We start from the raw sequence: 219,755 nt of genomic DNA, 5'->3' as shown, positions 1-219,755 counted from the left end.
CTAGCGGTCGGAGTGCGCAAGCGGTTTTTTTAGAAATACGACGTTTTTTTGAAATTTTCACGAAACACTAATGAAAACAATGATTTACAGAATATGATTTTTCAGATTTTCGATATTTCTTTAAAATTGAAGCTGCGAATTACCGTTAAATATCGCCAAAGAACGGCTTATCCACAGACTCGCCCCCTCATTGCATACATTATTGGGCTGAATCAGCTCGGAATCGGCTTCGCGAGTCGGGGATTCTGGCGGAATCATGAGCCAAGACGACTCGCGTGACTCGTTTAAACCAGCCGCACACGTTTTAGAGGGGGGATTCTCATAGCAAGCAGCAACACGACAATCGCTAGATAGATGAGCGGTTCAAGTTGCCACCCCTTTACGAGAATAACATAGTGGATCGCCCCTGCGAGAGCTGCACCGTATGTGAGTTTGTGAAGTTTACGCCAGTTGGTCGCCCCGAGTTTTCGCAACGACAGGTTATTTGAGGTTAACGCCAACGGAATCATCAGAAGCAGTCCGAACATTCCGATCGTTATGTACCACCGCTTCACAAGGTCTTTGAGAATCTGCTCCATAAGGAGCTGCATATCCAAGAACAACCAAACACCAAGGTGCATAACCACATAGGCAAACGCCAATAACCCTATGGCGCGGCGGAACTTGATGAGATTAAGCCCGAACGCATTTCTAATCGGTGTGATCGCCAGACCCGCGATTAGAAGCTGCAGCGCGATTTCGCCAAGCTCGTGTTCCAGCGTTTTGACCGGATCAATGCCGAGTTGCCCGTTAAAGAGTTGTAGGGTCAACGCGGCCACAGGAATTACACCCGCTAAATAAAGTGTCCATGTGGGGGTTTTCCGCATGAATTGATTCAAGGTCTGCACGATAGTCATCAAGAACAACAATCCTGTCCGGTTTGTGTGGGAGGGCATGGATGTGTTCCATAGGAACAGAACACGCAACAATCGCCCGCTTCTGGAGTCAGTATCGATTTGCAATGCGGACACTCATAGAACCACTGACAAGCGTCACGCGGCATTTTTTCGACAGTTACCGCGCCACATTTTGGGCAAGTGATGGACGAGGAAAGCTGCATCAATAAAACTTCGCCAAATCCATCCCCTTATAGAGTCCGGCCACCTCTTTTTCGTACCCGTTGAACATCAGCGTTGGCTGACGCTTTGCAATCAGTCCACCAATCTTGCGTTCGCTCGCTTGGCTCCACCGAGGATGGTCAACGTTCGGGTTCACATTACTATAGAAGCCGTACTCGCTTGGTTGCAGCATATTCCAACTGCTTTCTGGCTGCTTGTTAGTAAGAGAAATACGAACGATCGACTTGATGGATTTGAAACCATACTTCCACGGAACAACAAGTCGGATCGGTGCGCCGTTCTGATTTGGCAACGTATCGCCATAGAGGCCCGTCGCCAGAATCGTAAGCGGGTTCATTGCCTCATCCAGCCGCAGACCTTCCCGATACGGCCAAGGAATAGTGCGCCGCTTTTGACCAATCATTTCGGACGGACGCTCTAGCGTTTCAAACGCCACATACTTTGCGCCTGATTTAACGCCCACTCTCTTAAGGAGCGTACTCAGTTCGAAACCGACCCATGGGATGACCATCGCCCATGCCTCGACACACCGGAAACGATAGATACGCTCTTCCATGGTGACGCCTTTGGTGATGTCAGCAAGATCATAAGTCCCGGGCCGGTCAACCATCCCGTCAATCTTGATAGACCAAGGATCAGTTGTGAGTGCGCCTGCGTATTTGGCCGGATCATCTTTGCCCGTACCGAATTCATAAAAGTTGTTGTACTTTGTGATGTCTTCAAAGCTGTTGGGTTTTTCGCTTGTAGAGTAACGGCTTTTTACAGTCGCGATTTTGCCCAGCGCCGGTGTGCTGGCAATAAGCCCCGCCGCACCAATACCTGCCATGAGTTGACGGCGGTTCAGGAAATCGGCTTTCGGCGTAACATCGGACCATTTCAGGTCGGTTTTGAATGTCTTGGACATAACAGTCTCCTTTGTCATGGCCACAATCGTTCAATCCGCCGCATCCGCAAAGCGTAAGTTGCCGATTTCACGCAAATGTTGGACCTGCGTGAATAACGCCGTGAATTCTGTGAACACTGAAACATTTTTGGGCGTTGGCCGAATCTCAACGCCTTTCCTTTTTGATGAAGCCCGAGGCCAGACAGCTCTATTAAGGAGTAAAAATATGAAGAGTATTGCTTGCGCCCTCACAGCGGCGCTTTCGGTTTTCACGTCTGCGGCCTTTGGGGCAAACGCAGATGACAAAATTTAGGGGCTTCTATCCAACGAGCTTGCAGGCTGGGTAAAGTCACCGGTCGTTATCGCCGCGATCATGAAACAAAACGCCGATCACGATGGAATCTCTCAATCAAAGATCGACGCACTTGATTCACAATGGCGCGCGGAAATCGGTTCTGCAGATACACCGTTGCAAACCGAGGTTCTGGGAAATCCAGTCTCGACCCACCTGAAGGACAAGCAGTCAGCCGCAAACGAATTGGTCAGCGAAGTCTTTGTCATGGATAGTTACGGTCTGAATGTCGGGCAATCCGCCGTTACTTCAGATTATTGGCAAGGCGACGAAGCTAAGTTCCAAGAGAGCTTTGGCGCCGGCACTGGTGGTGTACACATTGGCGATGTTGAGCTGGATGAAAGCACGGGCGATTATGTTGTTCAGGTTTCAATGACCATTAGCGATCCGGAGTCCGGCTCTCCGATTGGTGCGGTAACCTATGCCATCAACATGGGCGTTCTGGAATAAAGCCACTGCCGCCCGCGCGTCTTTAGGACTCGCGCGGGCCGCTCGCTTGATTGGGGAAAATTTCGTTCATACGTCTGCTAGATCCATCAGGCATGACAAGCCGAACATGATGCCGTCGAATCTTACGGGGCTCTGATACGCCAACCGAATGCGCAATCGTTTCGACCTCTTTAATGATCCCCTTCGCGTATTGTGCGACTTTCTTATACTTATCTTCCGGAACGAGCCCGCGCTGTAGATGTGGATCATGTGTGGTTATGCCGGTTGGGCAAGTGTTCTTGTTGCATTTTAACGCTTGAATGCATCCGAGACTAAACATGAACCCCCGCGCGGATGTTACAAAATCCGCACCCGCCGCCAGCGCCCATGCGACATCGCCGGGGTTAACAAGCTTACCACTCGCAATAATGCGAATCCTGTCTTTCAGTCCGAACTCATCTCGAAGCGCAGAAATTTTGGGCAATGCCTCTCTGATCGGCATCCCGACCAAGTCAATAAGAGGCATCGGTGCAGCTCCCGTCCCGCCCTCTCCGCCATCAATGGTTATGAAATCCGGCGCACAATCCGCTCCACGCTCGGCGATCAAGGCAAAAAGATCGCGCAAAGGTTCTGTAGAACCAACAACCGTTTTAAAACCAACCGGCTTGCCGGTAACTTCGCGTATGTGGCAAATCAAATCGAGCAACTGTTGCCAGTCGTCGACGCCTCTGATCCGGTTTGGCGAGATGCTTGCCTTGCCTGCGGGGATTCCCCTGATCTCGGCGATTTCAGCACTAACCTTCTCTGCTGGAAGTATACCGCCTTTTCCCGGCTTGGCCCCTTGCGCAAGTTTAAGTTCAAACATCTTGACCTCTGGGATGGCCGCAACATTTTGCAACCGCTCCTCTGAAAGCCGCCCGTTCTCGTCGCAGACGCCATAGTTCGCCGTGCCAATCTGAAAAACGACATCCGGCTTTCCCTCAAGATGATAAGGAGAAAGACCACCCTCTCCGGTGTTAATCCAAATTCCGGCTTCTTTGGCGCCAAGCGACAAAGCCCGAACAGCAGGTTTGCTCAGAGCGCCATAACTCATACCCGAAATGTTGAATATGGATTTTGCCACATAGGGTGCCCGCGCACCGGGCCCAATGGTCATCGGATCAGTGCTTGCGAATTGATCATCCAGAGGTGGAAACGCCGCGTTCACAAAGATCGGTGTGCCCGGTACCGCGAGATTTCGTGTACTGCCAAACGCAACGGTATTGCTTGAGCCCTTAGCGGCGCGCGATACCCAATCTCGCTGTGCGCGGTTAAAAGGGAGTTCCTCGCGATCCATAGCAAAGAAATACTGTCGGAAAAATTCGCCCAATGTCGTGAAGAGCTTCCGAAACCGCCCGATCACAGGATAATTTCTGCGAACTGCATCTTCGGTCTGCGTTCTGTCGATGACAAACATTATTACCGCAGCCAAGACAGCGAGTCCCAAGAGCCAAACAAACATTAGCGCCAAAATCTCGAGCGCTTGCCCTGCCCACCCCATGAATCTCATGCAATTTCCTCCTGAATTCGTGTCAGCTTGGCCAAGGCATGCGGGGCAAGCAAGTCATTTCAAACAAAAAAGGCCGCCTCGATTAATGAGGCGGCCTAATGAGCTTAGTGAACGACAGCGTCTTGCGGCGGTTGTCTGTTGGAGGTCGAGAGCCGATCCCCAACAAGAAGCCCGTCTGCTCCGGCCGTAACCGGAATGGTGTCCCCATCCATCACGTCACCCGCCAAGAGCATTTCGGCAAGCTGATCTTGCAACGCACGCTGGATAACGCGCTTCAGCGGCCGTGCGCCAAAGACAGGGTCATACCCCTCGTCTGCCAGCCACTTGCGGGCACCATCATCAAGATCAAGCGTAATACCACGACGCGCCAAACGTTTGTCGAGCAACCCGAGTTGGATATCGACAATGCCGTCCATGTCATCGCGCGAGAGCCGATCAAAGATGATCGTTTCATCAAGCCGGTTGAGGAATTCGGGACGGAAGTGAGCCCGCACCGCATCCATCACATCTCGCTTGGCTTCGGACGCATCCGCGCCTTCTGGCAACATGCTCAATGCCTGCGCACCAAGGTTGGATGTGAGGATAATCAGCGTTTGCTTGAAATCCACAGTCCGTCCCTGACCATCAGTCAGCACACCGTCATCCAGAACCTGAAGCAACACGTTGAACACATCGGGATGCGCCTTTTCGACTTCGTCAAACAGCACAACCTGATATGGCCTACGCCGTACAGCTTCGGTCAGAACACCGCCTTCGTCATAGCCGACATAGCCGGGAGGGGCACCGATCAAACGCGCAACCGCGTGTTTCTCCATAAACTCCGACATATCAATACGCACCATTGCGCTGTCGTCATCAAAGAGGAAATCGGCAACCGCCTTGGTCAGCTCGGTTTTACCGACACCAGTTGGTCCAAGGAACAAGAAGCTACCGAGCGGACGATTTTCATCGTTCAAACCAGCGCGCGCACGACGAACGGCATTCGAAACCGCCTGAACGGCACCACGCTGCCCGATCACACGTCGGCCAAGCTCTTCTTCCATACGCAGCAGTTTTTCACGCTCGCCTTCAAGCATCTTGCTTGTTGGAATACCGGTCCAGCGCTCAACCACGCTTGCGATTTGCTCTGGGCGGACGGACTCGGCAACCATTGCCTCGCTTTCACTCGCTTCGGCCTCAGCCAAGCGCTTTTCAAGCTCTGGAATCACGCCATAAGAAAGCTCACCGGCTTTCGCCAAGTTGCCATCACGTTTGGCGATATCCAATTCGGCACGCGCACGATCAAGATGTTCCTTAAGGTCTCGCGCATTGGCGAGCTTATCGCGCTCTGCCTGCCATGTGGCTGTCATCGCGGCGGATTTCTCCTGAAGTTCGGAAAGTTCAACTTCCAACTTTTCAAGCCGATCCTTGCTGGCCTTGTCATCCTCAAGACGAAGCGCTTCGGCCTCGATCTGTTTCTGAAGAATTTCGCGGTCAAGCGTATCAAGCTCTTCGGGTTTGCTGTCGACTTCCATACGCAAACGGCTGGCGGCCTCGTCCATCAGGTCAATCGCCTTATCCGGCAAGAACCGATCCGTGATGTAGCGATGGCTCAACGTTGCCGCTGCTACAAGCGCACTGTCGGTAATGCGAACACCGTGGTGAAGCTCGTACTTCTCTTTAATACCGCGCAGGATCGAGATTGTGTCTTGCTCTGTTGGCTCCTCAACCATCACTGGTTGGAACCGACGGGCAAGAGCCGCATCTTTTTCGACATGCTTACGGTACTCATCGAGCGTTGTTGCGCCAACACAGTGCAGCTCACCCCGTGCAAGTGCGGGCTTAAGCAAGTTGCTCGCGTCCATCGCGCCATCGGATTTGCCCGCGCCAACCAGCGTGTGCATTTCGTCAATGAACAAGATGATTTCGCCGCTCGCCGAAGTAACTTCGCTCAGAACAGCTTTGAGCCGCTCTTCGAATTCCCCTCGGTATTTCGCACCGGCAATCAGCGCGCCCATATCCAGAGACAACAGCTTTTTGTTGCGCAGACTTTCAGGCACGTCACCATTCACGATCCGCAGCGCAAGGCCCTCGGCAATCGCGGTTTTACCCACACCAGGTTCACCAATCAGAACCGGATTGTTTTTGGTGCGGCGGCTCAAGACCTGCATCGTGCGGCGGATTTCTTCGTCACGGCCGATGATCGGGTCAATCTTACCTTGCTCCGCAGCTTCGGTCAGATCACGCGCATACTTCTTGAGCGCATCATAGCCCTCCTCCGCACTCGCGGAATCAGCAGTACGACCCTTGCGAATATCATTGATCGCTTCATTCAGTTTCTGCGCAGTTACGCCACCGGCGTCCAACGCGTCTTTCGCCTTTGAACGGGTGATCGCAAGCGCGGTCAGAATCCGCTCTACAGGAACAAAGCTATCGCCGGCTTTCTTGGCCAGTTTCTCGGCTTCTGCAAGAACCTTAGCGGTTTGCGGGTCCATATAGACCTGTGCCGCGTCGCCAGAAACTTGTGGAATTTTGCCGAGCGCAACCTGCAGGGCCTCGTCGACCTGTCCAAGCTTTCCGCCAGCTCTTGTTATGAGGTTTGCTGCCAATCCTTGCTCATCATCAAGCAGCGCCTTCAACAGGTGTTCTGGCGCAAGTCTCTGGTGATTTTCTCGGATAGCAATAGTTTGGGCCGCTTGGATAAAACCGCGCGACCTCTCAGTGAATTTCTCTAAATTCATTCGATATCTCCTTCTCTAAGCACCCTTTCGAGAAGCTGCCCGATATGTCGGCACAGCCCCATTCGGGCCTTACCCAAAAGATAGGATTGCAGAGCCGCGCATTCAATGGATTGCGACAAAAATGTCTCACCAACTGGGTCGGTCATGGCTTGATGGTTTTTCCGCCGCCGCGTAAGAGAGGCAAACCCAGCTCTTCAAAGGAATGCGCCATGTCAGATGATCGCCTAATCGTTGCCCTCGATGTCCCGAATGTTGTTCAGGCGCTACCGCTTTGCGAGGCACTTAATCCTGTTGTCGACTTCTACAAAATCGGCCTCGGCATGCTGACAGGTGGCGGGCTAGCGTTGGCGAATGAACTTAAGCAAGAGCATGGCAAACGCATTTTCCTTGATATGAAGTTCTTTGATATTGGCGCGACGGTTGAATCTGCGGTGCGAGGGATTGCGCAGTATGATCTAGACTTCCTGACTGTGCATGGCGATCCGCATGTGGTGCGCGCGGCTGGTGAAGGCAAGGCCGGAAGTAATCTGAAAATTCTGGCCGTCACGATCCTAACATCGCTTGACCGCGCCGACCTTGACGCAGGCTTGATGAAAGCGGGTGACGTTCAGGAGCTTGTCGTGGAGCGCGCAGCAAAAGCGCTTGAAGCCGGAGCAGATGGCGTAATCGCTAGCCCACAAGAAGCCAAGCTGATCCGCGCGCTTCCCCAAGCCGAAGGGCGTTTGATTGTAACGCCCGGTGTCCGCCCTTCAGGTGCAGCGCTTGGCGATCAAAAGCGCGTTGCAACGCCAACTTCAGCAATTGAGGATGGTGCCGATCATATCGTCGTGGGTCGCCCAATCTGGCAAGCCGATGATCCTGCGAAGGCTGCGCAGGATATTATCACCGAGCTTAGCGACGTATAAGAAAAGCCCCGCCAAGGGCAGCGGGGCGTTTCATTAATTGTTGATGTCGCGGTCAATGATCTTGGTCTGGCCTTCACGCACGCCGATAATTCGGCGCAACGCAATCCAAGCCACAAGTGAGACTGCGGCAAAGATCACGAGCATTAGGTAGATGCCGCCGAGCGGCATTCCGATGGCAAGGCATAACCCGATCACCAGCGCGCCAATCGCAAAGCCGAGGAAAACGAATCCGGGGATCAGTATCTCGACAATGCCAAGCACAAGCCCCGCTGCCATCCAGACCCACCATTCATTCCAAAGCATCAGGGTTTTCCTTTCAACATGTTAAAGGCATCGCTGAAGGCGTCGAGTGCAGCTGCTGGTAGCAAGACAGTCTGTTTACCATCACCTTTACCAACAACGGTAAGTGCCTCGACCTGTTTAAGCGCAACCTGATATTGCGCCGCTTCAATGCCGTTCTCACGGATTGCTTCGGCAACAACTTTGGTCGCGTAAGCCTCGGCCTCAGCGGAAATCCGGCGCGCTTTGGCCGCTTGCTCCGCAGAATAGAGCTCCGCATCGGCATTAAGTTCCACAGCCCGCTTTGAACCTTCCGCTTCGGTAACCTGTGCACGACGCGCGCGTTCGGCGTTGAGCTGTTGGAGCATTGCGTCACGGGTCGCTTGATCGAGGTTCACATCAAGAATTTCGGCGCGCGTCACTTCAATTCCCCAATCGTCCACCGCATCCTCAACCTGCTGCTTAATCTGCGCGATGAGCTGCTGACGGTTGCTTTGAACTTCGTCCAGTTCCATCTGGCCAATACCCGACCGCACAATACCAGCCACCGTTGTGGCAATCGCCGCGTCTACATCACGAATACGGTAGACCGTCTTTTCCGGCTCTATAATACGATAGAACACAGAGGTCTCGACCTGTACCAAAACGTTATCTGATGTAATCGCATCTTGCGACGCAGTAGGCAGCTGACGTTCGAGAATCGAGATTTTGTGGCGTACGACATCAAGAAACGGGACAATAAAGTTAATCCCTGGCCCAAGAACAGCGCGAAGACGGCCAAACCGCTCCACCACATATTTTTCCGACTGCGGTACAATCCGCACCCCAAGAAAGATCGACAGGATAATAAAACCTGCGATGAGGAGCAGCACAATATTGCCGCCAATAAGTCCGTTTACATCCATAGCATTCCCCTTAATAAATTGTTTTTGTTTAATCTTGATATGCGCTTCTTCTTGAAGATCTTAAAGGGGAATTTCTGCAAAGTCTCGCCATTGTCGAATTCCCGAGAGAAGCCTAGTCTATTAACATGTCCCAACCTCAACCCGCCATTTGCCGCTCCTGTCTGGCAGAGTTTCACGCCGAACCATCGGCAATGTTGCGTTGTCCGGAATGCGGCAACCCTCGGGTTTTGGTACATGACGAACTATTCGATCTAAGCATCGCCCACATGGATTGTGATGCGTTTTATGCAAGCGTTGAGAAGCGCGACAATCCCGCGCTACAGGACAAGCCCGTCATCATCGGAGGTGGCAAACGCGGTGTGGTATCCACCGCTTGCTATGTGGCGCGGATCAAGGGTGTGCGCTCAGCCATGCCGATGTTTCAGGCGCTCAAGCTCTGCCCTGACGCTGTTGTCGTGAAGCCGCGTATGGGTGCCTATGTCGAGGCGAGCCGAGCAGTGCGCAAAATGATGGACGAGCTCACCCCCAAAGTGGAGCCTTTGTCGCTGGACGAAGCGTTTATGGATCTCACTGGAACGCAAAAGCTCCATGGTCATCCACCGGCCGTTATGCTCGCGCGGCTTGTGAAGCGTATGAAAGATGAAGTGGGTGTCACTGGCTCGATCGGGCTATCGCACAACAAGTTTCTGGCTAAGGTGGCAAGCGATTTGGATAAGCCGCGTGGCTTTGCAATCATCGGGAAGGCCGAAACACCAGACTTTCTTCGCGGGAAGCCCGTGCGCATGATTTGGGGCGTCGGCCCCGCATTTCAGGCCTCGCTTGAAAAGGCAGGGCTGCGCACATTTGACGATATTCTCCGCTGGGATCGTCGCGAGCTGCATGAGCGGTTTGGCGGCATGGGCGATCGGCTTTGGCATCTTGCGCGCGGAGAGGATTACCGCCGCGTGTCCACCAATGCGCCGGTCAAATCGATCTCGAATGAAACCACCTTCTTTGAGGACACCTCCGATCCCGACTTGTTGGACGGGTATATCTGGCGCCTTGCCGAGCAGGTCAGTGACCGCGCAAAAGCACGAGACCTTGCGGGTCGGATCGTGACCCTCAAACTCAAACGTGCCAATTTTACGGCTCTTTCCCGCCGCTTGAGCCTTCGAGACGCAACACAGATGGCAGACAAAATCTATCACACCGCGCGCGGGTTATTTGATCAGGTCAGCGACCAAGGACCATTTCGATTGATCGGTGTTGGCCTTAGCGACCTCACTCCCGCACAGGCCGCTGACCTCACTGGCGATTTGCTCGATCCACAAGCAGAGCAGCGCAGTCGCGCCGAACGTGCGACAGACTCTATAAGAGAGAAGTTCGGAAAAGACGCGATCGTTAAAGGGCGCTCCCTGCGTTAACTATTCCGCAGCAAGCCTGATTTCCCCTCGTCCAATATCAGCTATCCGCGCCGTGACATTCTTCATTAATGACTGAAACGCGCCGAAATTGTCATTCGGTAGGACCATCTGCTCGTCCATATAGAGCGCGCGATCAATCTCGATTTGAATGCAATGACGGTTCTTGACGGGTTGCCCATATTGCTTTGCGATATAGGCTCCTGCAAAAGGTGTATTCCGCGCAACTCTAAGGCCCGCATCACTGAAAATCTGTTCGATCTGAGCGACGATATCCTCATCCGCTGATGCGCCGAAACGGTCGCCGATTACGATATCGGGCCTTGGCCGATTTGCGCGGGTCAGCACTTCCAGCGCTTCATGTGGCATCGAATGACAATCCACCAAGATCGACCGACCGAAAAGCGTCTGATTCTGGGTTAGAATGGTGTGCAACATGTCATGATACGGGCGCCAGTAGCCCCGAATACGCTCAAAGGCTTCCTCCTGACTGATCTTACCGCGATAAATCGCACGGCTGCCCGAAACCACGCGCGGAATCACTCCAAGGCCAGAGGCCACACGCGGATTGTGCGCCTGTTTTTTCACACCCTCAATCAGCGCAGAATCAAGCTCGCTACAATCTCTGTTCAAATCAACAAAGGCACGTGGCTTTCGCGCCGCCATGAGAATCGCACCATGTTCAGGTGCCGCTGTCAAAAGGCGATCAACAAACGCGTCTTCAGAGCTACGAATCAAACGCTCATCCAAAACTGTTTGCCGAAGGAATGAGCGACCATAGTCTCGCCCGCTATGGGGCGATGCAAATACCACGCTTGTTGTGCGGGATTCGGGCATTTTTAGGTTAAAAGCGTCACTCATGATTAAACTCTACAGAGAATTCGGATAGACGCAAATAAATCGCTATCAAAAGCCTTGAACACCGCTACGACTCCGAATATAGACAGCGCCAGTCGACGCGGTTTTTCCGCGTCCTATTCGTTTTTGGCCAACGCCAGACTGTGGTCAATGGATAGGACAGAGAGGATCGCAGCGTTTTGGGCGCGTAGCTCAGTGGTAGAGCACTTCGTTGACATCGAAGGGGTCACTGGTTCGAACCCAGTCGTGCCCACCATCGCAAACTGCGATGACCCAAAATTGCCCCATTGGGGCGTTCACCGCCCGGAAACGGGTAAAGTTTAACCCCGAGGCGCCACTGGCGCGCCGCGATAAAAGGAGAAGGCCATGAAAGTTCGGAACTCGCTCCGTTCGCTCAAGAACCGTCATCGCGACTGCCGCGTAGTACGTCGTAAGGGCCGCGTTTATGTTATCAACAAAACGCAACCTCGGTTCAAAGCCCGCCAAGGCTGAGCTAGAGACAGAATACAGAAAAGCCGCCCGTTTGAGGCGGCTTTTTTGTGCCTAAATGAACAGGCGCTCGATTGACGTAAGGTCGGGCACGGAAATGTTGGCTTTGTACTGGGTTGGCGCTTAGGCTTCGGACAACAAAAATACCAGAACGAGACGAGCATGAATTCCACCGCCCCCAACACACCAAGCAATGGTGCGACTCCTCCTGCAGATTCTACGGTTGTGGCCGCGCGCGATTGGCTTCGCCATCTGGCGAAATACCGCGAACCAATCTTGTGGCGCAGTCTTTTTGAGTTGGCGGTTACCTTGGTTCCGTTCTTTGCTCTTTGGGCATTGGCGTGGTGGATGATCTCGTTCAGCCCGTGGTTGGCTTTGGCAATCGCCATTGTAAACGCCGGCTTTCTAGTGCGCCTCTTTGCTATTCAACACGATTGCGGTCACGCAGCCTTTTTTACGAACCGGTCCGTATCTGACTGGGTCGGGCGCGCAATCGGTGTGCTTACGCTTACACCGTACGACGTCTGGAAGCGGTCACACGCGATGCACCACTCCGCATCGGGCAATCTCGATCATCGCGGCATGGGCGATATCATGACGCTGACCGTCGCCGAATGTAACGCGCGCTCAACGTGGGGAAAGTTCAAGTATAGGCTCTATCGCAGCCCATTTGTGCTCTTCGCAATTGGTCCTGCTTATACGTTCCTGCTTCAGTATCGCTTGCCGATCGGCTTTATGAAGTCGCGCAAATACTGGACATCGGCCATGGGGACGAACATCGCGATCCTCGTGGCACTTGGACTCATTGCATACTTTGGTGGCTGGAAACCGCTTGTGTTGATCTTCCTGCCGACCAGCCTCCTTGCGGCCACTGCAGGCGTTTGGCTCTTCTATGTGCAGCACCAATTCGAAGATACCCATTGGGACGTTGGCGAAAATTGGGAAATGCATGATGCCGCGTTGCACGGCTCCTCGCATTACGAATTGCCTCGTGTCTTGCAATGGATGACAGCCAATATCGGCCTACATCACGTGCATCACCTTTATTCGCGCATTCCGTTCTATCGGCTACCTGATGTGCTGCGCGATCACCCAAGTCTCGACCAGAATCAACGATTGAGTATTCGCGAGAGCCTCGCATGTGTGAAGCTTCGTCTATGGGACGAAAAAGAGCGCAAGCTGCTGACATACAAGCAAGCCCGCGCCCTCTATGGAACAACAAACGCGCCAGTTTAGAGACTGTTTTGCACCTGTTTAGGTGTCGTAGCTGCGCTGATCGTCGATTACTTTGCCATCCTTCGGAAGACTCCCGACAGGAACAAGTTCAATCTTGCCCTTCAGCTTAAGCGTTGAGAAAACGCTGTCTGCCAAGGCTTCCGCGCTCGCACCCTCTGTTTCGAGCATGACCGTCATCATGTCTCGCTCACCATCACGGCTGGCGACAACACGGGCTTTCTCGACCTCGGGGTTCTTGCTCACCAGATCGGCAACTTGTTCGGGCCGGACAAACATCCCCTTAATCTTCGTTGTCTGATCGGCACGCCCCATCCAGCCTTTAATCCGCAAGTTCGTGCGGCCACAGGGGCTTTCACCCTCCATGAACGCGCTCAGATCACCTGTCGCGAACCGAATGAGCGGATAGTCGGGATTAAGGGTTGTCACAACAACTTCGCCGACCTCTCCGAGCGCAACAGGCGTTCCAGTGCCGGGCGTCACGATCTCAACCAAAACGCCTTCATCAACAATCAACCCCTCCATCGCGGCGCTTTCATAGGCGATATTGCCAAGATCCGCAGTCGCGTAGCATTGCAAACACGCGATACCTCGATCCGCATACTCCTGCCGCAAACTAGGGAACAATGCGCCGCCGCCAACCGCAGCCTTGCGAATGCTCAACTTAACCCCTTCCGTCTCGGCGCGGTCAAGGATCACCTTGAGGTAATCCGGCGTGCCCGCATAGGCCGTAACACCGATATCGAGAGCAGCACGAACTTGAAGCTCGGTTTGCCCTGTTCCTGCGGGAACGACAGCCGCACCAACGGCGCGCGCGCCACTTTCAAAGATCATTCCAGCAGGTGTTAGGTGATAGCCAAAACAGTTCTGGATTATGTCACCACGACCTATGCCTGCAGCATGAAGAAACCGCCCCGTACGCCACCAATCGTTGCCGAGCTTCCCTGGTTCATAGATCGGGCCGGGGCTCTGGAAAACATGCTCAAACTCATGAACATCAATCGCAGCAAAACCACCAAAAGGCGCAATTTCAGCCTGATTAGAGACAAGTTCAGATTTTCGGATCACTGGCAATGACGCCAAATCCTCGACTGACCGAATGCTCTCGGCATCCACATCCTTCAAAATTTCCGCAATGGCGGGCGCTCGTTTGGCCTGCGCGATCTGTAACGGAAGCTGCTGGGAAATATCCGCAGCGCGCGCATCGGCAGAGCGCGTTTCAAGTTGATCGTAAAATCCCATGTCGTTACTCCGCATCAGCTCAACCACCGCTTCCGACGGCGATAGCTCCGTACGTCACGGAAGGATTTGCGGCCTTCGTCAGACACGCCAAGATAGAATTCCTTAACATCAGGGTTCTCGCGCAATTCAGCCGCGGGGCCATCCATGACGACGCGCCCGCTCTCAAGGATGTATCCGTAATGTGCAAAGCGCAGCGCAACGTTGGTGTTCTGCTCGGCCAGAAGGAAACTCACGCCTTCGTTCTCGTTTACCGATTTCACGATGCCGAAAATCTGCTCCACAAGCTGCGGCGCGAGGCCCATTGAAGGCTCATCCAGAAGGATCGTTTCCGGCCGGCTCATGAGCGCACGGCCAATGGCGCACATCTGTTGTTCGCCGCCCGAGGTATAACCCGCCTGACTCTTACGGCGCTCGCGCAGGCGTGGGAAATAGTCATAAACCATTTCCAAATCCGCAGCGATCGCGCCTTTGCCATCTTTGCGGGTATAGGCGCCCGTCATTAGGTTTTCTTCAACGGTCAAATGCTCAAAACAATGCCGGCCTTCCATGACCTGAATAACGCCCTTCTGCACCAAATCCGCAGGGGCAAGATCCTGAACCCGCTCACCACGATAGTTGATGCTGCCCTTGGTTACCTCGCCGCGCTCACTGTGGAGCAGATTGGAGATGGCCTTGAGCGTGGTCGTTTTTCCAGCGCCGTTACCACCAAGAAGGGCAGTGATGCCCCCTTTGGGAACGGATAGGCTCACACCCTTTAGCACGAGGATCACGTGGTTATAGATCACCTCGATATTGTTGACCTCAAGCAGGGTCTCGCCTTTGGTTTCAGGTGTGGCGTCCAGCATAGTTTTCACCATTTCGTAGGTTGAAAGGATCCTCCGGCCAGTGCGTCGGCAATGGCCGGAGGAACTGTTCTTAGTTACAGCGCTCTTCGATGTTGTTTTCTTTGGCGAATGCCATCGAATCTTCCATCACAAGGGCGTCGATAATTTCAGTGTCAGAGGGCGCGAAATCGCTGATGAGCGACCATTCTTGAGCTGCTGCATCCCATTGCTGAATCGCACCAAGGCCCGGACCACCGTGGTTTTCGCAGGTCACAGTGAAGGACGGACCGAAGTTTGGCATACCAAGCTCGGCCATACGCTCTTCGGTGATTTCAAGCGACTCCATGCCCTTGAGCATGTCAGCGGCGGTAATATCGGATTTGCCTGCGATCTTTTGTGCATTACGTGCTGCTTCGGCCGCAAGCATCGCTGCATAGAAACCACGGTTGTAAACCGCTGTGCCGATCTGATCGCCGTTTCCTGCTGCCTTGCCCGCGTCAACAACGTACTTCTGCACGTCTTCAAACACAGGGAAGTCGCTACCAACGTTGTGGAAAGTCACAGCTTTATAGCCGTTCGCACCATCGCCAGCGGGGATCACATCGTGCTCACCACCAGACCACCAAACGCCGATGAAATTCTCCATCGGGAAACGAATGTTCGCAGCTTCCTGAATAGCAACTTGGTTCATCACGCCCCAGCCCCACATCAGAACATAGTCGGGCTTTTCGCGGCGGATTTGCAGCCACTGAGACTTCTGCTCCTGACCTGGGTGGTCAACAGCAAGCGTCGTCAGTTCAAAGCCGTGCTTTGCCGAAAGCTCTTCGAGCGTGCGGATCGGTTCTTTGCCGTAGGCGGAGTTATGATAGACCAGCGCGACCTTCTTGCCGTTGATGTCACCACCATTCAGGTCAAGCAGGTGGTTGATCGCAACCGAGGCACCATCCCAATAGTTCGCAGGATAGTTAAAGACGTTGCTGAACACTTTGCCGTTCTTGGCGGACGTACGACCATAACCCATTGTGTGAAGCGCGATGCCATCAGCCGTTACCTTTGGGATGAGCTGATAGGTGATGCCCGTGGACAGCGGTTGATAAATCAGTGAGCCTTCGCCCTTGGTGCTCTCATAACACTCAACGCCCTTTTCAGTGTTATAGCCGGTTTCGCATTCAATCACCTTGGCCATTTCGCCGCCGATACCGCCGTCACGTTCGTTCAGAAGCGTGAAGTAATCTGCATAGCCATCAGCAAACGGAATACCGCCCGCCGCATATGGACCCGTGCGATAAGAAAGCGACGGGAACACAAGGTCCGCCATCGCAGGCGCTGCCGCCGAAACCACGGCCGCCGCCGCTAATGCTGTAAACTTCAATTTCATGTCTTAGTCCTCCCTAAATTTGAAATCGTCTCGTGCCGAAGGTTTTTCCCTCGATCTATTCGGGCCGCCCACTAATGCGGGAAGGGCCACAACCTTAATTTTTCTTTTGCGACGCGCCACAGCTGTGCCAAGCCATGCGGTTCCAGAATGAGGAACACCACGATCAAACCGCCAACAATGACAAGTTCGAAATGCGCCGCGATATCAGTGGGCCAGCCCAAGCCGCCCACGAGAATGTTCTTGAGCAGTACCGGCATCAAAACCATGAAAGCCGCACCCGCGAAACTTCCGAAAATAGACCCTAACCCGCCAATAATGATCATAAACAAGACAAGGAAACTCTTGTTAATTCCGAAGACCTCGCCCACTTCAACCGATCCGAGATACACCGCAAAGAAGAGTGCGCCCGCGATCCCGACGAAGAAAGAACTTACCGCAAACGCCGTTAGTTTTGCCTTGAGTGGGTTCACCCCGATAATCTCCGCAGCAATATCCATATCGCGGATCGCCATCCAAGTGCGGCCCGTGGTGCCGCGTGTTAGATTGCGCGCGAGCCATGCACAGGCCGTAACGAAGATCAGGCAGACAAGGTATTTCGCCCAAGCGTCTGTGTTTGCGCCGGTCACTTCGATGCCGAACACGGTGCGCTCTGGTGCGGAGATCTGGCCAGATGCAGAATAGTTGTAGAACCACGGCACTTTGTTAAAGAGCCAAACGAGGAAGAACTGCGCGGCAAGAGTTGCCACGGCAAGATAGAACCCTTTGATCCGCAAGCTTGGCAAGCCAAACAGCACCCCGACAGCGGCGGTAATGACTCCCGCCAAAACGACGTGGATCAGGATCGAAACTTCGGGGAATGACGTCATCAACTTGTAGCAAGCATACGCCCCCACAGCCATGAAACCGCCCGTACCGAGGCTGACCTGCCCCGCGTACCCGACAAGGATGTTCAACCCGATTGCCGCAACAGCGTAGATCAGGAAAGGCACCAAGACGGCATTGGCCCAGTAATCGTTGATGATAAACGGCACCACGCCAAAGGCGACAGCCAACAGAATGTAGTAGGCAATCCGATCAAATTTGATCGGGAAAGTCTGCCCGTCTTCGACATAGGTGGTTTTGAAATCTCCGGCTTCACGATAAAGCATCAGGTCCACCCCTTCTTGTTATTCGATGATGTTTCAGGCGATTTGACCAACGTTAGGGTCTGTTTTAGTGCTGACATTGCTCTAGACCCTCTCGATGATTTTTTCGCCAAACAGGCCTTGTGGTCTGAAGACAAGGAACACCAGCGCCAGCACATAGGCGAACCAGTTTTCCGTTGCGCCGCCAACAAGCGGGCCGATGGAGAACTCGAACAGTTTCTCGCCGACACCAATGATCAGCCCGCCGACGATCGCACCAGGGATCGAGGTAAATCCGCCGAGCATCAGAACCGGCAGCGCCTTGAGTGCGATGAGCGATAGCGAAAATTGTACGCCCGACTTCGCGCCCCACATCATTCCGGCAACGAGCGCAACGAAACCAGCAATCGACCAAACCAGAACCCAGATAAAGCGCAAAGAGATGCCGACCGAAAGCGCCGCTTGGTGGTCATCCGCAACGGCGCGCAGGGCGCGGCCTTGTTTGGAGTATTGAGAGAAGATCGTGAGGCTCGCTACGAGCAGCGCGGCAATAATCGTTGCGACGATATCGAGGCGGTCGATAAAGAAACCGTACCCAAACCAATTGTAAGTCGCTTCATCAATAGTTTCCGAAATCCCCTGCGGCAGGCCAACATCAAGTGTCTTGATTTCGCTGCCCCACATCAGATCTCCAACGCCTTCCATGAAGTAGGCAAGCCCGATGGTGGCCATGAACAGGATGATATCAGGCTGGTTCACAAGATGACGTAGTACGAACCGCTCGATAAGAATGGCCAACCCGACCATCACAACGCCCGTTAGGAAAATCGCCAGAATTGCCGGAACGTGCCAGCCAAAGTGGTGAATCTCGGTGCCGAACACCGCGTTGATCAAATGCGCAAATGGTACCTGCCCATCCATGATGCCGACCAGCGTGAGCGCGGCGAACAGCGCCATCACACCTTGGGCATAGTTAAATACACCAGACGCTTTGAAGATCAGCACGAACCCGAGGGCAACAAGCGCATAGAGCACCCCTGCCATCAAACCGTTCATCATAGCCTCAGCGGCCCATAAGAGTTGCTCAGGCATTTTGGGCCTCCAGTATGTCGTGTTTCTGTGGCGTAGCTTTAGTCATGTGCCACCCCCAGATATGCATCGATTACTTCCTGATTGCTGCGGACCTCGTCGGGCGTTCCGTCGCCGATCTTCTTGCCATAGTCCATCACGACAACCCGATCCGAAAGGTCCATCACAACGCCCATATCATGTTCAATCAGGGCGATTGTGGTGCCGAACTCGTCATTCACATCAAGGATAAAGCGGCTCATGTCCTCTTTTTCCTCGACGTTCATACCGGCCATCGGCTCGTCCAACAGGAGGAGTTTGGGCTCTGCTGCCAATGCGCGGGCGAGTTCGACACGTTTCTTGAGGCCATAAGGCAAGCGCCCAACTGGCGTTTTGCGGATGGCCTGAATCTCAAGGAAATCAATGATCTCCTCAACTTTCTCGCGGTTGTAAACCTCTTCGTCTTGCGCCTTGCCCCACCACATGGCTTGTCCGAACATGCCTGTTTTCATATGGGTCAATCGGCCGGTCATCACGTTATCCAAAACGCTCATACCCTCGAACAACGCGATGTTCTGAAAGGTCCGCGCGATGCCTTGCTGCGCGACCTTATATGGCCGCATCTGCGGGCGCTTTTTGCCGCGAAAAATCACATCGCCTTCTTGCGGGTTGTAAAACCCCGAGATGACGTTGAGCATGCTTGATTTACCCGCGCCGTTCGGACCGATGATCGCGCGGATTTCACCTTCGCGAATATCAAAACTGATGTCTTTGATCGCAACCACACCACCAAATCGAAGGGTGATGTTTTTCATCTCCATCATGACACCGCCGATTTTACGGCCATCTTCGGTGACGTATTCTTCTGCTTGGGCGCTCATGCTGCCATGCTCCCCTTTGCCACCTGCTGCACTTCGGCATCCAGAAGTTTCAACGTGGCACTAATCGCGCCTTTGCGGCCGTCCTCATAGGTCACTTCGGTTTTGGTAAAGATCTCGTCTGATCCGTCATAGAGCGCGCCGATCAGGTCATCGAACTTCTCCTCAACGATCCGGCGGCGTACCTTGCGGGTGCGGGTCATTTCGCCATCATCCGCATCAAGCTCTTTGTGCAACACAAGGAAGCGATGGATTTGACAGCCCGAGAGCATCTCATCCTGAGCCACGCTCTTGTTCACTTCGGAAACATGCTGGCGGATGGTTTCGAGAACCTGCGGATGTCCGGCAAGTTCTTGATAGGATGCATACGCGATGTTGTTCCGCTCCGCCCAGTTCCCCACTGCGGTCAAATCAATATTGATGAAGGCGGTACAATATTCCCGCCCAGCGCCAAACACGACCGCTTCAAGAATATTCGGATAGAACTTGAGTTTGTTCTCAACGTATTTCGGGGCAAACATAGCGCCGGAAGCCATTTTGCCAACGTCCTTTGCACGGTCGATAATCCGTAGGTGGCCGGAGCTTTTCTCGATAAAGCCCGCGTCGCCCGTTGCGACCCAACCCTCGCTGTCTTTCGTATCGGCGGTGCTGTCCGGGTTATTTAGGTATTCAACAAAGACGCCTGGCGAGCGATAGAACACCTCGCCATTATCGGCGATGCGGATTTCAACACCTGGGCTTGGAACACCAACGGTATCGTTGCGCACTTCGCCATCAGGTTGCTGGGTGATGAACACAGATGCTTCGGTCTGGCCATAGAGCTGTTTGAGGTTGATCCCAAGCGAGCGATAGAATTCGAAAATCTCCGGCCCGATCGCCTCGCCCGCAGTATATCCAACGCGAACGCGGCTAAAGCCGAGTGTGTTTTTGAGGGGGCCGTAAATGAGGTATTCGCCGAGCTTGTATTTGAGCCTATCCATGCCCAAAACAGACTTTCCGTCCAGAATCGCCGGCCCAACTTTTTTGGCGTGGTCCATAAACTTCGCAAAGAGCCACTGCTTGAATTTGCCCGCGTCTTCCATGCGGATCATGACGTTTGTGAGCTGTGTCTCAAAAATGCGGGGTGGGGCGAAATAATAGGTCGGCCCGATTTCGCGCAGGTCGGTCATCATGGTGTCTGCGCTCTCGGGGCAGTTCACGCAAAAGCCTGTCCAAGATGCCTGACCGATGGAGAAGATAAAATCGCCGACCCATGCCATAGGGAGATAGGCAAGTACCTCGTCCTCATGCGTCAGCCTGTCAAACTCCGCAGAGGCTTTTGAGCTCATGATGATGTTGCGATTAGAAAGCACGACGCCTTTGGGTTTCCCCGTCGTACCTGACGTATAAAGCATGACGCAGGTGCTATCGAAATTCAGCTTTGCCGTGCGACGCTGAAGTTCAGGGCTAAATTCGTCTGCCGCGGCGCGGCCTTGTGCAAGAACATGGGCGAATTCGTGAAGGCGGGAATGATCGTATTTCCGAAGGCCACGCGGATCGAGATAGATCATATGCTCGAACTGGTGGAGGCCTTCCTGAATTTCGATAACCTTGTCGACCTGCTCCTGATCGCCTGCAATTACAAACCGCGCGCCACAGTGGCCAAGGACATAGGCCATCTCTTCGGCGTTGGCGTCTTGATAAAGCGGTACGGGAATGGCGCCAACGGACTGAACAGCAATCATCGACCAGTAAAGGCTCGGTCTGTTCCGCCCGATGATTGCAACAAAGTCGCCCTCTGCAATCCCCAGATTGATTAGGCCAAGACCAAGATTACGAACCTTTTCGGCGACTTCGGCCCAAGTATCCGTTTGCCAAATGCCGAATTCTTTCTCGCGAAACGCAGGTCTATTGCCATACTTCGCCGCATTTCGGGCGAGTAGCGCAGGAATAGACTGTAGGTCAGCCTCCGCACCCATGTGTCCCGTGTTGGTATTAGCCAATGATCGTTCCTCCCCACCGCCTCTCCCGTGGCGGCCACAATTGCGCAAGCGATTCTGCCTGCGTTCTAGCGTGGTGTTATTTTCCTATTGGTCAATTTTTTCCTGACTATTTCTGGAATCTAACGAATTGTAACAAGCCTCCAAAAGAGCTTTCCCAGAGCCAGTCCGGCTGGTAGCGATAAAGCTATGGAACACTCCAAATCCACCACTGAACGGTTCACGCTTGCGGGTTTGAACCTTATTCAACAGGCGCTTTCGATCTATGATGCGGACCTGCGCCTTGTGGTGAGCAATGCCCGTTTCCATGAAATGTTCGACCTGCCGGATCATCTGGTGAACCCCGGAGCATCATTTTCGGAAACCATCCGTTTTCTAACCGAGCGCGGCGAATACGGAGATGTTGAAGATATTGAGGACTTCGTGAAAGAGCGCGTCCGAACGGCCATGGCTTTTGAGCCTCACTACGTTGAACGTCAGCGCTCAAACGGGCAGATAGTATCGATTGAGGGTGCTCCCTTGCCTGAAGGTGGCTGGGTCGCTGTTTATACAGACATTACCCAGATCAAGCGCCAAGAGGCTCTATTGCGGGCAAAATCCGAAACTTTGTCGGATCAGGTTCTTGGCCACACGGAGCAACTTTCATTAGCCAACCGAGAATTGGCCGCAACCAATATTGCCTTGGAGCAAGCCAAACGCGAACTCACCGCGATGGAGGCCAGAACACGCCTCACCACAGAGATGATGCCCGCCCATATCGCGCATCTTGATCTAGATGGGCTTTATACATATTCGAACCGCCGCCTGTCTGCGGTGCTGCCAAACCGCCCAAACAATATCCTCGGACTACATATGCGAGAGGCATTGGGCGAAGCGGCATTCGAGAAGACCGGCCCCTATCTTGAACTTGCTTACAAGGGCGAGGCCTCTGTCTTTGAATTTACGGATTCTACATCCGGCAGGCGAATTAGGGTCGCATTTACGCCCGATATTAGAGAGGGCAATGTGACCGGTGTCTATATCCTGTCAATGGATGTAACAGAGGAAACACAGGCTCGTGCGGCTCTTGCCCAAACGCGCAAAAAAGAACTTGCCGCTCAAATGACATCCGGGCTGGCGCATGATTTCGCAAATCTGCTTACAATCATCCTCGGCATGCAAGCTCGTCTTGAGCGCATGGATCTTCCCGAAGAAGCGCGCGAGTTGGTGAATGCTACCCAAGGCGCGGCGCGGCGTGGGGGCGTGTTGCTTGATAAGATCGGCAAAATGTCAGCTCCGCGCTCGATGAACCCCTCGCCTTGCAATGTTGCTGATCTGCTCCGCGATCTAGCAGTACTCGCAACGCCAAGTTTACCAGATGGCGTTACGCTGAAAACTGAATCCACTGGGCTTAGCGAACCCCTTTTGCTGGATGCCGGCAGCCTTCAAGATTCGCTATTGAACCTTGTTCTGAACGCACGTGACGCCATTGGAAAAGCGACCGGCGAAATCCACGTCACAGCCAAGGAAGTCTCTAAAACTTGGCTTGTGATCTCTGTATCCGACACTGGTCCAGGGTTTTCAAAAGAGGCGCTTTTTCGTGGATTAGAGCCGTTTTTTACGACAAAGGGCGGCGAAGGGTCCGGCTTGGGACTTTCGATGGTCTATGACCTGACAAAGCTTGCTGGCGGTCAGGTCGAGCTTGAGAACCACACCTCTGGCGGCCGCGTCACACTTCGGCTTCCGCGCCGTCCTGTTCCCGTTCAATCCGAGCCGACAATGGTGTTGCTTGTAGAAGACTCGCCCGAAATACGGCTCAATGTTCGCGATATGCTGATGGAACTCGGCCATGTTGTAATCGAAGCCGAAACAGTTGGCGAAGCGTGCGAATTGGCGAAGCTGCCTGGAATCGGGATGATCTTGAGCGATATCTCGTTGAAAGGAAGCGAGACTGGCATCGCGCTTCTCGATCGGCTTTCCGATGCGGGCATGACAGTTCCGGCGTTCCTCATGACCTCCAAACCCGAATCCGACCCACTCTTCCAAGAAGCCGCTCAGCGATATCGGGTGATTGGCAAACCCTTTGACGGTCGTGAACTCGGCAGTTTCTTAGCAGCGGAGGATACCGCATGACCAAACCATTGGTGACAATTCTCGATGACGAGCCTGAAATTCGCAACATGCTGTCCGAAGCATTGGAAGAAGCGGGCTATCGCACGGCAAGTTTTGCGCGCGCCACCGAGTTTGAGGCTTCGCTAAAAACAAGCTCGCCAGAAGTGTGCCTTGTTGATCTGGGCCTCCCTGACAAAGACGGGTTAGCGCTGGTGCATCGACTTGCGCTTGAAAGTGGTGCCTCTATCATCATCATTTCGGGCCGTGCGCAGGTTCAGGACAAGATCACCGGCCTTGAGCTTGGCGCGGATGATTACATCATCAAACCATTTGACCCATCCGAGGTTGTTGCCCGCGTCCGTGCGCGAATGCGCAGCGTGAAACCTGTTGGCCGCACATCAGACACCGCGATTTTCTCCGGCTGGACTGCAAATTTTGAGACCTACCTTCTAATAGATGACGAGGGCGCCGAAGTTCCCTTTTCGCATGCCGAGGGCGAAGTCCTGCGGTTGTTCCTCAACAATCCGAAACGCCTTATTTCACGGGTTCAAATGCAAGAAAGCCTTGGCGGTGCGGCAGGAGAAAGCTTTGACCGCGCCATGGATGTCCGCATCAGCCGCCTGCGCACCAAACTTCGTGAAGACCCAAAGAACCCCCAGCTCATCAAAACGATCTATGGCGCGGGTTACATCTTTTTGGGTGATGTGGTCTGGAGCTAAGACGCCTTCTCGACCCGAACCGCCGCGAATTTGAACTCCGGAATTTTTCCATAAGGGTCTATTGCAGGGTTTGTGAGGATGTTAGCCGCCGCTTCGACAAAGGCAAACGGCAGGAACACCATATCTTTGGCAACCGTGCGATCCGCCCGCGCCATCACAGTTATCTCTCCGCGCCGCGTTGTGAGCCGCACCATTCCGCCCGCCTCAACGCCCAGATATTTGAGCGTTTTCGGGTTGATCGAGCAGTTCGCTTCCGGCTCGACCGAATCCAATACTTTGGAGCGGCGGGTCATTGACCCTGTATGCCAATGCTCCAACTGCCGCCCTGTCGTGAGGATCATCGGATATTCGGCATCAGGAGATTCATCCGGTGCAATCACATCAGCGGGTGTAAACTTCGCGCGCTCGTTATCCCGTGGGAAGGCATCCGCAAAGACAATCGCCTGCCCCGGATCATCATGTGACAAGCTTGGATACGTCACCGCGTTTTGGCTCTCAAGTCGCTCCCATGTGATGTTATCAAGGCTACGCATATTGATGGCCATTTCGGCAAATACCTCTTGCGGGTGAGTGTAAGTCCAATCAAGACCCAATCGTTTGGCAAGCTCGACCTCGATCCACCAATCTTCCTTGGCATCACCTGGTGGCTGCATAGCCTGCCGCCCCATCTGCACTTGTCTGTTGGTGTTGGTCACTGTTCCCGCCTTTTCCGCAAAGGCACTCGCGGGAAGGATCACATCAGCATAGTTCGCGGTTTCGGTCAGGAATATGTCCTGCACCACCAGATGCTCCAGTTTGGCCAATGCTTCGCGCGCGTGGCTCACATCTGGGTCTGACATGGCTGGATTCTCGCCAAGGATATACATACCGCGCGTGTTGCCCGCATGAATATCGTCGACAATTTCCGTAACGGTTAGACCCTTTTCCGCTGAAAAATCGCCGCTGTTCCAAACATCCGTAAAAGCCGAGCGCACGCCGTCGTCAGTAACTGACTGGTAATCAGGCAGGAACATCGGGATAAGTCCCGCATCCGAAGCGCCCTGCACATTGTTTTGGCCGCGCAAAGGATGAAGCCCAGCGCCAGGTTTACCGACATTGCCGGTCATGAGCGCCAGAGAGATCAGACACCGCGAATTATCGGTGCCGTGGATGTGTTGGCTCACGCCCATGCCCCAGAAAATCATGCCCGCGTTACCCTGCGCAAACGTACGGGCCGCGGCACGGATATCATCAGGCGCAATGCCGCAAATATCGGCCATTTTCTCGGGCGTGAACGCCGCGAGATGCGCTTTTTCCGCCTCCCAGTTTTCGGTCATCCGCGCAATATAGGACTCGTCGTATAGCTTCTCTTCGACGATCACCTGCATCATCGCATTCAGCAGCGAAACATCCGCACCCGGCCGGAATTGCACCATTTGCGTGGCAAACCGAGAGAGCGCCTGCCCGCGCGGATCAAGCACAATAAGTTTGCCGCCGCGTTTGGCGAATTGCTTGAAATATGTCGCCGCAACGGGATGGTTTTCAGCAGGGTTACAGCCAATCACAATGGCCACATCGGCGTTTTCAATCTCGTTAAAGGTCGCGGTAACCGCACCGGAGCCGACATTCTCCAAGAGTGCCGCAACAGAGGAAGCGTGACAGAGCCGCGTACAATGGTCGACGTTGTTGTGCCCAAACCCTTGGCGAATGAGCTTTTGGAAAAGATAGGCCTCTTCGTTGGTGCATTTCGCGCTACCAAATCCCGCAACCGACTTACCGCCATGGGTTTCACGAAGCTTTGCCAAACCATTGGCAGCGGCGTCCAACGCCTCGTCCCAAGTCGCTTCTCGGAAATGGGTCAGCGGATTGGCAGGATCAACATTCAAGCCTTTTTCGGGCGCGTCCTCGCGGCGGATCAAAGGTTTGGTGAGGCGGTGCGGGTGGTGAATATAATCGAACCCAAACCGCCCCTTAACGCACAATCGCCCTTCGTTCGCGGGGCCATCTATGCCTTCGACGAAAACGACCCGCTCATCTTTAACCTTGAGCGATACCTGACAGCCCACACCACAGAATGGGCATACGCTTTTCACTTCCCGATCAATATCAGCACTATCGCCGATCTGCGCACCATCAACGACGGTCGCTGGCATGAGCGCCCCTGTTGGACAGGCCTGCACACATTCACCGCACGCGACACAGGTGCTTTCGCCCATCGGATCAGCGAGGTCAAAGGTCGGATAGGAGTCGTGGCCACGCCCAGACATGCCCAATACATCATTCACCTGAACATCGCGGCAGGCCCGTACACACAGCCCGCATTGAATACAGGCATCAAGGTTTACGTTCATCGCCACATGCGAGTTATCAAGCAGAGGTACACGGGTTTCCTCAAGCTTCGGGAAACGACTCTCGGCAACCCCTTGGGCTTCGGCCTGTGCCCAAAAATCGCTGCTCTTGTCATGAGAAACATTGCGCTCTGGTTGATCGGCAACCAAAAGCTCCATCACCATGCGCCGCGCCTTCTCTGCGCGCGCGGTCTGGGTGTTTACAACCATGCCATCACTTGGTTTGCGTACGCAGCTTGCTGCCAACACGCGCTCGCCCTCAACCTCAACCATACAAGCGCGGCAGTTTCCATCTGGCGCATAACCGCTTGCGGGCTTGTGGCAAAGATGTGGAATGTCGACACCTTCGCGTTTGGCAACTTGCCAAATACTCTCATCCGCGGCGGCAACCACCTCGCGACCATCAAGGGTGAATGAAATCTTGTCTGGCATCGCTCTACTCCCGTTCCCTCTATATTCTATCGCCAATAGCCGAGATACAACCTTCCCTTTCTGCGACAACTTCCGGTCTTTTTCCGTCAATGCCGCACGAAACACGCGCCCAAATGCCAAACCCGATTGCTCCTCCGTTCGCGTTGCCATACTCCTGTCAGACGAAGGAGTTGGACATGACACATCTGTGGGTACGCGCCGAACAGCGCGAAAACGAAGAGCGCGTGGGTATCACGCCCGAAGGCACCAAAGCGCTACTGAACGCTGGTATTCGCGTGACAGTTGAGAAAAGCTCCGTTCGCGCTATTCCCTTGCAAGGTTACATCGATGCAGGCTGTGAAATCGCAGAGGAAAACGCATGGCCGGAGGCCCCCGAGGACGCCATTATTTTCGGGCTGAAGGAACTGCCCGAAGACGGGACACCACTCAAACATCGCCACATCATGTTCGGCCACGCCTATAAGGGGCAGCCCAGCGGGCGCATACTTCTTGATCGCTTTAAAGCTGGCGGAGGAACGCTCTATGATTTGGAGTATCTCGTTGACCCGTCCGGCCGTCGCGTAGCAGCTTTTGGCTATTGGGCAGGTTTTGCAGGGGCTGCTGTAAGCCTCAAATGCTGGACCGCACAGCAGAAGGGCGACATGTGCGCACCTGTTGGCGTATTCGCGTCAAAACATGCGCTTTTGGCCGCACTAGAGACTGATCTCGCGACCTATACCCCGCCATCCGCGATTGTGATTGGCGCGCTTGGGCGTGTCGGGACAGGCGCTTCTGATCTCTGCGAGGCACTTGGCGTTAAAGTTACGAAATGGGATATGGCCGAAACAGCATCCGGTGGCCCGTTCCCAGAAATCCTTGAGCATGACATCTTTCTGAACTGCATTCTTGCACGACCAGGAACGCCCGTTTTCGTCCCCAAGTCTGCGCTCACTGACCCACGCAAACTATCTGTTATCGGCGATATCGCCTGTGACCCAGACAGCGATTTCTCTCCGATCAAGGTCTATGATCGCACGACAACATGGGAAGACCCTGCCCTGCGCGTCGCTACAGATCCCGTGCTTGATGTCACCGCAATTGATAACCTTCCGTCGATGCTTCCTGTCGAAAGCTCGGAAGATTACGCTGAACAATTGCTTCCCTCTCTTCTTGAGCTCAAATCTCTTGATCAAGGCGTTTGGGGCCGAGCTAGAGACACATTCGAAGAACATATCTAAGGAGTAGCCATGACAATTCACTGGTGCGGTACAGGGCTTTCGGCCATTCCGGGATTACGGCGTCTGTTGGAAGCGGGCGAGGACGTATGCGTCTGGAACAGAACAGTTGAAAAAGCACGCGAAACCGTCGGAGACCTAACCGATAACATTAAGGCTTTCACGCTCGATGACCTGACCGAGGCGCTCCGCGCGAATGATATCGTCGTATCGATGCTGCCCGGCGATCTTCACGTGCCTCTGGCGACAATATGCATTGAGAAAGGGGCACATTTCGTGTCCTCCTCCTACATTTCGCCCGAGATGGCTGCGCTTGATGCTGCTGCACAAGAACGAGGTGTTTGCCTTGTGAACGAGGTTGGGCTTGATCCGGGCATCGACCACCTGATGGCGCATCACCTTGTCGCTGATTACCGCGCGTCAGATGCCTATGATCCGACCAACACAATTTCTTTCCTGAGTTACTGCGGCGGTGTCCCAAAACACACCAACGCATTCCGCTACAAATTTAGCTGGTCGCCACTTGGGGTGCTCAAAGCGCTTCGTTCGCCAAGCCGATCCATCCGCAATTTCTCGACGCTTGATGTCGCGCGGCCATGGGATGCTATCCAATCCTATTCTGCGCCACTGGCCGCGCCAGAAACGTTTGAAGTTTACCCTAACCGAGACTCGCTTCCGTTTATTGAGGATTACCAGTTCGAGCCCGAGTGGCGACTCAAGAACTTCGTGCGTGGCACCCTTCGGCTGAATGGCTGGTCTGAGGCTTGGGCCCCCGTTTTCGCCGAAATAGAGACGCTTTCCGGCGAAGATGGCGACAAGCGCCTCAAAGAAATGTCTGACGAATTCTGGGATCAGCACGCCTATGAAGACGGCGAACCTGATCGCGTTGTTCTTTGTGTTTCGCTTTCTGCGGAGCGGGACGGCACGCCGGTTTACGATAAAACTTACGCGCTTGATGCGTGGGGCGATGAGCGTGGCTCAGCAATGGCGCGGCTGGTATCCGTTACAGTTTCGCTAGCGGTTCAATCGGTCAAGAATCGTGAAATTCATGCGGGCGTTACCGCAGCTCCGCGTGACCCAAAACTTGTTGAGGGCTGGCTACACGAAGTTGAGTCGCAAGCGCAGTATCTTGCGATTAAGTCGGCGGTGTAGCCTACTCCGCGACAGGTGGCGCCAGAGTGCTATTCTCTGTGTCTGGCGCCAATTCCTCGAAATCAAAGTTGTCCAAGCGGCGGGCCCGACGCCCTGCCTTATCTGCTGAGATTTTGATTTCGGAGATATCTTTGGCGGCTTGCCCGAAATGGCGATCAAGGTTGGATACACGCGTTCCGAGCCGCTCCACATCCTGAAACAACTTGCCCAACTCAGTGCGTATGGCCCCTGCCTGCTCGCGCATTTGTGCGTCTTTCAAAATGGCGCGCATGGTGTTGAGAGTCGCCATGCAGGTTGTGGGGGATACGATCCAAACGCGTTTTTCGAAGCCTTCGCGTACCACTTCAGGGAAACTCGCGTGTAGTTCCGCATAGACCGCTTCGGACGGGAGGAACATCAGCGCCCCATCTGCGGTTTCTCCTTCGATAATGTAGCGTTCACTGATGGCATTGATATGGGTTTTCACCGCAACGCGCATCGCTCGCGCGGCTTGCTCTGCTTCGGCCTTGGTATTTGCGTTACGAAGGGCTTCATAAGCCTCTAGCGGAAACTTACTGTCGACGACAATCGGGCCTGGTGGATTTGGCAAATGAATCAAACAATCGGCCCGTTTTCCGTTGGATAGGGTCGATTGGAAGCTATAAGCGTTGCTTGGGAGCGCCTTTGACACGATATCATTCAATTGAATTTCGCCAAAGGCGCCGCGTGTCTGTTTGTTTGAAAGAATATCCTGAAGTCCCAGCACATCGCCCGACAGTTTTTCAATATTGGCCTGCGCCTTATCGATCGTGGCGAGGCGTTCCTGAAGCTCGGTCAGAGACTTAGTTGTTTTGACCGTGCTGCCATGGACGGATTGGTTAAGCTTCTCTTGCATATCAGACAGGCTTCTTGCCGCCTTGACCGAATTCTCGTGAAGCCGTTCTTGCATCTGTTGCTGAACCGACGCGAGGCGCATTTCCATTGTTTGCAAAATCTGCGCTTGTGACGCTGACTGCAGCTCTGCATTTGATTGCAACCCACCCGCCAAACGCTCTTGCCCTTGCCCCAGAGATTGCACCGCATGGTTCAACTGCCCCATCTGCTGCGCAATTGGGCCGACCATTTTAGCAGCGTTAGAGCCTATTTTTACCGACCGAACCAGCAAAACGAGGATGAGCAGAAGCAGCGCAATACCGCCCGCCACAAGAAGGATAAGCGGATCTGTAAAAGCATATTCTGTACCGGCGATTTCAATCATGTGCGTCCGAAAAGCCTTTCGATGTCGGCAAGTTTGAGTTCAACATAGGTCGGGCGGCCGTGGTTACATTGACCGGAATGTGGGGTAGCTTCCATTTCGCGTAGGAGCGCATTCATCTCCTCCGCCTGCATTCGTCGGCCTGATCGAATGGAGCCATGACACGCAACTCGAGACAAGATCGCTTCAACACGGGATTGTAGGGTCTGGCTGTCTCCAAGATCGGCGAGCTCATCGAGAATATCGAGGATCATCCCACGCGCATCAACATTACCCAGAATCGCAGGTGTTTCGCGCACCGCAATATTGCCGCCACCAAATGGCTCTATTCCAAGGCCAAACCGCGCCAATTCTTCTGTATACCCCAATATTAGAGCCGCATCCTGATCGGAAAGCTCGACAATCTCAGGGATAAGTAACGCTTGAGTTGCCACACCGTTTTCAGCCATTTGCTTCTTAAGGCGTTCATAGACCAAACGTTCGTGCGCTGCGTGCTGATCGACGATCACCATTCCAGTCGCAGTTTGAGCAATGATATAGTTTTCATGAACCTGCGCACGGGCCGCACCGAGAGGGAGATCGGCTGCGTTTGTTTCTTCGGTCTCAACCACTGGCTCCATGCGAGCGGAAGGGGCATCAAAGCCCCCTTCGGCGAAACCGGGCGTGGCGTAACTCTCTGTTCGCGGTGAGGCGAAGCTACCAACAGGCTTGCGCTCCATCTGATAGATGCGTGGTGAATTCTCCGTACCGCCCTCTGGTCGCATCGCGCCAAGTGTGGCGTTTGCCACGGTCGTACTCGCGCGGTGGCCTGCCTCGGCGAGCGCGTGCCGAATGGCCGAAACGATCAATCCACGTGCGATAGCAGGCTCCCGAAAACGCACCTCAGATTTCGCGGGGTGAACATTCACGTCAACGCGCGTCGGCTCTACCTCTAGGAAAAGTACCGCGGCGGGGTGACGATCACGGCTCAGAAAATCCATATAGGCGCCGCGCAGCGCACCGATGAACATTTTGTCCCGAACAGGGCGGCCATTCACAAAAAGATGCTGCGCAACAGAAGACCCACGCGAGTAAGTCGGAAGTGCTGCGTATCCGGTCAGGGTAATGCCCTCGCGCTCGGCATCGATGAGAAGCGCATTCTCTGCAAACTCCGCGCCCAAGATTCGGCGCAAGCGTGCATGGATTGCGTCGAACAAATCACCCGTTTCGGCATCGGCCCGAAAGACCACGCGCCCTTCTCCGCCACCGGAAACATCGCGCAAAATGAAAGTGACATGCGGCTCTGCCATTGCGAGCTTTTTGACGACATCGTTGATCGCGCCCGCTTCTGCGCGGTCTGTGCGCATAAACTTGAGGCGCGCGGGCGTGGCATAGAACAGATCGCGTAACTCAACGATAGTTCCGCCAGAAAGCGCCGTTGGCTTAACTGTCGACTGCTCCCCACCGGACGTCGAGATTGTGAATGCCTCTTCCCCCTCCGGTCGGCTCTTGATCGTCAGCCGACCAACCGCTCCAAGCGAAGGAAGTGCTTCTCCACGAAACCCGAATGTGTGGATATTAAGCAGGTCGGACCCGTCAATTTTTGAAGTGGCGTGGCGCGACATGGCAAGCGGCAAATCCGCCCCCGAAATGCCACAACCGTCATCCACAACGCGGATTAGGGTTTTGCCGCCGTCTGCATAGGAAACCTCGATACGTCGCGCGCCAGCATCAATTGCGTTTTCAACAAGCTCCTTAACCGCCGAGGCGGGGCGCTCAACAACTTCGCCGGCGGCAATCCGATTGATTGCTGCTTCGTCCAGCTGCTTGATAACAGGGCGTTCAGACCCTGAATTCTCGCTCATATTGGGGTTTCCATCAGGCATACCACAAGGTTTAGCATGAAATGCTCCGATTCGCACATGCGGAAATCGGGAAAATGGTTACTGCTGATCGCCTAGTCCTTCGGGCTGCCCGACCACCACAAAATGAAGATCCTCTGGCTTGAGAACCCGCGCGGCAACACGCTTGATGTCCTCGAGCGTCACAGCATTCACCTTGTCGTTTCGGGTCGCAATATAGTCGATGGGCAACTCTTGAGACTGCATCGCCGCCATGATTCCTGCAATGGTCGCGTTCCCATCAAAACGGAGAGGATAGGCGCCTGTGAGGAAGGTTTTTGCGTCAGTCAATTGCTTCTCTGTAATCCCGTTTGCCGCAATATCTGCCCAGACATCGCGAACCACCGTAATAGCCTCGGCAATACGGTCGTTTGAAGAAGCGACCTGCCCCATCATAAGTGCGCCATGCTCTTTTGGAACGAGGTAGGTTGAAATGCCGTAAGTCAAACCGCGTTTCTCTCGCACCTCTTCCATCAAGACAGATGCAAATCCACCACCGCCCAAAACATGGTTCAACACATAGAGCGCAAAGAAATCGTCATCGTCCCGCGCAATACCCTCATGCGCAAAGATCGCAACGGATTGTGGCGTTTCGAACTCCACGACCGTTTCGCCCCCTCGTGGCAGTGCATAGGTCGCATCCGCAGGCAACGGCGCGCCTTCCTCTGGCAAATCGCCAAGCAGCGTGTCGAGCAATGCGCCAAGCTCTTCGGGCGTGATATCACCTACGGCTCCAACATGGATTCGGTCGCGGGTCATGGTTGCGTTTTTGGCTTCGACCAGATCATCGCGCGTTAAGCTGTTGACCGATTCAAGCGTACCATTCAGCGAACTGCCGTAAGGATGATCTCCCCACGCGAGTTTATTGAGGGTGCGGCTTGCAATGTCGTTCGGGTCTTTCTCATTGCCGGAAATGATCGAACGTACCTGCCCACGCACACGCTCAAGGGAGGCTTCATCAAAACGCGGTTCCGTTAAAGCGCTGCGCAGAAGGTCAATTGCATCATCTCGGTTTTCGGTGAGGAACTGCGCTGAAACAATCAATGTGTCATCGAAAACATCAAACTTATAGCTCGCAGCGAGCGCCTCAACTGCGGCGGCGAATTCTTGTGAATCCAGATCACCCGCGCCCTCCTCAAGGAGCCCGACCATAAGGTTCGTTGCGCCGCGTTTTCCTGGGGCATCAAGGCCCGCGCCGCCCTTGAACCAAACTTCGATAGCCGTAAATGGAATCGAATGATCTTCAACCAGCCAAGCGTGGATTCCTTTTGGCGAGGTTACATCCTGAATTGCGATTTCAGCGCGCAAAGGGAGCGCAACGAGCATCGCCAGAACGGTCGAGAAAAACACACGGATCATTTTGCTTCTCCTTCAGCGTTCATCAGATAGCCGGTTACGGCGTTGTTTCTGTTGAAGACTTTCTTTGCGGCTTCGATAATTTGTTCTGAAGTGATGGATTGCAAAACATCGGGCCATGCCTGCACATCCTCGATCGTCAGGCCCGAGGTGAGCGAAGCACCATACTGCCGCGCACGACCGGCCACATCATCTTCGGCATAGATCAAACTGGCACGGAGTTGCATCTTGATCCGATCAAGTTGCTCCTCGTCTACGCCCTCTTCGAGAAATTCGGCAACAGCTTGATCCAACGCCTGCTCTGCTTCCTCAAGCGAGATGTCAGGAACCGGCACAATGATGAGCGAGAATGTCGTTTCATCCAGCGAGACCCCGCTATAAAACGCGGCAGTGTAAATAGCTTGCTGTGTGTCAAATTGGAGCTTGTTGCCCAAAACAGATGTCGCCCCGTTTCCACCAAGTATTTCGGCAAGCAATGTAAGCGCGGCGGCCTCTTCCTGCGCTCCGGAGTCGCGCTCTGACGCGAGGTAACTACGGATCACATAGGGCTGCGCAACGCGGGGGTCCGTAAAGGTCAGGCGACGCTCCGAAAGTTGAGGCGGCTCAATTGTCCGCTCCCGTTCGGGAAGGTCTACAGTAGGCTCTAATACGCCGTAATACTTCTCTGCAAGCGCAAGTACGTCTTCGGGTATGACATCACCAGCAACGATGAGAATCGCATTATTCGGCGCATAGTAACGCTGATAAAACTCCAGAGAATCCTCAAGAGAGAGCTCCTCCATCTCGTGCTTCCAGCCAATAACCGGAATACCATACGGATGGTTCATATACTGGGCGGCATTCCGTTGTTCGGCAAACAAGGCGCCCGGATTGTTCTCTGTTCGTTGGTTGCGCTCTTCAAGGATAACTTCGCGTTCCGTTTCGACATCCGCTTCGGACAAACGAAGGTTACGCATGCGGTCCGCTTCCATACGCATCACAAGTTCCAACCGATCAGAGGCAATGCGCTGGTGATAGGCTGTGTAATCTTGCGAGGTGAAAGCATTGTCAGATCCACCGTTCGCCGCAACGGTTTTTGACAGCTCTCCCGGAGCAAGCGTGTCTGTTCCTTTAAACAACAAATGCTCTAGAAAATGCGCGATGCCGGATTTACCCCGTGGCTCATCAGCGGCGCCAGCCTTGTACCAAACCATTTGCACAACAACGGGTGCCCGATGGTCCTCAAGAACCAGAACGTCCATTCCGTTATCAAGTTGATATGTCGTGAGTTTCTCGGCCTGTGCAACCGCGGGCAGCGTCAATATCAATGCAAGAAATGCGTTGCGGAAATAGGATGTCATCAAGCGTCTCCGTTTAGGGTCGCATTAAGGGTAAGCGTTGATTAGGGATCATCAACCCCTCCCAACGCTACTGTGAGTGAAATTGTTACGATGAACTTGCGCCATCACGTCCGTGAGAGTGCGCCGCAATCAATTTGGCTTTGGTGGTGCGGCGGGCGTGTCGATGCCGCGCCGACGCCAGCGCTGCAATTCCTGATACTGATCAAGCGACATTTTCTCGTAGGCTTCGAAGTATTGCGGAACACCAAATGCACGATAAAGAACGCGTCCTTGGTTTTTCTTGCGCCATTCGAGATCTTCGGCAGCAAGCTGGCCCCGAATATTGGACGTTGTCCCGAAACGAGTCGTGTAGTTTACAAGATCGCCCGTTGCAGGACGCGCACGTGCAGCGTTTCCGCCAAGAGCCGCAATCGCATCGGCGCGAGGTGTCGGATCAACGCGGTTGGTTCCGCCCGGAGTTGGAGTTGGAAGCGAGGTATAGCTTGGCGGAGTTTCCAAGGGTTTCGTCGGCAGCACGCCGAATTCCTCCGGACCGTTGCCCGGATTCTGAAGGTTCATCAGCTGGGGATTATCGCTGCTGCATGCCGCAAGACCAATCGCCGCGCAGAAGCACAAAACTCCGAAACTACCTACGTTGCGCATTCACTTCTCCTTGGGTGCTGAGGCAATGTTTAACGCAAGAGAATTCCCGCGTCTACGCGCCCTTTTTCTTGCTCGTAAAGAGAATAAGCCCGATCGCGCCTGCGAAGATCGCAATATCGGCAACATTGAACGCATAGGGATTATAAAAACCACAGCAGCTCATATTCAAGAAGTCCGCGACGGCACCGTAAAGGAAACGATCAAGAACGTTCCCAAGAGCCCCACCAATGAGCAAACCCGCCGAGATCATCCCCAATGTTTGAGGCTGCTCACGGCGAATCCAGAAATACACCCAAGCTGAGATCGCCAAGGCAATCGCAATGAGGATGTATTTCACGATAGGCGAGCCGCTTGCGGCCATGCCAAAATTTACGCCCTCATTCCAAGCCATCTGGAACATGAGATAAGGGGGGAAGACCTCGATCTCCCCCACGTATTTCAAACCCATAAGATGCACCACAACAACTTTGGTAAGTTGATCAATGCCCAAAGTCAGAAGTGCGGTGATGTAGAAGGCGCGCATTTGTTTTCCTTTAGTGGCGGAAGTGGCGCATGCCAGTGAGGACCATGGCAAGGCCGGCTTCATCAGCAGCGGCGATTACCTCGTCGTCACGCATGGAGCCACCTGGCTGGATAACGGCAGTTGCACCGGCAGCGGCGGCTGTCAGAAGCCCATCCGCGAACGGGAAGAACGCATCAGACGCAACAACAGAGCCTTTTGTCAGTGGCGTTTCAAGGCCCAGCGCTTCGGCCATATCCTCGGCTTTGCGCGCCGCAATCCGGCAGCTATCAACGCGGCTCATCTGCCCAGCGCCAACGCCCACTGTTGCGCCGTCTTTACAATAAACAATCGCATTGGACTTCACGTGCTTCGCGACTTTCCATGCAAAGAGAAGGTCGGCCATCTCGGCCTCTGTCGGGGCGCGTTTTGTCACCACCTTGAGGTCATCCAGTCCGACGAAACCAACGTCTTTGTCCTGCACAAGCATTCCGCCAGCAACGGGGCGATATGTGAGCCCACCAGATTTCACATCAGGAAGGCCGCCAGTCGTAAGCAAACGCAGGTTTTTCTTTGCTGCGAAAATTGCTTTGGCTTCGTCGCTGGCCTCTGGAGCAATCACAACTTCCGTGAAAATCTTGCTGATCTCGGTTGCTGTGTCTGCGTCAAGCGGCTGGTTCAACGCGATGATCCCGCCAAATGCGGACGTGCTGTCGCAGGCCAGCGCCGATTTATAGGCTTCGACAAGCGATTCACCGCGCGCAACGCCACAAGGGTTTGCATGTTTGATGATCGCAACCGCCGGACCCTGCGCAGGATCAAACTCGGCAACCAGTTCAAACGCTGCGTCTGTGTCGTTGATGTTGTTGTAGGAAAGCTCTTTGCCCTGATGTTGTACTGCAGTGGCAACACCCGCGCGGTTCACGCCATCGGTATAGAAGGCCGCTTGTTGGTGCGGGTTTTCGCCATAACGAAGCCCCTGCGCCAGAGTGCCCGCAAATGCGCGGCGGCGTGGGGTTTCAACACCAATCGCGCCCGCCATCCAATTGGACACCGCTGCATCATATGCGGCCGTCCGCGCATAAGCGACCTGCGCCATCTTTTTGCGGAACTTCGGGCAAGTCGCGCCGTTGTGCTGATCCATATCGCCGATAAGGGCCTCGTAGTCCTCAACATCCACAATCGTCGTGACAAAACCGTGGTTCTTCGCGGCTGCCCTGATCATCGCAGGACCGCCAATATCAATGTTTTCGATACAGGTGTCGTAATCGGCGCCTTTGGCAACGGTTTCTTCGAACGGATATAGATTCACCACCAGAAGGTCGATCGGACCAATGCCGTGCTCTTCCATTGCGGCCACGTGATCAGCATTGTCGCGTAGCGCAAGCAGCCCGCCATGCACGCGCGGGTGCAGCGTTTTTACGCGGCCATCCATCATCTCTGGGAATTCTGTGATCTCGGCCACATCGCGTACGGTGAGCCCCGCATCGCGCAGCGCCTTGGCGGAACCGCCGGTTGAAAGAAGCTCCACGCCTCGCTCGGCAAGAGCGCGGCCCAAATCGACAAGTCCGGTCTTGTCCGAAACAGAAAGCAACGCGCGGCGAATAGGCAGTTGGTCGGTCATTGTTTGCATCCCCAAAGTGGCAATCTACAGCTTGGGCATCTCGTTTGGCTCTACATCCCGAATATTGCTCGGGGTGTCCTGAGCTTTGGCCAGATGCCATGTGACACGGGTCGCATAATCCATTGCTCGCCCAGATAGAACTATTTGTTTCGCCGCACGCGGTTTTAATCGCGTTTTTTCGAGATAAACGCTCGGCTCTAGGGTCAATTTCGCGGTTGAGTTGTGCCGGAACACCCAAATCTCGCCGCTCTTGAGCGCCAGCGAGACTGCCGTTCCCCCCATATCAACCTCTGCATCAACGTCCGGATGGAGATGGAATCGGCAGGAATAGGGGATTCCAGAGAGCTTGCCGCTATCCATATGCACATCGAATCTGCGCTTGGCTTTGGAGGTATCCGCCAACAAAACTTCTGTGCCGGAAAGTCCGCGCCCATCAAAACTCAGATCAAGATGGCGCTGGTGCACAAGCCCGTGTGTTTGCAAATATCCGTCATGCTCGCCGCTAAACTGCACGCCTTCCTGACCAGAAGACCTATTGGCCACGACGTTATTTGGTCCGCTTTCCAAACATTGAAGTTGGTGCCCGCCAATCATGCGCCGCTTCCCAAGTCTCGCTGAGGAAAACCCGTCGAGCGTTACCGTTGAATGTGAAGGAGTCGCGCGGCCCGCACGTCGCCAACTTTCACCAAAGGTCGCACCCGACCCACAATTTACAACCAACGGGCGGCGGCCAGAGGTCAGTTCAAACGCGAGCGTGGACGCATGCCCCTCTGGCGCGGCAACGCCCATTGGAGGAGACGCGGCATCAATAACGATAGACGTGCGCCCAGCGTGCATCCGCGCAAAACCCATTGAAAGGCCTGTGTTAACTTGCGCACGAACACCAGACGTTGCCAAAGCATTATCAAGCCGCCCCTCTAACCCACGTCCGCCGCCATGGAACCGCGCAAGCCCGCCATCACTGTGCCGTAGCGCACGCAACGTGGGAGCGATTCTTTCAATCGCCTGAAGATGTTCGCGCGCGGGCATCCGCCCAGCTTCGGAAAGAGCGGATGCGGCCCATGTCAGGAGTGTAAAGACCTCTAGCAATTCTTCGGGGTTGCGAGTTGGAATGCCGCCTTCTGTATCAATCTGGTCAACACATTCCCGCGCAAGCGCCTTCATCGCGGGCTTCACATGGCGCTCCATGCCCGTGAGCGAAAGCCCCGCATAAAGCAGACCGGTTAACGCCTCGAACCGCGCCAACCCTGCCGCTGCGCCGTGCCATCTGCGCGACAGAAACACTGTCTGTTGGGCCAACACACCAAAGAACGCCTGAGAGACTTTTGCATCTTGCCCGTTCAGGAAAAACAGCGCGTGGTTGATCCAACGAATGACGCGACGGCCGGTAATATCCGGCGTCCAACCAGAGCCTGTTCCGCCTGAATATCGCTCAATCCACTCATTCGTCCACGCCTGAACCCGCTTGCGTGCCTCGCCGTCCCCAACGGCGGCAAGGTCATCCATCCACGTAAATCCGTGCAAATCCTGTTCAAACCGGCGGTCTGGCGACGGCAATTCCCAGATCGAAACATTCGGGGCTTCAACGAGAAATCCCGCAAACATGAAATTTCCGGCAATCAGCTGCCTCCCACGCGCAAAGGAGCCGATTGTACGCGGTTCCGGCTGTGAGACAAAACCAGTTGCAGGGCGCGAAAACACGCTCAGACGCGCGTGGAAACGGTCTGCAAAGCGCTTGCGGCGCGTGTTTGTCTTTATGGTGTTTGCCACCTGCCCTGCCTCGTCGATTGCTGACGTGCTTATTGTTCTGACAGCAGCATATGAGGTGAGGTCGCGCCTGTCACCGCTATTTTAGGGCGTTATAACTTTTGCCGAAGCACCGCGATATAGAAGCCATCCAAGCCACCGATATCACTCCAAAAATCGGGCCGGATGCGCAGCCCGCCCTCCTTGGAAACCCACTCGGGTTCCACACCCTCAACAAGAAGTGCGTCTTTATCGACGGTGAGATTCGGGTGACGTTTGAGCGCGTCTTCAACTTGAATTTCGCCTTCGTCAAACAGCAGCGAACACGTACAGAAAACAAGCCGACCGTCCGGTTTCAGCAGGGTTAGAGCATGATCGAGCATCTTTTCCTGAAGCTCGAACAGTCCCGGAAATTCGGAGCCATCCTTGGCATAGGGCAGGTCCGGATGACGGCGAATCGTCCCTGTAGCGGTGCAGGGCGCATCCAAAAGGATCGCGTCAAAGCTGCCCTCTTTGAACTCAAGCGCGTCGGAAACAGTGGTTTTGGCCGTCAGCTTGGTCCGCGCAAGGTTTTCACGCACCCGCCCCATACGGCTTTCAGAAATATCAACCGCCGTAACATCGGCTCCTGCGCTTGCGAGTTGCATCGTCTTGCCGCCTGGTGCGGCACAGAGATCGAGAATTGTCTCGCCTTTTTTCGGCGCAAGAATATTAACCGGAAGTGCCGCAGCTGCGTCCTGCACCCACCATCCGCCGTCCTGATACCCCTCAAGGGCAGTAACCTGACCAGCGTCTTTGATGCGCAAACTTCCAGTTGGAATACGCTCCCCTTCTGGCAATTTCGCATCTGCTTTGAAGGAGAGATCAAGCGGAGCGCCATTGGCATGGGATTGCTCGATCGCTTCAACCGTCGCCTTGCCATAATCCGCAATCAACGGTTTCCGCAGCCACTTTGGCAAACGCGGAACGGGTAGGTTATTCCATTTTTCAGTCTCTAATTCGCCCAAACGGCGCACAACTGCGTTAACCATTCCCGCGGAATGGCTCGTCGCGTTAATCTCGCGCGCAATTGCAACAAGCGCGTTTCCAACACCATGCGCAGGCGCTTGCTCGACGAAGATCTCCGTTGCCGCGAGGCGAAGGATGTTATGAACCTCTTCTGGAGGGCGACGACGCAAAAACGGGCCAAGGATGCGATCAGCGCGATCAAGATTGCGCAGCGTATCAAGCGCAAGTCGCTGCGCGCGCGCTTTATCCGCAGCGTCGAGTTTACCTAATGGGCCTTTTGGGCCGCTCACTTCGGAAAGCAATCGCTTCTTAACCGTCACAGCATTCAGCAGTTGTACCGCCGCGCGGCGGGCTTCTATGCCTTGCTGGGGTTTTGTATTTGGGGTTTTACGCGCCATGCGGGCTGAGGTATATCATGCACACGCCCAAAACAAGGACTTGTCACATGAGCGAAAAACAAGACCTGCCCGATGCTGCTAAGCGCGCGCTGGCCGAAGCCGAAGAGCGGCGTAAGCAAAAGCAAACAGAACTCCCGACCGAACTCGGTGGCCGCGACGGGCCAGAGCCAGTTCGTTATGGAGATTGGGAGCGCAAAGGCATCGCCGTAGATTTCTGATTTAGCAGGAACAGAGCCTATTCAGAGGCCCAACACATCCAACATGTCGTAGGAACCAGGCTTTTGCTTGGCCGCCCAAATCGCAGCTTTGATCGCCCCACGGCTAAAGATCGCGCGGTCCGTGGCCATATGGCGCAACACGATCCGCTCGCCTGCTGCTGCAAACATCACTTCATGCTCGCCTACAATATCGCCTCCGCGCACCACGGCGAAGCCGATATCGCCCTTCTTACGCGCACCAGTAATCCCGTCACGCCCTCGATCTGATACCTCGCCAAGGTCAACGCCACGCCCCTCTGCCGCTGCTTCGCCAAGCATCAGGGCGGTCCCTGATGGAGCGTCGACTTTATGGTGGTGATGGGCCTCCACGATCTCGATGTCATAGTCCTCATCGAGCGCAGCGGCCACTTTCTTGGTAAGTTGGGTCAAGAGATTCACACCGAGGCTCATGTTGCCAGCGCGCACGATCGCGGTTTTCTGCGCGGGCTCGGCGAGCGCTTCAATCTCTGCGTCACTAAACCCAGTGGTGCCGATTACATGCGCAACACCCGCTTCGGCAGCTGCCTTAGCGAATTGTATCGTGGCCTGAGGCGCCGTGAAATCAATCACCACGTCCGCACCCTTTAGCGCTGCGGAAATATCATCAGACACAGTCACACCGAGCGCCTGCCCGCCCATGGCCTCGCCAACATCGCGGCCAACCCAATCATGCCCAGACCGTTCAACAACGCCTGAAAGCTCTGTTTTGTCGTTTTCCAGAACCGTCTTGATGAGCATTTGTCCCATACGGCCAGAGCATCCGGTGATCACTATTTTCGTTGCGTCGGTCATTGCGCGTTCCTTTTATCGGCTTGCCTTCGTTTAACCCCAAGCCGCGCTCAAAGCAAAGCCCTGTTGCCCATCGGGTGTTTCATGCTTACATGACGGCTATGGCTAAAAACGCAAACCGCGCCGGCAAGGCACCTTCACAGCGTCAGCTTCGCGTCGGCGAGTTGATCCGCCGGACACTTTCAGAAACGCTCAATCGGGGCGAAATTCACGATCCTGACTTGAACCGCATGTCTATTACCGTGGGCGAGGTTCGAGTAACGCCCGATCTTCGGATCGCCACGGCCTATGTCTTGCCTCTTGGTGGGCAAGGGCAAGAAGAGGCATTGGCCAGTTTGCGCGAGAATAGACACGAAATTCGTCGCATTATCACTAAGAAGATGGGCCTGAAGCATTCGCCCGAAGTGCGCTATGCGATCGACGATACGTTTGATCGGATGGACGAAACACGCCGCCTTCTGTCCCAAGACAATGTTCAACGCGATATCGCACCGCTGGACGATACGGATGATACGCAGTCTTAGCTTCCTTCTTGGCTTTCTCGCTGTAATCACGGGGCATTCGGCCGCCGCGCAATGCGCTGTCGAAGAATTTGAGGGCAACGCCTATACCGTGTGTCGTGCAGACGCAGAGGACGATTTAAGGCTTTTCCTGCGAAACGATGAAAATCGCATTTTGGGCGGGTTTAGTGCCGTAAATGCGGCCCTCAAGCCCGAAGGCAAAGCGCTTGTCTTTGCGATGAACGCTGGCATGTATCACTCCAATCGGATGCCTGTTGGGTTGTTTGTGGAGAACGGAGAAGAGCTCACACCCGTTAGCCACGGAGGTGGGGTCGGGAATTTTGGCCTTACGCCAAACGGAGTTTTTTGCATTAGCGACGGGCGGGTTGATGTGATCGAAACAACCGTATTCGAAGCCGCAAAACCAGACTGCCGTTTCGCCTCTCAATCCGGCCCGATGCTTGTGATTGATGGCGAGCTGCACCCACGCTTCATTCCAAATGGCGATTCGCGGTATTATCGCAATGGTGTCGGAACCAGCGCGGACGGGAAAACAGCCATTTTCGCAATCTCGAACCAGCAAGTGAATTTTCACGATTTCGGGCGGTTCTTCCGCGATCACATCAAAGTTCCGAACGCGCTCTTTTTCGACGGCAAAGTTTCGCGCCTCTATGCGCCAGAAGTTGGCCGCCGCGATATCGGCCTGCCGATTGGCCCCATCGTCGGCTTGGTCACAGACCGATAGCCGTATTGACGAACGTCGCGCGGCCCGATAGCACGCGCGGCTTAACACAACGCAGGACAGTTCTATGGGTCGTAAACGCAAGGGTCGCAATATTTCCGGCTGGATGGTCGTGGATAAACCTGCGGGCATCAGCTCCAATGCCGTTGTCAACAAGGTGCGCTGGGCACTTGGCGCACAGAAAGCAGGCCATGCAGGCACATTAGACCCTGAAGCGACGGGGGTTCTTGCGGTTGCGCTCGGTGAAGCGACAAAGACAGTTCCGTACATCACCGATGCGCTCAAAGCCTATCAATTCACCGTACGTCTTGGCCAAGCCACGAATACAGATGATGCGGAAGGCGAGGTGATCAACGAATCCGACCTGCGCCCGAGCGATGATGAGATCAAAGAAGCGCTGCTGTCATTTGTCGGCGATATAGAGCAGATCCCACCTAAATTTTCGGCCGTGAAAATCGATGGCCAACGGGCTTATAAACTTGCCCGCGACGATCAAGACTTCGAGATCGCGGCGCGGCCCTTATACGTTGAAGAGCTGGTGCTCGTTGATCGCCCCGACGAGGATCACGTGACGCTTGAGATGACCTGTGGGAAGGGCGGCTACGTGCGCGCCATTGCGCGGGATTTGGGCGAGAAACTGGGCTGTTTCGGCCATGTCCGAGAACTGCGGCGCATCTGGTCTGGCCCATTCGACGCCGAAGATGGCATATCGGTTGAAACAATAGAGAAACTGGCCAAAGACCCTGAATTAGACACACATTTGCGCCCTCTGGAGATCGGTCTTGAAGACCTTCCGGAGGTGAAATGCACACCCGAAGGCGCAATGCGTTTGCGCAACGGCAATCCCGGCATGGTGATCGCGGCAGATGTTCAGTTTGGCGACGAATGCTGGGGCAGCTTGGACGGCAAGGCGGTTGCGGTCGGGGTTTATAAATCGGGTGAACTCCACCCAAGCCGCGTATTCAATCAAGGCACTTGATAACCGCGCGGGGCATTGCAACAAACAAGCATGATTACAAGAAGCCACATCAAGGATGACGCGCCATCGACCGCTGTCTATTCGGATTGCGAGAAATACCGTTACAGCCTGACACGCGTTTGGGATGAGTCGGGAAAACGGGCCTTCTTTATCATGCTTAACCCGTCAACCGCCACAGAAGTGCAGAACGACCCAACCGTTGAACGGTGTGAACGCCGCGCGCGGGCATTGGGCTTTGGCGGGTTTCGGGTCGCGAATATTTTTGCGTGGCGTGATACTGACCCACGGAAGATGCGGGCTGCTGCTGATCCTGTTGGCCCAGAGAACGATGCTGCGATTTTAGAAGGGTGCGCGTGGGCCGATACGATCATTTGCGCATGGGGTACGCACGGCGCGCATCTCAATCGAGGTGAAGCGGTGGCGAAATTGCTGCAAGGGCAGACCCTCTATCATTTAGGTCTGTCAAAAGCGGGACATCCAAAGCATCCTCTCTATATTAGTTATTCAGTCCAACCAGAGCCTTGGAATATGCCATGACAGAAACGAATGACAGTGACAGCCTGCTTCAAGAGGTCCAAGCACTGAAAGCAGAAGTCACGCGACTGAATAATCAAAAGTTCTTTCGCATCTACAAATCGAAATGGCGGACAATCGGATTTCAGCTAATGCGCGGATTGGCGTTCGGCCTTGGTACGGTACTCGGCGCTTCGATCTTGGCCTCCGTTTTGGTTTTTGCGCTCTCGCAGATAGATTTCATTCCAATATTTGGCGAATGGGCCAAAGAAATCGCTGACGAAATTCAGGGCAGACCAAGCGAATAGAATCTGAATCTGCGCTGAGGAACGAAAACCCCTTTCTTTTTTGGGGAATCTCCCTTATACGCCCGCAATCCGACCAGAGACTCTCTGACGGACCCCTCCACGGGCCTTGCTGGACGACATCCCGGCTCGCGCCATTAACCCTTTAGATAAGGAGACCCCGATGTCGATTACTGCTGAAGAAAAAGCACGCCTGATGAAAGAATTTGCAATCAAAGAAGGCGACACAGGTTCGCCCGAAGTACAGATTGCTATCCTTTCCTCGCGTATCGCGACACTGACAGAGCACTTCAAAACCCACAAGAAAGACAACCACGGCCGCCGTGGCCTTCTTAAGATGGTTGCGCTCCGTCGTAAGCTTTTGGACTATCTCCGCGGCAAAAGCGAAGATCGTTACCAAGACCTGATCAAGCGCCTCGGCCTTCGCCGCTAAGCTTAATCAAGCAAGAATACGGAAGCGCCTGCGATACTCTCGCGGGCGTTTTTGTTTTGAAGCGTGGTGATGCGAGCGGGTTTGCTCTCACGCAACGGTCGCCAAACAATCGCTGTTCCCAAACGCGTTGTTTTATTGTATGGCCGCTATATCTGAGACGTAGTGTTTGGATCCTGGCACTCGAAATAAAGATAGAGGGATCGGCGGCAATGGGGCCGCCATGCAAACGGGAGACCCGGAGGGCCGGGCTTGCTCCCTATTAGGAAACGATATGTTTAACGAAACTAAAAAATCGATTGAGTGGGGCGACGAAACGCTGACACTCGAAACGGGCAAGGTTGCTCGTCAGGCAGACGGTTCGGTTATCGCCACTTTGGGTGAAACCTCCGTTATGGCCAACGTTACTTTTGCCAAGTCGCAAAAGCCTGGTCAGGATTTCTTTCCGCTGACCGTTCATTACAACGAAAAATACTATGCTGCGGGTAAAGTTCCTGGTGGCTTCTTCAAGCGCGAAGCGCGTCCGACCGAGAAAGAGACGCTGACAAGCCGTCTGATCGACCGTCCGATCCGCCCGCTGTTTGTTCCTGGCTTCAAAAACGAAGTTCTGGTGATCTGTACAGTTCTGAGCCACGACCTTGTGAATGACCCAGACATGGTTGCGATGATCGCTGCTTCTGCTGCGCTCACAATCTCTGGTGCTCCGTTCATGGGCCCAATCGGCGCGTGTCGCGTTGGTTTCACTGATGGCGAATACACGCTGAACCCATCTGTCGATGACATGCACGATCTGCGCAATAACCCAGATCAGCGCCTCGACCTTGTGGTTGCCGGTACAAAAGACGCCGTGATGATGGTTGAGTCCGAAGCATACGAACTGTCCGAAGCTGAGATGCTCGGCGCGGTTAAGTTTGCGCATGACTCCATCCAGCCGGTGATCGACCTGATTATCGAATTGGCCGAAGAATGTGCGAAAGAGCCGTTTGACTTCCAGCCGGTCGATTACTCGGAGCTTTACGAAGCTGTGAAAGCCGCTGGCGAAGACAAGATGCGCGCGGCCTATGCGATCACCGATAAGCAAGAGCGCACAGGCGCCGTTGCAGAGGCTCGCGAAGCTATCAAGGCTGCGCTGACTGAAGAGCAGCTTGAGGACGAGAACCTCGGTTCCGCGCTCAAGAAGCTTGAGTCCGGCATCCTCCGTGGTGACGTAGTTAAAACCGGCAAGCGTATTGATGGCCGTGACACAACAACTGTTCGCCCGATTGTCTCCGAAACCGGTATCCTGCCTCGTACACACGGCTCCGCGCTGTTTACACGTGGCGAGACACAGGGCCTTGTGATCACCACACTCGGCACAGGCGACGACGAGCAAATGATCGACGCACTGACCGGCACATACCGCAGCAACTTCCTGCTGCATTACAACTTCCCTCCTTACTCCGTTGGTGAAGTTGGCCGCTTTGGCCCTCCAGGCCGTCGTGAAATCGGCCACGGTAAGCTTGCTTGGCGTGCGCTTCAGGCAGTTCTGCCTGCAGCAACTGATTTCCCGTACACAGTTCGCGTTGTATCCGAGATCACCGAATCCAACGGTTCCTCTTCGATGGCTTCCGTCTGTGGCGGCTCGCTCTCGATGATGGACGCGGGCGTTCCGCTTAAGGCGCCTGTTGCGGGTGTTGCAATGGGTCTGATCCTCGAAGAAGACGGCTCCTATGCGATCCTCACCGACATCCTCGGCGACGAAGATCACCTCGGCGACATGGACTTCAAAGTTGCAGGTACAGAAGAGGGTATCACCTCGCTGCAAATGGATATCAAGGTTGCCGGCATTACACCGGAAATCATGGAAAAAGCTCTTGCCCAAGCCAAGGATGGCCGCGTGCATATCCTCGGTGAGATGAGCAAGGCCCTGTCCGAAGCTGGTGATTTCTCGGCTCACGCGCCGCGCATTGAAACCATGCAGGTTCCAACAGACAAGATCCGTGAAGTGATCGGTTCTGGCGGTAAGGTTATCCGCGAGATCGTTGAAACTTCGGGTGCCAAGGTCGACATCAACGACGACGGCATCATCAAGATCGCCTCTGCAAACGCCGAAGCCATCCAGAAGGCCTATGACATGATCCACTCGATCGTGGCAGAGCCAGAAGCTGGCGCGATCTACAACGGTAAAGTTGTTAAGATCGTTGATTTCGGTGCCTTCGTGAACTTCTTCGGTAAGCGCGACGGCCTTGTGCACGTTTCGCAAATCGAAAACCGCCGTTTGAACCACCCGTCCGATGTCCTCAAAGAAGGTCAGGACGTGAAGGTTAAACTGCTCGGCTTTGACGATCGCGGCAAAGTTCGCCTGTCGATGAAAGTTGTCGATCAGGAAACTGGTGAAGAAATCAAAGAAGAGAAGAAAGAGGGTTAATCCTCATTCTCGCTTGAAAAACGAAAGGCCTCAGCAAACCGCTGGGGCCTTTTGCGTTTAGCTTGTAATCTGCGCCATGATCGCGTCTCGCTTCTGATCGCGCGCGATGGCGTCGGCGATCGTGTAGCGTCCTGCTTTGGCGTCTTCTTCCAAGGGGTAATACTCCGCCGCGAGATAAGACATAAACAGATCGCGCTTTTCTGGATCGAACGACAGATCTTCCGGTGCGGAGAGTAACTCTGCGAGCTCGGATTGGCTGCTGGCTTTGGTCGCGATGCCATCGATGCCATAGAACGCATGACCAAGTACAATCGCCGGTTTGTCAAAGAAGAACCCTTGAAGCCCAACCGAGGAATTAATGTTCAGCACGGCACGAGAGGCCGCGACCTGCTCGAACGTGTTTGTACTGTTATCTACACGAAACTTGTCGGACGTGAGACCAGCCAATTTTTCGCCGAATGAAACTTTTGCGGTCGGATGCTCCTTGATCCGCAAGTGCCACCCATCAGGAAGGGCTTTGGATGCCTCTGCAAGCTCGTCGATCATTTGCTCTACCGAAGAAATCCAGTCGCCATAGATTGTGATCTGGCTGTCACCTGGAACCTGAAGCGGACAGAAAATGAAATTCTCTTTACCTAGGTCCTCCGAAGCGTCTTGCTGCAACACGTCTTCTCGCGTCGCGGCCGCGCGCGGAATGAGGGATGCGCCGAGTTCCCGCCATGCCGTGAGGTCGATGCTCTCCTGCTCTGCCCAAGCGCGATAAAACGCGAGATCGCGTGGCAGGCTCGACCCATAGTTCACACCTTGGAAATCAACCGTAATTCGTTCCGGCAGCGGCGCCTCTTCGAAATAGACAACAGGCACGCCACGTTTGATCGCGGCATCCGCCAGAACGCGTCTATGCCCTTTGATGCCATTCCATACGACAAGCAAACAATCGGTTTTGTCATCAAGGTAACGCCAGCACCATTTATACTGCCAAGACAGAAACACGGCCTTCGACCATATTCCAAACTTCGATTGAAACTGTTTGTTACCGGACGACCCTGCAAGCGCAATCAGGTTCGGATCGGGCCTCGGGCCGAAGGGCCAGATCAATACATCGTTGAAACTGTGGAATTTATCGTAGGTGCTGAATATCCCGCGATAGATTTCATTGATCCGCTCCTTGCGGGACCAATGAACCGTCATGCCGTGAATACCAGTGGCATCCGGAGCCACACTTATCCGATCCTTGCGGTCATCCGATTTGGATGATCTTGGCGCGGTTTTCATGCGTGGCTCCGAAGTTGTTTAGAGTTTGGTCATGCGAAGATAGGGGAAATGCGTCTCGAAATCACCGAATTTCGCTTTCGCCGCCTCGTCATCAACAGCAACGGGGATCACTACATCCTGACCAGGTGTCCAGTTCGCAGGAAGCGCAACGCCATGGCCAGCAGCCGTTTGCAGCGCGTCCAGAGCGCGGAGAATTTCACCGAAGTTCCGTCCAACGTTCATAGGATACGTCATCGAAAGCAGGAGCTTCTTTTCTGGGGAAATAATGAACACCGAACGCACTGTTTGGCTATCGGCAGGGGTGCGGCCATCAGGAAGGTAAGCGTCCGCTGGGAGCATGTCGAATGCTTTGGATACAGCCAAACCTTCGTCGGCAATGATCGGGAACCCTGCTTTGGTTCCAGCGAACTTTTCGATGTCGTCTTTCCACTTGATGTGGTCCTCAACACCGTCAACCGAAACGCCGATCACCTTGGTGTTGCGCTTGTCCCATTCGTCGGCAAGCTGTGCAACAGCGCCAAACTCTGTGGTGCAAACGGGAGTGAAATCTTTTGGGTGGCTAAAGAGAATTGCGTAGCTATCTCCGATCCAGTCATGGAACGAGATTTCGCCTTCGCTTGTTTGTGCTTTGAAATCGGGAACTGTGTCGTTAATGCGCAAGCCCATTTCGGCCTCCTTTGTTATAATTCCTAAGCCATATATAGGCCCTGAGGATAGGATTGCCACGGGGCAAATGACTTGTTTTGGCTGGCTTAAAATGGTGCGGGTGCACGGAAACGCTGGCCTGCGCCCCCTTCTGGATGCCGAAGTCGAAGCTCCTCTGCATGCAGCATAAGCCGTGGCGCATTCAGCGCCGCGCCTGTTGCATAGAACGGATCGCCAAGAATTGGGTGTCCGATCTCTCGCATATGTACACGCAACTGGTGGCTCCGGCCCGTTTTCGGGAAAAGCCGCACCCGCGTTGCATTTTCCTCGTATTTCACAACGCGCCAATCGGTAATAGCTTCTTTGCCTGTTTCGAAATTTACGTGCTGAAGCGGGCGGTTGGGCCAATCCACGATGAGCGGCAAATCCACGGTACCGGTTTTTTCCGCTATCCGCCCGAAAACACGCGCGACATAGGTTTTCTTGGTTTGGCGTTTCTCAAACTGAAGGCCGATATGACGTTGGGCATGTGGAGTCAGCGCAAAAACCATTACACCGGACGTGTCTCTATCAAGCCGATGAATCAACAGCGCATCAGGGAAGGCCGCTTGTACCCGTGCAATCAAACAATCAGCGAGATGTTCACCCTTGCCTGGCACAGACAGCAGGCCCGACGGCTTGTTCACCACCAGCAAATGATGGTCAAGATGAAGCACATCTAACGGATCTTGGGGTGGATTGTATGTGTCGCTCATCCAGCGGTCATAACGGCAAAATCAGTATTGATCCAGTTGAGTTACATCGTCATTTATTTCGTAGTTTTTTCCTTTATCGGCGCAGAAAATATGCTTCCCGATTTTCACGTCGAAATCGCTATCAAGTGTGCCCGCCGCCACGGATAGAAAATCCTCACCCTTCATGTCATAGAAAAGGCTGCTCCCGCATGTGCCGCAGAAACCGCGGCGCGCCCAGCTTGAGGAGTCGTACCACTTCAGGCCGCTATCTTCGGTTAGCACAAAATCAGATTTCGTTGCATGTACCGCTGCCCAGAAATGACCGGATGTTTTTCGGCACTGGGAGCAATGACATGCCACTGGGGCTTCTAGGTCGTGCTTGATTTCATACTGAACATCACCGCAAAGACAGCTGCCTTTATGCATTACAACCTCCTAAACCAAAGCAAATACCGCCGCGGTAATTTCGGCAATTTCTTTTGCATCAGTCTCGGTAAAAGCATTCGGTTGATCGCTATCGATGTCAAGCACACCTATCAGCCTATCTCCTTTGCTAATAACAGGCAAAACAAGCTCTGATTTGGTGCTGCTGGCACATGCGATATGGCCGGGGAAGGCATCAACATCTGGTACAAGTTGAACTTCACGCGTGCGTGCCGCCGCGCCGCAAACGCCCTTGGAAAACGGGATCGTCAGGCACCCGTGCCCACCCTGATAAGGGCCAATCTTGAGCGTGTCATTCCCGACATTCCGATAGAATCCCGTCCAGTCGAAACGACCGTCTGCATGGTGAAGCTCACAAGCAACCGTCGCCATGAGCGAGACTTCGTCAGTCTCGCCCTCTGTTAGGCTCGCAATGGTTTTTGCAAGCATTGTGTAGTCGGCGGTCATGGGCGTTCGATCGCAATTGCTGTGCCTTCGCCGCCGCCGATACAGATAGCCGCAACTCCGCGTTTCAGACCGCGTATCTCCAGCGCATTGAGAAGCGTTACAATGATCCGCGCTCCCGAGGCTCCAATCGGATGACCCAGCGCACAGGCTCCGCCGTTCACGTTCACCTTGTCATGCGGCACGCCCATTTCGGCCATAAACGCCATAGGCACAACGGCGAAAGCTTCGTTCACCTCCCAAAGGTCCACGTCGTCCACGCTCCACCCCAACCGATCCAGCAGTTTTTGTGCTGCAGGGACAGGCGCGGTTGTAAACCACGCAGGGTCTTGACCGTGGCTCGCATGGCCAAGGATGCGCGCGCGAACTGGCATATCCTGCGCCTCTGCATTCTCCGCTGTCGTAAGCACAAGTGCTGCAGCGCCATCTGAAATTGACGAAGAATTTGCCGCCGTTACGGTGCCGTTCTCCCGAAACGCAGGGCGTAAAGTCGGGATTTTCTCGGGGCGCGCCTTGCCAGGCTGTTCGTCAACGCCCACAACGCTTTCGCCGCGCCGCGATTTGACGGTTACTGGTGCGATCTCATCCGAAAACGCGCCGCTTTCCTGAGCAGCCACTGCGCGTGAAAGCGAGGTGAGCGCATAGGCATCCTGCGCCTCGCGGGTAAACTGGTATTTCTCCGCACAGTCCTCTGCAAATGTCCCCATCAGGCGGCCCTTGTCATAGGCATCCTCAAGCCCGTCAAGGAACATGGAGTCAACAACCTGCCCGTGCCCAATCCGCGCGCCACTACGCATTTTCGGCAAAAGGTAAGGCGCGAGCGTCATGCTCTCCATGCCGCCGGTCACCACAACATCGGCATTGCCGAGCGCGACCTGATCAAAACCAACCATCGTGGTTTTCATACCCGAGCCGCACATCTTGTTCAGCGTGGTTGCCGGTACTGATTTATCAAGCCCAGCCGAGAAGCCAGCCTGACGCGCGGGCGCTTGCCCCTGCCCTGCGCCCAGCACGTTTCCCATCAGCAGTTCATCAACAGAATCACCCGATACTTTTGCGCCCTCCAGAGCAGCCGCGATCGCCGCTCCACCAAGGTCTGCCGCCGTTACATGCGCAAAATCGCCTTGCAAACCGGCCATAGGTGTCCGCGCGGCGCCAACAATGACAACATCTTTCATCAGGTTTCCCCTTTTATCTCCAAGCTCTCGCCCAATGCATACCGAATGGTAACGATTGGCGTCTAGGCTAATCGCATTGAAGTCAGGAGTGATAAAATGGAAATTACGTCCAAACTCGTCAATGACACATTGCTCGCAACGGTGGAGGCGTCGCGGATTGATTCCGCTGTGACGGTTCAATTCAAGGAAACCATGCGCCAGATCGCATCAACCAAAAGCGCGCGGGTGGTGCTTGATCTGTCGCGCGTCACATTTCTTGATTCAAGTGGACTGGGCGCGGTTGTTGGCGTCATGAAGTTTCTTGGCCCTGAGCGAAAACTTGAAGTTGCAGGGCTAACAGCAAACGTTGCCAAAGTTTTCTCGCTCACGCGCATGGATACTGTTTTTCGCATTCACAATTCCGCTTTGGATGCGCTCGCCGCGTCTGAAGGTACAGCTTAACAGTAGATCGAAAACCCAGATGTCAGATCGCCCCCCCGCCAAAGAGCCGTATAGGTTCGGCCTGTCCTTTCAAAGTTCGCCACTAATGGTGCGCCATGCTCTTTCCGAGGTCATGTCCTGCCTTCAGAAAAAAGGCGTTCGGGAGAAAGATTGTGGTGTATTCGAGCTGGCGCTAGCGGAAGTACTGAATAACATTGTTGAGCATGCGTATGAGGGCAGCGACACCGGCTCGATCACCCTAAGCATCACGATCTGGAACAACTCACTCAATTGCGAAATTTCAGATATCGGCAAAGCGATGCCAAACCTTTCGCTACCGGTTCCGAAACAAAAAGAGCTTAACGTCGGCATTGAACGCCTCCCAGAAGGCGGATGGGGTTGGATGATGATCCGCGAACTCTCTGACTCCATCACCTACCAGCGCACTTCAGGACGCAACAAACTCGCGTTCCAAATGGGGCTGGATCAAGCCTAGCTTATATAATTTCGTAGCCATGTTATTGGCTTCCCTTAAGCGCTCTTATACGGTTCCGACAAATAATCAGGAGCCTCAAATGCGCGATTTTCATTTTCCCGGTCGATCCCCTGTAATTGCCGAGAACGGCATGTGTGCAACATCGCATCCGCTGGCTTCCAAGATAGCCATTCAAATCCTGGAGTCGGGCGGAAATGCTGTTGATGCTGCAATTGCAGGCGCGGTTGTTTTGGGAATTTGCGAACCGCAGATGACAGGCATCGGTGGCGATTGCTTTGTACTCCTGAAGCCTGCTGACTCCGATGAGGTAATTGCACTTAATGGTTCTGGAAAAGCCCCTGCAGCGCTGGATGCAAATGAAATCCGTGCTCGGGGTCACGACACCATCCCGCTTCAAGGCGTTGAATCCATAACCGTTCCGGGCGCAATTGATGCATTCTGCAAGCTGTCCAAAGATTGGGGCCGCGCAGGTATCGCCGCTTCGCTTGCGCCGGCGATTCACTACGCCGAACGGGGTGTCCCGGTTGCGCCCCGCGTACAAAAAGACTGGGCCATTGCAGCGGATTCTCTCAAGGGTGCCGCGCGCGAGCATTACCTGTTCAACGGCCAAGCGCCGACAACGGGCCAGATTTTCCGCGCACCGCAACAGGCCGAAGTCCTGCGCCGTATCGCTCTTGATGGTCGTGAAGGGTTTTATGAAGGCGAAGTGGCAGAGGATATGGTCGCCTCGCTCAATGCGCTTGGCGGATGTCATACGTTGGATGATTTTGCCACAACGGCTTGCGAATACACAAAGCCGATTTCGGGCGCCTACAAAGGGATCGACCTTGTAGAGCACCCACCGAACGGGCAAGGTGCAACTGCGATTTTGATGAACAATATTCTAAGTCATTTTGACATTGCGTCGATGGAACCCTTCGGTGCTCAGCGGGCACATATCGAAGCGGAGGCGGCGAAGCTGGCATATGACGCGCGCAATCGCTTCCTCGCCGACGCAAACCACATGACAAAACTTGAGCATATGCTGTCGCAAGATACAGCGAAGGCGCTCGCCGAGCTAATTGATCCCGCCAAAGCGATGCCATCAGCAGCACCGATTTCTGAGGCTGTCCACAAAGACACGATCTACATAACCGTCGTCGACAAAGATCGCATGGCAGTTTCGCTGATTTATTCGATCTTCCATAGCTTTGGTTCTGGCCACGCGTCGGACAAGTTCGGCATTCTGTTCCAGAACCGCGGCGCGGGTTTCACGCTTGAGCAAGGGCATGCAAACGAAGCTGGTGGCGGGAAGCGTCCGATGCATACAATCATTCCCGCGATGCTTCGCAAAAACAGTAAGGTCATTATGCCCTTTGGTGTCATGGGTGGCGCGTACCAGCCGAACGGACATGCGCGCTTCATGAGCAATATCATTGATTTCGGCCTCGACCCCCAAAGTGCAAGCGATGCCCCGCGATGCTTTGCCGATGGGACTGCGCTCAATATCGAGCGTGGTTATAGCGAAAAGGTACGACAGGAACTCGCGGACCTTGGTCACAACATCGTCGTCCCGGAAACACCAATTGGCGGAGCGCAGGCAATCGAAATTGATTGGGACAATGGCGTTTTGATTGGCGCATCTGATCACCGCAAAGACGGCTGTGCGCTCGGCTACTAGGCAGCTCTAGTTTAGCTGGAACTGCAACGGATATGAGCCATCCTCGAAAGGACCAAACAAATCACCCAGATCAGGGTGGCTCACAGGACCCCCAGTATAATCAGCAATCAGATTCTGTTCGCTGACATAGGCGACGTAATAGCTTTGGTCATTTTCGGCCAACAGATGATAAAACGGCTGGTCTTTGTCCGGCCGAGCGTCTTCGGGAATGGCCTCATACCACTCATCTGTATTGGAGAATGTTGGATCCACGTCAAAGACCACCCCACGAAAGGGGTGTTTGCGGTGGCGCACCACTTGGCCAAGATAGTATTTCGCTCGCGTTTTTAGCATTGGTTCCAAGCTCCTACTTGTTTACTACTCATTCCAAGTGGGAAATGTCCATGTTTGAGACGAATTTTGGTGGAAACAGACTGTGGACATAGTTTTAACAGTACTTGAGATTGTCGCGCCGGTTTTCATTCTCGGCTGTATTGGGTTTGCTTGGGTTAAGCTCGGTTTTGAGTATCGGCTGGCGTTTGTAACCAAACTGTCGATGACTTTGGGCGTCCCCTGTCTGATCTTCATTTCTCTAGTTGAAACAGAGATTGACCCCAATGCACTTACCCAAATTTTGCTCGCTTCCGCAGTAGCTTACGGCGCGATTACCATTGCATTTTTCGTAATTGTTAAGCTTCTAAAGCTAGAAACGCGAAGCTTCCTGCCCCCTTTGATTTTCGGAAATACGGGAAATGTTGGCCTGCCGCTTGCCTTGTTTGCTTTCGGAAGCGAGGGCCTTGGATTTGCGATTGTTGTTTTTGCCGCGATGGCAATCTGGAGTTTTACCTATGGGGTTTGGGTTGTGTCTGGTGGGGGCTCCATCATGCGCGTGCTCAAAGAACCTATGGTTGCCGCGACCCTGCTTGGCGCTTTGTTTATGTGGCAAGACTGGGATGTCCCTACGTTTTTGGGCAATTCGCTCAATCTGGTTGGCCAAATGGCAATTCCGCTCATGCTGCTGACACTTGGGGTGGCCGTTGCGCGGCTTCAACCTGGCCGAATGGCACAGGCGGTCTGGCTATCACTTCTAAAGGCCGCAATATGCATCGGTATCGCCGCAGTTGTCGGACGTTGGTTTAATCTGCCGCCAGTGGCTTATGCTGTGTTGGTGCTTCAGGTCGGCACACCCGTTGCCGTGACCTCTTACATGTTGGCCGAAAAATATGGCGCTGACTCCGATGCCGTGGCCGGTTTGGTGGTTGCTTCAACGCTGCTTTCGGTTGCAATTTTTCCGCTCGCTCTCTTTTTTCTGATCTAAGGCACACGGGTTTTTCATTTAACCCGCTCAGATTTTCCTGTACCTTAAAGAAAAAATTTTAGAGCGATGGGCAAATGAGCAGAATTTTCCGCGCAACGGCATTATTGATCCTACTGGCAGCTTGCGGTGGCGGGTATAACTCCGCGCCGCGTAACCTTAACGACGCATGTGCAATTCTTGATGAACGGCCGCGTTATCTTCGCGATATGAAAAAAGCGCAACGCAAGTGGCGTGTTCCGGTGCATGTGCAAATGGCGATCCTGTATCAGGAGAGCAAATTTATCGGGAACGCGCGAACGCCGCTTCGGTATGCCTTGGGTGTTATCCCCATGGGCCGCGCAAGTTCGGCCTATGGCTACAGCCAAGCCCTTGATGGAACTTGGGATGAGTACCGCGACTCCCACGGCGGCCGCGGCGCCAAGCGCGATGATTTTCAGGACGCTGTTGATTTCATGGGTTGGTACATGGATGAAACAACGCGCACGCTCGGCATTTCAATCGCGGATGCGCGCAACCAATACCTCGCCTATCACGAGGGTCGCGCAGGTTATGCGCGCCAAAGCTATCTCAGCAAGCCTTGGCTGATCCGCGTGGCTGATGCGGTTGGCGATCGCGCTGATATGTATCGCAACCAGCTTTTGCGGTGTGGCAAAATCTAGCGGTTACGATCGTCGATGGCTTTTGTGATGTTAAACAGGCCGGCCCGCAAGGAAACGCCTGTTTGCAGATCATTCAGCATAACACGCGTCGAGCCGCCACCGCTATCGTTTATGATCCACTCTTTAAGACGCACGGGATTGTCTGAGAAAATAAGATCAATACTCCCGTACTCAGGGTGTTCTGGATCCTGAGCGCGCACAACGGTGTCTTGTCCGAAGGCCTGATGCGCGACAAGCATCTTTGCGTTCTTAAGGTTCACATTCCGCGCAAGGATCAAGCTTAGCGGCGTGCGCTTAAGCGGATATTGCTCCGGCCCTGTGTTGGACTTCCCATCAAATATCGCCACCTGACTGCCGCCCGCGACGACAAGCGTGTCATCTGGTTCGGCATACTCAAATCGCGCACGGCCGGGGCGGTGCATGTAGAGCGTGCCCGTGGAAACGGTACCGTCCCCGTTGATCTGCTTGAAGGTGGTCGTCGCCGTCTTGAGGCTGTTGATATAATTAGACAGCACATCCAGCGGAATTTTCTCGGCAGCCGCAGGCAACGCCATGCCAACTGCGAGAATCGGAGCCAATAGGTATCGAAACATTTTCATACCAATAACTTAGTGAATCTCTGGCAGGTTTCCAGCCACCAGAGTTCACAAAGCAATGATCCGCCGATCTTACTGTTCCGGCACCAATATTTCGCGCTTACCCACATGGTTAGCAGCGGAAACAAGGTTCTCCTCTTCCATCTGCTCAACAAGTCTCGCGGCTTTGTTATAGCCAATAGAGAGCTTGCGCTGGATATAGGAGGTAGAACATTTGCGGTCTTTCAGAACAATCGCAACCGCTTGATCGTAAAGCGCGTCTTCGCCGTTGGTATTCCCGCCAAGGCCAAGCACAAGATCGATATCGTTGGATTTGTCCTCGTCCGGCCCTTCGACGATCCCGCTCATATACTCAGGTGTACCATAAGCTTTGAGGTGATTGACGATCTCTTCAACTTCCTCGTCTGAACAGAACGGCCCGTGGATACGGGTGATCTTGCTGCCGCCGGCCATATAGAGCATGTCGCCCATGCCCAAGAGCTGTTCCGCGCCCATTTCACCAAGGATGGTGCGGCTGTCGATCTTGCTGGTCACTTGGAACGAGATACGAGTCGGGAAGTTGGCCTTGATCGTACCGGTAATAACATCCACCGAAGGGCGCTGCGTGGCCATAATCAGGTGGATACCCGAGGCCCGCGCCATCTGTGCAAGACGCTGGATGCAAGCCTCGATTTCTTTGCCCGCAACCATCATCAGGTCGGCCATCTCGTCCACAACAACCACGATATACGGCATGGTTTCGGGCGCGAATTCTTCTGTCTCGAACACCGGATCGCCGGTTTCATCGTCAAAGCCGGTTTGAACGGTTCGGCTAAACATTTCGTTCTTGGCCAAGGCATCGCGAACGCGGCCGTTGTACCCATCAATGTTCCGCACGCCCATCTTAGACATCTTGCGGTAACGCTCTTCCATTTCACCTACTACCCACTTCAGGGCAACAACCGCCTTTTTCGGGTCGGTCACAACTGGCGAAAGCAGATGTGGAATACCGTCATAAACGCTGAGTTCGAGCATCTTCGGGTCGATCATGATCAGGCGGCATTCCTCTGGCGTCAGCTTATAAAGCAAGCTGAGGATCATAGTGTTGATCGCCACGGATTTACCGGAACCCGTTGTACCCGCAATAAGCAGGTGAGGCATCTTGGCGAGGTTCGCAACAATCGGCTCACCTCCGATATCCTTACCCAACGCCAAGGGCAGCTTCATGTTGCTATCGCCAAAGTCACGCGCCGAAAGGATTTCGCGCAGAACAACCATCTCGCGATTTTCATTCGGCAGTTCGATACCAATAACCGAGCGGCCCGGAACTGTTGAAACACGCGCGGAAAGCGCCGACATGGAGCGGGCAATATCATCAGCAAGGCCAATCACGCGGCTCGCCTTAAGGCCCGGTGCGGGCTCAAGTTCATACATCGTCACAACTGGACCGGGGCGCACGGCGATAATCTCGCCTTTCACACCGTAGTCATCCAGAACATTTTCAAGCATCCGCGCGTTTTCTTCCAACGCTTCATCAGATAGCACATGACGTTGGATCGAGCTTGGGCTTGCCAGCAACGAAAGCGGTGGTAGCTCAAATTCGGCTTGGTTCTCGTCAAATTGCAACGCCGGTTGGGCCTCTGCTTTTGCTTGACGCGAAGGTTGAATTGGCTTGCGCGTATTGTGTTGGACAACTGGTTTGGTCAAAGGCGCCGCTGGAATTGTTGGTGCAGGCTGTTGCGGAGCAGCCTCAACAGTTGGCTCCTGAACATAAGTCTCCTGCTGCAGCGGCGCAGCTTCAGGTGCGGGTGGCGCAGGTTGATAGATTTCTTCCTGCGGAACCATTTGTTCTGCCATCTGTTGGTCTGCAATCTGCGGATTTGTGTTCAACACTAAAGGCTCAGGCCCCTTTGGGCGCAACAGTGTTGGTTCATGGCGATGCGCAGGCTGCGGAGCGGCGCGAACGCGCGACTTAATAACATCCGTTATGCGCGCTTTGATGCGCTCATCCTGATCCATTTCAACTTGGTGTTCAGTCGCGGCCTCGGGGGTGGGATTGGCTTCGGGCGCCATTTTTTTCAAGAGCGGCACGCGAGCGAATAGCCCTGTTTTTGCCGCGGGTTCAGCAGCTGGCTCTGGTTCTGCCACAGGCATGTGCGGTGTCATGGGGGCCGGAGCAACCGGCTCTGCGCGCATGACCTGCGCACGATGCGTTACGGGGGGCTCACTTGTTTCAAGAACAGCATCCTCACCATAGTAAGCAGATGCGGCATCATAAGTGGCCTCAGCCGCCATCGCGTCTTTACGCTGCGCACGGTTCTCTTTTGCCTGACGAGCTTTTTCCGCAGCGCCGCTTACGCCACGCGACATCGCGGAAACGAGCCGCGCGTAGCCCATGATCAACCCAACGAGCATGAAACGACCGAAGCGTTTTACCTCCAAGCGGGTACATCCACAGACAAACAGAAGCGCAACAACGCTAAGCAATCCAGAAATAGCCGAGAGAACCTTGAGAGTCGTTGTTGTAGCACCGGGTTGCGCAGCAAGCAGACCGCCAGTGATCATCTCACCAAAGGCACCGCCATAGGACGAAATATGGCCCCAAGCCTCTGGCGCAGGGTATGTCGCGCCATGGACCGCACAAATCACAACCGCAATCGGCAGGAAAATTGCACGATAAACCGCACGTTCCGCGCCCGTATGAGTCACAAAACGCAGCCCCCACGCGAACAACGCAACAGGAACAGCCCAGCTCGCCGCTCCTACGACCGAAATAAAGATACTGGCAACCGTCGCACCAAAACGGCCAAGCCAGTTGTCAATCGGGCCGCCATTGGCAGAGAACCAACTCGGATCGCTGGGTGAAAACGTATAGAGGAGCATCGAAAACAACACACCACCGAGGATGAGCGCGACCCCAAGGAGTTCCTTGCCGCGTTTCTCGATAGCTGCCTGAACATTTGAATCCAGAAGTGGATCACGCTGTCTCGTTTGATACGCCATACTCTACCCGTCCTTAATTATAGAGGCAGTCGCGCAGTTTGATTAAACCTGCTTCTGTCTCTTCTTTTGGGGCAACAAGGGCCACACGAATGTAGCCTTCGCCCGGATTGGTGCCATTTATTGTTCGGCTCAAATACGCGCCCGGAAGTACACGAACTCCGGTTTCACGCCATAGTTTCAATGCAGCGGCCTCACCGTCATCCACGGGAAGCCATAGGAAAAAACCAGCCTCGGGCGATTTATACCCCGCGACATTTTTGAATAAAGCATCCGCAATCTCGAACTTCTCGGCATAGAGCGCACGGTTGTGCTCAACATGCGCTTCGTCTTGCCAAACGCGCGTTGAGGCGCGTTGAATCGGAAGCGGAAGCGGCGCGCCGGAATAGGCTCTAAGCCGGCGAATTCGGGCAATTGATTGCTTTCCCCCCGCAACAAATCCCGAACGAAGGCCAGGCAAATTCGATCGCTTGGAAAGCGAATGAAAGACCACGACACGCTCTGGGTCTGCGTCGGTTGATTGCGCCATCTCCAGCCCGCCTACAGGCGGCGCATCACGGTAAATCTCGGAATAGCACTCATCCGCGAAAATCTGGAAATCATAGGTTTCGGCCAAGTCCAACAGATCGCGCCAGTACTCCGCCGAGGCAACGGCGCCCTGCGGATTGGTTGGCGAACAGATGTAAGCAATTGCGGCACGGTTCAGAACTTCTTTCGGAATGCTGCGATAATCCGGCAAAAATCCAGTTTCAGCCGTCGCAGGAACAAAAACCGGCTCTGCGCCAACGGCCGCGGCGGCAACGGCGTAAACTTGGTAAAACGGGTTTGGAATAAGCACCACTGGCTTGCCGTTCTTCGCTTCAGGACAAAGCGCCATTGCAGCGTTGTAAAGCCCCTCTCGGGTACCGTTAAGCGCCATGATTTGCTCTGGCTCAAGCGAAACAGTGAACCTGTTCGCGATCCAGTTTTGAATTGCGGCCAGAAGTTCGGGCGCACCGTCATTCGGTGGGTAGCGGCCAAATTCTTTGGTCGTTTCGGCGATGATCTCGCTTACAAATTCGGGGAACGGGTGCTGAGGCTCGCCGATAGTCATAGCGATACTGTCTCCGCCGGGCGCGTGAACGTCCAACAGGCTCCGCAGGCGCGGAAACGCGTATTCTGGCAGTTGTGAAAACCGCTCCGGAAAAACCATATCTGCCTCAGTGTTCGGGATCATTATCGCCCCGTTATCCGCCAAGACTACGCGCAGGGAGGGTTTTGGTCCAGAAATCGCGGCGATTTTTCTATGCTAATCCCGAACGTTGTGGCTTTTGCGCCAGCCTAACCTTGGATCGCAATCTCCGCAGCGCGCCCAATCCGCAGGAGCCTTTCTTCCTGCATAGGTTGGCCCATGAGCGAAATACCCGTCGATGGAACGCCTGTCGGTAAGGTTAGCGCGCAAAGCCCAAGTAGGTTGCCAATGCGTGTATTTCGCAGGGCGAGCAAGTTCATCTTGACGTAATAACTATGATCCGTTTTTAGCCGCTTGAGGTTCGGTGGTAGGATCGGCGCGGTTGGCAAAACAATGGCGTCATATCCCGCCGCAATCGCACACCACTCCGCACGGATTCGGTCCACCTCTAACCAAGCGGCCACATAGTCCGCCGCAGTAAAATCCGCGCCTCCACGAAACCGCTCCAGAATCTCTGGGAACATCTTTTCCGGCGCCTTTTCGATGACCGACTTCCACGTGCCATAAGCTTCAGACGCGAAGAGAATCGGCGAATAGGTCAGCAACTCAACAAGGGGTTTGAACACAATATCCGAAACCTCCGCGCTCGCAGCTTTTAGGCGGGATAGAGACTGTTCGAACCCGTTTTGCGGCTCATCCTCGATCATGTCAAAGGCCACAGTTCGCAGCACTCCGATGCGCGCACCTTTAAGGCTGGCACCCGACAAATCCGCAGCTTTACCACCTTCCAATAAAGCAAGCGCGTGGGCCGCATCCTCGACAGATCGACAAAGCGGGCCGACGGTGTCGAACTTTGCGCAAAGCGGAACGACGCCTTTCAGCGACACCCTCCCCGACGTTGTTTTGAGCCCAACAAGATCATTCCAAGCGCTGGGAATACGTACCGATCCGCCGGTATCAGACCCGATCGCAAGCGGAGCCAACCCGAACGCAACCGAAGCAGCGGCGCCGGATGAACTTCCGCCCGGAACCGCTTCGGCGTCATTCACACAAGGCGGAGTTTGTTTCACCGGATTGTACCCAAGCCCGGAAAACGCCAATTCCGACATATGGGTTTTGCCGATACAGACTGAACCGCCAAGGCTTGCCGTAGAAAGCACGTCCGCATCGCAATCCGGTACACGATCTTTCAATAGGTCACTGCCGGCTTCCGTCTGGACCCCAGCAGAATCGAAAAGATCTTTCCAGCTAACGGGCACACCATCCAGATTCCCTTTTCTAGAGCCTGTTTTGGCACGTTTTTGCGTGGCAAGAGCTTCGCTCCTCGCGCGCGCTTTGGTCACTTCAGTGAAAATCTTTGGTGTATTCGGGTGGGCTTCAATCGCTTCGATGTGCGCCTCGCACAGGTCAACAGGATCAAGCTTGCCGCTTTCGATTTCACGCCCGAGTGTCGTTGCGGTTTGCTTCAAAATATCCATTGCGTCCTCACGAAATTTCACACCGACGTTAACCCTATCTAGCCCTTGGATCATGGACAATCCCTACAATTCCAGCAATATGAGCTTATGGAATTTGACACAGATATTTTGCTCGTTGGTGGCGGCCTGAACGGCACCGCACTCGCACTTGCTCTGGCTGATGGCGGCTTTTCGGTAACCATTGTCGATGCGCTGCCCGAGAACACGCGCAAGGCAGGTGATTTTGATGGCCGTGGTTATGCTTTGGCGCTGGCCTCGCAAAAACTCTTGCGTGCCCTTGGGGTTTGGCAAGATGTGCAAGACCAGTCCCAGCCAATTCTCGATATCAAAGTAACCGATGGCCGCGCGGGCGAAGGCCCATCGCCCTTCGTATTGCACTTTGATCATGCCGAAATCGAAGATGGCCCTATGGGTTATATGATCGAGGACCGTTTTCTGCGGGTCGCACTGATTGAAGCGCTAAAATCTCGCGACGCCATTAAAACGATCTCGCAAGAAACCGTTGTGGCGCAAGAGGTCGATTCAAGTGGTGCTACGGTAACGCTTGCCTCAGGAAAACAACTGCGCGCGAAGCTGCTTATCGGCTCTGATGGAAAGACGAGCGGAACCGCCGAAAGAGCAGGTTTAAGCCGGAATAGACACGATTATGGCCAGACCGCACTGGTTGCTGCGGTTGCGCATGAAAAGCCGCATAACGGCTGCGCGCACCAATTCTTTATGCCTTCTGGGCCACTGGCAATACTCCCGCTTCCCGGAAACGCGTCTTCAATTGTCTGGAGCGAAACACACGAAAATGCAGCGCGTATTTCGGCCCTTGATGACGACGGTTTTCTAGAAGAATTGCGACCACGTTTCGGGAGTTTTCTGGGCGATATCTCGTTGGCAGGGAAGCGTTTTGCCTACCCGCTTGGGCTTTCGCTTGCCAGCGCACTGATCGCGCCACGCGTTGCTTTGATTGGCGATGCGGCGCACGCAATTCACCCGATAGCCGGACAGGGCCTTAACCTTGGCCTGCGGGATGTGGGGGCGCTGGCGGAAGTTCTTGTAATGGCCAAACGGCGCGGCGAAGACATTGGCGCGCCTGATGTATTGAGCCGCTACCAGCAATGGCGCCGCTTTGACACGAATACACTTGCAGCGGCGACGCATGGATTTAACCAGCTGTTTTCAAATGACAATTCAACGCTTCGAACGATCAGAGACATCGGCCTTGGAGCGGTCAATGCGGTACCCGGTTTGCGGCGTAGGTTTATTCGCGAAGCGGCGGGATTAACTGGCGATGTGCCCAAGCTTTTGCAAGGGCAGCAGATTTAATCGAGCTCGCGGGCTTCGTCGACCAACATTACCGGAATTCCGTTGCGGATCGGAAAGGCTAAATTGGCGGGCCGCGAGATCAGTTCGGCATTCGCAGCGTCATACTCAAGTCGGCTATGCGTGAGCGGGCAGACCAATGCTTCAAGCATTTTTGGGTCAAATTCACCTTCGTGGCTCATTGGATTCGATCCTCGCTTTGGCCAAACCGTAGCGCAAACTCCATCAGGGTTGTGAGCGTTTCGCGACGGCTGGCTAGGTCTTCGGCTTCAAGCAAAGCCTGTTTTTCTTTGGAGCTAAACGGACAGAGCATTGAAAGAGAGTTTATTAGCAACTCGTCCTCTGCATTCTTGAGGCTTTCCCAGTCTGTCTCGAGTTCCTCAGAATTGAAATACTTCTCAAGTAGGGTAAGCAGCCTATCCCGATTCAGGCTGGAATCAGTCTCTATTCCGCCCAAATCACGCTCAAAACCCTTCCAAGAGACATCTGCCGTCAGATAGGGCGCAAAGCTTTCGTTCGCTTCGCGCAACCGAAACCTCGAAATACCAGCCAACGTAACCATGTAGCGCCCGTCAACAGTCTCCGAAAAGGACACAACACGCCCAGCGCACCCGATCTTATGCATGATCGGAACGGTTTTTTCGTCTTGTCCGCTGTCGTCTTCTTGATCGGAAATGGGTTGAATCATCCCGATCAGACGATGCGAAGTCTTAAGGCAATCCTCGAGCATCGCGAGGTATCGCGGTTCAAAAATCTGCAACGGTAAGCGCCCTCGCGGCAACAACAACGCGCCAGGAAGGGGGAATAGCGGAACATTTGATGGTAGATCAGCTGCTGAAAGCATCCTCCGAGCTTACCCCTATTCCAAAGTTACAGAAAGATCATCGACGATAGTTTCCGACGCCCATTGAGCGCAATCGGGTCCTGAAGCTTCAACGCTTCGAAAATTGTGAAGAGTTGGGCCTTGGCAGCACCGTCGTTCCACTCGCGATCGCGCTTGAACAGTTCGAGCAGCATATCGACGGCACCCTCAGTATCCCCAGCGGCATGGAGCGCTGTTGCAAGGTCAAAGCGTGCTTGATGGTTGTCCGGATCAGCCTCAACGGCAGCCTTCAATTCCGCTTCTGGGCCTGCGTTCTCTGCCTGCTTGGCAAGATCAATTTGCGCGCGAACGGCTTCGATTTGCGGGTCTGTCGCGATTTCTGCGGGTATGCCGTTTAGTGTTGCTTCGGCATCATCGGCTTTGCCTAATGCGACGAGCGATTTGATTACGCCCGCGTGCCCGCCGACATTCACAGGGTCTTCTTCTGTTACGGCCTGATAGATTTGCAACGCGTCGTCCAACTCTCCGGCATCAAACATAGCATCAGCCGCTTCGATGGCATCAGAAAGCCCGCCATCAGGTGCACCGGGCCCTGCAGCAGCGACTTTCTCTACAAACTTCCCGATTTCACTCGGTGGAAGCGCGCCTTGGAAACCATCAATCGGCTGGCCTTGCCAAAAAGCATAAACCGTTGGGATCGACTGAATCTGAAGTTGTGCCGCGATCTGCTTGTTTTGGTCAACGTCGACCTTTGCCATCTTAACCGCACCGCCCGCCTTGTTGACCGCTTCTTCGAGCGCAGGTCCGAGCGTTTTACAAGGGCCACACCAAGGCGCCCAGAAATCAACGATCACCGGAACTGTCTGACTGGCTTCGATCACCTCCTGCATGAAGGTAGCTTCGTCAACATCCTTGACGTGCGTTTCGGTGGTGGGTTCTTGCGTCTGGCCGAGTTCTAGCATGTTTTATCTTCCGTTATTCGGATTTGGTTGGCCTCTATATAGGCTGTGATGTTCAAAGATCAAACGTCGCAAAGACAGGGGCATGGTCGCTTGGTTTTTCCCATCCACGCGCATCGCGGTAAACTCGCGAACCGTGAGCGGCTCCTGAGATGTCCGCAGTTGCCCATACGTGGTCGAGCCTACGGCCCTTGTCAGCGGCATCCCAATCACGCGCACGATAGCTCCACCAGCTATATAGCCGCCCATCGGGGATATCGGCGCGGGTCACGTCTTGCCAATTTCCGGCTTCGCGCGTCTCTTCGAATTTCTCGACCTCAATAGGGGTATGGCTCACCACCTTGAGAAGCTTCTTGTGATCCCAGACATCATCCTCGCGCGGCGCAATATTCAGATCGCCAACGAGAATTGATTTTTCTGGAGCATTGGCCCGAAAATCGTCTCGCATATCCGCCAGATAGTCGAGTTTCTGCCCGAACTTTTCGTTCACCTCACGGTCTGGCACATCGCCGCCTGCGGGCACGTAATGGTTATGGATGGTCACGCCATTTTCAAGTTTTGCAGCAACATGGCGCGCGTGTCCGAGTTGTGCAAAGTCATGCATCCCCGCTAGCGCCAGTGGCAGTCGAGAGATGATCGCAACGCCATTGTATCCCTTTTGACCATTTGCAACCATGTGCTCATACCCCAGCGCCTTTAAACCTTCGACAGGGATTTTTTCCACAGGGCTTTTGCATTCCTGAAGGCAAAGCACGTCTGGCGCTTCCTCCTTTAGAAGCTTCAAAACAATCGGCTCACGCAAACGAACGGAATTGATGTTCCATGTACAAAGGGTAAATGCCATTGGGCGCTCCAGTTTAAGTTGGCAAGAGGCTATGCCAGCCAAAGTATGAGCGCCACCCAAAAGCTGCGGTTTCCTCTAATTGCCGCAATGCGGGGCGAATGACTTAACGTTGACAGGTTTCTGCTATCGATTTACCCCGATTTAATTGTAATCTCGTCAGGTAGTAACCAGTTAATGACGCGATTAAGTTAAGAGGACGCGATGCCAACAATTTATACGTTGCCCGATGGGTCTGTGAGCGTCAGTGGGGGCGGCGAGATTTCTGGTTACACCCAAGGCGATGGCTCACATCTGCAAGACCTTGAAATCACACTCAACAATAACAGTTGGGTACCCGTTGAGATTACCGACAACGATGGAAACTTCGAGGATAACGATAGCAGTCAGACTCTGACCAACGGAATAAGTTACGGTGGGACCAACTATTCAGCAGGTGCGCGCGTTGAAGCGGAATATACGCTGACTGTCGAAGATCCTGATGGTAACGAATATACACTTATCGGCTTTAACATCGTTGAAGGTGGCGGCAATTCCTACGGCACAATTGAAGGCTTGGCATTTGTCGGCGATACTGGCGAGTTCCCACCAATTGGAGTCCCTCTAACCGTAACAGGAACCAGCGAAGGGCCCGGCGGAAACACAACCCCCTATAATGATTACGCCGATCCGCCCTGTTTCTGCGCAGGAACTCTCATAGAAACCGACATGGGCCCACGCCCTGTTGAGGCTCTCAAAGTCGGGGATTTAATCAAAACAAGAGACAACGGATATCAACCGCTGCGCTGGATTGGTCACGCTGAAATATCGCGTGAAATGCTCGCCGCCCGCCCTGAACTCCGACCCGTTAGAATACACGCAAACGCGTTTGGCGCAGGTCTGCCCGAGAATGACCTACACGTATCGCCACAGCACCGCGTTTTGATCAGTGACTGGCGCGCATTGGTCTATTTCGGCGAAGAAGAGGTCTTGGCTTCTGCCATCCATTTAGAGAACGGCGAAACGATTCAGCAGGATGAAGATTGCGAAAGTACCGCGTATTTCCACCTGCTTTTTGATGCGCATCAGGTCATTTACTCTAACGGCCTGCCAACAGAGAGTTTCCTTCCAGGCCCTCAGACCTGCAACGGTTTGGAACAAGCGGTTCAGGAAGAGCTGTTTGCGATATTCCCGCAGCTTGAACAAGACTGGGGTGGCTTTGAAGCTGCGCGCACCTGCCTCAAATCGCACCAGACGCTTGCGGTCGTAAAAAGGGCCCGAGCATTAAGCCCGGGCCAGTCCAACAGGGAGGTTGCGTCTTAACCCAGACGCCGGGATTGTTTAGGACGCGAGGCGATATCCGCCGCTCTCTGTCACCAGTAGTCTTGCATTGCCGGGATCGGGTTCGATCTTTTGACGCAACCGGTAAATATGTGTTTCAAGCGTGTGTGTCGTCACACCTGCGTTATATCCCCAGACTTCATGCAGGAGCACATCACGGGCAACAACGCCGCCCGTCGCGCGATACAGGAACTTCAGAATGTTCGTCTCTTTTTCTGTGAGGCGAACCTTCTTGTTGTCCTCTGTTTCAAGCAATTTCATCGCGGGTTTGAACGTATATGGACCAAGCTGGAACACTGCGTCCTCTGATTGCTCGTGTTGGCGAAGCTGCGCGCGAATCCGAGCGAGCAGGACAGGGAACTTGAACGGCTTTGTGATGTAGTCGTTCGCGCCGGCATCGAGGCCGAGGATCGTATCTGCATCACTGTCATGTCCGGTAAGCATCAGAATCGGGCATTTCACACCCTGCTTCCGCAGCAATCGGCACAATTCCCGCCCATCCGTATCGGGGAGGCCTACATCCAGAATAACCAGATCGTAGATCGCCTCTTTGGCCTTGGTCATTGCATTCGAGCCGTTGTCAGCTTCGAAAACATCAAATTCCTCTGTCATAACCAACTGTTCCGACAGTGCTTCACGCAAGTCGTCGTCGTCATCAACCAAGAGAATTTTCTTAAGCGCTGGCATTCTTTGCCCTCCGTTGTCTTCCCTTACATTTGTTCCTGATACGTATCCAAAACAAGAGTGGCTCAAAAAAACTCACGCGTACGTGTCGAAAATGCGGGATATGTTTCAATTCCCTGCGGTTATGGTTACATGTCGGGATATATCTGTAACAGAGTTTGCCCATGCAATTTGCCCCGAACCTTTCCGAAAGACTCGCACGAGCACGTGCCGATTTGCGCATGGGGCTTCCGGTTGTCATGTCAAAATCCGGCGAATCCGCGTTGGTTGTAAGCGCTGAAACGCTTTCTGCGGAGATGCTCGCAAAGCTTCGAGCCTCTGATACCGAGCTACTCCTTGCGATCACCACACGCCGAGCAGAAACGCTCAAGGCACGCGCCTATGATTCGAACGTCGCGCGCGTACGCGTTCCCGCTGATACGGATATCAACTGGATTCACTCGATCGCGGACCCCGCCGATGACCTCGCGTCGCCGATGAAAGGGCCGCTAAATACGCTGCGCGAAGGGGCAAGTTGCATTGCTCGATCCGCTGTATCCCTCGCAAAAGCTGCGCGCCTCCTTCCTGCCGCTGTCATGTTACCCATTGAAAACGGCGCAGAATTCGCAGCAAGCAACGATCTTACCTACATTGCACTTGAGAACGCAGAAGCCGAAATCCTCTCGCGCTCTCCTCTTTCCGCTGTCGCCGCCGCACGTGTTCCGCTTGAGGTTTCAGAAGCAGGACGGCTTCACGTTTTCCGTCCTGAAGATGGCGGAGAAGAGCATTATGCAATTGAAATCGGGCGCCCCGACCGCAGCAAACCCGTGTTGTGTCGGCTTCATTCGGCGTGCTTCACTGGCGATCTGATGGGCAGTTTGAAGTGCGATTGCGGGCCACAACTTCGCGCCGCGCTTGCGCAAATGGGGCACGAGGGCGCAGGGGTCCTCCTGTATCTCAATCAAGAAGGCCGTGGCATCGGGCTCGCCAACAAGATGCGCGCTTATTCCCTTCAAGATCAAGGGTTTGACACCGTTGAAGCAAATCACCGCCTCGGCTTCGAGGACGACGAGCGAGATTTCCGCCTAGGTGCTGAAATTCTCAAGGAATTGGGCTTTAGTTCCGTGAATCTCATGACAAACAACCCTGCAAAGGTTGCGATGATGGAAGCCACCGGAATTTCAGTCGACACACGCGTTCCGCTAAAAGTTGGGGAGAACGCCCATAATCGCGCCTATCTGGCGACCAAAGCCGCAAAATCAGGCCATATTCTGTGAGCACACGTGATCTAGTTGTTACCAAATGGGGGGCACGTTTTGGCGGCCGCCGCTTACCTTGCTCGATTGGCCGTTCAGGATTTACAAAAAGCAAGCGAGAGGGCGACGGGGCAACTCCGGTTACGCCCATGCGTATTTTAAGTGGGTTTTATCGGCCAGATCGAATTTCACCGCCGCCGCTGCCTTTTGAGATGAAGCCAATAGGCCCGCGCGATATTTGGTCAGACGATATTTCTGACCCGCTTTATAATCACCTTCGGAAGTTGCCCGAGCCCAAATATAGCCACGAAAGGCTGCGGCGGAGCGATCCACTTTACGATTTGGTGCTCGTTACCGATTACAACTATCCTAACGCAACTGCTGGGGCTGGTTCGGCGATCTTTGTGCACATTTGGCGCAAACGACGGTACCCGACGGAGGGCTGCGTAGCGTTTGAGCGGCAGAACTTGCTGTGGATACTCGAGCGCTGGACAGAGCGAAGCCGGATTACAATTCGCACGTAGTCTTAGCGCGCCTGCCCCGAATAATCGCGCGCTCCAAAAATAGCAGACCCGACACGCACGTGTGTTGCGCCTTCTTGGATAGCAATTTCAAAGTCTGCGCTCATGCCCATAGACAGGTGTTCAAGCCCATTGTGCTCGGCAATTGCGCGTAAACTCCGGAAGTGAGGGGCGGGATCTTCTTGCGCAGGGGGAAGGCACATAAGGCCGACAACAGGCAAGCCAAGCTCTCGGCAATCCGCGATAAACTGGTCTGCATCAGAAACGGAAACACCCGATTTCTGAGCTTCTTCGCCGGTGTTGACCTGAATAAAGAGATCGGGGCAGTTCCCCAATTCTTGAGCCAGCCGCGCTAGGGTTTTTGCAAGTTTCGGACGGTCGAGCGAGTGGATGGCTTCAAAGAGGCCCATCGCCTGACGTGCTTTGTTGGTTTGAAGCGGGCCGAGAAGGTGTACGTTAACCTGTTCAAACTGCTCACGAAACTCCGGCCACTTGCCGGCAGCTTCCTGTACCTTGTTCTCTCCGAACAATTTGTGTCCCTGCTCAAGAACACTGCGAACATTTTCGTTGGGTTGAACCTTGGAGACCGCGATGAGCTTGGTAGAGCCGACTTTACGCCCGGCTTGTTGCTCTGCGGATGTTATTCTGGATTGGATATCAGCAAGCGACATTTAGGCCTCTATTTCTAGCTTGCCACAATGAGCCACATCTCTGCACAAAAGAAAAGAGCGGACCGAAGCCCGCTCTTCCCCATTCAAATAATCCGGATGGATTAGAAGCTGAATGTCATACCGAGGTCGGCGATAGTTTTGGAAGCAGAAGTCTTCTCAATACCACCTTTGATCGCAGCACCACCACCGAGGTCGTATGCAGCGCCAAGACCGTATGCCCAAGCTGTGTCAGCAGCCCAGTCAGCGTTAATCCAACGGTAGTAACCTGTTACAGTTGTTGCACCGAAGGCGTAGTCAGCAGAAACAGCCCACTGGTGAGCGTCGCCGAGGTTGTCGCCGAGGTCCAGAAGACCAGCGCGGCCTTTCAGAGTCAGAGCACCGTTTGTCCAGTCTGCACCGAGGTGAACGCCGGAGAGTGTGCCGATAGAAATCTCTGTACCTGTACCTGCAGTACCAGTTGCAAGAGCAGCGTCTTGAGTTGCTTCGTAACCTGCACTCAGAGTGAAGCCGCTTACGACGTACTTCACACCCAGAGAGTAAGACTGACCAAAGCTAAGTACGCCAGTCGCAGTACCTGTCGCTGTGTTGATTGTGCCAGAATACGAAGTTCCGCCAATTTGACCGATGCCAGCGTAAATTGTCAGCGCACCAGTCGAGTACTCATAAAGAGCCGATGGAACTGGGTAGATTGTGTCGTCTGTGCCGTCGCCGTCAACGTCTGTACCAGCGTTGATGAAGAGGTTTTTGTTAGTTTCGTTCAGCAGTGTGTAACCAACTGCGGAAACGTTACCAACAGCAGCTTTAGCAGCACCGTCAACGTCACCCATGGAGAGCTTGCCGAATGCACCGGAAGCAAAGATGTGACCGGATGTACCTTCAGCAGCTTTAGCAGCATTGTGGATGTCGAAAGATCCGCCGAAAGTTACGCCGCCGTCTGTTTCACCGGACAGAGTAAGCTTACCGCGAACACGGCTGGACATGTTCCAGTCTTCGCCATCAAATACAACACCCATACGGCCGTCACCGGATACGGAAACGTCTGCGTAGGAAGCGCCAGCTGTAGCTACGAGAGCTGTAGTAGCAATCAGAAACTTTTTCATTTCGTTTTCCCTCATTGAGATTAAAGGTTCACCTCAATACAGGGGAATCCGTATTGAGTATGCTGTTCAATCGCTCTTTGGCGCTTAGTTTGCAAGTTTCTGATAGGGGTATTGCTCAAAGCTTCCTGTGTTGGTGCAGGTTTGCCACACCTTATTTCAACCACAGAAACCACCCCGCCGCGTCTTTATATATAGTTCGCATATGTTCCCGCGAAAAACCTTGCCCGCGCCGGAGGTGTTGGTTACTAAAACACAACAAGGAAAATAGGCAAATATATGGCATTTACCCGTGTAACCAGACTGGCGCTCGCGCTCTCGACGGCTTCGTTGCTTTCGGCGTGCTCACTTCCGCCCTCTGCAGAGATTGTGGACGACGACCCGAATCAGATCGGCGGCACAGGTGAATCCATTTGGGACATCTTCGGCAACGCACGTGACCCCAACGTCACGATCGAGGTGAACAAATACATCTGGAACGCGGCACTCGAGGTGTTAAATTTCCTTCCAATTCAAGAGGTTGACCCATTTAGCGGCGTATTCATCACCGGCTATGGCGTTCCTCCTGGGGGAAGCCAATCCTATCGCGCCGCTGTTTTCGTACAGGACCCCGCGCTGGATGCGCGTTCGCTCGTCGTTGCCTTGCAGCGTAGCGGTGGACGCCCTGTTTCAGCCGAAACGCAGCGCGCCGTCGAAGATGCCATCCTATCGCGGGCAAGACAGCTCCGTATCAGCGACTCTAATCTCTAATTCGCCCCACAAGGCAGACCCAAGACCTCGCCGGGCAACTTCATAAAGTTCAGCTCGGCGTTTTCACGTAAAAGGACAACCAGATGTCACGCTATACCGCTTCCGATATTGAGCCCAAATGGCAACAAGCCTGGGACGAAGCCGGGATTTTCACCGCAAAGCGCGACCCAAGCAAAGAGAAGTACTACGTTCTCGAGATGTTCCCCTATCCTTCAGGGCGAATCCATATGGGGCACGTGCGGAACTACACCATGGGCGACGTGGTTGCGCGGTATAAATCAAGCTGCGGGTTCTCTGTTTTGCACCCGATGGGCTGGGACGCATTCGGTATGCCTGCAGAAAATGCGGCTATGGCGATTGGTGGGCATCCTGCGGACTGGACCTATCAAAACATCAAAGACATGCGCGCCCAGATGAAGCCGCTCGGTCTTTCGATCGATTGGAGCCGTGAATTCGCGACCTGTGACCCCGAGTATTACGGCCAGCAACAGAGCATGTTCCTCGACTTCCTCGAAAAAGGGCTCGTTTACCGCAAGAATGCCGTGGTGAACTGGGATCCAGTGGACATGACCGTTCTTGCCAACGAACAGGTGATCGACGGCAAAGGTTGGCGTTCCGATGCTCCAGTCGAGCGCAAGGAGCTTACGCAGTGGTTCTTTAAGATCTCTGATTATTCTGAAGATTTGCTTGATGCGCTTGATGGTCTTGAAAACTGGCCCGAGAAAGTTCGGACCATGCAGGCAAACTGGATCGGGAAGTCCCGCGGTTTGCAATTTGCATTCGACCTGACCGAATCTGCCGCAGAGCATGAGTCGATTGAGGTTTACACCACGCGTCCTGATACGTTGATGGGCGCAAGCTTTGTCGGCATTTCGCCCGACCATCCGCTTGCAAAAGCGCTTGAATCCGACAATGCAGAGCTTGCTGCCTTTAACGCCGAGTGCCGCAGTCTTGGAACATCCGAGGCGGACATGGAAAAGGCAGAGAAGAAGGGCTTTGATACTGGCCTTAAAGCGCGCCACCCGCTGAACCCCGATTGGGAGCTTCCTGTTTGGGTCGCGAACTTCATCCTTATGGATTACGGCACAGGCGCAATCTTTGCGTGCCCTGCCCATGATCAGCGAGACCTCGATTTCAGCCGCAAATATGACTTGCCCGTCATCGACACCTTCCACGCAATCGGCGACGACACCCGCGTCTCCGACACCGCATTTGTTCCGCTCAAATCCGAGAAGGTGAAGTGGATCAACCACTTTACTGGCATTGACGAGGCCACAGGTGACGAGGCCCTCGCCAAATCCATCGACTTTGCAGAAAAGGCCGGTTGGGGCAAAGGCGTTACCAAGTTCCGCCTGCGCGACTGGGGCCTGAGCCGTCAGCGGTATTGGGGATGTCCGATTCCGGTTGTACATTGCGATGATTGTGGTGTGGTTCCCGAGAAGAAAGAAAACCTTCCGGTCGAATTGCCAAAAGATGTGTCCTTCGACCAGCCCGGCAACCCGCTTGACCGCCACCCAACTTGGCGTGACTGCTCTTGCCCGTCTTGCGGCAAGGATGCAAAGCGCGAAACCGACACGATGGACACTTTTGTTGATTCATCTTGGTATTTCGCTCGCTTTACATCACCCAACGCCCCTACGCCGACAAATGCGGAAGATGCGGCCTATTGGATGAACGTCGACCAATATATCGGCGGTGTGGAGCACGCGATTCTGCACCTGCTCTATTCTCGCTTCTTTGCGCGGGCGATGAATATCTGCGGTCATTTGCCTGATTCTGCGCGCGAGCCGTTCAACGCGCTCTTCACCCAAGGCATGGTAACACACGAGATTTACCAAACCCGCGATGAAAACGGGCGCAAGGTCTATCACCTGCCCGAAGAAGTTACTGACGGTAAACTCGCCGATGGCACCGAGGTGGAGATCATCCCGAGCGCCAAGATGTCGAAATCGAAGAAGAACGTTGTCGACCCAGATGACATCATCAAGAATTTCGGCGCCGATACCGCGCGCTGGTTTGTTATGTCTGATAGCCCGCCCGAGCGTGATGTAGAATGGACTGCTTCTGGTGCGGAAGCGGCCTCAAAACACCTCGCCCGTGTTTGGCGCATCGCCAATGATATAGCCTCCGCAGACGAGACACCCGCGAATCCCAAGGAAGACGGAGCCCTGCTCCGCGCCACCCACAAGGCGATTGATGCAGTGACACAAGGCATCGAAGGCTTTGCCTTTAACACTTCGGTTGCCCAACTCTATGGCTTCACCAACACGATCGCCCGCTCCAAAGCCGGTACAACAGCAAGACGCGACGCGATGAAAATCATGGCGCAACTCATGTCGCCTATGACTCCGCACCTTGCCGAAGATGTTTGGAGCATTCTTGGCGGCGAAGGGCTGGTTGCGCAGGCGGCATGGCCCAAGGCCGATCCGAAGCTGCTCGTCGATGATACGATCACCATTCCGATTCAGGTGAACGGCAAACGCCGCGCAGAAATCTCGGTCGCGAAGGACCTTTCCAAAGAAGAGGTTGAAAAGCTGGCAATGGCGGAACATGCTGTTGTCAAAGCTCTGGATGGGAAGGAACCCAAGAAGGTGATCGTTGTTCCTGGTCGTATTGTGAATGTCGTCATATAGCCGCCGATATTTGCTTGGGTTGCCCGTAGTTGGCCTATTGGCTGCCTGCGGGTTTACGCCCGTCTATGGCCCTGAAGGGAACGCTGAGGCGTTGCGGGGTACGATCGAAGTAAAAGCGCCGTCAAACACCAACTCCTATAACTTCGTTAAGCATTTCGAAGAGCGGATGGGCGTTGGCGCTGGAGCGAGATATTCCCTCAACTACAGCATCTCGACCAAAACAGACGGCGTGGCAATCACGCAAAGTCAAGAAACAACACGGTATAATGTCATCGGTGAGGCGACTTATACGCTGACCGAGATCGGCACCGGCAAGAAGCTCGCGAGCGGCAAAGTTCAGAGCTTCACAAGCTACGGCTCAACCGACTTCGTCATTAGCACGCGCACATCGCGGGATGACGCATACAGGCGTTTGATGGTTATTCTAGCGGATGACATTATTGATCAGCTTCTCGCCAATCCGGAGATTACAGCGCCGTGAAGCTTTCAACTCGAGACGCGGCAAGCTATTTCGCAAAACCGGACCCTCGGCGAACTGGCATCTTGATTTATGGTCCGGACTCGATGCGCGTGGCGCTGAAGCGGCAACAAGTCATCGCCGCACTTATCGGGCCAAATGGCGACGACGAAATGCGCCTTACGCGTATTCCTGCCGCCGACCTTCGCCAGGACAGCGCGATGCTTTTGGACGCGATCAAGGCGCAAGGTTTCTTCCCGGGCCCACGCGTTGCCTTTGTTGAGGGCGCAACAGACACACTCTCAAAGTTCATCAAGCCAGCGCTCGACGAGTGGCAGGATGGCGACGCACAGATTGTAGTGACGGCCGGACAACTCACCGCCCGTTCCGCTCTTCGCAAACTTTTCGAAGCTCACAACAATGCCTATGCCGCAGGGATTTTCACCGATCCACCAAACCGCGCAGAGATCGAAGCAGACCTCGCAAATGCGGGCCTGTCTCAGGTTGACCGCGATGCACTTGATGCGCTGACCTCGCTCGCGCAAGAGTTAGGGCCGGGCGATCTTCGCCAAACCATCGAAAAACTGGCGCTTTACACAATGGGAAATTCAGCTCCTGTATCCGCCGAAGATGTCACAGCCTGCGCGCCAACCTCCACAGAGGCCGCGCTTGATGATGTTCTCAATATTGTTGCAGAAGGTCGCCAAGCTGAAATCGGACCAATCATGCGTAAGCTTGAGGCTCAGGGGACGCAGCCTGTTGGACTTTGCATTGGCGCACTTCGTCATTTTCGCGCGCTTCATGCCGCGTGTTCACACCCGAATGGCGCTTCGGAGGGTATCGGACGCCTTCGCCCTCCGGTGTTTGGCCCGCGCCGCGATCGCATGCTGCGTCAGGCACAGAGATGGGGTCGCCCGAAGCTTGAAGCCGCAATTACGATGCTGATTGATACAGACCTACAGCTTCGCTCAACCAGTCGAGCGCCTTCAATGGCGTTGATCGAACGGACCCTTATTCGCGTTGCAATGTACGGAGCCCGCCGATGACCTACACAGTGATTGGAGCATCGCGCAGCAGAACGATCAGGGTGCTCTGGCTGCTCGAAGAGTTGGGTGTTCCCTATGAACACATCCCTGCCGCACCACACTCCAAAGACATCACCGAAGTTTCGCCAAGCGGGAAAATTCCCGCGCTTATCGTTGACGGAACGGTTCTAACCGATTCCGTAGCGATCATGAGTTTTCTAGCGGACAGGCACGGAGGGTGCACTTTTCCAGCAGGATCCATTGAGCGCGCCCAACTTGACGGGCATTTAAATTTTCTGAACGAGTCTATGGATTTTGTTCTTTGGTCAGCGACCAAGCATCACTATGCGCAACCGCCTTCAACACTCGATCCACAAGTCCTTAAGCAAGCAGAAGAAGCGTTTTCCAACGCTCAGTCTGAATTTGAGGAACGATTAGGGGAAGGGCCGTTTCTCATGGGTGAACGCTTCACGATCGCAGATATTCTGGCCGCCCATTGCGGCGGGTGGGCCATTGGCCGCAAGTTTCCGATTACCAGTAAACGATTCCGCGCATATGTATCGGAAATGCGCGCGCGCCCCGCATTTCAGAGAGTTGCGCCTAAATAGAGCCACTTTTTACAAAGTTTGCCGCCGCCATTCCTGCCGTTCGACCGGTCGCAAGACATGCCGTCAAGAGATAGCCCCCAGTGGGCGCTTCCCAATCAAGCATCTCTCCGGCGCAAAAGACATTTGATCTGTTTCGCAGCCCGAATTCAGACGTTAGCGCGGAAAACGAAACGCCGCCAGCGGTTGAGATCGCTTCATCCATTGGGCGCGGGCCACTCAGCTTAACTGGCAACGCCTTGATGATTGAGGCAAGCGCCTCACCTGTCGGAAGCGGCCTTGCGAACTCATTCAGCAATGCGAGTTTCACAGGTGTAAATTTCAAAGTCTTTCGCAAGTGATTTGCCAAACTTGCCTTGCCGCGCGGCTTCCGAAGGCGCTCGGTAACGGCGCTCAAATCCAAATCCGGCGCAAGATCAATCGTGAGTGCGGCACCGTCACGCAAGCGAGAAGACAGCGCATAAATACCGCCCCCCTCCAAGCCAGTTTCCGAGACAATCAGCTCCCCACGGCTTTCCACATCATCAACATGTAATGACACCGATTTTACAGGCATGCCAAAATGCTTGCGCATGTGATCTGACCAAGGAACAACAAACCCAACGTTGGCCGGTTTGAATGGAGAAACCTCTTCGCCAATCCACTCTACCCACGCTCCATCAGAGCCTAATCTGGCCCAACTCGCTCCTCCGCAAGCCAAAATTACGACATCCGCTTTACGCGTTTCTTTTCCCTGCGGCGTGTCGAACATAAGCCCATCATCCGCCCAACCAATCCAACGCATGCGTGTTTCGATTGTTACGCCCTTGTTCTGCAGCCGGAGCAACCAAGCCCGCAGCAAAGGCGATGCCTTCATTGCTTTGGGGAAAACGCGTTTGGTTGACCCTGTAAAAAGCTCCTGCTCCAGCCCCTCGGCCCACGCGATAACCTCTTTTGGGCCAAAAGCCAGAAGACTCGCTTTGAGGCTTTGGGGAATATCTTCGTACGCGGACAGAAACTGGGCCTCATCTTCGTATTTTGTTAGGTTTAGACCCGATTTTCCAGCCATAAGCAGCTTGCGGGCCGAGCTTGGTTTCGCTTCGGCAACCGTAACAGACACACCCGCATCAGCGAGCATCTCGGCGGCCATGAGCCCCGCAGGCCCAGCGCCGACAACAAGCGCGGTTTTGGCGTTACTATCCATCAAACTGGTTCAATTTCTGAATCGCACATGCGTTTGATGTCTTCGGCGATCCCTTTTGGCGCTGCGGTAAAGTCCGATGCGAGCGAATGGGCATTCTCCATGAGCGTATCGAGGTCTACTATCCGCTCAATCAACCCAAACTGAAGCGCTTCGCTTGCGGTTAGCTTTTGGCCAGCAACAAACACCAGTTTGGTGCGCGCAGGACCGATGAGCGCCCACATCCTGAGCGGATCAGACGGCTGCGGCAAAAACCCGTGCTTCATAACAGGATAGAAAAACTTCGCATCCGGAACCGCAATTCGAAGGTCACACGCGAGCGCCATACCAAACGCACCACCCGCAAGCGTTCCATTCAATGCGGCGATTGTAACGCAAGGCAATGCAGCTATCGCCGCAGAGAGCTGCTCCCATAACGGAGACGTCGCTAGACCTGCTCGGGCGGCATCAAGGTCTGCTCCGGCGCTAAAAACCTTACCGCGCCCCGTGATGATAAGAGCGCGCGCCTCATGCGCAGACTGTGAAATCTCCAGCAGCCTCTCTAGCATGGGTTCGGTCAATGCATTGGCTTTATCCGGCCGGTTCAGGGTTGCAACCCAAACTTCGCCCGATGCCTCAAGTTCGATCACGAAGCGAGGCCCACCTTCGCGCGAATTGTCTCATCCCGAAGCGCGATCTCTTCGCCAAGATAGGTGTCGGCTTCTGCGCTACACATCCAAAGTAGTGCTTTGGCTGGCCAATCTGGTGGAATGTGGTCAGACACTTCAAGTTTACTAACGGGATTGATCCCGCTTGCCTTGATCTTCACCTGCATTTCCGTTGCGACAGTTCCCGGAGAAAGCCCCATGACCCTGATACCAGCACTCCCTGCTTCAAGGTGCGTACAGCGCGTCAGCATTGCAGCGCCTGCCTTGCCAGAACAATATGCGCTCCACCCTTCCAGCGGGCCGTGTGCCGCGCCCGAACTCACGTTCAGGATGGTTCCGGACTTCTGCGCAAGCATGGTCGGCAACGCTGCGCGCACGCCGTTGAACACCCCCTTTAGATTGATATCAATCGCGTGTGACCACGATTCAGGATCGGATTCGACAATTGAAGTTATCGGATCAATGACCCCTGCGTTGTTCACCAAGACGTCCAAGGACCCAAACTCACGCAGAACCGTTTGAAATGCGTTGTCAACTTCCCAGTACCGGCTCACGTCGCATGGAATCGCTAAGGCCTTCTGTCCGATCTCCCCTGCCAATTCGGCAATGGCATCCGCACTGCGCGCAAGAAGTGCGACATTTGCGCCAGCTTCGGCAAACAGACGCGCCGCGGATGCACCGATCCCCTTGCTCGCACCTGTGATTACAACGGTTTTTCCTGACAAACTCATAGCGGTGACTCCTGTGTTGGCCCAAGCGTAACGCAATAGTTTTTCGAGTAAAAGCCAAGCGCCGCTTGCAGCGAAGAAACAGAGAGGCCAATATATCTTCGAGAATTTTACCGCCTTTAAGGAAATCGACATGTCATTCATTAGAAAATTCACAACCACATCAGCACTTTGTGCCCTTTTGAGCAGCCCTGCACTTGCCGACGTAACCGCAGACGACGTTTGGGAAGGGTTGCAAGCCCAATACACAATGATGGGATATCAAGCCGCCGCCACCAATGTGACCCGCGATGGCAACAAACTCATAATCGATGACTTCGTGCTTTCCATGGAGATTCCAGAGGAAGACGAAACGCTCAAAGTGTCCGGCATCAACCTTGTTCTCGAAGAATTGGCGAATGGCACTGTCGATATTCAGTTCCCCGATGAACTCACCATCAACGCAGAGGTTGCAGATGTTATTGTAGAACTGCTCCTTACCCTGACGGAAGACAGCATCGTCGCCTCTGGCAGCCCGGACGACATGACATTCGCGATGTCTGTTGAAAACTACATCATCGACCTCAAGCAAATCCGAGAAGGTGACGTTGCTTTCCTCCCCAAGGCGATTATCACAATGACTGGTCTTGCCGGCGATATGCGCGTGGCCAAGGGCGGCATGACCGAGCTTGTTTATGACATGACATCCGACAGCCTAAACTTCGACGTTGATTTTAAGGATCCTGAAGGCGACGGACAGTTTACCGCTCTTCTCAATCTGACTGGCGTCACAGCAGATAGCACAAGCACAATTCCAAACGATGTGGACATGACAAACGTTGCTGACGCTTTGGCACAGGGCATGAAAAGCGATGGTGCCTTTGGATACAGCGGCGCAACGTTCAACGTTAAGGTCGTTGACGAGCAAGAAGGCGCAGATATTAGCGGCTCGTCGCAGTCCGGCTCTTTCGGCTTCCAGATGAGCGAAACAGGCATCGGGTATAACACAGCGTCAACGAATACTGATCTGACGGTCATTCCTGCCGTTATGCCGCTTCCACTGAAGTTCCAGATCGCGGAAACGGCGAGCCAGTTCCTCTTCCCGATCAGCAAGTCAGACGCTCCGCAAGATGCGAAGATCATGATGAAATACGCAGGTCTAACGCTCGACGAAGCAATCTGGGGTATGTTTGACCCTGGTTCGGTTCTGCCACGTACTCCTGCAACGATCCTAATGGACCTTTCTGCCCAAGTGAGCTGGGATCTTGATCTTCTTGACCCTGCAAATGCAGAAGCACTTGAGGGCAGCAACTTCCCCGGAAAGCTCTACTCCGCCAACATCAACGACATTCAGATCGCAGCGGCGGGCGCAGAGTTTACAGGTAATGGCGCGTTCACCTTCAACAACGATGACCTTGAAACCTTCGACGGGCTTCCTGCTCCTGACGGCGAGATCAACCTGAAACTCACAGGTGGTAACGGCCTCCTCGACAAGTTGATCCAAATGGGATTCGTTAAAGAAGAAGACGCGATGGGCATCCGCATGATGTCTGGTTTGTTTGCGAATGCAGGCGAAGGCGACGACGAGCTTGTTTCCAAGATCGAAGTCAAACCAAACGGCAACGTTCTAGCCAATGGAACACGCATCAAGTAACGCGTTTCTGTAGAGAATTGAGGGCCGCCGATGAAGATCGAGCGGCCCTTTTCTTTTGCCCGCACTTGCACAGCAGCCAAGCCAAGGCTACCTCCTTAGTGACAACAGATATTGTGAGCCCACATGAGTAAGCCCCAATCGCCCGACACGAACGACCTCGCTTCATTCGCCGAAGCACTGATCTCAGCTGCAAAGAAAGCAGGAGCAGAAGGCGCGGATGCAATTGCCGTCGAAGGAACCTCCGTTTCGATTGATGTGCTGGGCGGTGCGCTGGAGCATGCCGAACGAAGCGAAGGCATTGATATTGGTCTGCGCGTCTTAATCGGCCAGAAACAGGCCTGCGTATCTGCAAGCGATACAAAGCCGGACACCATCCAAAAGATGGCCGAACGTGCGGTTGCTATGGCAAAAGAAGCACCGGATGATCCACATATCCGACTTGCCTCATCGGATGAATACGCGGAGTCATGGAATACTAGCGAGCTTGATCTGTACGACGCAACAGAGCCTAAACCGGCGGAACTCGAAAAGATCGCCAAACGTGCAGAAGCTGCAGCACTCGCAGTTGAAGGGGTTTCTCAAGTTCAGGCAACGTCGATCGGTTTCGGTAACCGCCGACTGCACCTAAGTACCAGCAACGGGTTTTCGGGCGGCTATGCGCGCAGTGGGCATTCAATCTCGACCGTCGCTATTTCCGGAAAGGGCTCCGAAATGGAGCGCGATTATTATGGAGATAGTCGCACCTATTTTTCCGAGCTGGAATCCCCCGAAGAGATTGGCCGCATCGCGGGCGAACGCGCCGTTGAAAAAAGCGGTGCGCAACAACCACAAACAGGGGCGTTTCCCGTTATTTTTGACGAACGCATCTCCGGTACACTGATCGGTCATCTATTAAGTGCCATCAACGGAAGTTCAATTGTGCGCGGCAGCAGCTTTCTTCGAGACCGCTTGGGCGAGCAAGTTTTGCCAAAAGGTCTGTCGCTGATTGAGGAGCCGCACCGCGCTCGAACCTCCGGCTCCCGCCCGTTTGATGGCGAGGGGCTCGCCACACAGAACCGCATGATTGTTGACAACGGTATCCTTACGGGGTGGACGCTCGATCTCGCGACGGCACATGCGCTCGGCATGCAGAGTACGGCAAGCGCATCACGGGGAACGTCGTCGCCCCCATCACCTTCCAGCGGCAATGTGTCTCTAACACAGGGGAATTTGTCTCAAGCCGACCTCCTTCGCGAGATGGGAACCGGGCTTCTTGTGACATCGATGATCGGCAGTTCTATCAATCCGACGACAGGAGATTATTCGCGCGGCGCGTCGGGCTTCTGGGTCGAAAACGGGGAGATTCAGTTTCCCGTCAACGAATGCACAATAGCTGGCAACCTAAATGACATGCTTTTGTCTCTCACCCCTGCGAATGACGCGCGGAAGCACCTTTCGCGCGTGGTTCCGAGCCTTCTCGTCGAAGGAATGACAATTGCCGGAAAGTGATCTCGATCTTCTTATAGACGCCGCGAAAGCCGCGGGCGAGATTGCAGGGAATTTCTGGAAGCAATCGCCCGAGGTCTGGGACAAATCAGGCGGCGCTGGCCCAGTGACAGAGGCCGATATTGCCATCGACAAGATGCTTAATAACGAGTTGCTAAGATCGCGCCCGGATTACGGCTGGCTGTCAGAAGAAATCGCAGACTCTCCAGACCGCCTGAGCAAACAGCGCGTTTTTATCGTCGACCCGATCGACGGCACACGCGCTTTCATCAATGGTTCACCAACTTTCTCGCATTCGTTGGCCGTTGCCGATGACGGTGTTGTCACCGCTGCTGTTGTGTATCTTCCTATGCTGGGCAGGCTCTATTCCGCCACAATCGGGGATTACGCAAAGCTAAACGGTGAGCCAATTCGGGCAAGTTCGCGCACCGAAATCGATGGAGCAACGGCACTTTGCGCAAAATCCAATTTTTCGCCCGAACGCTGGATCGGCGCGGCTCCCAATTTTGAGCAACATATCCGTAGCTCTCTCGCCTATCGGCTGAGTCTTATCGCGCAAGGACGTTTTGACGTTATGCTCACGCTTAGAGATACGTGGGAATGGGATGTGGCTGCTGGCTCTCTGATCGCGGAGCGCGCTGGGTCGACAGTTACGGATATGAAAGGCAATGCCCCTATCTTTAACAACCCAACAGCCAAGCTTGATGGCATGATTGCAGCACCATCCCAGATCCACCGCGAAATTGTCGCGCGTCTTGCGCCTCGGTAACGCTTTCACTGTTTCCCTTGATCGCCTACTGTAGGCACAAAGTAATTTTAGCCGAATGAGGACCAAATGGCTCAACGACTTCATCTTGTTTTTGGCGGCGAACTGATCGATCCGACGAAAACGGCCTTCAAAGATATCAACGACATTAAAATCGTTGGAATGTTCCCCGACTACGCCTCTGCATATGACGCATGGAAAGCCGAAGCCCAGCGCACGGTCGACAACGCCCATATGCGCTTTTTCATCGCGCATCTTCATCGCCTAAGAGACGAAGAGATCGAGGCGTCCTCGACAGAAGAGCTTGGCTAAAGCCGGAACATGACCCCCAAGATTTCACTCAAGATCGGTTCGAAATCCAAACCATTGGTTGGCCTTAAAGAAAAGCTGACCAAAGAGGATACAGCCGCATCACGAGAAGAAATGGGGGTGCCGAGTGTTGAACGACCAGAAGGGCCTTTGGTTTGGTTTCACGCCACAACAGAGAATAAATCCCAACCGCTGGCGAAAGTGGTAAGACAGTTGAGCGAGGATTGGCCGCGGGTCAATTTCTTGCTCACGTCGCCCCGCGCGCGTCGCTCCACCATCTCAAAAAACGGTTTTCCAAGCGCATGTATCCACCAATATGCGCCTGCTAATCTCCTTGAGTTTTGCGAAAGCTTTCTTGACGCTTGGGCACCGGATATCGCCGTTTTCAACGGAATAGAGACAGAAAGCCCGCTTCCCCGCCTTCTTGCAGAGCGCAAGATCCCCCTGCTCCTAGTGAACGCATCTGTGAGTAAACGCGATCTAAACGGCATCCAAGCTCTATTGAGCGGGCACCGTAAATTGTTACGGACGCATTTACAGTATTTCGACCATATCGATACGATAGATGCCGCAACCGCAAAAGAGCTTACGTCTTTAGGTATTGGGAAAAGCAAAGTGCGAGTCGCCGGCCCGATCAGCGAACTCAGCGCAACATTGCCTTGTGTCGAAGCTGATAGGCAGGAATTATCAACTGCGATTGGCGGCAGGCCAACGTGGCTCGCGAGTAATGTTGCGAGTGAGGAAGATGCGCTCGTTCTTGCGGCGCACTTACAGGCAAGCCGCACGACCCATCGCCTTCTCTTGATCCATCTGCCCGACACGCCCCAACGCGGCGAAGCGCTTTCTGAAGCGCTTAACGAACAAGGCTTTCGGGTTTGTTTAAGATCGCGGGGCGAAGTGCCGGACGAAGAAACTCAGGTGTTCATCGCCGACACTGAAAATGAAATCGGCCTTTGGTATCGCCTCGCAACTGTTGCGTTTCTTGGAAATTCGTTCATTGCGACAGGAACGGTTCAAACCCCATACGAAGCCGCAGGACTCGGATCCGCCATTCTGCACGGCCCCAATCTTGGAAATTTCACGGAAGCCTTTGAAACACTAGATGAACAAGGCGGTGCTCAGCTTGTGGCACGCGGAGCGGAACTTGGCGATGCCCTACTCAATCTGTTGCCCCCTGATCGAGCTGCCGCAATGGCGCATGTTGCTTGGGAGGTCACCACCAGCGGCGCCCAGGCAACCGACCTTGCCGTTGCCAAGATCGAAGACATGCTCGACGAGATCGGAGCCTACTAATGAGATCGCCGCGCTTCTGGTATCACCCAAAACCAAATGCTCTGCGCGATATGGCGCTCGCTCCTCTTGGTCGAATTTATGCCAAAGGCACCGCACGCAGACTTGCCTCTGAACGCGGCTATCGCCCCGATGTTCCGGTGATCTGCGTGGGCAACATCAACGTGGGCGGAACTGGTAAAACACCAACGACGATTGCGATCATTCAACACCTTCAGTCGCGCGGGAAAACGCCCGTCGTTGTGTCGCGCGGGTATGGTGGATCTTTGGAAGGGCCAATTAAAGTCGACCCAATCGCTCATAGCGCCGATCAAGTCGGAGACGAGCCGCTGCTGATCTCTGCATTCTGTGACTGCGTGATTGGCAAAGACCGTGCCGCAGGTGCGCAGCTGGCTCAGTCGCTCGGTGCTGATGTCATCGTTCTGGACGACGGCTTCCAAAACCCCGCCGTACAAAAAGACCTTTCGATCGTTGTTGTTGACGCGCGTCTTGGTTTTGGAAATGGAAAAGTGCTGCCTGCCGGCCCATTGCGCGAACCGCTACATGTGGGTCTATTACGTGCGGATTTCGTGCTTTCGATAGGTGACTCAGAAAACCAAGCCGCGTTTGATAAGAAATGGGCCCATACGATTGGATGCCCCCATTTGCGCGGTCATCTGGATGTATTGCAAATGGGGATGAGCTTTGAAGGGCTGCGTGTTCTGGCATTTGCTGGAATTGCACACCCAGAGAAGTTTTTCACCACACTCAAGAACGAAGGCGCCGAACTACTTCGTTGCGAGTCATTGGCCGATCACCAGCCGTTAAGCGAAACGCTCATGAAAAGACTCGAGCTGGAGGCGGATTCATTAGGAGCGCAGCTTGTCACCACCGAGAAGGACGCCGCACGCCTCCCGAATGATTTCCGTCCCAAGGTTCTGACGTTGCCCGTACGATTAAAGATTGAAGATACCAGCGCACTAGACGCCGAACTTGCGAAATTCAGTCTCTAATCCTTGCCTAAACGCGGTGAAGCCCGGTCGAGATCGAGTTCGCTTTCGGAAAAGCGTATCGGGGATTTCACTCCGGGAACACCTTCAGGCTCGATTTTCATTTCGCGATGCAAGACCTGCGGATCGGCAAAAACCTCTGCCATATTGTTAATCGGTCCTGCCGGAATGCCCTCGTTTTCACAGGCTTCCAAGAGTTCGACTTTTGTCATTTGCAAAGTCTGATGTTCCAGCAACCCGCCAATTTCTTCGCGATTGCTCACACGCATATCATTCGTTGCGAACTTCGGATCCTCTGCCAAATCACCTAGGCCGAGAATTTTGCAAAGACGCTGAAATTGCCGATCATTGCCGACCGCGATGATGATATGGCCATCAGAGCAAGCAAAGGTTTGATATGGCACAAGATTTGGGTGCGCATTCCCGACGCGCGTTGGCGAAATACCTGTCGCGAGATAGTTCATACTCTGGTTGGCAAGGATCGCCGTACCGACATCGAGCAGCGACATATCAATATGCTCACCACGACCTGTGGTATCGCGCTTGTGAAGGGCTGCAAGGATCGCCGTACTTGCATAAACACCGGTAAAAATATCAGTGATCGCGACACCGATCTTTTGAGGGTGACTCTGTGGATCACCCGTAACCGACATCAATCCCGACATGCCCTGAATAATAAAGTCATAGCCCGCACGTTTTGCGTATGGGCCTGTTTGGCCAAATCCGGTGATTGAGCAATAGATCAGGCGTGGATTGAGCTCGGAAAGGCTCTCATAGTCGAGGCCATACTTCGCCAAGCCACCAACTTTGAAGTTTTCAATAAGGATGTCAGCGTCTTTCACCAATTCGCGAACGGTTTGCTTGCCTTCTTCTGTTCGAAAGTCAGCGCAAACCGAGTGTTTTCCGCGATTGGTGGCGTGGAAGTACGCCGCCGTTCGTTCGCCTTTATGATCAACATAGGGCGGACCCCAACGTCTGGTGTCATCCCCTTCGGGGCTTTCGACCTTGATGACATCCGCACCAAGGTCAGAAAGCAATTGTCCGCACCATGGGCCCGCTAGAACACGGGCCAATTCAACGACATTAAGGCCGGATAATGGCGGATTAGACACAGTTATAGCAACGAATCGAGGTGCTTGGAGAAGTCTTCGTAGTTCGCATTCCCGAAGGGCTCCCCGTTGATGATGAACGAAGGCGTACCGGTGATATCATCCGCGGTGGCGTTCTTCTGGTACCATTCAACGAGCTTTTGTGCGGTTTCACCATCAGCCATGCATGCATCAAGCGCGTCTTGCTCAATTCCGGCTTTCAGGCCGATTTTGCGAAGATTCTCTGCAATGTCAGCTGGTTCGCCTTTGGCCCATTCGCTTTGGGTGTCATAAAGCATATCCGAGATTCCAAAGAACCGCATATCACCACCGCACCGTGCGATCATCGACGCCCAGAGGCCGTAACGGTCAAAATAGACTTCGCGATAGATAAATTTAACCTTGCCCGTATCAATGTAATTTTCCTTGAGCTTGTCAAAAACTGCTTTGTGGAAGTTTGCACAATGTGGGCAGGTATAGGACGCGTATTCAATCACGGTAATCGGAGCATCGTCCGCGCCGAGGGTCATATCTTTAATACCGCTCTCATCCTGTGCAAAAGCAATGCCGCCCGTAAATGCGGGTATCAGAGACAGCGTCAAAGCAGCGGTAAATTCACGACGTTTCATAGGGTACCTTCTTAGTTATTTTTTCGTGACAGAATCTTCGCACCAAGATTCGCGAGTGCAGTACGAAGATCATCATTCTGGATTGAAGCAGAGGCTTTAGCCGCCTGATCAAATTGTTCAGGTTTAGGGGCAACGCGCGTTTTCTTGGGCGCGTGCTGAAAAGTAACTTTGCCGTCGGCAAATCCGTGCGGCGAAGTCTGGGTGATACGAACGCGTGATATCGCGGCGTGGCCGTATACTTGATTCACACGTGTTCTGATTTGCTCTTTTTGCATTTCAAGCATTGGGGCCTGCGCCCCCGTTGTCAGCAGGGTAAGGGTCGCTCCGAAGCTTCCACGCCCGTACTTCACATCAACAGGTCGCGCAATCTTGGCGATATCCTCGCCAACAACCTCGACCCAGTGCGTGATCAACCGAGACACAGCAAAGCCACGAGATTCCGCCGACTTTCGAATCTGCTTTTGAAGCAAGCTCGACGTCCGCTCAAACCCGCGTTTTCGGCGAGCTGGCGCAGTATTTTTCTCTGATTGCGGGCGCGGCTTCATCTGTTATTCCCAGTTTCGTTTGCTATTCTATGCGCGTCGCCAGCATGTGCCAGAGAAATAGCTATAACAAGGGGATAAACATTGCGTGACATGCTGATTTCCGCCGACCTTCTCGCTTGGTATGACGTTCACGCGCGCGAATTGCCTTGGCGTGTCGGTCCGAAAGAAGACCGTTTGCCAGACCCTTACCGCGTTTGGCTCTCCGAGATCATGCTTCAACAAACCACCGTCGCCGCTGTTAAGGCATATTTTGCCAAGTTTACCGAAACTTGGCCGACTGTTCAGGATCTAGCCGCCGCTGAAGATGCCGATGTTATGGCCGCATGGGCTGGGCTTGGGTATTACGCGCGGGCGCGAAATTTGTTGAAATGCGCTCGAGTCGTAGCCGGTGAATTGAATGGTGCGTTCCCTGATAATCGCGAAGACCTGCAAAAACTCCCCGGAATAGGGCCGTATACTTCTGCGGCGATTGCCTCGATTGCATTTGGGCAGCGCGAAACAGTTGTCGATGGCAATGTGGAGCGCGTTATGGCGCGGCTCTACGCCGAAGAAACGCCGCTTCCGACATCGAAACCTATGTTACGAGACTACGCAGAAGCCCAAACGCCAAAGAATCGCGCAGGAGATTATGCGCAAGCGGTTATGGACCTCGGCGCGACGGTTTGTACGCCTAAATCGCCAGCCTGTGGCATTTGTCCGATCCGTTCGCATTGCAACGCACAGAGCCAAGGCATTGAACGCGAGTTGCCCAAGAAACTGCCAAAGGCAGCGAAGCCAGTTCGACGCGGGATTGCCTATGTTGTTCGCCGCGAGGATGGCGCTGTGCTTCTTGAAACGCGCCCAGAAAAGGGGCTTCTCGGGGGTATGCTTGGCTGGCCTGGAACGGATTGGGCCGAAACAGAGCCTGTATCGGAGCCGCCAATTGATGCAGACTGGATCACGCTTAACGAAGAAGTACGCCACACCTTTACGCATTTTCACCTCAGACTCACCGTTCACGTCGCGGAGGTGCGGCAAGATGCGCGCGCCTTCCGTGGGGGATTTGTTGACCCATCAGACTTTCGCGCCAATGATCTTCCTACCGTGATGCGCAAAGTTCACGCCCTAAGCAGCAGTTCCTGAACACAAAGAGCCTCTGATGACCAACCCGAACGCCTCTTTTTCCCTAACAAGCGCCCTACCCTTCTGGCTCTCTTTGGGGATGATCCCGCTCGCGTTTATCGGAGCGGTTTATGGCGGGTGGTTTGTAGTGCTCTTGCCATTGTACGGCTGGTTTTTGTTTGGAATTCTTGACGCACTCACGGGGCTGAACCTTGTGAATTTCGACCCTAACACACCTGAAAGCGATCTGTTTTGGTATCGGCTGATTACACTCATGTGGTTCCCGATCCAGTTCTGCGTGATCTTTGGGCTGATCGCTTATGTACCCACTGCGGAGCATTTGGGTGCATTGGAAAAGTTTGGCCTATTCTTTGGCGTTGGCGTTATTTCCGGTGCGATTGGAATCACTTATGCCCACGAATTGATGCATCAGAAAAACCGCGCTGAACGCTGGTTGGCTGATCTTTTGCTCGCAACGGTTCTGTATAGCCATTTCCGATCAGAGCACCTTTTGGTTCACCATATTTATGTGGGAACGCCGCGCGATCCTGTTACCGCGCGCTATAACGAAGGCTTCCACCGTTTCTATCCGCGGGTACTTCGCCAATGTTGGCATTCGGCATGGAGCGCAGAAAAGAAAATGCAGCTTCGGCGGAAGAAGCACCCGCTCAACTTGCGCAATCCGTTTTGGCGCTATTGGGCATTGCAGTTACTGTTTCTCGCGCTCGCTTTCGCGATTGGCGGATTTGAGGGGTTGGTATTGTTCTTGGTGCAGGCCGGCGTTGCGATCTGGCAGCTGGAATTGACCAATTACATCGAGCACTATGGCCTAACCCGCAAACATCTTGGCGACGGGAAATACGAACACGTCAAACCCCGCCACAGCTGGAATGCCGCTCACAAGGCCAGCAATTGGTTGTTGATCAATCTTCAACGCCACAGCGACCACCACTACAAACCTGATCGCCGCTTTCCGCTTCTGCAGAACTACGATGAAGACGAAGCACCACAACTTCCTTTCGGTTATCCGGTCATGACATTCGCTGCGATGATCCCCCCGCTTTGGCGCCGCACGATGAACCCGCGTGTTCGCGCTTGGCGCAAAAAATACTATCCCGAGATCACAGATTGGGAACCGTACAAAACAGCCACCACTCCGATGCCGCGATGAAAAAGGCCCTGCCGCACGTTAGGCGACAGGGCAAGGTCGTGCCGTGGAAGTCAGGCCACAGGCACCGGCGGTAAACTTTGTTGTTTCTGGTGTTTCTAGTTCGGGCGATCCGTCATTTCGGCACGGATTTGCTGGCGCAAAAGATCAATCGGAACTTGTTTTCCGTCTTGCTTATAGCACCAATATGTCCAGCCATTACAGCTTGGCGCGCCTTCGAGTGCGGCACCAACCTGATGGATCGAACCCTTCACGTCATCTCCAATCAGCGTGCCATCTGCGCGCACCTTGGCCTTGTGACGTTTGTTCATTGAATAAAGCTCATCACCCGGCTGAAGCATCCCGCGCTCAACCAACTGACCAAATGGAACGCGCGGCTCTGCGCGCTTGGACTGCGAAACCTGAAGGCTCTCTTTGTCGAATTTACGAACGTTCTTAAGGCGCTTCGCTGCGACTTTCCGATAGGCCTCTTCGCGCTCGATACCGATGTATTCACGGCCAAGCTTCTTGGCTACAGCGCCGGTTGTTCCCGTTCCAAAGAACGGATCAAGCACAACATCACCAGGATTAGTTGTAGAAACGAGGATGCGATGCAGAAGGCTCTCTGGTTTCTGGGTCGGATGCGCTTTTTCGCCCGCATCGTTCTTGAGCCGCTCGTGACCATTACAGATCGGCAGAACCCAATCGGATCGCATCTGAATACCTTCGTTCAACGACTTAAGCGCTTCATAGTTAAAGGTGTATTTGCTGGCTTCTTCCTTGCTCGCCCAGATCATTGTCTCGTGCGCATTGGTAAGGCGCTTACCGCGGAAGTTCGGCATCGGGTTGCTCTTGCGCCAAACAACATCGTTCAGAATCCAGAATCCTTCGTTCTGCATTGCCGCGCCAACGCGGAAGATGTTGTGATAGCTGCCGATGACCCAGATCGCACCGTTCGGCTTCAAGATACGGCGGGCCGCTTTGAGCCACGCTTGTGTAAAGCGGTCATATGCAGCGAATGATGAAAACTGATCCCATGCATCATCAACGGCATCAACTTTGGAGTTATCAGGGCGATGCAGATCGCCTTTGAGCTGAAGATTGTAGGGGGGATCTGCAAAGATAAGATCAACCGAGTTCTCTGGTAGACTGTTCATCACCTCGATGCAGTCACCGTCAATAATCTGGTTAAGAGGCAATTTTACAGCCTCTTTTGCTTTGGTTTTCGTTTTCATTACTGCCTCATATGTTGCGCATTTTTGCGCTTACTTATTGAGGACTAGGATGATTCATCGTGGATTCGCCGTCAATTTCTTTTTTGAATCAATCACTTATCTTTTTGTCTTGATACAAGATATTGTGGACGGGTTTGAATGAACGTCTATGGTGTGGGGTCACCCCAAGATTTTGGAGCGCCAACATGTGGCTTTTTGATCCATATCCCGCGTTGGTTTCCCAGCCATAACCAGGATGCTGTTGCGCCAAATCCACCATGATCCGATCGCGGCATGTTTTCGCAACGATTGAGGCCGCTGAAATGGAAACTGATTTGCTATCTCCTTTCACAACAGCCTCAGATGCAATCGTGAGTCCGCGAGGAATCATATTACCGTCGATCAAGACATAATCTGGCACAACAGGTAGCCCGGCGATTGCACGCTCCATCGCGATATGGCTGGCGCGGAGGATATTGTGCTCGTCAATTTCCTCAACGGTGGCATGAGCAATCGAGACCTTTGCCTTCGCGTGGATTTCCTCTTCGAGCACAGCGCGGCGTTTCGCGGTGAGAGCCTTGCTGTCATTAAGCCCTTCGGGAATCTCTGACGGATCAAGAATAACCGCCGCTGCAGTTACCGGCCCTGCAAGCGGCCCGCGGCCAACTTCGTCCACCCCCGCAATCACTCTGGCGCCACGTTCAATGGCGGCTTGTTCCAGTTTGAAATCGGGGGCGGGTTTTGGTGGCTTCGTGCTCATAGGGTTGGATTACGCATCATGTTGGTCATTGCAAGCCCTAGTAATAGTTCCTCGCTTCGTAACCGTATCGGCGTAGACACCGGGGCTGATACACCCGACGTGTCCCCTTATCCGTCCAAAGTGTTTCGCGGCACTGATTTGGCATCTGCTTCTCGAATTTAAAGTTGCGCTCAAGACAGGTTTCATTGAATGCGGTTTCTTTTCCACCCTGAACGCGGAATGTTTGGAGGCAGCTTAAAGGCAGGCTCCTGCGTTGATTGCGATTACTGGCCTGTCTCCGGCGTTCTTGCTCGCGCTTCTTCTTCGCCTGTTCTTGTTTCTTCTTTAGTTGTTCTTGTTTCTTCTTGTTTGATTCATGAGCGGCCAATCCAAGCAATGTCACTAGCGCAGCCGCCGCAATGAAATTTTCTGTTTTCTTACTGTCGGCAATCGCGGGCGTCGTTGCGAGCGAGAGGCTAAGTGCAGCGGCGGAGAGTACGGTGGTAAGTTTCGTGAACATTGCGTTGATCCTTTTTATTGTATCGAAGGTACAACGTCAGAATTTGCGTCCACGCCATGTCACACAATAACGGGCGCTTGTTATCGGCTAACAACGCCACCGTTATTGAATATCCCAAACTATTCGCGCATGGTTCCTGCATGATGAAACATATTGTATTCACACTCGCCCTTCTTTGCGCCGCGCCTGCTTCTGCCGCGTGTTATGCCGATTACAAAGCGAAACGGGATGACCCGCTTCGTTTGCACTATGGTGTGGTCGAGCTTGCCGAGCAGAACTGCAAAAAAGCAAAAGCAGGCGACGCTATCTCGAAACGCATCAGCAAAGACGGCTGGACGCTCCTGACAGTCATTAGCGTTTTTGACCAATCTGGCCTTAATGCGAAGAAGGAGAGCGCGGGTGACTATTTCCTCCGCTACTAAGGCAAAGCTTTCCGGCAACAGAGTCGTCGTTACTGGCCTCGCGGCAATCGTAGCAATCTTACTGGTTGCCGCTGCACTCCTTCTGCTGAACCTACCAGACGCAAATGTATTTAACGCGCGTGTCGAACAGCTTTTCATTGAGAACGATGACCTGTCGTCCGGCGCAGAAATCAAACTGCTTGAAATTCTTGCTGAATCCGGAACGGCGTTTTCGGATACGCTAAACTCATACAGGCTGATCATTCTCGTTTTGTTGATCTTTGCTACGGCATTGATGATCGCCGCCGTTGTGTTTCTCGCCACGATAATCCTTCTGACAAGGCGCATGGGTGAGATCGAAAAGTCCGGAATTCAAGTAAGCTCGCTTCTCATCAGTCGTGAAGAGAACACGGTGTACCTGAACAACATGGAATTCACGCTCACCGCAGCGGCCATCGAAACGCTTTCTGTTCTGGCAGAAGCGCGAATGGACGATGAAGTTATGTCAGGAGCGCAGATCGAAGCGGTTGTTTCTGGCAAACACGAATCTGATTGCGAAGAGGCCGCAGGAGCGACACGGATCAAACGCCTAAGAGACTCGCTTGGAAACCAACTCGTCAGCGAACTCCTCGTCAAAAACATCGCGCGTCGTGGCTATATGCTTTCGATCGACAAAGACGTCATCAGAATGGTCTAGAAAGGGTTTCGCCAGTTCACAGCAGATCATCCCCAGATCAGTAACCCGCCCCCAAGTGCAAGCAAGAGCACAACTGCGGGGCCGCGCATATCTATGGGCAGGAAAAAGAACAGGCGCGATAGATGCCCCATCACGGCAAACGGCGGCACCGCGCGCCAGACATCACGCTCGACCTTACGCCCCGCTGTACGAACAACATCGGGCAAATAGCCGATAGCCTTTAGGAGCGGCCGTACAAGCCGCCGGCTTTTGACTTGCCGTGGCTGCGTCCCCGTCGTCGCGGCCTCAAGGGCGGGTTCCAAACTCGCGGTGTCATTTGCCCAATGCGCGCGAAAAATGATGCGCCCGTCTGGGGCAATTATGTAAGCCGAGTTGGGTTTCGGCCCCATCGCGCGGTGGAAGCTGCCGTCAATATCATCAACTGCCGTTTCAAAATGCGCCCCCATGAACGTGCCAAGGTTCCGCGCATGATCGCGCTTTTGTTCAATCGATTTGGGTTGCGAAATAAGCTCGCCTGGATGCGCCTCGCGGGTATTCACCAACACAAACCGTATCTTGTCACCGAACTTTTCGAATAGCCGCTCTAACGGCGCGCGCGAAGAAACGGTGACCGGACAAGTCCGCGATCCAAACACCAGAAGCACAGGTTCTTGCCCGAGGTCACTGCTTCTTAAGCGCCCACCCTCGATCAGTTCCATATCAAATGCCGGTACCTTCTGACCCGGCGCCGGATCGGTTGCACGAAAGTGAAGGTCCTCCAATATCAATCCGGTTGTAAACGTATCATACGTATAGGTTTCACGGGAGGATTGGGGTTTTGCGGTGATCTGAACGGCGTCCGACATGTTTTCTCCTTGCATGTGATCTCGAGTTTCCAGATACCTATTGATCAAATTTGCAGATTCAATTCGCAAAAATTGACTTCAGATGTGCAAAATTATTCAACCACAAGGAATGCAGAAAATGGTGAATCCAGGCGATCTATTGGTGCTCGATGCATTGGCCCAGCAGAAAACCTTTTCTGGCGCGGCGAAATCTTTGAACGTGTCCCACACGACCGTCGCTCGGAAGATTCGCGATCTGGAGGCCCATTACGGCGCGCGGCTGATTGAACGAGTCGCCGATCGGGTGGTCTTGACGAGCGAGGGCGAGGCGGCAGTTGCCTCGGCCCATGCAATTCGTGACGAGCTTAGGAACCTAGATCGACGAATTGAAGGACGCGATGGTGGGCTTTTCGGTCATATCACATTGACAACCGTTGATATCCTCGCCGTTCATTACATGGATAAGCTTGCGAGATTCTCGGCGAACTTCCCAGAGATCGACCTGACACTAAACGCCGAAACCGCTGTGCGCAGCCTATCACGCCGCGAAGCGGAAGTGGCCTTGCGGCTCACCAATACCCCAGAGCCCTATCTGTTTGGCAAGCAAATCGGCAGGTACGATTATTGCCACTACACATCCAAATCGCGAACAGAAGGCGCGATGAACTGGCTGGACTACGCAAGTCAGGATTGCGCAAACCGCTCAGCGACTTGGATGAAAGAGGCCCTTCCGGGCGTGACGCCGAAATCGTACTTCAGCAGCCCGTTGATGATGATGCACGCCATCCAAGCCGGACTGGGCGACGGACTTCTCCCAAAACAAGTTGCTGAAAACAATTCGAAACTTCGGCTTGTTAACGAAGAAGTGGCCTTCTCACTGGATATCTGGTTACTTGCTCCCAAAGAACTTCGGCACACGGCCCGCGTGCGCGCACTCATCGCGAGCCTTGCGACGGAACAATAAAATCTCGAAATGGCGACCCCGGCAGGATTCGAACCTGCAACCTGCCCCTTAGGAGGGGGCTGCTCTATCCAGTTGAGCCACGGGGCCATGCGAGTTTGTGCATTTCTTTTTGCACGAGATTTTCGCAATCTCAACTCGATATGGCCGCGTGTAGTTTGTTTTTGTCGCTTGCTGTGCGCTAGCCCGCTTTGTTCAGCGCGTCAAAGGCGCGTAGGTTGGCAATAAGATCTGCCATTTGATCAACAGGGATCATGTTCGGGCCGTCGCTCGGGGCGTTGTCTGGGTCTTCGTGGGTTTCGATAAACAGGCCACCAACCCCAACGGCACAAGCAGCCCGCGCGAGGACGGGTGCGAATTCGCGTTGGCCACCAGAACTGTTGCCTTTACCACCAGGTTGCTGAACGGAATGTGTGGCATCGAACACCACCGGATACCCCGTTTCCGCCATTGTCGGGAGGCCACGGAAATCTGTGACGAGTGTGTTGTACCCAAAGCTCGTGCCGCGCTCACAGAGCATGATATTCTCATTGCCTGTGCTGGCGATCTTGGCCGCGACGTTGCCCATATCCCAAGGTGCAAGGAACTGGCCCTTTTTCACATTGATGACTTTGCCAGTTTCACCCGCCGCAACAAGCAAGTCTGTCTGGCGGCAAAGAAATGCGGGAATTTGTAGAACGTCGACAACCTCGGCCGCAATCGCGCAATGGCTCGGTTCGTGAACATCGGTAATCACGGGTACATCAAACTCGCGCGCGATATCACCGAGAATTTGAAGGCCTTTCTCAACACCCAAACCACGTTGTGTTCCGATCGAAGAGCGGTTGGCCTTGTCATAACTCGCCTTGAACACAAAGCGCGTATTCGTCGGCTCGCAGGCCTCGGCGATTTTTTCCGCCATCATGCGCGCGTGCTCAAGGGACTCAAGCTGGCACGGGCCGGTGATGAGGAAGATCGGATTGTCTCCGCCGACCTCAGTATCTCTGATCTTAACGATTTTCTGGCTCATGCTTCTTTCCTTAATACCGATTCAATTCGGGCAACATCTTCTGGATTGTTCAGTTCCCAGAACACGCGCCCACGGCCATCAACTTCGACGCATCGGATCGGGTGGCCGTTTTCAAGGAAGCGAAGCTGCTCCAGCCCTTCGAGCGTTTCTAGCGGGCCAGCTTCCCATGAACCATAGGCAGCTAGAGCAGCGGGGCGATAGGCGTAAACTCCCACATGGTGAAAAACGGGGATCGGGTCTGGTAGTTTTCCGGAATCAACGAATGGGACGACCTCTTTGGAAAAATAGAGAGCGTCGTTGTTGTGGTTAAACACGGCTGTTGTTCCACCAACGCGGCCATTTCGGCGATCTTCTGTGAAATGTGCGTAAGTTTCTGCGTCGCAACGCAAAACGGGCGTTGCCATACCAACTGTGGAATCGCGCTTAACTTCATCGATCAAAGCCTCAACAAACCATGGTGGGGTAAGCGGGGCATCGCCTTGTAAGTTAACGATGATATCTGCGGACAAACCTGCGCGCTCAAGTGCATTCGCGCAACGCTCTGTACCATTCGCGCAACTTTCAGACGTCATGATCACATCCGCACCGAAGGCCTCTGCTGCGGCTTTGATCCGCGCATCATCCGTTGCGACATAGACAGCATCGACGCCACTCACCTGCTTCGCCGCTTCATAGCTCATCTGGATCAAAGATTTTCGCGATCCGTCAGCCAGCGTTAGTTCGGCGAGTGGTTTGCCGGGATAACGGGTTGAGGCATATCGTGCCGGAATAAGAATGACTGTTTTCATGCAACCCCCGCCCGCAGGCAATCGTGAATATTCAATACACCAATAGGCGCGCCGGAGTCAGAAACAACGAGCAATGCGCCAATCTCTTTTGTGTTCATTGTTAACAACGCTTCTTCGGCGAGGCTATCCGCAGAAATCGTAACGGGAGAGCGCGTCGCAACTTCGCCGGCAGTTCTGCCCATCAGGTCGTCCATATTGCGGCGCAAGTCACCGTCGGAAACAACGCCAAGAAGTTTGCCCTCTTCGACAACGCCAGCGATGCCGAAACCTTTTGATGTCATGACGAGGATCGTGTCTTGCATCGTTGCATGGCTCGGCACAATCGGAACGGCATCGCCTTCATGCATAAGCTGAGATACTTTTGTTAGCTGCGCACCGAGCTTGCCGCCCGGATGATAGGTGCGGAAATTCTCGGGTTGAAAGTCACGCAGCTCCATGAGCGCCACGGCAAGCGCATCACCGAGCGCGAGCGACAACGTCGTCGAAGTCGTCGGCGCCATTCCGATCAAACAAGCCTCTGGCACGTCAGGCAAAAGAAGCACCACGTCCGCGGACTTGGCGAGTGTGCTGTCTGGCTTCTTGGTGATAGCAATCATCGGAATTGCAAATCGGCGGGTATGCGCAATCACATCGCCAAGTTCGGATGTTTCACCCGAATTGGAAATGAGGATGCAAACATCCTCTGGGCGCACCATCCCCAAGTCGCCGTGACTGGCTTCGGATGGATGAACAAAGAACGAAGGCGTCCCTGTGCTCGCGAGCGTCGAACTTATCTTGCGCCCGATGTGGCCAGACTTCCCAATGCCAGCAAGAATAATCCTACCCTTGGCATTCATCATCAATTCCACCGCCCGATCAAAATTCTCCGGCAGCGATTGCGCAAAATCACGGAGCGCGTCAGCTTCGCTTTGAAGCACTCTTTGGCCAATGCTGTGAATTTGCTTCGTTTTATCTTGGTCCAGAGTCACATGCGCTCCTTGGGTCAAAAAGGTAAATCCCGTGCCCCTAGTATCAAGCCAGCACGACGAAGCCAATGTAATAACCCGACTAGACCCTGCCAAGTGCGGCAGCAATCCAAAGCGCCAACGTTTCGGCCGAGTTTTGCCGATAAATACCTATCTTCCAATAGCCAAGTAGCCTTGGGATCAACCATGCTTTTCGCGCTGTCTTAAACAGGTGAAGCTTGCGTCGATTCTGAGGAGTTAGGAATTCTTCAGTTTCCGACAATGCCGCAATATTCGCATCAATCCAGCCTGCATAGAATCCGCCAAATACGTGTCTAATACGGCCAAAAGCGGCTCTAATTCCTCTGTTCGCCCCCAAAACATTTCCTCTATGTTGGCGGTATTTCAGGCTCGGTTCCGGATCAAAAAGAAGTATCCCATCACAACCGCTGATGAGTTGATAGACCCACCAGTCATGCGCCGGAACACGATCAATACGCCGATTCGCATCTTGCAACAGTTCGAGCGCAGCACGGTTCAAAACCATAGTGTTTCCCGCCATAACATTCTGAACCAAGGCATGAGAAAAGCCGAGCGGCCGTTTCGGAAGCCTCGATACACCTAGCGGGCGCAGAGCCTCGTCGCATTCAATCGTTCGGCTTGAATACACAGCGGGCTTACCCCTTGGAACTTCCTCAAGCGATCGAACAGCACGCGCCAGTTTATCGTTATCCCAAACGTCATCCTGATCGCAAAACGCTGCATATTCAGCATTCCTTTCGACCTGCTCCAAAAGGAACCTGAAATTTTGTGCAAAACCTCGTTTTGGCCCCCTGAATACTTTTGGAGATAACGCCTTGCAATTCGTGTCGTGTTGCCGGGAAATTTCAGAGTCATCACTTAGATATAGATCGATTTCGACATCCATTTGATGCCCAAGGCTCTCGAGCTGCTCAACCAGATACTCCTCGGGATCACACACGGCCAAAAGAACCGCGCAGAGCGGATACTCTCGACTGACATCAACGTAACACGAAGAAATTAAGTCGATTTTTTCGGCTTTCATTTGAACTCTAACACAAATCCCATTCCATCACCCGCGAACGAGGAAGCTTAAAACAAGCACGAAAACATTAAAAATTGTTCACGAACGCCATGATTTGACCATTTTTCGTTGTGCCGACGTTAATCGAACATTGTCAGACCTGTTAACGCGCAGGGGTGCGTATCTGGCAATGGGGGCTTGGGTGGCTCAGTTTTCGTATCAAACAACTTTGATTAATAGGAATACCGGTTTCTTCACCGGTATTTCCGATCTGGACGTCGTGTGGATTGGCGGAAAACCGATTTTGTTCTCCGCCACTGTGGAAGGTGGCGGCATCTCGTCTTTTTTGCTGAGCGACGATACCAACGCGCTGCTTCGAAGCCAGCGCTCCTACCTTTTCGACGGCGTTCTTGGCGCGCAACCAACTATCGAGAGCATCGAAACAGGCGGCGAAACCCTTGTTTTTACATCAGGAATTAACCGCGCTGATCTGACTGCACAGACTTACAACTCGACTGGCGGCTATTCCAATACAACCACGCTCGATGCCAACACCCAGTTTGAAAGCGACCCTCTGAACTTTGTTGCTTTGGAAACTGGCGGGCATACTTTCTTTTATTCCGTCCATACCGGCGAAATGGGGCTGCAAGCGTACGAAATAACATCAAACACTTCGATGACTGTCGTAGGAAGGCAAATCAGCTCGGTTGCCTCATCCGATATCTCCGCTCTTGAAGGAATTTCGACAACGCAATCGGACTTCATTTTACTTGGATCACATAGCGAAAGTTCAATCTCAACTTACAAAGTTGATACCGATGGATCACTCATTTATCAAAGCGCTTTGGGCGCGGAACATGGCCTTGGTATCAGTGAGATTACTCAAATCTCCACCGCTGAAGCCAATGGAAATTCTTATGCTATTATTGCCGCCCGAGAAAGCTCTTCGCTATCCGTTGTGCGCGTTGATGACAACGGCGCACTGACGGCAACCGATCACATCATTGACGATCTGAATACGAGATTCAAGCATGTGACATCACTTGAAACGACGGTCTACAACGGGACAACATATGTATTGGCAGGCGGCGCAGATGATGGATTAAGTTTGTTCAGCCTGCTTCCAAATGGGCGATTATTTCATCTCGCTTCAGTTGAGGACACAAGCCAACTCCAGCTCGAAAACGTCAGCGCTGTGGCAATGACCGAGATTGGTGGGGCGTTACAGATATTCGCCGCAAGCGCAACAGAAACAGGGATTTCGCAATTTTCTTTTGATGTTTCCGCGACTGGCGCGCCGGTCTCTGGTACGTCTCAGAACGATACACTCACTGGCACCGCACTCGGCGAAGCCCTTTTTGGAGATGCCGGAAACGATACGATTTCCGGAGGCGGCGGCAACGACATTTTGATCGATGGGTCTGGCTCCGACACCCTAAGCGGCGGATCCGGCCAAGATATTTTTGTATTTACAGAAGACGGCTCGACCGACACGGTTCTTGATTTTAACCCGTCTCAAGATCGCCTAGATTTATCGGGATTTACTTTGTTTCACGGGATCGAGCAACTCGGCATAACCAGCACATCTTATGGCGCGATCTTACAGTACAATGATGAAGTTATCATTTTGAATTCTGCGAACGGATCAACAATTTTCCAAAGCGATTTGGTAACTTTCTCACTCACCAATGCTAGCCACACGCCTCTGTTCAGCATCGCAGCTCCGGGAAGTGTTTTGGGGACAGAGTTTGCCGATGACCTACGCGGCACTATTGCGAACAACTATATGTCGGGCCTCTCTGGAGATGACGCGTTTCGCGGGTTCGAAGGGGATGACATTCTTGAGGGCGCAGACGGAAACGACCTCTTCTTCGGCCATTCTGGTGAAGATTCGATACGTGGAGGAAGCGGACGCGATACGGTTCACTACGGCGAAGACGTGCTTTATGGCGGCTCATTTGGCGTTGATGTGAATTTGGAGGCTGGAACAGCAATTGACGGTTTCGGATCCGAAGACAGGCTAGAAAGCATAGAAATCGTCTATGGCACTGGTTTCAATGATAATTTACATGGTTCGAACGCCGATGATTGGCTCTATGGAGGGGCAGGAAACGATACATTAACCGGGTCTCTTGGGAACGACACGTTAGATGGCGGTTTAGGAAACGACGCAATTTACGGCGGTGATGGCAATGACGTCCTAATTGGCAGAGATGGGAATGACTATTTCGAGGCGGGCTTCTCCGAAATGGACGGCGACGACATCCTGTATCTCGGCGAGGGCGACGACATCGCTTACGGAGGATATGGGAACGATGAATTCCATGGCGGCGGTGGATCCGACAAGATGTATGGGTGGCACGGGAACGACCTGCTGATCGGTCACGGCGGAAACGACGTCATGACCGGTGAAGGCGGAATGGACCATATGGACGGCGGAGACGGAGACGATTTTTTCAACGGTGGCTGGGCGCACGATACCATGCGCGGCGGGGATGGCGCCGATATCTTCTACCACGCCGGTGTCGAAGGGCATGCAAGCGATTGGATTGCCGATTATGACGCGGGCGAAGGCGATATTCTCTATTTCGGGCCTGGCATAACCGACAACGATTTTCAGATAAACTACACCAATACCCCGGAGGGCGACGGCTATTCCGGCGATGATAACATTATGGAATCATTCATAATCTATCGTCCAACAGGCCAGATTATATTTGCATTGGTTGATGGCGCAGGCGCGGATTCTGTTTTTGGGGTGGTTAATGGAACAACTTATGATTTGCTTGCCTAGCGTCGAAGCCAAGGCGGCAGTTGGTTCTTGGTTGTGTAGCTATAATGCTCAATCGCTTTTCCGATTTCTGCGTAGAAATAGAAATATCCGTCCTGAAGTACGGCCCCTGCCTCGCACATTTCCTTAATCATCGGCATCGAATGAGACACAACAATCGCGCCACTCTTTTGCATACGCTCTTTGAAAACCGCCTTGCTTTTGGCTTGAAAGGCGGCATCTCCGACCGAGGTGACCTCATCGACCAGATAGGTATCGAATGGTATCGCCATTGAAACGCCAAAAGCGAGGCGAGACCTCATGCCCGAAGAATAGGTCCGGAAGGGCAGCCGAAAATGATCTCCAAGTTCTGCGAAATCTTCGACAAATGCTTCGAGTTCATAGGTATCTACACCATACACCCGTGCAACAAATCTAGCGTTCTGCGCGCCGGTTAGGTCTGGATGAAAGCTGCCAGCAAATCCAACAGGATAAGAAATACTACCTGTAGAAATGATCCGACCGGACGTTGGGGTTTCAGTTCCCGCGATCATCTTGAGCAACGTTGATTTTCCTGCACCGTTGTTTCCCAAGAGACCAATAGAAACGCCGCTCGGCAGGGTTTGGTTGATTGATTTTGCAACCGTGACCGAGCGCCCATTTAATCGAAACGTTTTGTGAAGGTTATGTAGGCGAAGCATCTAACGTCGATCTCGCACCGCATAGTAAACCAATACGCCCATTGCCCAAAACAGAACGGCAAATGTAGCTGTGAGCCCTATGGTCAGCCACCGTCGTGGATACTCGGGCGATTCCGCGCGCGTCGGATTAATGTGCGAAGCCAGATATCTACTCTTGCGGCGCGCTTCCGCCCTTGCAAGCTCATATGCCTTTAACGCGCTTAAATAGTCCTGTTCGGCAAACTCTCGATCTACCATCAGGTTTTCAAACTCGCCGACGAGGCTAGAAAAACCAGGTGCGCTCGCCTCACTGGGCTTGATAGAAAACTTCTCTCGTTCTTCGTTAATCCTACCTTCGATCACGGCAATTTTTCGCTGAGCTTGCGCAACGCGCGTATCGCGGTTTGACGTGATTTCTGAGAGCAGATCGAGCTCAATGAGCGCATCGGTGTGGCGCTGCATTAACATCGCGAGGACTCCGCTTTGTACGCCAAGTTCCGCAGCCGGATCCACCGTTTGTGCGCGCGCTCGAAACTCGGTCATTGCGGCGCGCGCGCGCTTTAACCTTTCCTCTGCGCGCTGCAGTTCCAGCCGCGCAAACGCCGTGGCATCATTTCGCGCCGCCACGCTCAGTTTGTTTATCATCTCAGAGCTTTCGGAATGGATCAAACTGGCGATGATTTGCGCCATTTCAGGATCAAATGCCCTGACTTCAATATCAAGAATCCCAGCCGCAGAATCGTGTCTAACACGTACAATCCTACGCCAGTATTTGACGAGTTCTTCGATACTACCGTCCTTATGAAATCCAAATATAAAATCGGACGGAACTGAATATGCAAATCTCAGATCAACATGCTGGTCGATACGAGAAACGAGGTCTTGGCTTTGGATATACCCAAAGAGGATATCCGTATCTTTGGAGCTAGACCCCGAAACTGCGCCAAGGCTACCTAGGAAATCCATCGGCGCTGACATCTCTTCGGAACGAACGGAAAATGCAAACCGCGAAACAAACTGGTCCGCGGCGCGCGTGAACATATAGATCGCGACGATTGATACAGGGAGGCAAACAACACACAAAAAGCTCGCTACGATCGCATAATGCCGCCATTGCAGCGACGCTTTGCCTGCGACGGGGCTGACGTTAATTTGCGTGCCGGTATTGGCAATGGCTCTAAGGTTTGGGTTCGAAGAAGCAGAAGTCACACGGCCCTCCTCAAGTCTTCGCACCAAGAATAACAATTCTTAAACGAGTTCGCCGTCATAACGTCAGGGCCCATCAAGGAGCCAATTATGACGTTAGCAAACCAGATTTCATCCGAGCGCCGCTTCAAGTTTTGCCGAACCGTTTTTGCGCTCATACTTCGAGAAATGGCAACAACGTATGGGCGCTCCCCGGGCGGATATGTCTGGGCATTTCTGGAACCATTGGCAGGAATAACCTTACTTTCGCTGGTATTTTCCATTGCTTTCAACGCCCCTCCGCTAGGCTCAAGTTTCCCGCTATTCTATGCCAGCGGCTTTCTCCCTTTTCTCTACTACACAGAAGTTAGCCAAAAATTAGCGGCCGCCTTGCGGTTCTCTCGTCCGCTTCTTTTTTACCCCACGGTTACGTTTTGGGACGCAATTTGCGCGAGATTAATACTTACAGTTTTAACGAATGCGGTCGTGATGATCGTAATCTTTTCCGCGCTTATTTCACTTGAAACTGGCAGCCCAAATCTTAGGCCAATTCACCTCCTAAATGCGTTTCTAATGACGACGGCTTTAGGCTTTGGATTTGGCGTTATGAATTGTTTCCTCATCATGGCCTCTCCTCTTTGGGAGCGCCTGTGGGGCATTGCGAATAAGCCGCTGTTCATCATTTCTGGCGTTCTTTTTCTCATCGACGACGTGCCGGACAAATACGCTGATCTCCTCGCCTTCAATCCTATTGTCCATATAGTTGGTGAGGCCAGAAAAGGAATTTATTCAAATTATACAGGTAATTATGTAAATTCTATATTTGTATACGGGCTTTCGATGACGCTTTCGGCGCTCGGTATCTTGCTGCTGCGGAGGTTCCATAAACATTTATTAAACAATGGCTGAGCAAATAGGAGCATACCGAGTCACCAGTAAAGGTCTGTCATCCAGATGTCGTTCCAATCCCGCTTTGCCCGCCGCTTGCGAATTGCTCTCCAGTTCTTCTTCGCCGCAAAAGAAGATCGAAAATATATCGCGAAGATTAAACGAAGCAGAAGGTTCGATCGCACCTATTACAGAGACGCACATCCGCACCTTCACCCGCTTTTCAAGGCACTTCCAGAACGGCATTTTGCTCTTAGAGGCGAACTATCCGGCTACCGACCAAATCCTGATTTCTCGCCGGCGGATTACATCTTCTTAAACAGTGATCTTGCGCAATCTGGGGTTCGTGCATTCGAGCATTTCATTGATATCGGGCACACGGAAGGTCGCCCAATTCAAAAGTCTGATTACTTGGCCACCGATACAAGCGTTTCACCGCCCGTACTGCGACTTCCTCCACAACTTCGGAAGAAGCGTTTCGCCATTTGCCTGCACATTTATTATCCAGACTTGTGGGCAGAATTCTCCGAAGTGCTTACAGGTCTGAATATTGAATTTGACCTTTATGTAAGCGCAACCCATCGCGGAGATGAGACAAACCGTTTGTTTGAATATATCCGCGGCGATTTTCCCAATGCGATTTGCTTCGCCATGCCAAATCAGGGGCGAGACATTCTACCGTTCGTGCACTTGGTGAATAGCGGCGCCCTCGCCGATTATGACGCCATTTGTAAGATACATACAAAGAAATCCCCACATCGAGTTGATGGCGATAAGTGGCGTCGTCATCTTGTTAAAGGCTTATTGGATGGCGAGAAAACTCCTCTGCTACTTAATAATTTCTTACTCGATGAAACTGCTGCAATTTGGGTTGCCGATGGTCAGCACTATAAGGGGGCAAAATGGTGGGGCAGCAATCTTAATCCAGCCCAAAAACTTCTCCGTCGAGTCGAGATTCTTCCGAAGCCCGAAGCTCTCTCATTTCCTGCTGGTTCGATGTATTGGCTCAAACCAGAAATGATCGCGATGATCAAAGGTCTTGATCTCACACAGGAAGATTTTGAGATTGAGCAAGGGCAAGTTGACGGTACGATCGCCCATGCGTTTGAGCGCTCAATTGGTTATTTCGCGGCGGCGGGCGGGCAAGAAATCCGCCAAACATCCCAGCTCCTAAACCCGCCAAAGAATGAGAACCTCTCAAAACCGTCGTATACATCCGCATTCTATTTGCCACAGTTTCACCCAACCCCAGAGAACGACGCATGGTGGGGCAAAGGCTTCACCGAATGGGCCTCAGTGGTTCGTGCAAAACCTCAGTTCGCAGGCCACAATCAGCCGGTTTTGTCCTCGGATCTCGGATTCTATGATTTACGACTTCCTCAAACTATGGCGGAACAAACCAGTCTAGCGCGAACCGCAGGTATTGATGCCTTTTGTGTCTATCATTACTGGTTCGACGGTCGGCGCATTCTAGAGACTCCTCTAGATAACTTACTCGCGTCAGATGAACACGATTTTCCTTTCTATCTGTGCTGGGCCAACGAAAGCTGGCGTCGCAATTGGGACGGGCTGTCAGGAGAGGTCCTTCTCGAGCAAACCTATAACGACGGATTCGAAGACGCGCTTGTCCGCAGTACACTACCATATATGCGCGACTATCGATACGAACGTCCCAACGGCAACGGCCCACGGTTCATTATCTATCGCCCCGATGATATGCCCGAACCAGAGAAAAACATCGAGCGCATGCGGAATGCCTGGCGGAAACACGGTATTGGCGAAGTGGAAATCGGCGCGGTACGCTTTCACATAGATGGCGCAAATCCTATCGCCGAAGACGCTGTCGATTTCTGGATCGAGATGCCGCCACATAACATGATTACCGGAGATGACGTTCTCTATTCGAAGGGAGGTCCAAACACATTGAGGATCCCCGCAGAAAGCAATTTCAACGGCCTAATCTATAACTACAATAACCTCGCCCCGAAGGCTGCGTCGCCAATCGCGAAGAACACCATTGCCGGTGTAATGCCGAGTTGGGACAATACCGCGCGCAGAGGTGCCTCCGCGCATATCGCCTACGGCAGCAACCCACAAAGCTTTCGTAGGTGGCTAACCCAAGTTCGCAAACATCGCCTTCCAAAATCTTATCGTAATGAATTGTTCGTTAACGCTTGGAACGAATGGGCAGAAAACGCCGCATTGGAACCAAATCAAAAATACGGGACTGCGTTCCTCGACACTTTGAAAGAACAGATCGCTTCAAAAGAAGCCCGTTTCACAGTTTCCAATCAAATCGCCGCAGAATAATTCCAGTTCGCGAGGAGCAAAAATGATCATTCACGAAGACTGGATTTGGCTGCACTTTCCGAAATGCGCGGGTACCTACATTGAAAATTCGCTGCGCTCTAACTTTGGTGAAGGCAACGCAAAGTTTGATAAAATAGACCCTGAGGGAGAGGTCATTTGGCATCATTCTCTTTCACAACGGAAGGCTTTTGACCCAACATTTGAACCAAACGGAAAGCGCGTTATCTCTGCGTTTCGACGTCTGCCAACTTGGTTACTAAGCCGCATTCATTTCGAACTAAGTCGCCCTCCAAATCATGTCACCTCTCGATCCATGTTCGAGCAAGGCAAGTTCTATGAGAATACCGGATACATAAACCAAGCTGATGCACTTCTTTCATTTTTTGAGCCCGCCAAGATTACCGATTGGCTTAGACAAGAAAACTTGGAGGCCGACCTGAAGAACGTGTTCGGCGATACGTTCAAGATAAGTAAGAAGCGGCGAAACATCACAAAATCCGACTACGTGAAGCAATTGGATTTCTGGTTTACTTCAACACAACTCAACGCTCTATACGCAGCAAATCCATTGTGGGCCGAGCTTGAAGCCCAGCTGTATGGAGACATTATTCGGCTTTAGCCTCTTCCGCCTCTTGTTCACTTTCTACAACCTTATCCAAGTGTTCGTCAGCTTCTGCACCAACAATGATCGGAAGCATTTCGGATTGGTATGAACCTTGAACTGGGCGGTCTTCGGGGACTTTCCAACTTAACGTATCAAAGCTCTTGCAGGACTGACAAACTGGTCGCCACTCTTGATGAGGAGTTCCGCATTTTTCACAAACCCATTGTTCACCCCGTGGCGCGACCAATGCTTTGGAAAGCCAGCCTCTAACCGCGGCATCATCTCCGCCCTGCCCGCGCTCTATTGCTGCCATCAAAGAAAGGCTACGTGCTGTTGGGTGGGTTTCGGCGAGATCCCCCATTGCTCTGCGCGCTTCGGGGAAATCGTCCGCTGCGATGTTAAGTTCTGCAAGTAGCATTCTTGTTTCCGGGTGGTCCGGATTCAACTTTGTCAGGACTTCAAAACGACGCAGGCGATCTGCGGCAGATTCATTCGGTTCAATTCGAGCGAATGCTGCGGCCAAATCTGGGTGAGGAGCAAGCGGCCAAGTTTTCTTCAAGATACGGGTGGCGAGCTTCGGCCGCCCTTCTTCTATATATGCATCCGCAGCCAATACCGTTCCTGGTACCAGTTCCGGTGATTGTTTGTGCATGGCAATCGCAGCTTCGCGCGCCTCGATTGTTGCGCCTTTTTCGATCAGCTCAGATACTTCGGAAAGCGCCAAAACCGCGTCCCGGCGCTTGTAAACATCGCGCGGAATTCCGCCATATTTCACTTTGGTTTGAAGTGTTTTTCGAGCACCAGACCAATCGCCATGATCAGCCTGCAATTGCAACAGCGTATCCTGCATTTCCTGATTTCGCGGCTTCAATACAAAGGCTTTTTCCGCCAGCTTAAGCGCCGTATCTGTATCGCCTTCAGCAAGGCGTTGCTTAAGAATTCCTCGGATTCCAACAAAGCGGGTCCGATCATCAGTAAGCAATCTCTTGTAAACTTCTTCGGCCTTCTTGGAGTCGCCGGAAAGCTCTGCTGCTTGTGCAGTCAGAAGGTTTGTAAGCTCGGGACGGTGAAGATATTTCTCTGCCTTAGCAGCCTTCGCAAGCGCAACCCGCCCGTCACCCGAGGAAATCGCAACAAGCCCTTCAGCCATCGCTTCATAGCCTTTTCGCTCACGGTTCCGATTGAAATAACGCGAAATCGCAGTTTCGTCGCCATTCAAGAACCGAAGAACCGCAATACATAGTCCAACGAGACGAATTATCACCCAAACCACCAGTAACAGCAGTCCGGCGGCGATGGCGGCCTGCAACGGTTGGAGCGTGAACTCCATATTCGCCACAACAATGCGGACGCCTTCGCTTGATTCAGCCAGTAGTCCGGCCCCATACGCCAACAGCGCGATTAATACGACAAAACCTAAGATTTTAACCAATGACCAAAGCATAAAAACCTCTAGTTCTGAGCCGCAGACTCAACAAGCGTTCGAACCGCCTGAAGGATGTCTTTTCGATAAGTTGCCGCATCAATCCACTCAGCCATTGCCTGTTGGCCGGTTTCTGGAAGCGTCGATATTTCACTAAGCGCACCGGCAAGATCGCCCGCCCGCAAACTGGCTTCCGCCCGCGAGAGAATTGCGTCAGGGCTAGTTCCTTCGCTTGGCGTCAATGAACGAGCACCCGTTTGAGATTTTAAGAATGCGCCCATCTTATCAATTACACCCTCGCCGGATGTCTCTGCAGCAGTTACGTTGAGCGCGTCGCGCGCTGCCGCTGGGAACTCTGCTTGGAGTGTGGTGAGTGGCGCAATTCCACTGATAGAGGCGGCAAGCAACTCTGCTGATGGTTCGATGTTCGTGGCTTTCGCGAGGTCTTGAAGGGCAACATCGAAAGTAGCACCGCTTTCAAACGCAGCTTCAATCCGCATCAATGCTGCCCGCATTAATGTTGCATTGGCAGCCGCCTCTGCACCTTGCTTCAAAGATTCTGCTTGCGCCTGTGCCTCTGCAATTCTTGTTTCCGCATCTTTGGCAACTGCTTCAATCTGTGTGCGCTGTGCTTCAAGCATTTCTCGCATTGCGGTTAGCTCCCGCTCATAGGCCGAAACAGCCGCAGAAGACGCTGCATTATCCGAAATTGGTCGCTTCTCAATCTCTGTAATTCGCGCCTCAAGCGCAGAAATCGCATCGTTTATGGGCGCTTGAAAGGCTTCAAACTCACTTCGAAGTGCAGCAAGGTTGGAATTCACAGAATCCGATACCGCGGTTAGCTCACTCGCAGCGGCCTTGTTTGCAAGTTGCTCCGCGAGTGCGCTTTGGCTCTGCTCAATTTGAGCGACATGTTTATCAAAGGCACTTTCATTTGTTGAAATTCGCGCCACGACTTCATCAAGCTGGCTGCCTTCCTTTGGTAGGAAGTAAGCTGCCCCAAATCCAATCGCGCCGGCTGCTACACCACCAATCAGCAACGGGAAATAGCCCGTTCCGCTTGTGGGTTTTTCCGAAGAATCCGGCTTCTCTTCTGCCGTTTTCGGCTCTTCTTTAGCCGTGTATTCGGTTTCTACGACCTCCGCGTCCTCGATTTTTTCATCGGACTGTTCTTGGTTTTCCGCATCTGGAATAGGCTCCCCAAGCTTCAGAGTTTCTTTGTTTTCTTGGTCTTCGTTCGCCACGGTGAACCTCTTTCGTGAACGGCAATGCTTTATCTACCAATCGCCGCAGCGCGGCATACTTATAATCTGTGTCCGAACCGCGCCTTAAGCAAGGGCGTTATCGCAGAAGTCTTGCTACAATTTGTTGCATCGCATGCCCGTTTGGCGCATCCGCGACAGTCACGTTTTGCGCCAAAACGCCACTTAAGTTCTTAGCAACGGCATCACTCAACGCGACTGTTTGAAATCGGCAATTTAATCTTTCGATCGGAATATCATTTATTTGTCTGTTCGCAAGTATAGCTGATCTTGGAGAGAAAAGGGGAAGGATAATCTTTCGATCCGATCGAAATAAATCAAGCGCCTCAGATGAAAGCGACTCCGCCAGCTGCCTATAGGTTACAACCTCTTCGCATTTCAAACCGGCCTCAGCCAGCTTCTTGGCTATCTCGCCTCTTGCATGCTCCCCGCGCAAATGAACGAGCGTGATGTTTGGTGGGGATTTCAACAGCGCCTCCACAAGGTCATACGCGCAGTTTGCGATCAAATTAACTTGAAAACCCGTACTCTGCGCGGCCTCTGCTGTTCGCTCCCCAACGCAATATGCTCCTCGCCCTCGAGCATTTACTTTGGTTGGAATGCCGTTCTCAGATGTCAAAATGACCGCTTCAAATTCAGGATCTACGTCGAGTTTCTCTATACGGATCAACGGCGATATCACCGTATCAATAGGCGCGTGCTTACTAATCGCGCACGCAAATCTTTGCGCGGCTTCGAACGGGCGGGTAAGCAGAACGGCAGGAGCGGTATTTGGCATTTACACACTGTTGGATTGAACGATGCGGCGCGGGGTGTTACCTGCCAATAGAAAGGATCGCGGATGGCAAAGCAACTAACTGTGCTTGGAATCGAAAGCAGTTGTGATGACACAGCTGCCGCCGTCGTGCGCCATACGCCTGGCTCCTCGCCAGAAATTCTATCGCAAGTTGTCGTAAGTCAGGACGAATTACACAAGAACTTTGGCGGAGTTGTCCCTGAGATCGCCGCGCGTGCGCATACTGAAAAGCTCGACTACTGCGTTGCTGATGCTTTTAATGAGGCTGCGATCAACCTTCCAGACCTTGACGCAATTGCTGTTACTTCGGGTCCAGGGCTTATCGGTGGTGTGCTGTCTGGGGTGATGTGCGCAAAGGGTCTTTCGGCGGCGGCAAACAAACCATTGATCGGCGTTAATCACCTTGCAGGACATGCATTAACGCCAAGGCTCACCAATCAGATCGAATTTCCATATTTGATGTTGCTGGTCTCTGGGGGCCATTGCCAATTTTTGATTGTGCATGACGTAGACCGTTTCCAGCGGCTTGGCGGAACAATTGACGACGCGCCCGGAGAAGCTTTTGACAAAACAGCGCGTCTTCTCGGGCTTGGTCAACCAGGCGGTCCACATGTTGAGGCGGCGGCGTTAAAAGGTGACCCAGCTCGTTTCCGCTTCCCTCGGCCACTGCTGGATCGGCCCGATTGTGACATGTCGTTTTCTGGCCTCAAAACAGCACTGCTCCGTGCGCGAGAGGCAATTCTTGCGAAGAAGGGTGGGTTAACCCGAAAAGATCAGGCCGATCTTGCCGCCGGATTTCAACAAGCTGTAACCGCAGTTCTGTTAGAAAAATCAAGGCGTGCGCTAAAGATCTACTTAGAGCTAAACCCCGTCAAACCCGTATTTGCAGTAGCTGGTGGCGTTTCCGCAAATCAGGACATTCGCGCCGCGTTAGAGACTGTTTGCGCGGAATCGGGCGTTGACTTTATTGCACCGCCCCTTTCGCTTTGTACAGATAACGGCGCGATGATTGCATGGGCAGGGCTTGAGCGATATCGGCGCGGTCTCATTGACGATTTGTCATTATCTGCGCGCCCTAGATGGCCGCTTGATCAAACGAGTCCGGCTATGCTTGGCTCTGGCAAAAAGGGAGCAAAAGCATGAGTATTGCTGTTCTTGGGTCCGGCGCGTTTGGCACAGCGCTCGCTATAGCGCTCGCGAGCGCGCATGATAACGTAACCCTCTGGGCACGAGACGAAAACGCCGCGAATGAAATGACGCGAATTAGAGAAAACAAGCGCCGGCTCTCTGGAGCAAAATTTCCACCGTCTTTGAATGTTAGCTCGAGTTTGGCTGAGAGTTGCGAAGCAGAAACACTGTTGATTGCTATTCCAACGCAGCTGATGGACGCGTTTCTACGTGAAAATGCGGCTCTATTTCAGCACAAAACCCTCGTTGCTTGCTGTAAAGGTGTGAACATCGAAAGCGGGCTTGGGCCGACTGGGACAATTAATAAACTTGTGCCAACTGCAACTGCCGCCATCTTAACCGGACCAAGTTTTGCAGTTGATATCGCTGGCGGACTTCCAACAGCCCTTACGCTTGCCGGACCTGAAGATAGGCTTGCTGATTTGCAAGAGCAGCTTTCAACGCCGACGCTTCGGCTGTATCGCACGACAGACGTCATTGGTGCGGAACTCGGTGGCGCGCTGAAAAATGTGATTGCGATCGCCAGTGGTGCGGCGATTGGCGCAGGGTTTGGAGAAAGCGCACGCGCCGCAGTTATGACGCGCGGATATGCAGAGATGCTGCGGCTGGCAAATGCACTTGGAGCCAAACCTGCAACGCTTTCGGGCCTATCCGGTTTTGGCGACTTAACACTGACTTGCACTTCAGAGAAAAGCCGAAACTATCGTTACGGCCTTGCGCTTGGTGCCGGAGCCGGTTTTGACGAAACTACCACGGTCGAAGGTGCCAAAACTGCAAAAGCAGTCTCTATTTTGGCACAAAAGCACCAAATCGATATGCCAATCACAAATGCCATAACGGAAGTTCTCAATGAGAACCTGACTGTTTCGGAGGCCGTAAAGGCTCTTCTGTCACGACCTTTAAAGGAGGAATAAATGTACGTAGCTCTTATCGCCAAAGACAAACCTGGCGCACTTGAAGTACGCAAAGCCAACCGCGACGCTCATGTTGCTTATCTAAAGGAAACAGGCGTTGTTCAGGCGGGCCCCTTTCTTGATTCAAATGGCGATATGTGTGGCTCGCTCGTAATTCTCGATATGGAGTCGATTGAGGATGCTCAGAAATGGGCCGAAAATGACCCATACGCGAAGGCTGGCTTGTTTGAATCCGTCGATCTACAGCTTTGGAACCGGGTGATCGGCTAATGGCATATTGGTTGTTTAAATCAGAGCCGAACACTTGGAGTTGGGACGATCAGGTTGCCAAAGGAGACGCTGGCGAAGAATGGGACGGCGTGCGCAATTACCAAGCACGCAATAACATGCGCCTGATGAAGGTTGGGGATCGGGGATTCTTCTATCATTCGCTCAAGGAAAAATCTGTTGTTGGGATCGTCGAGGTCTGCGCCGAATGCCATCCGGACTCTACAACTGACGATGAGCGATGGGAATGCGTTGATATCCGCGCCATCGCACCCGTCAAAACGCCAGTGACTCTTGCAATGTGCAAAGAGAACGAGGCGCTTCGCGACATGGTTCTTGTCAACAATACACGCTTATCGGTGCAGCCGGTCACTGAGGAAGAATGGGCAATCGTTTGTGAGATGGCTGGCGTTCCAGCAGATCTTTGATTGAAGATACGTGAAAAAATTGGAGGGCTCCGACCCCCCGGAACCCTCCATCACCCCACGTGCCTCACTTCGCACCACACGTGTTTTGTTTCGGGTCCGGCCATCCTGACTAGACAATACAACGCTATGTCAGGCTGCCGACAAACGCAAATTATAAGCGCCAAAAATTTATTTCAAATCAAACCTTTATGTAGGGCGGTATGACCTTTCAAACCGCCCCAATAGCACGGGTTTAGCCGTAAATTGACTCTTTGCCGAAGTGCTTAACAAGCATGTAGTACACAACCGCGCGGTACTTGTTGCGCTCGGATCGGCCGTAAGTATCCATCGCTTTGTTGATTGCTTCCATCAGCTCTGGGCTGTCGCGCAGTGCGAGCTTTTTGATCAGGAAGTTTTCTTTCACGGTCTCCAACTCGGAGTCCTGGGTCGCGGCAACCGTCGATGCGTCATCGTCGTAAATGGCTGGTCCGCATCCGATTGTTACTTTGGTTAACAGATCCATATCCGGTGTGATGCCGCATTTGTTCTTCAAATCATCGGCATATTTGGCGATCAAGTCGTCACGTTTTCCCATAGAGTTCTCCAATATTCTTTGTGGCCAAAGGCCAAAATTTAACGGTCGAAATGAACCGTTAATTAGAGGTTAACGCGGAAACAGGTGTTTTCAAAAAGAAAAAGCCCGACTCTTGAGCCGGGCTTCATCTTTGTAAGTTGCCTCTTCGCCTAGTAACGGTAATGCTCTGGTTTGAAAGGGCCATCGACCTTTACGCCGATATAGTCGGCCTGTTCTTTGGCGAGTTTGGTGAGCTTGACGCCAATTCGATCAAGATGCAGTCGCGCGACTTTTTCATCGAGATGCTTGGGCAAGATATAGACTTCGTTCTTATAGCTCGAACCGTTTGTCCAAAGCTCGATCTGAGCCAACACTTGGTTAGTGAAGCTCGCAGACATCACAAAGCTTGGGTGGCCCGTTGCGTTTCCAAGGTTCAGCAGGCGGCCTTCGGACAGCAGGATCAAGCGGTTACCCGAAGGCATCTCGATCATGTCGACCTGTTCTTTGATGTTTGTCCACTTGTGGTTCTTGAGCGCGGCAACTTGAATTTCGTTATCGAAATGGCCAATGTTGCCAACGATTGCCATGTCTTTCATTTCGCGCATATGCTCAATGCGGATGATGTCTTTGTTGCCTGTCGTGGTGATGAAGATATCAGCGGAATCAACCACATCTTCCAGCACAACAACTTCAAATCCGTCCATAGCAGCTTGAAGCGCACAGATCGGATCGACCTCGGTGACCTTGACGCGCGCGCCCGCACCGCGGAGCGACGCAGCAGAGCCTTTGCCCACGTCACCGTAACCACAAACAACAGCAACTTTACCGGCCATCATCGTATCGGTTGCGCGGCGAATACCGTCAACAAGGCTCTCTTTACAGCCATATTTGTTGTCGAACTTCGACTTGGTCACAGAGTCATTCACGTTGATCGCTGGGAACGGGAGGTGACCCGTTTTCACCAATTCATAAAGGCGGTGAACGCCCGTGGTTGTTTCTTCGGAAACGCCTTGAATGGCTTCTTTTTGTTTGGTGAACCAACCAGGGCTTTCGGCGAGGCGCTTCTTGATTTGCGCAAAGAACGCGACTTCTTCCTCGCTTGTTGGCACTTCGATGAGGTCGGTTTCGCCCGCCTCGACTCGCGCACCAAGCAGGATGTACATCGTTGCGTCGCCGCCATCGTCGAGGATCAGGTTACAGGTGCCTTCTTCGAAGTGGAAAATACGGTCCGCGTAATCCCAGTATTCTTCGAGTGTCTCGCCCTTGATCGCAAAAACGGGTGTACCCGTTTCGGCAATCGCGGCAGCGGCGTGGTCTTGAGTGGAGAAGATATTACAGCTCGCCCAACGCACATCCGCGCCCAGCGCGACAAGCGTTTCAATCAACACAGCGGTTTGTACCGTCATGTGAAGAGAGCCCGCAATCCGAGCGCCTTTGAGCGGCTTGCTATCGCCATATTCCTCGCGCAGAGCCATCAAGCCCGGCATCTCGGTTTCGGCAATATCAAGCTCTTTGCGGCCATAGGCGGCAAGGCTGATGTCTTTTACGATGTAATCACTCGCCATCTTTTTCGTTCCTTTGAAACTGAAGTTGCAGCCAGTTATCACCTCAGAGGTTAAGGAGCAATGACCGAGCCTTTACATGCCGCATTTCGGCGGCTAGCCAATAAACACCACAATCAAGGAACCGATAAAATGGCAAAACAACCGCGTGCATGGCAACGGATGCTTTCGGGGCGCCGCCTTGACCTTCTCGATCCAACACCCGTGGATATCGAGATCGAGGATATCGCCCATGGGCTGGCTTTTGTTGCGCGCTGGAACGGCCAGACGCGGGGCGATTTTGCCTATTCGGTCGCAGAGCATTCGCTTTTGGTTGAGGAACTCTTTGGTCGCATCGTCCCCAAAGCACCAACGAAGTGGCGGCTTGCTGCGCTTTTGCACGATGCGCCGGAATACGTGATCGGCGACATGATCAGCCCCGTAAAATCGGCGGTGGGCAAAGGCTATGACGAGCTTGATAATCGGTTATCCGCGGCAATCCACGTTCGCTTCGGGCTTCCTGCGGCGATTCCTGTCGCGACTAAGAAGCAGATCAAGCGCGCTGACCGTATTTCTGCTTGGATGGAAGCCGTACAGATCGCGGGATTTTCCGAAGCCGAAGCCGACAAGTTTTTTGGAAAGCCTGATGCCGCACTTATCGAAGGGTTGCGTATCGATTTGCGAACACCAAAAGACGTTCGTACCGATTTCACAGCACGCGTAAAAACGCTTCTTGAAGAGTTGTAATTAACGCGGGCTACGTTTTGCCAAAATACGCTGGAGCGTACGGCGATGCATGTTCAGGCGGCGCGCGGTTTCGCTCACGTTACGGTCACACAGCTCATAAACGCGCTGGATATGTTCCCAACGCACACGGTCCGCACTCATTGGATTATCCGGAGGCGGAGGAAGCTCATCTTTCTTAGCAAGAAGTGCGCCGGTTACGTCATTCGCATCCGCAGGCTTGGATAGGTAATCCGTCGCGCCGATTTTTACAGCCGCAACAGCCGTTGCAATCGCACCATAGCCCGTAAGAACAACGATCCGCGCGTCAGGACGCTTTTCTCTTAGAACTTCAACAACGTCGAGGCCGTTTCCATCCTCAAGACGCAAATCAATCACGGCATAAGCGGGCGGACGAGCCGTTGCGATTGCTTTACCAGCGGCGACCGAACCAGCGGTTTCGGGCTCAAACCCCCGCTTTTCCATCGCCCGCGCCAAACGACGCAAAAAGGGTTCGTCATCATCCAGCAGCAACAGGGATTTATCTTCTCCGATGTCCTGCAATTCCCGCTCTGTCATAGTCGCGCTTTCTTTTTTCCTGTCTCACCGTTCTATGCAAACTCTTGAGACAGGTCAATTTTTAGAAACGCTCTAAGAGTTCTCCACGAAACAGGCAATCGTCTCGGCAATAACTTCTGGTGAGTCATCGCGCTTGAAATAGGTCACAGTGCCGTATTCAGGGAGGGTCAGGTAGGTCGAAGTTGAGTGATCAACGAGGTAATACTCATCGTCACTTTCATTCTTTTTGTAATAGGTTTTATAGGCCCGTGATGCCGCCTTCACGTCTTCGGCTGTTCCAGTTAGCCCAATCATACGCTCATGGAATACATCCGCGAATTCGCCAACAACCTCTGGCGTATCACGCTCCGGATCAATCGTAATAAACACGGGTGTTGTCTCGATTCCCATTTCATCCAAGATGTCCACCGCATCCGCATTCCGCGCAGAATCCAGCGGGCAAACATCAGGACAGAATGTATAGCCAAAATATACGAGCGACGGTTTGGTAATCACCTCTTTATCAGTCACGCGTTCGCCATTCTTATCGATCAAAGAGAATGGCCCACCAATTGTGCTTGCGCCGCCTGCGATCCGGTTGGCGGTACATTGTGCGAATTTATCTTCTGGTTCACCAAAGGTCAGATATGCAGTGGTCCCAAGGAGAATGGCCGCGGCACCGACCGCCGCAAATGCATAGTATTTCATGCCGAAGAGTTCCTTTTCATTTCGCAGCCTTGATCAAGGGTTTTGCCGACACTAACAAGGGTACAGTATGACGCATTCACAAAATAGCGAGCGCATGACCGACACGACCTCAACTCTAATCAGTCAGCGCGCCAGAAGCGATTGGATTCGTCTGCGAACGCTCATCATGCTGCGGTGGGTTGCGATCGTCGGGCAAATCGTTGCGATCACAGTTGCGGTTTACCAGCTTGATGTCGACCTCAATCTTGGCCTGTGCTTCCTCGTAATCTGTGCCTCTGTGATCGTCAATCTCGTCGCGACCTTCGTATATCCAGAGAACAAACGTCTTTCCGAAGCGCAGGCGGTCTGGATGCTATTGTTTGATATTTCGCAGCTTATATTGCTGCTTTATCTGACCGGTGGGCTGCATAACCCCTTCGCGTTGCTGATCCTCGTTCCTGTAACAATATCGGCTACTGTTCTAACGCTTCAGTCCACGATGTTGATTGGTTCAGTCGCGCTTTGCCTTACGACATTTGTTGCAATCTATGCGAAGCCTTTAAGCAATACCGCTGGCGAGATCTTCCGCCTCGATGTGCTGTATATTTTCGGCTTCTGGTTGGCGATTGTAATTGGAACAGTTTTCCTTGCTGCCTATGCCCGCCGCGTTTCAAACGAAATCCACTCCATGAGCGAAGCGCTTCTTGCCACACAAATGGCCTTGGCGCGCGAACAGAAGCTAACTGACTTAGGAGGCGTAGTTGCCGCCGCTGCCCACGAACTGGGAACACCGCTTGCAACAATTAAGCTTGTGTCCTCTGAAATGCTGGATGAACTCGAGGACGGAACCGATCTTCGTGAAGACGCCAAGCTCATCGGCGAACAGGCAGAGCGATGCCGAGAGATTTTGCGCTCCATGGGCCGTGCGGGCAAAGACGACCTTCACATGCACAGCGGCCCGTTTGAGGCCGTCGTTCGCGAAGCTGCGGAGCCTCACCTTGATCGCGGCAAGGAGATTCATTTTGCGTTTGCCCCTGCCCCCAGCGGGACATTTCAGCAACCGGAAATCCGACGGCAATCCGAGATCATTCACGGTGTTCGGAACCTCGTGCAAAACGCTGTTGATTTCTCGGCAAAAAATGTCTGGGTCGAAGGCGGGTGGACTGATACGCGGCTTCATCTGCGAATTATTGATGATGGGCCGGGCTTTCCGACACAGGTGATTGGGCGGATCGGCGAACCCTTTGTTCGCAAGAGAAGGCCAAGCGAAAAACCCCGCCGACCAGGATATGAAGGCATGGGCCTTGGGCTTTTCATTGCAAAAACACTCCTAGAGCGAACAGGCGCGGAGGTTAGTTTTGCAAATGGAGCAGACCCGTTTCTATCTGAAGCCGAGCGGCCACCAAAATGCGGCGCAGTTGTAGAGGTTGCTTGGCAACTCAAGACACTTGAAGTCCCGCGCGGCGGAAGTGACGGACTTGGCGAGAACGAAAGATTTGACGCGCCTACCTAGTTGAGTTTGCGCTCTCTGGCTGTGCGAAGTCTTGTTCGCATACACCGCATTTCAGCATCACAAATGCAGAAATGTTCAAGTTAACGGCACATTAACCATTTTTGAGCAATTATTTACCAACGCAGTCTCAACGTTGGTAAGTTAATGGTCTCATTGTCCGCAACAGTCATTGTTTTCGTCGTCTTTATCGCCTTCGCTGCGGCTATCTCGGGCGTCATCATGCTTGGCCTATTCATACAAGTGCGCGGGAAAACGACGCGTGAACTTCTTCGCGACTCTGAGAACTGTGTTGTTTTTCTATTCGAAAACGAAGAGCTGGTTGATGCCACAGATAAGGCAAAGCAGCTTTTGGCCAATCAGAACACTGAACAAACAGCTTGGCGCAAGCTATGTAGTGCGTTGAGCGCTAGCTACCCGGATTTTGCAAATGCCGCTGGCCAATTGCAGGAATCTAACGAAATAAGGCTTAAACCTGTGACTCCAGATGACGAGTCCATTCTGATTGCCGAGGTTTGGGACGGTATAACACGGATCGAGATCATTAATGATGCGGCCGTCGGTTCGTCTATGGGCATGGATTCCCACAGTATGCTCGCACTCAATAACGAGTTGGATACCCTGAGAAAAACAGCCGAAATGGCGCCCTATCTGGTTTGGCAGCAGACTGCCGACGGCTCAATAACATGGGCAAACGGGGCATACCTCGCGGTCGCGAAACGCCTGAAAAACAAACCAGATAATGCTATCGAAACTTGGCCGCCGCAGCGTGTCTTTCCAACGGTTTCCCTCTCGCAAGGAACACCAGAGGAGCGAGCACATCGTGTTTCGGTTACCTTTCCGGATAGTTCAAATGAGAAGTGGTATGAAGTCTTCAGTACAACAGTCGGTGAAGAATCCCTGCATTTTGCAAACAGTGTTGACGGTGTTATTCGAGCGGAAACTTCGCTTCGCGAGTTTGTACAGACATTAACCAAAACATTCGCGCACCTGCCTACCGGTCTTGCGATCTTCGACAAGAAGCGGCAATTGGCGCTATTCAATCCAGCGCTCACCGATCTGACCGGTCTCTCACCGATGTTCCTGTCTTTGCGCCCTACCCTCTTTAGCTTTCTAGACAAACTGCGCGAGGCCCGCGTCATTCCGGAACCCAAAGATTACAAAAACTGGCGCCAGCAAATGACAGACCTAGAAGCGGCGGCTGTGGATGGAACTTACACAGAGAACTGGGCGCTTCCTTCTGGACAGACTTATCGCGTAACCGGCCGCCCTCATCCAGACGGAGCGGTTGCCTTTTTGTTTGAAGATATTTCAACCGAAGTTTCACTAACGCGGCGCTTTCGCAGCGAGCTCGAAATCGGACAAGCGGTTCTTGATAGCTTTGATGAAGCCATCGCCGTGTTTGCCTCTAACGGTCAACTGACCATGTCAAATTCTGCCTATGCGGATTTTTGGGGCATGGATCCTGGCTCTATCCTAGGCGAGTTTTGTCTGAGTGACGCTATCTCTTTCTGGCAAGCCAAAAGCGAGCCTAGCGATGTCTGGTCAAAGCTTCAGTCTTTTACAAAAGCCGCCAGCCCACGTGCGCAGTGGAAAGACTCCATACTTCTAAACACAGGCGAAAAAGTACCACTGCGCGTGACCCCTCTGAGTGGTGGCGGAACACTCGTCGCCTATTCGCCAAAAGACAAAATCAAAGATAGCGCTACACCGCAGTTCGAACACCGCCCGATTAAAGGCGAACCACTTTTTACGCTGAACGTGTAAACTCTATTGCAGGGACGAGTCAGGGCGCTACATTCGTGCCATGACATCATACTCTCGTACTCTGACACTCACCTCTCCGCAGGAAACAACCGCGCTTGCCGAACAAATGGCCGAGCGACTGGATGTAGGTGATGTGATATTGCTTGAGGGGCCTATTGGCTCGGGAAAGAGCCATCTTAGCAGAGGGATCATCCAACATCTTTTGGAGCATACCGAGGATGTTCCCAGCCCGACTTTCACAATTGTCCAAACCTACGACGCTGCTGAATTTACAATCTGGCACTGTGATTTCTATCGGCTTACTCACCCTGACGAAGCATTAGAGCTTGGCTTGGACGATGCATTTGAAGACGCAGTTTGTCTAATCGAGTGGCCAGACAGATTAGGTTCGGATCAGCCAGTAAACGCGCTCCGCATCAACTTTGAACAGCTTTCTGAAGATGAGCGTCGGCTTACATTTTCGTATTCCGATTCCAAGTGGCAGAAGCTAGACGGATTACTTAATGGATAACCCCTATTCCGACCTGCTCAGGAATCCGAAGGACGTTGAAATTCAGCCGCTCGCTGGTGATGCATCCGGCCGTCGGTATGCGCGATGGCAACACCCGAATTTCGGGCCAATGGTGTATATGGATGCCAGTAATGATCGCGATGGAAGTTGCGATGATTTCCTTCGGGTTGCTTCTCATCTTACCGATCTCGGCCTTTCTGCGCCGAGAATTCTGGCTCGGAACTCCGATTTCCTTCTCTTGGAGGATTTGGGGGATTCCGTCTTTGCCAAGATTCTAGAAAATAACGCCAATATCGAAAAAGACCTCTATCTTTCGGCCGTGGATGTGTTGCTGTGCGTCCAGAAGAATAAACCCGTGAAGGGCTTAAACACGTTCGGAACGGAGGAAATGGCTCAAGCCGTGACACCCGTCATCGAATGGTACCAAGCAGGCATAACGGGCCAAGAAAACAAGGCCGCCTCTGAAAAATTGGTGTCGCTTGTCAGGTCGGCGCTCAAAGAATGTGAACCGTCGGAGAATGTGATGATCCTGCGGGATTACCACGCTGAAAATCTGATTTGGCTTCCGGAAAGGTCAGGCGTTGCGAGATGTGGAATCCTTGATTTTCAGGACGCGCTCCTCGGACATCCGGCCTATGATCTGGCGTCACTGCTCGAAGATGCGCGAAGAGATGTTTCCGTTCAAACGCGCGATGCCGCAATCAAACATTTTGTGAAAGAATCCGAGGCAGAAGAAGAGGCATTTTTGCATGGATTTTCAGTGCAAGCGGCGCAAAGGAACCTGCGAATTTTAGGTGTTCTGAGTAGGTTGGCAGTTAGAGACGGCAAGACGCACTACCTCGATTTTCTTCCGCGTGTCTGGGCGCATTTGATGGGCGATCTTGAACACCCTGCCCTTACAGAACTCAAAACATTTGTACTGGAAACCATCCCACCAGCGACGCAATCAAACCTCAAGTCACTCGGAGAGCAACATGCCTGACGCATTAATGCTATTCACGGCTGGTAAAGGCACGCGCATGGGAAGCCTGACGCGGGATTTTCCAAAACCACTTATCAAAGTTGCTGGCCGTCCTCTTGTTGATCACGCTCTTGACCTTGTCTCGCCCATGCCAGAGCTACGCGTCGTCGCCAACCTTCACGCCCATGCAGACAAGCTAGAGGCGCATCTTTCTCAAAGCGGTTTGGTACTTTCTGACGAGCGCGACGCACTTCTTGAAACAGGCGGTGGCCTTCGTAAGGCAATACCGCTTTTAAATTCGTCGCCTGTTTTCACCCTAAACTCTGATGCCGTTTGGAAAGGCCCGAATCCTCTTGAATGCTTAAAGTTGGCTTGGGACCCCAATAAAATGGACGCTCTGCTGCTTCTTATCCCAAGCGATAATGCGATCGGCCACAACGGCAGAGGGGATTTCGCACTGGAAAACAACGGCAGAATTTTCCGTGGCGGCCCATACGTTTACACAGGTGCGCAAGTTATTAAGACCGAGCGTTTGGCCGAGATCGAGGAAGACGCTTTTTCCCTCAATGCGCTTTGGGACATTCTGATCCAAAGTGGCCGTGTTTTTGGGACAGTTTATTCCGGTTCTTGGTGCGATGTCGGGCGACCTGAAAACATTACACTCGCGGAAAATATGCTCAAAGGAAACGCCGATGTTTCATGAAGACGGCAAAGCAAATGTGTATGGCGTCGGGCTGGGGTGCGATTTTCCTGCAGAGCTGGTTCGGGGCTTGTTGCATACATACCGAGATAAACCGCCAGAAGCGTTGGCACGGGTTCAACTCTTTGTAAACACACGAAGAATGGCGCGTAGAGTTCAAGAGCTGTTCGCGCAGGAAGGCGCCCTTCTTCTCCCGCAGATTTCGCTCATTTCTGACTTAAGCCAAGCGCCGCAGATTGCCATTCCCAAGGCAGTTTCACCGCTTCGGCGTCGGCTCGAACTGTCGCAGCTTATCAAGCAACTTCTGGACGCTCAGCCAGATCTCGCCTCACGTAGCTCGCTGTTTGACTTGGCCGATAGTTTGGCCGAACTCCTTGATGAAATGCAGGGCGAGAACGTAACGCCAGAACAGATTGTATCGCTCGATGTTACCGATCAATCCGGTCACTGGGAGCGGGCGCTCGAGTTCATCAAAATCGTTGAGCGTTTCTTTGGCGATTCAGGAGAGCCGCCAGACGCCGAAGCCCGTCAGAGATTAGCGGTTGATTTGATAACTCAAGGCTGGAAGCAGTCGCCGCCTGAAAACCCGATCATTTTGGCAGGCTCAACCGGCTCTCGCGGCACGACATTTAAGCTTATGCAGGCCGTCGCGGCGCTTCCACGTGGTGCTGTTATTCTGCCTGGCTTTGATTTTACGATGCCAGAGAGCGTTTGGAGCGGACTTGATGATGCGCTTTCCGCGGAGGATCATCCGCAGTATAGATTCTATAAGTTTCTGAACTCATTAAATTTATCTCCGACTGACGTTTCTCATTGGGGCGAGCCGACACCGGCATCAACTGCGAGAAATGCGTTGATTTCTCTGGCGCTCCGCCCAGCGCCCGTTACCGACCAATGGATGGATGAGGGGCCGAACCTCACCGACATCGCAGGCGCATGCGCTGGTCTAACTTTGGTCGAGGCGCCGTCATCGCGCGCCGAAGTTGGGGCGATCGCTTTACGTTTAAGGGAGGCCGCGGAAACTGGCCAGAAAGTCGCCCTCATCTCGCCAGATCGCGTTTTGACGCGGCAAGTTACGGCAACATTGGCGCAATGGGACATCGAGCCGGACGACTCTGCCGGTTCTCCTCTTGGATTGGCGCCTCCTGGCCGGTTCTTGCGACAGGTGGCGTCTCTGTTTGGATCAACATTAACGTCAGAAGCGCTGCTCTCGCTTCTGAAACACCCGATTACAAACACAGGCGGGGATGATCGCGGGCCGCACCTTCTCTTTACCCGCGAACTTGAACTTCATCTCCGCCGTTACGGGCCACCTTACCCGACACCAGAATCTCTGCGGAAATGGGCGATCGGACAGGATTCAGAAGACGCAAAGCAATGGGCCGAATGGATTTGTTCCACTATTTGCCCACACAGCGAGGCTGGTATTTCGACTGTTTCACAGCATCTTGACCGCCACGTACAAACCGCGATTGCCATTGCACAAGGCCCGAACGGGCAGGGCGCTGGTGCTCTTTGGGACAAGGCTGCGGGCGAAAAAGCCCTCAAGGCCGTTAATGAACTTGAAGAGGAGAGCGGTTTCGGCGGAGATCTTTCGCCACGGGACTATGGCGATTTATTTAAAGCGGTGCTGAACCGACACGATGTACGCGATCCGATCCGCCCGCATCCAAACATCATGATCTGGGGCACAATGGAAGCGCGTGTTCAGGGCGCGGACCTTGTTATTCTTGCCGGATTGAACGAAGGCGTCTGGCCTGAAGCCCCAAAACCAGATCCATGGTTAAACCGTCAAATGCGGCAAAAAGCGGGTCTATTGCTGCCCGAAAGGCGTATCGGACTGGCGGCCCACGATTTTCAACAAGCCGTTTGCGGACCGGAAGTTTGGATAACGCGATCAATTCGAAACTCTGAATCTCAGACAGTTCCATCTCGTTGGCTCAACCGAGTGACAAACCTGCTAGAAGGGCTGCCAAACACCGGTGGCACCGAGGCACTGGATGGCATGCGGGCGAGGGGTGAGGCGTATCTAAGCCAATTCGAGCGATTTGAACGCCCCGAGAAGCGAATTGAACCAGCGAAACGACCTTCACCAAGGCCGCCAGTTCCTGCGCGCCCTAGAGGGCTTTCTGTAACGAGAATCAAGACACTGATCCGCGATCCTTATGCAATTTATGCGCAGTATGTACTTAAACTGAAGCCACTCGACCCCCTCAAGCACGAAGCAGATGCGCCATTACGCGGTACGATCCTGCACGAGATATTCGAGAAGGCAGTAGAGACAATTCCGATCGACCAGATGACCGAAGCCGCTCTCATGGAAATTGCAGGGAAAACGCTCGAGGAGTCTGTACCGTGGCCCGCTGCGCAACGGCTCTGGTACGCGAAGTTTTCGCGAAATGCCGAATGGTTTGTGACCTCTGAGAAGCAAAGACAGGCTCGTGGCACACCGACGTGGTTCGAGAAAATGGGTAAATTGGGCCTGAATGGTCTCGATTTCATGCTTTCCGGTCGCGCGGATCGCATTGATCTTACCGAGACAGGGAACGCTATTATTTACGACTATAAAACGACACCCCCGTCGCCAGCTGTTGAGCGCCTGTTTGACAAACAACTTCTGCTCGAAGCGGCAATGGTTGAAAATGGTGGCTTTGAAGGCATCGGGGCGGCCAAGGTTCAAGAGGCGACATATATTGGCGTAGGTGCCAAGCCTGGTGAAAGATCTGCGGAACTTACAGACACAACGACCAAAGAAGTTTGGGACGAATTTCATGAGTTGATCGGCGCCTATTTTAGCCCGCAACAGGGCTATACATCCCGCCGCGCAACAAGCGTGATTACCCACTACGGAGATTACGATCACCTTGCCAGATATGGAGAGTGGGAAGAAAGCGACGAACCCGTTGGGGAGGATCTCACATGATCAAACGAGACCTTGCAACCGAACGGCAGGTACAAGCCGCCAACCCTTTTGCGTCCACATGGCTTTCAGCCAATGCGGGCTCGGGCAAAACACGCGTTCTGACAGATCGCGTTGCGCGTCTTTTGCTTGCAAATGTCAAACCTCAGAACATTTTGTGCCTTACCTACACCAAAGCCGCAGCGAGTGAGATGCAGAACAGGCTATTTGCCAGATTAGGTAAATGGGCAATGCTAGAGACTGATTTGTTGCGAAATGACCTTATTGCGCTCGGCGTTGAAGGCAGCATATCAGACGAGGATATCCGAAACGCACGCCGCCTTTTCGCGCGCGCCATCGAAGCTCCTGGTGGGCTGAAGATTCAGACAATCCACTCATTTTGCGCTTCTATTTTGCGACGCTTTCCGCTCGAGGCCGGTGTTTCGCCACAGTTTAGCGAAATGGACGAGCGTTCGGCGCGATTGCTGCATGAGGAAGTGATCGACGAAATGATCCTTGGTGGGGAGCGTGCGCTCATTGATGATGTAGCGGCGGTTTATACGGCCGAAGAATTCGGGAAGTTCACTGCGGAAATTGCCAAGTTTCGCAATGAGTTATCTACGCCCGTAGATGCGGCTGAGATTTGGCAAAGCCTTGGATTGTCGGCGGGATACTCTCAAACCGACCTTGAGAACGATACCTTTTTGCCGACTGACGGCGCACTGTTGAAAGAGATACTGCCATTCTTTCTTCAGGGTAGTTCAACCGACGCGAAAAACGGAGAGAAGCTTCGGCTTGTAGATTTTGACGCCCTGTCGGCGAAGGATCTCCTCATTCTTGAAGACGTATTCCTGTTCAAGGACGGAGCAAAAGCCGCGCAGGCGAAGATCGGTTCTGTACCGACCAAAGCTACGCAGAAGCTGATCTCCGACAAGATGGATGCCCTCGAGAAGCTAATGGCGCGTGTCGAAAACGCGCGCTCATCACGTCTTCGGCTTCATACAGCGGAGCGCACCCTTGTTTTGCGCAGGTTCGCGGCTGAGTTCCTGCCGCGGTTTGAGCAAAAGAAGCAGGTTCGAGGCTGGCTCGATTTTGACGATCAAATCTATAAGGCGCGAGACTTGCTAACCAATCCACTGGTTGCGCAATGGGTGCTCTATAGGCTTGATGGCGGGATTGACCATATTCTTGTTGATGAATCACAGGATACCAGCCCAGCGCAGTGGCAGGTTATTGAGAACCTTGCCCAAGAGCTTACGAGCGGCGAGGGCGCCAAGGAAGATGCGCATAGGTCGATCTTTGTAGTGGGTGACAAAAAGCAATCCATTTACTCCTTTCAGGGGGCCGATCCGGCGGAGTTTGATCGGATGAATGCCCATTTCGCTGAGCGTCTAAAAGAGGCGGGGGCAGGGCTCGTGAATCTGCAGCTTGAGCATTCGTTCCGTTCCGCAGAGCCGGTTTTGTCGCTTGTTGACTTCACATTCAAAGCAATCGGCGGAAATGGCGTGGGCGGCGAAACGACCCATCTTGCGTTTAAATCCGCGATGCCGGGGCGCGTGGATCATTGGCCACTTGAAGAGCCCGAACAAGACAACGACGAGCGCAATTGGTATGACCCCGTTGATAAGGTATCGCAAAGTCATCACAACGTTCGGCTCGCGCGTAAGATCGCTGGCGAGATCAAGCGGATGATCGAAGAAAAGGTCACTATTCCAGACGAAATCGGACATTCCGGCACATTTGAACAGCGGCCCGTTACACCTGGAGACTTTCTAATCCTCGTTCAGGGGCGGCGTGGCCTTTTCCCTGAAATCATCCGCGAATGTAAGGCGCAGAAGCTGGATATTGCGGGCGCGGATCGGCTCAAGATTGGCGGTGAGCTTGCGGTTAAGGATATCGTCGCGCTTTTGTCGTTTCTTGCGACGCCTGAAGATAGCCTGTCGCTTGCAAGTGTTTTGAAATCTCCGCTTTTCGGTTGGAGCGAACAGCAGCTCTTTGACCTCGCGCACAGACGACAGGAAAAGTATCTTTGGGCCGCGATGCGTAATCGCGCCGAAGAATTCCCCGAGGAAATGAGGGTGCTTGAAGATCTCAGGCGGGCGTCTGACTTCTTGCGGCCCTACGAAATCATTGAACGCGCGCTGACTGTTTTTGGTGGCCGCAAAAAGTTGATTGCGCGGCTTGGGGAAGAAGCAGAGGACGGGATAGACGCGCTTTTGGATCAGGCGCTGAATTTTGAACAGATGGAAATTCCAAGCCTCACAGGTTTTCTGTCATGGCTTCAAACAGATGAAGTCGAGATCAAACGTCAGGTCGATAGCGCAAGCGACCAGATCAGGGTGATGACAGTTCATGGCGCAAAGGGGCTGGAGGCGCCGATCGTTATTCTTCCTGACACGGCGGCAAAGAAAAACAGCGTTGATGCCCAGTTGGTGAAGATGGCGGATAACAGCGTCATCTGGAAACCCGGAGCAAAACAAATGCCGCCCGAAGTTTCCAATCAGGTCGACACGATGAAAGACCTGCAGCAGCAGGAAAAGATGCGGCTGCTTTACGTTGCGATGACGCGCGCGGAGAAGTGGCTCATCGTTTGCGGCGCAGGAAAGCTCGATAAAGACGGCAACGCGTGGCACGGAATTGTAGAGAAAGGCATGAGGGCAGCGGGTGCCGTAGAGTTTGACACTCCTTCAGGGCAGGGGCTTCGGCTTCAGAATGAGGATTGGAGTGCGCTACCGATTGCGAAACTCGACAAGGTGAACACAGCAAAGGATACGGCATTGCCCGCATGGGCAACCCAGACCGCGCCGGTACCTGTGAAGCCTGCCAAGCCGCTTTCACCCTCTGACCTTGGAGGCGAAAAAGCGCTTCCCGGAGTTGGAGGTCTTTCCGAAGAGGAAGCAATGCAGCGCGGAACGGATATCCACCTTCTGCTTGAGCATCTTCCAACCGTTTCCGAAGAAGACCGTCCAGAGCGCGCAAGGCAATTGCTCGGGCGAGATGATCCGGAGTTGCAGGAGGAGGCATCCAACTGCCTTGCAAATCCGAAGTTAGCGGACGTCTTCAGCCCATCCGCGCTCGCCGAGGTAAACGTTGTAGCCAAACTTGATGAGCTCAGCGGGCGGGCGATTGAAGGTCAGATTGACCGGTTGATCGTGACAGACTCGGAAGTCTTGATCGTGGACTTCAAAACCAACGCCATCGTGCCCAAAAGCGCGGAACAGGTTCCGGAAGGATTGTTACGACAGATGGGCGCATATGTTGCAGCGATTTCGCAAATCTATCCGGACAAACCGATAAGTTGCGCAATTCTTTGGACGAAATCCGCAGAGTTGATGGCGCTTCCTAACGCAACCGTGACCGCAGCGCTATCTCGCGTGAACATGCCTTGACGATACCCTTGGCCGACCCTAGGTTCTAAAGCCGAAACGAATTTCTCTAGGAGAGAGCAGATGGCTACAGTTGCCGTAACAGACGAAACATTCGACGCCGAAGTGCGCCAAGCCGATGTCCCAGTTGTTGTGGATTTTTGGGCTGAGTGGTGCGGCCCCTGTAAGCAAATCGGACCCGCTCTTGAAGAGCTTTCCGACGAATACGGGGACAAGGTCAAAATCGTTAAGGTAAACGTTGACGAGAACCCGCAATCACCAGGTCAACTTGGTGTTCGTGGCATTCCCGCGTTGTTCCTTTTCAAGAATGGTGAAGTTTTCTCTTCCAAGGTCGGAGCCGCTCCAAAAGCCGCGCTTCAAACCTGGATTGACGAAGCTGTTTAACCCAGACTTCAGTATGCATCAGAGGCGCCCCGAAACGGGCGCCTTTTTCTTTGGGTTTGTAGGGTTTGCGCTGTTTTTGCTCAATTAATCTTGCGAGACCAACAAACGACCGCCATATAACGTCAAACAAACAAGCAAGGAGCCACAGAAGCCAATGGCAGAAGATCAGTTTCCCGGATGGCACGGCACAACGATTATCGGCGTGCGCAAGAACGGCAAGGTTGTTGTGGCAGGTGACGGACAAGTCTCGCTTGGCCAAACCGTAATCAAAGGCACGGCGCGCAAGGTACGCCGCCTCTCCCCCGGTGGGTTTGACGTGGTTGCCGGATTTGCCGGTTCCACGGCGGATGCTTTCACTTTGCTTGAGCGTCTTGAGGCAAAACTTGAAGCCACGCCAGGACAGTTGGCGCGCGCAAGTGTTGAGCTTGCCAAGGATTGGCGCACGGATAAATACCTCCAGAAGCTTGAAGCTATGTTGATCGTTACGGACGGAACCGATCTGTTTGTCATCACTGGCGCTGGAGACGTACTCGAGCCGGAGCATGATATTGCTGCGATCGGCTCTGGCGGAAACTTCGCTCTGGCTGCGGCGCGCGGTTTGATTGAAAATCTTGACGATGCCGAAGAAGTGGCCCGCAAAGCGATGGCGATTGCTTCTGATATTTGCGTTTACACCAACGGCAATCTTACTGTCGAAACGATCGACGCCAAATCATGAGCGGCTTCACCCTTGATGACATCCGCGCCGCTGTGAATGCAGGCGCCATGACCGAGGCGCAGGCGACCAAACTCATAACAATCGCGCAGTCCCGCCAGAACGTTCGAGATTTCCTGCCGGAAGAGGACGAACCCTTTGAGTTCTTCAAGGGCTTTTCCGAGATTTTTGTGACGGTTGGGCTTGGCCTATTGTTTGCTGGCGTTCTGGCAATCACGGTTGTGCTTGGAAGCGGTGCGATCGTTCCAATCGCGGGAATGGCGCTTTGCTGGGTCTTTGCGATGTATTTCACCGCTCGTCGCCGTATGAGCCTACCAAGTATTGCTCTAGCTGCTGGTTTTGGGATTTTCCTAGCGTTCGGCGTTGCCCTCATTATTGGCCCAGAAACCGAAGCCGCCGGGCTTGCCGTCGGCCTCATCGGTATGGCTGCGATGGCCTTGTACTATCGTGTGTTCAAGCTCCCGTTTTCAATGTTCGTACTTGGGGTTTTTGGCCTAATTTTTGTATTTTCGGTTATAAACCATTTTACCCATACGGTTCCGAGCATCTTCTTCCTTACGAGCGATCTGTTTGATTTGGGGAATGGCACCTATCTTGCATATGGGTCGCTTGTTTTCGGGATCGCGGCATTCCTTGCGGGCCTCTACTTTGACCTGCGCGACCCGCATCGGATAAGCCGATACTCTGCGAGCGGGTTCTGGCTCCATATCCTCGCCGCGCCTGCGCTTGTGAACACAATTGCTATGTCGCTTTTCAATGTCGGCGGAACCGTTGGCTATTCACTGACCGCACTTGCGTTATTGCTTGTCACAATTGTTGCCTTGGTAATTGATCGTCGCTCTTTCCTAACCGCCGGCATCGGATACGTCGGTGTTCTCATACTCTACGCCTTACAGAACTCGACAAACGAAGAAACTTCCTTTGTCGCGACGCTTCTTATTCTTGGCGTTTTCATAACAGCACTTGGCACTTGGTGGGTACAGATACGGGCGAGCCTCATGCGAGCGCTCCCTGATTTTCCCCTAAAAGACCGATTGCCGCCCTATACCTCTGCAAATCCGGAGTAATCATGACAGACCTTACCCCCCGCGAAATCGTTTCCGAACTTGATCGGTTCATCATCGGCCAAAACGATGCCAAACGTGCGGTTGCGGTTGCGCTTCGCAATCGGTGGCGGCGCAAGCAGCTCGCGGATGACATACGCGAAGAGGTTTACCCGAAAAATATCCTGATGATCGGGCCAACTGGTGTTGGCAAAACCGAAATCTCTCGCCGTCTGGCCAAACTCGCGCGCGCGCCGTTTATCAAGGTTGAGGCAACAAAGTTTACCGAGGTCGGTTACGTCGGCCGCGATGTTGAGCAGATCGTGCGTGATCTGGTGGATAGCGCTATTGCCCAAACCCGCGAATTCATGCGCGAGGATGTGAAGGCCAAGGCCCACGAAGCCGCAGAAGAGCGCGTCATTGAGGCCATCGCCGGAACTGATGCCCGCGAACAAACCCGCGAGATGTTCCGCAAAAAACTCAAGTCCGGAGAGTTGGACTCTACGATCATCGAGCTTGATGTTGCCGACACAACCAACCCGATGCAGGGGTTTGATATCCCCGGACAGCCGGGAGGAGCGAGCATCATGAATCTTGGTGATCTGTTTGGCAAAGCCATGGGCGGCCGAACTGTCCGCAAGAAAATGACCGTCGCTGAAAGCTATGACATTCTGATCGGTGAAGAAGCTGACAAGTTGTTGGACGATGAAACCGTTCAGCGAATGGCGCTTGAAAGTGTAGAAGAAAACGGCATCGTTTTCCTTGACGAGATCGACAAGGTTTGCGCACGAAGTGATGCCCGCGGTGGCGATGTTTCGCGCGAAGGCGTGCAGCGTGATTTGCTTCCGCTGATCGAAGGCACAGTGGTTTCAACCAAGCATGGCCCTGTCAAAACCGACCATATCCTCTTTATCGCGTCCGGCGCCTTTCACATTGCGAAGCCAAGTGATCTGTTGCCGGAGCTCCAAGGCCGCCTGCCAATTCGTGTGGAGTTGCGGGATCTGACCGAAGATGACTTTGTGCGCATCCTGACCGAAACCGACAACGCGCTAACGCTTCAGTACACTGCGCTTATGGCGACCGAAGAAGTGACTGTGTCGTTCACAGAAGACGGCATCAAAGCTCTCGCGAAAATTGCCGCCGAGGTGAACCAATCTGTCGAAAATATCGGTGCGCGGCGACTCTATACTATTCTTGAACGCGTGTTTGAGGAGTTGAGTTTCGAAGCGCCGGATAAGTCGGGCGAAAGCATATCGGTTGATGCCGAATTTGTTGAGAAGCATCTGGGCGCTCTTGCCAAATCCACCGATATCAGTCGATATGTGCTATAGGTAATTTTTCCTCTCTGACGAGGACCATGTATTGTGACTCTGCGAATAGTATTTATTGCTGCTTTAGCAATTCTCGCTGCCTGTGCTCAGCGCGGTGAAATACGATTTGCCGAGCGCGCCGATACTGCCAGCCTTCAGACCATTCACGTTGCCACCAACCGCATGCCAGACCGAACCGTCGGGTTTGGCGACGAGCGTTCGCGCGAGACACGATTTGTCGAGTTTGATATCTCCATTCCGCCAAACAGGACTGCGGGTGAAATCAACTGGTCAAATGGCAAAGTCGACACGTCCAAAGATTTCGCCACCGTTCGGGCCAACCTTTTTAATGGGCAAGATAGCTTTGAGCGCAGTTTGCGGGCTCGGTTGCTTAAACGCGCGCCCAGCGAGCGGCATGTTGTTGTCTATGTCCACGGTTTCAACAACAATTTCTCCGAAGGGCTCTATCGCGCTGCGCAAATCGCAGAGGATTTCACATTCACCGGTGAGATGGCGCATTTCTCATGGCCCAGCGCGGGGAGTGCCTTCGGGTATGCCTATGATCGCGACAGTGTGCTTGCGGCGCGGAACAACTTCGAGAATTTCATAGACGCAATCGACCGCGCGGGTGCGAGCGAAATTCTGATCATCGGGCATTCTGTTGGAAGCTCGCTTGTCATGGAAACGCTGCGCTCCATTGCGCTTGGTAATCAGAACAAATTGGGCGAGTTGGTATCCGGGGTTCTTCTTATTTCCCCAGATATCGACATTGATGTGTTCTTTGAACAAGCAAGCCGCATTGAAAAACTGCCGCAACCCTTCGGCATAGTTGTGTCAGACCGCGACCGTGCCCTCCGCGTATCCGCGCTCATAACCGGCCAGCCAAACCGGCTTGGAAACATCGAAGGCGTGCATGAGATTGCAGAATTCGAAGTCACGGTCTTCAACCTGTCCAACATTCCAGATTCAGACAGGCTTGGGCATTTCACGGCAGCAACAAGCCCCATGGCCATTGAGATGCTTAACAACATGAGCGTTCTGAATGAGGCCCTACAGTCAGAGCCTTCAACATCGACCGGTATCGTTCCAGGCGTTGCTTTTACGCTTCAACGTACAACGGAAATTATTCTGGACCCGGTTCAAGATGTTTTGAAATAGGGGTTTTCATTTCTTGTCGCTCGGGCCAAACTCCGCGGCAACAAAGGACCCCTATGACATTTCTAAATTTCCTCGCGGCAAACGCCCGCTGGCTCGCCGCTGGCTTTCTGCTGGCCCTGACATCCAGTTTCGGACAGACCTACTTTATTTCGATTTTCGCTGGCTCGATCCGCAGCGACTTTGATTTATCGCATGGGGCGTGGGGCGGGATCTATCTGCTCGGAACCTCCGCATCAGCAGTTGTTATGGTCTGGGCTGGGGGGCTCGTTGACCATTTGCGCATTCGTGTTTTGGGTGCGACTGTCCTTGGGTTGCTGGCGCTGTCTTGTGTTGCGATGGCCTTTGTTCCGAACGCGACGGCGCTTGTATTCGTCATCTTTGCGCTTCGGTTTACAGGGCAGGGCATGACCGCCCACGCCACCACAGTTTCAATGGCGCGATGGTTTGTTGCCACTCGCGGGAGGGCGCTTGCCATTGCTTCGCTCGGGTTCAAATCCGGCGAGGCATTGCTGCCGTTTATCTTCGTATCATTGATGGCTTATTTTGCTTGGCAAAAACTCTGGCTGTTGGCTGCGCTCCTCGTTCTGCTCGCCATTCCCCTGCTTGTCACGCTCCTGCGCTACGAGCGAACACCCCAATCTTTGGCCAAGGAAAATCAGGCCGTGGGAATGGGCGGGCATCATTGGCGACGTAAACAGGTCCTCGGGAATCCATTGTTCTGGTTCATGCTGCCAGCACTTCTTGGGCCGCCATGCTTCATGACATCCTTCTTCTTTCAACAGGTTCATATCGTCGAGATCAAAGGCTTTACCCACCTCGGGTTCGTGGCTCTGTTTCCAATCTTTACGCTCATAAGTGCTTTTTCCATGGTACTTACCGGAGTCTTGATCGACCGTTTCTCGACTCCGCGCATCCTACCATTTTGCCTTGCCCCGATGGCGCTTGGATTTGCGCTTGCTGCATCTGGCTCAACGCTTACTGGAATGGCAGTCGCGCTCGGTTTCCTTGGGCTTTCGCAAGGCGCGAGCACAGTTGCATTCCCTGCTTTGTGGGCCGAGTTCTATGGCACCAAGCATCTCGGTTCGATCAAAGCAATGGCCGCTGCGATCATGGTTGCGGCATCCGCAATCGGACCGGGTCTTACTGGAGCGTTAATTGACATGAACATCGACTTTGGCCAGCAGATGTACGGCATTGCGCTTTACTTCGCTTTGGCCTGTATCCTTGTTGCTGCTGGGATGCGCTGGGTAAAACCCTTCTTAGCGGTGCCTGCGTAGGTAAACGTAATAGGCCCCGCTTCCGCCGTGTTTTAGATGTGCTTCGCTGACCTGCAAAACAGCAGAGCGAAGCGGCGCCATCATCAGCCATTGCGGTACCTGATGTTTCAAAACACCGAAAGGAACAGGAATCGGCCCCGGTTCATCACGATGTTTGCCTTTGCCCGTCACAACAAGCACAAGGCGTTTTCCATCGGCATAGGCATCAAGGATAAAGCGATTAAGCGCGGGGTGGGCTTGCGCCATTGTCTTTCCGTGAAGATCAAGTTTGCCTTCTGGAATGATGCGGCCACGCTTCATCTTGCCGAAGGTCTTGTGATCCATATGAACTGGTGCTTGCCCGATCCGGTCTGACAATGCGGGTTTTAGATCATGGCTTTGATTGCGGTGCGGGGCCTTCTCTCCGATATTGAAGGCGCGCAGGCCGGATTTGTTAATCTTGACCGGTTTGCGCTTTGGATCAGGAATCGAAGCGCCAGAGTTTGTAAGCGGTTGTTTTGGGTGCAGCGGCTCGGCCTGTTCGGAAACAACACGCCAAAGCGCTTCTTCATCTGGATGTAGTCCGCGGGGCTTTTTCATTTACTCAGCCCAATCTGGCGCAATCGCAAATGCTGTTTGGATCGGCATCAGAACAACCATCCGCCCCGCGTCATTGGTTTGCGCGGCAATCTCTCCGGCTGCGGCACCCGTTCCAAAGAAAACATCTGCCCGCTGTGCACCCTTGATTGCGGCACCCGTATCCTGCGCCACCATCAATCGTTTCAGCGCAAGCCGCCCAGATTTTTCCATCCAAACGGGCGCACCGAGCGGGATGTACCGCGGATCAACGGCGAGCGAACGAAGCGCCGTTATGGAACGGTTCATCGCCCCGCGCGGCCCTTTGTTTCCCGGAACCGAGACCTTCCGAAAGAACACATAAGAAGGGTTCGTCCAAAGAATTTCCTGCCCGAGGCTTGGATTGCGGTTAAACCAAGACCGAATGCGCGCGTTTGAGGCCTCGCTTCGTTTCATGATCCCGCGATTGATAAGTTCCTGCGCGATTGATCGATTTGGGTGACCGTTTTCACCCCCATAGCCAACACGAATTGCGCTTCCATCGGTCAAACGAACGCGACCTGAGCCTTGAATTTGCAGGTAATAGACATCGACCGGATTATCGACCCACGCAATCGCAAGGCCGCTCAGTAAGCTGCTTTGATCAATCTCTTTTCGCGTAAGATTGACGTATTCAGCAGGGGGCTTTCGATAGAGCGGGTAGCGGTATTGCCCGTTTCGGCTCCGTGACCCAAACAGCTCCGGCTCAAAATATCCGGTAAACAAAGCAGGGGAGCCGTCTTCGATTAGGACAGGTCGAAAGAACAGCTCGAAGAAATTCTTGGCGTCAGGGCCCGTCGCCGCGAAAGCGCAAAGGTTGCGCCACTCGGCATCATCCATCAAACGGCATGTTTCCTGAAACACATCAAGCGCGGCGGCATGGTCATCATCCTGCCAGCCGGACAGCGTATCAAATTCAAGAACGCGCGCGGTCGTTTCTGCGTTGGCCGCAAGCGGAGCGAGGACAAATCCCAGCCCGGTTATCAGCCAACGCAGCACGTGAATTACTCGCCGGTTTGAACCAGCTGCCAGTTCGGATCGTTCGCACCCATTTCGCGCGCAAAGGTCCAGACATCTTTCTGGCGCTTCACGGTTTGGGCGTCACCCTCGATGATCTTGCCGTCTTTGTCTTTCACAACGGATGTAAGCTCACCAACGAATTTGATTTTCATTTCGGCTTGCTTGGTTGTGGTGTCAAACTCCGCATCGACAAGTGCAAGCTCGCGAACACCCACAAACTCGGCCTCAATGGTAAGGCCTTGGTCTTCGCGTGCGGCGATAACTTCGGTGAAGCTATCGGCAACGTCTTCAGAGAGGAACGGTTCGATCTCCTTGATGTCTCCACGCTCAAAGCTCATCAGGATCATTTCATACGCACCACGCGCGCCACCGAGGAACTCGGTTACGCTGAAGTTCGGTTCAACCTTTTTCATCTCGGTTAGGGCTTCAACCGCTTTCGGGTTGCCATCAATGTTATCGAGGATATCCCGATCAACACCACCATCGATTACCTCAAATCCGCTGACCGCCTTGCGCGCCGCTTGTTGGGCTTGAGCGTTTTGCGTGGGCTCATAGCCGTCACGTGTCCCAAGCACACTGCGGAGCTTGAGTATCAGAAATAGGGCTATTCCGGCCAATACCAGAAGTTGTAGTCCGCCACCGCTCATCGAAACCTCGTATCGAAGGAAAAAATTGGAAACTCACGTCTTGTGGTCTTATGTAGTGTAGGACCGCACCAGAAACAATGCGGGCAACACGAAGGATAACATCAAAATGTGGCTATTAATCGCTTTTGTTGCGGTGCCGATCCTAGAAATCTGGCTTTTCCTGCAAGTTGGCGAAGTTATTGGAACCTGGCCGACTATCGGCATTGTGATCCTGACGGCTGTTCTCGGGTCATATCTGATGCGGGTTCAGGGCGCTTTGGCGATGAACTCGCTCCGCCAATCATTCGGTGAAATGCGAGACCCAACAGAGCCGTTGGCACATGGCGCGATGATCCTTGTGGCTGGTGTTTTGCTTCTGACGCCCGGCTTCTTTACCGATAGCGTCGGGATTTCGCTTCTGATGCCGCCGGTCCGCGCTGCAGTGATCCGCTATGTATCTTCGCGGATGAAGGTTCAGAGCTATTCGGTTCATACCCAATCTGCATACGACCCGCGCCCTAACCCGTCCGAGGATGTGATTGACGGGGATTATCAAGAGGTGAGCCCCTCACAAAAGAAGCCCGATCAGCCCTCTGGATGGACCAAGGATTGAGGCTCATGGCGCAACCTGATACAGACGCCTCAAGAATGACTGCCTTTTAGGAGAATAAGAGAATGACAGAAGAAACAAACGGTGCAGCCGAGCCAAAAGCCGCCGCAGCGCCGTCGCAGCCCGTGATGCAAGTTCTGGCCCAGTTCGTACGCGATCTTTCGTTTGAAAACATCGTTGCGCAAAAGGGTATCACAAACGCTGCGCAACCAGACGTACAGGTTCAGGTTAACCTCGACGCCAAAAAGCGCTCGGTTGAAAACCAGTACGAAGTCATCATGAAGCTCAAAGTTGTGAGCAACATCAAAGACACCCAAGATCCGATGTTCCTCATGGAGCTGGAGTATGGTGGTATCTTCCACATCCAAAACGTTCCTGACGAGCAAATGCACCCGTTCTTGCTGATCGAGTGCCCACGGATGCTATTCCCATATGTGCGCCGGATCGTTGGCGATGTTACGCGTGATGGTGGCTTCCCGCCGCTCAACCTCGAGACAATCGACTTCCTCGCGCTTTACCGCTCCGAGCTTCAGCGCCGCGCACAGGCCGAAGCGGCCGCGCAAACAACACCTGCTTCCTAAGTCAGGCTTTGTTCCAGATAGCGCCGTCGCCCAGTTCCGCAATAAACTTTGCGTGGGCGGCGGCCTCTTCCTCGGTAAGCCGCGAAGGAAGAGGGTTTTGACGTCGCTGCGGCCGCCACTCTTCTCCAGATGACACATCAACCTTTTGGTTTTGATCCGCTTTTAGCGCAAAATCCGGCTGACGTCCGCCAATAAGCTCAAGGTACACCTCGGCCAAGATTTCGGAGTCAAGCAACGCGCCGTGCAACACGCGGTTGGAGTTATCGATACCGAACCGTCGGCAAAGCGCATCAAGCGACGCAGGAGAGCCGGGGAACTTCTTGCGAGCAATTGCGAGCGTATCCAACGCCTGTGACATCGGAAGCGGCGGGCGGTTTAGCCACCCAAGCTCCGCGTTCAGGAATTTCATATCAAAAGCAGCGTTGTGGATTACAAGGCGATCATTTCCTATGAAATCAAGGAAGTCCTGCGCCACATCTTTAAAGACGGGCTTATCCGAAAGAAACTCCTCCGAAAGCCCATGAACCTTAAAGGCGTCTTCGGGCATATCCCGCATCGGGTTGATGTACTGATGATAAGTCTTGCCGGTCGGCACGTGGTTCCAAAGCTCCACAGCGCCAATCTCAACCAACCGGTCACCTTCTTCGGGTTTAAAGCCGGTGGTTTCCGTATCCATCACCAATTCACGCATGAATCTCTCCTGCTCTGATTTTCATGACGATTGCTTCAACAGCCTTCTTTGCGTCTTGGAGGTTATACGTGGGAATAACGAAATCTGCACGCGCCTCTTTCTCGGCGTTCGGCATTTGCTTGGCGCGAATTTTCCCAAACATCTCTTCGCTCATCTGCCCCCGCGCCATAACGCGCTTTCTTTGGGTGTCTGGATCAACCGAAACAACAGCGACAGCATCAAACTCTGACTCTGTCCCGTTCTCAAATAACAGCGGGATATCAAGCACAACAATTTCAGCGTTGGATTGCTCAATGAACCGCGCGCGATCTTCGGCGACAAGCGGATGAACGATGTCTTCGATTTTCGAGAGGACCTCGGGATTTTCTTTTATGTGCGACTTGAGGGTGTCGCGCTGCACCTCGCCATCTGACACCGCGTCTGGAAGTAGGTTTGCGATGGCCTCTACCGCCGCGCCACCTTTCGCGTAAAGGCGATGCACCGCCGCATCAGCATCCCAGACATCACATCCGAGTTCCGCAAACATTTTAGCTGTGGTTGATTTTCCCATCCCAATCGAACCCGTAAGGCCAAGTAGGAACGGGGTCGTCATGCTGAAAGCGCCACGTTGCGCAATTCTTCGTCAACTTCAGGACGCACGCCAAACCAGCGCTCAAATGCAGGGGCCGCTTGATGAAGAAGCATGCCGAGACCATCCACGGTTTGGCATCCGCGTTCTTCAGCTTCCAAAAGCAGTTGCGTGTTAAGCGGCGTATAGACAAGGTCTGTGACCAGCGTACCTTTGCGAAGGCCGTCTAGCGGAACCCTGAACTCCGCCGCGCCATCCATCCCAAGCGAGGTGGTATTCACCACGGTTTTGGCATCTTCAAGAATGTTACCAGCTTGCACCCAATCAACCACGGTAACTTTCTTACCGAAATCGCCTTTGAGCGCCTCCGCTCGGTTTTTTGTTCGGTTGGTCAGGAGAATTTCAGGAACACCAACTTCAAGCAGGCTCGCGATTACGGCCCGCGCCGCGCCGCCCGCACCAAACACAACCGCTGGCCCGATGTCCGGCTCCCAGTCTGGCGCGCCTTGGCGAATGTTTTCAATGAAACCATACCCATCTGTATTATCTGCGTGAATTTTCCCGTCTTTACGGAAAATCAGCGTATTGGCCGCGCCGATCAACGCCGCACGATCCGTAACCAGATCGGCCATTTCCAAAACTTCTTCCTTATGAGGAATCGTCACGTTTACGCCAATGAACCCGAGCTTTGGCAAAGTCCGAATAGCTTCGCGCAGATCAGGGCGTTCGATGTGCATCGGTACATAATAGCCCTGAATTCCGTACTTCTTTAGCCAATGTCCATGAACGGCAGGAGATCGGCTATGTGCAATCGGAGATCCAATCACGCCGGCCAGTGGGATACGTTCTTCGCTCATGTTGACAGTTTTCCTTGCGATGCCAGATAGGACAGAAGCTCTAACAAAGGGAGCCCCAGAACCGTAAAATAGTCTCCTTCGATGCGGCTAAACAAGCGCACACCCTCTTTTTCGAGTTGATAGCCTCCGACACAGTGGCGAATTTGTTGCCAATTCCTTTCGACATAGTCGCGCAAATAGGAGTGAGAACAGGTTCGCATCTCTAGACGCACCGAACTCACGTGATGCCAAATGGGCTTACCACCTTCACAGACAACAACAGCTGAGTGCAGAAAATGCGGCTTGCCCTGAAGACGTTCGAGTTGCGCAAGCTGCTGATCTTTCGATGTCGCTTTACTTAATAACGCGCCTTCAAATTCGAGCGTCTGGTCACATCCGATCACGCATGCAGCGGTTTGCTTCCGACTTATCGCTAGGGCCTTCTCCGTAGCTAAAGCGAGCGCAATAGCCTCTGCTCCTTCCTTCCGTGCCGACAAGGCCTCTTTTATCGTCTTCTCATCAATATTCGGTGCATCAACGGAGAACGCCACTTCCGCGTTCTGAAGCATTTCGCGGCGAATTGAAGAACCGGAAGCAAGAATGATTTCAGAGGGCATGTGTATGAACCTGTGGATTATTACACGGAAACTCCGCGGATGAAATTGTGGGTAACATGTCCCTGATCGAGCGGCTGGGGAAACCCTGCCATTTATGCGTCTGTTCAGGGATTATATGCACTGTGGGTTAGGATAATTTTTTTCCGTGGATAACCTTAAACCACGCTGGTTACCAGATTTCTCTACAGAGTCAGTCCACAAGTCATTTTGATCTAAATTATTATTATTCATAGATTAAATCAGATACTCCACAGAATCATTTTGATTGTTCTTTGAAAATTCCCTTCATGTATAAAACGTGGGAAGATTCAATAATCCACAGAATTTCATCCCACTACATAATCATCATCCTTTTATCTTCTTTCTATTTATTATTATAGATTGGCCAAACTATGAGGAGCAGTGATGTTTGAATTTCTCTTGCCATTCTATCTTTGGATTAAATGCCTACATGTGATTTCCGTTTTCGCGTGGATGGCGGGGATGTTCTATTTGCCCCGTTTATTTGTTTATCACGTCGAAAGCGTTGAGAAGGGCAGTGAGACTGACAAGCTCTTTCAACTCATGGAACGGCGATTGATTAAGGTGATCATCAATCCTGCAATGAATGCGGCGTGGCTGTTTGGTATTCTCCTTGTGCTCACGCCAGGAGTTATCGATTGGAGCGCTGTGTGGCCTTATACGAAGTTTGCAAGTGTTCTGGCCCTGTCCGGAGTGCATGGGATGTTGTCTCGGTATCGGAAGGCCTTTGAACGGGGTGAGAACGAGAAGTCGGGTCGGTATTATCGGATGCTGAACGAAGTCCCGACCGTGCTTTTGGTGATTATCGTCGTTTCAATAATAGCGCGTCCATTCTAAGCTGGATTGACTCAAACTCATTTGCCTCCTATGTAGCGAGTAGGCAGCCGTCCGGTTGCTTGCTTTCTATTTGTATTCAAAAATCATCCGCGCGCCTGTTCAGGCCGGATCAGGACGTATCTCCATGACAAATCAATCCCTCACTCTTGCCGAGTTGAAACAGCTAAAGCCAAAAGACCTTTTGTCGATGGCCGAAGACCTCGAGATTGAAAACGCCTCAACAATGCGCAAGGGCGAGATCATGTTCCACATTCTGCGGGAACGTGCAGACGAAGGTTGGGAAGTATCTGGAGACGGTGTTCTTGAAGTGCTTCAGGATGGTTTTGGATTCCTTCGGAGCCCGGAAGCGAACTATCTTCCCGGTCCGGATGATATTTATGTCTCTCCTGAAATGATCCGGTCTTTCTCTATGCGCACCGGAGATACCGTTGACGGGTTGATAAAGGCACCTGGCGATAACGAACGTTATTTCGCGATGACAAAGGTCACTGCGATCAACTTCGAAGAGCCTGAGCGTGCTAAGCATAAGATTAACTTCGATAACCTGACACCGCTGTATCCAGACGAGCGGCTCAAGATGGAAACTGATGATCCAACAACCAAGGATCGTTCCGCGCGCATCATCGACCTTGTAGCGCCGATCGGGAAAGGGCAGCGTTCGTTGATCGTTGCGCCGCCGCGGACTGGTAAAACCGTTCTGCTGCAGAATATCGCCTCCAGCATCGAAAAGAACCACCCTGAGTGCTATCTGATTGTTCTGTTGATCGACGAGCGCCCAGAAGAAGTTACAGACATGCAGCGCAGCGTGAAGGGCGAAGTTGTATCTTCTACCTTCGATGAGCCAGCGACCCGCCACGTAGCCGTTTCTGAAATGGTGATCGAAAAGGCCAAGCGCCTTGTTGAGCACAAGCGCGATGTTGTGATCCTGCTTGACTCGATCACGCGCCTTGGTCGTGCGTTCAACACAGTTGTGCCGTCCTCTGGTAAGGTTCTGACCGGTGGTGTGGATGCCAACGCGCTGCAACGTCCGAAGCGGTTCTTTGGTGCTGCGCGGAATATCGAAGAAGGTGGCTCGCTCACCATTATTGCGACAGCGTTGATTGATACCGGTTCGCGGATGGACGAAGTGATCTTTGAAGAATTCAAAGGCACAGGCAACAGCGAGATCGTTCTTGATCGTAAGGTTGCCGATAAGCGCGTATTCCCTGCGATGGATATTCTAAAATCCGGTACACGGAAAGAAGACCTGCTGGTAGATAAAGTTGATCTTCAGAAAACCTTCGTCCTGCGCCGTATCCTCAATCCGATGGGTACAACAGATGCGATCGAGTTCTTGATTTCCAAGCTGAAGCAAACCAAGACCAACTCTGACTTCTTCGATTCAATGAATACCTGATTTGGTAATTGTTGTTTAATAATAACGGTTTAAAATGGATACGATTTACGCTCTCGCTTCTGCGACCGGCAAGGCCGGCGTCGCTGTGGTTCGGATTTCCGGACCACATGCGCATGCGTGTCTTACCCATTTTGGCGTAGAACGACCCGCGCTACGGAAGGCAGCGTTAAGGCGGCTTGTTGTTGATGATGTTCTGTTGGATGAGGCTTTGGTGCTTTGTTTTCCAGAGGGCGCGAGCTTTACAGGTGAGGCCGTTACAGAACTGCATCTGCATGGTTCTGTGGCAACAATACGTGCAACCTTGGCCGCGCTTTCAAAGATAGCTGGCTTGCGCCTTGCCGAACCCGGAGAATTCACGAGGCGTGCTCTTGAAAATGGGTGCCTCGATCTTGCGCAGGTCGAAGGCCTCGCAGATCTCATTGACGCCGAGACAGAGGCGCAGCGTAGGCAGGCATTGAAAGTCCTGTCTGGCGCGCTGGGCGAGAAGGCCGAACGTTGGCGCACAGACCTGATCCGTGCGGCGGCTCTTCTTGAAGCTACAATTGATTTTGCCGATGAAGAGGTTCCGGTCGATGTTTCGCCCGAGGTTTTGGAGCTTATCGATCGCGTAAGCGATGAACTAAAGGCGGAATCCAAAGGGAGCTACATTTCCGAGCGGATTCGCGAAGGGTTTGAGGTCGCGATTGTAGGGCCTCCTAATGCCGGGAAGTCGACCTTGCTAAACGCTCTTGCGGGGAGAGAGGCTGCGATCACATCTGAATTTGCCGGTACCACGCGCGATGTCATCGAAGTCAGAATGGATTTGAACGGGCTTGCAGTCACTTTTCTTGATACTGCTGGGTTGCGCGAAACTAAGGATCATGTCGAAGGTATTGGAATTGAACGCGCGATAGAGCGGGCAAAACATGCTGACTTTCGTGTTTTCTTATCTGCTGACGATGGCGGTTTTCGCGGATTGAAGCCGGAAAAAGATGATATCCAAGTGTCCGGCAAGTCTGACATAAGCGGAAAACCGGGCGTGTCTGGAAAAACCGGCGATGGTGTTTCTATGCTCGTCCACAATATATCGAGCATTCTGTCGGAAAGAGCACAAGGTGCTGTAACAGCAACGCATGAGCGTCATCGCATGGCAATTGATCAAGGAATCGAGGCTTTAGAATCAGCCCGACTTGAGGTATTGCGTGGTGAAGAGCGCGCTGAACTTGCTGCCGAAGAACTTCGGAGCGTTGTTCGAGCTCTGGATTCAATTGTCGGCCGTGTGGATGTTGAGCATCTGTTGGATGAAATATTCGCAAGTTTTTGCTTGGGTAAGTAAGGAGTGTTTCACGTGAAACATTCGGATTTTGACGTAATCGTTGTTGGTGGTGGCCATGCAGGTGCAGATGCAGCACATGCAGCCGCCCGTTTTGGCGCGAGAACTGCTCTGGTAACGTTAAAACGTTCTGGACTAGGTGTAATGTCTTGCAACCCTGCAATAGGTGGTTTGGGAAAAGGCCACTTGGTTCGGGAGATTGATGCGCTCGATGGCGTTATGGGTCGCGTTGCGGATAAAGCTGGAATCCAGTTTCGGTTGTTGAATCGCCGCAAGGGGCCAGCCGTTCAGGGGCCGCGCGCACAAGCCGATAGAAAGATTTACCGCGAGTCGATGCTTCAAGAGATCGAAGCTTGCGAAGGGCTTACTGTTATCGAGGGCGAAGCCGCTGATTTTCTGATGGATCAAGGAAGTGTCTGTGGGATTGTTTTGGCGGATGGTTCTGAGATTTCTTCAAAAGCTGTTGTTTTAACAACTGGAACATTCCTGCGCGGCGTTATTCATATTGGTGATGAGCGGAGACCTGGCGGAAGGATGGGTGATAAACCCTCCACCAAGCTTGCGGAACGAATTGATTCATTCGATCTTCCGCTTAGCCGTTTGAAAACAGGGACGCCGCCGCGACTAGATGGGCGTACAATTCGTTGGGATGACCTTGAGATGCAACCCGGAGACGAGGATCCGGTCTTGTTCTCCTTTATGTCAAACTCGGTTTCCGTGCCGCAAATCTCCTGCGGGATTACTCATACGAATGAAAAGACACATGAGATTATCCGCGCGAACTTAGAAAAATCTGCAATGTACGGCGGCCATATCGAAGGTGTAGGGCCACGGTACTGCCCTTCAATCGAAGACAAAGTTGTTCGGTTCGCAGAGAAGAGTTCTCACCAGATATTTTTAGAGCCAGAAGGGCTCGATGACCACACGGTTTACCCAAACGGGATCTCAACCTCGCTGCCGGCAGATGTTCAGGAAGATTACGTTCATTCGATTTATGGACTTGAAAACACAAAGATAATTCAGCCGGGTTATGCGATTGAATATGACTATATTGACCCGGTTGCGTTGTCTCCGACACTCGAACTGAAAAACGTTCCAGGACTGTTTTTGGCTGGCCAAATCAACGGAACCACCGGCTATGAAGAGGCGGCCGCGCAAGGATTGGTTGCTGGGTTGAATGCCGCGCGCAAGGCGAAAGAGGTTGAGCCGGTTATTTTCAGCAGGGCGGAGTCATACATTGGCGTGATGATTGACGACCTTGTGACGCGCGGGGTTTCGGAGCCTTATCGTATGTTTACGTCGCGTGCTGAGTTCCGGCTTTCGTTGCGCGCCGACAATGCTGATCAAAGGTTGACGCCACTTGGTATTTCGCTTGGATGTGTTGGAGAAGAAAGAAAAGCGGCGTTCGCAAAGAAATCAGAGCAGCTTGAGAGCGCCACAAATCAGCTAAAGTCAATTTCCGTTACTTCGCGGCAACTCGCCGACGCGGGTGTCAAAATCAATAAGGACGGCCCTCGAAAAACAGCATTCGAAGCACTTTCAATTCCAGAAGTTACTTTTGATGTCGTAGCGGGGCTTGATGAATCGCTTCAACAGATTGATCCGACGATACAGGAGCAGGTCTCGCGAGATGCCGCGTATTCTATCTATATTGAGCGGCAGCGTAAGGATGTTGATGCAATTAAACGGGATGAAGCGCAATCGTTGCCAAAGGACTTTGACTATGCCTCGCTTGATGGCCTCTCAAATGAATTGCGTCTGAAGCTTGCGAACGCCCGTCCAAGTTCGATCGCACAGGCTGGCCGAATTCAAGGGATGACACCTGCAGCGCTAACTCTTTTGTTGGCCACCGCGCGTAAACTCGAGAAGAGCAGCAAAAGTGTCGGCTAATCCTGTTTCAGTAGAAGCATACCTCGACGATGTTTCACGTGAAACAGTGGAGCGACTTGAGGTTTATGCCGAGCTTGTAAAAAAATGGAATCCACGGATCAACCTTGTATCGAAATCAACGCTCTCTGATCTTTGGAGCCGCCATATTGTTGATTCTATTCAGGTTTTTCAACTCGCGCCGCGTATTACACATTGGCTAGATCTTGGAAGTGGCGGAGGTTTTCCTGGTGCGGTTGCGGCGATTCTCGGTGCTGAGAAAACACCGGAAGCGAAATTCACTCTGGTTGAGAGCGACCAAAGGAAATGCGCATTTCTTCGGACTGTTTCACGTGAAACAGGGGCAAAGTTTACTGTTCTGACCGAGCGTATCGAAACGCTTGAACCGCAAAGAGCTGATGTAATTTCTGCAAGAGCGCTAGCTTCATTGAATCAGTTATTCGAGTTTAGTAAGCGCCACGGTGTTGAAGGAACAGTGAGCATTTTCCCAAAAGGGGCGAAGGTGCAACAGGAGATCAAGGAAGCGCAACAAAATTGGAAATTTGAACTAGAAGAATTTCCAAGCGCAACCGATACTGACGCCAGAATTCTAAGAATCGGAAATATCATTCATGTCTGATCCCACACGCCCTGCGGCTCCCAGAATTATAGCAGTTGCAAACCAGAAGGGCGGGGTCGGCAAGACAACAACGGCAATTAACCTCGGCGCAGCACTGGCGAAGTCCGGGTATCGTGTATTGTTGGTTGATCTTGACCCGCAGGGTAACGCATCGACTGGTTTGGGCGTGAGCCGAGATCAGAGAGCTTACACCACATATGATTTGTTGGTGAATGATGCGGCGCTGTCTGATGTTATCCAGCCCACAAAAGTGAATAATCTCAAGATTATTGCTGCGACAACAGACTTGAGTTCGGCAGATATCGAATTGATTTCAAACGAAAAACGCAGCTTTTTGCTCTATGACGCACTCCGGCAGCGTGAAATGGATGATTACCAGCTTGATTACGTGCTCATCGACTGCCCACCATCGCTGAATCTGCTGACTGTAAATGCGATGGTTGCTGCGGATTCTGTTCTTGTTCCACTTCAAAGTGAGTTCTTTGCACTTGAAGGGCTTTCTCAGCTTATGCTCACAATTCGTGAGGTACGCGAGACAGCGAACAAAAATTTGCGGATCGAGGGCATTATCCTGACCATGTACGACCAGCGGAATAACCTATCACAGCTTGTTGAGGCAGATGCGCGCGACAACCTCGGCGATCTTGTGTTCAAAACCGTTATTCCCCGAAATGTACGTGTGAGCGAGGCGCCGTCCTATGCTATGCCAGTCGTAGACTATGAGCCTTCGTCAAAGGGCAGCTTAGCGTACATAGCAGTCGCACGAGAGCTCACAAACCGACATAAACAAGCGAAAACAAAGGCTTAGACCATGGCGCAGAAAAAGAACGAACGGAGAGGCTTGGGGCGCGGACTTTCTGCATTGATGGCTGACGTGAATATCGAGCCAACCGCAGATGAACAAAAATCGACGCCAAAACCCGAGCGTACTTTGCCAGTTGAGCGGTTGGAGCCAAATCCAGACCAGCCGCGGCGTTTGTTTGATGAGGACGCACTCCAAAGTCTTGCAGATTCTATTCGGGAAAAGGGCGTTATCCAGCCTTTGATCGTTCGCCCGAGCCCGCGAAGCGAAAATGCGTTTGAAATTGTAGCGGGGGAGCGCCGCTGGCGTGCCTCTCAGATCGCGCAAGTGCATGAAGTACCGGTAATTATCCGTGAGCTCGACGACACAGAAGTTCTTGAAGTTGCAATTATCGAGAATATTCAGCGTGCAGACCTGAACCCGATTGAAGAAGCACTTGGCTATCGGCAGTTGATGGATCGGTTTGGACATACGCAGGAGAAAGTTTCGAGCGCGCTTTCCAAAAGTCGGAGTTACATCGCGAACCTTTTGCGCCTTCTTCAACTGCCCGATGATGTTCAGGATATGCTGCGTGATGGTGCGCTTTCGATTGGTCATGCGCGAGCATTGATTACTGCTCCCAACGCATCAGAACTTGCCAAGCATGTTGTTGCAAAGGGGCTTTCTGTTCGTGAGACAGAAAAACTCGTTAAAACCGGCACGCCGAAAGCTGCGAAAAAGCGACTTAAACCTGAGAAAGACGCCGATACGCGCGCACTTGAGGGCGATCTTTACGCCAATCTGGGCATGAAAGTTGTGATTGATCACGTCCCGGATAAAGAAAACGGCAAGGTCGTTATTCAGTATAAGTCTTTGGAAGATTTAGATGAATTGTGCAGACTGCTAACATCTACACGTTAGGGCGTGTCCAGATAAAAAGAAGAACACACGTGAGAGTTAATGCCTGAACGACGATTACGAAGGGCTTAACGCCGAGAAATACAGATATCGAAAATGCCGCAGCAATCGAAACAGTTGCGGCGATCTTTGCTTTCTTGCTGATGGCGCCGCGTGCGTTCCAATCTTCAATTGGCGGTCCAAGTTTTGGATGTGCAATAAGCCATCCGTGCAGTCGTTCAGACGATCGCGCAAAACAGAATGCAGCGAGCAATAGAAACGGGACTGTCGGAAGTAGAGGTAATAAAATACCTGTAATTCCCAGCGTCAAAGAAACGAAGCCGCCAATAAACCAAAACAACCGCATTAAAGATCCACCAACAATTCGCGTAGCAAGGCGTTCAAAATGACGCGTCCTTGTGGAGTTGCGCGCAATCGATCACCATCAAGCGAAAGCATTCCCATCTCGGACAAATTCTCAAGTGTCTGAGATGATATTTTAGAACCGGACAGAGCAGAAAACCGTTCTAAAGAAATACCCTCTGACAGGCGTAGACCCATCATTAGCATCTCTGAAGCCTGATCTGCCTTTGAAACGATGTCTCGCTCGGTTTCTCCATTGGAACTTTTCTTGACCGCCTTAAGCCAAGCCTCGGGCTGCCTTAGTGTTTCAGTGGCAATCTTCTGCCCGTTCGCAGTAATGCGCCCATGCGCGCCAGGGCCAATCCCTGCGTAGTCACCATATCGCCAATAAACGAGGTTATGACGACTTTCAGACCCGAGTTTGGCATGGTTAGAGACTTCATAAGCACTCATACCGGCTTTGTCACAGAGCTCTTGAGTCACGAAGAACATATCCGTTGCGAGGTCTTCGGATGGTAAGCCCCGAAGCTTGCCGCGTTCGTATCGATCCCCAAAAGCCGTGCCTTGTTCGATAGTTAGCTGATAAAGTGAAAGGTGATCGATGGATAATTCGAGTGCTCGAGTCAGCTCATCTCGCCACGCGTCGAGAGTTTGATCCTGTCGGGCATAGATTAGGTCAAAGCTCACGCGATCAAAGGTATTCTTTGCGATTTCAAAGGCTTCCATGCCTTCTTTCGCGGTATGCATCCTGCCAAGGCGCCTGAGGTCTTCGTCGTTAAGGGCTTGATATCCCATTGAAATACGGCTCACCCCGCCATCGCGATAGCCTTGAAATCGACCAGCCTCAATCGAAGTCGGATTGGCCTCAAGGGTTACCTCAAAATCGTTTGCAGTTGGCCAATGAGTACGAATGCGCTCGATAATTGCAGCAACGAGGTCTGGATCCATCAAGCTTGGAGTTCCGCCGCCGAAATAGATGGTATTCAGCGTTCGTGGACCGACCTCTTCGGCAATTCGGTCAATCTCGGAGAGATAGGCCGTATGCCATTGGTTTTGATCGATTTTCTTGGAAACATGACTGTTGAAATCACAGTAGGGGCACTTGGCCATGCAAAACGGCCAATGGACATAGAACCCAAACCCGCCGTTTTGCCAGTCTTCCATTATGATTTCATCGCAGTAACTTCGATCTCGACCTTCATCTCAGGACGGATCAATCCGGCAACAACCATCGTTGCTGCTGGCCGGATCTCAGAAAACACTTCGCCGAGTACAGGAGCGAGTTCCTCGTAGAGGGCGCTATCAACTATTGTGTATTGTACGCGCACGACGTCAGACATTTGAAAACCGCCTTCGTCAAGCGTGGACTCGATCGTTTTAAGGCAGTTTCGAGCCTGATCGGCGACGCTCTCTGGCATTTTCATGGTTTCATAATCGTATCCGGTCGTTCCGGAAACAAAGCAGAGGTTGCCCTTAACAACTGCACGGGAATACCCAACAGATTTCTCGAACTCGGAACCAGAGGAAATGAGCTTTGTCATTCTACGTCTCCAAAACCGCGCGGAATTTGGCGAACGCATCGGCACGATGGCTCATTGCATTCTTTTCCGAAGGATCCATTTCTCCGAAGGTTTCTTCCTTCCCGTTCGGAACAAAAATCGGGTCAAAGCCAAACCCGCGATCCCCGCGCATTGGCCAAGTAAGCGAGCCATCGACTCTACCTTCGAAAACTTCGTCGTGACCGTCAGGCCAAGCAAGGCACAGTGTACAACAAAAAGCAGCTGTCCGAGGATGAGGGGCAGACTTTGCCTCTAGCTTGTCCCAGACCTTCTTCATCGCCATCGGAAAATCTCGGCCATTCGGTGTTTCGGCCCAGTCTGCGGTGTAAACACCTGGTTCGCCGTTTAGCGCATCCACCGAAATACCACTGTCATCGGAAAGAGCAGGCAGGTTCGCGGATTTGGCGGCGAAATGCGCCTTGATCCGCGCGTTCCCAACAAATGTGCTCTCGGTTTCTTCTGGTTCCTCAAAGCCGAGTTCGCCAGCAGAAACAACTTCGATGCCGAACGGCGCGAGAAGCTCGGAAATCTCGCGGAGCTTTCCGGCGTTGTGACTTGCCAGAACGATTTTCTTTTCCGTCAGTTTACGCATTAGCTTGTTACGGCTTTCTGAGCAGCGACGAGTTCCGCAACGCCTTTCTCTGCAAGATCAAGAAGGCCGTTCATTTGGGCGCGGCTATAGGTGGAGCCTTCGGCGCTCATCTGTACTTCGATAAGTTGGCCGGACCCTGTCATGACGAAATTACCGTCAACGCCAGCTTCAGAATCTTCTGGATAATCCAGATCGAGCACTTCCTGACCTGCGTAAATTCCGCAAGATACAGCCGCAACCGGATCAAGAAGAGGATCAGATATCACATCTCCGATCTTCATAAGTTTGTTCACTGCAAGCTTAAGGGCCACCCAACCACCAGTGATCGAAGCGCAACGCGTTCCGCCATCGGCCTGAATAACGTCGCAATCAACGGTGATCTGACGCTCACCAAGCGCAACACGGTCAACACCCGCGCGCAGGCTTCGGCCAATAAGACGCTGAATCTCCTGAGTTCGTCCTGACTGGCCATTCTTTGCTTCGCGACGCATCCGTGTGTTTGTCGCGCGCGGAAGCATCCCGTATTCGGCAGTGACCCAACCAAGACCCGAGTTCTTCATAAATGGGGGAACACGCTCCTCAACAGTGGCTGTACAGAGCACGTGGGTGTCACCACATTTAATAAGGCAGGAACCCTCTGCGTGTTTTGTGACATCCGTTTCGATTGAAATCGGTCGCATTTGATCTACATTTCTACCAGAGGGGCGCATCATGAAATCCTTTGTATAAGCTGCCCTTCAATAGTCATGGAGAGCCTATCTTAGCAAGGCCGATTGACGTTTTTTCAAGAACCCCATTAAATGGGTTTCGGTCAGATCAAATGAACAGATGTCGGGCAAAATGAGCGATAATTCCCAACTTTTGAGTGAAATGAACGCCCGTAGTCGCGAAGTATTTCGCCGCGTCGTCGAGGGGTATATCGAAACGGGTGAGCCAGTAGGCAGCCGTACCTTGACGCGCACCATGAATGAAAAAGTATCTGCGGCGACCATTCGCAACGTAATGCAAGACCTTGAATATATGGGCCTTCTTGATAGCCCGCATGTTTCTGCTGGACGCGTTCCAACACAAAGCGGCTTGCGGATGTTCGTTGATGGTTTGCTTGAAGTTGGCAACCTAGACCAGCAGGACCAACGCAAGATTGATGAAACACTTGGCGGTAACGATCGTGGAGTTGGTGACGCGCTTGATCGTCTTGGCTCGGCTCTTTCGGGGTTAACGCACGGCGCGAGCCTTGTTTTAACGCCAAAACACGAGGCGCCGATTAAACATATCGAATTTGTTAGCCTCGGCCCGGACCGCGCGCTTGTTGTTTTGGTCTTTGCGGATGGTCATGTTGAAAACCGTGTGTTCACCCCGCCAATGGGGCAAACGCCAAGCTCTATGCGCGAAGCCGCGAACTTTCTGAATGCATTTGCGGAAGGTCGAACGCTGGGCGAGCTTGCCACCGTAATCGAGCGGGAAATCAAATCACGCAAACAAGAACTCAACACGCTCGCACAGGCGATGGTTGAACAGGGCCTTGCGGAATGGGTTGGCGAGGGCGATCAACAAGAAAGACTCATCGTTCGTGGGCGGGCGAATCTTTTGGGCGGAGGCTCGGATGAAGAGGATCTAGAGCGCATCCGAACCCTCTTTGATGACCTCGAACGCAAGCGGGATATCGCCGAATTTCTGGAATTGGCCGAAGAAGGCGAGGGTGTTCGCATTTTTATTGGCTCAGAGAACAAATTATTTTCTCTTTCGGGTTCCTCTTTGGTGGTTTCTCCATATATGAACGCTGATCGTAAAATTATGGGCGCTGTCGGAGTCATCGGCCCGACGCGTCTGAACTATGGACGTATCGTGCCGATTGTTGACTACACGGCGCAACTCGTTGGACGCCTGATTTCGGATCAGGGCTAGGGAAAAGAAGATGGCAGAGCCTAAGAACGACGAATTTTTAGATGATCCAGAAGCCGTAGAAGCGGAAATGTTCGCCGAAGATGCGATGGAGGCCGAAGAAGAGGCCGACGAACTGGCGATTGTTACCAAAGAGCGGGATGATTTCCGTGATCGCTTCATGCGCGCCCTCGCAGATGCAGAGAACGCACGAAAGCGGAGTGACCGTGATCGCCGCGAGGCCGAGAATTATGGCGGCTCCAAGCTCGCCCGCGACATGCTTCCTGTCTATGACAACATGAAGCGCGCGCTTGACGCGATCGACGAAACCAAACGCGAAGAAAACGCTTCCCTGATTGAAGGGATTGAGTTGACGATGCGCGAATTGCTGAATGTATTCGCAAAGCATGGCATCGAGCGTATTCTCCCCGAAGTTGGAGACAAGTTTGATCCGCAGCGGCACGAAGCAATGTTTGAGGCGCCTGTGCCTGATACGGTTGCCGGCGATATCATTCAGGTGATGGCCGAAGGGTTCATGCTTCATGATAGACTGTTGCGGCCAGCCCATGTTGGCGTGAGCTCAACACCGAAGTAACAAATTTTAAGGCGCGGGTTTCTAAGAAGTCCGCGCCTTTTCTTTCAGATCATATAGAACCTGAAGCGCCTCGCGCGGCGTCAACTCATCAGGAATGATCTCGCTCATTGCTTCCTCCACAATAGAATCCTGTGCCGGCGCAGGTTGCGGTGGTGGTGTTGCGGAGAAAAGCGGCAGATCGTCAATCAGCGCCTTCTGTTTTCCGCCCTCACGCTCTCCTTTTTCAAGTGCATCAAGCACAACGCGCGCGCGGTTCACCACGGCATCGGGGAGACCGGCGAGTTTTGCCACCTGCACACCATAAGATCGGTCGGCCGCGCCTTTTTTGACCTCATGCAAAAAGATCACGTCGCCTTCCCATTCTTTAACGGTGACGGTTGCATTCTCGACGCCCCCAAGCTTGTCGGCCAGAGCCGTCATCTCATGGTAGTGGGTGGCGAAAAGTGCGCGGCATTTGTTGGCATCGTGAAGATGCTCAAGCGTTGCCCAAGCAATAGAAAGGCCGTCATAAGTTGCGGTACCACGCCCGATCTCATCGAGGATCACAAGAGCGCGGTCATCCGCTTGATTGAGAATGGCCGCGGTTTCAACCATTTCGACCATAAATGTCGAACGCCCACGGGCCAGATCATCAGATGCGCCAACACGGCTAAATATCTGGCTGACTATTCCGATATGCGCAGATTTGGCGGGAACGAAACTTCCAGCCTGTGCCAATAGCGCAATCAATGCGTTTTGGCGCAAGAAAGTCGATTTACCCGCCATGTTCGGACCAGTCAGAAGCCAGATGTCAGCCCCGTCTGATCCATCAGAAAGCTGGCAGTCATTGGCAACGAACGGTGAATCGCCCTGTTTGCGCAAAGACTGTTCAACAACGGGATGTCGGCCGCCGATGATGTCAAAGGTCCGGCTGTTGTCGACATTGGGCTTGCACCAATTTTCCCCTTTGGCGAGGTCTGCAAATGCAGAGGCGAGATCGAACTCTGCGAGCGCGTTTCCTGCAAGGTTAATTTCGGCAGCGTGGTTTAAAACGGCCTCTGTTAAGGTGGAATAGAGACGTTTTTCAATCTCAAGTGCGCGGCCACCAGCATTGAGAATTTTGGTCTCCATCTCTGAAAGCTCAACGGTCGTGAAGCGCACTTGGTTGGCGGTTGTTTGACGGTGAATGAAGGTTTCAGAGAGCGGTGCTGCCAGCATTTTTTCGGAATGGGTGGCTGTCGTCTCGATGAAATACCCGAGCACGTTATTATGCTTGATCTTGAGCGAGGAAATATCCGCAAGCTCGGCGTACTTGGCCTGAAGGGAGGCAATCACGCTGCGTCCTTCGTCGCGTAGCTTGCGGGCTTCGTCTAGTTCTTCGTCAAATCCAGGCGCTATGAAACCACCATCGCGCGCCAAAAGCGGCGGGTCGGCAACGAGTGCTTGATCCAATAGATAAACAAGTTCGTCGTGTCCGCTTAGGTCCTTGGCCGCACTTGCAAGCAAATCTGGCAGCCCTTCAGGAAGAGTATCCTTGATCGTCTCGGCCTGTGTAAGGCCGTTTCGGATCGCAGCGATATCGCGGGGTCCGCCGCGCTCAAGCCCAAGACGAGACAAGGCGCGGTCAAGGTCTGGTGTTCTGCGGAGTGCTTCGCTCAGGTTTTCAGCGAGCGCAGAGTTTTCAACAAGGAATTCAACCGCGTCTTGGCGCATCTGAATGGTCTTCAGGTCGGTTGAAGGTGAGGCAAGGCGGCGTGCAAGCAACCGGCCACCGCCCGCTGTGAGTGTGCGATCAATTGCGGAGATAAGCGTGCCGTCGCGTCCACCAGACAGGCTATGAGTGATTTCAAGATTTCGGCGCGTCGCGGCGTCGATTTGCACTGTGCCGCCAACGCTTTCGCGGAGGGGTGTGCGGAGGAGCGGGAGCTTCCCTTTTTGGGTGATCTCAAGATAGTCGATAATCGCGCCAAGTGCAGCGATCTCGGGGCGGTTAAAGCTGCCAAATGCGTCTAGAGAGCCGACTTTGAACAGCGACTTGATCTTGCTTTCAGCGGATGTGCTGTCGAATGAGGCTGGCGCGAGCGGGGTAAGGGAGAGGCCGAATTCAGTCTCTAACTCTGCGTAATCTTCGAATTTTGACTCCGAGAGAATAAGCTCAGAGGGCATCAGTCGCGCCAGTTCCGGTCCTAAGCGAACAGGAGATGTTTGCATCACATGAAGCGCACCTGTCGAAATATCGACCCACGCCAATGCGGCCTCTCCGCGAATTTCTGCGAATGCCGCAAGATAGTTGTGCCGCCGCGCTTCAAGTAGGCTTTCCTCGGTCAATGTTCCTGGTGTCACGAGCCGAACAACATCCCGTTTCACGATTGCCTTATATCCGCGCTTCTTTGCTTCGGCAGGGTTTTCCATCTGCTCGCAAACAGCCACGCGAAAGCCTTTGCGGATCAGGGTGAGCAAATACCCTTCGGCGGAATGAACCGGAACGCCGCACATGGCGATATCTTCGCCGTTGTGTTTGCCGCGTTTGGTGAGCGCAATATCAAGCGCCTCCGCTGCCGCTTTCGCGTCGTCAAAGAACATCTCATAGAAATCGCCCATCCGATAAAACAGGAGCGCATTCTCGTACTGGGCTTTCAGTTCGAGGTATTGCGCCATCATCGGAGTGACGGTTGATTTAGCTTTATTCACGTGATTTCCCCAAGTGTTCCGAGCGGAGTTTACAAAGGCAAAGCTGGGGGTGAAAGGTCTATGTTGAGGCGTTGGCGGTAAGCGGCTATTCATAATGGCGTTACAACAAGGGATTGGCCCACATGCCCACAAAAGTTAAGTTCACCGCCGAAGAGGCGCTCACCTATCACATGGAACCCAGACCGGGAAAATTCGATGTGACCCCCTCAACACCAATGACTACACAGCGCGATCTTTCGCTTGCTTATTCACCAGGTGTTGCCGTGCCCTGCGAGGCGATTTTCGATAAGCCTGAAACCGCATATGACTATACAAACAAGGGGAATATGGTTGCCGTTATCTCGAACGGGACAGCCGTTTTGGGGCTTGGCAATCTTGGCGCGCTGGCATCAAAGCCGGTGATGGAAGGGAAATCCGTTCTGTTCAAACGCTTTGCCGATGTGAATTCCATCGACATTGAACTTGATACAGAAGACCCCGATGCTTTCGTAAACGCTGTTCGGCTTATGGGGCCGACATTCGGCGGTATTAACCTTGAGGACATCAAAGCGCCGGAATGTTTCATCATTGAGCAGCGCCTGAAAGAAGAAATGGACATTCCGGTGTTCCATGATGATCAGCACGGAACCGCGGTTATCTGCGCGGCTGGTTTGATCAATGCGCTTCGGATTTCGGGAAAGAAAATTGAAGATGTGCGTATCGTTTTGAATGGTGCGGGTGCGGCGGGCATTGCCTGTCTTGAGCTGGTCAAATCCATGGGTGCCAAGCATGATAATTGCATCATGTGCGATACAAAAGGCGTTATTTATCAAGGCCGTACCGAAGGCATGAACCAATGGAAATCGGCGCACGCGGCCTCCACTGATTTGCGCACGTTAGAAGAAGCCATGAAGGGCGCCGATGTCTTCCTTGGCGTTTCGGCCAAAGGTTCTGTGACGCAAGACATGGTGAAAAGCATGGCCAAAGACCCTGTGATCTTTGCTATGGCAAACCCTGATCCGGAAATCACTCCCGAAGAGGCGCATGAGGTGCGCGAGGATGCCATCGTTGCCACGGGTCGTTCAGATTATCCAAACCAAGTGAACAATGTTCTGGGCTTTCCGTACCTGTTCCGCGGCGCGCTTGATATCCATGCTCGCGCCATCAACGACGAAATGAAAATTGCCTGTGCGCGCGCCCTTGCTGATCTCGCGCGCGAGGATGTTCCGGATGAGGTTGCGCTTGCTTATGGCCGTAAGCTGACATTCGGGCGGGACTACATCATTCCAACGCCCTTTGATCCGCGCTTGATCCATGTTGTACCGCCAGCAGTTGCCAGAGCAGGTATGGACACTGGTGTGGCACGCCGCCCAATCGTCGACATGGATGGTTACGAAGCCTCGCTCCGCGCGCGGATGGACCCAACGGCAAACATTTTGCGGTCGATCAATACCCGCGCCAAGGCCCGCCAAGCGCGGATGATCTTTGCAGAGGGCGATGATATTCGCGTGTTGCGTGCAGCCGTAAACTATCAACGCGGCGGATTTGGCAAGGCGCTTGTTGTTGGTCGTGAAAATGACGTCAAAGGCCTGATGGATGCAGCAGGAATTGGCGATGCGTATCCCGAGATCGAAGTGGTTAACGCGAAGAACACGGCCTATTTGGATACCTACAAAGATTTCCTCTATCAGCGGCTTCAACGGAGCGGCCACGATCATCAGGATGTTCACCGTCTTGCCGCCCGCGACCGGCACGTGTTCTCTGCGCTGATGTTGGCGCACGGCCATGGCGATGGGTTGGTAACTGGTGCGACACGAAAGTCCGCGCATGTTCTTGGGTTGATTAACAATGTGTTCAACGCTCAAGCAACCGACGGCGCCGTCGGCGTTACTGCGCTTTTGCTTAAGGGCCGAATTGTTCTGGTCACGGATACGCTGGTGCATGAATGGCCTGATTCCGAAGACCTCGCAACGATTGCCGAGCGGGGCGCGGATGTTGCGAAAATGCTTGGAATAGAGCCGCGTGTGGCCTTTGTTAGCTTCTCGACATTCGGCTATCCTGTTTCCGAGCGCGCCGAAAAAATGCACCAAGCGCCGAAGGTGTTGGAGCAGCGCGGCGTTGATTTCGAGTTTGAAGGCGAGATGACCGTTGATGTTGCGCTGAACCCGCAAGCGATGGCGCAGTATCCGTTTAGCCGTCTGACCGGCCCTGCGAACGTTCTTGTTGTTCCTGCGCGGCATTCCGCGAGTATTTCGGTGAAGTTGATGCAGGAAATGGCGGGTGCGACCGTGATCGGTCCGATCCTTACGGGGATTGATCAGTCGATTCAGATTTGCTCGACCGTTTCTACATCCAATGACATCTTGAATATGGCCATGCTTGCGGCCTGTAAGGCGAAGTAATGGCGATTTTTAATCTTGGATCAATCAACGCGGACCACGTTTATCGTGTTCCGCATTTGCCCGAACCGGGTGAGACATTGGCGGCAAGCTCGTTTCAAATCGGGCTTGGCGGCAAAGGCACAAACCAATCCGTTGCCGCCGCACAGGCTGGATCAAAGGTGCTGCATATCGGGGCGGTTGGAGCGGACGGGCGCTGGGCGAAAGAAAAGCTTCAGTCGCTTTCGGTTGATTGCCAGTTTGTTGCAGAGATTGAAACACCAACAGGGCATGCGATTATCAACGTTGACGACGACGCAGAGAATGCGATTGTTCTCTTCAAAGGTGCGAACTTTGCATTGGATACGGCACAGGTCGATGCGACCTTAGAGGCGGCGAGTGCAGGTGACACGCTTCTTCTTCAAAACGAAACTGCGCATCAAGCCTATGCCGCTGAATTGGCCAAGTCCAAGGGGATGCGCGTTATCTATTCTGCGGCGCCGTTCTCTGTCGAGGCGGTTCGAGAAGTGTTGCCGTTTGTTACGATGATTGCCGTAAATGAGATCGAAGCGGAGCAGCTTTGCGCAGCGTTAGAGACTGATTTAGACAACCTGCCCGTAGATGAGATTTTGGTGACGCGCGGCGCAAAAGGTGCTGAATGGCGCGGAAATGGTAAGACTGAAACCGTTGAAAGCTTCAAGGTTACTCCGGTTGATACAACCGCGGCTGGCGATACTTTTGCTGGATACTTCGCCGCTGGATTGGATCAGGGAGCAGGGGTTGCGGAAGCGCTTCAGCTTGCGTCGGCCGCGGCCGCGCTCAAAGTAACGAAAGCTGGTGCTGCCGATGCCATTCCAAATCGGGGCGCGGTTGAGGCGTTTCTAGCCGATCAAGCTTAGTGACCTTTGGCAAATGGTGCAGCATCGCCCCAAAGCGCCAAAACCTTTTCGTCTCGTTTACAGCCTTTGCGGTATTTCGCGTAGGCCGTTGATTTCTTAACCGGACCAAAACGCGTGATGATGCGTTTTGTGCCTTTATAGAAATCTTGATGATAGGCTTCCGCCTTGTAGAAGGGTTTTTCTGCTAAAATAGGCGTTACGATCTTCTTTCCCAACGCCTTTTGCGCATCGGCGCGCGCGGCCTTTGCAATGTCTTGTTCGGCCCGATTAGAGACGAATATTGCCGTTCTGTAGCTTTCTCCACGGTCGCAAAATTGGCCGCCTGCATCTGTTGGATCGACCGAGCGAAAATAGAGGTCTAGGATTTGGCGCAGCGAGATTTGACCCGTGTCATAGGTGATTTCGACAGCTTCGTAATGACCTGTGCCGCCTTTTGATACGTCTTTGTAAGTCGGGTTTTCGGTGGTTCCGCCCGTATAGCCGGAAACAGCTTTAGTGACTCCCTTAACGGATTCGAAATCGCTTTCCACACACCAGAAACACCCGCCTGCGACGATAATTGTCTCCTTGGGTCCAGCCATTGCCGAGGTGCTGTGAAGCAGCCAAGCAGCGAGGATTGTTGCCGCTAGGGTAAGGGCTTTTAAATCAAGATTGGATAGGCGCCGGAAGAAAGACATCAAAGGTTCTCCTGTGTTGGGAAAACCTTTGCGAGAGATTGCAGCGAAAGCAACGACGCAAGGCCGCTGCTCACGCAAGCTTGAGCAAAGTTCATTCAGATTTGCGGCGGAGCCTACTTACCGAGGCGCTTGTTCCGCATCGCGATCAGCTTCAAACGCAGCGCCTGAAGTTGAATGAAACCAGCGGCATCAGTTTGGTCATATGCGCCGGCATCTTCTTCGAAAGTTACATGGCTCTCGGAGTAGAGGCTGTGATCGGACCAACGACCAACGCAGCGCGCCAGACCTTTGTAAAGTTTCAGGCGAACCGTACCGGATACATGCTCTTGGGACTGGTCAATCGCGGCTTGGAGCATCTCGCGCTCTGGGCTGTACCAGAAACCGTTATAGATCAGCTCTGCATATTTCGGCATCAGCTCATCTTTGAGGTGCATGGCGCCGCGATCCATTGTGATGGATTCGATACCGCGATGCGCTTCGAGAAGCAGTGTGCCGCCAGGTGTTTCGTAGATCCCGCGGGATTTCATACCAACAAAGCGACCTTCAACAAGATCGAGGCGACCACAACCATGTTTGCCACCAAGCTCGTTCAGTTTGGTGAGGATCGTTGCAGGCGACATTGCTTCGCCATCGATCGCAACCGCATCGCCTTTTTCAAATGTGATCTCGACGAACTCTGGCGTGTTTGGCGCGTCTTCGGGATGCACCGTGCGTTGGTAAACATAATCGGGCGCGTCAATTGCCGGATCTTCAAGAACCTTACCTTCGGAAGACGTGTGCAGCAGGTTCGCGTCAACAGAGAAGGGCGCTTCGCCGCGTTTGTCTTTGGCGATCGGGATCTGGTGTGCTTCAGCAAATTCGATCAGCTTTGTACGGCTTTGCAGGTCCCACTCGCGCCAAGGCGCAATCACTACGATCTCTGGGTTCAGCGCATAAGCGGCAAGCTCGAACCGGACTTGGTCGTTGCCTTTGCCTGTTGCGCCATGGGAAACGGCATCCGCACCGGTTTGCTTGGCGATTTCAACAAGCCGCTTGGAGATGAGCGGGCGAGCGATGGACGTGCCGAGAAGGTAGAGACCTTCGTACTGCGCGTTGGCGCGGAACATCGGGAAAACAAAATCGCGAACGAATTCTTCGCGCAGGTCTTCGATAAAGATATTCTCTGGCTTTACACCAAGAAGCTCGGCTTTCTTACGTGCTGGCTCAAGCTCTTCGCCCTGACCAAGATCGGCAGTGAAGGTCACCACCTCGCAACCATATTCGATCTCAAGCCATTTCAGGATGATCGACGTATCAAGGCCTCCGGAATAGGCCAGAACAACTTTCTTGGGTGCAGTCTTTGGTGCGGACATTGAACTCTCCAAAATATGTATCGCGCTGGCGTTATCGGGTTTTTGACCAAAGGGCAAGTTTAGTGGCCGAAACAGTGCAAAAAACTATGTGGTTTGCTCTGCTTTCAGCAAATCAAAATCCATGTAGATCGGCAGGTGATCAGACGCGCGGTTGGAAAGCTCGCTTCGGTGAACGCCGGTATTGGTGACCTGAACATCGGAGGTCACGAGAAAGCGATCAAGCGGTGCAGTTGGAAGCGACGTGTGAAAGCTTGGCCCGGGTGTAATAACGTCGAGCGTTGGCGCAAAAATTCTACTCGCGGCACCAAGCTTGCGCCATTCGTTAAAGTCACCAGCGATGATTGTCGGAATGCGGGGGCAGCGTTTTAGATACTTCAGAATTGCCAAGGCTTGCTTCGCCCGCATGATGCGATGCAGAGCAAGATGAACACCGACAACATGAAATTTCTGCCCTGAGGCCGTTTCGAAAAAGACAGACACCGCGCCGCGCGGCTCAAGGGATGGTAGCTCGATACGTTCAACTTCTGTCACCACAACACCGGGGCGAAACAGAATAGCGTTGCCGTGCCAGCCGTGGCTTTTTACGCGCGTCGCAACGTCGGCAAACCTATATTTCAGGTCAGATGTAAGCATACCCAAAGGCAATGTGCCTTGCCGTGAGCCAAGCCGTTTGTCGACTTCTTGTCCGACGACGATATCGGGCTGCATTTCTTCCAGAACCGCCAATATCCGCTCCGGCTTGCGCTTCCAGTCGAGGCCGACGGACTTGCGAATATTGTAACTAACGATGCGCATTTGGTTCCTTCAAATAAATAGCGCGCGACCAAACAGAATGCGCCAGAGTTTCATGCGCTAAAATCGCTGCCCGACATAGATATAATAGTTCTGCACGTTATCATCATTGATCGCGACATCCGCCGAGAAATCGAGCGGGAACTTCCGGCTTAGCCGAAAGCGCAGCCCGACACCGCCAGCATAGCGCGCGCCGATATCTTCGCCATAGCTCGTTTCGCCCGTTCCCGCGCCTGCAAACGCGACAACGCCAAAGCGGTCGCCCAAGCGTTGGCGGATTTCAATTTGAGCGGAGGTCGCGCGCGGACCAAGAAACTGTGTTGGTGAGAAGCCGCGGAACCCGTCTCCCGCGCCGATCGAGCACTGGTCAAAGAATGGCGTCCCTTTCTCAGCGAAACACTGATAGAGCTTACCCGCGATAACGGTTTCTGTTGCAAGTTGCTGATAGCCTGAAAAGTAGAGGTTCCCTTTAGAAAAGCTACCACGGTCACTGTCAGTAAGCTCATTGGCGATGCTTGCCGTTAACCCGATCTTGGTGCCCGCACTCGGATAAATGTCGTCATTGGTCGTGTCTCGCTCAAGTTCTAGGCCAAGATTTGCGTATTCCATCGCAGTGTCCAGCCGTATTCCCCGGAGAATGCCTTGCTTGTTCGTTTGAAAAGAAACGGTTGTGTTCAAAATGCTTGCAAAGCCGGTGATCGAATAGTGCTCTGCGAACCCATGCCTAAGTTCGAGCCGCGCAAAGTCTCCGGTTTGCGTGATCGGAATAGGACCGAGAATGGTGTAAACATCATAATTAAGGTCGGCGGTCGCAATCGTTGCTCCTATAGTCCAACGATTTGAGTCCCATGCGTAGCTCGTGCTGGCGCCGAAGGCGGTACTTCCGTTCGTTGATTTAAAGCCACCAAGGCCAACATGTGATGTGTCGGAGCTTGGATCGTTCTGAAAGAGATAGGCGCCGCCCAATGCCAAGCCAGCTTCGATCAACGGGTTCTTGAACGGGATTGGCGCAAGAACAAACGAACCATCGGAAATTCCATACTTGTCGTTTTCAGGGATGATTTTGGGAGTTTCAGACGCCGCAAGGCACATCGGCGTGGCCGCTAGGCCGGTGGCAAGCAGTAGTTTTCTAAGATGGCGGATCGCTCGGGAATCTACTGTCATTAGCTGTCCTGAATGCTTTTTCTGAAGGCTTAATCAATTTGCGCGCTGTTTGCACTGTCTTTGATGCCTCGTTTTTTTGCAAGTCATGCGTAGATGGCTTTGAACTGTACTATCTCACGCGAGATTATTGATCTGAGCTTTTGTCGTGGCTACGGTTGGCCCACAGGGACGGAGAAATGCGAACATGACTGATGAAACGAGGGCGGCACAACCGCTGCCCGACATAGGAGAGGTCACACTTTCGGAGCTACTAACAGCGCTGAAAACGGGCTGGCAGGATTTTAAAAGAGCGCCGTTGTTCGGCTTGTTCTTCAGCAGCGTTTATGTGGTGTGCGGGCTTTTACTAAGTCTATTAGGCGCGAGCACATTTTATTGGACGCTCGTTCTGTCGCTCGGGTTTCCGCTGGTAGCGCCTTTCGCCGCCGTGGGATTGTACGAAGTTAGCCGACGGATTGAAGAAGGCGAGCCGCTCAAATGGTCTGAGGTTCTGGGTGTTGTGTGGCGAGAGCGTGGCCGCCAAGCGCCGTGGATCGGTGCAATTCTGGTCATTATCTTTCTATTCTGGAGCTTCTTTGCGCATATGTCGCTGGCTCTGTTTTTGGGGAACATGACGCTCATCAACATCAGCAGCTCGTGGGAAGTATTTCAGAGCCCCATGGGAGCTATGCTTATTGTCTTTGAAATTGTGACAGGCGGGATTGTGGCGTTTCTGGTTTATGCGCTTACGGTTGTGTCGCTTCCTTTGTTGCTCGACAAGGAGCTGGATTTCGTTACGGCGATGATAATCTCGGCAAAGACTGTCGCACTCAATAAACGAACGCTGATAATCTGGGCGATGATTATTGCGGTCCTTCTGTTTGTCGCGATGATTCCGATGTTCTTGGGCTTGTTGGTTGTCCTTCCGGTCCTTGGTCATGCAACTTGGCATCTCTATCGACGTGCCTTGTATTTTCCTTCGTCGTAGGTTGTCTTGGGGAGATACTGTGCCCCTTTTTGATCGGCGAGGATTCGCGATGTCGGAATTTTCAGAGAACGCGCGCTATGCAACGAAAGCAATGCGCTCCCTTTTCCAAGCGACGCCGCTTCAGCGGAATGACCACCTGTCCAAGAAGTTCGATGCAAACATTTGGCTCAAACGTGAGGATTTGAGCCCCGTTCGGAGTTACAAAATCCGCGGTGCGTTTAATGCGATGTCGAAAGTTTTAAAGGCGTCGCCAGATCAATCGTTGTTTGTCTGTGCAAGTGCTGGCAACCATGCCCAAGGTGTTGCGTATGTTTGCCGCCATTTTGGAGTGAAAGGCGTTATTTTCATGCCTGTCACCACACCACAGCAGAAAATTCAAAAGACCAAAGTCTTTGGCGGCGACGCTATCGAGATTAGGCTTGTCGGCGACTATTTTGATGAAACGCTCGCCGCATCACAGGAATATTGCAAGCAAGCAGGGGGCCATTTCCTTGCTCCATTTGATGATGCTGATGTTATTGAAGGTCAGGCGAGCGTTGCGGTTGAAATGCTCGAAGAGCTTGGCGGCGCACCTGACGTATTGGTTGTGCCTGTGGGCGGTGGCGGATTGTCTGCTGGTTTGCTGTCTTATCTCCGAACCGAAGCGCCAGACGTATCGTTAACCTATGTGGAGCCTGAGGGTGGCCGAAGTTTGCGCGAAGCGCTTGAATTTGGTGAGCCCACCACGCTCCCCGAAGTTGATAATTTTGTCGACGGCGCGGCCGTGGCTCGCATTGGCTCGCTGACATTTGAGGCGCTTAAGGGTATTTCAGCGGACGATGTTCTCGCTGCGCCTGAAGATAGGATCTGTACAACAATTCTCGAGATGCTGAATGTTGAGGGCGTTGTGCTCGAACCAGCGGGCGCACTTTCCATCGATATTCTGCCTGACATTGTGGAGCAGATCCGAGGTAAAACCGTGGTTTGCGTAACTTCTGGTGGAAACTTTGATTTTGAGCGACTGCCCGAAGTCAAAGAGCGCGCGCAAAGGTACCTTGGCCTAAAGAAGTACTTCATTCTTCGGATGCCCCAACGCCCCGGAGCGTTGAAAGAGTTTTTGCATCTTCTCGGGCCGGATGACGACATTTCCAGATTTGAGTATCTCAAGAAATCCGCCCGCAACTTTGGTAGTGTATTAATCGGGATTGAAACCAAAAATGCAGACGACTTCCCTGGTTTGTTTGCGCGGCTTGAGGAAGCAGGGTTTGCCTATCGCGATATCACAGCGGATCAGATTTTGGCGGAATTCTTGATCTAAGCTGCGAGTTCGGCCTGCTTCTTTTCAAACACCGAGCGAGATTGCTCGTATGTCTCGAAGAGGGCCGCGAGATTGAATGATTGCCCATGCCCTTCAGAGGCGGCCTTTTCCCCGCTTTGACAAAGAATAGCCATCGCACGAAACCCAAGATTAAGCGCGCTACCCTTTAGGAAGTGCAGATCATCTTCGAGGTTTTCGCGCCCGTTCTTGGATTTAAGCCGCGCGATTACTTCATCCGCCTCTTCCAAAAACAGCTCGGCAACTTCATCAAAATCATCCGCGCCAACCTCTTCCCGAAGTTCCAGAACTCGGTCCCAATCGATCATCCAGCGCTTCCTTTTTGTTTCACTTACCCCGCTAAGGTAGCGGCGATAGCGTTAATGAATCGTTGATCGATCTAACCTGTTTCAGACAATTTTAGCTTTCATGGATTGTTAATGGCGCCGTGCCAGATTCGGCCTGAACAAAGCCGGAGCGCAATTAGCATGCTGCAAAATCCGAATAGTTTTCTCGGAGCGTCAATGGCGCCCGCTGACGGAGATCAAGTGATCCAACAGATCCTTGTTGTCGACGACAGTCGTGCGCAAAGGCGGGTACTGAGCAAGATTCTATCGCGCTGGGGCTTCTCCGTGTTGGAGGCGGTCTCAGGCGCACAAGCGCTCGAGATCATCAAGTACTACCGTGTTGATCTTGTATTGAGCGACTGGATGATGCCAGAGATGACGGGTGTTGAATTTTGTAAAAAATTCAGAGCGTTGGAGCGTGATCACTACGGTTATTTCATCTTGCTGACCTCCAAGAGCGAGAAAGGCGAGGTTGCGCACGGGCTTGAAGTTGGGGCTGATGATTTTCTTACAAAACCCGTCGCATCGAATGAGCTTAGAGCAAGAATTACCGCGGGCGCGCGTGTGTTGCGAATGGAGCGGGAGCTTACTGAAAAGAATGCGCTTGTAACCAACACGCTTTCCGAGATGTCAGAGCTGTATGAAACCCTCGACAGAGACCTAATTGAAGCGAAAAAACTTCAGCATTCTTTGGTGCGCGAACGGTTCAAGGAAATGGGGGATACTCAGGTTTCTTTGCTCCTGCGGCCGGCTGGCCATGTCGGTGGTGATCTCGTAGGGCAGTTTCCTATAGATGACGAAAACTTGGGTCTGTTTGCTGTTGATGTATCCGGCCACGGGATAACGTCTGCACTCATTACCGCTCGGCTTGCGGGTTTTTTGTCTGGAGCAGCGCCGGAACAGAATGTAGCGCTGAAGAAGAAGGGCAAAAAATACGCAGCAGAGGCCTTGGAGAAAGTCGCCGAACAGCTAAACCGGCTTTGCATGCAGGAGTTTGAAACCGAACACTATTTCACCCTTCTGCTTGCCACCATCAACACCAAAACCGGAGAGGTTAGCTTCGTTCAAGCAGGGCACCCGCACCCGGTAATACAGAGAGCGAATGGCAACATTGAATACCTCGGAAGTGGCGGTAATCCCGTTGGGCTGCTTGAGGATGTTAGCTACGAGCAAGTGACATTTCATCTGCAAGATGGGGATCGATTGCTCATTCTTTCAGACGGGTTTACGGAGTGTCCAAACCCACATGGCGAGCTGCTTGAAGAAGAGGGGCTCGAACATTTGTTGCATGACATTTCGGCCATTCGTGGCCCTGACGCTTTAGAAAGCCTTGTACTCGGACTTCAGAATTTTGCAGGTGATGTCGAATTTCCGGACGATGTTTCTGCGATCATGGTCGAATTCAACAAAACGGATTAACAAAACATTGAGTTCACAAAATAGCGGTCACCGTCGTTTCCGAGGATAACCGCGGCCTCCTCTGGTGAGACCCATTGAACTGAATGAAATTCTTCCAGCGGGTCATGGAGCGCATACACTGGGGTTGCCGAGAATATGTGGCAAAGCTTTTCCGCCCACATATCGTATTCCGGCATGAACACAAATCTGCGAAATGTCCCAAGGTGACGGGGATTTGATATCTTCCAGCCTGTCTCTTCCTTTACCTCGCGATGAAGTGCGGCAATCGCGTTTTCGCCGGGATCAATGCCTCCACCCGGCAATTGAAATTCGACGTAAGGTTTGGATTGTAACGTCACAAGAAGCCTGTTTTCACGGGCAAGTATGGCGTAAGCACCGGGGCGCAAGCGGTATGTTTGCCCCTTTAAGGGCGGCTCGCCAAATCGTCTAATCATCTTCGCACCCCTTGGACTGTGACTTGCTCCTCTTATATAGTCGCGGTAAGCCAACGCAACGCGCGTAAGGAATCTTCATGACACTTGCTAATAAACTCGCTTGGGACGACACGGTCCTGCCATTTCAACTTGATCGTGCTGACGTTCGTGGGCGCGTTGCCCGACTAGACGGCGTGTTGGACTCTGTACTTGAGCAACACGACTATCCGCCAGTCATTGAGGCGCTGATTGCAGAGATCACATTGCTCACGGCGCTTATCGGCCAAACGATCGATCTTCGCTGGAAGCTCTCCTTGCAAGTTCGCGGAAATGGAGCGGCGCGCATTCTGGCGACCGATTATTATGGACCGACAAAAGAAGGCGAACCCGCCCGCATTCGGGCATACGCAAGCTTTGACAAAGAGCGCCTCGATGAGAACGCACCTGGATTTGAGCAGATCGGCAAGGGCTACTTTGCAATTCTGATTGATCAAGGCGATGGGATGAAACCCTATCAGGGGATCACGCCAATCGCGGGCGGATCGCTTGCGGCTTGTGCGCAAACATATTTCGCCCAGTCAGAACAGCTACCAACTCGGTTTGAGCTTACCTTTGGGCGTTCGACTGAAAAGGATGGCGATGAAAGCTGGCGTGCTGGCGGGATGATGCTACAGCACATGCCAAAAGCCTCGCCGTTTGCAAAATCCGAAGATGGTGGAGATGAGCAGGGCTTGCTGACCGCTTCGGACCTTCTATCGGACGACGAAGAAGACAATTGGAATCGCGCGAATATCCTGCTTGATACAGTTGAAGCGCTCGAAATGATCGGCCCTTCGGTCGCGCCAACGGAGTTGCTCGTTCGCTTGTTCCACGAGGAATCACCGCGTGTTTTTGATGCACAGCCAGTTACATTTGGCTGCACGTGCTCGGAAGAGCGTGTTCGGAACAGCTTGTCGATCTACTCGGCGAAAGATTTGGAGCACATGACAACGGAGAAGGGTGAAATTACCGCCGACTGTCAATTCTGCGGCAAACATTATGTGCTCGACCCTGCGACCGTTGGAAAAGACGCGGTTGCTGGCGGCGGTGATGACAACTAAAGCGACGCTTCATAAGCTTTGTTCGGTGGCTTCCGATGCGGAGTCATCGGACTTTGATTTGCATCCGGAATTTAAACTTCCCGAAAACCGGAAATTGCGCGAAGCAGCAGTCCTTGTGCCGATTATCGACACTGAAAGCGGCCCATCGCTTATCCTGACCAAACGAGCGTCCCATCTTAAACACCACCCTGGACAGATCGCGTTTCCCGGCGGAAAGCGGGACCAGGGAGACAAAGATCTGACGGCGACAGCGCTCCGAGAGGCGCGCGAGGAAATCGGATTGGCGCCGGAAAACGTTGATGTCGTCGGTGTGGTTTCTGCGCATGAGACGGTCACCGGTTTCACTGTTTCGCCGATTTTGGGCTATGTTAGAGACGAATTTGTTCCACAGGCCGAACAGGGAGAGGTGGCGGAAATATTTCGTGTTCCGCTTGCGCATGTCCTGAACCCAGATCGTTTCACAATTGAGTCGCGGTTCTGGCGTGGCGTTGAGCGGAAGTATTATGTCGTGCCATACGGGCCCTATTATATCTGGGGCGCAACCGCTCGTATCTTGCGGCGGCTTGCCGAGGCAGCGCAGTCATGAGACTTGAGGGAGACTGGATCGACGCGCCCGAAGTCCAGCGCTGCTGCACCGCGATAGAAGATGCAGGTTTTCGCGCGTTTCTGGTTGGGGGGTGCGTTCGCAACGCCATCCTCAACGCGCCGATTAACGATATTGATATCGCAACCGATGCAACTCCGGATCAGATCCTGAGTCTGGCCAAGCGCGCTAACATTCGCGCAGTGGCGACAGGATACGATCACGGGACAATCACGCTGGTTGTGGGCGGTGCGCCTGTCGAGGTGACGACCTTCCGGCGCGATGTTGAAACCGACGGACGGCGCGCAGTCGTCGCCTATTCCAAAGATATCCACGACGATGCCCGCCGCCGCGATTTTACGATGAATGCAATCTATGCAACCCGCAGCGGCGAAATTGTTGATCCATTGAACGGATTGCCAGACCTTCTTGCGCGGAGGGTTCGGTTCATCGAAGACCCAGACCAGCGCATTCAAGAGGACTATCTGCGGATACTTCGGTTTTTCCGGTTCTTCGCCTGGTATGGCGAGCAATCGGAGGGCTTGGATTCAGAGGGTTTGGCGGCCTGCGCAGAAAATTTAGCCGGAATAGAGACGCTTGCAAAAGAACGGGTTGGCGCAGAGATGCTGAAGCTTCTTGCCGCACCTAACCCATCTCAGGCCATTGCGAGCATGGAACAAAGTGGTGTTCTTGCGCAGATACTTATCGGCGCCACGGGCCGTTTCTTGCCTTTGCTGATCCACAATGAGCAAAGCGTCGAAGTAAGTGCAGACCCAATGAGGCGGCTCGCAATTCTTGGTGGCGAGGACGTAAAGAATGCACTTCGGCTGAGTAATGCCCATTCAAAGACGTATGACATTCTTCGCTTTGAACTTGAGCACACGACAACCCCTATCGCGCTGGGCTATCGCTACGGGGCGGATGTCGGGAAAAGCGTACTATTGCTTCGTGCAGCACAGTTCGAAGCGCCAGTTTGCGCGACAGACATTCAAGACGTGGAACGCGGGGCGCATGCGGAGTTTCCCGTGAAGGCAGCGGATTTAATGCCGGCGCTACAGGGTGCAGAGCTTGGCAATGCACTGAAAAACCTCGAGCAAAAATGGCTCGAGTCAGGGCTCAAACTGACGCGCGATCAACTTTTAGACGGTCACAGCTAATAATCCACCAAGCTGGGTTTCGCTCCGTAATCGACTGCCCTATCGTGAGCGGGACTCATCGCCATATTTATTTCGCGCCGCTCGACCGCGTTATGCTTGCTGTCTGTACTGGCGCTCGCCGTGATTTCCAAGAAGGCCCTATTGTGTTGTTAAAGAATTTGATCGACCCCTTTGCGCCCGTATCCGTTGCGCCTCCGCAAACGCTTGCCCGGTTTATGAGGTGGTGCCTTGCTGGAAGTCAGAAAGTTTTGCTTTCGGCGGGTTTTGTCTCTGCGCTTTCCGGAATAATCGAGGTCACAACGGCGGTTTTCCTCGGGATGGTGATCGACGCCGCTCTTGCCAGTTCGCCGGAGGCCTTTTTCTCTGGGAATATGGTGTTGTTGCTTGCAGGGCTGGTGTTTCTCATTGTTTTGCGGCCAATGTTCTTTGGCATTTCGGCCTATCTGCAATCTGTGATCATGGCGCCTGATATCTTCACGCAGACCCTATCCCGCCTTAATCGTTGGACTTTGGGGCAAACGGTCTCGTTTTTTGACAACGATTATGCAGGGCGTATCTCACAAAAACAGATGCAGGCCGCCGGATCTTTGACCGAGATTGTTGTCGAGACTCTCAACACTTTGGTGTTCGCGCTCGCGTCGATAATTGGCGCGCTTTACGTTATGTCGACCGTGGATTTCCGCGTCTCACTGATTTTCTGTGTGTGGCTCGCCGCGTATTTTCTTTTCTTGCGATATTTCCTTCCGCGCATTCGCGTTAAGGCGCGTTCAAGAGCAGGGGCACGGACTGGCGTGACCGGCCAGATTGTCGATACGATCACCAACATTAAAACGGTGAAGCTCTTTGCGCACGCTGATCACGAGGAGCGCGCGGCGACAGACGCCATGCAAGAGTTCCGCCAGCGGGCACGGCAGTTTGGCGTTCTTGCTTCGGCTTTTCGCTATGGCCTGATGGTTATCGCGGGTGTTTTGCCTGTCTTGATTGTCGGGGCTTCGCTCTATTTCTGGACGAAAGGCTCCGCTTCCGCAGGAGATATCGCCACAACCGGTTCGCTCGCGATCCGCTTTGCGCAGATGACAGGTTGGGTTTCGTTTACGCTGATGGGAATTTTCTCTCATATTGGCGAGGTCGAGGATGGAATGGGAACGCTTACAGTGCGTCCCGCCCTCGTGGACAGCTCTGATGCCGACACGCTTACCGTCAGCAAGGGCGAGATTCACTATGATCAAGTGAGTTTTGCCTATGGCGGCGAAACCGGCGGCATAACAGAGACAGATTTGCTCATTAACTCGGGAGAGAAGCTTGGAATCGTAGGCGCTTCTGGAGCAGGGAAATCTACGCTGGTTTCCCTATTGTTGCGGCTCTATGACCCCGAACGTGGCCGCGTGTTGATTGATGGCCAAGACGTTTCAAAAGTGACGCAAAAAAGTTTGCGGCGTCAGATCGGAATGGTCACGCAGGAAACCGCGATGTTCAACCGCTCTGCGCTTGATAACATTCTTTACGGTCGACCGGACGCCTCGCATGAGGAGGTAATAAGCGCCGCCAAACGCGCAGAGGCGCATGATTTCATCAAGGAGCTTGAGGATTTCAAAGGTCGCCGCGGGTATGAGGCATTTCTTGGGGAACGGGGCGTTAAGTTGTCCGGTGGGCAAAGGCAACGTATTGCTCTGGCTCGCGCTATTTTGAAAGATGCGCCGATACTCGTGCTTGATGAGGCGACATCCGCGCTCGATTCCGAGGTTGAGGCCGCGATCCAAACCGCGCTTGAAAATGTGATGGGTGGCAAAACCGTGCTGGCAATTGCGCACCGACTTTCAACGATTGCGCAGATGGATCGAATAATTGTGCTTGAAAACGGAAGGATCGTCGAGCAAGGAACCCATGCCGAACTTCTTGAACGCAATGGGCGCTATGCGACATTCTGGGAGCGACAGTCCGGCGGGTTCATCGGCATCGAGGAGGCAGCAGAGTGAAGGTAACAATCGAGCGGCTTGGCCATCTTGGAGACGGCATTGCCGAGGGCCCTGTGTTCGTTCCGATGGCTTTGCCTGGCGAAGTTGTCGAGGGAGATGTCGAAGGCGGTAAAATGGCCGCGCCGCGTATTCTGGAGCCGTCGTCGGATCGGGTAAAACCGCCGTGCAGCCATTACAAGTCGTGCGGTGGGTGTAGCCTGATGCATGCCTCGGATGCATTTGTGGCGAATTGGAAGCAAGATGTGGTGCGTCGCGCCTTGGAAACTCATGGCCTAACGGCGGAGTTCCGGCCCATTCAAACATCCCCGCCGCAATCTCGCCGCCGCGCTGGCTTGGCCGGAAAGCGGACCAAGAATGGTGCGATGATTGGGTTCCACACACGGGCATCAGGAATAATCATTGAGATCCCAAACTGTAAGCTGCTCGAGCCGGCGGTGAAGGAATCAATTCCCGCGCTTGAGGCGCTAACTATTGCCGGAACCTCGCGCAAGGCAGAGATCAGCTTTACCGTAACACAAACGCTCGGCGGGGTTGATGTTTTGGCGCAAGGCGGCAAACCGCTGGACGGGCCGCTTCGGATTGAGCTTGCTGGTATCGCGAACCAATTTGGTTTGGCGCGGTTGACGTGGGAAGACGAGCTGGTTTGCGAAATATACGCTCCGGTCCAAGAGTTCGCGGGCCACAGGGTGACTCCCCCCGCGGGGACCTTTCTTCAGGCCACCAAAGATGGCGAAAACGCGCTGGTTTCAGCTGTGTTAGAGACTGTTTCCGGTGCAGAGAAGGTATTGGATTTGTTCTCTGGATGCGGCACGTTTTCATTGCCAATTGCGGAACAGGCGGAAGTCCGTGCGGTTGAGGGCGAGGCCTCTATGCTAACCGCACTTGATCAAGCATGGCGATTTGGCAAAGGGCTGAAACACCTAACAACAGAGGCGCGCGATCTCTTTCGGAGACCGCTATTGCCCGATGAGATCAAAGGCTTTGACGCGATTGTCATCGACCCGCCGCGCGCGGGAGCAGAGGCTCAAATCGCAGAGATAGCGGCATCGAATGCGAGGCTGGTGTCCATGGTGTCTTGCAATCCGGTCACCTTCGCACGAGACGCGCAAACACTGGTCGGTGCAGGGTTTGAGATTGGCTTTGTTCAGGTTGTCGATCAATTCCGCTGGTCACCACATGTCGAGATCGCCGCGTCATTTTTGCGTAGGTAACGAATCCCTGATTTTCTAATGGCGCAATTTGCGCTATAGTCAGGCTAATAAAAATCAATGAGCAGTACAGTAACGGGCAGTAAAATGCGGGCAATCCTAATTGTCGCCATCACGGCGATTTCATTCGTTCTTTCCGGTTGTGGCGGAATGAAGCCTTATAACGGGCCAGAAGTCACACGGATTCTTGTCTATAAAGAAGATCGCAAGATGTTCTTGATGCACCATGACAAGGTGCTGAAGTCTTATGATATTCACCTTGGCTTTGAGCCGGTCGGACATAAGCAATACGAAGGTGATGGGAAGACTCCTGAGGGCAGCTATCTTATCAACCGTCGAAATCCGAACAGTGATTTCTATCTTTCAATCGGTATGTCTTATCCGAACACCGTTGATGTTCAGCGTGCGCGTGCCGTCGGCAAAAGCGCTGGTGGGGATATCTTTATTCACGGCGAAAGCCCTGACCCACGCTATAAAAACAAGAAAGACTGGACGTGGGGGTGCATCGCCGTCACCGATAAGGAGATGGAAGAGATTTACCCAATGGTGAATCTAGGCACCGTAATCTCGGTTTACCCTTAGATCAGGCGACTTAGAGATAATTCAGGAGTTACCGGCAATTCCGCGCGGCTTGCCGGTGACTAGCGTCCACCAGATTTTGCCGTTGTCTTCCTGATACCAAGCAAAGCCCATTTCATTTGCAGCCGGATCCATAATCACGGCGCGCGTATCTGGCTGCTCCATCCAAGCGGCTAGAGTTTGAAGTTCGGTTTCATATGTTTCCGAAATTACTTCGCCAGCCAGCGTACCGTTGTATCCTGTGCGCGCAACGCGATCGAGCGGGGAGGAACCATCAGAGCCAAAGTGCCATGGGCGGTTTTGTACAGACATATCGCGAGAATGGGTCGCTGCGGCGGCGGTGAGTTTGGAATCAAGCTCAAGGGGCTGCGCGCCGGCGGCCTCACGTAACACATTCACCGAATCCAGAACGGCGAACTGAACCTTGCCACTACTTGCGCTCGGGACTCGGTAAACTTTTGGGAGTGGCCGACCATAAGAATCGACGGTTGGCGCAGTGGATGTTGGCTCGCAAGCGGCCAATGCAATCATCGCGGAAACGGACAGAGCAATAAATTTGTTCATTTTAATATCCCAAAAGTGCTACATTATCCTCTTTAACGACAGAAACGTTGCGGTTCAAACCCACACAAGCGGGTTTCGGCCAAATGACGATTCTTTGAATTGCGACTGCGTCTTTCGCGCCATAATGTGCTGTCTGACTCGCTGTCGCGATAGATGAAGGAATTCCAGATGTCTGCATCAAAATCATTTAAATATAGCCGCCGCCGCTTTCTCGGAACTTCTGTTGCACTTGCAAGTGGGCTTGCAATGCCCGCAATCGCTCGTGATTCTTCCGGAGATATTGTTTTTGAACAAGCCCAGCCGCGCAATGACGTACGCCATAATATTTCGAGCTTCCGTTCGCTTGATTGGCGCCCTTATTTCAGCAACACCCGAAATGGTGCGATCCTTGTGGATGTGTCGTCCCGTGCGCTGCATTTCTGGTCTGACGATCAGTCGATCTACAAGCTGTATCCGACCTCTGTTCCGATCTCCGAAGATCTTACACGCCGCGGGCGTACTAAGGTGATCCGTAAAGTTGAGGGTCCAAGCTGGGCTCCGACACCAGCGATGAAGAAGCGTAATCCAGAGTGGCCGGACTTCATTCCGCCTGGCCCGACCAACCCTCTTGGAACACACGCGCTCTATTTGACTTGGACCTATTACCGTATCCACGGCACGCAAGACACGCGCAAGATCGGCCGTAAGTCGTCAAACGGCTGTATTGGCCTGTACAACGAAAACATTGCAGAGCTCTATGCGCTGACCAAGAACGGCACGCAGGTTCTGATTATCTAATCGGAATGCTTTATTATTAGGTTTTGAATGCGGGCAGGTCTTTCCTGACCGTTTCTATGTCCAGCCTTGGAGGTTCTCTTTGATGATCGCGGTAAGCGCTTTGATATGCGCGGGCTGCTCATTCAGGCAGGGAATGTACGTAAAGCTTTCACCGCCGGCCTCTTCGAACGCTTCTTTGATCTCTTCGTTGATTTCCTCGAGTGTCTCGATGCAGTCGGCAGAGAACGCAGGTGCAATCACCGCGATGTTCTTTTTGCCGGATTCAGCAAGGCGCGCGACCTCTTCAACGGTATAGGGCTTGAGCCATTCTTCGGGGCCAAACCGAGATTGAAAAGTGGTTACAATCTTGTCCTTGTCCCAGCCCAGCGCCTCGCGAACCAGTCGAGTGGTTTTCTGGCATTGGCAATGATAGGGATCGCCTTGTGTCAGGTAGCGTTCTGGCATGCCGTGATACGACGCAACGAGCAAATCAGGCTCTGTTTCGAGGTTTTCGTAAGCGTCGCGGATGGACCCAGCGAGAGCGTCGATATATTGCGGATGGTCAAAATAGGCGGGAACTGTTCGCACCGATGGTTGCCAAGGTTTATCGGCAAGCGCGGCGAAAAACGCATCATTTGCTGTTGCGGTCGTTGCGCCCGCATATTGCGGATACAGCGGGAAGAAAAGGATCTTGTCACAGCCTTGTTCGATCAAAGCGGCGACCTTGGATTTTGTTGATGGGTTCCCGTACCGCATGCAGAAATCGACAACTACGTCGCCACCAAACTCAGTCTCTAACGCAGCGGAAATTGCGTTTGTTTGGGCCTTTGTGATTGTCATCAACGGGCTTTCGCCGAGATCATGATTCCAGATGCTTTTGTAAGCCGCGCCGGATGAAAACGGGCGTTTGCTCAAAATGATGCCCTGTAGAATGGGCTGCCACTTCCATGCAGGGTAATCGATGACACGCTGGTCAGAGAGAAACTCCGACAGGTATCGGCGCATCGACCAATAATCGTAGTTGTCGGGCGTGCCGAGGTTTGCGATCAAAACACCGATTTTCGGCGTTGGAAGGCTGGGGTGATTGGCTGGTTTCATACTGGCGATCCTGTTGCGCTCGGGCTTAGGGTTGTGTCTTGGCGGAGCTATTCGGAATGGTCAACTCCGACGTGCCAAGGGCATCTGCTAGTCTTGTGGTTGCTGAACCGGGGCGCAGTGGTTTCTGCTGGCTTTCATCTGGTGCCCATCCGGTTAGATAGACAATTTCAAATGTGGCTCTAATGCGCCCTGATTCACTCGGAAAATGGGTCGCATAGGTTTCAACGATCTTCTCGATTTGCGAGCGGGTAAGTGGTTTTTTGTGGCGCTGGGCCAATGCGTTGCCTTCGCCCATATGTCGCAGGTCATGCATAAGTCGCACCGCGTCGGAATAGGTCACAGTTTTGACGGCGGAGTCCGCGACAGGGAGTGCGAAGCCAGCGCGCTGGAGTAGGCCGCCGAGGTCACGAATTTCGGCCATCGGAGCAACGCGAGGAGAAATGCCCCCAGTCGTTGCGCTTTCGACCTCTGCCAAAACGCTGCGGAGTTCCGCGAGGGTTTGTCCGCCAAACATCGCGCCGATGAACAATCCATCAGGCTTGAGAGCACGGCGAGACTGAACAAGCTGGCCCACGGGATCATTCGCCCAGTGAAGACAAAGCGCGTGGATCACGAGGTCATGGGCTTCTTGTTCAAGTGAAAGAACGTCTGTGTCGCTGATAATCTTGGCGTTCGGGAAACACTCGCGCCAAATTTCGGGGAAAGCGGTCACGATGGCCGGGTTTGTAAACCTTCTGTTAACCTCAGTAAGTCTTTCCTGAATTTCATCAGCCGTATCGAGCTGAAGAAACAGCGCGTCGTGCTGCGCGCGGGCGCGGTGCAATTCGAGCGCTTTTCTTTCGGTAAGCTCTGGTGGCTGGTTATTCATTCTGTGTCCTTTGTTCGGCGCAATTTAGAAAGGTTTTAAAGGAATGCAAAGGCTTCTCCGAGCGGTCTTTCCGCCGCAGTGTATTGGCTGTGGTGACATGGTGGAGTCTGAAGGGGCACTCTGTGGCCCGTGTTGGCGCGATACACGCTTTATTACTGGGGTCGTTTGCGATTGTTGCGGGTCTCCGTTGATGGGCGAGGTTGTCGAGGGAGAAACACTATATTGTGATGAGTGTCTGGAGGGCCGACGCGTCTGGGACAGGGGGCGCGCGGCGTTTCTCTATAAGGATACAGGTCGCAAGCTTGTTCTGGCACTGAAGCACGGGGATCGACTTGATGTTGTGAAGCCAGCCGCGGAATGGATGTCGCGCGCAGCAGAAGAGATTGTGGATGATGACACGATTGTTGCGCCCATTCCTTTGCATTGGACACGGTTTATGAAGCGCCGCTTTAACCAATCCGCTCTTCTTTCCAAAGAAATTGCAAACAACCTGCACCTTGAGCATGTGCCCGAGTTGCTTCGACGCGTGAAGCGCACCCAGAGCCTTGAAGGACAAACCGCTGGCAAACGGCGCAAGACACTGAGCAACGCGATCATGCCGCATCCCAAATATTGGCAGCGCATGGAGGGGCGGTCGGTGCTTTTGGTTGACGATGTTTTGACGACGGGAGCGACGATCAACGCCGCAGCACGCGCCTGCATTGCATCATTGGCGAGCGAAGTGAACGTTATCGCACTAGCGCGCGTTGAAAGAGACGGCTAAATCTCCATATATGCACCGACCAAGTAACAGGATCTGAGATGCAAACTGTAGAGATATACACCACACAAACATGCGGCTTCTGCCACGCGGCAAAGCGGCTTTTGAACAGCAAGTCGGTAAGCTTTGTTGAATTTGACGTTTCACGCGACCCCGCGTTGCGCCAAAAAATGACACAACGCGCCAACGGCGGGCGGACTGTTCCACAGATATTTGTGGGCGATACGCATGTTGGCGGATGCGATGACCTTTATGCATTGGAGCAGCGCGGCAAGCTTGACGCATTGCTGGCTGGGTAATCATGCGGGTCGGGCTTTGCCAGCTGAACTCCACGGATTCACCCAAAGAGAATCTGCCCGTTATTCTCGGTATGATCCGCGAGGCGGCCGAGAAGGGCGCGGAGTTCGTGCTGACGCCCGAAGTGTCCAACTGCGTCTCTAATTCGCGCAAGCATCAGCAGGCAGTGCTAAGTTTTCAAAGCGAAGACGAAACGCTTGCGGCGATCCGGAACGAGGCAGCGACGCTCGGCATTTGGATACTCATCGGCTCGCTCGGGATTAAGTTGGAAGACGAGGGCCGCTTTGCCAATCGGTCTTTCCTGATCTCTCCAACAGGCGAGATCACGGCGAGCTATGACAAAATCCACATGTTCGATGTCGAGCTTTCGGAGGCGGAAACTTACAAAGAAAGCGCGGGATACCGTCCTGGCGAAGATGCGGTCGTTGCAGAAACACCTTTCGGCAACGTTGGAATGACGGTTTGTTATGACGTGCGCTTTCCACAGCTTCACAGAGCCTTGGCCGAAGCTGGCGCGCAGATCATCACGCAGCCCGCGGCCTTTACAACTGTTTCGGGTGAGGCGCATTGGCATGTTTTGCTTCGTGCTCGGGCGATTGAAACGGGATGTTTCGTATTGGCGCCAGCGCAATGTGGCAGCCATAGCCAGCAAGACGGGTCAGAGCGCAGAACTTATGGACATTCGCTCGTGGTATCGCCATGGGGGGAGGTGCTTGCGGATGCAGGCGAAGACCCTGGCGTGATGATTGTTGACATCGACCTTGCGGAGGTTGAAACAGCTCGACGAAAAATTCCCTCGCTAAAAAATGCTCGGGCGTTTAAAAAACCGTCATGACCGATCAACACAATTCCCTTGCGATTTCGCTGTTTAGCGAGATTTTCATGGCTGATCAGCTTGCGCGCAACAGGCTGGGAAAAGCTTTGCCTAAGGGAATGGAGCTATCGCATTTTTCGGTTTTGAACCACCTGATGCACGTAAGTAGCGAACGCACGCCCGCGCAGTTGGCAAAAGCCTTTTCGGTAACGCGTGGGGCGATGACCAACACGCTCTCAAAACTAGAGGCGGCAGGGCATGTTCATATCCGCCCCGATTGGGACGATGCACGGCGCAAGTTCGTAGCAATTAGCCCATCCGGTCGGCGCGCCTGTGAGGCGGCATTGACTGCTATTGCACCGGCGGTTGCCAGCGTGGTTGGTGATATCGGGTCGGATAAGGTGCGTTCGATATTACCTGTGCTGCGCGAACTGCGCGTGCGCTTGGCGGAAAACTAGGCTGGTTTAACGCTTGCGGTGACGTAATTCACCGAGAGATCACGATCAGAAATCGACCAACTCCATGTAATCGGATTAAAGACAAACCCCTTGCGGTCTACGGGTCTTAGGCTTGCCCCTTCAATGAGTTGATAGAGTTCGTCGGGCGTAATGAATTTATTCCATTCATGTGTACCCTTTGGCAGCCAGCGCATGATGTGTTCTGCTCCGATGATCGCCATCGCGAAGCTTTTCGGGTTGCGGTTAATTGTGCTGCACAACATCAGGCCACCCGGGTTGAGAAGCGTTTGGCAGGCGGTCAGAAAACCTTGTGGATCAGCCACATGCTCCACGACTTCCATATTGAGCACGACATCAAACCGTTCTCCCTCATCCGCGATCGCTTCTGCTGTTGTGTTGCGATAGTCGATCTCAAGCCCTTGCGATTGTGCATGAACCTGCGCAACGGGAATATTGCCCGCGGCCGCATCCGCGCCCACAACCGTTGCCCCAAGCCGCGCCATAGGTTCGGACAAAAGCCCGCCACCGCAACCAATATCGATGATCCGCAGCCCTTCAAACGGTTTGTTGGTCGTTAGATCGCGGTCAAACTCTGCTGCGATTTGCTGTGTGATGTAATCAAGCCGACAGGGATTGAGCATATGAAGCGGCTTGAACTTCCCGTTCGGATCCCACCACTCTGCCGCCATGGCTTCGAACTTCGCGACTTCTTGCGGGTCGATTGTGTTGGTTTCTGTTGTCATCTGATCCTCACAGGTTGGTGGCGATTTGTCATGGGCAAGCCAGCTACTCCCCCTATATAGTAATTGCATGGACAGAATCTCACGCCAAAACAGCGCATCCGACTATCTTTTTTCGGCAATTGAACCGTTTCATCGGCAAATGCTTGATGTTGGTGACGGTCATGAAATCTATGTTGAGCAATGCGGCAACCCGCTGGGGATGCCTATTGTGGTGTTGCACGGCGGTCCTGGCGGCGGTTGTTCGCCCATGATGCGCCGGTTTTTCGATCCGGCAATCTATCGAGTGATCCTGTTTGATCAACGGGGGTGTGGGCGCTCGCGTCCCAATGCATCGGTCGAGGCCAACACGACGTGGCATCTTGTTGAAGATATTGAGAAAATCAGAGAGCACCTTGGCATAAGCCGCTGGATCGTTTTTGGCGGAAGCTGGGGCGCAACGCTTGCGCTTGTTTATGCCGAAACCCATCCTGCCGCGGTGGCGCATTTGGTATTGCGCGGAGTTTTCCTTGCTACGCAGAGGGAGCTTGATTGGTTCTATGGTGGCGGTGCCGCGCGGTTTTATCCCGAGGTTTGGCATTCGTTCGAAGAGCTGATTCCCGAAGATGAGCGCGGTGATATGATCGCGGCATATAACAAACGTTTGTTCTCTGGTGATCGCGCGGTAGAGACGCGATACGCGCAATCATGGGCTGCGTGGGAAAATGCGCTTGCCTCGGTTACCTCGAATGGCCGCTCCATGACACCGCCAGCGGATTACGCAAGAGCGTTTTCGCGGCTTGAGAACCATTACTTCCTCAATAAAGCGTTTCTATCTGAGGATGGGTATATTCTTCAAAATGTTGAAAAGATTAAGCATATTGGTGTTTCAATCGTGCAAGGCCGTCAAGATATGGTTTGCCCTCCCGAGGCAGCACAGGCGCTTGCCGCGCGTCATCCAAAGTGTGACCTGACGATGGTTCCGGTTGCGGGGCATGCAATGTCAGAGCCGGAAATCACCCGCGCGTTGATCCAAATTACAGACCGCCTCACCTTTCAGAAAGCTGAACTCCATCTGTAGCACGGCTTGATTTGCTGCTCTGTGTCTCGCAAGCTTTCAAAAGCCAACATCGGGAGGAAGCTATGAGTGACTCAAACGACGATGCCGCCAAAACTCCAGAGATCGAACCTGTTGAGAACGGCCCGCTTCGCGTGAAGGGGGAATTGAACCTCGTCGGAGCGGACGCCGAAGGAAAGAGCGTGATGTTTCTTTGTCGGTGTGGGAACAGCAAGAACAAGCCATTTTGCGACGGCAGCCACAAGAAAACGGGGTTTTCTTCAGAGCGCGGTAAACCTGCGGGCCGAGATCGGTTGGTCCCGTTTGAGGGCGAAGAGATCGTAGTTTACTTTAACCCGATGCTTTGTGCCCATGCTGCGGAATGTAATCGTATCGCTGCCCATGTGTTTGACGCCAAGAAGCGGCCATGGATTGAGCCGGATAAAGGAACCCGTGAAGAGATCGAAGCGGTGATTGCCGGATGTCCGTCCGGCGCGCTGACTATGGCAGCGAAAGGCGAAGATCCAACGCACCTAGTGCCCGATGGGCCGCGTGTGACTGTCGAGAAAAATGGCCCGTATTGGGTTGCGGATGTGGAGCTGAAATCCCCCAAACAGGGCGAGGGCATGTCAGAGCGGAAATATGTTCTTTGTCGCTGCGGTCGGTCCGGAAACAAGCCATTCTGTGACGGTACGCATCGTGATATCGGTTGGGTTGCTGAATAGAGACAGTCGCTGGCAATGTTTGCGCACCCATTGATTTGATCGGTGTTGAGGTCGATTCAGTTTCCATTGATTTAGAAATTTTTGGGAGTGGCCGTAATGGGGCAGTCGGTTTGGTTCTGGAATGCTATTGCGAAAAATTACGCAAAGTCGCCTATTACAAATGAAGCTGCGTACCAACATAAGCTCAAAACGACCCAAAGCTATCTCACACCAGAGATGGACGTTTTGGAAATTGGCTGTGGTACGGGGTCAACGGCGATTGTTCATGCGCCGTTGGTGCGCTCGTATCTCGCCACCGATTTTTCTGACAAGATGTTGGCAATTGCCAAGAAAAAGGTGCGTGCAGCAGGGCTGTCCAATCTTACGGTCGACAAGCTTGATATTGATGCCATGGGATATGAACCCAACAGCTTTGATGCGGTTCTGGCGATGTCGATTCTTCATTTGCTGCCCGATTACAAGCAGGTCGTGAAGCAGCTCTATGAGGTGGTGAAGCCAGGCGGCTTTCTTATCTCGAGCACAGTTTGTATGTCGGAGATCAATGGCTTGCCGGGTATCTTTGGCAACACGATTGTACCCGCATTGAGCAAAATCAATCTGATGCCGCCAGTTCAGCGGTTTGATAAACCCGAGTTGGAAGCGAGCTTTACCGAGGTTGGATTTGCGCTTGATCACGTCTGGCAGCCAAAGCGTGGCGAGGCAGTGTTTATCGTCGCGCAGAAGCCCGTAAAATAGCTGAGTCTATTTGGGCCTTGTAGACTCAGGCGTTTGCACGTATATCCCTTTTCAACAGCGGCGCGTTGGGGTCCACTCCCAATGCCCACCGAAATTCTCAACGGGCCGCGCAGCCCGTTTTTTTGTGCTTGGAGATACCTTGTCTGATCTTGTTGCTACAGCTGCTATTGATCGCCGTCTGGCCGGTATAGTTCAGCCCGTTATCGAGGATATGGGGTTTGAATTGGTCCGTGTGCGGCTCATGGGTGGCGAAGAGAAAACGCTGCAGTTGATGGTTCAGAAACCTGACGGCAGCATGGAAATTGAAGATTGCGCCAAGGTTTCGACCGAGGTTGGCGCGACGCTTGATGTCGAAGACCCGATTGAAGGGCTCTATTCGCTTGAGGTGTCGAGCCCTGGTATCGACCGCCCACTCACGCGGATGAAGGATTTTGAGCTTTGGCACGGTTATGAGGCTAAGCTTGAAACAGCTGAGCTTATTGATGGCCGTCGTCGTTTCAAAGGCAAGCTCGCGGGAACCGAAGATGACGAGGTTCTGATCACGATTTCCGAAGGGACAATCGGCCTCAAGTTCGACTGGCTGGTAGATGCCAAGCTGGTCCTGACAGACGAATTAATCGCGGAAATGCTCAAGCAACGTAAAGCGGCGGGCATCGTGAACGAAGACGATTTCGACGAGATTAAAACAGAAACTGACGCTTCTAAGGAGCAGTGACAATGGCAATTACTTCAGCCAACCAGCTTGAGCTTTTGCAAACCGCCGAAGCGGTCGCACGTGAAAAGATGATCGATCCCGATCTGGTTGTTCAAGCGATGGAAGAATCCCTCGCACGGGCCGCCAAATCGCGTTACGGCGCCGAAATGGATATCCGCGTCAGCATTGACCGCAAAACCGGCCGCGCCACATTCACACGGGTTCGCACCGTGGTTGAAGACGATATGGTCGAGAACCACCTCGCCGAGCTGACTGTTGCGCAGGCCCGCGATTATCTTGAAAACCCAGAAGTGGGCGCAGAGATCATTGACGAGGTTCCGCCAGTAGAGATGGGCCGTATCGCGGCGCAATCTGCAAAGCAGGTGATCCTTCAGAAGGTGCGCGAAGCCGAGCGTGATCGCCAGTACGAAGAATTCAAAGACCGCGCAGGCACCATCATCAATGGTGTTGTTAAGCGCGAAGAGTACGGCAATGTTATCGTTGATGTGGGCCGTGGCGAAGGTATCCTGCGCCGCAACGAGAAGATCGGCCGCGAGAGCTATCGCCCGAATGATCGTATCCGCTGCTATATCAAAGATGTGCGTCGCGAAGTGCGTGGCCCTCAGATTTTCCTGAGCCGGACAGACCCGCAATTCATGGCTGAACTGTTCAAGATGGAAGTTCCGGAGATTTACGACGGTATCATCGACATCAAGGCTGTTGCCCGTGACCCAGGTTCGCGCGCCAAGATCGCCGTGATCTCTTATGACGGTTCGATTGACCCTGTAGGTGCTTGCGTTGGTATGCGCGGTAGCCGTGTTCAGGCCGTTGTGAACGAGCTTCAGGGCGAGAAAATCGACATCATTCCTTGGAATGACGATGCGCCGACCTTCCTTGTGAACGCGCTTCAGCCCGCTGAAGTGTCCAAGGTTGTGCTTGACGAAGAAGCCGAGCGTATCGAGGTTGTTGTGCCTGATGAGCAGCTTTCGCTTGCCATTGGTCGCCGTGGTCAGAACGTTCGCCTTGCGAGCCAGTTGACTGGTCTTGATATCGACATTCTGACAGAGGCCGAAGAATCCGAGCGTCGTCAGAAAGAGTTCGCTGCACGCACAAGCCTGTTCATGGAAGCGCTCGACCTCGACGAGTTCTTTGCACAGCTTCTCGTGTCCGAAGGCTTCACTAACCTCGAAGAAGTGGCTTACGTTGAAGTTGACGAGCTACTGGTGATTGACGGTGTTGACGAAGACACAGCCGGAGAGCTTCAAGCTCGTGCGCGTGACTACCTCGAAGCCGCTAATAAAAAGGCGCTGGAAGAGGCACGTGAACTCGGCGTCGAAGACAGCCTGGTTGCATTTGATGGTCTGACACCCCAAATGGTACTTGCGCTTGCAAAAGACGGAGTGAAAACCCTCGAAGACTTCGCAACATGCGCGGATTGGGAGCTTGCCGGTGGTTGGACCACTGAAAACGGCGAGCGTAAAAAGGACGATGGCGTTCTTGAACCCTTCGATGTTTCGCTCGAAGAAGCGCAGAATCTGGTTATGACCGCCCGCATTATGCTTGGGTGGGTCGATCCGACAGAACTGGAAGCCGAAGCAGAAGAAGAAGCTGCGGAAGAAAGTTCCGAAGACGCAACAGAGGAGTCCGAAGCGTAAAGCTTCGGGTAACCTGAATGGCGCGCGGCGGTCGAAAAAACGAACGGGAAAACCCCGAACGACGGTGCATTGCCACCGGCGAGACACGGGATAAATCCGAGATGATCCGGTTTGTGATCGGACCGGAGAACACCGTTTTTGCGGATGTTGCCGGAAAGCTTCCGGGGCGCGGCATCTGGGTGACGGCTGATCGCGCGGCTTTAGAGAAGGCTGCCAATAAGGGGCTGTTCTCCAAGGCGGCCAAACAAGCGGTCAAGGTGCCGGACACCTTGGTTGATGATACCGAAGCTGCGCTTGCGCGGCGGGTCGTAGACTATATCTCTTTGGCGCGGAAAGCGGGCCGGGCGATCACGGGCTACGAAAAAGTTAAGGGTTGGCTTGAGACTGAGCAGGCGAAAGTCTTGTTTCAGGCCAGCGATGGGTCGGAGCGTGGAAAATCCAAGCTTCGCCCCCCTCGAGACAGAGACCTATATATCGATATGCTTACGGCATCGGAATTGGGTTTGGCTTTCGGGCGGGAAAATGTGATACATGGCGCGCTTGCATCTGGCGGACTCACCGATAGTGCGGTAGAGGATGCCAAACGTCTTAGAGGCGTGCGCGCAAATGGCGGTGGAACATCCACCGAGAAGGGTACGAAGACCACATGAGCGATAGTGACGGCAAAAAAACACTGGGAATTCGCGGCGGCGCAGGACGTCCGGGCAATGTAAAGCAGAGCTTTAGCCACGGACGGACAAAGAACGTTGTTGTTGAGACAAAACGCAAGCGCGTTGTTGTTCCCAAGCCTGGTGCGGCAAAAGCAAACGTGAGCTCGGCTTCGGTTGGTGATCCTTCGCGTCGTCCGGCAGGCATTTCGGATGCCGAGATGGAGCGCCGTTTGGCGGCTCTGAAGCTTGCAAAAGCGCGCGAGGCCGAAGAAGCAGCGAAGCGCGAAGCTGAAGAAAAGCAGCGCGCCGAAGATCGTGCCCGCCGCCGTGCGGAGATCGAGGCTAAAGAAGCCGAAGAAAAAGAACGTGCCGAGCGTGCGAAGGCCAAGGCCGAAGAAGAAGAGCGCGCCCGCAAGGAAGCAGAGATCGCCAAGGAGCGCGCAGAGGCCGAGAAAGCCGCTAAATCTGCGGCGCCCAAGAAAGCTGCACGCCCTGCCGATCCGGCAGAGGTTGAAGCAGCGGCGAGCCGTCCAGCGGGACGTCCGTCTTCTGCTCCACGCAAGAGCAACGACCGCAATGATCGCAATGATCGCCCATCCAAAAACGCTGGCGAAGATAAGCGTCGTTCCGGCAAGCTGACGCTGAACCAAGCGCTGCGCGGTGGTGACGGTGGCCGTCAGCGGTCCATGGCATCGATGAAGCGTAAGCAAGAGCGTGCGCGTCAAAAGGCTATGGGTGGTCAGGTCGAGCGCGAAAAGGTTGTTCGTGATGTTCAGGTGCCGGAAGCGATTGTTGTTTCCGAGCTTGCAAACCGTATGGCCGAACGTGTTGGTGACGTTGTTAAAGCGCTCATGAACATGGGCATGATGGTTACGCAGAACCAAACAATTGATGCTGATACAGCCGAGCTTATTGTCGAAGAATTCGGCCACAAGATTTCGCGTGTTTCTGCGTCTGACGTTGAGGACGTAATCGCTGACGTTCAAGATGATGAGGAAAAATTGGTTTCCCGTCCTCCTGTCATCACGGTTATGGGCCACGTTGACCACGGTAAAACTTCGCTTCTGGATGCGATCCGTAAGGCGAAAGTTGTTGCTGGCGAGGCTGGCGGTATTACCCAGCACATCGGCGCTTATCAGGTGAAAACCGACGAAGGCAAGCTTCTGACGTTCCTCGATACTCCGGGCCACGCGGCGTTTACGTCGATGCGGGCACGTGGTGCGCAGGTAACGGATATTGTTGTGCTTGTGGTTGCTGCCGATGACGCGGTGATGCCACAGACAATCGAAGCCATCCACCACGCCAAAGCTGCTGGTGTGCCGATGATTGTCGCGATCAACAAAATTGACCGTCCGGAAGCTAACCCAGACAAAGTTCGCACCGATCTCCTTCAGCACGAAGTGATCGTAGAGAAAATGTCCGGTGAAGTTCAGGACGTTGAAGTATCGGCTATCAACGGTACGGGTCTGGATGATCTGCTTGAGGCTATTTCGCTTCAGGCTGAACTGCTTGATCTCAAAGCTAACCCTGATCGCGCCGCAAACGGTGCTGTGATCGAGGCGCAACTTGACGTTGGTCGTGGTCCTGTGGCGACGGTTCTTGTTCAGAACGGTACGCTACACAAGGGCGATATCTTTGTTGTTGGTGAACAGTGGGGCCGCGTGCGTGCGCTCTTGAGCGACAAAGGCGACCGTATCAATGACGCTGGCCCTTCGGTTCCGGTAGAGGTCCTTGGCCTCAATGGTACACCAGAAGCGGGTGACGTTCTGAACGTGGTTGAGACAGAGGCACAGGCCCGCGAGATTGCGGATTACCGTGCTCACGCCGCCAAAGAGAAGCGCGCTGCGATTGGTGCTGCAACAACTCTCGAACAGCTTATGGCGAAAGCCAAAGACGACGAGAACGTTGCCGAGCTTCCGATCCTTGTGAAAGCAGACGTGCAGGGTTCTGCCGAAGCGATCGTTCAGGCGATGGAGAAAATCGGCAACGACGAAGTGCGCGTTCGTGTTCTTCACTCTGGCGTTGGTGCGATCACGGAATCGGATATCGGTCTTGCCGAAGCGTCCGAAGCGCCAGTGTTTGGCTTTAACGTGCGGGCCAATGCCTCTGCGCGGAACTCGGCCAACCAGAAGGGCGTTGAGATCCGCTATTACTCGGTGATCTATGACCTTGTGGATGATGTGAAAGCGGCGGCTTCCGGCCTTCTCTCCGCAGAAATCCGCGAAAACTTCATCGGCTACGCGTCGATCAAGGAAGTGTTCAAGGTTACCGGTGTTGGCCGCGTTGCTGGTTGTATCGTGACCGAAGGCGTTGCTCGCCGCAGCGCCGGTGTACGCCTGCTGCGCGACGATGTTGTGATCCACGAAGGTACGCTGAAAACGCTGAAACGCTTCAAAGACGAAGTGAAGGAAGTTCAGTCCGGTCAGGAATGCGGTATGGCCTTCGAGAACTACGACGACATCCGCCCTGGCGATGTGATCGAAATCTTCGAGCGCGAGTCAGTCGAGCGGACACTGAAGTAAGTTCGCAAAAAGACATAAGAAAAGGGGCCGTGTTCGCGGCCCCTTTTTTGTTGCGTGAGTGAAATTGCTAAAAGAGCAGAGGGTCTTATACCTCTAGCGGTTTGTCGCTGCGCTCCCACTTAAGCGGGTGGAACACTTCATCGACCGGAGTCACGGCGAGGTGGTTCACGTAGTTTGACATAGTCTTCTGAGCCAAGCCCAAAATCACGTCCAGTACCGCACGGTGGCCATAACCGGCATCAAAGAATGCCTGCATTTGAGCTTCGCTTAGATTGCCGCGCTCACGCACCATTTGAACTGTAAATGTACGGAGAGCTTCGAGCTTCTCGGAGGGAAGCGGCGTCTCGTTGCGCAGCGCTTCTGTGATTTCGTCAGAAACCTTCATCATCTTTGCGATGCCTGTGTGGGCCGGAACGCAATAGTGGCACTCATGCTCAACGTTGATCGACTGCCAAACAACTGTCAGCTCGTCAGCGTCAAAGTCAGTTTCGGTAAAGAGCTTGTGGAGGAGTTGGTAAGCTTCATAAGCTTGTGGGCTCTCTGCCAGCACCTTGTGCAAGCCAGGAAGGCGGCCGAATGCTTTCTGGGAGTTTTCGAGCAGCGGTTTGGAAGCCTCTGGAGCGGAGTCCATATCGTGGGATGGGAAAGTCAATTTAAAGTCCTTTCGAATTGGTGATGATTGTTATTTAGGCTTTCTTGAGTGATCACTCAAGTATATAATTGAGCAAACACTCAAATATTGGTGATGTCATGCCTCGGAAGCCAAATTATGATAGAAATGAACTGATCGGACGCGCCCGAGACTTGTTCTGGCGACAGGGCTGGGCGGGTACATCGCTCAAGGACCTTGAGGCGACGTTGCAGATGAAGCCGGGAAGTTTTTATGCGGCCTTCGGGTCAAAAGATGCTTTGTTTAAGCTCGCTCTAGAGCGATATGCGTCTGAGGGGCGGGCGCGCTTAAGGAAGCTTGCCGACGAAGAAGGGCCGCTGAAGGCGCTTCAACGTTTTCCTGCGATGGTGGTTGAAAATAGCGACGCACCAGCCAAGGCCTGCATGCTTTCAAAAACACTGCTGGAACTGCAAGCGCACAACAGCCCGTTGTCCGAGGACGCAAACCAGCATTTGCTGAAGATGGAGAGCCAATTCGCCAATCTTTTTCAGGAAGCGCAAAGCGACGGATCGATTGCCGCTACCCATGATCCGAAGGTGCTCGCTCGCAGATATCAGTCCGACCTATTGGGCCTAAGAGTATCTGCGGAGCGGGACGGGATCGATGCCGAAGCAATTGCACAGGAAATCGCGGATGGTTTGGCGCAACTTTGAGTTGGTTGTTGAAGCTTAACCCCTAGAGCCAGTCGCGCAGAATTGGAATAAGCGGGATATCGGCAGGTGGCATTGGGTAGTTTCGAAGCTCGTTCGGCCGTGCCCATTTCAGAGTCTGCCCTTCTTTGGGATGGGGCGTTCCGTTCCATTTGCGACAGGCAAATAGTGGCATCAATAGGTGAAAGTCATCATAGCTGTGGCTCGCAAATGTGAGCGGCGCAAGGCAACTTTGCCATGTATCAATTCCAAGCTCTTCGTGAAGTTCGCGGATTAAGGCGACCTCTGGAGTTTCGCCGGCTTCAACCTTGCCGCCCGGAAACTCCCAGAGACCCGCCATAGACTTCCCCTCTGGACGCTGCGCAAGCAGAACGCGGCCATCACGGTCAATCAAGGCAACCGCCGAAACAAGCACAGTTTTCATGAACGGTAATCCGCGTTGATCTCGATGTATCCATGGGTGAGATCGCAGGTCCAGACGGTTGCCGTACCTTTACCGATGCCCAAATCAACACTCAAAACGAGGTCTTCCTGTTTCATATAGGAAGCGCCTGCTTCTTCGGTATAGCTCTCGGCTACCCAGCCTTTCTCCGCAACAAGGATGTCGCCGAAGGAGATAGAAAGGCGGTCTCGGTCTGCTTTAGCACCGGATTTGCCAACAGCCATGACCACGCGGCCCCAATTCGGGTCTTCGCCAGCGATCGCTGTTTTCACCAGCGGAGAATTCGCAATCGCCATGGCGACGCGGTGGGCGTCAGCGTCTGAATCCGCGCCTGTTACGTTCACTTCAACGAATTTGGTCGCACCCTCTCCATCGCGGACAACTTGATGCGCGAGGTTCTGCATAACACCGTGCAACGCGTTCTCAAAAGCAGCCTCGTCCTTCACCTCGGGGCCCTTGCCCGTTGCTGCGAGAAGCAGGCTATCTGAAGTAGAGGTGTCGCTATCCACAGTTATGCAGTTGAAGGTTTTGTTGTTCAGTTTGGACAAGATGGCTTGAAGGCGGTCTTGTGCAATTTTCGCGTCGGTAAAGATGTAGACAAGCATCGTCGCCATATCCGGCGCGATCATGCCAGAGCCTTTTGCGAAACCGGCGATTGTAATGCCGTTGACTTCGGCCTTTGCCCCCTTGGGGAAGGTATCCGTTGTCATGATTGCTTTGGCGGCACGTTCGAACGCGTTTGGCGCAAGGTTTTGGGAAAGTTCAGCCAACTTATCAGTGATGCGCTCTGCAGGGAGAGGCTCGCCAATCACGCCTGTTGAAGCTGTGAATACCCGCGAGACAGGAACATTGAGTGCCTCTGCCGCGGCTTGGGTTACGGCCTCAACAGCTTTGACGCCGTGCCCTCCGGTAAAGGCATTGGCATTACCGGAGTTCACCACAATCGCCGCTGGCCCGCTCGCATCACCGCCGATCTTGGCTTGGCAATCCAATACGGGAGCGGCGCGCGTTGCGGAGCGTGTGAAAACGCCCGCAATCGCCGTGCCCTCACAAAGACGGGCGACCATAACGTCATCCCGCCCTTTGTATCGAACACCAGCCGCAGTGGCCGCAAATTCAACCCCGTCAACAACAGGAAGCGACGGAAACCCCTCTTTAGGGGCCAGCGGTGATACTTTCATGGATTACTCCAAAAGTTCGGATTTCTTGATAAGCGCAGGATCGATAGTGCCTTCTTCTGCTTGCGAAATATCCGCCGCATTGGTCAGGTCTTCGATCAGCTTTGTCAGTACCTCGCGCTGCACAGGCTCAACCAGTTGATCGCGCACTTCGTCGATCGCTGGTGGCTGCACTTCACGGGACTCTTTGCGCAGGATCACATGCCAGCCGAATTGCGTTTCGACGGGTGCGGAAACTGCACCGTCTTCAAGCGCCATAACGGCCTCTTCAAACGGTGGAACCATCATTCCCTTTGAGAACCAGCCAAGATCGCCACCATTCGGGCCGGAAGGACCGGTGGATTTTTCGCGGGCGAGTTCGGCGAAATCTGCGCCGCCTTCTAGCTCCGCAACAAGCGCTTTGGCTTCGTCTTCTGTCTCTACGAGAATGTGCGCCGCGGAGTACTCGGAGCCCAGCTCAGCGTCTTTGTAGGCTTCGTCATAGAGCTCCTGAACGACGTCGTCTGTGATGGCGTCGCGAATGGCAGCAGTGATCGCTGCACCAGCAAGGAACGCACGACGGTCATTTTCCATCGCCAGCTTGTCATGCTCGGAATACTCACCGTTCAGAGATTGATCGAGCAGGGTTTGCTGGATCAGGTTCTCGAGAATGCCGTCAAAGAGCTGTTTGTCATCAATGTTCTGGTAGTTCTGAGGCAGAGTTTCGCGCGCGACGATCATATGCCCGAGGGTGATCTCTGTACCGTTCACAGTCGCTACGACAGTCGAGGGGCCTGCTTCTTCGGCAAAGACAGGTGCTGTTCCAGCGAGGAGCAGTGCGGTAATGCCGATTTTAGTGCGTTTTAACATCTATTTTCCCTTAGTAGTGCCCGTTCGGGCGCGTTCCATTGACAGTACTTGGTTGGCCCCTTACATCGCAAAAGGTCTTTATGTATGGGGCATCCGCTTAACAGCCTTGATAGGCTTACCAATAAGGGGGGGCAAGCCATGCTTTTCAAGATCACAAAAACATTAGCAGCAGTGCAAGCGGAGTGAATATGCTGGGTATCGGAACCATCGCCAAAAAAGTTTTTGGCACGCCGAATGATCGCAAGGTTAAGAAAACCCGTCCGCTTGTTGCGAAGATCAACGCGCTTGAGCCAGAGTTCGAAGCGCTTTCCGACGAAGGCATCATCGAGAAAACCAAAGAATTCCGCGAACGGGCTGTTGGTGGTGAATCTCTTGATAATCTCCTGCCCGAAGCCTTTGCCAACGTTCGAGAAGGGGCCCGCCGCGCGCTGGGCCTTCGTGCGTTTGATACTCAGTTGATGGGCGGTATTTTCCTTCACCAAGGCAACATCGCAGAGATGAAAACCGGTGAAGGCAAAACGCTGATGTCGACTTTTGCGGCCTATCTCAACGCGCTTCCAGGTGAGGGCGTGCACGTTGTGACCGTGAACGATTACCTTGCGCATCGTGATGCGGAATGGATGGGCAAAGTTTTTGCCGCGCTCGGCATGACAACTGGTGTGATCTATCCGCGTCAGGAAGAAGAAGAGAAAAAGGCCGCCTATCTTTGCGATATCACCTACGCAACCAATAACGAATTGGCTTTTGATTATCTTCGCGACAACATGCGCTCGAACCTGAGCCAGCTTGTTCAGCGCAAGCATAACTTTGCGATCGTTGACGAGGTGGACTCGATCTTGATCGACGAAGCGCGGACGCCGCTGATCATCTCTGGCCCGTCCGAGGACAAGAGCGATCTTTACGTTGCGATTGACAAGCTGATCCCTGAACTTAAGCCCGAGCATTACCTTAAGGACGAGAAGATCAAGAACGTCACGTTTACCGAAGAGGGTAACGAATTTCTTGAGCAGCGTCTGCCGGAGCTTGGCATTCTGGAAGAGGGCCAATCGCTTTACGATCCAGAAAGCAGCACGGTTGTTCACCACGTCAACCAAGCGCTGAAAGCACATCAACTCTTTACGCGTGACACAGACTATATCGTGCGTGACGGCGAAGTGATGCTGATTGACGAGTTTACAGGCCGCATGATGCAAGGTCGCCGCCTCTCAGACGGGCTGCATCAGGCGATTGAGGCCAAGGAAGGGCTTGAGATCAAGCCAGAGAACGTGACCCACGCGTCGGTTACTTTCCAGAACTACTTCCGCCTTTACGATAAACTTGCCGGTATGACTGGTACCGCGCTGACAGAGGCCGAAGAATTCGCTGAGATTTACGGCCTTGGTGTTGTTGAAGTTCCAACAAACCGTCCGATTGCGCGTAAAGACGAGCACGATCAGATCTATCGTACAGCACGCGAGAAGTTTGCGGGCGTGGTTGAATCGATCAAAGAAGCACACGAGCGCGGACAACCAATTCTTGTCGGTACGACGTCGATTGAGAAATCTGAATTCCTCTCTAACCTGCTCAACGCCGAGGGCATTGAACACAACGTTCTAAACGCGCGCCTTCACGAGCAGGAAGCACAGATTATCGCGGATGCCGGTAAATTCGGCGCCGTCACAATCGCGACCAACATGGCCGGACGCGGCACCGACATTCAGCTTGGCGGCAACGTCGAGATGCATGTGCTGCAAGAGCTGGCCAAGAATCCAGATGCCGACCCAGACCAGCTTCGTGAGAAATTCACGTCGCAGGTTGCTGCAGAAAAAGAGAAAGTTATCGAGGCTGGTGGTCTCTATGTTCTGGCGACAGAGCGTCATGAAAGCCGCCGTATCGATAACCAGCTTCGTGGACGGGCTGGTCGTCAGGGTGACCCAGGACGTTCAGAGTTTTATCTTTCGCTCGAAGACGATCTCATGCGGATTTTCGGGTCCGACCGGTTGGATAAAGTTCTCGGTTCGCTCGGCATGAAAGAAGGCGAGGCAATTATCCACCCTTGGGTGAACAAATCGCTTGAAAAGGCACAGGCTAAAATCGAGGGCCGCAACTTCGACGCGCGGAAATCCTTGCTCAAGTTTGACGACGTGATGAACGATCAGCGTAAAGTGATCTTTAGTCAGCGCCGTGAAATCATGGAAGCCGAAGACCTTTCAGAAATCGTTCAGGACATGCGCCATCAGGTGATCGACGATCTTGTCGATATTCACATGCCGGCCAAAACCTATGCTGAACAATGGAGCACCGAGGAGCTTAAAGAGGAAGTTCAGAAAATCCTCAGCCTCGACGTGCCAGTTGTCGAATGGGCCGCTGAAGAAGGCGTTGATGATGCCGACATTCGCGAGCGCCTCTATGATGCGGCGGACAAGGCGATGGCGTCGAAGGCGGCTGAGTTTGGGCCGGAGACACTTCGTGGCATCGAAAAGCAGGTCTTGTTGCAGACCATTGACGGTAAATGGCGCGAGCATCTTTTGACTTTGGAACACCTTCGTTCTGTCATCGGCTTCCGCAGCCTCGCTCAGCGTGACCCGCTGAACGAATATAAAAACGAGAGCTTCCAGCTTTTCGAAGGTCTGCTTGAGTCGCTGCGTGTTGAAGTGACTGAAAAGCTCTCTAAAATCCGTCCGCTCTCACAAGAAGAGCAAGAGAAGATGATGGCGCAGATGCTTGCCCAGCAGCGTATGCAGCAACAAGCCGCAGCAGCACAGGCGCAATCTGCTTTCACGCCAAAGGCAGGCGAAGCGCGTGAAGGGTTTGACGAGAACGATCCTGAGACATGGGGAAATCCGGGCCGGAATGACCTGTGCCCCTGCGGTTCAGGAGAGAAGTTCAAGCATTGTCACGGTAAGATTTAAGGGCGGACTCCCCACACCTTATTGGGGAACCGTCTTTGAAAATTCGCGTGAGGGTATACAATTGTTCGCGTAGCGAGTGAGTCGATTTTGACGATTCGAAGAACACATTCATCGATTCGGATGTGTGTTTAGGGCAATACTGTAAGAAAATCCTTAGGGATTCACGCCACACAACGCTTCGAAATCCCTTGTTTTTAAGGCTGTTAACTAAAAACACCGGATTCAAGTCACATTTCGGCCCACTTTAGAAAGTCATCTTTCGGGTGATCTGACAGGTGGATGAGGGTGAAATGAAGAAATCGGGGAACTACATCTACGCAACCGCCAGCTTTGCTGTGGCGTTGACGATCGGATTTCTTGTGCAAAAGTCAGATGCAGAGAACCGACTCTTTGCAAAAGGCCTTGCGCTTGGCGGCACGACAACTGTTGTTGATCCGGCGAGCGTTCAGCTTACTTCCGCGAAACCTAAAGATAAGAATGCAACGCCCGTCGTTCCAGAGATCGGCGTCGACGAGATGCCGACGTTCGCTGTCCCTTGGGCTACGGATCAAATTGGCGGCGACGCGCTCGAGCCAACGCCGAAAACTGATGATACAACGTTCAATGCATATGGCGTTCCCTGCGAGACGAATGTGACTGCGGTGCCAGGCCCCGCGGCAATGGTAACACTCGGGATCGATGCGAGTTGTTTGCCGAACGCATACTTCACAGTTCTTCATGAAGGGCTACGGGTTTCGGGTATGACTTCCCCGCTTGGAATTGCGGAGCTTACATTGCCCGTGTTTTCTGAGGATGCGAAATTTGAAGTCCTGTTTGAAGGCGGCGAGCGTTTGACGACAGGAACCGAGGTTCAGGATTTTGATGCATATGATCGTGTTGCGCTACAGTGGCAGGGCGCAGCGGAGTTGCAAATTCATGCGTTGGAATTTGGGGCTAGCTATGGCCAGAAGGGCCACGTTTGGCAGGCCGCGCCACGAAATTCAGAATTCGCGCTGGGCGCGCAAGGCGGCTTTCTAACGACACTTGCGCTGCGTGATGACGAGCAGGCTTGGCAGGCTGAAGTTTACAGTTTTCCAAGTGGTTCGATCAACCAAGAGGGCACCGTCCGTCTCTCGATCGAAGCGGAGATAAAGCCATCTAATTGTGGGCGCGAAGTATTTGCGCAAACTCTCCAGTCGGATGCAGAAACAGGCGCGGAAGTGGTTGATTTAGCCGTCGCAATGCCGGATTGTGGCGCCATTGGCGAGGTTCTGGTGTTAAACAACCTGCTCCGGGATATTAGAATCGCCAGCAACTAGAGCGGCATTCGGACAGGCTTATGAGCATCCTTCGTGCGGCGGTTTTCGCCGCACTTTTCGTACTTACCCCGATTTGCGCCCGCGCGCAGGACATCACCCTGACATCGCAGGATGGTGCGATGTCTCTTTCGGGCGTTCTGGTTGGATATGACGGCGAGTTTTACCGCGTTGAAACGGAGTTTGGCGTTCTGACGTTGGACGGTTCTGGCGTTATTTGTTCTGGTCCGGCTTGTCCAAATCTTGACGGCTATGTTGCCGAGATATCTGTTTCCGGTGCACGCACGGTTGGTGACGTCTTGCTGCCGTCCCTGTTCGAGCGATTTGCTACACGACACGGATATACAGTAACGCGTGAAGTCGAGAGCAATCGGGATTTTACACTCGTACTGAAACAATCTGGCCAAGATACGGAAGTTGCTCGGATCGACTTCGCTCTTGGGAATTCGGATCAAGGCTTAGCCCGATTTGTGAGCGGTGAAACTGATTTCGCGCTCTCTCTTCGCGAGGCTAACGAGGACGAAATTAAGATCGCGCGGGAGGCAGGTCTTGGCGATTTACGCTCCTCGCGTGTTGCACGGATTATCGGGCTTGATGGCGTTGTTCCCATTGTTTCAAAGCGCAACACGGTAACAAGCATTTCGTTAGAGCAGACTTCAAAAGTCTTGGCCGGCGAGATTAAGAATTGGCAAGAACTTGGTGGAATTGATGCTCCTATCGTCCTGCATCTGAGGGAAGATGGATCTGGTGCGTTGGAGCGGGCCGTATCACAAATCCTGACGGACGAGGACTCTGAGCTTGCGCAGAGCCGTCGTCATACATCCAATGCGAGCCTTAGTGCAGCGGTCACGCGCGATCCATTTGCGCTCGGTATCGTGAGCCATTCAGAGATTGGAAACAGCCGTTCTCTGGCGCTTCTCGGCGGGTGTGGATTTCCGTTTATGGCAAGTCATAGCACCATCAAATCAGAGGATTACCCCCTTACATCGCCGCTTTTCCTTTACACCCCTGCAAGGCGATTGCCCAAAATCATTCGCGAGTTCATGGCCTTCATGAGCACGCCCTCGGCGGAACAAATTGTTGAGGCAAGCGGGTTTGTGAATCAGGCGTCGATTGAAATTCCGATGGCCGATCAAGGCGAGCGGCTTGCGAATGCTGTCCTTCAGGCGGGTGACGAGGTCTCTCTTTCGGATGTTCAGGAGATGGTTGGCGCGTTGCGGTCGGCACGGCGGCTTTCAACAACATTCCGTTTCGAAGCGGGTTCATCGCTTCTTGATGCGCAATCGCGGGCGAACGTTTCGAAACTCGCAGAGGAACTGGAAGCCGGTCTGTTTGAAGATCGCAAACTGCTGTTTGTCGGGTTTAGCGATGGTGATGGTGGTGCGGCGGCCAATCGCAGAATAGCAATGCGTCGCGCACAGGCGGTTCGTGCGGCGGTGTTAAAAGAAGCCAGCTTGTTTGATCCTGAACGGATGGAAATCGGAGAACTGGCGTTTGGTGAGGCAATGCCCATGGCGTGTGACGATACCGAGTGGGGTCGGCAGGTAAACCGTAGGGTTGAGGTTTGGCTCGCGCCGGTTAAAGATACCCTTCCGCGCGAAAACTAAGTTCGCGGGATTTCCCGACAATCAGGTGGTCGTGGAGCGTAAGCCCGAGTGTATTCGCGGCTTCGTTGATTTGGGCAGTGACGGTGATATCGCTTTGTGAGGGCGAAGGGTCACCGGACGGATGATTATGCACAAGAATGAGGGCGGAGGCGTTGAGTTCAAGTGCCCGTTTGACGACCTCGCGTGGATAGACTGGTACGTGGTCAACTGTTCCCCGTGCTTGCTCCTCATCGGCAATTAGGACGTTCTTGCGGTCGAGATACAAAACGCGAAACTGCTCAGTTTCGCGGTGCGCCATGGTTGTATGACAGTAATCAACAATCGCGTCCCATCCAGAGATCACATGTTTCTGCATTACTTTACTTCTGGCGAGGCGTTGGGCGGCGGCCTCGACAATCTTCAGTTCGCAAACAACGGCCTCTCCCACACCTCTGATTGGCAAAAGACGCTCGCGTGGTGCAGAAATCACCCGATTAAAATCGCCAAAGGTTTCGAGTAGTAATCTGGCAAGAGGTTTGACGTCTTTGCGGGGAATAGCCCTGAACAACACAAGCTCCAGCATTTCGTAATCGGGCAGGGCAGTTGCGCCACCATTCAAAAACCGTTCGCGAAGGCGCTTACGGTGATCGCGGATATAGCTCGGTTGTTTTTGCGAGTCTTGGGGGTGGCGGCCATATGAGTTTGTCCGCCGTTTTTTGGGAAGCTGCACTTCGTCAACATCCATGTCGAACATGGGGAGCGGCTTCTCGGAAAAAAATCGTTTCAGTTTCATAAGTCGAAGCTGAAACGATTCTCTAAATTTTTAGTTAACTTGTGTTAACTTTTCATGCTGTCCCAGAAGGTTTTCACCTTATTAAAGAAGCTGTCGTTCTGTGGGTTGTTATCGACGGCAATGTCGTCGAACTCCCGCAGAAGCTCTTTCTGGCGGCTGGTGAGGTTTACCGGAGTCTCGACAGCGAGCTCGATGAACATATCACCCGATTGGTTCCCGCGAAGAGAAGGCATACCTTTACCACGCAAGCGCATCTGACGGCCGGATTGGCTGCCGGATGGTATCTTCACGCGGCTACGGCCACCGTCGATTGTCGGAACCTCGATATCACCACCGAGCGACGCGGAAACCATGCTGACCGGCACGCGGCAGTAAAGGTTGACGCCGTCACGTTCGAAGAGCGCGTGCTCCTGAACGTCGATGAAGATATAAAGATCGCCGGATGGTCCGCCGCGTAGACCGGCTTCGCCTTCACCAGAGAGGCGGATGCGTGTACCGGTTTCAACACCCGCAGGGATGTTGACCGACAACGAACGTTCTTTCTCAAGACGTCCTGCACCGCCACAGTCTGCACACGGGTTCTTAACCATTTGGCCAACACCAGAACATGTTGGACAGGTACGTTCGACAGTGAAGAAACCTTGCTGTGCGCGAACCTTACCCATGCCCGAACATGTTGGACATGTGACAGGCTCCGCGCCGCCTTCTGCGCCTGTACCATTACAGGTGCCGCAACCAACGGATGTTGGGACGGTGATTGTCTTTTGGAGGCCAGAGAAGGCTTCTTCGAGGGAGACGCGGAGGTTGTAGCGAAGATCAGAGCCACGTTGTGCTCTGCTTCGTGCCTGACCGCCCGCACGGCCGCCCATGAAATCGCCGAAGAGATCATCGAACACATCCGAGAACGCGCTGGCGAAATCGCCATTGCCCTGACCAGGATGGTGTCCGCGCCCGGCGCCGCCCATACCGTTTTCGAAAGCGGCGTGACCATAGCGGTCATACGCGGCTTTCTTTTCCGGGTCTTTCAGAACGTCGTAGGCTTCATTTGCTTCTTTGAACTGCGCTTCTGCGTTGGGATTGTCGGAGTTGCGATCAGGGTGCAACTCTTTGGCTTTTTTGCGATAGCCTTTCTTGATCTCATCCGCGGACGCGCCCTTCGAGACACCGAGAGTTTCGTAATAATCACGCTTTGACATGTGTTACCCCTTAGGAACGCAAAGACCGGCCCGACAACTTGCGGGCCGGTCGCTGAAAGCTATGCAGCTTTCATTTAGTTGCGTTTGCTATCGTCCAGATCTTCGAAGTCTGCATCGACGATATCGTCATCAGCGGCGTTTGCAGTTGGTTCGTCAACTTCGGCGGGCTCTTCACCAGCTTCCTCTTGGGAGGCTTTGTAAATTGCTTCGCCAAGTTTCATCGACGCCTCTGTCACGTTCTGGATGCCAGCTTTGATTTTGCTTGCGTCCTCGGACTCGAGGTTTTCCTGAAGCGCGGAGATTGCGAGTTCGATGGCCTCAACAGTTGTTGGGTCAACTTTCTCTTTGTGCTCCTCAAGGGCTTTCTCGGTGCTGTGAATCAGGCTCTCGGCTTGGTTCTTGGCTTCGATAAGCTCTTTACGCTCTTTGTCTGCATCGGCGTTTTCTTCAGCGTCTTTCACCATTGCTTCGATGTCGTCATCCGACAGGCCACCGGAAGCTTGGATGGTGATTTTCTGCTCTTTGCCTGTGCCTTTGTCTTTGGCGCCAACTTCAACGATACCGTTTGCGTCAATATCGAAGGTCACTTCGATCTGCGGCATGCCGCGTGGTGCGGGCGGGATATCTTCGAGGTTGAACTGGCCGAGGATCTTGTTGTCGGCAGCCATCTCGCGCTCACCTTGGAAAACCCGCAGAGTCACAGCGTTCTGGTTGTCTTCGGCAGTCGAGAAGATCTGCGATTTCTTGGTTGGGATTGTTGTGTTGCGGTCGATAAGACGTGTGAACACACCACCAAGAGTTTCGATACCAAGAGACAGCGGCGTAACGTCGAGAAGAACAACGTCCTTCACGTCACCCTGAAGAACACCGGCCTGAATTGCAGCACCCATGGCCACAACTTCGTCTGGGTTCACGCCTTTGTTTGGTTCTTTACCGAAGAACTTGCTGACCTCTTCGATCACCTTCGGCATACGGGTCATACCACCAACAAGAACGATCTCGTCGATGTCACCTGTGGAAAGGCCGGCGTCTTTGAGAGCTTCCTTACAAGGCTTCAGCGAAGACTTGATAAGATCGCCAACAAGGCTTTCGAGCTTCGCACGTGTCAGTTTGAGCACGAGGTGAAGCGGCTGGCCGCCTTTCGGGTCCATCGAGATGAACGGCTGGTTGATCTCTGTTTGTGTCGAAGACGACAGTTCGATCTTGGCTTTCTCGGCAGCTTCTTTCAGACGCTGGAGAGCCATTTTGTCTTTGGTCAGATCAACGCCGTTCTCTTTTTTGAACTCGCCAGCAAGATAGTCAACGATGCGCATGTCGAAGTCTTCACCACCGAGGAATGTGTCACCGTTGGTGGATTTAACTTCAAAGAGGCCGTCGTCGATTTCGAGGATGGTTACGTCGAATGTACCACCACCGAGGTCATAAACAGCGATTGTCTGTGTGTCTTTCTTGTCGAGACCATAGGCCAGCGCGGCGGCTGTCGGCTCGTTGATGATCCGCAGCACTTCGAGGCCAGCGATTTTACCGGCATCTTTAGTGGCCTGACGCTGAGCGTCGTTGAAGTATGCAGGTACCGTGATAACGGCCTGAGTTACTTCTTCACCAAGATAGGACTCGGCGGTCTCTTTCATCTTTTGCAGGATGAATGCGGAAATCTGGCTTGGCGAATATTTCTCGCCGTGGACTTTTACCCAAGCGTCGCCGTTGCCGCCATCGATCACGTCGAAGGGCAGGTTCGCTTTGTCTTTTGCCAGATGGGAGTCGTCTGCGCGACGACCGATAAGGCGTTTTACGCCAAAGATTGTGTTTTCCGGGTTGGTAACGGCCTGACGTTTAGCAGGCTGGCCAACGAGGCGTTCATCGTCTGCGAATGCGACGATCGAAGGCGTTGTGCGTGCGCCTTCAGCGTTTTCGATAACGCGTGGCTGCGACCCATCCATAATGGCGACGCAAGAGTTTGTAGTTCCAAGGTCAATGCCAATGACTTTTGCCATATTCAGTACCCCTTTATTAGGCGATGTTTAGGAGCGCGGACCCATGCAAGGCATCTCGGCTCCGGACTGTTAATGGATACGGGGAGATCCCGTTCCAGCTTCAAGCGGTATATAGGGGGCGCAATTCACACCTGCAAGCGGTTCGGGGGCGGGTTTTTGGCAATATGATGCAAAAAAACTGAGTCAAATCTTACGAATAGGCGACAATACCGGCTAACGGCGTGGAATCCTTTGTTTTTGAGTCATTTCGGGCGGGATAAGGCAATTGTCGCTTGAGTTCAGAAACGCGGTTATCGGCCCGCACTCCAACTGAGGGACGCATGTTTCCGTGTATAGAACTCGCCCATCAATCCAATCATCATCATTACGAGCGTGACCGTCACTGGATAGGAGATAGACGTGACCGTTGCGGTGTAATTGATAAAGGTGAACCCGCGGGATTGGTCGATACAATGAAAGAGCGGGTTCCAATCGAAAAACGGCAGCATCCAGCTTGGTAGCGTTTTCGCGACGAACATTTTGCCCGAGGCGATCATGTTTGCGCGTTGATAAACGGTTGTCGCGATTCCGACGAAATTTGGAAACCGAGGTTTGAGTGCCAGAAATACCATTCCAACGGCTATGCCATATGCCCAGGAGAGCAAAAGCATCGCGAAAGCGCCAGCGGGGTTATAGATCGTGAAGGGTGTAAAGGCGGCGTAGTAGACAAACAGAACAACCAGAACCGAAAGCACCTGAATATAGAGTGCGGCGAGCGCTGAGGATGCAATCACAATGATGGTGTTCATAGGTCCGTGTTTCATCATCGCAGAGGTCGGACCATCAGAGCCAACAACAGCGCCTACGGTTTTGACGTGCGTTATAAACAGAAAGATGCCGGACATCAGATAGAGCAGGAAGTCCCCACGAATTGAGGCGCCGCGCAACCCAAGCAACGAGAACATAACAAAGAAAACCCCGACCAGAACGAGGGTCTGTGCAAGATTCAGCAGCAGCCCGATGATGGCGTTGCCGTGACTTTTGCGAACTTGTCTGACAGTTGTATGGTAGATCAGCTCCAGAATGCCGAAAGCGACCTGAAATCCGTTCTTCTTTTTTCTTGGTGCCTGAAACATTGTGACCTGAAACGTATAGTTCCTGAAGTTTTACAAGGAATTCTTGCTGTTCCCTTATCAAATGAGCATAAGGGGGCGACTTTTTATAAACAAGTGACCACTCGGTTTTCCTAATCAGGAGCATTGCCTTGAACTTTGACCAACTCACACATGTGTTTCGCCGCCTAGCGCTTGAGGCGGGTGACAAGATCATGGAAATCTACAATTCAGATGATTTCGACGTGAAAACCAAATCCGATGACAGCCCCGTAACCGCTGCTGACGAGGCCGCGGATGCGATCATTTCGGCTGGCATTCGGGAAGCTTTTCCGGATGTGACCCTCATCACAGAGGAGCAATCAGCCTCGCATAGCGAGAAGTCGGACACTTTCATTATTGTTGATCCGCTGGATGGCACTAAAGAGTTCATTCATCGTCGCGGTGATTTCACCGTGAACATAGCTTATGTTGTCGATGGGGTTCCTATTCGTGGTGTGGTCTATGCGCCCGCCAAAAACCGTTTGTTCTATACCCAAGCAGATGGACAAACCGTTGAGGAGACCGGTGCCTTTGACAAGGAAGCAATCGGGCCAGTCTCTCCTATTTCGGTGTCCACACCGGATAACGCGGCGCTGATGATCGTGGCCTCCAAATCGCATCGCGATCAAGCTACAGAAGATTACATCAACAAGTACGCGATCAAAGATAGCCGGAGTGCGGGTTCCTCGCTCAAGTTCTGTCTTGTGGCGACTGGTGAGGCCGACATCTATCCACGAGTCGGGCGTACAATGGAGTGGGACACCGCTGCTGGTCATGCTGTTTTGACTGGCGCGGGCGGCCAGGTTGTGCGGTTCGATGACCATACGCCATTGACTTACGGAAAGCCGGAGTATGCGAACCCTTTCTTTATTGCCTATGCACCGGGCGTTAAGCTGCAGAAAGCCTAAGTTCCAACTCTTTCTGGAGACAACCTCGCGCAGTCAGCTATTTTCTCTGTAAATCGTATCTTTTTTAAATCCCACCTTGTAGTCTGGTCTATGCAATACGGCCCAAGACCTAAACTAATTTGGAAGTATATATTATGAAGCGTAAAGTCACCAAAGCCGTGTTCCCAGTTGCTGGACTTGGAACGCGTTTTTTGCCTGCGACGAAATCTGTTCCGAAAGAGATTATGACATTGGTTGACCGGCCTCTCATTCAATATGCTATTGATGAGGCGCGCGCTGCTGGGATCAAGGAATTCATTTTTGTCACGTCGCGGGGCAAAGGTGCACTTGAGGATTATTTCGACCATGCGCCGCAGCTCGAGAACGAGCTACGCAAGAAAGACAAGAAAGCGCTCCTTGATGTTCTGAAGTCGACCAATATGGAATCCGGTGCGATTGCGTATATTCGTCAACATAAGGCAATGGGGCTTGGCCACGCGGTTTGGTGCGCGCGTCGTTTGATTGCGAACGAACCCTTCGCGGTGATCTTGCCGGATGACGTGATTGCAGGTGAAAAACCTTGCCTTCAGCAGATGACCGAGGCCTATGAAGAAACAGGCGGCTGTATGGTTGCTGCAATGGATGTGCCGCAGAAACGAGCCTCGTCCTATGGTATTCTTGATATTGAAAAGGATGGCGGCGATGTCGTTTCTGTTAAGGGTATGGTCGAGAAACCGCCGCTTGGCGAAGAGCCTTCCACAACGGCTGTGATTGGCCGATATATCCTTACGCCTGATGTTCTTCGGACGCTCAACAAGACCAAGCAAGGTGCAGGTGGCGAAGTGCAGCTAACCGATGCCATTGCCGAAGAGATCAAGCATGGCCGCCCCGTAAATGGACTTCGGTTCGAGGGCGAGCGGTATGATTGTGGCTCTAAGGCGGGCTTCCTTCAGGCAACAGTAGCTTTCGCGCTTGCGCGTGATGAGCTTCGTGGTGAGTTTGAAAGCTACCTGAATGATGTTGTCGCCCAGCGGAATGCGGCTGAATAAGGGTTAAGCACATGCAGAACGTGTTGGTAACCGGCGGTGCGGGCTATATCGGCTCCCATGCCTGTAAAGCGCTGCGGCAAGCCGGCTTTAATCCGGTAACATATGACAGCTTGATCACGGGCTGGGCCGATGCAGTAAAATTCGGTCCGCTGGTACAAGGCGACCTTACGGATCGTGAAAAGCTGGATGCCGTATTTGCGGAGTATAAGCCAGTTGCCGTAATGCATTTTGCGGCGCTTTCGCAGGTTGGCGAGAGCATGTCGGATCCCGGCAAATACTGGCACAACAACGTCACTGGGAGCTTGTCGTTGATCGAAGCCGCAGTTGCGGCGGGATGCATGAACTTCGTGTTTTCATCGACCTGTGCGACCTATGGCGATCACGACAATGTCACGCTTGATGAGATGTGTCCGCAAACGCCAATCAATGCTTATGGTGCAAGCAAGCGCGCGATTGAGGATATTCTTGAAAACTTCCGCGAAAGCCACGGACTGAACCACGTTATCTTTCGCTATTTCAATGTTGCGGGTGCGGACCCCGATGGTGAGGTTGGTGAGTTTCATCAGCCAGAGACCCATCTGATCCCGCTCATGCTTGATGCAATTGATGGTAAGCGCGCCGCCCTAACTGTATTCGGTACGGACTACGATACGCCGGACGGAACCTGCATCCGAGACTATGTGCATGTTTGCGATCTGGTTGATGCGCATGTGTTGGGGCTAAAATGGCTTCAGGACGGCAAACCGAGCCGTGTGTTCAACCTTGGGACCGGGAAGGGGTTTTCCGTCCGCGAAGTGATTTCGCATTCTCGTTCTGTAACCAATCGCGAAGTTCCCTATAACGAAGGTCCGCGACGTGCTGGCGATTGTACAAAGCTCGTGTCTGGAAGTGTTCGCGCAGAAAAAGAACTGGGCTGGAAACCAACGCGTTCCACATTGGAAACCATGATCGCGGACGCGTGGCGCTGGCATCAGAACGGTTCCTACGAGAAATAGGTGGGGTGGTGTGTCCAAGGGCTTGATTAACACCCTACGCACCGCGCTTCGTCTGCGCCTCAAGCGCCAAAAATTTATTGTTCGCGCCTTATGGAAGCGACGCGAACTTCAGGCCGTGGTCGATCGAACTGCCCAGATAAAGCGCGATGAAATCCTCGTCTTTGGTACGATCCGAAACGAGATAGGTCGATTGCCGCATTTCCTTTCGTACTATCGCGCGCTGGGCATACGGCATTTCCTATTTGTTGATAATGGGAGTGACGACGGAAGCCGCGTGTATCTTGCCGATCAGCCAGACGTGTCGCTGTGGACGACTAGTGCGAGCTACAAGAGATCGCGTTTCGGCGTGGATTGGGTAATGCGGCTTTTGTGGAAATACGGTCATGGCCATTGGACCCTGACGCTTGATGCCGATGAACTTTTGGTGTTCCCGCATAACGAAAGCCGAAGTCTTAGAGACCTTACCAACCATTTGGAATCCACAGCTCGCCGGTCTTTTGGAGCGGTGATGATTGATCTTTACCCCAAAGGGCCGGTGAGCGATCAAACCTTTCAAAGCGGAGACGATCCGTTGAGTATTCTAAAGTGGTATGACGGAGACAACATCCGATACCAAAAACAAATGCCGATGGAGAATTATTGGATTCAGGGCGGCGTACGAGAGCGAGTGTTCTTTGCTGATGAGCCGCGCCGCTCGCCGACTTTGAACAAAATCCCGCTGGTAAAGTGGAGCCGGAGATTTGCCTTTGTCAATTCAACCCATTCGATGTTGCCAAAACGTTTGAACCGGGTCTACGACCATAACGGAAATACGCCCCCAAGCGGCGCGCTGCTCCACACGAAATTTCTGCCTGAAATTACTCGTAAATCGGTTGAGGAGAAGCATCGCAAAGAGCACTTTGCCAACAGCATGCTTTACGAACGGTACTATGATGCCCTCGCCGAGAATCCAGACCTTTGGTGCGAGACCTCGGTTAAGTATGAGGGTTGGGAGCAACTAGAGAACCGCGGGCTTCTCTCACGCGGAGATTGGGACTAACGCACCGTAACTTCCTCTGTTTACCAATATCTTTGAGCGGACTACTGTAAGAAACGCGGGCAATTCAATTGGCGCGCAGAATGATGGGTTGAGCCTAATTCCATGTTAAGACATGACGTTTAGGTGTCGAGGAAACCAAGACGCAAAGGGCATGAATTGGGGATTGCCGGATCATATGTGATGGGTGCCAAGCGCCGCCGTCTTAGGGCTCGGGCGCTTCGAAAAAGCTTTGAGTTAAAGTCTGTTGCTAATCGTACAGAGGCGCTGAAGGCGACTGATATTCTATGCTTTGCAACCTTGCGGAACGAGAAAGTACGGCTTGAATATTTCCTCCAGTACTATCGGAAGCTGGGCGTAAATCATTTTCTGATTGTTGATAATGACAGCAATGATGGAAGCCGTGAGTACCTTGCCGAACAACCGGATGTATCGCTTTGGAGCACGCCCAAAAGCTATAAGCGGGCGCAATATGGGGCGGATTGGCTGAATTATCTGCTGTTTCGATATGGTCGTAACCATTGGTGCGTGACTGTCGATGTTGACGAGTTTCTGGTTTATCCCTTCTGCGATACGCGCGGGCTCGGTGCGTTGACAGATTGGCTTGATACGTCGTCGATCAGGAGCTTCTCGGCGATGCAGCTTGATATGTATCCGAAAGGGCCTCTTGATGCTGTGCCGTATCGTTCTGGGCAAGATCCATTCGAAATCGCAAACTGGTTTGACAGTGGCAACTATACTTACAAGATGAACCAAAGGTTCGGAAACCTTTGGATTCAGGGCGGGCCACGTGCACGCTACTTTTTCCCTGATGAGCCAGAGAATGCGCCCGCGCTGAACAAGATTCCTCTGGTGAAATGGAAGCGCGGTTACGTTTATTGCTCAAGCACGCACATGCTTTTGCCGCGTGGTCTTAACTTGGTTTACGAAAGTTGGGGCGGTGAAAAGACAAGCGGATGTCTGATGCATGCGAAGTTCCTTGATAACTTTGAGCAGAAGGCCAAAGAGGAGCTGGTTCGCAAAGAGCATTTTTCAAACAGTGTCGAATACCGGTCTTATGCAGAGGGCTCCATTCAAACGCCCGACCTTTGGACCGATTGGAGTGAGAAATACATAAACTGGCGGCAGCTCGAAATTCTCGGCCTCATGTCGAAGGGAAACTGGGCATGAGCAGTCTTGGAGTCGTCATGATGGTCCACACCGACCTTCACCGCGCTGCACAGCTTGCGCGGCACTGGTCGGAAGGGGGATGCCCCGTTGTATTGCATGTGGATCAGAAGGTTCCCAACAAGAGGTTTGATGAGTTCAAACGCGAGCTCGATGACTTGCCAGATATCCGGTTCTGTAAGCGTCGGCACTGTGAGTGGGGAAAATGGTCGCTTGTGGCCGCATCTCAAGATGCTTCTGAGTTGATGCTTGAGACGTTTCCGAGTGTGCAGCATGTCTATCTCGCGTCAGGGGCTTGCCTTCCGCTTCGGCCGGTCCGTGAACTGGTTGAGTATCTCGAAAAGCGGCCAAAAACAGATTTCATCGAAAGCGCTACGATCCGCGATGTACCTTGGACTGTAGGTGGGCTCGACATGGAACGTTTTACGCTGAGGTTCCCGTTCTCTTGGAAAACGCAGCGGCGCCTATTTGATAGATATGTTCGGCTGCAACGCAGACTGAAATTTAGACGCAAGATTCCAGATGGAATCACGCCGCACATGGGGTCTCAGTGGTGGTGTCTGACGCGGCAAACTCTGTCTGCAATATTGGAGGGTCCTGAGCGCGAGAAATATGATGCGTATTTCAAGCGGGTCTGGATTCCGGATGAAAGCTATTATCAAACGCTCGCGCGCTGCTTTTCTGTGAATATCGAAAGCCGATCGCTGACGCTTTCAAAGTTCGACCTTATGGGCAAACCGCACATCTTTTATGATGATCACCTACCTTTGCTAAAGCGTTCTGATTGTTTTGTTGCACGCAAAGTTTGGGTCAATGCGGACAAACTCTATGACAAATTCCTTTCCAAAGAACGCATTGAAGAGTGCAGAAGCGAGCCAGACCCAGCCAAGATAGACAGGATATTCTCTCAGGCCGTTATGCGAAGAAAAGTTGGGCGCCCGGGTCTGGTTAATCAATGCCGTTTCCCGCGTGAGGGGTCGGAGCATGGTCTCTCTGCAGCGCCATATACTGTCCTTGAAGGCTTTTCCGATCTGTTTGTCGACTTTGAAGACTGGCTAGAGAAATCCACAACTGCGCGCATCCACGGGCACATTTTTGATAAAGAGCGCGCGCAGTTTGCAGGTCGAGGAAAGGTATTCGCTGGCTGCTTGTCGGATGATCCTGTGCTGCGTGACTACGCGCCAATCGATTTTCTGCGAAACCTGATTTGGAACACGCGCGGCGAGAAACAGGTGTTTCAGTTCGGTCCGCGCGATACCCAAGACACAAGCTGGTTCATGGCCAAAGACGTAAATGCGAGCATCATCGTTGTTACCGGCGCATGGGCCGTTCCATTGTTTCATTCAAACCGCAGCTTCTCCGAAATCAGAGAGATTGCTGCCGAGCAGCAGCGCATTGAGAGCGACCATGTTGATATCTTGCGCTCCTACTATGCAAAGGCTCGGGTTCAAATTTACACACTTGCGGAATTTGTACAGTCTCCGACAGAACCAATGCAGCGTGTCATTGACGAAATTGGCCCACGTACAATGCGCCGCATAACCGAAGCACCGCGTATGGTAGATCTTACGGGGTTTGGTAAATTTCTTCAGAATTTAAAGAACCAAGGTATGCACCCTTATTTAGTGGGTGACTTTCCGATCGAAGGCATTGAGCGGCCAGGGCCAAAGCGGCCACGCAAACCCTATTTGGTGAACTAGGTATTTATGAAACGAAAGTTCGATTATTTTGTTGTTCTCGCAGAGATGCGTACAGGCTCGAATTTTCTTGAGTCCAATATCAATTCCCTTCCGGATTTAGCCTGTATTGGCGAGGCGTTTAATCCCCACTTTATCGGCTATCCGAATAGGTCGGAGCTTTTGGGCGTTACACTTCAGCAGCGAGAGCGCGACCCAGAGCGCTTGTTGGAAGAGATAAAATCCCAAGAGAAGCTCACAGGATTTCGGTTCTTTCACGATCATGATCCGCGCATCATTGAGGAGATTTTGCAGGATCAGCACTGTGCCAAAATCATTCTGACCCGCAACCCTATCGAAAGCTATGTGAGTTGGAAGATCGCCGTCGCGACAGGGCAGTGGAAACTAACGAACGTCACGCGGCGCAAAGCAGAGAAGATTACATTCGAGCCGGAGGACTTTGCGCGCTACCTGCAAAGCCGTGAGGATTTTCGGGCACGCGTTTCCAAAGCACTCAAACGGACGGGCCAAACACCGTTTCATCTGGATTATGAAGACCTTCACGATATTGATGTGCTGAATGGGCTGTCTCTTTTCCTTGGCAGCGCCCACAAACTTGAGTCTTTGAACAAGAACCTCAAGAAGCAAAACCCGAAGCAAATTTCAGAGAAGCTTACGAATCCAGAAGAGTTAAGCGCGACGCTGGCCTCTCTTGATCGCTTTGGCCTTGAGCGGTTGCCTGACCTAGAGCCGGCACGACAAGCACGGGTGAGTGGCTATGTGGCGTGTGAAAATGCTCCGCTTCTGTACCTCCCGATTCCTAGCGGGCCGAATGACCGCGTTAAGGCATGGCTGAAGGCTGTTTCGGAAGGCGAAGTTCAATCGGGGTTTAACCAAAAAGAACTTCGGCGCTGGAAGCGAAAGAACGAAGGTCACCGGAGCTTTACAGTTGTTCGTCATCCGGCAGCGCGGGCGCATACCGCATTCTGCACCCATATCCTCAATTCAGGACGTCGTTCCTACGGTCAAATTCGCAAAACTTTGCAGCGCGTTCACAAACTTGAATTGCCCGATGATCCACAAGACGCCGCTTATGATCGCGTTGCTCATCGCGCGGCGTTTGCGGTTTTCCTAGAGTTTTTGAAAGCTAATCTTTCGGGCCAAACCTCGATCCGAGTTGATGGCGCTTGGGCAAGCCAATCAGCGATCATTCAGGGCATGGCCAACTTTGCAATGCCTGATCTCGTGTTGCGTGAGGAAACGCTTGAAACTGATTTGGAGTACTTGGCGTTCCGCACTGGGGCAGAAAATGCCCCGCTTATGGAGCAACGTGAAGATTCGCCTTATTCGCTGAATGACATTTACGACGACGACATAGAACGAGCCGTACGCGCAGCGTATCAGCGCGATTATATGGCATTCGGATTTGGACCTTGGAAAGCCAGCAACTAGGCTGCGCGGGCAGGAATCTGTTCGGTGAGAATCGCGTGAAGTGTCGCCGGGTCAGAGTTCGCGCGAAGTTTCTCGCAAACTTCTGCATTTCGCATCGTCCGTGAGACAAGCGCCAGCGCTTTCAAATGCTCCACACCCGAATCAACAGGCGCGAAGAGAGCAAAGACCAGATCGACGGGTTGGCGATCAACAGATTCAAAATCGAGCGGGCGCTCAATCTTGAGAAACGCACCAACAACAGTGTCGATTCCATCAAGGCGTGCATGCGGAAGCGCAACCCCGTGCCCAACGCCAGTCGGGCCGAGGCTTTCGCGTTCTTGGAGCGCATCAACCGCGTCATTTGCAGATAGACCATAGCCAGCGCAGGCAACCTCTCCCAGATCCTGGAAGAGGCGTTTTTTGCTCGTCACATTGGCAATAACCTTTACGGCTTCGGGCTTTAGAATGCTCGACAGATCCATTTAGTGTCACTTCTGCTCGTTGTGCGCGGGGTGGTCCCTATGTTGTTGCGGCCGGATCGATCCAGCCAATATTTCCGTCTTCTCGACGGTATACCACGTTTACGCCACTGTTTCCTTCATTGCGAAAGACCAGTACAGGATTTCCCGAAAGCTCCATTTGCATTACGGCTTCACCAACTGACAGAGATGCGATTTTTGTTTCCATCTCTGCAATGATGATTGGTTGCAGGCTATCTGGTTCCGAATCCTCTGATCCTTCTGATCCGGCGAGGATATACGAGGAAGCACCCGAAAGTTCAACAGGCTGTGTTCTTTCGCGATGGTGATCCTTCAAACGGCGTTTATAACGGCGTAATTGTTTCTCCAATTTGTCGCCACAACCATCCAGAGCAGCATAAATTTCTGTTGCGTGGGCTTTGGCTGTAACTGTCAATCCTGTTGAAAGATGTACCGTTGCTTCGCACACATATTCATGTGCATTTCGTGAAAAAACGACTTGGGCATCTGTTGGCCGTTCGGCGTATTTATCGACAATTGAACCAAGCTCGGTTTTTACCTGCGACTGTAGTGCTTCGCCGATATCGATCTGTTTGCCGCTGATTTGGTACTGCATTCAACCTCCTAGGTTCGAAAATGATCGCGCACTAAAATATCTAGGTACTGCGCGTTCGGATTAAAGGTGGTGTTGTGATGCACGGCGCGCCTTTGTCATCGCTGGCGGCGCCTAAAGTTCGGCGATCAAAATGTGCCGACCCCAAGACGATATGGGAATCTTTGTGCATCCATAGTATTGGGCGCTTTATTGAGGCAACTGTCAATAGGGCCCATGTGAAGAAGCTGTGTTATGGCCGCTTGAACGAGGGGTTAGAAGACGCGAAAATCATCGCCAAGATAAACGCGCCGCACGTTTTCATCCTGTACCACTTCATCGGCCGTTCCGCTCATCAGCACTTTGCCATCGTGAAGGATATAGGCTCGATCCACGATCTCTAGAGTTTCACGAACGTTGTGGTCGGTAATAAGCACGCCGATATTTCGGGTCTTTAACTGAGCAACGAGTGAGCGGATATCGCCAACAGCGATTGGATCGACGCCAGCAAATGGTTCGTCCAACAGGAGAAACTCCGGAGAGGACGCGAGGCAACGTGCGATTTCGGCCCGTCGCCGCTCGCCACCGGAAAGAGACAAAGCCGATGCACGGCGAAGGTGGCCAATCGAAAACTCGTTCAACAGCTCTTCAAGCCGCTCGCGCCGTTTGTGCGAGTTTCGCTCTGAAATCTCCAGAATCGACATGATGTTTTCTTCGACGGTTAGCCCGCGAAAGATCGAGTTTTCTTGAGGGAGATATCCGATACCAAGTTTGGCGCGCCGATACATAGGTAAGAGCGTGACGTCTCGCCCATCTACCAAAACTTCGCCACCTTCAGCAGCAACCAAGCCAGCGATGGAGTAGAAGCATGTCGTTTTTCCGGAGCCATTTGGCCCAAGCAGCGCAACAACTTCACCGCGATCGAGCTCCATCGAAACATCACGGATCACTGTTTTGCGCCGATAGCTCTTGCGCAAATTCCGCACGGATAGCCCAGTTGAGCCTGCTGCGGGTTTGGCCTTGAAGTTGAGGTTTGGGTCGCTGTTCATCAATCAGTTATCCGGCTGAAGGATCGTCTTCACACGCCCGGACATCTGTGCGCGACCAGTATTGAGGTCAACGACCATTCGGTTGCCAGAGGTTGCGTTCTCACCTTGAGTGACGATGACGTTTCCGATCATGATAACCTCGGCGCTATCGATGGTGTACTCTGCAAAATCGGCTTCTGCGGCTTCGGGTCCATTGACGAGAAGAACGTTCTCAGACGCGATCAGCCGGTTGATTTTACCGCTGGAGTCACTTGCTTGCTGCTCTTCTTCGGTTTTGTACTCAACAATCACTTTTTCCGCGGAAAGTCGCATCTCGCCCTGACCAACAACAACATTTCCGGTGAACGTTGCATCGCCGGTTGTTTGATCGACCTCAAGCAGATCGGCAACGACTTCGACAGGGAGCGAGGCATCGTGTTCAGAGCTTCCGAAAAGAACAGATGTACCTTGGGCAAATGCCGGGCCAATACCCGAAAAGAAAAGCAAAATCGCGAAAATTGCGCGCATTCATGTCACCTAAGCATTAACCTTTAGGGTCGTATATCACCTTCACATCATTTTGGAAAACCAGAAGATACTTTTCCTTAACAAAAGAGAGCTTCATTTTCCCTGCACTCAGATTCCCAAGTGGCCCGTCGGCGGTTACTGGGGTTTGTGTTTCGACGGTGGCATCCGTTAAGGAGGCGTCCATCATCTGAGATCGAACGGTGTATCCCTGTGAGTTTCGTAGAATGACGCCGCCAGTTAGATTTGCTTTCTCTTTGACGCTGTTCAAAACGCCAATGGGGCTTTCAATGTTAACTTGATCGCCGTCTTTCAGGTCAATGGTGGCGTAAAGTTGTTCTGTGTGAACAAGTTTGTTGCCTCTTGCTTGATCCGGTTTCGCGGTATCTGCGGTAACAATGATCGCCGCACCATCACGCGTGATGCCCGCGTATTCCGGTGATGTCATGCCTTTTTCGCGGGCGAGTTCTTCTACATCCACTTCGGCATAAGGAATGGCTTTGCTTGGGTCGATAGGTTTGGCAACGAGGAAGACAGTCGAAAGCACACCGAGCGCAAACAATGGCAGGGCAACTTTCGCAACCGCAACGAAGCGGGAGTATGTGTTGTCGTTTAGAGCCATTGATGTTTGTCCATACTACGCACGCGCCCAGACTTGCCGTCCGCTTACCTCAATAGATAGCTACATCCCGCACTTATACTAGTGCGAAAAAATATCTACGTCTGGCCAACCCTCAAGATCGAGCAAAGCTCGCTGAGGTAGGAAGTCAAAGCAGGACTGAGCAAGCTCCATCCGACCTTCGCGCTCAAGATTTGCGTTCAGCTTCTCGCGTAGTTTGTGGAGATACAGCACGTCTGATGCCGCATATTCAACTTGAGCCTTGGTCAAATTCTCCGCGCCCCAGTCACTTGATTGCTGCTGCTTAGAGATATCAACCGACAGCATTTCTTGAAGCAGGTTCTTAAGGCCGTGTCGGTCTGTATATGTGCGCACGAGTTTGCTTGCGATCTTGGTGCAATAGACAGGCGCCGTAAGCGCACCGAATGCATTGTACATCGCTGCGATATCGAAGCGGCCAAAGTGGAAAAGTTTTAGGACCTCTGGATCCGTCAGGAGTTTGCAAAGGTTTGGTGCTTCGGTTTGTCCTTTTGCGATCTGAACCAAATGCGCGTTGCCGTCACCGGAAGACAACTGAACAACGCATAGCCGATCCCGTTGCGGGAGGAGCCCCATTGTTTCACAGTCGATTGCGACAACCGGGCCTAGGTCGAGCCCATCGGGCAAGTCGTTCTGATATACGTTGTTCGGCATAATTCTCTTCCACTCGTTCGTTATCAGCCACATAGGCTTTATTGCCTGTAAACTCAACATAGCAGTTCGGCGCACTATGACTTGTATATGTCTTTCGCGTTCGCCTAATGTTTTGATTAAAGCATTTAGCCGAAACGGATCGACCCGTTGCCGTGCATCATTGAGGTGGAGCCAGTAAAGAACATGACCTGCTACGACGTACCAACACTTTCGACAACTGGTTCTTGATGTCAGATAGCTTTGTTCCAGATGACGACTCCGATCTGAAGCTTCGCGCAGCCTTCGGGCAATTCGCAACAGGCATCACTGTTGTGACCGCGCGTTCCGATACTGGACCAATAGGAATCACAGTTAATAGCTTCAGTTCCGTTTCGCTCGACCCACCTCTCGCTCTTTGGTCGCTTGCAAAGGATTCATTTCGGGCGAATTCTTTCCTCGCGGCAAAGTCGTTTGCGATACATGTCTTGTCGTCAGACCAGGGGCATCTCGCGAGACGGTTTGCACAGTCAGCGGAATCGTTTGATGGTTTGGCTTTCGACACAAACGAAAATGGTGTCCCGCTCCTTCGTGACTGCCTATCCAGGTTCGAATGCACTTTGCATGAGTCCTATGCGGGCGGAGACCATACGATAATCGTTGGACGTATAAAGAGAGTTTCGCGCGCAGCGGGAAAGCCGCTTTTGTTCTATGGCGGCGCCTATGGTGAATTCCGTCGCTTAGGCGAATGAAGAGTACTCTCTATATATAGCCCCCATACAGCGATCACATTCAGGGTACCGGATTCGAGGTGATTCACGCGCAGATTCTGAGTCTCGCGGCGATTCACGGGGATGAATCGCACTGACTCGCAAATTCCCGCAACTTTTATAGGTTTGGGGATGGCTTTAAGGCCGAGGCGAAAGAAAACGGAAAGAAAGTTGATTGGTTAAGTTATTGTTTTTGCTTTGTTTTCAATAAAAATGCAAAAAACTTCGCCGAATTTAGAAAAAGGGGTTGCGGCTCCCAGCCAGTAA

General features: G+C 53.1%; 214 protein-coding genes, 2 tRNA genes and 1 pseudogene. 111 read left to right on the top strand and 106 right to left on the bottom strand.

Annotated elements, in window-relative coordinates:
- Window positions 1-284: 284 nt before the first annotated feature.
- The 3 genes from msrQ to msrP are packed head-to-tail and all read right to left on the bottom strand — an operon-like array spanning window position 285 to window position 2,022.
- Entirely contained in the window at window positions 285-896 is a 612-nt protein-coding gene (gene msrQ / locus OU789_RS14510; RefSeq protein ID WP_274656265.1) for a protein-methionine-sulfoxide reductase heme-binding subunit MsrQ, read from the bottom strand.
- On the bottom strand, window positions 896-1,099 hold the full coding sequence (locus tag OU789_RS14505) for a GDCCVxC domain-containing (seleno)protein (protein ID WP_274656264.1): 204 nt from the start codon (window positions 1,097-1,099) through the stop codon (window positions 896-898). The genes msrQ and OU789_RS14505 overlap by 1 nt, the downstream gene beginning before the upstream one ends.
- Window positions 1,099-2,022 carry a protein-methionine-sulfoxide reductase catalytic subunit MsrP gene (gene msrP, locus OU789_RS14500; RefSeq protein WP_274656263.1) on the bottom strand — a complete coding sequence of 308 codons (924 nt, stop codon included), beginning with the start codon at window positions 2,020-2,022 and terminating at the stop codon, window positions 1,099-1,101. The genes OU789_RS14505 and msrP overlap by 1 nt, the downstream gene beginning before the upstream one ends.
- A gap of 352 nt (window positions 2,023-2,374) precedes the next feature.
- On the opposite strand from msrP, the gene OU789_RS14495 reads away from it, so the two are divergent.
- Window positions 2,375-2,803: a PDC sensor domain-containing protein gene (locus OU789_RS14495; protein ID WP_274656262.1), complete on the top strand. Its 429-nt coding sequence runs from the start codon at window positions 2,375-2,377 to the stop codon at window positions 2,801-2,803.
- Between the two features lie 22 nt (window positions 2,804-2,825).
- Here the strand turns inward: OU789_RS14495 and OU789_RS14490 are convergent, their stop codons facing one another.
- The 3 genes from OU789_RS14490 to OU789_RS14480 form a co-directional block, all read right to left on the bottom strand.
- On the bottom strand, window positions 2,826-4,322 hold the full coding sequence (locus tag OU789_RS14490) for an FMN-binding glutamate synthase family protein (RefSeq protein ID WP_274656280.1): 1,497 nt from the start codon (window positions 4,320-4,322) through the stop codon (window positions 2,826-2,828).
- 113 nt (window positions 4,323-4,435) lie between these two features.
- The gene (gene clpB / locus OU789_RS14485; RefSeq protein WP_274656261.1) at window positions 4,436-7,051 is read right to left on the bottom strand and encodes an ATP-dependent chaperone ClpB; all 2,616 of its coding nucleotides are present in this window, start codon (window positions 7,049-7,051) and stop codon (window positions 4,436-4,438) included.
- A complete protein-coding gene (locus OU789_RS14480; protein ID WP_263954704.1) occupies window positions 7,048-7,197 on the bottom strand; it encodes a hypothetical protein in 150 nt (49 codons plus the stop codon). The genes clpB and OU789_RS14480 overlap by 4 nt, the downstream gene beginning before the upstream one ends.
- A gap of 63 nt (window positions 7,198-7,260) precedes the next feature.
- Here OU789_RS14480 and pyrF point away from each other — a divergent pair, with 63 nt between their 5' ends.
- A complete protein-coding gene (gene pyrF / locus OU789_RS14475) occupies window positions 7,261-7,956 on the top strand; it encodes an orotidine-5'-phosphate decarboxylase (protein ID WP_263954703.1) in 696 nt (231 codons plus the stop codon).
- 33 nt (window positions 7,957-7,989) lie between these two features.
- On the opposite strand, the gene OU789_RS14470 is transcribed toward pyrF, so the two are convergent.
- Both OU789_RS14470 and OU789_RS14465 read right to left on the bottom strand, forming a co-directional pair.
- A complete protein-coding gene (locus tag OU789_RS14470) occupies window positions 7,990-8,259 on the bottom strand; it encodes an NfeD family protein (protein ID WP_274656259.1) in 270 nt (89 codons plus the stop codon).
- Window positions 8,259-9,140, bottom strand: coding sequence for an SPFH domain-containing protein (locus OU789_RS14465; protein ID WP_263954701.1), 882 nt, complete (start codon window positions 9,138-9,140; stop codon window positions 8,259-8,261). Before OU789_RS14465 ends, OU789_RS14470 begins: the two co-directional genes overlap by 1 nt.
- 125 nt (window positions 9,141-9,265) lie before the next feature.
- Here OU789_RS14465 and OU789_RS14460 point away from each other — a divergent pair, with 125 nt between their 5' ends.
- Window positions 9,266-10,543 carry a DNA polymerase IV gene (locus OU789_RS14460; protein ID WP_274656257.1) on the top strand — a complete coding sequence of 426 codons (1,278 nt, stop codon included), beginning with the start codon at window positions 9,266-9,268 and terminating at the stop codon, window positions 10,541-10,543.
- On the opposite strand, the gene OU789_RS14455 is transcribed toward OU789_RS14460, so the two are convergent.
- Window positions 10,544-11,401, bottom strand: a complete 858-nt coding sequence (locus OU789_RS14455; RefSeq protein WP_274656255.1) for an N-formylglutamate amidohydrolase — start codon at window positions 11,399-11,401, stop codon at window positions 10,544-10,546.
- A gap of 178 nt (window positions 11,402-11,579) precedes the next feature.
- On the opposite strand from OU789_RS14455, the gene OU789_RS14450 reads away from it, so the two are divergent.
- The 3 genes from OU789_RS14450 (at window position 11,580) to OU789_RS14440 (ending at window position 13,123) form a co-directional block, all read left to right on the top strand.
- A tRNA-Val gene (locus OU789_RS14450) sits at window positions 11,580-11,654 on the top strand.
- Window positions 11,655-11,764: 110 nt separating this feature from the next.
- Window positions 11,765-11,890, top strand: a complete 126-nt coding sequence (ykgO, locus tag OU789_RS14445) for a type B 50S ribosomal protein L36 (protein ID WP_008282420.1) — start codon at window positions 11,765-11,767, stop codon at window positions 11,888-11,890.
- 159 nt (window positions 11,891-12,049) lie between these two features.
- Window positions 12,050-13,123, top strand: coding sequence for a fatty acid desaturase (locus tag OU789_RS14440; protein WP_274656248.1), 1,074 nt, complete (start codon window positions 12,050-12,052; stop codon window positions 13,121-13,123).
- 18 nt (window positions 13,124-13,141) lie between these two features.
- On the opposite strand, the gene OU789_RS14435 is transcribed toward OU789_RS14440, so the two are convergent.
- The 7 genes from OU789_RS14435 to OU789_RS14405 all read right to left on the bottom strand — a co-directional run bounded on the left by OU789_RS14435 (window position 13,142) and on the right by OU789_RS14405 (window position 21,592).
- Complete coding sequence (locus OU789_RS14435) at window positions 13,142-14,362, bottom strand: phenylacetate--CoA ligase family protein (RefSeq protein WP_274656246.1); 1,221 nt, start codon at window positions 14,360-14,362, stop codon at window positions 13,142-13,144.
- Window positions 14,363-14,376: 14 nt separating this feature from the next.
- Window positions 14,377-15,207 carry an ABC transporter ATP-binding protein gene (locus tag OU789_RS14430; protein WP_263954696.1) on the bottom strand — a complete coding sequence of 277 codons (831 nt, stop codon included), beginning with the start codon at window positions 15,205-15,207 and terminating at the stop codon, window positions 14,377-14,379.
- Window positions 15,208-15,277: 70 nt separating this feature from the next.
- Entirely contained in the window at window positions 15,278-16,564 is a 1,287-nt protein-coding gene (locus OU789_RS14425; RefSeq protein WP_274656245.1) for an ABC transporter substrate-binding protein, read from the bottom strand.
- Window positions 16,565-16,635: 71 nt separating this feature from the next.
- A complete protein-coding gene (locus tag OU789_RS14420) occupies window positions 16,636-17,712 on the bottom strand; it encodes a branched-chain amino acid ABC transporter permease (RefSeq protein ID WP_263954694.1) in 1,077 nt (358 codons plus the stop codon).
- An 81-nt stretch (window positions 17,713-17,793) separates the two neighbouring features.
- Window positions 17,794-18,780, bottom strand: a complete 987-nt coding sequence (locus OU789_RS14415) for a branched-chain amino acid ABC transporter permease (RefSeq protein ID WP_274656242.1) — start codon at window positions 18,778-18,780, stop codon at window positions 17,794-17,796.
- A 38-nt stretch (window positions 18,781-18,818) separates the two neighbouring features.
- On the bottom strand, window positions 18,819-19,637 hold the full coding sequence (locus OU789_RS14410) for an ABC transporter ATP-binding protein (RefSeq protein ID WP_263954692.1): 819 nt from the start codon (window positions 19,635-19,637) through the stop codon (window positions 18,819-18,821).
- Window positions 19,634-21,592 carry an AMP-binding protein gene (locus OU789_RS14405; RefSeq protein ID WP_274656279.1) on the bottom strand — a complete coding sequence of 653 codons (1,959 nt, stop codon included), beginning with the start codon at window positions 21,590-21,592 and terminating at the stop codon, window positions 19,634-19,636. Before OU789_RS14405 ends, OU789_RS14410 begins: the two co-directional genes overlap by 4 nt.
- Before the next feature lie 210 nt (window positions 21,593-21,802).
- On the opposite strand from OU789_RS14405, the gene OU789_RS14400 reads away from it, so the two are divergent.
- Both OU789_RS14400 and OU789_RS14395 read left to right on the top strand, forming a co-directional pair.
- Window positions 21,803-23,725: a hybrid sensor histidine kinase/response regulator gene (locus tag OU789_RS14400; protein WP_274656240.1), complete on the top strand. Its 1,923-nt coding sequence runs from the start codon at window positions 21,803-21,805 to the stop codon at window positions 23,723-23,725.
- On the top strand, window positions 23,722-24,423 hold the full coding sequence (locus tag OU789_RS14395; protein ID WP_263954690.1) for a response regulator transcription factor: 702 nt from the start codon (window positions 23,722-23,724) through the stop codon (window positions 24,421-24,423). The genes OU789_RS14400 and OU789_RS14395 overlap by 4 nt, the downstream gene beginning before the upstream one ends.
- On the opposite strand, the gene fdhF is transcribed toward OU789_RS14395, so the two are convergent.
- A complete protein-coding gene (gene fdhF / locus OU789_RS14390; RefSeq protein WP_274656237.1) occupies window positions 24,420-27,182 on the bottom strand; it encodes a formate dehydrogenase subunit alpha in 2,763 nt (920 codons plus the stop codon). The two genes, OU789_RS14395 and fdhF, sit on opposite strands and share 4 nt — an antisense overlap.
- A 176-nt stretch (window positions 27,183-27,358) precedes the next feature.
- Here fdhF and OU789_RS14385 point away from each other — a divergent pair, with 176 nt between their 5' ends.
- Both OU789_RS14385 and OU789_RS14380 read left to right on the top strand, forming a co-directional pair.
- Complete coding sequence (locus OU789_RS14385) at window positions 27,359-28,399, top strand: saccharopine dehydrogenase (RefSeq protein WP_274656236.1); 1,041 nt, start codon at window positions 27,359-27,361, stop codon at window positions 28,397-28,399.
- 9 nt (window positions 28,400-28,408) lie between these two features.
- Window positions 28,409-29,548, top strand: a complete 1,140-nt coding sequence (locus tag OU789_RS14380; protein WP_274656234.1) for a saccharopine dehydrogenase family protein — start codon at window positions 28,409-28,411, stop codon at window positions 29,546-29,548.
- A 1-nt stretch (window position 29,549) separates the two neighbouring features.
- Here the strand turns inward: OU789_RS14380 and OU789_RS14375 are convergent, their stop codons facing one another.
- From OU789_RS14375 to OU789_RS14335, 9 genes are all read right to left on the bottom strand, one after another.
- Window positions 29,550-30,785, bottom strand: coding sequence for a DNA recombination protein RmuC (locus OU789_RS14375; protein WP_274656233.1), 1,236 nt, complete (start codon window positions 30,783-30,785; stop codon window positions 29,550-29,552).
- Entirely contained in the window at window positions 30,782-32,647 is a 1,866-nt protein-coding gene (gene mutL, locus OU789_RS14370; RefSeq protein ID WP_274656231.1) for a DNA mismatch repair endonuclease MutL, read from the bottom strand. Before mutL ends, OU789_RS14375 begins: the two co-directional genes overlap by 4 nt.
- Window positions 32,648-32,704: 57 nt before the next feature.
- Window positions 32,705-34,021 (bottom strand): M16 family metallopeptidase, encoded by a 1,317-nt coding sequence (locus OU789_RS14365; RefSeq protein WP_274656229.1) that lies wholly within the window; start codon window positions 34,019-34,021, stop codon window positions 32,705-32,707.
- Entirely contained in the window at window positions 34,018-35,358 is a 1,341-nt protein-coding gene (locus OU789_RS14360; RefSeq protein ID WP_274656228.1) for a M16 family metallopeptidase, read from the bottom strand. The genes OU789_RS14365 and OU789_RS14360 overlap by 4 nt, the downstream gene beginning before the upstream one ends.
- Window positions 35,359-35,487: 129 nt before the next feature.
- Window positions 35,488-36,000, bottom strand: coding sequence for a DUF3035 domain-containing protein (locus OU789_RS14355; protein ID WP_274656226.1), 513 nt, complete (start codon window positions 35,998-36,000; stop codon window positions 35,488-35,490).
- 52 nt (window positions 36,001-36,052) lie between these two features.
- The gene (gene lspA, locus OU789_RS14350) at window positions 36,053-36,523 is read right to left on the bottom strand and encodes a signal peptidase II (protein WP_263954681.1); all 471 of its coding nucleotides are present in this window, start codon (window positions 36,521-36,523) and stop codon (window positions 36,053-36,055) included.
- A 10-nt stretch (window positions 36,524-36,533) separates the two neighbouring features.
- Complete coding sequence (gene purH, locus OU789_RS14345) at window positions 36,534-38,123, bottom strand: bifunctional phosphoribosylaminoimidazolecarboxamide formyltransferase/IMP cyclohydrolase (RefSeq protein WP_274656224.1); 1,590 nt, start codon at window positions 38,121-38,123, stop codon at window positions 36,534-36,536.
- Window positions 38,124-38,147: 24 nt separating this feature from the next.
- Window positions 38,148-39,893: a heparinase II/III family protein gene (locus tag OU789_RS14340; RefSeq protein WP_274656222.1), complete on the bottom strand. Its 1,746-nt coding sequence runs from the start codon at window positions 39,891-39,893 to the stop codon at window positions 38,148-38,150.
- An 89-nt stretch (window positions 39,894-39,982) separates the two neighbouring features.
- Window positions 39,983-41,275 carry an RsmB/NOP family class I SAM-dependent RNA methyltransferase gene (locus tag OU789_RS14335; RefSeq protein ID WP_274656220.1) on the bottom strand — a complete coding sequence of 431 codons (1,293 nt, stop codon included), beginning with the start codon at window positions 41,273-41,275 and terminating at the stop codon, window positions 39,983-39,985.
- A gap of 47 nt (window positions 41,276-41,322) precedes the next feature.
- Here OU789_RS14335 and OU789_RS14330 point away from each other — a divergent pair, with 47 nt between their 5' ends.
- The gene (locus OU789_RS14330) at window positions 41,323-41,493 is read left to right on the top strand and encodes a DUF1674 domain-containing protein (RefSeq protein WP_274656219.1); all 171 of its coding nucleotides are present in this window, start codon (window positions 41,323-41,325) and stop codon (window positions 41,491-41,493) included.
- 21 nt (window positions 41,494-41,514) lie between these two features.
- Here the strand turns inward: OU789_RS14330 and dapB are convergent, their stop codons facing one another.
- Window positions 41,515-42,324: a 4-hydroxy-tetrahydrodipicolinate reductase gene (gene dapB / locus OU789_RS14325; protein ID WP_274656218.1), complete on the bottom strand. Its 810-nt coding sequence runs from the start codon at window positions 42,322-42,324 to the stop codon at window positions 41,515-41,517.
- A gap of 98 nt (window positions 42,325-42,422) precedes the next feature.
- Here dapB and rbfA point away from each other — a divergent pair, with 98 nt between their 5' ends.
- The 7 genes from rbfA (at window position 42,423) to pnp (ending at window position 48,197) form a co-directional block, all read left to right on the top strand.
- A complete protein-coding gene (rbfA, locus tag OU789_RS14320) occupies window positions 42,423-42,845 on the top strand; it encodes a 30S ribosome-binding factor RbfA (RefSeq protein ID WP_263954674.1) in 423 nt (140 codons plus the stop codon).
- On the top strand, window positions 42,829-43,566 hold the full coding sequence (locus OU789_RS14315; protein WP_274656217.1) for a phosphodiester glycosidase family protein: 738 nt from the start codon (window positions 42,829-42,831) through the stop codon (window positions 43,564-43,566). The genes rbfA and OU789_RS14315 overlap by 17 nt, the downstream gene beginning before the upstream one ends.
- 64 nt (window positions 43,567-43,630) lie before the next feature.
- Window positions 43,631-44,542 (top strand): tRNA pseudouridine(55) synthase TruB, encoded by a 912-nt coding sequence (truB, locus tag OU789_RS14310; protein WP_274656216.1) that lies wholly within the window; start codon window positions 43,631-43,633, stop codon window positions 44,540-44,542.
- Window positions 44,543-44,572: 30 nt separating this feature from the next.
- The gene (locus tag OU789_RS14305) at window positions 44,573-45,079 is read left to right on the top strand and encodes a DUF1643 domain-containing protein (protein ID WP_274656214.1); all 507 of its coding nucleotides are present in this window, start codon (window positions 44,573-44,575) and stop codon (window positions 45,077-45,079) included.
- Window positions 45,076-45,363: a DUF5665 domain-containing protein gene (locus tag OU789_RS14300; RefSeq protein WP_263954669.1), complete on the top strand. Its 288-nt coding sequence runs from the start codon at window positions 45,076-45,078 to the stop codon at window positions 45,361-45,363. Before OU789_RS14305 ends, OU789_RS14300 begins: the two co-directional genes overlap by 4 nt.
- 160 nt (window positions 45,364-45,523) lie before the next feature.
- A complete protein-coding gene (gene rpsO, locus OU789_RS14295) occupies window positions 45,524-45,793 on the top strand; it encodes a 30S ribosomal protein S15 (protein ID WP_263954668.1) in 270 nt (89 codons plus the stop codon).
- Between the two features lie 271 nt (window positions 45,794-46,064).
- Window positions 46,065-48,197 carry a polyribonucleotide nucleotidyltransferase gene (pnp, locus tag OU789_RS14290; RefSeq protein WP_263954667.1) on the top strand — a complete coding sequence of 711 codons (2,133 nt, stop codon included), beginning with the start codon at window positions 46,065-46,067 and terminating at the stop codon, window positions 48,195-48,197.
- A 57-nt stretch (window positions 48,198-48,254) separates the two neighbouring features.
- Here pnp and OU789_RS14285 read toward each other — a convergent pair whose 3' ends face one another.
- The 6 genes from OU789_RS14285 to OU789_RS14260 all read right to left on the bottom strand — a co-directional run bounded on the left by OU789_RS14285 (window position 48,255) and on the right by OU789_RS14260 (window position 52,917).
- Window positions 48,255-49,472, bottom strand: coding sequence for a capsular polysaccharide export protein, LipB/KpsS family (locus tag OU789_RS14285; RefSeq protein WP_274656211.1), 1,218 nt, complete (start codon window positions 49,470-49,472; stop codon window positions 48,255-48,257).
- An 18-nt stretch (window positions 49,473-49,490) separates the two neighbouring features.
- Window positions 49,491-50,138, bottom strand: a complete 648-nt coding sequence (locus OU789_RS14280; RefSeq protein WP_263954663.1) for a peroxiredoxin — start codon at window positions 50,136-50,138, stop codon at window positions 49,491-49,493.
- 86 nt (window positions 50,139-50,224) lie between these two features.
- Entirely contained in the window at window positions 50,225-50,872 is a 648-nt protein-coding gene (locus tag OU789_RS14275; RefSeq protein WP_274656209.1) for an RluA family pseudouridine synthase, read from the bottom strand.
- Window positions 50,873-50,893: 21 nt separating this feature from the next.
- On the bottom strand, window positions 50,894-51,277 hold the full coding sequence (locus OU789_RS14270) for a GFA family protein (RefSeq protein WP_274656208.1): 384 nt from the start codon (window positions 51,275-51,277) through the stop codon (window positions 50,894-50,896).
- Between the two features lie 9 nt (window positions 51,278-51,286).
- Complete coding sequence (locus OU789_RS14265) at window positions 51,287-51,742, bottom strand: GAF domain-containing protein (RefSeq protein WP_274656206.1); 456 nt, start codon at window positions 51,740-51,742, stop codon at window positions 51,287-51,289.
- Entirely contained in the window at window positions 51,739-52,917 is a 1,179-nt protein-coding gene (locus OU789_RS14260) for a thiolase family protein (RefSeq protein ID WP_274656205.1), read from the bottom strand. The genes OU789_RS14265 and OU789_RS14260 overlap by 4 nt, the downstream gene beginning before the upstream one ends.
- Before the next feature lie 96 nt (window positions 52,918-53,013).
- Here OU789_RS14260 and OU789_RS14255 point away from each other — a divergent pair, with 96 nt between their 5' ends.
- The 3 genes from OU789_RS14255 to OU789_RS14245 all read left to right on the top strand — a co-directional run bounded on the left by OU789_RS14255 (window position 53,014) and on the right by OU789_RS14245 (window position 55,493).
- A complete protein-coding gene (locus OU789_RS14255; protein WP_274656203.1) occupies window positions 53,014-53,358 on the top strand; it encodes an STAS domain-containing protein in 345 nt (114 codons plus the stop codon).
- Between the two features lie 19 nt (window positions 53,359-53,377).
- Window positions 53,378-53,833 (top strand): ATP-binding protein, encoded by a 456-nt coding sequence (locus tag OU789_RS14250; RefSeq protein WP_274656201.1) that lies wholly within the window; start codon window positions 53,378-53,380, stop codon window positions 53,831-53,833.
- A gap of 79 nt (window positions 53,834-53,912) precedes the next feature.
- On the top strand, window positions 53,913-55,493 hold the full coding sequence (locus OU789_RS14245; RefSeq protein ID WP_274656199.1) for a gamma-glutamyltransferase family protein: 1,581 nt from the start codon (window positions 53,913-53,915) through the stop codon (window positions 55,491-55,493).
- A gap of 6 nt (window positions 55,494-55,499) precedes the next feature.
- Here OU789_RS14245 and hspQ read toward each other — a convergent pair whose 3' ends face one another.
- Window positions 55,500-55,826: a heat shock protein HspQ gene (hspQ, locus tag OU789_RS14240; RefSeq protein ID WP_263954654.1), complete on the bottom strand. Its 327-nt coding sequence runs from the start codon at window positions 55,824-55,826 to the stop codon at window positions 55,500-55,502.
- 82 nt (window positions 55,827-55,908) lie between these two features.
- Here hspQ and OU789_RS14235 point away from each other — a divergent pair, with 82 nt between their 5' ends.
- Both OU789_RS14235 and OU789_RS14230 read left to right on the top strand, forming a co-directional pair.
- A complete protein-coding gene (locus OU789_RS14235) occupies window positions 55,909-56,790 on the top strand; it encodes an AEC family transporter (protein ID WP_263954653.1) in 882 nt (293 codons plus the stop codon).
- Window positions 56,791-56,864: 74 nt separating this feature from the next.
- Window positions 56,865-57,449 carry a transglycosylase SLT domain-containing protein gene (locus OU789_RS14230; protein ID WP_263954652.1) on the top strand — a complete coding sequence of 195 codons (585 nt, stop codon included), beginning with the start codon at window positions 56,865-56,867 and terminating at the stop codon, window positions 57,447-57,449.
- On the opposite strand, the gene OU789_RS14225 is transcribed toward OU789_RS14230, so the two are convergent.
- The 4 genes from OU789_RS14225 to OU789_RS14210 all read right to left on the bottom strand — a co-directional run bounded on the left by OU789_RS14225 (window position 57,446) and on the right by OU789_RS14210 (window position 63,673).
- Window positions 57,446-58,048: a LolA family protein gene (locus tag OU789_RS14225; protein WP_274656197.1), complete on the bottom strand. Its 603-nt coding sequence runs from the start codon at window positions 58,046-58,048 to the stop codon at window positions 57,446-57,448. The two genes, OU789_RS14230 and OU789_RS14225, sit on opposite strands and share 4 nt — an antisense overlap.
- Window positions 58,049-58,117: 69 nt before the next feature.
- Window positions 58,118-61,027, bottom strand: coding sequence for a DNA translocase FtsK (locus tag OU789_RS14220; protein WP_274656196.1), 2,910 nt, complete (start codon window positions 61,025-61,027; stop codon window positions 58,118-58,120).
- A 13-nt stretch (window positions 61,028-61,040) separates the two neighbouring features.
- Window positions 61,041-62,216 carry an aminotransferase class I/II-fold pyridoxal phosphate-dependent enzyme gene (locus OU789_RS14215; protein ID WP_274656277.1) on the bottom strand — a complete coding sequence of 392 codons (1,176 nt, stop codon included), beginning with the start codon at window positions 62,214-62,216 and terminating at the stop codon, window positions 61,041-61,043.
- Window positions 62,217-62,344: 128 nt separating this feature from the next.
- Window positions 62,345-63,673 (bottom strand): amidase, encoded by a 1,329-nt coding sequence (locus OU789_RS14210; RefSeq protein WP_274656275.1) that lies wholly within the window; start codon window positions 63,671-63,673, stop codon window positions 62,345-62,347.
- Between the two features lie 87 nt (window positions 63,674-63,760).
- On the opposite strand from OU789_RS14210, the gene OU789_RS14205 reads away from it, so the two are divergent.
- Window positions 63,761-64,987: an FAD-dependent monooxygenase gene (locus OU789_RS14205; RefSeq protein WP_274656195.1), complete on the top strand. Its 1,227-nt coding sequence runs from the start codon at window positions 63,761-63,763 to the stop codon at window positions 64,985-64,987.
- Here OU789_RS14205 and OU789_RS14200 read toward each other — a convergent pair.
- From OU789_RS14200 to OU789_RS14185, 4 genes are read right to left on the bottom strand one after another with little or no spacing between them, the layout of a single operon-like run.
- Window positions 64,984-65,166, bottom strand: a complete 183-nt coding sequence (locus OU789_RS14200) for a Trm112 family protein (RefSeq protein ID WP_263954646.1) — start codon at window positions 65,164-65,166, stop codon at window positions 64,984-64,986. The genes OU789_RS14205 and OU789_RS14200 overlap by 4 nt on opposite strands.
- The gene (locus OU789_RS14195) at window positions 65,163-65,828 is read right to left on the bottom strand and encodes an LON peptidase substrate-binding domain-containing protein (protein WP_274656194.1); all 666 of its coding nucleotides are present in this window, start codon (window positions 65,826-65,828) and stop codon (window positions 65,163-65,165) included. The genes OU789_RS14200 and OU789_RS14195 overlap by 4 nt, the downstream gene beginning before the upstream one ends.
- A gap of 26 nt (window positions 65,829-65,854) precedes the next feature.
- On the bottom strand, window positions 65,855-66,769 hold the full coding sequence (gene trxA, locus OU789_RS14190) for a thioredoxin (protein ID WP_274656192.1): 915 nt from the start codon (window positions 66,767-66,769) through the stop codon (window positions 65,855-65,857).
- A gap of 52 nt (window positions 66,770-66,821) precedes the next feature.
- The gene (locus OU789_RS14185; RefSeq protein WP_263954642.1) at window positions 66,822-67,610 is read right to left on the bottom strand and encodes an exodeoxyribonuclease III; all 789 of its coding nucleotides are present in this window, start codon (window positions 67,608-67,610) and stop codon (window positions 66,822-66,824) included.
- A gap of 201 nt (window positions 67,611-67,811) precedes the next feature.
- Here OU789_RS14185 and OU789_RS14180 point away from each other — a divergent pair, with 201 nt between their 5' ends.
- Window positions 67,812-68,909 (top strand): Hint domain-containing protein, encoded by a 1,098-nt coding sequence (locus OU789_RS14180; protein WP_274656189.1) that lies wholly within the window; start codon window positions 67,812-67,814, stop codon window positions 68,907-68,909.
- A gap of 18 nt (window positions 68,910-68,927) precedes the next feature.
- On the opposite strand, the gene OU789_RS14175 is transcribed toward OU789_RS14180, so the two are convergent.
- Window positions 68,928-69,614, bottom strand: a complete 687-nt coding sequence (locus tag OU789_RS14175; protein ID WP_263954640.1) for a response regulator transcription factor — start codon at window positions 69,612-69,614, stop codon at window positions 68,928-68,930.
- Window positions 69,615-69,775: 161 nt separating this feature from the next.
- Here OU789_RS14175 and ribA point away from each other — a divergent pair, with 161 nt between their 5' ends.
- Both ribA and OU789_RS14165 read left to right on the top strand, forming a co-directional pair.
- Window positions 69,776-70,867: a GTP cyclohydrolase II gene (ribA, locus tag OU789_RS14170; protein ID WP_274656188.1), complete on the top strand. Its 1,092-nt coding sequence runs from the start codon at window positions 69,776-69,778 to the stop codon at window positions 70,865-70,867.
- On the top strand, window positions 70,864-71,370 hold the full coding sequence (locus OU789_RS14165) for a L,D-transpeptidase family protein (protein WP_274656186.1): 507 nt from the start codon (window positions 70,864-70,866) through the stop codon (window positions 71,368-71,370). The genes ribA and OU789_RS14165 overlap by 4 nt, the downstream gene beginning before the upstream one ends.
- A gap of 2 nt (window positions 71,371-71,372) precedes the next feature.
- On the opposite strand, the gene OU789_RS14160 is transcribed toward OU789_RS14165, so the two are convergent.
- Both OU789_RS14160 and OU789_RS14155 read right to left on the bottom strand, forming a co-directional pair.
- A complete protein-coding gene (locus OU789_RS14160) occupies window positions 71,373-72,038 on the bottom strand; it encodes a YggS family pyridoxal phosphate-dependent enzyme (protein ID WP_274656184.1) in 666 nt (221 codons plus the stop codon).
- A 101-nt stretch (window positions 72,039-72,139) separates the two neighbouring features.
- On the bottom strand, window positions 72,140-73,138 hold the full coding sequence (locus tag OU789_RS14155) for a porin (RefSeq protein ID WP_274656182.1): 999 nt from the start codon (window positions 73,136-73,138) through the stop codon (window positions 72,140-72,142).
- Window positions 73,139-73,414: 276 nt separating this feature from the next.
- Between OU789_RS14155 and OU789_RS14150 the strand changes: the two genes are divergently transcribed.
- The 5 genes from OU789_RS14150 (at window position 73,415) to OU789_RS14130 (ending at window position 78,608) form a co-directional block, all read left to right on the top strand.
- A complete protein-coding gene (locus tag OU789_RS14150; RefSeq protein ID WP_263954635.1) occupies window positions 73,415-73,885 on the top strand; it encodes a DUF3576 domain-containing protein in 471 nt (156 codons plus the stop codon).
- Between the two features lie 83 nt (window positions 73,886-73,968).
- On the top strand, window positions 73,969-76,518 hold the full coding sequence (gene leuS / locus OU789_RS14145; protein WP_274656180.1) for a leucine--tRNA ligase: 2,550 nt from the start codon (window positions 73,969-73,971) through the stop codon (window positions 76,516-76,518).
- A complete protein-coding gene (lptE, locus tag OU789_RS14140; protein ID WP_274656178.1) occupies window positions 76,505-76,999 on the top strand; it encodes an LPS assembly lipoprotein LptE in 495 nt (164 codons plus the stop codon). The genes leuS and lptE overlap by 14 nt, the downstream gene beginning before the upstream one ends.
- A complete protein-coding gene (holA, locus tag OU789_RS14135) occupies window positions 76,996-78,021 on the top strand; it encodes a DNA polymerase III subunit delta (RefSeq protein WP_274656176.1) in 1,026 nt (341 codons plus the stop codon). Before lptE ends, holA begins: the two co-directional genes overlap by 4 nt.
- The gene (locus OU789_RS14130) at window positions 78,018-78,608 is read left to right on the top strand and encodes a glutathione S-transferase family protein (protein WP_274656175.1); all 591 of its coding nucleotides are present in this window, start codon (window positions 78,018-78,020) and stop codon (window positions 78,606-78,608) included. Before holA ends, OU789_RS14130 begins: the two co-directional genes overlap by 4 nt.
- Here OU789_RS14130 and OU789_RS14125 read toward each other — a convergent pair.
- From OU789_RS14125 to OU789_RS14115, 3 genes are read right to left on the bottom strand one after another with little or no spacing between them, the layout of a single operon-like run.
- Window positions 78,601-79,788, bottom strand: coding sequence for a TIGR03862 family flavoprotein (locus tag OU789_RS14125; RefSeq protein ID WP_274656173.1), 1,188 nt, complete (start codon window positions 79,786-79,788; stop codon window positions 78,601-78,603). The genes OU789_RS14130 and OU789_RS14125 overlap by 8 nt on opposite strands.
- Window positions 79,788-80,414 (bottom strand): enoyl-CoA hydratase/isomerase family protein, encoded by a 627-nt coding sequence (locus OU789_RS14120; protein WP_274656171.1) that lies wholly within the window; start codon window positions 80,412-80,414, stop codon window positions 79,788-79,790. The genes OU789_RS14125 and OU789_RS14120 overlap by 1 nt, the downstream gene beginning before the upstream one ends.
- The gene (locus OU789_RS14115) at window positions 80,411-81,163 is read right to left on the bottom strand and encodes an SDR family oxidoreductase (RefSeq protein WP_274656169.1); all 753 of its coding nucleotides are present in this window, start codon (window positions 81,161-81,163) and stop codon (window positions 80,411-80,413) included. Before OU789_RS14115 ends, OU789_RS14120 begins: the two co-directional genes overlap by 4 nt.
- Window positions 81,164-81,293: 130 nt before the next feature.
- Between OU789_RS14115 and OU789_RS14110 the strand changes: the two genes are divergently transcribed.
- The 6 genes from OU789_RS14110 to lpxK all read left to right on the top strand — a co-directional run bounded on the left by OU789_RS14110 (window position 81,294) and on the right by lpxK (window position 87,635).
- A complete protein-coding gene (locus OU789_RS14110) occupies window positions 81,294-82,793 on the top strand; it encodes a hypothetical protein (protein ID WP_274656167.1) in 1,500 nt (499 codons plus the stop codon).
- Between the two features lie 123 nt (window positions 82,794-82,916).
- Window positions 82,917-84,281 (top strand): TldD/PmbA family protein, encoded by a 1,365-nt coding sequence (locus OU789_RS14105; RefSeq protein WP_274656165.1) that lies wholly within the window; start codon window positions 82,917-82,919, stop codon window positions 84,279-84,281.
- Window positions 84,268-85,047: a 3'(2'),5'-bisphosphate nucleotidase CysQ gene (locus tag OU789_RS14100; RefSeq protein ID WP_274656163.1), complete on the top strand. Its 780-nt coding sequence runs from the start codon at window positions 84,268-84,270 to the stop codon at window positions 85,045-85,047. Before OU789_RS14105 ends, OU789_RS14100 begins: the two co-directional genes overlap by 14 nt.
- Window positions 85,048-85,113: 66 nt before the next feature.
- A complete protein-coding gene (locus OU789_RS14095) occupies window positions 85,114-85,356 on the top strand; it encodes a DUF4170 domain-containing protein (RefSeq protein ID WP_263954623.1) in 243 nt (80 codons plus the stop codon).
- Between the two features lie 9 nt (window positions 85,357-85,365).
- On the top strand, window positions 85,366-86,646 hold the full coding sequence (locus OU789_RS14090) for a 3-deoxy-D-manno-octulosonic acid transferase (RefSeq protein ID WP_274656161.1): 1,281 nt from the start codon (window positions 85,366-85,368) through the stop codon (window positions 86,644-86,646).
- Complete coding sequence (gene lpxK / locus OU789_RS14085; RefSeq protein ID WP_274656160.1) at window positions 86,646-87,635, top strand: tetraacyldisaccharide 4'-kinase; 990 nt, start codon at window positions 86,646-86,648, stop codon at window positions 87,633-87,635. The genes OU789_RS14090 and lpxK overlap by 1 nt, the downstream gene beginning before the upstream one ends.
- Here the strand turns inward: lpxK and OU789_RS14080 are convergent.
- The 3 genes from OU789_RS14080 to OU789_RS14070 are packed head-to-tail and all read right to left on the bottom strand — an operon-like array spanning window position 87,632 to window position 89,894.
- A complete protein-coding gene (locus OU789_RS14080; RefSeq protein ID WP_274656159.1) occupies window positions 87,632-88,744 on the bottom strand; it encodes a CaiB/BaiF CoA transferase family protein in 1,113 nt (370 codons plus the stop codon). The two genes, lpxK and OU789_RS14080, sit on opposite strands and share 4 nt — an antisense overlap.
- Window positions 88,745-88,746: 2 nt before the next feature.
- The gene (locus OU789_RS14075) at window positions 88,747-89,349 is read right to left on the bottom strand and encodes a DsbA family protein (protein WP_274656157.1); all 603 of its coding nucleotides are present in this window, start codon (window positions 89,347-89,349) and stop codon (window positions 88,747-88,749) included.
- Window positions 89,350-89,360: 11 nt separating this feature from the next.
- Window positions 89,361-89,894, bottom strand: a complete 534-nt coding sequence (locus OU789_RS14070; RefSeq protein ID WP_274656156.1) for a DUF721 domain-containing protein — start codon at window positions 89,892-89,894, stop codon at window positions 89,361-89,363.
- A gap of 81 nt (window positions 89,895-89,975) precedes the next feature.
- Between OU789_RS14070 and mutY the strand changes: the two genes are divergently transcribed.
- Together mutY and OU789_RS14060 are read left to right on the top strand one after the other, a co-directional pair.
- Window positions 89,976-91,016, top strand: a complete 1,041-nt coding sequence (mutY, locus tag OU789_RS14065) for an A/G-specific adenine glycosylase (RefSeq protein ID WP_274656154.1) — start codon at window positions 89,976-89,978, stop codon at window positions 91,014-91,016.
- A gap of 16 nt (window positions 91,017-91,032) precedes the next feature.
- Window positions 91,033-92,166: an alkane 1-monooxygenase gene (locus OU789_RS14060; protein ID WP_274656153.1), complete on the top strand. Its 1,134-nt coding sequence runs from the start codon at window positions 91,033-91,035 to the stop codon at window positions 92,164-92,166.
- Between the two features lie 95 nt (window positions 92,167-92,261).
- On the opposite strand, the gene OU789_RS14055 is transcribed toward OU789_RS14060, so the two are convergent.
- The 3 genes from OU789_RS14055 to OU789_RS14045 all read right to left on the bottom strand — a co-directional run bounded on the left by OU789_RS14055 (window position 92,262) and on the right by OU789_RS14045 (window position 94,615).
- Window positions 92,262-93,377, bottom strand: a complete 1,116-nt coding sequence (locus tag OU789_RS14055) for a site-specific DNA-methyltransferase (protein ID WP_263954615.1) — start codon at window positions 93,375-93,377, stop codon at window positions 92,262-92,264.
- A gap of 88 nt (window positions 93,378-93,465) precedes the next feature.
- Window positions 93,466-94,116 carry a ribonuclease HII gene (locus tag OU789_RS14050; protein ID WP_263954614.1) on the bottom strand — a complete coding sequence of 217 codons (651 nt, stop codon included), beginning with the start codon at window positions 94,114-94,116 and terminating at the stop codon, window positions 93,466-93,468.
- A gap of 37 nt (window positions 94,117-94,153) precedes the next feature.
- Window positions 94,154-94,615 carry a hypothetical protein gene (locus OU789_RS14045; protein WP_274656151.1) on the bottom strand — a complete coding sequence of 154 codons (462 nt, stop codon included), beginning with the start codon at window positions 94,613-94,615 and terminating at the stop codon, window positions 94,154-94,156.
- A 140-nt stretch (window positions 94,616-94,755) separates the two neighbouring features.
- On the opposite strand from OU789_RS14045, the gene OU789_RS14040 reads away from it, so the two are divergent.
- Both OU789_RS14040 and OU789_RS14035 read left to right on the top strand, forming a co-directional pair.
- Window positions 94,756-95,037, top strand: a complete 282-nt coding sequence (locus OU789_RS14040; protein WP_274656150.1) for a hypothetical protein — start codon at window positions 94,756-94,758, stop codon at window positions 95,035-95,037.
- Window positions 94,994-95,713 (top strand): winged helix-turn-helix domain-containing protein, encoded by a 720-nt coding sequence (locus OU789_RS14035; protein WP_394358514.1) that lies wholly within the window; start codon window positions 94,994-94,996, stop codon window positions 95,711-95,713. The genes OU789_RS14040 and OU789_RS14035 overlap by 44 nt, the downstream gene beginning before the upstream one ends.
- Before the next feature lie 26 nt (window positions 95,714-95,739).
- Here OU789_RS14035 and OU789_RS14030 read toward each other — a convergent pair whose 3' ends face one another.
- Complete coding sequence (locus OU789_RS14030) at window positions 95,740-96,558, bottom strand: TlpA family protein disulfide reductase (protein ID WP_274656148.1); 819 nt, start codon at window positions 96,556-96,558, stop codon at window positions 95,740-95,742.
- A 118-nt stretch (window positions 96,559-96,676) separates the two neighbouring features.
- On the opposite strand from OU789_RS14030, the gene OU789_RS14025 reads away from it, so the two are divergent.
- Entirely contained in the window at window positions 96,677-97,501 is an 825-nt protein-coding gene (locus OU789_RS14025; protein ID WP_274656147.1) for a LysR family transcriptional regulator, read from the top strand.
- A gap of 10 nt (window positions 97,502-97,511) precedes the next feature.
- On the opposite strand, the gene OU789_RS14020 is transcribed toward OU789_RS14025, so the two are convergent.
- The 5 genes from OU789_RS14020 to OU789_RS14000 all read right to left on the bottom strand — a co-directional run bounded on the left by OU789_RS14020 (window position 97,512) and on the right by OU789_RS14000 (window position 101,305).
- Window positions 97,512-97,588, bottom strand: a tRNA-Arg gene (locus tag OU789_RS14020).
- 91 nt (window positions 97,589-97,679) lie between these two features.
- Window positions 97,680-98,507, bottom strand: coding sequence for a 3-deoxy-8-phosphooctulonate synthase (kdsA, locus tag OU789_RS14015; protein ID WP_274656146.1), 828 nt, complete (start codon window positions 98,505-98,507; stop codon window positions 97,680-97,682).
- The gene (locus tag OU789_RS14010) at window positions 98,504-99,295 is read right to left on the bottom strand and encodes a 3-deoxy-manno-octulosonate cytidylyltransferase (RefSeq protein ID WP_274656144.1); all 792 of its coding nucleotides are present in this window, start codon (window positions 99,293-99,295) and stop codon (window positions 98,504-98,506) included. The genes kdsA and OU789_RS14010 overlap by 4 nt, the downstream gene beginning before the upstream one ends.
- Window positions 99,292-100,263, bottom strand: coding sequence for a KpsF/GutQ family sugar-phosphate isomerase (locus OU789_RS14005; protein ID WP_274656142.1), 972 nt, complete (start codon window positions 100,261-100,263; stop codon window positions 99,292-99,294). The genes OU789_RS14010 and OU789_RS14005 overlap by 4 nt, the downstream gene beginning before the upstream one ends.
- Window positions 100,264-100,342: 79 nt before the next feature.
- A complete protein-coding gene (locus tag OU789_RS14000) occupies window positions 100,343-101,305 on the bottom strand; it encodes a glycosyltransferase (RefSeq protein WP_274656141.1) in 963 nt (320 codons plus the stop codon).
- 181 nt (window positions 101,306-101,486) lie between these two features.
- Here OU789_RS14000 and OU789_RS13995 point away from each other — a divergent pair, with 181 nt between their 5' ends.
- Window positions 101,487-104,078, top strand: coding sequence for a calcium-binding protein (locus OU789_RS13995; protein ID WP_274656140.1), 2,592 nt, complete (start codon window positions 101,487-101,489; stop codon window positions 104,076-104,078).
- Here OU789_RS13995 and OU789_RS13990 read toward each other — a convergent pair.
- Window positions 104,075-104,755 (bottom strand): ABC transporter ATP-binding protein, encoded by a 681-nt coding sequence (locus tag OU789_RS13990; protein ID WP_274656138.1) that lies wholly within the window; start codon window positions 104,753-104,755, stop codon window positions 104,075-104,077. The two genes, OU789_RS13995 and OU789_RS13990, sit on opposite strands and share 4 nt — an antisense overlap.
- Complete coding sequence (locus OU789_RS13985; protein WP_274656137.1) at window positions 104,756-105,943, bottom strand: hypothetical protein; 1,188 nt, start codon at window positions 105,941-105,943, stop codon at window positions 104,756-104,758. It lies immediately after the preceding gene.
- An 87-nt stretch (window positions 105,944-106,030) separates the two neighbouring features.
- Here OU789_RS13985 and OU789_RS13980 point away from each other — a divergent pair, with 87 nt between their 5' ends.
- The 3 genes from OU789_RS13980 to OU789_RS13970 are packed head-to-tail and all read left to right on the top strand — an operon-like array spanning window position 106,031 to window position 109,736.
- A complete protein-coding gene (locus tag OU789_RS13980; RefSeq protein ID WP_274656136.1) occupies window positions 106,031-106,828 on the top strand; it encodes an ABC transporter permease in 798 nt (265 codons plus the stop codon).
- Between the two features lie 45 nt (window positions 106,829-106,873).
- Window positions 106,874-109,117, top strand: a complete 2,244-nt coding sequence (locus tag OU789_RS13975; RefSeq protein ID WP_274656135.1) for a glycoside hydrolase family 99-like domain-containing protein — start codon at window positions 106,874-106,876, stop codon at window positions 109,115-109,117.
- A 22-nt stretch (window positions 109,118-109,139) separates the two neighbouring features.
- Window positions 109,140-109,736, top strand: a complete 597-nt coding sequence (locus OU789_RS13970; protein ID WP_274656134.1) for a hypothetical protein — start codon at window positions 109,140-109,142, stop codon at window positions 109,734-109,736.
- Here the strand turns inward: OU789_RS13970 and OU789_RS13965 are convergent.
- The 3 genes from OU789_RS13965 to OU789_RS13955 all read right to left on the bottom strand — a co-directional run bounded on the left by OU789_RS13965 (window position 109,723) and on the right by OU789_RS13955 (window position 113,184).
- On the bottom strand, window positions 109,723-111,165 hold the full coding sequence (locus OU789_RS13965) for a heme biosynthesis protein HemY (protein ID WP_274656133.1): 1,443 nt from the start codon (window positions 111,163-111,165) through the stop codon (window positions 109,723-109,725). The genes OU789_RS13970 and OU789_RS13965 overlap by 14 nt on opposite strands.
- An 8-nt stretch (window positions 111,166-111,173) precedes the next feature.
- Entirely contained in the window at window positions 111,174-112,388 is a 1,215-nt protein-coding gene (locus OU789_RS13960) for a COG4223 family protein (RefSeq protein ID WP_274656131.1), read from the bottom strand.
- Between the two features lie 97 nt (window positions 112,389-112,485).
- The gene (locus OU789_RS13955; RefSeq protein ID WP_274656130.1) at window positions 112,486-113,184 is read right to left on the bottom strand and encodes a uroporphyrinogen-III synthase; all 699 of its coding nucleotides are present in this window, start codon (window positions 113,182-113,184) and stop codon (window positions 112,486-112,488) included.
- A 63-nt stretch (window positions 113,185-113,247) separates the two neighbouring features.
- On the opposite strand from OU789_RS13955, the gene tsaD reads away from it, so the two are divergent.
- The 4 genes from tsaD to OU789_RS13935 are packed head-to-tail and all read left to right on the top strand — an operon-like array spanning window position 113,248 to window position 115,999.
- A complete protein-coding gene (gene tsaD, locus OU789_RS13950) occupies window positions 113,248-114,345 on the top strand; it encodes a tRNA (adenosine(37)-N6)-threonylcarbamoyltransferase complex transferase subunit TsaD (RefSeq protein WP_274656129.1) in 1,098 nt (365 codons plus the stop codon).
- Window positions 114,342-115,304: an NAD(P)H-dependent glycerol-3-phosphate dehydrogenase gene (locus OU789_RS13945; RefSeq protein ID WP_274656128.1), complete on the top strand. Its 963-nt coding sequence runs from the start codon at window positions 114,342-114,344 to the stop codon at window positions 115,302-115,304. The genes tsaD and OU789_RS13945 overlap by 4 nt, the downstream gene beginning before the upstream one ends.
- A complete protein-coding gene (locus OU789_RS13940; RefSeq protein ID WP_263954573.1) occupies window positions 115,305-115,574 on the top strand; it encodes a YciI family protein in 270 nt (89 codons plus the stop codon).
- On the top strand, window positions 115,574-115,999 hold the full coding sequence (locus OU789_RS13935) for an EVE domain-containing protein (protein WP_263954572.1): 426 nt from the start codon (window positions 115,574-115,576) through the stop codon (window positions 115,997-115,999). Before OU789_RS13940 ends, OU789_RS13935 begins: the two co-directional genes overlap by 1 nt.
- Before the next feature lie 232 nt (window positions 116,000-116,231).
- On the opposite strand, the gene OU789_RS13930 is transcribed toward OU789_RS13935, so the two are convergent.
- Window positions 116,232-116,573, bottom strand: a complete 342-nt coding sequence (locus OU789_RS13930) for a DUF2853 family protein (protein WP_274656125.1) — start codon at window positions 116,571-116,573, stop codon at window positions 116,232-116,234.
- A 149-nt stretch (window positions 116,574-116,722) separates the two neighbouring features.
- Window positions 116,723-118,117 carry an adenosylhomocysteinase gene (gene ahcY, locus OU789_RS13925; protein ID WP_274656124.1) on the bottom strand — a complete coding sequence of 465 codons (1,395 nt, stop codon included), beginning with the start codon at window positions 118,115-118,117 and terminating at the stop codon, window positions 116,723-116,725.
- Between the two features lie 129 nt (window positions 118,118-118,246).
- Here ahcY and OU789_RS13920 point away from each other — a divergent pair, with 129 nt between their 5' ends.
- Window positions 118,247-118,840: an HD family hydrolase gene (locus tag OU789_RS13920; protein WP_263954568.1), complete on the top strand. Its 594-nt coding sequence runs from the start codon at window positions 118,247-118,249 to the stop codon at window positions 118,838-118,840.
- Here the strand turns inward: OU789_RS13920 and OU789_RS13915 are convergent, their stop codons facing one another.
- Complete coding sequence (locus OU789_RS13915) at window positions 118,841-119,395, bottom strand: ActR/PrrA/RegA family redox response regulator transcription factor (protein ID WP_263954567.1); 555 nt, start codon at window positions 119,393-119,395, stop codon at window positions 118,841-118,843. It lies immediately after the preceding gene.
- Between the two features lie 72 nt (window positions 119,396-119,467).
- The gene (locus OU789_RS13910; protein ID WP_274656122.1) at window positions 119,468-120,082 is read right to left on the bottom strand and encodes an SCO family protein; all 615 of its coding nucleotides are present in this window, start codon (window positions 120,080-120,082) and stop codon (window positions 119,468-119,470) included.
- A gap of 94 nt (window positions 120,083-120,176) precedes the next feature.
- On the opposite strand from OU789_RS13910, the gene regB reads away from it, so the two are divergent.
- The 13 genes and pseudogenes from regB to OU789_RS13845 all read left to right on the top strand — a co-directional run bounded on the left by regB (window position 120,177) and on the right by OU789_RS13845 (window position 137,682).
- A complete protein-coding gene (gene regB / locus OU789_RS13905) occupies window positions 120,177-121,574 on the top strand; it encodes a sensor histidine kinase RegB (RefSeq protein ID WP_274656273.1) in 1,398 nt (465 codons plus the stop codon).
- Between the two features lie 144 nt (window positions 121,575-121,718).
- On the top strand, window positions 121,719-123,338 hold the full coding sequence (locus tag OU789_RS13900) for a PAS-domain containing protein (protein ID WP_274656120.1): 1,620 nt from the start codon (window positions 121,719-121,721) through the stop codon (window positions 123,336-123,338).
- A 40-nt stretch (window positions 123,339-123,378) separates the two neighbouring features.
- Window positions 123,379-123,849 (top strand): tRNA (adenosine(37)-N6)-threonylcarbamoyltransferase complex ATPase subunit type 1 TsaE, encoded by a 471-nt coding sequence (gene tsaE, locus OU789_RS13895; RefSeq protein ID WP_274656119.1) that lies wholly within the window; start codon window positions 123,379-123,381, stop codon window positions 123,847-123,849.
- The gene (locus tag OU789_RS13890; protein ID WP_274656118.1) at window positions 123,842-124,831 is read left to right on the top strand and encodes an aminoglycoside phosphotransferase family protein; all 990 of its coding nucleotides are present in this window, start codon (window positions 123,842-123,844) and stop codon (window positions 124,829-124,831) included. Before tsaE ends, OU789_RS13890 begins: the two co-directional genes overlap by 8 nt.
- Window positions 124,824-125,513, top strand: a complete 690-nt coding sequence (locus OU789_RS13885; protein WP_274656117.1) for a nucleotidyltransferase family protein — start codon at window positions 124,824-124,826, stop codon at window positions 125,511-125,513. Before OU789_RS13890 ends, OU789_RS13885 begins: the two co-directional genes overlap by 8 nt.
- The gene (addB, locus tag OU789_RS13880; protein ID WP_274656116.1) at window positions 125,503-128,433 is read left to right on the top strand and encodes a double-strand break repair protein AddB; all 2,931 of its coding nucleotides are present in this window, start codon (window positions 125,503-125,505) and stop codon (window positions 128,431-128,433) included. The genes OU789_RS13885 and addB overlap by 11 nt, the downstream gene beginning before the upstream one ends.
- Window positions 128,430-131,798 carry a double-strand break repair helicase AddA gene (addA, locus tag OU789_RS13875; RefSeq protein ID WP_274656115.1) on the top strand — a complete coding sequence of 1,123 codons (3,369 nt, stop codon included), beginning with the start codon at window positions 128,430-128,432 and terminating at the stop codon, window positions 131,796-131,798. Before addB ends, addA begins: the two co-directional genes overlap by 4 nt.
- A gap of 48 nt (window positions 131,799-131,846) precedes the next feature.
- A pseudogene (gene trxA / locus OU789_RS13870) lies at window positions 131,847-132,179 on the top strand (thioredoxin); the annotation flags it as partial.
- A 154-nt stretch (window positions 132,180-132,333) separates the two neighbouring features.
- Complete coding sequence (hslV, locus tag OU789_RS13865) at window positions 132,334-132,897, top strand: ATP-dependent protease subunit HslV (protein WP_263954557.1); 564 nt, start codon at window positions 132,334-132,336, stop codon at window positions 132,895-132,897.
- Window positions 132,894-133,961, top strand: coding sequence for a hypothetical protein (locus OU789_RS13860; RefSeq protein ID WP_274656113.1), 1,068 nt, complete (start codon window positions 132,894-132,896; stop codon window positions 133,959-133,961). The genes hslV and OU789_RS13860 overlap by 4 nt, the downstream gene beginning before the upstream one ends.
- Window positions 133,962-133,963: 2 nt before the next feature.
- Window positions 133,964-135,268, top strand: coding sequence for an ATP-dependent protease ATPase subunit HslU (gene hslU, locus OU789_RS13855; RefSeq protein WP_274656112.1), 1,305 nt, complete (start codon window positions 133,964-133,966; stop codon window positions 135,266-135,268).
- Window positions 135,269-135,301: 33 nt separating this feature from the next.
- Window positions 135,302-136,405, top strand: coding sequence for an alpha/beta hydrolase (locus OU789_RS13850; protein ID WP_274656111.1), 1,104 nt, complete (start codon window positions 135,302-135,304; stop codon window positions 136,403-136,405).
- Window positions 136,406-136,458: 53 nt separating this feature from the next.
- Window positions 136,459-137,682, top strand: a complete 1,224-nt coding sequence (locus OU789_RS13845; RefSeq protein WP_274656110.1) for an MFS transporter — start codon at window positions 136,459-136,461, stop codon at window positions 137,680-137,682.
- Here the strand turns inward: OU789_RS13845 and OU789_RS13840 are convergent.
- From OU789_RS13840 to OU789_RS13830, 3 genes are read right to left on the bottom strand one after another with little or no spacing between them, the layout of a single operon-like run.
- The gene (locus tag OU789_RS13840) at window positions 137,665-138,261 is read right to left on the bottom strand and encodes a Smr/MutS family protein (protein ID WP_274656108.1); all 597 of its coding nucleotides are present in this window, start codon (window positions 138,259-138,261) and stop codon (window positions 137,665-137,667) included. The two genes, OU789_RS13845 and OU789_RS13840, sit on opposite strands and share 18 nt — an antisense overlap.
- Window positions 138,262-139,275, bottom strand: a complete 1,014-nt coding sequence (mltA, locus tag OU789_RS13835) for a murein transglycosylase A (RefSeq protein ID WP_274656107.1) — start codon at window positions 139,273-139,275, stop codon at window positions 138,262-138,264.
- 5 nt (window positions 139,276-139,280) lie between these two features.
- Window positions 139,281-139,943, bottom strand: a complete 663-nt coding sequence (locus OU789_RS13830) for a Tim44/TimA family putative adaptor protein (protein ID WP_263954547.1) — start codon at window positions 139,941-139,943, stop codon at window positions 139,281-139,283.
- 106 nt (window positions 139,944-140,049) lie between these two features.
- On the opposite strand from OU789_RS13830, the gene OU789_RS13825 reads away from it, so the two are divergent.
- Complete coding sequence (locus tag OU789_RS13825; RefSeq protein ID WP_263954546.1) at window positions 140,050-140,535, top strand: FxsA family protein; 486 nt, start codon at window positions 140,050-140,052, stop codon at window positions 140,533-140,535.
- Between the two features lie 62 nt (window positions 140,536-140,597).
- Complete coding sequence (gene secB, locus OU789_RS13820) at window positions 140,598-141,113, top strand: protein-export chaperone SecB (protein ID WP_263954545.1); 516 nt, start codon at window positions 140,598-140,600, stop codon at window positions 141,111-141,113.
- A gap of 1 nt (window position 141,114) precedes the next feature.
- Here secB and dnaQ read toward each other — a convergent pair whose 3' ends face one another.
- Genes dnaQ through OU789_RS13800 form a run of 4 tightly spaced genes read right to left on the bottom strand, consistent with a single transcriptional unit; the run spans window position 141,115 to window position 143,825 of the window.
- Window positions 141,115-141,804: a DNA polymerase III subunit epsilon gene (dnaQ, locus tag OU789_RS13815; protein WP_263954543.1), complete on the bottom strand. Its 690-nt coding sequence runs from the start codon at window positions 141,802-141,804 to the stop codon at window positions 141,115-141,117.
- Window positions 141,797-142,396, bottom strand: a complete 600-nt coding sequence (gene coaE, locus OU789_RS13810) for a dephospho-CoA kinase (protein ID WP_274656104.1) — start codon at window positions 142,394-142,396, stop codon at window positions 141,797-141,799. The genes dnaQ and coaE overlap by 8 nt, the downstream gene beginning before the upstream one ends.
- Window positions 142,393-143,229, bottom strand: coding sequence for a shikimate dehydrogenase (locus OU789_RS13805; RefSeq protein ID WP_274656103.1), 837 nt, complete (start codon window positions 143,227-143,229; stop codon window positions 142,393-142,395). Before OU789_RS13805 ends, coaE begins: the two co-directional genes overlap by 4 nt.
- Window positions 143,226-143,825, bottom strand: coding sequence for a Maf family protein (locus OU789_RS13800; protein WP_274656102.1), 600 nt, complete (start codon window positions 143,823-143,825; stop codon window positions 143,226-143,228). Before OU789_RS13800 ends, OU789_RS13805 begins: the two co-directional genes overlap by 4 nt.
- 405 nt (window positions 143,826-144,230) lie before the next feature.
- Here OU789_RS13800 and hemJ point away from each other — a divergent pair, with 405 nt between their 5' ends.
- From hemJ to OU789_RS13765, 7 genes are all read left to right on the top strand, one after another.
- Window positions 144,231-144,683, top strand: a complete 453-nt coding sequence (hemJ, locus tag OU789_RS13795; protein WP_263954539.1) for a protoporphyrinogen oxidase HemJ — start codon at window positions 144,231-144,233, stop codon at window positions 144,681-144,683.
- Between the two features lie 124 nt (window positions 144,684-144,807).
- Window positions 144,808-146,079 carry a transcription termination factor Rho gene (gene rho, locus OU789_RS13790; RefSeq protein WP_263954538.1) on the top strand — a complete coding sequence of 424 codons (1,272 nt, stop codon included), beginning with the start codon at window positions 144,808-144,810 and terminating at the stop codon, window positions 146,077-146,079.
- Window positions 146,080-146,113: 34 nt separating this feature from the next.
- Window positions 146,114-147,394: a tRNA uridine-5-carboxymethylaminomethyl(34) synthesis GTPase MnmE gene (mnmE, locus tag OU789_RS13785; protein WP_274656101.1), complete on the top strand. Its 1,281-nt coding sequence runs from the start codon at window positions 146,114-146,116 to the stop codon at window positions 147,392-147,394.
- A gap of 3 nt (window positions 147,395-147,397) precedes the next feature.
- Window positions 147,398-149,281 (top strand): tRNA uridine-5-carboxymethylaminomethyl(34) synthesis enzyme MnmG, encoded by a 1,884-nt coding sequence (gene mnmG / locus OU789_RS13780; protein ID WP_274656099.1) that lies wholly within the window; start codon window positions 147,398-147,400, stop codon window positions 149,279-149,281.
- Window positions 149,271-149,897 (top strand): 16S rRNA (guanine(527)-N(7))-methyltransferase RsmG, encoded by a 627-nt coding sequence (gene rsmG, locus OU789_RS13775; RefSeq protein WP_274656098.1) that lies wholly within the window; start codon window positions 149,271-149,273, stop codon window positions 149,895-149,897. The genes mnmG and rsmG overlap by 11 nt, the downstream gene beginning before the upstream one ends.
- Entirely contained in the window at window positions 149,890-150,705 is an 816-nt protein-coding gene (locus OU789_RS13770; RefSeq protein WP_263954534.1) for a ParA family protein, read from the top strand. The genes rsmG and OU789_RS13770 overlap by 8 nt, the downstream gene beginning before the upstream one ends.
- Window positions 150,706-150,708: 3 nt before the next feature.
- Window positions 150,709-151,599: a ParB/RepB/Spo0J family partition protein gene (locus OU789_RS13765; protein WP_274656096.1), complete on the top strand. Its 891-nt coding sequence runs from the start codon at window positions 150,709-150,711 to the stop codon at window positions 151,597-151,599.
- Here OU789_RS13765 and OU789_RS13760 read toward each other — a convergent pair.
- The 5 genes from OU789_RS13760 to rph are packed head-to-tail and all read right to left on the bottom strand — an operon-like array spanning window position 151,589 to window position 154,799.
- On the bottom strand, window positions 151,589-151,942 hold the full coding sequence (locus OU789_RS13760) for a YbaN family protein (RefSeq protein WP_274656094.1): 354 nt from the start codon (window positions 151,940-151,942) through the stop codon (window positions 151,589-151,591). The two genes, OU789_RS13765 and OU789_RS13760, sit on opposite strands and share 11 nt — an antisense overlap.
- Window positions 151,942-153,102, bottom strand: a complete 1,161-nt coding sequence (gene hemW, locus OU789_RS13755; RefSeq protein WP_274656092.1) for a radical SAM family heme chaperone HemW — start codon at window positions 153,100-153,102, stop codon at window positions 151,942-151,944. The genes OU789_RS13760 and hemW overlap by 1 nt, the downstream gene beginning before the upstream one ends.
- Entirely contained in the window at window positions 153,102-153,479 is a 378-nt protein-coding gene (locus OU789_RS13750; RefSeq protein ID WP_274656090.1) for a RidA family protein, read from the bottom strand. The genes hemW and OU789_RS13750 overlap by 1 nt, the downstream gene beginning before the upstream one ends.
- A 1-nt stretch (window position 153,480) precedes the next feature.
- A complete protein-coding gene (rdgB, locus tag OU789_RS13745) occupies window positions 153,481-154,089 on the bottom strand; it encodes an RdgB/HAM1 family non-canonical purine NTP pyrophosphatase (protein WP_274656088.1) in 609 nt (202 codons plus the stop codon).
- On the bottom strand, window positions 154,089-154,799 hold the full coding sequence (rph, locus tag OU789_RS13740; protein WP_263954715.1) for a ribonuclease PH: 711 nt from the start codon (window positions 154,797-154,799) through the stop codon (window positions 154,089-154,091). The genes rdgB and rph overlap by 1 nt, the downstream gene beginning before the upstream one ends.
- Window positions 154,800-154,929: 130 nt before the next feature.
- On the opposite strand from rph, the gene hrcA reads away from it, so the two are divergent.
- Window positions 154,930-155,994, top strand: a complete 1,065-nt coding sequence (hrcA, locus tag OU789_RS13735) for a heat-inducible transcriptional repressor HrcA (protein ID WP_274656087.1) — start codon at window positions 154,930-154,932, stop codon at window positions 155,992-155,994.
- Between the two features lie 10 nt (window positions 155,995-156,004).
- Window positions 156,005-156,565, top strand: coding sequence for a nucleotide exchange factor GrpE (locus OU789_RS13730; protein ID WP_263954526.1), 561 nt, complete (start codon window positions 156,005-156,007; stop codon window positions 156,563-156,565).
- Between the two features lie 21 nt (window positions 156,566-156,586).
- Here the strand turns inward: OU789_RS13730 and mutS are convergent, their stop codons facing one another.
- Complete coding sequence (gene mutS, locus OU789_RS13725) at window positions 156,587-159,205, bottom strand: DNA mismatch repair protein MutS (RefSeq protein ID WP_274656271.1); 2,619 nt, start codon at window positions 159,203-159,205, stop codon at window positions 156,587-156,589.
- 152 nt (window positions 159,206-159,357) lie between these two features.
- On the opposite strand from mutS, the gene OU789_RS13720 reads away from it, so the two are divergent.
- Entirely contained in the window at window positions 159,358-161,616 is a 2,259-nt protein-coding gene (locus OU789_RS13720; protein WP_274656086.1) for an NADP-dependent malic enzyme, read from the top strand.
- Complete coding sequence (locus tag OU789_RS13715) at window positions 161,616-162,491, top strand: ribokinase (protein WP_274656085.1); 876 nt, start codon at window positions 161,616-161,618, stop codon at window positions 162,489-162,491. Before OU789_RS13720 ends, OU789_RS13715 begins: the two co-directional genes overlap by 1 nt.
- On the opposite strand, the gene msrA is transcribed toward OU789_RS13715, so the two are convergent.
- The 4 genes from msrA to OU789_RS13695 all read right to left on the bottom strand — a co-directional run bounded on the left by msrA (window position 162,488) and on the right by OU789_RS13695 (window position 166,476).
- Window positions 162,488-163,168, bottom strand: coding sequence for a peptide-methionine (S)-S-oxide reductase MsrA (gene msrA, locus OU789_RS13710; RefSeq protein WP_446719187.1), 681 nt, complete (start codon window positions 163,166-163,168; stop codon window positions 162,488-162,490). The two genes, OU789_RS13715 and msrA, sit on opposite strands and share 4 nt — an antisense overlap.
- Before the next feature lie 113 nt (window positions 163,169-163,281).
- On the bottom strand, window positions 163,282-164,520 hold the full coding sequence (locus OU789_RS13705) for an argininosuccinate synthase (protein WP_274656084.1): 1,239 nt from the start codon (window positions 164,518-164,520) through the stop codon (window positions 163,282-163,284).
- A gap of 84 nt (window positions 164,521-164,604) precedes the next feature.
- The gene (locus tag OU789_RS13700; RefSeq protein WP_274656083.1) at window positions 164,605-165,315 is read right to left on the bottom strand and encodes an endonuclease/exonuclease/phosphatase family protein; all 711 of its coding nucleotides are present in this window, start codon (window positions 165,313-165,315) and stop codon (window positions 164,605-164,607) included.
- A gap of 57 nt (window positions 165,316-165,372) precedes the next feature.
- Window positions 165,373-166,476, bottom strand: coding sequence for a hypothetical protein (locus OU789_RS13695; RefSeq protein WP_274656082.1), 1,104 nt, complete (start codon window positions 166,474-166,476; stop codon window positions 165,373-165,375).
- A gap of 184 nt (window positions 166,477-166,660) precedes the next feature.
- On the opposite strand from OU789_RS13695, the gene OU789_RS13690 reads away from it, so the two are divergent.
- Together OU789_RS13690 and ilvA are read left to right on the top strand one after the other, a co-directional pair.
- Window positions 166,661-167,440: a DUF2189 domain-containing protein gene (locus OU789_RS13690; RefSeq protein WP_274656081.1), complete on the top strand. Its 780-nt coding sequence runs from the start codon at window positions 166,661-166,663 to the stop codon at window positions 167,438-167,440.
- A gap of 49 nt (window positions 167,441-167,489) precedes the next feature.
- Window positions 167,490-168,737: a threonine ammonia-lyase IlvA gene (ilvA, locus tag OU789_RS13685; RefSeq protein ID WP_274656080.1), complete on the top strand. Its 1,248-nt coding sequence runs from the start codon at window positions 167,490-167,492 to the stop codon at window positions 168,735-168,737.
- On the opposite strand, the gene OU789_RS13680 is transcribed toward ilvA, so the two are convergent.
- Window positions 168,734-169,063 carry an Hpt domain-containing protein gene (locus tag OU789_RS13680; RefSeq protein ID WP_274656079.1) on the bottom strand — a complete coding sequence of 110 codons (330 nt, stop codon included), beginning with the start codon at window positions 169,061-169,063 and terminating at the stop codon, window positions 168,734-168,736. The two genes, ilvA and OU789_RS13680, sit on opposite strands and share 4 nt — an antisense overlap.
- Window positions 169,064-169,258: 195 nt before the next feature.
- On the opposite strand from OU789_RS13680, the gene OU789_RS13675 reads away from it, so the two are divergent.
- Window positions 169,259-170,500 (top strand): PP2C family protein-serine/threonine phosphatase, encoded by a 1,242-nt coding sequence (locus tag OU789_RS13675; RefSeq protein ID WP_274656078.1) that lies wholly within the window; start codon window positions 169,259-169,261, stop codon window positions 170,498-170,500.
- Here OU789_RS13675 and OU789_RS13670 read toward each other — a convergent pair.
- Complete coding sequence (locus OU789_RS13670) at window positions 170,497-170,934, bottom strand: NUDIX hydrolase (protein ID WP_274656077.1); 438 nt, start codon at window positions 170,932-170,934, stop codon at window positions 170,497-170,499. The two genes, OU789_RS13675 and OU789_RS13670, sit on opposite strands and share 4 nt — an antisense overlap.
- Before the next feature lie 77 nt (window positions 170,935-171,011).
- Here OU789_RS13670 and hslO point away from each other — a divergent pair, with 77 nt between their 5' ends.
- The 6 genes from hslO (at window position 171,012) to OU789_RS13640 (ending at window position 177,519) form a co-directional block, all read left to right on the top strand.
- The gene (gene hslO, locus OU789_RS13665) at window positions 171,012-172,013 is read left to right on the top strand and encodes an Hsp33 family molecular chaperone HslO (RefSeq protein WP_263954514.1); all 1,002 of its coding nucleotides are present in this window, start codon (window positions 171,012-171,014) and stop codon (window positions 172,011-172,013) included.
- Window positions 172,003-172,599 (top strand): CoA pyrophosphatase, encoded by a 597-nt coding sequence (locus tag OU789_RS13660; RefSeq protein ID WP_263954513.1) that lies wholly within the window; start codon window positions 172,003-172,005, stop codon window positions 172,597-172,599. The genes hslO and OU789_RS13660 overlap by 11 nt, the downstream gene beginning before the upstream one ends.
- On the top strand, window positions 172,596-173,753 hold the full coding sequence (locus OU789_RS13655; protein WP_274656076.1) for a CCA tRNA nucleotidyltransferase: 1,158 nt from the start codon (window positions 172,596-172,598) through the stop codon (window positions 173,751-173,753). Before OU789_RS13660 ends, OU789_RS13655 begins: the two co-directional genes overlap by 4 nt.
- A gap of 143 nt (window positions 173,754-173,896) precedes the next feature.
- Window positions 173,897-175,729: an ABC transporter ATP-binding protein gene (locus OU789_RS13650; protein WP_274656268.1), complete on the top strand. Its 1,833-nt coding sequence runs from the start codon at window positions 173,897-173,899 to the stop codon at window positions 175,727-175,729.
- On the top strand, window positions 175,726-176,940 hold the full coding sequence (locus OU789_RS13645) for a class I SAM-dependent RNA methyltransferase (RefSeq protein ID WP_274656075.1): 1,215 nt from the start codon (window positions 175,726-175,728) through the stop codon (window positions 176,938-176,940). The genes OU789_RS13650 and OU789_RS13645 overlap by 4 nt, the downstream gene beginning before the upstream one ends.
- Before the next feature lie 84 nt (window positions 176,941-177,024).
- A complete protein-coding gene (locus tag OU789_RS13640) occupies window positions 177,025-177,519 on the top strand; it encodes a L,D-transpeptidase family protein (protein WP_446719189.1) in 495 nt (164 codons plus the stop codon).
- 21 nt (window positions 177,520-177,540) lie between these two features.
- Here the strand turns inward: OU789_RS13640 and OU789_RS13635 are convergent, their stop codons facing one another.
- Window positions 177,541-178,080 (bottom strand): CAP domain-containing protein, encoded by a 540-nt coding sequence (locus OU789_RS13635; protein ID WP_263954508.1) that lies wholly within the window; start codon window positions 178,078-178,080, stop codon window positions 177,541-177,543.
- 168 nt (window positions 178,081-178,248) lie between these two features.
- On the opposite strand from OU789_RS13635, the gene OU789_RS13630 reads away from it, so the two are divergent.
- A complete protein-coding gene (locus OU789_RS13630) occupies window positions 178,249-178,857 on the top strand; it encodes a L,D-transpeptidase (protein WP_263954507.1) in 609 nt (202 codons plus the stop codon).
- 54 nt (window positions 178,858-178,911) lie between these two features.
- On the opposite strand, the gene hemH is transcribed toward OU789_RS13630, so the two are convergent.
- Together hemH and OU789_RS13620 are read right to left on the bottom strand one after the other, a co-directional pair.
- A complete protein-coding gene (hemH, locus tag OU789_RS13625; RefSeq protein ID WP_274656073.1) occupies window positions 178,912-179,934 on the bottom strand; it encodes a ferrochelatase in 1,023 nt (340 codons plus the stop codon).
- A gap of 25 nt (window positions 179,935-179,959) precedes the next feature.
- Window positions 179,960-180,802, bottom strand: coding sequence for a methyltransferase domain-containing protein (locus OU789_RS13620; protein ID WP_274656072.1), 843 nt, complete (start codon window positions 180,800-180,802; stop codon window positions 179,960-179,962).
- Between the two features lie 43 nt (window positions 180,803-180,845).
- Here OU789_RS13620 and OU789_RS13615 point away from each other — a divergent pair, with 43 nt between their 5' ends.
- From OU789_RS13615 to OU789_RS13600, 4 genes are read left to right on the top strand one after another with little or no spacing between them, the layout of a single operon-like run.
- Window positions 180,846-181,565 carry a ComF family protein gene (locus OU789_RS13615; RefSeq protein WP_274656071.1) on the top strand — a complete coding sequence of 240 codons (720 nt, stop codon included), beginning with the start codon at window positions 180,846-180,848 and terminating at the stop codon, window positions 181,563-181,565.
- A gap of 38 nt (window positions 181,566-181,603) precedes the next feature.
- Entirely contained in the window at window positions 181,604-181,861 is a 258-nt protein-coding gene (gene grxC, locus OU789_RS13610; protein ID WP_263954503.1) for a glutaredoxin 3, read from the top strand.
- Between the two features lie 2 nt (window positions 181,862-181,863).
- Window positions 181,864-182,694, top strand: coding sequence for a carbon-nitrogen hydrolase family protein (locus OU789_RS13605; protein WP_274656070.1), 831 nt, complete (start codon window positions 181,864-181,866; stop codon window positions 182,692-182,694).
- Complete coding sequence (locus OU789_RS13600; protein WP_274656069.1) at window positions 182,691-183,131, top strand: MarR family winged helix-turn-helix transcriptional regulator; 441 nt, start codon at window positions 182,691-182,693, stop codon at window positions 183,129-183,131. The genes OU789_RS13605 and OU789_RS13600 overlap by 4 nt, the downstream gene beginning before the upstream one ends.
- Here the strand turns inward: OU789_RS13600 and ubiG are convergent.
- The gene (gene ubiG / locus OU789_RS13595; protein ID WP_274656068.1) at window positions 183,128-183,874 is read right to left on the bottom strand and encodes a bifunctional 2-polyprenyl-6-hydroxyphenol methylase/3-demethylubiquinol 3-O-methyltransferase UbiG; all 747 of its coding nucleotides are present in this window, start codon (window positions 183,872-183,874) and stop codon (window positions 183,128-183,130) included. The genes OU789_RS13600 and ubiG overlap by 4 nt on opposite strands.
- Window positions 183,875-183,941: 67 nt before the next feature.
- Here ubiG and pip point away from each other — a divergent pair, with 67 nt between their 5' ends.
- The 7 genes from pip (at window position 183,942) to infB (ending at window position 191,888) form a co-directional block, all read left to right on the top strand.
- Window positions 183,942-184,931 carry a prolyl aminopeptidase gene (gene pip, locus OU789_RS13590; RefSeq protein ID WP_274656067.1) on the top strand — a complete coding sequence of 330 codons (990 nt, stop codon included), beginning with the start codon at window positions 183,942-183,944 and terminating at the stop codon, window positions 184,929-184,931.
- 62 nt (window positions 184,932-184,993) lie between these two features.
- Window positions 184,994-185,632, top strand: a complete 639-nt coding sequence (locus OU789_RS13585) for a CDGSH iron-sulfur domain-containing protein (RefSeq protein WP_274656066.1) — start codon at window positions 184,994-184,996, stop codon at window positions 185,630-185,632.
- Window positions 185,633-185,728: 96 nt separating this feature from the next.
- Window positions 185,729-186,367: a class I SAM-dependent methyltransferase gene (locus OU789_RS13580; protein WP_274656065.1), complete on the top strand. Its 639-nt coding sequence runs from the start codon at window positions 185,729-185,731 to the stop codon at window positions 186,365-186,367.
- Between the two features lie 139 nt (window positions 186,368-186,506).
- Window positions 186,507-187,082 carry a ribosome maturation factor RimP gene (gene rimP, locus OU789_RS13575; protein ID WP_274656064.1) on the top strand — a complete coding sequence of 192 codons (576 nt, stop codon included), beginning with the start codon at window positions 186,507-186,509 and terminating at the stop codon, window positions 187,080-187,082.
- Window positions 187,083-187,084: 2 nt separating this feature from the next.
- Entirely contained in the window at window positions 187,085-188,716 is a 1,632-nt protein-coding gene (gene nusA / locus OU789_RS13570) for a transcription termination factor NusA (RefSeq protein ID WP_274656063.1), read from the top strand.
- Window positions 188,717-188,733: 17 nt separating this feature from the next.
- Entirely contained in the window at window positions 188,734-189,366 is a 633-nt protein-coding gene (locus tag OU789_RS13565) for an RNA-binding protein (RefSeq protein WP_274656062.1), read from the top strand.
- Complete coding sequence (gene infB / locus OU789_RS13560; RefSeq protein ID WP_263954493.1) at window positions 189,363-191,888, top strand: translation initiation factor IF-2; 2,526 nt, start codon at window positions 189,363-189,365, stop codon at window positions 191,886-191,888. The genes OU789_RS13565 and infB overlap by 4 nt, the downstream gene beginning before the upstream one ends.
- 85 nt (window positions 191,889-191,973) lie before the next feature.
- Here the strand turns inward: infB and OU789_RS13555 are convergent, their stop codons facing one another.
- On the bottom strand, window positions 191,974-192,540 hold the full coding sequence (locus tag OU789_RS13555) for a carboxymuconolactone decarboxylase family protein (RefSeq protein WP_263954492.1): 567 nt from the start codon (window positions 192,538-192,540) through the stop codon (window positions 191,974-191,976).
- Between the two features lie 98 nt (window positions 192,541-192,638).
- On the opposite strand from OU789_RS13555, the gene OU789_RS13550 reads away from it, so the two are divergent.
- A complete protein-coding gene (locus OU789_RS13550) occupies window positions 192,639-193,211 on the top strand; it encodes a TetR/AcrR family transcriptional regulator (RefSeq protein WP_263954491.1) in 573 nt (190 codons plus the stop codon).
- A gap of 22 nt (window positions 193,212-193,233) precedes the next feature.
- Here the strand turns inward: OU789_RS13550 and mutT are convergent, their stop codons facing one another.
- From mutT to OU789_RS13535, 3 genes are read right to left on the bottom strand one after another with little or no spacing between them, the layout of a single operon-like run.
- On the bottom strand, window positions 193,234-193,632 hold the full coding sequence (gene mutT / locus OU789_RS13545; RefSeq protein WP_274656061.1) for an 8-oxo-dGTP diphosphatase MutT: 399 nt from the start codon (window positions 193,630-193,632) through the stop codon (window positions 193,234-193,236).
- The gene (gene argJ / locus OU789_RS13540; RefSeq protein ID WP_274656060.1) at window positions 193,629-194,831 is read right to left on the bottom strand and encodes a bifunctional glutamate N-acetyltransferase/amino-acid acetyltransferase ArgJ; all 1,203 of its coding nucleotides are present in this window, start codon (window positions 194,829-194,831) and stop codon (window positions 193,629-193,631) included. Before argJ ends, mutT begins: the two co-directional genes overlap by 4 nt.
- Window positions 194,832-194,834: 3 nt before the next feature.
- Window positions 194,835-195,677, bottom strand: coding sequence for a peptidylprolyl isomerase (locus OU789_RS13535; RefSeq protein ID WP_274656059.1), 843 nt, complete (start codon window positions 195,675-195,677; stop codon window positions 194,835-194,837).
- A gap of 188 nt (window positions 195,678-195,865) precedes the next feature.
- On the opposite strand from OU789_RS13535, the gene secA reads away from it, so the two are divergent.
- The 3 genes from secA (at window position 195,866) to OU789_RS13520 (ending at window position 201,470) form a co-directional block, all read left to right on the top strand.
- Window positions 195,866-198,568, top strand: a complete 2,703-nt coding sequence (secA, locus tag OU789_RS13530; protein ID WP_274656058.1) for a preprotein translocase subunit SecA — start codon at window positions 195,866-195,868, stop codon at window positions 198,566-198,568.
- A gap of 290 nt (window positions 198,569-198,858) precedes the next feature.
- On the top strand, window positions 198,859-199,866 hold the full coding sequence (locus tag OU789_RS13525; RefSeq protein WP_274656057.1) for a hypothetical protein: 1,008 nt from the start codon (window positions 198,859-198,861) through the stop codon (window positions 199,864-199,866).
- Between the two features lie 20 nt (window positions 199,867-199,886).
- The gene (locus tag OU789_RS13520; RefSeq protein ID WP_274656056.1) at window positions 199,887-201,470 is read left to right on the top strand and encodes a phosphate ABC transporter substrate-binding/OmpA family protein; all 1,584 of its coding nucleotides are present in this window, start codon (window positions 199,887-199,889) and stop codon (window positions 201,468-201,470) included.
- Here the strand turns inward: OU789_RS13520 and radC are convergent.
- From radC to OU789_RS13500, 4 genes are all read right to left on the bottom strand, one after another.
- Entirely contained in the window at window positions 201,442-202,194 is a 753-nt protein-coding gene (radC, locus tag OU789_RS13515) for a RadC family protein (protein ID WP_446719188.1), read from the bottom strand. The two genes, OU789_RS13520 and radC, sit on opposite strands and share 29 nt — an antisense overlap.
- A 92-nt stretch (window positions 202,195-202,286) precedes the next feature.
- A complete protein-coding gene (gene dnaJ, locus OU789_RS13510) occupies window positions 202,287-203,438 on the bottom strand; it encodes a molecular chaperone DnaJ (RefSeq protein WP_263954482.1) in 1,152 nt (383 codons plus the stop codon).
- Window positions 203,439-203,512: 74 nt separating this feature from the next.
- On the bottom strand, window positions 203,513-205,432 hold the full coding sequence (dnaK, locus tag OU789_RS13505) for a molecular chaperone DnaK (protein ID WP_274656054.1): 1,920 nt from the start codon (window positions 205,430-205,432) through the stop codon (window positions 203,513-203,515).
- 290 nt (window positions 205,433-205,722) lie between these two features.
- Window positions 205,723-206,547, bottom strand: coding sequence for an ABC transporter permease (locus OU789_RS13500; protein ID WP_274656053.1), 825 nt, complete (start codon window positions 206,545-206,547; stop codon window positions 205,723-205,725).
- A 128-nt stretch (window positions 206,548-206,675) separates the two neighbouring features.
- Here OU789_RS13500 and cysQ point away from each other — a divergent pair, with 128 nt between their 5' ends.
- The 7 genes from cysQ (at window position 206,676) to OU789_RS13465 (ending at window position 214,827) form a co-directional block, all read left to right on the top strand.
- Window positions 206,676-207,473, top strand: coding sequence for a 3'(2'),5'-bisphosphate nucleotidase CysQ (gene cysQ, locus OU789_RS13495; protein WP_274656052.1), 798 nt, complete (start codon window positions 206,676-206,678; stop codon window positions 207,471-207,473).
- A 134-nt stretch (window positions 207,474-207,607) separates the two neighbouring features.
- The gene (locus OU789_RS13490; protein ID WP_274656051.1) at window positions 207,608-208,501 is read left to right on the top strand and encodes a UTP--glucose-1-phosphate uridylyltransferase; all 894 of its coding nucleotides are present in this window, start codon (window positions 207,608-207,610) and stop codon (window positions 208,499-208,501) included.
- Between the two features lie 11 nt (window positions 208,502-208,512).
- Window positions 208,513-209,496 (top strand): UDP-glucose 4-epimerase GalE, encoded by a 984-nt coding sequence (galE, locus tag OU789_RS13485; protein WP_263954476.1) that lies wholly within the window; start codon window positions 208,513-208,515, stop codon window positions 209,494-209,496.
- 10 nt (window positions 209,497-209,506) lie between these two features.
- Window positions 209,507-210,535: a glycosyltransferase family 2 protein gene (locus OU789_RS13480; protein ID WP_274656050.1), complete on the top strand. Its 1,029-nt coding sequence runs from the start codon at window positions 209,507-209,509 to the stop codon at window positions 210,533-210,535.
- A gap of 180 nt (window positions 210,536-210,715) precedes the next feature.
- Window positions 210,716-211,702 carry a glycosyltransferase family 2 protein gene (locus tag OU789_RS13475; protein ID WP_274656267.1) on the top strand — a complete coding sequence of 329 codons (987 nt, stop codon included), beginning with the start codon at window positions 210,716-210,718 and terminating at the stop codon, window positions 211,700-211,702.
- The gene (locus OU789_RS13470; RefSeq protein ID WP_274656049.1) at window positions 211,699-213,399 is read left to right on the top strand and encodes a DUF5927 domain-containing protein; all 1,701 of its coding nucleotides are present in this window, start codon (window positions 211,699-211,701) and stop codon (window positions 213,397-213,399) included. Before OU789_RS13475 ends, OU789_RS13470 begins: the two co-directional genes overlap by 4 nt.
- A 6-nt stretch (window positions 213,400-213,405) precedes the next feature.
- Window positions 213,406-214,827, top strand: coding sequence for a sulfotransferase family 2 domain-containing protein (locus OU789_RS13465; protein WP_274656048.1), 1,422 nt, complete (start codon window positions 213,406-213,408; stop codon window positions 214,825-214,827).
- Here OU789_RS13465 and OU789_RS13460 read toward each other — a convergent pair.
- From OU789_RS13460 to OU789_RS13435, 6 genes are all read right to left on the bottom strand, one after another.
- On the bottom strand, window positions 214,824-215,288 hold the full coding sequence (locus OU789_RS13460; protein ID WP_263954470.1) for a PTS sugar transporter subunit IIA: 465 nt from the start codon (window positions 215,286-215,288) through the stop codon (window positions 214,824-214,826). The genes OU789_RS13465 and OU789_RS13460 overlap by 4 nt on opposite strands.
- A gap of 37 nt (window positions 215,289-215,325) precedes the next feature.
- The gene (gene hpf, locus OU789_RS13455; RefSeq protein ID WP_263954469.1) at window positions 215,326-215,901 is read right to left on the bottom strand and encodes a ribosome hibernation-promoting factor, HPF/YfiA family; all 576 of its coding nucleotides are present in this window, start codon (window positions 215,899-215,901) and stop codon (window positions 215,326-215,328) included.
- Window positions 215,902-216,152: 251 nt separating this feature from the next.
- A complete protein-coding gene (gene lptB, locus OU789_RS13450) occupies window positions 216,153-216,926 on the bottom strand; it encodes an LPS export ABC transporter ATP-binding protein (protein WP_274656047.1) in 774 nt (257 codons plus the stop codon).
- A gap of 3 nt (window positions 216,927-216,929) precedes the next feature.
- Window positions 216,930-217,433, bottom strand: coding sequence for a lipopolysaccharide transport periplasmic protein LptA (lptA, locus tag OU789_RS13445; RefSeq protein ID WP_263954466.1), 504 nt, complete (start codon window positions 217,431-217,433; stop codon window positions 216,930-216,932).
- A gap of 16 nt (window positions 217,434-217,449) precedes the next feature.
- Window positions 217,450-218,052, bottom strand: coding sequence for an LPS export ABC transporter periplasmic protein LptC (gene lptC / locus OU789_RS13440; RefSeq protein WP_263954465.1), 603 nt, complete (start codon window positions 218,050-218,052; stop codon window positions 217,450-217,452).
- 78 nt (window positions 218,053-218,130) lie between these two features.
- The gene (locus tag OU789_RS13435; RefSeq protein WP_274656046.1) at window positions 218,131-218,742 is read right to left on the bottom strand and encodes a ribonuclease D; all 612 of its coding nucleotides are present in this window, start codon (window positions 218,740-218,742) and stop codon (window positions 218,131-218,133) included.
- 227 nt (window positions 218,743-218,969) lie between these two features.
- On the opposite strand from OU789_RS13435, the gene OU789_RS13430 reads away from it, so the two are divergent.
- Window positions 218,970-219,470 carry a flavin reductase family protein gene (locus OU789_RS13430; protein WP_274656045.1) on the top strand — a complete coding sequence of 167 codons (501 nt, stop codon included), beginning with the start codon at window positions 218,970-218,972 and terminating at the stop codon, window positions 219,468-219,470.
- Window positions 219,471-219,755 lie beyond the last annotated feature (285 nt).

Source organism: Halocynthiibacter sp. C4, assembly GCF_028823805.1.
Lineage (GTDB): Bacteria > Pseudomonadota > Alphaproteobacteria > Rhodobacterales > Rhodobacteraceae > Falsihalocynthiibacter > Falsihalocynthiibacter halioticoli.
The sequence above is the reverse complement of the archived record's forward strand: the minus strand, read 5'-3'. Positions and strand labels throughout refer to the sequence as shown.

Excerpts from the sequence above, each read along its gene's own strand:
- msrQ (WP_274656265.1), bottom strand. The coding sequence starts at position 896 with ATGACTATCGTGCAGACCTTGAATCAATTCATGCGGAAAACCCCCACA.
- OU789_RS14505 (WP_274656264.1), bottom strand. The coding sequence starts at position 1,099 with ATGCAGCTTTCCTCGTCCATCACTTGCCCAAAATGTGGCGCGGTAACT.
- msrP (WP_274656263.1), bottom strand. The coding sequence starts at position 2,022 with ATGTCCAAGACATTCAAAACCGACCTGAAATGGTCCGATGTTACGCCG.
- OU789_RS14495 (WP_274656262.1), top strand. The coding sequence starts at position 2,375 with ATGAAACAAAACGCCGATCACGATGGAATCTCTCAATCAAAGATCGAC.
- OU789_RS14490 (WP_274656280.1), bottom strand. The coding sequence starts at position 4,322 with ATGGGGTGGGCAGGGCAAGCGCTCGAGATTTTGGCGCTAATGTTTGTT.
- clpB (WP_274656261.1), bottom strand. The coding sequence starts at position 7,051 with ATGAATTTAGAGAAATTCACTGAGAGGTCGCGCGGTTTTATCCAAGCG.
- OU789_RS14480 (WP_263954704.1), bottom strand. The coding sequence starts at position 7,197 with ATGACCGACCCAGTTGGTGAGACATTTTTGTCGCAATCCATTGAATGC.
- pyrF (WP_263954703.1), top strand. The coding sequence starts at position 7,261 with ATGTCAGATGATCGCCTAATCGTTGCCCTCGATGTCCCGAATGTTGTT.
- OU789_RS14470 (WP_274656259.1), bottom strand. The coding sequence starts at position 8,259 with ATGCTTTGGAATGAATGGTGGGTCTGGATGGCAGCGGGGCTTGTGCTT.
- OU789_RS14465 (WP_263954701.1), bottom strand. The coding sequence starts at position 9,140 with ATGGATGTAAACGGACTTATTGGCGGCAATATTGTGCTGCTCCTCATC.
- OU789_RS14460 (WP_274656257.1), top strand. The coding sequence starts at position 9,266 with ATGTCCCAACCTCAACCCGCCATTTGCCGCTCCTGTCTGGCAGAGTTT.
- OU789_RS14455 (WP_274656255.1), bottom strand. The coding sequence starts at position 11,401 with ATGAGTGACGCTTTTAACCTAAAAATGCCCGAATCCCGCACAACAAGC.
- ykgO (WP_008282420.1), top strand. The coding sequence starts at position 11,765 with ATGAAAGTTCGGAACTCGCTCCGTTCGCTCAAGAACCGTCATCGCGAC.
- OU789_RS14440 (WP_274656248.1), top strand. The coding sequence starts at position 12,050 with ATGAATTCCACCGCCCCCAACACACCAAGCAATGGTGCGACTCCTCCT.
- OU789_RS14435 (WP_274656246.1), bottom strand. The coding sequence starts at position 14,362 with ATGGGATTTTACGATCAACTTGAAACGCGCTCTGCCGATGCGCGCGCT.
- OU789_RS14430 (WP_263954696.1), bottom strand. The coding sequence starts at position 15,207 with ATGCTGGACGCCACACCTGAAACCAAAGGCGAGACCCTGCTTGAGGTC.
- OU789_RS14425 (WP_274656245.1), bottom strand. The coding sequence starts at position 16,564 with ATGAAATTGAAGTTTACAGCATTAGCGGCGGCGGCCGTGGTTTCGGCG.
- OU789_RS14420 (WP_263954694.1), bottom strand. The coding sequence starts at position 17,712 with ATGCTTTATCGTGAAGCCGGAGATTTCAAAACCACCTATGTCGAAGAC.
- OU789_RS14415 (WP_274656242.1), bottom strand. The coding sequence starts at position 18,780 with ATGCCTGAGCAACTCTTATGGGCCGCTGAGGCTATGATGAACGGTTTG.
- OU789_RS14410 (WP_263954692.1), bottom strand. The coding sequence starts at position 19,637 with ATGAGCGCCCAAGCAGAAGAATACGTCACCGAAGATGGCCGTAAAATC.
- OU789_RS14405 (WP_274656279.1), bottom strand. The coding sequence starts at position 21,592 with ATGGGTGCGGAGGCTGACCTACAGTCTATTCCTGCGCTACTCGCCCGA.
- OU789_RS14400 (WP_274656240.1), top strand. The coding sequence starts at position 21,803 with ATGGAACACTCCAAATCCACCACTGAACGGTTCACGCTTGCGGGTTTG.
- OU789_RS14395 (WP_263954690.1), top strand. The coding sequence starts at position 23,722 with ATGACCAAACCATTGGTGACAATTCTCGATGACGAGCCTGAAATTCGC.
- fdhF (WP_274656237.1), bottom strand. The coding sequence starts at position 27,182 with ATGCCAGACAAGATTTCATTCACCCTTGATGGTCGCGAGGTGGTTGCC.
- OU789_RS14385 (WP_274656236.1), top strand. The coding sequence starts at position 27,359 with ATGACACATCTGTGGGTACGCGCCGAACAGCGCGAAAACGAAGAGCGC.
- OU789_RS14380 (WP_274656234.1), top strand. The coding sequence starts at position 28,409 with ATGACAATTCACTGGTGCGGTACAGGGCTTTCGGCCATTCCGGGATTA.
- OU789_RS14375 (WP_274656233.1), bottom strand. The coding sequence starts at position 30,785 with ATGATTGAAATCGCCGGTACAGAATATGCTTTTACAGATCCGCTTATC.
- mutL (WP_274656231.1), bottom strand. The coding sequence starts at position 32,647 with ATGCCTGATGGAAACCCCAATATGAGCGAGAATTCAGGGTCTGAACGC.
- OU789_RS14365 (WP_274656229.1), bottom strand. The coding sequence starts at position 34,021 with ATGATCCGTGTGTTTTTCTCGACCGTTCTGGCGATGCTCGTTGCGCTC.
- OU789_RS14360 (WP_274656228.1), bottom strand. The coding sequence starts at position 35,358 with ATGACATCCTATTTCCGCAACGCATTTCTTGCATTGATATTGACGCTG.
- OU789_RS14355 (WP_274656226.1), bottom strand. The coding sequence starts at position 36,000 with ATGCGCAACGTAGGTAGTTTCGGAGTTTTGTGCTTCTGCGCGGCGATT.
- lspA (WP_263954681.1), bottom strand. The coding sequence starts at position 36,523 with ATGCGCGCCTTCTACATCACCGCACTTCTGACTTTGGGCATTGATCAA.
- purH (WP_274656224.1), bottom strand. The coding sequence starts at position 38,123 with ATGACCGACCAACTGCCTATTCGCCGCGCGTTGCTTTCTGTTTCGGAC.
- OU789_RS14335 (WP_274656220.1), bottom strand. The coding sequence starts at position 41,275 with ATGGCGCGTAAAACCCCAAATACAAAACCCCAGCAAGGCATAGAAGCC.
- OU789_RS14330 (WP_274656219.1), top strand. The coding sequence starts at position 41,323 with ATGAGCGAAAAACAAGACCTGCCCGATGCTGCTAAGCGCGCGCTGGCC.
- dapB (WP_274656218.1), bottom strand. The coding sequence starts at position 42,324 with ATGACCGACGCAACGAAAATAGTGATCACCGGATGCTCTGGCCGTATG.
- rbfA (WP_263954674.1), top strand. The coding sequence starts at position 42,423 with ATGGCTAAAAACGCAAACCGCGCCGGCAAGGCACCTTCACAGCGTCAG.
- OU789_RS14315 (WP_274656217.1), top strand. The coding sequence starts at position 42,829 with ATGATACGCAGTCTTAGCTTCCTTCTTGGCTTTCTCGCTGTAATCACG.
- truB (WP_274656216.1), top strand. The coding sequence starts at position 43,631 with ATGGGTCGTAAACGCAAGGGTCGCAATATTTCCGGCTGGATGGTCGTG.
- OU789_RS14305 (WP_274656214.1), top strand. The coding sequence starts at position 44,573 with ATGATTACAAGAAGCCACATCAAGGATGACGCGCCATCGACCGCTGTC.
- OU789_RS14300 (WP_263954669.1), top strand. The coding sequence starts at position 45,076 with ATGACAGAAACGAATGACAGTGACAGCCTGCTTCAAGAGGTCCAAGCA.
- rpsO (WP_263954668.1), top strand. The coding sequence starts at position 45,524 with ATGTCGATTACTGCTGAAGAAAAAGCACGCCTGATGAAAGAATTTGCA.
- pnp (WP_263954667.1), top strand. The coding sequence starts at position 46,065 with ATGTTTAACGAAACTAAAAAATCGATTGAGTGGGGCGACGAAACGCTG.
- OU789_RS14285 (WP_274656211.1), bottom strand. The coding sequence starts at position 49,472 with ATGAAAACCGCGCCAAGATCATCCAAATCGGATGACCGCAAGGATCGG.
- OU789_RS14280 (WP_263954663.1), bottom strand. The coding sequence starts at position 50,138 with ATGGGCTTGCGCATTAACGACACAGTTCCCGATTTCAAAGCACAAACA.
- OU789_RS14275 (WP_274656209.1), bottom strand. The coding sequence starts at position 50,872 with ATGAGCGACACATACAATCCACCCCAAGATCCGTTAGATGTGCTTCAT.
- OU789_RS14270 (WP_274656208.1), bottom strand. The coding sequence starts at position 51,277 with ATGCATAAAGGCAGCTGTCTTTGCGGTGATGTTCAGTATGAAATCAAG.
- OU789_RS14265 (WP_274656206.1), bottom strand. The coding sequence starts at position 51,742 with ATGACCGCCGACTACACAATGCTTGCAAAAACCATTGCGAGCCTAACA.
- OU789_RS14260 (WP_274656205.1), bottom strand. The coding sequence starts at position 52,917 with ATGAAAGATGTTGTCATTGTTGGCGCCGCGCGGACACCTATGGCCGGT.
- OU789_RS14255 (WP_274656203.1), top strand. The coding sequence starts at position 53,014 with ATGGAAATTACGTCCAAACTCGTCAATGACACATTGCTCGCAACGGTG.
- OU789_RS14250 (WP_274656201.1), top strand. The coding sequence starts at position 53,378 with ATGTCAGATCGCCCCCCCGCCAAAGAGCCGTATAGGTTCGGCCTGTCC.
- OU789_RS14245 (WP_274656199.1), top strand. The coding sequence starts at position 53,913 with ATGCGCGATTTTCATTTTCCCGGTCGATCCCCTGTAATTGCCGAGAAC.
- hspQ (WP_263954654.1), bottom strand. The coding sequence starts at position 55,826 with ATGCTAAAAACGCGAGCGAAATACTATCTTGGCCAAGTGGTGCGCCAC.
- OU789_RS14230 (WP_263954652.1), top strand. The coding sequence starts at position 56,865 with ATGAGCAGAATTTTCCGCGCAACGGCATTATTGATCCTACTGGCAGCT.
- OU789_RS14225 (WP_274656197.1), bottom strand. The coding sequence starts at position 58,048 with ATGAAAATGTTTCGATACCTATTGGCTCCGATTCTCGCAGTTGGCATG.
- OU789_RS14220 (WP_274656196.1), bottom strand. The coding sequence starts at position 61,027 with ATGGCGTATCAAACGAGACAGCGTGATCCACTTCTGGATTCAAATGTT.
- OU789_RS14215 (WP_274656277.1), bottom strand. The coding sequence starts at position 62,216 with ATGGTTTTTCCGGAGCGGTTTTCACAACTGCCAGAATACGCGTTTCCG.
- OU789_RS14210 (WP_274656275.1), bottom strand. The coding sequence starts at position 63,673 with ATGGATATTTTGAAGCAAACCGCAACGACACTCGGGCGTGAAATCGAA.
- OU789_RS14205 (WP_274656195.1), top strand. The coding sequence starts at position 63,761 with ATGGAATTTGACACAGATATTTTGCTCGTTGGTGGCGGCCTGAACGGC.
- OU789_RS14200 (WP_263954646.1), bottom strand. The coding sequence starts at position 65,166 with ATGAGCCACGAAGGTGAATTTGACCCAAAAATGCTTGAAGCATTGGTC.
- OU789_RS14195 (WP_274656194.1), bottom strand. The coding sequence starts at position 65,828 with ATGCTTTCAGCAGCTGATCTACCATCAAATGTTCCGCTATTCCCCCTT.
- trxA (WP_274656192.1), bottom strand. The coding sequence starts at position 66,769 with ATGCTAGAACTCGGCCAGACGCAAGAACCCACCACCGAAACGCACGTC.
- OU789_RS14185 (WP_263954642.1), bottom strand. The coding sequence starts at position 67,610 with ATGGCATTTACCCTTTGTACATGGAACATCAATTCCGTTCGTTTGCGT.
- OU789_RS14180 (WP_274656189.1), top strand. The coding sequence starts at position 67,812 with ATGCCAACAATTTATACGTTGCCCGATGGGTCTGTGAGCGTCAGTGGG.
- OU789_RS14175 (WP_263954640.1), bottom strand. The coding sequence starts at position 69,614 with ATGCCAGCGCTTAAGAAAATTCTCTTGGTTGATGACGACGACGACTTG.
- ribA (WP_274656188.1), top strand. The coding sequence starts at position 69,776 with ATGCAATTTGCCCCGAACCTTTCCGAAAGACTCGCACGAGCACGTGCC.
- OU789_RS14160 (WP_274656184.1), bottom strand. The coding sequence starts at position 72,038 with ATGTCGCTTGCTGATATCCAATCCAGAATAACATCCGCAGAGCAACAA.
- OU789_RS14155 (WP_274656182.1), bottom strand. The coding sequence starts at position 73,138 with ATGAAAAAGTTTCTGATTGCTACTACAGCTCTCGTAGCTACAGCTGGC.
- OU789_RS14150 (WP_263954635.1), top strand. The coding sequence starts at position 73,415 with ATGGCATTTACCCGTGTAACCAGACTGGCGCTCGCGCTCTCGACGGCT.
- leuS (WP_274656180.1), top strand. The coding sequence starts at position 73,969 with ATGTCACGCTATACCGCTTCCGATATTGAGCCCAAATGGCAACAAGCC.
- lptE (WP_274656178.1), top strand. The coding sequence starts at position 76,505 with ATGTCGTCATATAGCCGCCGATATTTGCTTGGGTTGCCCGTAGTTGGC.
- OU789_RS14130 (WP_274656175.1), top strand. The coding sequence starts at position 78,018 with ATGACCTACACAGTGATTGGAGCATCGCGCAGCAGAACGATCAGGGTG.
- OU789_RS14125 (WP_274656173.1), bottom strand. The coding sequence starts at position 79,788 with ATGGATAGTAACGCCAAAACCGCGCTTGTTGTCGGCGCTGGGCCTGCG.
- OU789_RS14115 (WP_274656169.1), bottom strand. The coding sequence starts at position 81,163 with ATGAGTTTGTCAGGAAAAACCGTTGTAATCACAGGTGCGAGCAAGGGG.
- OU789_RS14110 (WP_274656167.1), top strand. The coding sequence starts at position 81,294 with ATGTCATTCATTAGAAAATTCACAACCACATCAGCACTTTGTGCCCTT.
- OU789_RS14105 (WP_274656165.1), top strand. The coding sequence starts at position 82,917 with ATGAGTAAGCCCCAATCGCCCGACACGAACGACCTCGCTTCATTCGCC.
- OU789_RS14095 (WP_263954623.1), top strand. The coding sequence starts at position 85,114 with ATGGCTCAACGACTTCATCTTGTTTTTGGCGGCGAACTGATCGATCCG.
- OU789_RS14090 (WP_274656161.1), top strand. The coding sequence starts at position 85,366 with ATGACCCCCAAGATTTCACTCAAGATCGGTTCGAAATCCAAACCATTG.
- lpxK (WP_274656160.1), top strand. The coding sequence starts at position 86,646 with ATGAGATCGCCGCGCTTCTGGTATCACCCAAAACCAAATGCTCTGCGC.
- OU789_RS14075 (WP_274656157.1), bottom strand. The coding sequence starts at position 89,349 with ATGAAACGTCGTGAATTTACCGCTGCTTTGACGCTGTCTCTGATACCC.
- OU789_RS14070 (WP_274656156.1), bottom strand. The coding sequence starts at position 89,894 with ATGAAGCCGCGCCCGCAATCAGAGAAAAATACTGCGCCAGCTCGCCGA.
- OU789_RS14060 (WP_274656153.1), top strand. The coding sequence starts at position 91,033 with ATGACCAACCCGAACGCCTCTTTTTCCCTAACAAGCGCCCTACCCTTC.
- OU789_RS14055 (WP_263954615.1), bottom strand. The coding sequence starts at position 93,377 with ATGAAAACGAAAACCAAAGCAAAAGAGGCTGTAAAATTGCCTCTTAAC.
- OU789_RS14050 (WP_263954614.1), bottom strand. The coding sequence starts at position 94,116 with ATGAGCACGAAGCCACCAAAACCCGCCCCCGATTTCAAACTGGAACAA.
- OU789_RS14045 (WP_274656151.1), bottom strand. The coding sequence starts at position 94,615 with ATGTTCACGAAACTTACCACCGTACTCTCCGCCGCTGCACTTAGCCTC.
- OU789_RS14040 (WP_274656150.1), top strand. The coding sequence starts at position 94,756 with ATGATGAAACATATTGTATTCACACTCGCCCTTCTTTGCGCCGCGCCT.
- OU789_RS14035 (WP_394358514.1), top strand. The coding sequence starts at position 94,994 with ATGCGAAGAAGGAGAGCGCGGGTGACTATTTCCTCCGCTACTAAGGCA.
- OU789_RS14030 (WP_274656148.1), bottom strand. The coding sequence starts at position 96,558 with ATGTCGGACGCCGTTCAGATCACCGCAAAACCCCAATCCTCCCGTGAA.
- OU789_RS14025 (WP_274656147.1), top strand. The coding sequence starts at position 96,677 with ATGGTGAATCCAGGCGATCTATTGGTGCTCGATGCATTGGCCCAGCAG.
- kdsA (WP_274656146.1), bottom strand. The coding sequence starts at position 98,507 with ATGAGCCAGAAAATCGTTAAGATCAGAGATACTGAGGTCGGCGGAGAC.
- OU789_RS14010 (WP_274656144.1), bottom strand. The coding sequence starts at position 99,295 with ATGAAAACAGTCATTCTTATTCCGGCACGATATGCCTCAACCCGTTAT.
- OU789_RS14000 (WP_274656141.1), bottom strand. The coding sequence starts at position 101,305 with ATGAAAGCCGAAAAAATCGACTTAATTTCTTCGTGTTACGTTGATGTC.
- OU789_RS13990 (WP_274656138.1), bottom strand. The coding sequence starts at position 104,755 with ATGCTTCGCCTACATAACCTTCACAAAACGTTTCGATTAAATGGGCGC.
- OU789_RS13980 (WP_274656136.1), top strand. The coding sequence starts at position 106,031 with ATGACGTTAGCAAACCAGATTTCATCCGAGCGCCGCTTCAAGTTTTGC.
- OU789_RS13975 (WP_274656135.1), top strand. The coding sequence starts at position 106,874 with ATGTCGTTCCAATCCCGCTTTGCCCGCCGCTTGCGAATTGCTCTCCAG.
- OU789_RS13970 (WP_274656134.1), top strand. The coding sequence starts at position 109,140 with ATGATCATTCACGAAGACTGGATTTGGCTGCACTTTCCGAAATGCGCG.
- OU789_RS13965 (WP_274656133.1), bottom strand. The coding sequence starts at position 111,165 with ATGCTTTGGTCATTGGTTAAAATCTTAGGTTTTGTCGTATTAATCGCG.
- OU789_RS13955 (WP_274656130.1), bottom strand. The coding sequence starts at position 113,184 with ATGCCAAATACCGCTCCTGCCGTTCTGCTTACCCGCCCGTTCGAAGCC.
- tsaD (WP_274656129.1), top strand. The coding sequence starts at position 113,248 with ATGGCAAAGCAACTAACTGTGCTTGGAATCGAAAGCAGTTGTGATGAC.
- OU789_RS13945 (WP_274656128.1), top strand. The coding sequence starts at position 114,342 with ATGAGTATTGCTGTTCTTGGGTCCGGCGCGTTTGGCACAGCGCTCGCT.
- OU789_RS13940 (WP_263954573.1), top strand. The coding sequence starts at position 115,305 with ATGTACGTAGCTCTTATCGCCAAAGACAAACCTGGCGCACTTGAAGTA.
- OU789_RS13935 (WP_263954572.1), top strand. The coding sequence starts at position 115,574 with ATGGCATATTGGTTGTTTAAATCAGAGCCGAACACTTGGAGTTGGGAC.
- OU789_RS13930 (WP_274656125.1), bottom strand. The coding sequence starts at position 116,573 with ATGGGAAAACGTGACGACTTGATCGCCAAATATGCCGATGATTTGAAG.
- ahcY (WP_274656124.1), bottom strand. The coding sequence starts at position 118,117 with ATGGCGAGTGATTACATCGTAAAAGACATCAGCCTTGCCGCCTATGGC.
- OU789_RS13920 (WP_263954568.1), top strand. The coding sequence starts at position 118,247 with ATGGCAAAACAACCGCGTGCATGGCAACGGATGCTTTCGGGGCGCCGC.
- OU789_RS13915 (WP_263954567.1), bottom strand. The coding sequence starts at position 119,395 with ATGACAGAGCGGGAATTGCAGGACATCGGAGAAGATAAATCCCTGTTG.
- OU789_RS13910 (WP_274656122.1), bottom strand. The coding sequence starts at position 120,082 with ATGAAATACTATGCATTTGCGGCGGTCGGTGCCGCGGCCATTCTCCTT.
- regB (WP_274656273.1), top strand. The coding sequence starts at position 120,177 with ATGACCGACACGACCTCAACTCTAATCAGTCAGCGCGCCAGAAGCGAT.
- OU789_RS13900 (WP_274656120.1), top strand. The coding sequence starts at position 121,719 with ATGGTCTCATTGTCCGCAACAGTCATTGTTTTCGTCGTCTTTATCGCC.
- tsaE (WP_274656119.1), top strand. The coding sequence starts at position 123,379 with ATGACATCATACTCTCGTACTCTGACACTCACCTCTCCGCAGGAAACA.
- OU789_RS13890 (WP_274656118.1), top strand. The coding sequence starts at position 123,842 with ATGGATAACCCCTATTCCGACCTGCTCAGGAATCCGAAGGACGTTGAA.
- OU789_RS13885 (WP_274656117.1), top strand. The coding sequence starts at position 124,824 with ATGCCTGACGCATTAATGCTATTCACGGCTGGTAAAGGCACGCGCATG.
- addB (WP_274656116.1), top strand. The coding sequence starts at position 125,503 with ATGTTTCATGAAGACGGCAAAGCAAATGTGTATGGCGTCGGGCTGGGG.
- addA (WP_274656115.1), top strand. The coding sequence starts at position 128,430 with ATGATCAAACGAGACCTTGCAACCGAACGGCAGGTACAAGCCGCCAAC.
- hslV (WP_263954557.1), top strand. The coding sequence starts at position 132,334 with ATGGCAGAAGATCAGTTTCCCGGATGGCACGGCACAACGATTATCGGC.
- OU789_RS13860 (WP_274656113.1), top strand. The coding sequence starts at position 132,894 with ATGAGCGGCTTCACCCTTGATGACATCCGCGCCGCTGTGAATGCAGGC.
- hslU (WP_274656112.1), top strand. The coding sequence starts at position 133,964 with ATGACAGACCTTACCCCCCGCGAAATCGTTTCCGAACTTGATCGGTTC.
- OU789_RS13845 (WP_274656110.1), top strand. The coding sequence starts at position 136,459 with ATGACATTTCTAAATTTCCTCGCGGCAAACGCCCGCTGGCTCGCCGCT.
- OU789_RS13840 (WP_274656108.1), bottom strand. The coding sequence starts at position 138,261 with ATGAAAAAGCCCCGCGGACTACATCCAGATGAAGAAGCGCTTTGGCGT.
- OU789_RS13830 (WP_263954547.1), bottom strand. The coding sequence starts at position 139,943 with ATGAGCGGTGGCGGACTACAACTTCTGGTATTGGCCGGAATAGCCCTA.
- OU789_RS13825 (WP_263954546.1), top strand. The coding sequence starts at position 140,050 with ATGTGGCTATTAATCGCTTTTGTTGCGGTGCCGATCCTAGAAATCTGG.
- secB (WP_263954545.1), top strand. The coding sequence starts at position 140,598 with ATGACAGAAGAAACAAACGGTGCAGCCGAGCCAAAAGCCGCCGCAGCG.
- dnaQ (WP_263954543.1), bottom strand. The coding sequence starts at position 141,804 with ATGCGTGAATTGGTGATGGATACGGAAACCACCGGCTTTAAACCCGAA.
- coaE (WP_274656104.1), bottom strand. The coding sequence starts at position 142,396 with ATGACGACCCCGTTCCTACTTGGCCTTACGGGTTCGATTGGGATGGGA.
- OU789_RS13805 (WP_274656103.1), bottom strand. The coding sequence starts at position 143,229 with ATGAGCGAAGAACGTATCCCACTGGCCGGCGTGATTGGATCTCCGATT.
- OU789_RS13800 (WP_274656102.1), bottom strand. The coding sequence starts at position 143,825 with ATGCCCTCTGAAATCATTCTTGCTTCCGGTTCTTCAATTCGCCGCGAA.
- hemJ (WP_263954539.1), top strand. The coding sequence starts at position 144,231 with ATGTTTGAATTTCTCTTGCCATTCTATCTTTGGATTAAATGCCTACAT.
- rho (WP_263954538.1), top strand. The coding sequence starts at position 144,808 with ATGACAAATCAATCCCTCACTCTTGCCGAGTTGAAACAGCTAAAGCCA.
- mnmE (WP_274656101.1), top strand. The coding sequence starts at position 146,114 with ATGGATACGATTTACGCTCTCGCTTCTGCGACCGGCAAGGCCGGCGTC.
- OU789_RS13770 (WP_263954534.1), top strand. The coding sequence starts at position 149,890 with ATGTCTGATCCCACACGCCCTGCGGCTCCCAGAATTATAGCAGTTGCA.
- OU789_RS13765 (WP_274656096.1), top strand. The coding sequence starts at position 150,709 with ATGGCGCAGAAAAAGAACGAACGGAGAGGCTTGGGGCGCGGACTTTCT.
- OU789_RS13760 (WP_274656094.1), bottom strand. The coding sequence starts at position 151,942 with ATGCGGTTGTTTTGGTTTATTGGCGGCTTCGTTTCTTTGACGCTGGGA.
- hemW (WP_274656092.1), bottom strand. The coding sequence starts at position 153,102 with ATGGAAGACTGGCAAAACGGCGGGTTTGGGTTCTATGTCCATTGGCCG.
- OU789_RS13750 (WP_274656090.1), bottom strand. The coding sequence starts at position 153,479 with ATGACAAAGCTCATTTCCTCTGGTTCCGAGTTCGAGAAATCTGTTGGG.
- rdgB (WP_274656088.1), bottom strand. The coding sequence starts at position 154,089 with ATGCGTAAACTGACGGAAAAGAAAATCGTTCTGGCAAGTCACAACGCC.
- rph (WP_263954715.1), bottom strand. The coding sequence starts at position 154,799 with ATGCGCCCCTCTGGTAGAAATGTAGATCAAATGCGACCGATTTCAATC.
- hrcA (WP_274656087.1), top strand. The coding sequence starts at position 154,930 with ATGAGCGATAATTCCCAACTTTTGAGTGAAATGAACGCCCGTAGTCGC.
- OU789_RS13730 (WP_263954526.1), top strand. The coding sequence starts at position 156,005 with ATGGCAGAGCCTAAGAACGACGAATTTTTAGATGATCCAGAAGCCGTA.
- mutS (WP_274656271.1), bottom strand. The coding sequence starts at position 159,205 with ATGATGGCGCAATACCTCGAACTGAAAGCCCAGTACGAGAATGCGCTC.
- OU789_RS13720 (WP_274656086.1), top strand. The coding sequence starts at position 159,358 with ATGCCCACAAAAGTTAAGTTCACCGCCGAAGAGGCGCTCACCTATCAC.
- OU789_RS13715 (WP_274656085.1), top strand. The coding sequence starts at position 161,616 with ATGGCGATTTTTAATCTTGGATCAATCAACGCGGACCACGTTTATCGT.
- msrA (WP_446719187.1), bottom strand. The coding sequence starts at position 163,168 with ATGTCTTTCTTCCGGCGCCTATCCAATCTTGATTTAAAAGCCCTTACC.
- OU789_RS13705 (WP_274656084.1), bottom strand. The coding sequence starts at position 164,520 with ATGTCCGCACCAAAGACTGCACCCAAGAAAGTTGTTCTGGCCTATTCC.
- OU789_RS13700 (WP_274656083.1), bottom strand. The coding sequence starts at position 165,315 with ATGCGCATCGTTAGTTACAATATTCGCAAGTCCGTCGGCCTCGACTGG.
- OU789_RS13695 (WP_274656082.1), bottom strand. The coding sequence starts at position 166,476 with ATGACAGTAGATTCCCGAGCGATCCGCCATCTTAGAAAACTACTGCTT.
- OU789_RS13690 (WP_274656081.1), top strand. The coding sequence starts at position 166,661 with ATGACTGATGAAACGAGGGCGGCACAACCGCTGCCCGACATAGGAGAG.
- ilvA (WP_274656080.1), top strand. The coding sequence starts at position 167,490 with ATGTCGGAATTTTCAGAGAACGCGCGCTATGCAACGAAAGCAATGCGC.
- OU789_RS13680 (WP_274656079.1), bottom strand. The coding sequence starts at position 169,063 with ATGATCGATTGGGACCGAGTTCTGGAACTTCGGGAAGAGGTTGGCGCG.
- OU789_RS13675 (WP_274656078.1), top strand. The coding sequence starts at position 169,259 with ATGGCGCCCGCTGACGGAGATCAAGTGATCCAACAGATCCTTGTTGTC.
- OU789_RS13670 (WP_274656077.1), bottom strand. The coding sequence starts at position 170,934 with ATGATTAGACGATTTGGCGAGCCGCCCTTAAAGGGGCAAACATACCGC.
- hslO (WP_263954514.1), top strand. The coding sequence starts at position 171,012 with ATGACACTTGCTAATAAACTCGCTTGGGACGACACGGTCCTGCCATTT.
- OU789_RS13660 (WP_263954513.1), top strand. The coding sequence starts at position 172,003 with ATGACAACTAAAGCGACGCTTCATAAGCTTTGTTCGGTGGCTTCCGAT.
- OU789_RS13655 (WP_274656076.1), top strand. The coding sequence starts at position 172,596 with ATGAGACTTGAGGGAGACTGGATCGACGCGCCCGAAGTCCAGCGCTGC.
- OU789_RS13640 (WP_446719189.1), top strand. The coding sequence starts at position 177,025 with ATGCGGGCAATCCTAATTGTCGCCATCACGGCGATTTCATTCGTTCTT.
- OU789_RS13635 (WP_263954508.1), bottom strand. The coding sequence starts at position 178,080 with ATGAACAAATTTATTGCTCTGTCCGTTTCCGCGATGATTGCATTGGCC.
- OU789_RS13630 (WP_263954507.1), top strand. The coding sequence starts at position 178,249 with ATGTCTGCATCAAAATCATTTAAATATAGCCGCCGCCGCTTTCTCGGA.
- hemH (WP_274656073.1), bottom strand. The coding sequence starts at position 179,934 with ATGAAACCAGCCAATCACCCCAGCCTTCCAACGCCGAAAATCGGTGTT.
- OU789_RS13620 (WP_274656072.1), bottom strand. The coding sequence starts at position 180,802 with ATGAATAACCAGCCACCAGAGCTTACCGAAAGAAAAGCGCTCGAATTG.
- OU789_RS13615 (WP_274656071.1), top strand. The coding sequence starts at position 180,846 with ATGCAAAGGCTTCTCCGAGCGGTCTTTCCGCCGCAGTGTATTGGCTGT.
- grxC (WP_263954503.1), top strand. The coding sequence starts at position 181,604 with ATGCAAACTGTAGAGATATACACCACACAAACATGCGGCTTCTGCCAC.
- OU789_RS13605 (WP_274656070.1), top strand. The coding sequence starts at position 181,864 with ATGCGGGTCGGGCTTTGCCAGCTGAACTCCACGGATTCACCCAAAGAG.
- OU789_RS13600 (WP_274656069.1), top strand. The coding sequence starts at position 182,691 with ATGACCGATCAACACAATTCCCTTGCGATTTCGCTGTTTAGCGAGATT.
- ubiG (WP_274656068.1), bottom strand. The coding sequence starts at position 183,874 with ATGACAACAGAAACCAACACAATCGACCCGCAAGAAGTCGCGAAGTTC.
- pip (WP_274656067.1), top strand. The coding sequence starts at position 183,942 with ATGGACAGAATCTCACGCCAAAACAGCGCATCCGACTATCTTTTTTCG.
- OU789_RS13585 (WP_274656066.1), top strand. The coding sequence starts at position 184,994 with ATGAGTGACTCAAACGACGATGCCGCCAAAACTCCAGAGATCGAACCT.
- OU789_RS13580 (WP_274656065.1), top strand. The coding sequence starts at position 185,729 with ATGGGGCAGTCGGTTTGGTTCTGGAATGCTATTGCGAAAAATTACGCA.
- nusA (WP_274656063.1), top strand. The coding sequence starts at position 187,085 with ATGGCAATTACTTCAGCCAACCAGCTTGAGCTTTTGCAAACCGCCGAA.
- OU789_RS13565 (WP_274656062.1), top strand. The coding sequence starts at position 188,734 with ATGGCGCGCGGCGGTCGAAAAAACGAACGGGAAAACCCCGAACGACGG.
- infB (WP_263954493.1), top strand. The coding sequence starts at position 189,363 with ATGAGCGATAGTGACGGCAAAAAAACACTGGGAATTCGCGGCGGCGCA.
- OU789_RS13550 (WP_263954491.1), top strand. The coding sequence starts at position 192,639 with ATGCCTCGGAAGCCAAATTATGATAGAAATGAACTGATCGGACGCGCC.
- mutT (WP_274656061.1), bottom strand. The coding sequence starts at position 193,632 with ATGAAAACTGTGCTTGTTTCGGCGGTTGCCTTGATTGACCGTGATGGC.
- argJ (WP_274656060.1), bottom strand. The coding sequence starts at position 194,831 with ATGAAAGTATCACCGCTGGCCCCTAAAGAGGGGTTTCCGTCGCTTCCT.
- OU789_RS13535 (WP_274656059.1), bottom strand. The coding sequence starts at position 195,677 with ATGTTAAAACGCACTAAAATCGGCATTACCGCACTGCTCCTCGCTGGA.
- secA (WP_274656058.1), top strand. The coding sequence starts at position 195,866 with ATGCTGGGTATCGGAACCATCGCCAAAAAAGTTTTTGGCACGCCGAAT.
- OU789_RS13525 (WP_274656057.1), top strand. The coding sequence starts at position 198,859 with ATGAAGAAATCGGGGAACTACATCTACGCAACCGCCAGCTTTGCTGTG.
- OU789_RS13520 (WP_274656056.1), top strand. The coding sequence starts at position 199,887 with ATGAGCATCCTTCGTGCGGCGGTTTTCGCCGCACTTTTCGTACTTACC.
- radC (WP_446719188.1), bottom strand. The coding sequence starts at position 202,194 with ATGGATGTTGACGAAGTGCAGCTTCCCAAAAAACGGCGGACAAACTCA.
- dnaJ (WP_263954482.1), bottom strand. The coding sequence starts at position 203,438 with ATGTCAAAGCGTGATTATTACGAAACTCTCGGTGTCTCGAAGGGCGCG.
- dnaK (WP_274656054.1), bottom strand. The coding sequence starts at position 205,432 with ATGGCAAAAGTCATTGGCATTGACCTTGGAACTACAAACTCTTGCGTC.
- OU789_RS13500 (WP_274656053.1), bottom strand. The coding sequence starts at position 206,547 with ATGTTTCAGGCACCAAGAAAAAAGAAGAACGGATTTCAGGTCGCTTTC.
- OU789_RS13490 (WP_274656051.1), top strand. The coding sequence starts at position 207,608 with ATGAAGCGTAAAGTCACCAAAGCCGTGTTCCCAGTTGCTGGACTTGGA.
- galE (WP_263954476.1), top strand. The coding sequence starts at position 208,513 with ATGCAGAACGTGTTGGTAACCGGCGGTGCGGGCTATATCGGCTCCCAT.
- OU789_RS13475 (WP_274656267.1), top strand. The coding sequence starts at position 210,716 with ATGGGTGCCAAGCGCCGCCGTCTTAGGGCTCGGGCGCTTCGAAAAAGC.
- OU789_RS13470 (WP_274656049.1), top strand. The coding sequence starts at position 211,699 with ATGAGCAGTCTTGGAGTCGTCATGATGGTCCACACCGACCTTCACCGC.
- OU789_RS13465 (WP_274656048.1), top strand. The coding sequence starts at position 213,406 with ATGAAACGAAAGTTCGATTATTTTGTTGTTCTCGCAGAGATGCGTACA.
- OU789_RS13460 (WP_263954470.1), bottom strand. The coding sequence starts at position 215,288 with ATGGATCTGTCGAGCATTCTAAAGCCCGAAGCCGTAAAGGTTATTGCC.
- hpf (WP_263954469.1), bottom strand. The coding sequence starts at position 215,901 with ATGCAGTACCAAATCAGCGGCAAACAGATCGATATCGGCGAAGCACTA.
- lptB (WP_274656047.1), bottom strand. The coding sequence starts at position 216,926 with ATGAACAGCGACCCAAACCTCAACTTCAAGGCCAAACCCGCAGCAGGC.
- lptA (WP_263954466.1), bottom strand. The coding sequence starts at position 217,433 with ATGCGCGCAATTTTCGCGATTTTGCTTTTCTTTTCGGGTATTGGCCCG.
- lptC (WP_263954465.1), bottom strand. The coding sequence starts at position 218,052 with ATGGCTCTAAACGACAACACATACTCCCGCTTCGTTGCGGTTGCGAAA.
- OU789_RS13435 (WP_274656046.1), bottom strand. The coding sequence starts at position 218,742 with ATGCCGAACAACGTATATCAGAACGACTTGCCCGATGGGCTCGACCTA.
- OU789_RS13430 (WP_274656045.1), top strand. The coding sequence starts at position 218,970 with ATGTCAGATAGCTTTGTTCCAGATGACGACTCCGATCTGAAGCTTCGC.